The sequence below is a fragment of the Azospirillum brasilense genome (assembly GCF_005222205.1).
GTDB classification, from domain to species: Bacteria; Pseudomonadota; Alphaproteobacteria; order Azospirillales; family Azospirillaceae; genus Azospirillum; species Azospirillum brasilense_G.
On sequence record NZ_CP032345.1, the window covers coordinates 957,278 to 1,183,289 of the forward strand.

208 protein-coding genes, 2 tRNA genes and 1 other RNA gene (1 of these 211 only partly in view) are annotated in these 226,012 nt (G+C 69.6%); 112 read left to right on the forward strand and 99 right to left on the reverse strand.

Annotated elements, in window-relative coordinates; all coding sequences use genetic code 11:
* Both ftsZ and lpxC read left to right on the forward strand, forming a co-directional pair.
* A protein-coding gene (ftsZ, locus tag D3869_RS04745) for a cell division protein FtsZ (protein ID WP_137139128.1) crosses the window boundary here: on the forward strand, positions 1-949 show its 3' portion. Its footprint begins 842 nt before the window's first position; only the last 949 of its 1,791 coding nucleotides appear in the window; its start codon lies beyond the left edge, outside the window; it ends in the stop codon at positions 947-949.
* Between the two features lie 359 nt (positions 950-1,308).
* Positions 1,309-2,253 carry a UDP-3-O-acyl-N-acetylglucosamine deacetylase gene (gene lpxC, locus D3869_RS04750; RefSeq protein WP_137139129.1) on the forward strand — a complete coding sequence of 315 codons (945 nt, stop codon included), beginning with the start codon at positions 1,309-1,311 and terminating at the stop codon, positions 2,251-2,253.
* 392 nt (positions 2,254-2,645) lie between these two features.
* Here lpxC and D3869_RS04755 read toward each other — a convergent pair whose 3' ends face one another.
* Positions 2,646-3,044 carry a bacteriohemerythrin gene (locus D3869_RS04755; protein ID WP_137139130.1) on the reverse strand — a complete coding sequence of 133 codons (399 nt, stop codon included), beginning with the start codon at positions 3,042-3,044 and terminating at the stop codon, positions 2,646-2,648.
* 110 nt (positions 3,045-3,154) lie between these two features.
* The gene (gene ligA, locus D3869_RS04760) at positions 3,155-5,542 is read right to left on the reverse strand and encodes an NAD-dependent DNA ligase LigA (protein WP_137139131.1); all 2,388 of its coding nucleotides are present in this window, start codon (positions 5,540-5,542) and stop codon (positions 3,155-3,157) included.
* 231 nt (positions 5,543-5,773) lie between these two features.
* On the opposite strand from ligA, the gene D3869_RS04765 reads away from it, so the two are divergent.
* Both D3869_RS04765 and D3869_RS04770 read left to right on the forward strand, forming a co-directional pair.
* On the forward strand, positions 5,774-6,301 hold the full coding sequence (locus D3869_RS04765; protein WP_137139132.1) for a hypothetical protein: 528 nt from the start codon (positions 5,774-5,776) through the stop codon (positions 6,299-6,301).
* A 379-nt stretch (positions 6,302-6,680) separates the two neighbouring features.
* Positions 6,681-8,015, forward strand: a complete 1,335-nt coding sequence (locus D3869_RS04770) for a globin-coupled sensor protein (RefSeq protein WP_175426397.1) — start codon at positions 6,681-6,683, stop codon at positions 8,013-8,015.
* Between the two features lie 86 nt (positions 8,016-8,101).
* On the opposite strand, the gene D3869_RS04775 is transcribed toward D3869_RS04770, so the two are convergent.
* The 10 genes from D3869_RS04775 to D3869_RS04820 form a co-directional block, all read right to left on the reverse strand.
* Entirely contained in the window at positions 8,102-8,776 is a 675-nt protein-coding gene (locus D3869_RS04775) for a hypothetical protein (RefSeq protein ID WP_137139134.1), read from the reverse strand.
* A gap of 235 nt (positions 8,777-9,011) precedes the next feature.
* The gene (locus D3869_RS33560) at positions 9,012-10,856 is read right to left on the reverse strand and encodes a carbohydrate-binding domain-containing protein (RefSeq protein WP_247895723.1); all 1,845 of its coding nucleotides are present in this window, start codon (positions 10,854-10,856) and stop codon (positions 9,012-9,014) included.
* Positions 10,857-11,125: 269 nt separating this feature from the next.
* Positions 11,126-12,796 (reverse strand): DNA repair protein RecN, encoded by a 1,671-nt coding sequence (recN, locus tag D3869_RS04785; protein ID WP_137139135.1) that lies wholly within the window; start codon positions 12,794-12,796, stop codon positions 11,126-11,128.
* 8 nt (positions 12,797-12,804) lie between these two features.
* Positions 12,805-13,623, reverse strand: a complete 819-nt coding sequence (locus D3869_RS04790) for an outer membrane protein assembly factor BamD (protein ID WP_109068122.1) — start codon at positions 13,621-13,623, stop codon at positions 12,805-12,807.
* A 165-nt stretch (positions 13,624-13,788) separates the two neighbouring features.
* Positions 13,789-14,526, reverse strand: a complete 738-nt coding sequence (locus D3869_RS04795; RefSeq protein WP_137139136.1) for a protein phosphatase CheZ — start codon at positions 14,524-14,526, stop codon at positions 13,789-13,791.
* Positions 14,527-14,726: 200 nt separating this feature from the next.
* Positions 14,727-15,854, reverse strand: coding sequence for a protein phosphatase CheZ (locus D3869_RS04800; protein WP_137139137.1), 1,128 nt, complete (start codon positions 15,852-15,854; stop codon positions 14,727-14,729).
* Positions 15,855-15,857: 3 nt separating this feature from the next.
* A complete protein-coding gene (locus tag D3869_RS04805) occupies positions 15,858-16,223 on the reverse strand; it encodes a chemotaxis response regulator CheY (protein WP_014241240.1) in 366 nt (121 codons plus the stop codon).
* A gap of 370 nt (positions 16,224-16,593) precedes the next feature.
* Complete coding sequence (locus tag D3869_RS04810) at positions 16,594-18,624, reverse strand: M24 family metallopeptidase (protein WP_137139138.1); 2,031 nt, start codon at positions 18,622-18,624, stop codon at positions 16,594-16,596.
* Positions 18,625-18,733: 109 nt separating this feature from the next.
* Positions 18,734-19,195 (reverse strand): TerB family tellurite resistance protein, encoded by a 462-nt coding sequence (locus tag D3869_RS04815; RefSeq protein ID WP_137139139.1) that lies wholly within the window; start codon positions 19,193-19,195, stop codon positions 18,734-18,736.
* Between the two features lie 67 nt (positions 19,196-19,262).
* Positions 19,263-20,177 (reverse strand): 50S ribosomal protein L11 methyltransferase, encoded by a 915-nt coding sequence (locus tag D3869_RS04820; protein ID WP_137139140.1) that lies wholly within the window; start codon positions 20,175-20,177, stop codon positions 19,263-19,265.
* Between the two features lie 309 nt (positions 20,178-20,486).
* Here D3869_RS04820 and D3869_RS04825 point away from each other — a divergent pair, with 309 nt between their 5' ends.
* Entirely contained in the window at positions 20,487-21,626 is a 1,140-nt protein-coding gene (locus D3869_RS04825; protein ID WP_137139141.1) for a PDZ domain-containing protein, read from the forward strand.
* Positions 21,627-21,642: 16 nt separating this feature from the next.
* Here D3869_RS04825 and D3869_RS04830 read toward each other — a convergent pair whose 3' ends face one another.
* Positions 21,643-22,839 carry a hypothetical protein gene (locus tag D3869_RS04830; RefSeq protein WP_137139142.1) on the reverse strand — a complete coding sequence of 399 codons (1,197 nt, stop codon included), beginning with the start codon at positions 22,837-22,839 and terminating at the stop codon, positions 21,643-21,645.
* Positions 22,840-22,988: 149 nt separating this feature from the next.
* On the reverse strand, positions 22,989-25,352 hold the full coding sequence (locus tag D3869_RS04835; RefSeq protein ID WP_137139143.1) for an ATP-dependent helicase: 2,364 nt from the start codon (positions 25,350-25,352) through the stop codon (positions 22,989-22,991).
* 562 nt (positions 25,353-25,914) lie between these two features.
* Between D3869_RS04835 and D3869_RS04840 the strand changes: the two genes are divergently transcribed.
* Both D3869_RS04840 and D3869_RS04845 read left to right on the forward strand, forming a co-directional pair.
* Positions 25,915-26,604 carry a LuxR C-terminal-related transcriptional regulator gene (locus D3869_RS04840; protein ID WP_137139144.1) on the forward strand — a complete coding sequence of 230 codons (690 nt, stop codon included), beginning with the start codon at positions 25,915-25,917 and terminating at the stop codon, positions 26,602-26,604.
* Between the two features lie 221 nt (positions 26,605-26,825).
* The gene (locus D3869_RS04845) at positions 26,826-27,515 is read left to right on the forward strand and encodes a LuxR C-terminal-related transcriptional regulator (RefSeq protein WP_247895724.1); all 690 of its coding nucleotides are present in this window, start codon (positions 26,826-26,828) and stop codon (positions 27,513-27,515) included.
* Between the two features lie 41 nt (positions 27,516-27,556).
* Here D3869_RS04845 and D3869_RS04850 read toward each other — a convergent pair whose 3' ends face one another.
* Together D3869_RS04850 and D3869_RS04855 are read right to left on the reverse strand one after the other, a co-directional pair.
* Positions 27,557-28,324 (reverse strand): alpha/beta fold hydrolase, encoded by a 768-nt coding sequence (locus tag D3869_RS04850; RefSeq protein WP_137139145.1) that lies wholly within the window; start codon positions 28,322-28,324, stop codon positions 27,557-27,559.
* 211 nt (positions 28,325-28,535) lie between these two features.
* The gene (locus D3869_RS04855) at positions 28,536-29,096 is read right to left on the reverse strand and encodes a hypothetical protein (RefSeq protein WP_137139146.1); all 561 of its coding nucleotides are present in this window, start codon (positions 29,094-29,096) and stop codon (positions 28,536-28,538) included.
* A gap of 232 nt (positions 29,097-29,328) precedes the next feature.
* Between D3869_RS04855 and D3869_RS04860 the strand changes: the two genes are divergently transcribed.
* A complete protein-coding gene (locus tag D3869_RS04860) occupies positions 29,329-29,778 on the forward strand; it encodes a YccF domain-containing protein (RefSeq protein ID WP_137139147.1) in 450 nt (149 codons plus the stop codon).
* On the opposite strand, the gene D3869_RS04865 is transcribed toward D3869_RS04860, so the two are convergent.
* Positions 29,772-30,929 carry a DUF3095 family protein gene (locus D3869_RS04865; RefSeq protein ID WP_137139148.1) on the reverse strand — a complete coding sequence of 386 codons (1,158 nt, stop codon included), beginning with the start codon at positions 30,927-30,929 and terminating at the stop codon, positions 29,772-29,774. The genes D3869_RS04860 and D3869_RS04865 overlap by 7 nt on opposite strands.
* Positions 30,930-31,107: 178 nt before the next feature.
* Between D3869_RS04865 and D3869_RS04870 the strand changes: the two genes are divergently transcribed.
* A complete protein-coding gene (locus tag D3869_RS04870; RefSeq protein ID WP_137139149.1) occupies positions 31,108-32,382 on the forward strand; it encodes a hypothetical protein in 1,275 nt (424 codons plus the stop codon).
* A gap of 57 nt (positions 32,383-32,439) precedes the next feature.
* Here D3869_RS04870 and D3869_RS04875 read toward each other — a convergent pair whose 3' ends face one another.
* Entirely contained in the window at positions 32,440-32,880 is a 441-nt protein-coding gene (locus tag D3869_RS04875; RefSeq protein ID WP_175426398.1) for a CBS domain-containing protein, read from the reverse strand.
* A 454-nt stretch (positions 32,881-33,334) separates the two neighbouring features.
* Here D3869_RS04875 and D3869_RS04880 point away from each other — a divergent pair, with 454 nt between their 5' ends.
* Positions 33,335-33,673 (forward strand): hypothetical protein, encoded by a 339-nt coding sequence (locus tag D3869_RS04880; protein ID WP_247895725.1) that lies wholly within the window; start codon positions 33,335-33,337, stop codon positions 33,671-33,673.
* A gap of 88 nt (positions 33,674-33,761) precedes the next feature.
* Here D3869_RS04880 and D3869_RS04885 read toward each other — a convergent pair whose 3' ends face one another.
* The 4 genes from D3869_RS04885 to D3869_RS04900 all read right to left on the reverse strand — a co-directional run bounded on the left by D3869_RS04885 (position 33,762) and on the right by D3869_RS04900 (position 40,971).
* A complete protein-coding gene (locus D3869_RS04885; protein WP_137139152.1) occupies positions 33,762-34,970 on the reverse strand; it encodes an acetate/propionate family kinase in 1,209 nt (402 codons plus the stop codon).
* A gap of 14 nt (positions 34,971-34,984) precedes the next feature.
* Positions 34,985-36,436: a bifunctional enoyl-CoA hydratase/phosphate acetyltransferase gene (locus D3869_RS04890; protein WP_432613406.1), complete on the reverse strand. Its 1,452-nt coding sequence runs from the start codon at positions 36,434-36,436 to the stop codon at positions 34,985-34,987.
* A gap of 591 nt (positions 36,437-37,027) precedes the next feature.
* Positions 37,028-39,268 (reverse strand): sensor histidine kinase, encoded by a 2,241-nt coding sequence (locus tag D3869_RS04895; RefSeq protein ID WP_137139153.1) that lies wholly within the window; start codon positions 39,266-39,268, stop codon positions 37,028-37,030.
* 242 nt (positions 39,269-39,510) lie between these two features.
* Positions 39,511-40,971, reverse strand: a complete 1,461-nt coding sequence (locus tag D3869_RS04900; protein ID WP_247895726.1) for an ATP-binding response regulator — start codon at positions 40,969-40,971, stop codon at positions 39,511-39,513.
* A gap of 501 nt (positions 40,972-41,472) precedes the next feature.
* On the opposite strand from D3869_RS04900, the gene D3869_RS04905 reads away from it, so the two are divergent.
* The 3 genes from D3869_RS04905 to D3869_RS04915 all read left to right on the forward strand — a co-directional run bounded on the left by D3869_RS04905 (position 41,473) and on the right by D3869_RS04915 (position 45,225).
* The gene (locus tag D3869_RS04905; RefSeq protein WP_137139154.1) at positions 41,473-42,609 is read left to right on the forward strand and encodes a sensor histidine kinase; all 1,137 of its coding nucleotides are present in this window, start codon (positions 41,473-41,475) and stop codon (positions 42,607-42,609) included.
* Between the two features lie 94 nt (positions 42,610-42,703).
* Positions 42,704-43,186, forward strand: a complete 483-nt coding sequence (locus tag D3869_RS04910; protein WP_137139155.1) for an MmcB family DNA repair protein — start codon at positions 42,704-42,706, stop codon at positions 43,184-43,186.
* A 92-nt stretch (positions 43,187-43,278) separates the two neighbouring features.
* Positions 43,279-45,225, forward strand: a complete 1,947-nt coding sequence (locus D3869_RS04915) for a response regulator (protein ID WP_137139156.1) — start codon at positions 43,279-43,281, stop codon at positions 45,223-45,225.
* Between the two features lie 18 nt (positions 45,226-45,243).
* Here the strand turns inward: D3869_RS04915 and D3869_RS04920 are convergent, their stop codons facing one another.
* Positions 45,244-45,807: a GNAT family N-acetyltransferase gene (locus D3869_RS04920; protein ID WP_137139157.1), complete on the reverse strand. Its 564-nt coding sequence runs from the start codon at positions 45,805-45,807 to the stop codon at positions 45,244-45,246.
* 171 nt (positions 45,808-45,978) lie between these two features.
* Here D3869_RS04920 and D3869_RS04925 point away from each other — a divergent pair, with 171 nt between their 5' ends.
* The 3 genes from D3869_RS04925 to D3869_RS04935 all read left to right on the forward strand — a co-directional run bounded on the left by D3869_RS04925 (position 45,979) and on the right by D3869_RS04935 (position 50,286).
* On the forward strand, positions 45,979-48,060 hold the full coding sequence (locus D3869_RS04925; protein ID WP_137139158.1) for a 4Fe-4S binding protein: 2,082 nt from the start codon (positions 45,979-45,981) through the stop codon (positions 48,058-48,060).
* Between the two features lie 198 nt (positions 48,061-48,258).
* Entirely contained in the window at positions 48,259-49,284 is a 1,026-nt protein-coding gene (moaA, locus tag D3869_RS04930) for a GTP 3',8-cyclase MoaA (protein ID WP_014241273.1), read from the forward strand.
* Between the two features lie 147 nt (positions 49,285-49,431).
* Positions 49,432-50,286, forward strand: a complete 855-nt coding sequence (locus tag D3869_RS04935) for an NAD kinase (protein ID WP_137139159.1) — start codon at positions 49,432-49,434, stop codon at positions 50,284-50,286.
* A gap of 21 nt (positions 50,287-50,307) precedes the next feature.
* Here the strand turns inward: D3869_RS04935 and D3869_RS04940 are convergent, their stop codons facing one another.
* Positions 50,308-51,174, reverse strand: coding sequence for an N-formylglutamate amidohydrolase (locus tag D3869_RS04940; RefSeq protein WP_137139160.1), 867 nt, complete (start codon positions 51,172-51,174; stop codon positions 50,308-50,310).
* A gap of 257 nt (positions 51,175-51,431) precedes the next feature.
* Between D3869_RS04940 and D3869_RS04945 the strand changes: the two genes are divergently transcribed.
* Positions 51,432-52,382, forward strand: coding sequence for a succinylglutamate desuccinylase/aspartoacylase domain-containing protein (locus tag D3869_RS04945; protein ID WP_247895727.1), 951 nt, complete (start codon positions 51,432-51,434; stop codon positions 52,380-52,382).
* A 19-nt stretch (positions 52,383-52,401) separates the two neighbouring features.
* Positions 52,402-53,463, forward strand: a complete 1,062-nt coding sequence (locus D3869_RS04950) for an AbrB family transcriptional regulator (protein ID WP_137139162.1) — start codon at positions 52,402-52,404, stop codon at positions 53,461-53,463.
* A gap of 320 nt (positions 53,464-53,783) precedes the next feature.
* On the opposite strand, the gene D3869_RS04955 is transcribed toward D3869_RS04950, so the two are convergent.
* Positions 53,784-54,317, reverse strand: a complete 534-nt coding sequence (locus D3869_RS04955; RefSeq protein WP_137139163.1) for a CreA family protein — start codon at positions 54,315-54,317, stop codon at positions 53,784-53,786.
* 127 nt (positions 54,318-54,444) lie between these two features.
* Between D3869_RS04955 and D3869_RS04960 the strand changes: the two genes are divergently transcribed.
* The 3 genes from D3869_RS04960 to D3869_RS04970 all read left to right on the forward strand — a co-directional run bounded on the left by D3869_RS04960 (position 54,445) and on the right by D3869_RS04970 (position 57,146).
* Positions 54,445-55,557, forward strand: a complete 1,113-nt coding sequence (locus D3869_RS04960; RefSeq protein ID WP_137139164.1) for an AI-2E family transporter — start codon at positions 54,445-54,447, stop codon at positions 55,555-55,557.
* Between the two features lie 61 nt (positions 55,558-55,618).
* Positions 55,619-56,686 (forward strand): SPFH domain-containing protein, encoded by a 1,068-nt coding sequence (locus tag D3869_RS04965; protein ID WP_137139165.1) that lies wholly within the window; start codon positions 55,619-55,621, stop codon positions 56,684-56,686.
* Between the two features lie 31 nt (positions 56,687-56,717).
* Positions 56,718-57,146 carry an NfeD family protein gene (locus D3869_RS04970; protein ID WP_137139166.1) on the forward strand — a complete coding sequence of 143 codons (429 nt, stop codon included), beginning with the start codon at positions 56,718-56,720 and terminating at the stop codon, positions 57,144-57,146.
* A 363-nt stretch (positions 57,147-57,509) separates the two neighbouring features.
* Here the strand turns inward: D3869_RS04970 and D3869_RS04975 are convergent, their stop codons facing one another.
* Positions 57,510-57,926 carry an HRDC domain-containing protein gene (locus tag D3869_RS04975; RefSeq protein ID WP_137139167.1) on the reverse strand — a complete coding sequence of 139 codons (417 nt, stop codon included), beginning with the start codon at positions 57,924-57,926 and terminating at the stop codon, positions 57,510-57,512.
* 203 nt (positions 57,927-58,129) lie between these two features.
* Here D3869_RS04975 and D3869_RS04980 point away from each other — a divergent pair, with 203 nt between their 5' ends.
* From D3869_RS04980 to D3869_RS04995, 4 genes are all read left to right on the forward strand, one after another.
* Complete coding sequence (locus tag D3869_RS04980) at positions 58,130-59,116, forward strand: hypothetical protein (RefSeq protein ID WP_137139168.1); 987 nt, start codon at positions 58,130-58,132, stop codon at positions 59,114-59,116.
* 163 nt (positions 59,117-59,279) lie between these two features.
* On the forward strand, positions 59,280-59,597 hold the full coding sequence (locus tag D3869_RS04985; protein ID WP_236778167.1) for an STAS domain-containing protein: 318 nt from the start codon (positions 59,280-59,282) through the stop codon (positions 59,595-59,597).
* 19 nt (positions 59,598-59,616) lie between these two features.
* The gene (locus tag D3869_RS04990; protein WP_137139169.1) at positions 59,617-60,879 is read left to right on the forward strand and encodes a PP2C family protein-serine/threonine phosphatase; all 1,263 of its coding nucleotides are present in this window, start codon (positions 59,617-59,619) and stop codon (positions 60,877-60,879) included.
* Between the two features lie 140 nt (positions 60,880-61,019).
* Positions 61,020-61,232 (forward strand): hypothetical protein, encoded by a 213-nt coding sequence (locus D3869_RS04995; RefSeq protein ID WP_137139170.1) that lies wholly within the window; start codon positions 61,020-61,022, stop codon positions 61,230-61,232.
* A 58-nt stretch (positions 61,233-61,290) separates the two neighbouring features.
* Here the strand turns inward: D3869_RS04995 and D3869_RS05000 are convergent, their stop codons facing one another.
* Positions 61,291-61,761, reverse strand: coding sequence for a ferritin-like domain-containing protein (locus D3869_RS05000; protein WP_137103410.1), 471 nt, complete (start codon positions 61,759-61,761; stop codon positions 61,291-61,293).
* Positions 61,762-62,380: 619 nt separating this feature from the next.
* On the opposite strand from D3869_RS05000, the gene D3869_RS05005 reads away from it, so the two are divergent.
* The 5 genes from D3869_RS05005 to D3869_RS05025 all read left to right on the forward strand — a co-directional run bounded on the left by D3869_RS05005 (position 62,381) and on the right by D3869_RS05025 (position 69,927).
* Positions 62,381-64,147, forward strand: coding sequence for an ABC transporter permease (locus tag D3869_RS05005; protein ID WP_137139171.1), 1,767 nt, complete (start codon positions 62,381-62,383; stop codon positions 64,145-64,147).
* 13 nt (positions 64,148-64,160) lie between these two features.
* Positions 64,161-65,477 carry an ABC transporter ATP-binding protein gene (locus tag D3869_RS05010; RefSeq protein ID WP_137139172.1) on the forward strand — a complete coding sequence of 439 codons (1,317 nt, stop codon included), beginning with the start codon at positions 64,161-64,163 and terminating at the stop codon, positions 65,475-65,477.
* Between the two features lie 88 nt (positions 65,478-65,565).
* Complete coding sequence (gene hrpB, locus D3869_RS05015; RefSeq protein WP_137139173.1) at positions 65,566-68,106, forward strand: ATP-dependent helicase HrpB; 2,541 nt, start codon at positions 65,566-65,568, stop codon at positions 68,104-68,106.
* Positions 68,107-68,123: 17 nt separating this feature from the next.
* Positions 68,124-68,651: a DNA-binding protein gene (locus D3869_RS05020; RefSeq protein ID WP_137139174.1), complete on the forward strand. Its 528-nt coding sequence runs from the start codon at positions 68,124-68,126 to the stop codon at positions 68,649-68,651.
* A gap of 43 nt (positions 68,652-68,694) precedes the next feature.
* On the forward strand, positions 68,695-69,927 hold the full coding sequence (locus D3869_RS05025) for an adenylate/guanylate cyclase domain-containing protein (protein ID WP_137139175.1): 1,233 nt from the start codon (positions 68,695-68,697) through the stop codon (positions 69,925-69,927).
* 228 nt (positions 69,928-70,155) lie between these two features.
* Here the strand turns inward: D3869_RS05025 and D3869_RS05030 are convergent, their stop codons facing one another.
* From D3869_RS05030 to D3869_RS05040, 3 genes are all read right to left on the reverse strand, one after another.
* A complete protein-coding gene (locus tag D3869_RS05030; protein WP_137139176.1) occupies positions 70,156-71,712 on the reverse strand; it encodes a SpoVR family protein in 1,557 nt (518 codons plus the stop codon).
* 160 nt (positions 71,713-71,872) lie between these two features.
* Positions 71,873-73,165 carry a YeaH/YhbH family protein gene (locus D3869_RS05035; RefSeq protein ID WP_109068664.1) on the reverse strand — a complete coding sequence of 431 codons (1,293 nt, stop codon included), beginning with the start codon at positions 73,163-73,165 and terminating at the stop codon, positions 71,873-71,875.
* Positions 73,166-73,215: 50 nt separating this feature from the next.
* Positions 73,216-75,162, reverse strand: a complete 1,947-nt coding sequence (locus D3869_RS05040; RefSeq protein WP_109068665.1) for a PrkA family serine protein kinase — start codon at positions 75,160-75,162, stop codon at positions 73,216-73,218.
* A 553-nt stretch (positions 75,163-75,715) separates the two neighbouring features.
* On the opposite strand from D3869_RS05040, the gene D3869_RS05045 reads away from it, so the two are divergent.
* On the forward strand, positions 75,716-75,946 hold the full coding sequence (locus tag D3869_RS05045) for a hypothetical protein (RefSeq protein WP_137139177.1): 231 nt from the start codon (positions 75,716-75,718) through the stop codon (positions 75,944-75,946).
* Between the two features lie 34 nt (positions 75,947-75,980).
* On the opposite strand, the gene D3869_RS05050 is transcribed toward D3869_RS05045, so the two are convergent.
* Positions 75,981-76,370, reverse strand: coding sequence for a response regulator (locus D3869_RS05050; protein ID WP_137139178.1), 390 nt, complete (start codon positions 76,368-76,370; stop codon positions 75,981-75,983).
* A gap of 146 nt (positions 76,371-76,516) precedes the next feature.
* Between D3869_RS05050 and D3869_RS05055 the strand changes: the two genes are divergently transcribed.
* The gene (locus D3869_RS05055) at positions 76,517-77,365 is read left to right on the forward strand and encodes a DUF4743 domain-containing protein (RefSeq protein ID WP_137139179.1); all 849 of its coding nucleotides are present in this window, start codon (positions 76,517-76,519) and stop codon (positions 77,363-77,365) included.
* Positions 77,366-77,498: 133 nt separating this feature from the next.
* Here D3869_RS05055 and D3869_RS05060 read toward each other — a convergent pair whose 3' ends face one another.
* From D3869_RS05060 to D3869_RS32990, 3 genes are all read right to left on the reverse strand, one after another.
* A complete protein-coding gene (locus D3869_RS05060; protein WP_137139180.1) occupies positions 77,499-79,058 on the reverse strand; it encodes an ATP-binding protein in 1,560 nt (519 codons plus the stop codon).
* A 168-nt stretch (positions 79,059-79,226) separates the two neighbouring features.
* Positions 79,227-80,078, reverse strand: coding sequence for a tRNA glutamyl-Q(34) synthetase GluQRS (gluQRS, locus tag D3869_RS05065; protein ID WP_137139181.1), 852 nt, complete (start codon positions 80,076-80,078; stop codon positions 79,227-79,229).
* Positions 80,079-80,157: 79 nt separating this feature from the next.
* Entirely contained in the window at positions 80,158-80,325 is a 168-nt protein-coding gene (locus D3869_RS32990; protein WP_014241314.1) for a hypothetical protein, read from the reverse strand.
* 348 nt (positions 80,326-80,673) lie between these two features.
* Here D3869_RS32990 and D3869_RS05070 point away from each other — a divergent pair, with 348 nt between their 5' ends.
* Positions 80,674-81,237: an HNH endonuclease gene (locus tag D3869_RS05070; protein WP_137139182.1), complete on the forward strand. Its 564-nt coding sequence runs from the start codon at positions 80,674-80,676 to the stop codon at positions 81,235-81,237.
* A gap of 42 nt (positions 81,238-81,279) precedes the next feature.
* Entirely contained in the window at positions 81,280-81,432 is a 153-nt protein-coding gene (locus tag D3869_RS05075; RefSeq protein ID WP_137139183.1) for a DUF1289 domain-containing protein, read from the forward strand.
* A gap of 49 nt (positions 81,433-81,481) precedes the next feature.
* Here D3869_RS05075 and D3869_RS05080 read toward each other — a convergent pair whose 3' ends face one another.
* Entirely contained in the window at positions 81,482-82,117 is a 636-nt protein-coding gene (locus D3869_RS05080) for a demethoxyubiquinone hydroxylase family protein (protein ID WP_137139184.1), read from the reverse strand.
* Positions 82,114-82,641, reverse strand: a complete 528-nt coding sequence (locus tag D3869_RS05085) for a disulfide bond formation protein B (RefSeq protein WP_137139185.1) — start codon at positions 82,639-82,641, stop codon at positions 82,114-82,116. Before D3869_RS05085 ends, D3869_RS05080 begins: the two co-directional genes overlap by 4 nt.
* Before the next feature lie 137 nt (positions 82,642-82,778).
* Between D3869_RS05085 and D3869_RS05090 the strand changes: the two genes are divergently transcribed.
* The 3 genes from D3869_RS05090 to D3869_RS05100 all read left to right on the forward strand — a co-directional run bounded on the left by D3869_RS05090 (position 82,779) and on the right by D3869_RS05100 (position 83,962).
* Positions 82,779-82,865, forward strand: a tRNA-Leu gene (locus D3869_RS05090).
* A 161-nt stretch (positions 82,866-83,026) separates the two neighbouring features.
* Positions 83,027-83,422, forward strand: a complete 396-nt coding sequence (locus D3869_RS05095) for a (R)-mandelonitrile lyase (protein WP_137139186.1) — start codon at positions 83,027-83,029, stop codon at positions 83,420-83,422.
* A 147-nt stretch (positions 83,423-83,569) separates the two neighbouring features.
* A complete protein-coding gene (locus tag D3869_RS05100) occupies positions 83,570-83,962 on the forward strand; it encodes a c-type cytochrome (RefSeq protein WP_137139187.1) in 393 nt (130 codons plus the stop codon).
* A gap of 15 nt (positions 83,963-83,977) precedes the next feature.
* Here the strand turns inward: D3869_RS05100 and D3869_RS05105 are convergent, their stop codons facing one another.
* Positions 83,978-84,565, reverse strand: a complete 588-nt coding sequence (locus tag D3869_RS05105; RefSeq protein WP_137139188.1) for a PQQ-dependent catabolism-associated CXXCW motif protein — start codon at positions 84,563-84,565, stop codon at positions 83,978-83,980.
* A gap of 427 nt (positions 84,566-84,992) precedes the next feature.
* Between D3869_RS05105 and D3869_RS05110 the strand changes: the two genes are divergently transcribed.
* The 4 genes from D3869_RS05110 (at position 84,993) to D3869_RS05125 (ending at position 87,962) form a co-directional block, all read left to right on the forward strand.
* A complete protein-coding gene (locus tag D3869_RS05110) occupies positions 84,993-85,979 on the forward strand; it encodes an ABC transporter substrate-binding protein (RefSeq protein WP_137139189.1) in 987 nt (328 codons plus the stop codon).
* A complete protein-coding gene (locus D3869_RS05115) occupies positions 85,979-86,737 on the forward strand; it encodes an ABC transporter permease (protein ID WP_137139190.1) in 759 nt (252 codons plus the stop codon). Before D3869_RS05110 ends, D3869_RS05115 begins: the two co-directional genes overlap by 1 nt.
* Positions 86,667-87,437, forward strand: coding sequence for an ABC transporter ATP-binding protein (locus D3869_RS05120; RefSeq protein WP_247895728.1), 771 nt, complete (start codon positions 86,667-86,669; stop codon positions 87,435-87,437). Before D3869_RS05115 ends, D3869_RS05120 begins: the two co-directional genes overlap by 71 nt.
* A gap of 90 nt (positions 87,438-87,527) precedes the next feature.
* Complete coding sequence (locus tag D3869_RS05125; protein ID WP_137139192.1) at positions 87,528-87,962, forward strand: hypothetical protein; 435 nt, start codon at positions 87,528-87,530, stop codon at positions 87,960-87,962.
* A 19-nt stretch (positions 87,963-87,981) separates the two neighbouring features.
* On the opposite strand, the gene D3869_RS05130 is transcribed toward D3869_RS05125, so the two are convergent.
* From D3869_RS05130 to pedF, 6 genes are all read right to left on the reverse strand, one after another.
* Positions 87,982-88,647: a response regulator gene (locus D3869_RS05130; RefSeq protein ID WP_137139193.1), complete on the reverse strand. Its 666-nt coding sequence runs from the start codon at positions 88,645-88,647 to the stop codon at positions 87,982-87,984.
* Between the two features lie 227 nt (positions 88,648-88,874).
* Complete coding sequence (locus D3869_RS05135; RefSeq protein ID WP_035679539.1) at positions 88,875-90,626, reverse strand: methanol/ethanol family PQQ-dependent dehydrogenase; 1,752 nt, start codon at positions 90,624-90,626, stop codon at positions 88,875-88,877.
* A gap of 289 nt (positions 90,627-90,915) precedes the next feature.
* Positions 90,916-91,860, reverse strand: coding sequence for a quinoprotein relay system zinc metallohydrolase 1 (locus D3869_RS05140; RefSeq protein WP_137139194.1), 945 nt, complete (start codon positions 91,858-91,860; stop codon positions 90,916-90,918).
* Complete coding sequence (locus D3869_RS05145; RefSeq protein WP_137139195.1) at positions 91,857-92,669, reverse strand: quinoprotein dehydrogenase-associated SoxYZ-like carrier; 813 nt, start codon at positions 92,667-92,669, stop codon at positions 91,857-91,859. The genes D3869_RS05140 and D3869_RS05145 overlap by 4 nt, the downstream gene beginning before the upstream one ends.
* 140 nt (positions 92,670-92,809) lie before the next feature.
* Positions 92,810-93,670, reverse strand: coding sequence for a substrate-binding periplasmic protein (locus D3869_RS05150; protein WP_137139196.1), 861 nt, complete (start codon positions 93,668-93,670; stop codon positions 92,810-92,812).
* An 11-nt stretch (positions 93,671-93,681) separates the two neighbouring features.
* A complete protein-coding gene (gene pedF / locus D3869_RS05155) occupies positions 93,682-94,125 on the reverse strand; it encodes a cytochrome c-550 PedF (RefSeq protein ID WP_137139197.1) in 444 nt (147 codons plus the stop codon).
* A 264-nt stretch (positions 94,126-94,389) separates the two neighbouring features.
* Here pedF and D3869_RS05160 point away from each other — a divergent pair, with 264 nt between their 5' ends.
* Genes D3869_RS05160 through D3869_RS05175 form a run of 4 tightly spaced genes read left to right on the forward strand, consistent with a single transcriptional unit; the run spans position 94,390 to position 98,148 of the window.
* Positions 94,390-95,559 carry an ABC transporter substrate-binding protein gene (locus tag D3869_RS05160; RefSeq protein ID WP_137139198.1) on the forward strand — a complete coding sequence of 390 codons (1,170 nt, stop codon included), beginning with the start codon at positions 94,390-94,392 and terminating at the stop codon, positions 95,557-95,559.
* A 38-nt stretch (positions 95,560-95,597) separates the two neighbouring features.
* Positions 95,598-96,566, forward strand: a complete 969-nt coding sequence (locus D3869_RS05165) for a YVTN family beta-propeller repeat protein (protein ID WP_137114988.1) — start codon at positions 95,598-95,600, stop codon at positions 96,564-96,566.
* A 20-nt stretch (positions 96,567-96,586) separates the two neighbouring features.
* On the forward strand, positions 96,587-97,327 hold the full coding sequence (locus tag D3869_RS05170) for an ABC transporter ATP-binding protein (RefSeq protein ID WP_137139199.1): 741 nt from the start codon (positions 96,587-96,589) through the stop codon (positions 97,325-97,327).
* Positions 97,324-98,148: an ABC transporter permease gene (locus D3869_RS05175; protein WP_137139200.1), complete on the forward strand. Its 825-nt coding sequence runs from the start codon at positions 97,324-97,326 to the stop codon at positions 98,146-98,148. Before D3869_RS05170 ends, D3869_RS05175 begins: the two co-directional genes overlap by 4 nt.
* 10 nt (positions 98,149-98,158) lie before the next feature.
* Here the strand turns inward: D3869_RS05175 and D3869_RS05180 are convergent, their stop codons facing one another.
* The gene (locus D3869_RS05180; protein ID WP_137139201.1) at positions 98,159-99,823 is read right to left on the reverse strand and encodes an NAD+ synthase; all 1,665 of its coding nucleotides are present in this window, start codon (positions 99,821-99,823) and stop codon (positions 98,159-98,161) included.
* A gap of 146 nt (positions 99,824-99,969) precedes the next feature.
* Between D3869_RS05180 and D3869_RS05185 the strand changes: the two genes are divergently transcribed.
* The 3 genes from D3869_RS05185 to D3869_RS05195 all read left to right on the forward strand — a co-directional run bounded on the left by D3869_RS05185 (position 99,970) and on the right by D3869_RS05195 (position 103,221).
* Positions 99,970-101,538: an FAD-dependent oxidoreductase gene (locus D3869_RS05185; RefSeq protein WP_211114954.1), complete on the forward strand. Its 1,569-nt coding sequence runs from the start codon at positions 99,970-99,972 to the stop codon at positions 101,536-101,538.
* A 127-nt stretch (positions 101,539-101,665) separates the two neighbouring features.
* Positions 101,666-102,652 carry a hypothetical protein gene (locus D3869_RS05190; protein WP_137139202.1) on the forward strand — a complete coding sequence of 329 codons (987 nt, stop codon included), beginning with the start codon at positions 101,666-101,668 and terminating at the stop codon, positions 102,650-102,652.
* Between the two features lie 134 nt (positions 102,653-102,786).
* The gene (locus tag D3869_RS05195; protein ID WP_137139203.1) at positions 102,787-103,221 is read left to right on the forward strand and encodes a nuclear transport factor 2 family protein; all 435 of its coding nucleotides are present in this window, start codon (positions 102,787-102,789) and stop codon (positions 103,219-103,221) included.
* 27 nt (positions 103,222-103,248) lie between these two features.
* Here the strand turns inward: D3869_RS05195 and D3869_RS05200 are convergent, their stop codons facing one another.
* The 3 genes from D3869_RS05200 to D3869_RS05210 form a co-directional block, all read right to left on the reverse strand.
* Positions 103,249-104,427 (reverse strand): serine hydrolase domain-containing protein, encoded by a 1,179-nt coding sequence (locus D3869_RS05200; RefSeq protein ID WP_137139204.1) that lies wholly within the window; start codon positions 104,425-104,427, stop codon positions 103,249-103,251.
* 139 nt (positions 104,428-104,566) lie between these two features.
* Positions 104,567-106,258 (reverse strand): glycosyltransferase family 39 protein, encoded by a 1,692-nt coding sequence (locus tag D3869_RS05205; protein WP_137139205.1) that lies wholly within the window; start codon positions 106,256-106,258, stop codon positions 104,567-104,569.
* Entirely contained in the window at positions 106,255-107,394 is a 1,140-nt protein-coding gene (locus tag D3869_RS05210; protein WP_137139206.1) for a glycosyltransferase family 2 protein, read from the reverse strand. The genes D3869_RS05205 and D3869_RS05210 overlap by 4 nt, the downstream gene beginning before the upstream one ends.
* 402 nt (positions 107,395-107,796) lie before the next feature.
* Between D3869_RS05210 and D3869_RS05215 the strand changes: the two genes are divergently transcribed.
* The 5 genes from D3869_RS05215 to D3869_RS05235 all read left to right on the forward strand — a co-directional run bounded on the left by D3869_RS05215 (position 107,797) and on the right by D3869_RS05235 (position 113,296).
* Positions 107,797-109,806, forward strand: coding sequence for a methyl-accepting chemotaxis protein (locus D3869_RS05215; RefSeq protein WP_137139207.1), 2,010 nt, complete (start codon positions 107,797-107,799; stop codon positions 109,804-109,806).
* A gap of 118 nt (positions 109,807-109,924) precedes the next feature.
* A complete protein-coding gene (locus D3869_RS05220) occupies positions 109,925-110,575 on the forward strand; it encodes an elongation factor P hydroxylase (protein WP_137139208.1) in 651 nt (216 codons plus the stop codon).
* A 51-nt stretch (positions 110,576-110,626) separates the two neighbouring features.
* Positions 110,627-111,793, forward strand: a complete 1,167-nt coding sequence (locus tag D3869_RS05225) for an ABC transporter substrate-binding protein (protein ID WP_137139209.1) — start codon at positions 110,627-110,629, stop codon at positions 111,791-111,793.
* Between the two features lie 22 nt (positions 111,794-111,815).
* On the forward strand, positions 111,816-112,730 hold the full coding sequence (locus D3869_RS05230; RefSeq protein ID WP_137139210.1) for a branched-chain amino acid ABC transporter permease: 915 nt from the start codon (positions 111,816-111,818) through the stop codon (positions 112,728-112,730).
* Positions 112,731-112,750: 20 nt separating this feature from the next.
* Positions 112,751-113,296, forward strand: coding sequence for a 6-pyruvoyl trahydropterin synthase family protein (locus D3869_RS05235; protein ID WP_137139211.1), 546 nt, complete (start codon positions 112,751-112,753; stop codon positions 113,294-113,296).
* 47 nt (positions 113,297-113,343) lie between these two features.
* On the opposite strand, the gene D3869_RS05240 is transcribed toward D3869_RS05235, so the two are convergent.
* Positions 113,344-114,039, reverse strand: a complete 696-nt coding sequence (locus tag D3869_RS05240) for a 7-carboxy-7-deazaguanine synthase QueE (protein WP_137139212.1) — start codon at positions 114,037-114,039, stop codon at positions 113,344-113,346.
* Complete coding sequence (queC, locus tag D3869_RS05245; protein ID WP_137139213.1) at positions 114,039-114,737, reverse strand: 7-cyano-7-deazaguanine synthase QueC; 699 nt, start codon at positions 114,735-114,737, stop codon at positions 114,039-114,041. The genes D3869_RS05240 and queC overlap by 1 nt, the downstream gene beginning before the upstream one ends.
* A 221-nt stretch (positions 114,738-114,958) precedes the next feature.
* On the opposite strand from queC, the gene D3869_RS05250 reads away from it, so the two are divergent.
* The 6 genes from D3869_RS05250 (at position 114,959) to D3869_RS05275 (ending at position 121,352) form a co-directional block, all read left to right on the forward strand.
* Positions 114,959-116,335 (forward strand): hypothetical protein, encoded by a 1,377-nt coding sequence (locus tag D3869_RS05250; protein WP_247895729.1) that lies wholly within the window; start codon positions 114,959-114,961, stop codon positions 116,333-116,335.
* A 194-nt stretch (positions 116,336-116,529) separates the two neighbouring features.
* The gene (locus tag D3869_RS05255; protein ID WP_137139215.1) at positions 116,530-117,909 is read left to right on the forward strand and encodes a diguanylate cyclase; all 1,380 of its coding nucleotides are present in this window, start codon (positions 116,530-116,532) and stop codon (positions 117,907-117,909) included.
* Positions 117,910-118,029: 120 nt separating this feature from the next.
* Positions 118,030-119,049, forward strand: coding sequence for a branched-chain amino acid ABC transporter permease (locus D3869_RS05260; RefSeq protein ID WP_137139216.1), 1,020 nt, complete (start codon positions 118,030-118,032; stop codon positions 119,047-119,049).
* Positions 119,046-119,819: an ABC transporter ATP-binding protein gene (locus D3869_RS05265; protein ID WP_247895730.1), complete on the forward strand. Its 774-nt coding sequence runs from the start codon at positions 119,046-119,048 to the stop codon at positions 119,817-119,819. The genes D3869_RS05260 and D3869_RS05265 overlap by 4 nt, the downstream gene beginning before the upstream one ends.
* A complete protein-coding gene (locus tag D3869_RS05270) occupies positions 119,819-120,520 on the forward strand; it encodes an ABC transporter ATP-binding protein (RefSeq protein ID WP_137139217.1) in 702 nt (233 codons plus the stop codon). The genes D3869_RS05265 and D3869_RS05270 overlap by 1 nt, the downstream gene beginning before the upstream one ends.
* Positions 120,510-121,352, forward strand: coding sequence for an alpha/beta hydrolase (locus tag D3869_RS05275; protein WP_137139218.1), 843 nt, complete (start codon positions 120,510-120,512; stop codon positions 121,350-121,352). The genes D3869_RS05270 and D3869_RS05275 overlap by 11 nt, the downstream gene beginning before the upstream one ends.
* Before the next feature lie 79 nt (positions 121,353-121,431).
* On the opposite strand, the gene D3869_RS05280 is transcribed toward D3869_RS05275, so the two are convergent.
* A tRNA-Ser gene (locus D3869_RS05280) sits at positions 121,432-121,521 on the reverse strand.
* Positions 121,522-121,730: 209 nt separating this feature from the next.
* Between D3869_RS05280 and rplU the strand changes: the two genes are divergently transcribed.
* From rplU to D3869_RS05305, 5 genes are all read left to right on the forward strand, one after another.
* Positions 121,731-122,048 (forward strand): 50S ribosomal protein L21, encoded by a 318-nt coding sequence (rplU, locus tag D3869_RS05285; RefSeq protein ID WP_014239459.1) that lies wholly within the window; start codon positions 121,731-121,733, stop codon positions 122,046-122,048.
* A gap of 33 nt (positions 122,049-122,081) precedes the next feature.
* A complete protein-coding gene (gene rpmA, locus D3869_RS05290) occupies positions 122,082-122,360 on the forward strand; it encodes a 50S ribosomal protein L27 (RefSeq protein ID WP_137139219.1) in 279 nt (92 codons plus the stop codon).
* A 146-nt stretch (positions 122,361-122,506) separates the two neighbouring features.
* A complete protein-coding gene (gene obgE / locus D3869_RS05295) occupies positions 122,507-123,742 on the forward strand; it encodes a GTPase ObgE (RefSeq protein WP_137139220.1) in 1,236 nt (411 codons plus the stop codon).
* Positions 123,657-124,895, forward strand: a complete 1,239-nt coding sequence (gene proB, locus D3869_RS05300) for a glutamate 5-kinase (RefSeq protein WP_247895731.1) — start codon at positions 123,657-123,659, stop codon at positions 124,893-124,895. Before obgE ends, proB begins: the two co-directional genes overlap by 86 nt.
* Positions 124,892-125,575 carry an HAD family hydrolase gene (locus D3869_RS05305; RefSeq protein WP_137139221.1) on the forward strand — a complete coding sequence of 228 codons (684 nt, stop codon included), beginning with the start codon at positions 124,892-124,894 and terminating at the stop codon, positions 125,573-125,575. The genes proB and D3869_RS05305 overlap by 4 nt, the downstream gene beginning before the upstream one ends.
* A 19-nt stretch (positions 125,576-125,594) precedes the next feature.
* On the opposite strand, the gene D3869_RS05310 is transcribed toward D3869_RS05305, so the two are convergent.
* A complete protein-coding gene (locus D3869_RS05310; RefSeq protein WP_137139222.1) occupies positions 125,595-126,338 on the reverse strand; it encodes a sulfite exporter TauE/SafE family protein in 744 nt (247 codons plus the stop codon).
* Positions 126,339-126,445: 107 nt separating this feature from the next.
* Positions 126,446-127,324 (reverse strand): c-type cytochrome, encoded by an 879-nt coding sequence (locus D3869_RS05315; protein WP_247895732.1) that lies wholly within the window; start codon positions 127,322-127,324, stop codon positions 126,446-126,448.
* Positions 127,325-127,505: 181 nt separating this feature from the next.
* Here D3869_RS05315 and D3869_RS05320 point away from each other — a divergent pair, with 181 nt between their 5' ends.
* The 9 genes from D3869_RS05320 to D3869_RS05360 all read left to right on the forward strand — a co-directional run bounded on the left by D3869_RS05320 (position 127,506) and on the right by D3869_RS05360 (position 136,789).
* Positions 127,506-128,786 carry a glutamate-5-semialdehyde dehydrogenase gene (locus D3869_RS05320; protein ID WP_137139223.1) on the forward strand — a complete coding sequence of 427 codons (1,281 nt, stop codon included), beginning with the start codon at positions 127,506-127,508 and terminating at the stop codon, positions 128,784-128,786.
* A 102-nt stretch (positions 128,787-128,888) separates the two neighbouring features.
* Positions 128,889-129,506, forward strand: coding sequence for a nicotinate-nucleotide adenylyltransferase (locus tag D3869_RS05325; RefSeq protein WP_137139224.1), 618 nt, complete (start codon positions 128,889-128,891; stop codon positions 129,504-129,506).
* Between the two features lie 56 nt (positions 129,507-129,562).
* Positions 129,563-129,943: a ribosome silencing factor gene (rsfS, locus tag D3869_RS05330; protein WP_051658054.1), complete on the forward strand. Its 381-nt coding sequence runs from the start codon at positions 129,563-129,565 to the stop codon at positions 129,941-129,943.
* A gap of 41 nt (positions 129,944-129,984) precedes the next feature.
* The gene (gene rlmH / locus D3869_RS05335; protein WP_014239449.1) at positions 129,985-130,443 is read left to right on the forward strand and encodes a 23S rRNA (pseudouridine(1915)-N(3))-methyltransferase RlmH; all 459 of its coding nucleotides are present in this window, start codon (positions 129,985-129,987) and stop codon (positions 130,441-130,443) included.
* Positions 130,444-130,580: 137 nt separating this feature from the next.
* Positions 130,581-132,146, forward strand: a complete 1,566-nt coding sequence (gpmI, locus tag D3869_RS05340; protein WP_137139225.1) for a 2,3-bisphosphoglycerate-independent phosphoglycerate mutase — start codon at positions 130,581-130,583, stop codon at positions 132,144-132,146.
* A 13-nt stretch (positions 132,147-132,159) separates the two neighbouring features.
* Positions 132,160-133,599 (forward strand): murein hydrolase activator EnvC family protein, encoded by a 1,440-nt coding sequence (locus D3869_RS05345; protein WP_137139226.1) that lies wholly within the window; start codon positions 132,160-132,162, stop codon positions 133,597-133,599.
* Entirely contained in the window at positions 133,600-135,024 is a 1,425-nt protein-coding gene (locus D3869_RS05350; protein ID WP_119510622.1) for a S41 family peptidase, read from the forward strand.
* 17 nt (positions 135,025-135,041) lie between these two features.
* The gene (locus D3869_RS05355; protein ID WP_137139227.1) at positions 135,042-136,286 is read left to right on the forward strand and encodes a divergent polysaccharide deacetylase family protein; all 1,245 of its coding nucleotides are present in this window, start codon (positions 135,042-135,044) and stop codon (positions 136,284-136,286) included.
* Between the two features lie 5 nt (positions 136,287-136,291).
* Positions 136,292-136,789: an RNA pyrophosphohydrolase gene (locus D3869_RS05360; protein WP_137139228.1), complete on the forward strand. Its 498-nt coding sequence runs from the start codon at positions 136,292-136,294 to the stop codon at positions 136,787-136,789.
* 21 nt (positions 136,790-136,810) lie between these two features.
* On the opposite strand, the gene D3869_RS05365 is transcribed toward D3869_RS05360, so the two are convergent.
* From D3869_RS05365 to D3869_RS05390, 6 genes are all read right to left on the reverse strand, one after another.
* A complete protein-coding gene (locus tag D3869_RS05365; RefSeq protein ID WP_035671452.1) occupies positions 136,811-137,629 on the reverse strand; it encodes an acyl-ACP desaturase in 819 nt (272 codons plus the stop codon).
* A 197-nt stretch (positions 137,630-137,826) separates the two neighbouring features.
* The gene (locus D3869_RS05370; RefSeq protein ID WP_014239442.1) at positions 137,827-138,240 is read right to left on the reverse strand and encodes a F0F1 ATP synthase subunit epsilon; all 414 of its coding nucleotides are present in this window, start codon (positions 138,238-138,240) and stop codon (positions 137,827-137,829) included.
* Positions 138,241-138,330: 90 nt separating this feature from the next.
* Positions 138,331-139,770: a F0F1 ATP synthase subunit beta gene (gene atpD, locus D3869_RS05375; RefSeq protein ID WP_137139229.1), complete on the reverse strand. Its 1,440-nt coding sequence runs from the start codon at positions 139,768-139,770 to the stop codon at positions 138,331-138,333.
* Positions 139,771-139,839: 69 nt separating this feature from the next.
* A complete protein-coding gene (locus D3869_RS05380; RefSeq protein WP_137139230.1) occupies positions 139,840-140,730 on the reverse strand; it encodes a F0F1 ATP synthase subunit gamma in 891 nt (296 codons plus the stop codon).
* Positions 140,731-140,802: 72 nt separating this feature from the next.
* Positions 140,803-142,332, reverse strand: a complete 1,530-nt coding sequence (atpA, locus tag D3869_RS05385) for a F0F1 ATP synthase subunit alpha (protein ID WP_035671446.1) — start codon at positions 142,330-142,332, stop codon at positions 140,803-140,805.
* Positions 142,332-142,901: a F0F1 ATP synthase subunit delta gene (locus D3869_RS05390; protein WP_014239438.1), complete on the reverse strand. Its 570-nt coding sequence runs from the start codon at positions 142,899-142,901 to the stop codon at positions 142,332-142,334. Before D3869_RS05390 ends, atpA begins: the two co-directional genes overlap by 1 nt.
* 413 nt (positions 142,902-143,314) lie before the next feature.
* Here D3869_RS05390 and D3869_RS05395 point away from each other — a divergent pair, with 413 nt between their 5' ends.
* Positions 143,315-143,638 carry a hypothetical protein gene (locus D3869_RS05395; RefSeq protein ID WP_014239437.1) on the forward strand — a complete coding sequence of 108 codons (324 nt, stop codon included), beginning with the start codon at positions 143,315-143,317 and terminating at the stop codon, positions 143,636-143,638.
* Between the two features lie 75 nt (positions 143,639-143,713).
* Here D3869_RS05395 and D3869_RS05400 read toward each other — a convergent pair whose 3' ends face one another.
* Complete coding sequence (locus D3869_RS05400) at positions 143,714-144,217, reverse strand: cache domain-containing protein (protein WP_247895733.1); 504 nt, start codon at positions 144,215-144,217, stop codon at positions 143,714-143,716.
* A gap of 159 nt (positions 144,218-144,376) precedes the next feature.
* Positions 144,377-146,629, reverse strand: a complete 2,253-nt coding sequence (locus D3869_RS05405; RefSeq protein WP_137139232.1) for a primosomal protein N' — start codon at positions 146,627-146,629, stop codon at positions 144,377-144,379.
* Positions 146,630-146,717: 88 nt separating this feature from the next.
* On the opposite strand from D3869_RS05405, the gene fsa reads away from it, so the two are divergent.
* The 3 genes from fsa to D3869_RS05420 are packed head-to-tail and all read left to right on the forward strand — an operon-like array spanning position 146,718 to position 149,071.
* The gene (gene fsa / locus D3869_RS05410; protein WP_014239434.1) at positions 146,718-147,374 is read left to right on the forward strand and encodes a fructose-6-phosphate aldolase; all 657 of its coding nucleotides are present in this window, start codon (positions 146,718-146,720) and stop codon (positions 147,372-147,374) included.
* Positions 147,375-147,384: 10 nt separating this feature from the next.
* Positions 147,385-148,098 carry a DUF484 family protein gene (locus tag D3869_RS05415; protein ID WP_137139233.1) on the forward strand — a complete coding sequence of 238 codons (714 nt, stop codon included), beginning with the start codon at positions 147,385-147,387 and terminating at the stop codon, positions 148,096-148,098.
* A 13-nt stretch (positions 148,099-148,111) separates the two neighbouring features.
* Positions 148,112-149,071 (forward strand): tyrosine recombinase XerC, encoded by a 960-nt coding sequence (locus D3869_RS05420; RefSeq protein WP_137139234.1) that lies wholly within the window; start codon positions 148,112-148,114, stop codon positions 149,069-149,071.
* 197 nt (positions 149,072-149,268) lie between these two features.
* Here D3869_RS05420 and lpdA read toward each other — a convergent pair whose 3' ends face one another.
* From lpdA to D3869_RS05435, 3 genes are all read right to left on the reverse strand, one after another.
* Positions 149,269-150,669 carry a dihydrolipoyl dehydrogenase gene (gene lpdA, locus D3869_RS05425; protein ID WP_137139235.1) on the reverse strand — a complete coding sequence of 467 codons (1,401 nt, stop codon included), beginning with the start codon at positions 150,667-150,669 and terminating at the stop codon, positions 149,269-149,271.
* Between the two features lie 207 nt (positions 150,670-150,876).
* Positions 150,877-151,518 carry a hypothetical protein gene (locus D3869_RS05430; RefSeq protein WP_137139236.1) on the reverse strand — a complete coding sequence of 214 codons (642 nt, stop codon included), beginning with the start codon at positions 151,516-151,518 and terminating at the stop codon, positions 150,877-150,879.
* Positions 151,519-151,603: 85 nt separating this feature from the next.
* Positions 151,604-152,485, reverse strand: coding sequence for an alpha/beta fold hydrolase (locus D3869_RS05435; RefSeq protein ID WP_137139237.1), 882 nt, complete (start codon positions 152,483-152,485; stop codon positions 151,604-151,606).
* A 124-nt stretch (positions 152,486-152,609) separates the two neighbouring features.
* On the opposite strand from D3869_RS05435, the gene D3869_RS05440 reads away from it, so the two are divergent.
* Positions 152,610-152,768, forward strand: coding sequence for an entericidin A/B family lipoprotein (locus tag D3869_RS05440; protein ID WP_114857656.1), 159 nt, complete (start codon positions 152,610-152,612; stop codon positions 152,766-152,768).
* A gap of 70 nt (positions 152,769-152,838) precedes the next feature.
* Here D3869_RS05440 and rfaE1 read toward each other — a convergent pair whose 3' ends face one another.
* Together rfaE1 and D3869_RS05450 are read right to left on the reverse strand one after the other, a co-directional pair.
* The gene (gene rfaE1, locus D3869_RS05445) at positions 152,839-154,284 is read right to left on the reverse strand and encodes a D-glycero-beta-D-manno-heptose-7-phosphate kinase (RefSeq protein ID WP_137139238.1); all 1,446 of its coding nucleotides are present in this window, start codon (positions 154,282-154,284) and stop codon (positions 152,839-152,841) included.
* A gap of 69 nt (positions 154,285-154,353) precedes the next feature.
* Positions 154,354-154,686, reverse strand: a complete 333-nt coding sequence (locus tag D3869_RS05450) for a hypothetical protein (protein WP_137139239.1) — start codon at positions 154,684-154,686, stop codon at positions 154,354-154,356.
* A gap of 165 nt (positions 154,687-154,851) precedes the next feature.
* On the opposite strand from D3869_RS05450, the gene D3869_RS05455 reads away from it, so the two are divergent.
* The 3 genes from D3869_RS05455 (at position 154,852) to D3869_RS05465 (ending at position 157,435) form a co-directional block, all read left to right on the forward strand.
* Positions 154,852-156,321, forward strand: a complete 1,470-nt coding sequence (locus D3869_RS05455) for a sensor histidine kinase (RefSeq protein WP_137139240.1) — start codon at positions 154,852-154,854, stop codon at positions 156,319-156,321.
* A 105-nt stretch (positions 156,322-156,426) separates the two neighbouring features.
* Positions 156,427-156,636, forward strand: a complete 210-nt coding sequence (locus tag D3869_RS05460; RefSeq protein WP_137139241.1) for a hypothetical protein — start codon at positions 156,427-156,429, stop codon at positions 156,634-156,636.
* Between the two features lie 34 nt (positions 156,637-156,670).
* Entirely contained in the window at positions 156,671-157,435 is a 765-nt protein-coding gene (locus tag D3869_RS05465) for a methyltransferase domain-containing protein (RefSeq protein WP_137139242.1), read from the forward strand.
* A gap of 18 nt (positions 157,436-157,453) precedes the next feature.
* Here D3869_RS05465 and D3869_RS05470 read toward each other — a convergent pair whose 3' ends face one another.
* Complete coding sequence (locus D3869_RS05470; protein ID WP_137139243.1) at positions 157,454-157,990, reverse strand: DUF4405 domain-containing protein; 537 nt, start codon at positions 157,988-157,990, stop codon at positions 157,454-157,456.
* 201 nt (positions 157,991-158,191) lie between these two features.
* On the opposite strand from D3869_RS05470, the gene D3869_RS05475 reads away from it, so the two are divergent.
* The gene (locus D3869_RS05475; protein WP_137139244.1) at positions 158,192-159,577 is read left to right on the forward strand and encodes a sensor histidine kinase; all 1,386 of its coding nucleotides are present in this window, start codon (positions 158,192-158,194) and stop codon (positions 159,575-159,577) included.
* Between the two features lie 159 nt (positions 159,578-159,736).
* Here the strand turns inward: D3869_RS05475 and D3869_RS05485 are convergent, their stop codons facing one another.
* The 3 genes from D3869_RS05485 to D3869_RS05495 all read right to left on the reverse strand — a co-directional run bounded on the left by D3869_RS05485 (position 159,737) and on the right by D3869_RS05495 (position 163,169).
* Complete coding sequence (locus tag D3869_RS05485) at positions 159,737-160,360, reverse strand: ParA family protein (RefSeq protein ID WP_014239415.1); 624 nt, start codon at positions 160,358-160,360, stop codon at positions 159,737-159,739.
* Between the two features lie 11 nt (positions 160,361-160,371).
* A complete protein-coding gene (locus D3869_RS05490) occupies positions 160,372-161,979 on the reverse strand; it encodes a CYTH and CHAD domain-containing protein (RefSeq protein ID WP_137139245.1) in 1,608 nt (535 codons plus the stop codon).
* A gap of 95 nt (positions 161,980-162,074) precedes the next feature.
* Positions 162,075-163,169, reverse strand: coding sequence for a class I SAM-dependent methyltransferase (locus tag D3869_RS05495; protein ID WP_137115033.1), 1,095 nt, complete (start codon positions 163,167-163,169; stop codon positions 162,075-162,077).
* A gap of 150 nt (positions 163,170-163,319) precedes the next feature.
* On the opposite strand from D3869_RS05495, the gene D3869_RS05500 reads away from it, so the two are divergent.
* On the forward strand, positions 163,320-164,516 hold the full coding sequence (locus D3869_RS05500) for a phosphoglycerate kinase (protein WP_137139246.1): 1,197 nt from the start codon (positions 163,320-163,322) through the stop codon (positions 164,514-164,516).
* Between the two features lie 159 nt (positions 164,517-164,675).
* On the opposite strand, the gene recR is transcribed toward D3869_RS05500, so the two are convergent.
* The 5 genes from recR to D3869_RS05525 all read right to left on the reverse strand — a co-directional run bounded on the left by recR (position 164,676) and on the right by D3869_RS05525 (position 168,392).
* Positions 164,676-165,269, reverse strand: coding sequence for a recombination mediator RecR (gene recR / locus D3869_RS05505; RefSeq protein WP_094301833.1), 594 nt, complete (start codon positions 165,267-165,269; stop codon positions 164,676-164,678).
* A gap of 61 nt (positions 165,270-165,330) precedes the next feature.
* Complete coding sequence (locus tag D3869_RS05510) at positions 165,331-165,654, reverse strand: YbaB/EbfC family nucleoid-associated protein (RefSeq protein WP_014239409.1); 324 nt, start codon at positions 165,652-165,654, stop codon at positions 165,331-165,333.
* 3 nt (positions 165,655-165,657) lie between these two features.
* The gene (locus tag D3869_RS05515; protein ID WP_137139247.1) at positions 165,658-167,520 is read right to left on the reverse strand and encodes a DNA polymerase III subunit gamma/tau; all 1,863 of its coding nucleotides are present in this window, start codon (positions 167,518-167,520) and stop codon (positions 165,658-165,660) included.
* Between the two features lie 99 nt (positions 167,521-167,619).
* Positions 167,620-167,717: signal recognition particle sRNA small type (gene ffs, locus D3869_RS05520), an RNA gene on the reverse strand.
* Positions 167,718-167,852: 135 nt separating this feature from the next.
* A complete protein-coding gene (locus D3869_RS05525) occupies positions 167,853-168,392 on the reverse strand; it encodes a c-type cytochrome (protein ID WP_137103483.1) in 540 nt (179 codons plus the stop codon).
* A gap of 250 nt (positions 168,393-168,642) precedes the next feature.
* Here D3869_RS05525 and D3869_RS05530 point away from each other — a divergent pair, with 250 nt between their 5' ends.
* Together D3869_RS05530 and D3869_RS05535 are read left to right on the forward strand one after the other, a co-directional pair.
* Positions 168,643-169,431 carry a 3-deoxy-manno-octulosonate cytidylyltransferase gene (locus D3869_RS05530; protein ID WP_137139248.1) on the forward strand — a complete coding sequence of 263 codons (789 nt, stop codon included), beginning with the start codon at positions 168,643-168,645 and terminating at the stop codon, positions 169,429-169,431.
* Positions 169,432-169,445: 14 nt separating this feature from the next.
* Positions 169,446-170,330 carry a prephenate dehydratase gene (locus tag D3869_RS05535; RefSeq protein ID WP_035671375.1) on the forward strand — a complete coding sequence of 295 codons (885 nt, stop codon included), beginning with the start codon at positions 169,446-169,448 and terminating at the stop codon, positions 170,328-170,330.
* Between the two features lie 140 nt (positions 170,331-170,470).
* Here the strand turns inward: D3869_RS05535 and nudC are convergent, their stop codons facing one another.
* Complete coding sequence (gene nudC, locus D3869_RS05540) at positions 170,471-171,412, reverse strand: NAD(+) diphosphatase (RefSeq protein WP_137139249.1); 942 nt, start codon at positions 171,410-171,412, stop codon at positions 170,471-170,473.
* A 142-nt stretch (positions 171,413-171,554) separates the two neighbouring features.
* Between nudC and hisN the strand changes: the two genes are divergently transcribed.
* Together hisN and D3869_RS05550 are read left to right on the forward strand one after the other, a co-directional pair.
* Complete coding sequence (hisN, locus tag D3869_RS05545) at positions 171,555-172,337, forward strand: histidinol-phosphatase (RefSeq protein ID WP_137139250.1); 783 nt, start codon at positions 171,555-171,557, stop codon at positions 172,335-172,337.
* 18 nt (positions 172,338-172,355) lie between these two features.
* Positions 172,356-172,883 (forward strand): hypothetical protein, encoded by a 528-nt coding sequence (locus D3869_RS05550; protein WP_137139251.1) that lies wholly within the window; start codon positions 172,356-172,358, stop codon positions 172,881-172,883.
* A gap of 271 nt (positions 172,884-173,154) precedes the next feature.
* Here the strand turns inward: D3869_RS05550 and aqpZ are convergent, their stop codons facing one another.
* On the reverse strand, positions 173,155-173,895 hold the full coding sequence (gene aqpZ / locus D3869_RS05555; RefSeq protein WP_137139252.1) for an aquaporin Z: 741 nt from the start codon (positions 173,893-173,895) through the stop codon (positions 173,155-173,157).
* A 175-nt stretch (positions 173,896-174,070) separates the two neighbouring features.
* On the opposite strand from aqpZ, the gene D3869_RS05560 reads away from it, so the two are divergent.
* From D3869_RS05560 to D3869_RS05585, 6 genes are all read left to right on the forward strand, one after another.
* Positions 174,071-175,933, forward strand: coding sequence for an extracellular solute-binding protein (locus tag D3869_RS05560; RefSeq protein WP_137139253.1), 1,863 nt, complete (start codon positions 174,071-174,073; stop codon positions 175,931-175,933).
* Between the two features lie 13 nt (positions 175,934-175,946).
* Positions 175,947-176,903 (forward strand): hypothetical protein, encoded by a 957-nt coding sequence (locus D3869_RS05565; RefSeq protein WP_137139254.1) that lies wholly within the window; start codon positions 175,947-175,949, stop codon positions 176,901-176,903.
* 42 nt (positions 176,904-176,945) lie between these two features.
* A complete protein-coding gene (locus D3869_RS05570; protein ID WP_137139255.1) occupies positions 176,946-178,832 on the forward strand; it encodes an extracellular solute-binding protein in 1,887 nt (628 codons plus the stop codon).
* A gap of 29 nt (positions 178,833-178,861) precedes the next feature.
* On the forward strand, positions 178,862-179,971 hold the full coding sequence (locus D3869_RS05575; protein WP_109070514.1) for a microcin C ABC transporter permease YejB: 1,110 nt from the start codon (positions 178,862-178,864) through the stop codon (positions 179,969-179,971).
* Between the two features lie 162 nt (positions 179,972-180,133).
* Entirely contained in the window at positions 180,134-181,246 is a 1,113-nt protein-coding gene (locus D3869_RS05580) for an ABC transporter permease (RefSeq protein WP_137139256.1), read from the forward strand.
* A 49-nt stretch (positions 181,247-181,295) separates the two neighbouring features.
* Positions 181,296-182,933, forward strand: a complete 1,638-nt coding sequence (locus D3869_RS05585) for an ABC transporter ATP-binding protein (RefSeq protein WP_137140574.1) — start codon at positions 181,296-181,298, stop codon at positions 182,931-182,933.
* A gap of 146 nt (positions 182,934-183,079) precedes the next feature.
* Here D3869_RS05585 and D3869_RS05590 read toward each other — a convergent pair whose 3' ends face one another.
* Complete coding sequence (locus tag D3869_RS05590; RefSeq protein ID WP_137139257.1) at positions 183,080-183,718, reverse strand: pseudouridine synthase; 639 nt, start codon at positions 183,716-183,718, stop codon at positions 183,080-183,082.
* Between the two features lie 55 nt (positions 183,719-183,773).
* On the opposite strand from D3869_RS05590, the gene D3869_RS05595 reads away from it, so the two are divergent.
* Positions 183,774-184,700: a 2-hydroxyacid dehydrogenase gene (locus D3869_RS05595; RefSeq protein WP_137139258.1), complete on the forward strand. Its 927-nt coding sequence runs from the start codon at positions 183,774-183,776 to the stop codon at positions 184,698-184,700.
* 13 nt (positions 184,701-184,713) lie between these two features.
* Here D3869_RS05595 and D3869_RS05600 read toward each other — a convergent pair whose 3' ends face one another.
* The 3 genes from D3869_RS05600 to D3869_RS05610 all read right to left on the reverse strand — a co-directional run bounded on the left by D3869_RS05600 (position 184,714) and on the right by D3869_RS05610 (position 187,997).
* Entirely contained in the window at positions 184,714-185,154 is a 441-nt protein-coding gene (locus tag D3869_RS05600) for a MarR family transcriptional regulator (RefSeq protein WP_094301819.1), read from the reverse strand.
* Positions 185,155-185,425: 271 nt separating this feature from the next.
* On the reverse strand, positions 185,426-186,448 hold the full coding sequence (fliG, locus tag D3869_RS05605) for a flagellar motor switch protein FliG (RefSeq protein WP_137139259.1): 1,023 nt from the start codon (positions 186,446-186,448) through the stop codon (positions 185,426-185,428).
* A gap of 160 nt (positions 186,449-186,608) precedes the next feature.
* The gene (locus tag D3869_RS05610; RefSeq protein WP_137139260.1) at positions 186,609-187,997 is read right to left on the reverse strand and encodes a leucyl aminopeptidase family protein; all 1,389 of its coding nucleotides are present in this window, start codon (positions 187,995-187,997) and stop codon (positions 186,609-186,611) included.
* A 149-nt stretch (positions 187,998-188,146) separates the two neighbouring features.
* On the opposite strand from D3869_RS05610, the gene D3869_RS05615 reads away from it, so the two are divergent.
* Positions 188,147-188,806: a glutathione S-transferase family protein gene (locus tag D3869_RS05615; RefSeq protein WP_137139261.1), complete on the forward strand. Its 660-nt coding sequence runs from the start codon at positions 188,147-188,149 to the stop codon at positions 188,804-188,806.
* A gap of 13 nt (positions 188,807-188,819) precedes the next feature.
* Here D3869_RS05615 and D3869_RS05620 read toward each other — a convergent pair whose 3' ends face one another.
* From D3869_RS05620 to D3869_RS05630, 3 genes are all read right to left on the reverse strand, one after another.
* The gene (locus tag D3869_RS05620; RefSeq protein ID WP_137139262.1) at positions 188,820-189,926 is read right to left on the reverse strand and encodes a TAXI family TRAP transporter solute-binding subunit; all 1,107 of its coding nucleotides are present in this window, start codon (positions 189,924-189,926) and stop codon (positions 188,820-188,822) included.
* A gap of 102 nt (positions 189,927-190,028) precedes the next feature.
* Entirely contained in the window at positions 190,029-190,604 is a 576-nt protein-coding gene (locus D3869_RS05625; RefSeq protein ID WP_137139263.1) for a HupE/UreJ family protein, read from the reverse strand.
* Positions 190,605-190,708: 104 nt separating this feature from the next.
* Complete coding sequence (locus tag D3869_RS05630; protein WP_247895734.1) at positions 190,709-191,251, reverse strand: hypothetical protein; 543 nt, start codon at positions 191,249-191,251, stop codon at positions 190,709-190,711.
* A 159-nt stretch (positions 191,252-191,410) separates the two neighbouring features.
* Between D3869_RS05630 and D3869_RS34390 the strand changes: the two genes are divergently transcribed.
* A complete protein-coding gene (locus D3869_RS34390; RefSeq protein WP_137139264.1) occupies positions 191,411-192,931 on the forward strand; it encodes a Y-family DNA polymerase in 1,521 nt (506 codons plus the stop codon).
* 10 nt (positions 192,932-192,941) lie between these two features.
* Positions 192,942-196,229, forward strand: a complete 3,288-nt coding sequence (locus D3869_RS05640) for an error-prone DNA polymerase (protein ID WP_137139265.1) — start codon at positions 192,942-192,944, stop codon at positions 196,227-196,229.
* Positions 196,230-196,250: 21 nt separating this feature from the next.
* On the opposite strand, the gene D3869_RS05645 is transcribed toward D3869_RS05640, so the two are convergent.
* The gene (locus D3869_RS05645; protein ID WP_094301812.1) at positions 196,251-196,829 is read right to left on the reverse strand and encodes a tyrosine phosphatase family protein; all 579 of its coding nucleotides are present in this window, start codon (positions 196,827-196,829) and stop codon (positions 196,251-196,253) included.
* 296 nt (positions 196,830-197,125) lie between these two features.
* Positions 197,126-197,851 carry a tRNA-uridine aminocarboxypropyltransferase gene (locus tag D3869_RS05650; RefSeq protein WP_432613407.1) on the reverse strand — a complete coding sequence of 242 codons (726 nt, stop codon included), beginning with the start codon at positions 197,849-197,851 and terminating at the stop codon, positions 197,126-197,128.
* Positions 197,852-198,075: 224 nt separating this feature from the next.
* Here D3869_RS05650 and D3869_RS32995 point away from each other — a divergent pair, with 224 nt between their 5' ends.
* The gene (locus tag D3869_RS32995) at positions 198,076-198,246 is read left to right on the forward strand and encodes a hypothetical protein (RefSeq protein ID WP_175426399.1); all 171 of its coding nucleotides are present in this window, start codon (positions 198,076-198,078) and stop codon (positions 198,244-198,246) included.
* Between the two features lie 82 nt (positions 198,247-198,328).
* Here the strand turns inward: D3869_RS32995 and D3869_RS05655 are convergent, their stop codons facing one another.
* The 3 genes from D3869_RS05655 to D3869_RS05665 form a co-directional block, all read right to left on the reverse strand.
* On the reverse strand, positions 198,329-199,150 hold the full coding sequence (locus tag D3869_RS05655; protein ID WP_137139267.1) for an ImuA family protein: 822 nt from the start codon (positions 199,148-199,150) through the stop codon (positions 198,329-198,331).
* Between the two features lie 136 nt (positions 199,151-199,286).
* Positions 199,287-200,363 carry a Tim44 domain-containing protein gene (locus D3869_RS05660; protein ID WP_175426400.1) on the reverse strand — a complete coding sequence of 359 codons (1,077 nt, stop codon included), beginning with the start codon at positions 200,361-200,363 and terminating at the stop codon, positions 199,287-199,289.
* A gap of 150 nt (positions 200,364-200,513) precedes the next feature.
* The gene (locus tag D3869_RS05665) at positions 200,514-200,750 is read right to left on the reverse strand and encodes a hypothetical protein (RefSeq protein WP_137139268.1); all 237 of its coding nucleotides are present in this window, start codon (positions 200,748-200,750) and stop codon (positions 200,514-200,516) included.
* Positions 200,751-201,233: 483 nt separating this feature from the next.
* On the opposite strand from D3869_RS05665, the gene D3869_RS05670 reads away from it, so the two are divergent.
* The 4 genes from D3869_RS05670 (at position 201,234) to D3869_RS05685 (ending at position 204,399) form a co-directional block, all read left to right on the forward strand.
* A complete protein-coding gene (locus D3869_RS05670; RefSeq protein ID WP_137139269.1) occupies positions 201,234-201,659 on the forward strand; it encodes a DUF4112 domain-containing protein in 426 nt (141 codons plus the stop codon).
* Between the two features lie 81 nt (positions 201,660-201,740).
* A complete protein-coding gene (gene hemN / locus D3869_RS05675; protein WP_175426401.1) occupies positions 201,741-203,147 on the forward strand; it encodes an oxygen-independent coproporphyrinogen III oxidase in 1,407 nt (468 codons plus the stop codon).
* Positions 203,148-203,305: 158 nt separating this feature from the next.
* Positions 203,306-203,926: a glutathione S-transferase family protein gene (locus tag D3869_RS05680; protein ID WP_137139270.1), complete on the forward strand. Its 621-nt coding sequence runs from the start codon at positions 203,306-203,308 to the stop codon at positions 203,924-203,926.
* A gap of 8 nt (positions 203,927-203,934) precedes the next feature.
* Positions 203,935-204,399 (forward strand): protease complex subunit PrcB family protein, encoded by a 465-nt coding sequence (locus D3869_RS05685; protein WP_137139271.1) that lies wholly within the window; start codon positions 203,935-203,937, stop codon positions 204,397-204,399.
* Between the two features lie 134 nt (positions 204,400-204,533).
* Here the strand turns inward: D3869_RS05685 and D3869_RS05690 are convergent, their stop codons facing one another.
* The 3 genes from D3869_RS05690 to D3869_RS05700 form a co-directional block, all read right to left on the reverse strand.
* Entirely contained in the window at positions 204,534-205,427 is an 894-nt protein-coding gene (locus D3869_RS05690) for an ABC transporter permease (protein ID WP_137139272.1), read from the reverse strand.
* Complete coding sequence (locus D3869_RS05695; protein WP_137139273.1) at positions 205,424-206,389, reverse strand: ABC transporter permease; 966 nt, start codon at positions 206,387-206,389, stop codon at positions 205,424-205,426. Before D3869_RS05695 ends, D3869_RS05690 begins: the two co-directional genes overlap by 4 nt.
* Positions 206,390-206,542: 153 nt before the next feature.
* A complete protein-coding gene (locus D3869_RS05700) occupies positions 206,543-208,204 on the reverse strand; it encodes a peptide ABC transporter substrate-binding protein (RefSeq protein WP_349017877.1) in 1,662 nt (553 codons plus the stop codon).
* A 193-nt stretch (positions 208,205-208,397) separates the two neighbouring features.
* On the opposite strand from D3869_RS05700, the gene D3869_RS05705 reads away from it, so the two are divergent.
* Positions 208,398-209,177: an enoyl-CoA hydratase-related protein gene (locus D3869_RS05705; RefSeq protein WP_137103510.1), complete on the forward strand. Its 780-nt coding sequence runs from the start codon at positions 208,398-208,400 to the stop codon at positions 209,175-209,177.
* A 33-nt stretch (positions 209,178-209,210) separates the two neighbouring features.
* The gene (locus D3869_RS05710; RefSeq protein WP_432613408.1) at positions 209,211-210,731 is read left to right on the forward strand and encodes a DHA2 family efflux MFS transporter permease subunit; all 1,521 of its coding nucleotides are present in this window, start codon (positions 209,211-209,213) and stop codon (positions 210,729-210,731) included.
* Positions 210,732-210,758: 27 nt separating this feature from the next.
* Here the strand turns inward: D3869_RS05710 and D3869_RS05715 are convergent, their stop codons facing one another.
* Positions 210,759-211,004, reverse strand: a complete 246-nt coding sequence (locus D3869_RS05715; RefSeq protein WP_137139276.1) for a hypothetical protein — start codon at positions 211,002-211,004, stop codon at positions 210,759-210,761.
* Between the two features lie 423 nt (positions 211,005-211,427).
* On the opposite strand from D3869_RS05715, the gene D3869_RS05720 reads away from it, so the two are divergent.
* Positions 211,428-212,318 carry a LysR family transcriptional regulator gene (locus tag D3869_RS05720; protein ID WP_035675533.1) on the forward strand — a complete coding sequence of 297 codons (891 nt, stop codon included), beginning with the start codon at positions 211,428-211,430 and terminating at the stop codon, positions 212,316-212,318.
* A 471-nt stretch (positions 212,319-212,789) separates the two neighbouring features.
* Here D3869_RS05720 and D3869_RS33575 read toward each other — a convergent pair whose 3' ends face one another.
* The 4 genes from D3869_RS33575 to D3869_RS05740 form a co-directional block, all read right to left on the reverse strand.
* Positions 212,790-212,972 carry a hypothetical protein gene (locus tag D3869_RS33575; protein WP_247895736.1) on the reverse strand — a complete coding sequence of 61 codons (183 nt, stop codon included), beginning with the start codon at positions 212,970-212,972 and terminating at the stop codon, positions 212,790-212,792.
* Between the two features lie 308 nt (positions 212,973-213,280).
* A complete protein-coding gene (locus tag D3869_RS05730; protein WP_247895737.1) occupies positions 213,281-213,796 on the reverse strand; it encodes a hypothetical protein in 516 nt (171 codons plus the stop codon).
* Positions 213,797-214,001: 205 nt separating this feature from the next.
* Positions 214,002-214,388, reverse strand: coding sequence for a hypothetical protein (locus D3869_RS05735; RefSeq protein WP_137139277.1), 387 nt, complete (start codon positions 214,386-214,388; stop codon positions 214,002-214,004).
* Positions 214,389-214,519: 131 nt separating this feature from the next.
* A complete protein-coding gene (locus D3869_RS05740; protein WP_137139278.1) occupies positions 214,520-215,359 on the reverse strand; it encodes a universal stress protein in 840 nt (279 codons plus the stop codon).
* A gap of 472 nt (positions 215,360-215,831) precedes the next feature.
* Between D3869_RS05740 and D3869_RS05745 the strand changes: the two genes are divergently transcribed.
* The gene (locus D3869_RS05745; RefSeq protein WP_137139279.1) at positions 215,832-217,580 is read left to right on the forward strand and encodes a putative bifunctional diguanylate cyclase/phosphodiesterase; all 1,749 of its coding nucleotides are present in this window, start codon (positions 215,832-215,834) and stop codon (positions 217,578-217,580) included.
* 52 nt (positions 217,581-217,632) lie between these two features.
* Here D3869_RS05745 and D3869_RS05750 read toward each other — a convergent pair whose 3' ends face one another.
* Entirely contained in the window at positions 217,633-218,268 is a 636-nt protein-coding gene (locus tag D3869_RS05750) for a glutathione S-transferase family protein (RefSeq protein WP_137139280.1), read from the reverse strand.
* Between the two features lie 208 nt (positions 218,269-218,476).
* Here D3869_RS05750 and D3869_RS05755 point away from each other — a divergent pair, with 208 nt between their 5' ends.
* Positions 218,477-219,877, forward strand: coding sequence for an aspartate aminotransferase family protein (locus D3869_RS05755; RefSeq protein ID WP_137139281.1), 1,401 nt, complete (start codon positions 218,477-218,479; stop codon positions 219,875-219,877).
* Between the two features lie 90 nt (positions 219,878-219,967).
* Here the strand turns inward: D3869_RS05755 and D3869_RS05760 are convergent, their stop codons facing one another.
* Complete coding sequence (locus D3869_RS05760) at positions 219,968-220,345, reverse strand: hypothetical protein (RefSeq protein ID WP_175426402.1); 378 nt, start codon at positions 220,343-220,345, stop codon at positions 219,968-219,970.
* A gap of 497 nt (positions 220,346-220,842) precedes the next feature.
* Between D3869_RS05760 and hemA the strand changes: the two genes are divergently transcribed.
* From hemA to D3869_RS05780, 4 genes are all read left to right on the forward strand, one after another.
* Positions 220,843-222,057 carry a 5-aminolevulinate synthase gene (hemA, locus tag D3869_RS05765; RefSeq protein ID WP_137139283.1) on the forward strand — a complete coding sequence of 405 codons (1,215 nt, stop codon included), beginning with the start codon at positions 220,843-220,845 and terminating at the stop codon, positions 222,055-222,057.
* A gap of 193 nt (positions 222,058-222,250) precedes the next feature.
* On the forward strand, positions 222,251-222,796 hold the full coding sequence (locus D3869_RS05770; RefSeq protein ID WP_137139284.1) for a hypothetical protein: 546 nt from the start codon (positions 222,251-222,253) through the stop codon (positions 222,794-222,796).
* A gap of 112 nt (positions 222,797-222,908) precedes the next feature.
* Complete coding sequence (locus D3869_RS05775; protein ID WP_137139285.1) at positions 222,909-223,685, forward strand: response regulator; 777 nt, start codon at positions 222,909-222,911, stop codon at positions 223,683-223,685.
* A 46-nt stretch (positions 223,686-223,731) separates the two neighbouring features.
* Positions 223,732-223,920 (forward strand): hypothetical protein, encoded by a 189-nt coding sequence (locus D3869_RS05780; protein WP_137139286.1) that lies wholly within the window; start codon positions 223,732-223,734, stop codon positions 223,918-223,920.
* Here the strand turns inward: D3869_RS05780 and D3869_RS05785 are convergent.
* On the reverse strand, positions 223,895-224,632 hold the full coding sequence (locus tag D3869_RS05785) for an SDR family NAD(P)-dependent oxidoreductase (protein ID WP_014239345.1): 738 nt from the start codon (positions 224,630-224,632) through the stop codon (positions 223,895-223,897). The genes D3869_RS05780 and D3869_RS05785 overlap by 26 nt on opposite strands.
* A 141-nt stretch (positions 224,633-224,773) precedes the next feature.
* Between D3869_RS05785 and D3869_RS05790 the strand changes: the two genes are divergently transcribed.
* Positions 224,774-225,949 (forward strand): ChaN family lipoprotein, encoded by a 1,176-nt coding sequence (locus D3869_RS05790; protein WP_137139287.1) that lies wholly within the window; start codon positions 224,774-224,776, stop codon positions 225,947-225,949.
* Positions 225,950-226,012: the final 63 nt, after the last annotated feature.

Sequence of the window (226,012 nt, forward strand, 5' to 3'; positions counted from 1 at the left end):
GGCGGCGAACCGCGTCCGCGACGAGGTCGATCCGGACGCCAACATCATCTTCGGCTCGACCTTCGACAGCTCGCTGGACGGCGTGATGCGCGTGTCGGTGGTCGCCACCGGCATCGACGCCGCGGCGATGTCCAACCCGCGCACCCTGCATCCGGTCAACCTGTCGCTGGTCTCCGACCGCAACGGCGGCAATGGCGGCCTCGCCAAGAAGCCCGCCGGCGCGGCCGGCCTGACCCAGGCTGCCCCGGCTCCGCTCGCCTCCGGCTCGGTCGCCCCGGCGATCCCCGGCGCCGGTCTGGCCCCGCGCCCGATGGGCGGCGTTCCGCAGCCCCAGGCCCAGCCGCAGGTCCAGCCCCAGCACCATCCGGCCGAGGTCCAGCAGCACGTTCCGGTCCAGCAGCCGATCCAGCAGCCCATCGACCCGATGGTCCAGCACGCCCCGCAGCATGCGCCCCACCCGCACATGCCGATGAGCCACGACGCCATGCAGCCGGTGGAAACCGCTCCGGCCCGCAACGTCGCCACCGGCCCGCTGCACAGCGAGCGCCGCGACGGCCACTTCATCGCCCCGAAGGCCGCCGATCCCGGCCCGCGCCAGCCGATGAACGCCCCGCCGATGTCGAGCCAGCTCGCCGCCGCCGCCCAGGCGGAGCCGCCGGCCCGCAAGCCGAACTTCCTGTTCGGTCTGGTCACCGGTCTGGCCGGCCGCAAGGCCGAGCCGGCGCCGCAACCGGCCCCGCAGCCGCAGCACCAGCCGCAGCATCACCATCAGCCCCAGCACCACCAGCCGCAGCACCAGCAGCCGGTGATGCCGCAGCCGCCGATGGCCGCCCCGCAGCCGCCGATGGCCCAGGCCCCGCGCCCGCAGGCGATGGGCGACGGCACCACCCAGAAGATCGACGAGGAAGCGCTGGACATCCCCGCCTTCCTGCGCCGTCAGGCCAACTGACGCGTCAACGAGGCTGGCCCAATTGATCTGAGGGCAACAGCAACCCGCCGGTCGCCGCCGCCTCTTTCGAAGCGGCATCGGCGGGTATCCACAACCTGTTAGACTTCAGCCGCCTCCAGAGCTTCGCAAGAACGCTCCGGGGGCGGTCTTTTCGTGTCTGGGGGACGCCGGTTTCGCGTCCGGCGACGGTGCTCTACCGCCCTGCAACAAACGGTAACAAAGAGTGATTTGTCCTCCATGGGGGCCAATGATACCTAGCATATGCGGTCATAAGCGCTGACCCGCCCCGCCCTCGGCGGAGACCGGCGGCAAATCGCGGACCGACCGCACAAGACCAAGATTGAAACGGGACAGACACCGTGGCTCAGAATCGCATCAAGACCGAAGGCATGCTGCAGCGTACCCTGGCGAAGCCGGTGCGTTGCTCGGGCGTCGGGCTGCATACGGGCGCAACGGTCACCCTGACGATTTCCCCGGCCGAGCCGAACAGCGGCATCGTCTTCCGGCGCACCGATCTCAGCGGCCCCGCCGCGGTGATCCCGGCGCGCTGGGACCATGTGGTCGACACCAAGCTGTGCACGGTCATCGGCAACGCCCACGGCACCACCATCGGCACCATCGAGCATCTGATGTCGGCGCTGGCCGGCTGCGGCGTGGACAACGCCGTGGTCGCGCTGGACAACATTGAGGTGCCGATCATGGACGGCAGCGCCGCCCCCTTCGTGGAGGCCATCGAGCGCGTCGGCACCGTGTCGCAGAACGCGCCGCGCCGCGCCATCCGCATCCTGAAGCCGGTCACCGTGACCGAGGGCAACAAGAGCGCCACCTTCACGCCGGACCACACGACCGGCTTCAGCTTCGAGATCGACTTCGCCAGCAAGGCCATCGCCCAGCAGAGCCACGAGGTGGAGCTGGACGCCGAGACCTTCCGCGACGAGATCAGCGCCGCCCGCACCTTCGGCTTCCTGCACGAGGTCGAGGGCCTGCGCAAGATGGGCCTCGCCCGCGGCGGCTCGCTCGACAACGCGGTGGTCATCTCCGGCGACGAAGTGATGAACGAAGGCGGCCTGCGCTTCGACGACGAGTTCGTGCGCCACAAGATCCTGGACGCGGTCGGCGATCTCTATCTGGCCGGCGCGATGTTCGTCGGCCACTTCCACGGCGTGCGCTCCGGCCATGCCCTGAACAACCAGCTGCTGCGCGCGCTGTTCGCCGACGCCAGCGCCTGGTGCTACGAGACGCCGCCGAGCACGGCGCTGCCGGGTGCCGTCTGGCACGCGACCGAGCGGCTCGCCGTCGCCTAAAACGCGCTCCACAGCGTCGCGCTGCCCCTGCCCTCCCCTTCCGGGGAGGGCATTTTCGTTTCGCGCGCTCCCCTCCCCTCTCGGATTCGCGCAGGGCGAGTCGCCCGCGCACTCCCCTCCCCTTCCGGGAGTGGAAGGATGTGATTGTTGCGCCGCTTTCCCAAAAGCGCAGTAATATTGAATTATATCAATATTTTATGTGGTGTTTTTGAGACTTCGCCTGAGGTAGCGCCGTCGAAATCCCCTCTCTCGCCTTGGGAAAGGGTGCCCGCGCAGCGGGCGGGTGAGGGGCGAGCGAGGATCAAAGCGCTTATCCTTGGAAACACCCTCACCCTTCCCACGCCTACGGCGCGGGCCCCTTCCCTCTTCCCGGAGGGGAGAGGGTCACTCACTCACTGCTCCGCGGCGTAGGCGCCGAAACGGGTGTCTTCCTTGAGGATGTGCTGGCCGAGCCAGTCGGCGCAGAATTCGAACACCTCGTCGCCCGTGATGGTCTCACGCTGGGCATGGAAGCGCTCGCGGTAGGATTCCACGTTCCGCGTCAGCGCATCGTGAAGGGCCTTGTGCGCGGCGAAGGTCGGGTAGTTGGCCTGGGCCATGTGCGCTTCTTCGCGTGCGAAATGATCCTTGGTGTAATGGATCAGCTCGTCGAGAATCGCTTCGATGACGTCAGGAGAGGAGCGGTTCTCGTCCGCGCCCAGCTTGTTGACGATGTCCACGAGAACGCGATGATCATCATCGAGTTCTTCGATACCGACGCTCATCCAGCGCGACCATTGAATGGAGTCCATGGCGATCCCCCGTCTCGTTCTTCTTATGGCGCTTCGACCCTTTATGGGACCGGCGGCGAGGGGCGTCAACGCGGCACACAGCCGCGCCGCCCCTCCCTCGCCGCCGCCGGTCAGCCGGCGATCAGCTCGGCCCACTCCTGCTCGCTGAGGATGGTCACGCCCAGATCGCGCGCCTTGGCGGCCTTGCTGCCCGCGTCCGCCCCGCAGATGACGTAGTCCGTCTTGGCCGAGACCGAGCCGGCGACCTTGGCGCCCAGCGACTCCGCGCGGGTCTTCGCCTCGGTGCGGGTCATGGTCTCCAGCGTGCCGGTGAAGACCACCGTCTTGCCGGCGACGGGAGAGCCGCTGGCCGCCTTCGGGCGTTCGGCGTCGGCCACCCGCACGCCGGCGGCGCGCAGGTCGTGGATGATCGCGCGGTTGCGCTCTTCCAGGAAGAAGCCGGCCAATTCCTCCGCGGCGACCTCGCCGACGTCGGGGATGGCGACCAGCTCGCCCCAGCCGGGGCCGGGCTGCGCGGCGACCGCGGCGAGCATCGCCGCCTTCCAGTCCGCAAGGGCGCCGTAGCGTTCGGCCAGCGCCTGGGCGGCCCGGCTGTCCACCTTCTTGATGCCCAGCAGCTTGATCACGCTGTCCAGCCGCAGCGCTTCCTGGCCGGCGTAGAAATCCAGCTTCGGCAGGTTCTCCGGGTCGGCGAACCAGGCGAGCAGCGCGTCGGCCTTCACCGGGCCGAGGCCGTTCAGCGCGTGCAGGTCGCGCCACGCCTCGCCCGGCATGTTGGCGACGGCGCGCTCCATCCCCTCCAGCCAGCCGTCGATCGAGCCGTATTGGCGGGCCAGCGACTTGGCCGTCACCTCGCCGATGTGGCGGATGCCCAGCGCGAAGATGAAGCGGTGCAGGTCGATGCGCTCGCGCCGCTGGTTGATCGCGCCGAACAGGTTTTCGACCGACTTCTCCTTCCAGCCCGGACGGCCGAGGATGGCGATCTCGCCCGCCGCCACCCGGCGTTCCAGCGTGAAGATGTCCACGGGGGAGCGGATCAGCCCGTCCTCCCAGAACTCCTCGATGGTCTTCTCGCCCAGCCCTTCGATGTCGAAGGCGTTGCGCGACACGAAATGGCGCAGCCGCTCCTTGGCCTGGGCGGCGCAGATCAGGCCGCCGGTGCAGCGGCGCACCGCCTCGTCCGGCTCGCGCACGGCGAGGCTGCCGCAGACCGGGCAATGGTCGGGGAAGACATAGGGGACGGCGTCGTCGGGGCGCTGCCCCTCCACCACCCCGACAATCTGCGGGATCACGTCGCCGGCCCGCTGGACGGTCACCAGATCGCCGATGCGGACATCCTTGCGGGCGATCTCGTCCTCGTTGTGCAGCGTGGCGCGGCTGACCACCACGCCGCCGACGGTGATGTCCTCCAGCTCGGCCACCGGGGTCAGGGCGCCGGTGCGGCCGACCTGGATGGTGATGCCCTTCAGCCGGGTCTGCGCCTGCTCCGCCGGGAACTTGTGGGCGATGGCCCAGCGCGGCGCCCGGCTGACGAAGCCCAGCCGCTGCTGAAGCTCCAGGCTGTTGACCTTGTAGACCACCCCGTCGATGTCGAAGGGCAGCGCCGAGCGCTCCTCCCCGATCTTGCGGTAATGGGTCAGCAGCGCCTCGGCGCCGTTGCACAGGTTGGCCGGGCGGTTCAGCGAGAAGCCCCAGCCGCTCAGACGCTCGCGGATGCCCCACTGGGTGTCGGCGATCGGCTCCGACAGCTCACCCAGCGCGTAGCCGAAGAAGCAGAGCGGGCGCGACGCGGTGATCTTCGAATCCTTCTGGCGCAGCGACCCGGCGGCGGCGTTGCGCGGGTTGGCGAACAGGTCTTCCCCCCGCTCCGCGTAGGCGCGGTTCATCGCCAGGAAGTCGTCGCGGTTCATGTAGACCTCGCCACGCACCTCCAGGACGGCGGGATAGGGCGCCTCCAGGGTCTGCGGCACGTCCTTGATGGTGCGGACGTTGGCGGTCACGTCCTCGCCCTCCGTCCCGTCGCCACGGGTGGCGGCCAGGACCAGCCGGCCGTTCTCGTAGCGCAGCGAGCAGGACAGCCCGTCGATCTTCGGCTCGGCCACGAACTCCAGGGGGGCGTCGTCGGACAGGCCGAGGAAGCGGCGGACGCGGGCGACGAACTCGTGCGCCTCCTCCGGCTCGAAGGCGTTGCCCAGCGACAGCATGGGCAGCGCGTGCCGCACCTTGCGGAAGGCCGCCGACGGGGCCGCACCGACGCGCAGCGACGGCGAATCGGCGCGGCGCAGCTCCGGATGGCGCGCCTCGATCCCGTTGTTGCGGCGGACCAGCGCGTCATAGTCGGCGTCGGAAATCTCCGGCTTGTCCTGCTGGTGATAGAGCCGGTCGTGGTGGGCGATCTCCTGGGCCAGCGCGGCCAGTTCCGCCTGCGCCTGCCCCACCGTCAGCTCCTCCACGGGGATGCTGCGGAGCGCGGCGGGGGTGTCGAACAGGTCGTTCATGGCGGGTCTCTTCGATGCCTTCTCGTGTGGACGGCGCCGGGTCGGCGGGCGCCGCCGGGGGCGCAGCATAGCGCCGCGGGGGCGTGGCGTGGAGTCCGGCCTTGAGCCGGTCTGGCATTCGGCCCCGTCCGCACCAACCTTGAAACTGCAGACCTTGAGCAGACCTTGAAAGGTGCGGGAGCGCGAGGGTTGCGTGTATGATGGGCCGGCGCCCGTGAACGGATGTGCTGTATGACCGAGCCGACCAGCCGTGCGACCGCCGGCAGCCTGACCATCGACGATCGCTTCGTCATCGCCGCGGCGCTTGACCGCATCCTGTACGACGATCCCGACCATTTCGCGACGGAGGACGCGCGCCTGCTGCGCCGGATGATCCCGCGCACCCGCTCCGCCTGGCTGCGGCTGGGCTTCCGTGCGGAAAGCCAGGGGCCGTCCATGTCGGGCCGGGCCGCCGGGGTGGGCGACGTGAAGATGGACGGTGACAAGAAGGTGGTCGAGGGCGGCGTCGGCGAGGCCCCGGTCTGGCGCTGCGGCCAGTACAAGATCTCCAACCACGGCGATGATCTGGAGATCTGGCAGGTGATGAGCGACGAGTTCGCGGAGGAACCGAAGGGCGCCCGCCTGGAGTACGGCGCGACCGGCACGCCCGAACGCCTGACCTTCTTCCAGCCCCGCGACCTGGAGTTGCGCATCCCATTCACCGGTATCGCCGTCGGACTTCGCCTCGGCGGTTGGCAGCCCTGGAAGCGCGCCGCCTGAGACCGGCATAGGCCTGCGCCCGGTTGTCGCATACCGGAGTATTAAAACATTCCGGAAGAGCATGTCCAAATGACGGCCAGGCGCCGCTTCATGGCAGCTTTGCGAAGATTTCCAGAGACTTGAGAATCTTCCTTATTTCCTACGACATCGACGAAGGGCGGTGCGGGAAATTATATTCTTTCGCCGGTTCTGTCTTTTTAGTCGTCGGACTTCAATAAGTTCAATGTTTTACAAAGCCGCAATCGAGTGTGAAACCGATCGTTAAAATTGTCATGTCCATGATGGCTCCATGGTTATAGCCGAGCGGCGGTCAGCCGGCAGGGGTCCCGGTGCAGCCGTGCTTCAACGCCTGCCAACCAAGAACCAAGAGACGAACGCCATGGACAACGGCATTCAGGAACGCCTCTCCTTTCTGCGGATTGGTGGTGAAACGGCAACGCTTCTGAAGGAAGCCTGGAGCATCGCCGAGCCTCACCTGCCCGTCATCCTCAAGGACTTCTACGACCACCTTCTCGCCATCCCCGAACTCAGGAGGATCCTGGACGGGAAATCCGTCGAGCGCTTGAAGGAGGCCCAGGTCAACCACTGGCGGCATCTGTTTTCCGGAAGCTTCGACGAGGTCTACCTGACGCGCGTCAAGGCGGTGGGCCAGGCGCATTACCGCATCGGCCTGCACCCGCGCTGGTACTTCGGGGCCTACCGGCTGGTTCTGGGACGGCTGGGCGCTCTGGTCGGCGAGCGGCACCGCCGCGACGCGCCGCGCGCCATGACGATCATGGGGGCGGTGGAGACCGCGATCTTCCTCGACCTCGACCTGTCCTTCGACGCCTACAGCACCGCCGTGATGACCATGACGAACCGGATGCTGGTCGAGCTGGCGGAGAATTTCCGGAACACGGTGCAGGGCGCCATCGAAACCGTTGGCCACTCGGCGGCGGCGGTCAACGCGGCGACCGGCGCGGTGCGCGGCATCGCCCAGGACACCGGCGTGCGCACGGAGCATCTGACCGGCGCGGTCTCCGGCACCGCCAGCAACGCCCGCGCCATCGCCGCGGCGGCCGAGGAGTTGACCGCCACCAACCACAGCGTGGTGTCGCGCATGGAAAGCGCCTTTTCCATCGTCAACGAGGCCCAGGCCGCCACCCAGCGCTCCACCGAAGCGGTCACCGCGCTGGCCGGGATCGCCGGGCGGATCGGCGGAACGCTGAAGCTGATCAACACCATCGCCAACCAGACCAACCTGCTGGCGCTGAACGCCACCATCGAGGCGGCCCGCGCCGGCGAGGCCGGGCGCGGCTTCTCCGTGGTGGCGGCAGAGGTCAAGCAGCTCGCCAAGCAGACCGCCGGAGCCACCGAGGACATCACCCGCCTGCTTCAGGAGATCGACGGAGCAACCGGCCGGACCCGCGACGAGATCGCCGGAATCGGCGCGGTGGTCGGAGCGCTGCGCACCCATTCGCAGGACGTCCTGTCCATCATGGGCCAGCAGAACGACGCGACGCGGGAGATTGCCCAGAACATCCATGAGGCGAGCCGCTCCGCGGAACGCATGTCCGACGAGGCCGGGCACCTCGCCGACGGCGCGCGGTCGGTCATGGCGTCGGTCGAGGACGCCTTCCACACCACCGCGCGGCTGACCGGGACGGCCGAGGAACTGCGCACCGCGCTGGACAAGTTCCTGTCGCACATGTTGTCCCTGCGCATGGCGTCGTGAGGCGGGCGTGAGGCGGACGTCGGCGCGGGGATAGGAGGCGGGACCGGGAGACGGCGGGCGCGCCGTTCCGCCCCCGCCACCGGGGATCACGAATCGCCCAGGGCGTTCTCGTCCTCGTCGCCGATGAAGTCGCCGCCGGCTTCCGGGCCGTTCTGTCCGGCCTGGCCTGCGTCGGGGTCTTCCCCGTCCTTTTCCCACTGATCGTTGGGAGTCTCGATGACCTCCCGGGTCTTCGGGGCCAGGGCGGCCACCGCGACGCTGAAGACCTCGTCGGGGGCCAGCATGATGTCCTGCCCGTCCGGAGCGTCCCCCTCGGCCCCGGGATTGCGTCCGTCCTTGCTGACGCGGCGGTAGATCGGCTTGCCCGGCATGGTGTCCCAGATCCTGCCGTCGGGCGTGGTCACATACATGTGCTGCGGCAGCACCTGCCCGGGAAGAAAGCGGCCCCACAGGCGGATGCCGCTGCCCTCCTGCGGCGTGAAGCCGAATTCTCGGCACAGCAGGAGCAGGCTGAGCGGCGCGACCTGCGCCGGCGGCTGGTCGGGGGCGGGCCCTTTCCAAAGGTCGTTGTTGGTGAGCACCGTCAGCCCACCGGCAATCTCGTCGTCAACCGGAATGTCCTCCACCCCGTAGAGAAGATCGCCCAGCCTGGCGTACCGTGTGTTGATCGCGACGGCCGTCTCGGGATCGCCGGACAGCGCGAAGACATGGCACGCCATATCGTGATGGCTGTCGTTCCCGATGAATTTTTCCCTGGGCATCGCTCCTCCTTGACCGGCACCCCCACCGCCGGCGCCCGCGAAGGACGCGCGCCGGCCGGGCACCACCGGAAAGGACGAGGCGAAGCCGAACGTCGTGAAGGAAAAGACGCCGGGAGGCCGCCCTTAAAGCGGATTGCAATCCGCTTTGGACCGCGACGGCGGTCCCGGTCGCACATGCGGCCGGAGCCCGCCGGCGAATGAGGCGCTATGAGTCTAAAGCGAACGGAAGTTCGCTTTAGGCGGCGTCGAGCGGATGCAGCGGGTCGGGGTGATGCTCCGCCAGGGCCGCGGCGTGGGCGTAAGCGTCCAGCGGCGGGACGGCGTCGTACAGCGACGCACCATGGTCGGCGTGCAGCGGAGCCGCCGCCTCCAGCCGCTGCGCGACGAGATGCTGCCACACGGTGTCCTGGCCGTCCGCGTGTTGGGCGGCGGGCGGGCTCGCGGACAGGGCCGACGCCACGGCGCCCGTCCCGGCGGCGGAGGGGAACCAGGACTTGTCGGCGTCGACGACCAGCGTGCCGTTCCACCACAGGCCGGCCTGCCCCTTCACCACGTCCTTCCCGTCGAGCGCGCCCTTGTCGTAGGTGACGTTCGACGCCGTGGGGGCGACGGCGTGGCCGTTGATGGTGACTTTGTTGACGAACAGCGAGCGGTCCTGCCCGTTCACCATGGCGTCGTTGTCGTACTGGACCTGGACCTTGTGCGCCTGGTCGGCGGTCAGGTTGGTGGCGAAGGTGAAGTCCTTGGCCGCCGTGCCGACGGTGGCGCCGCCGATGGCCTTGCCGTCCACCAGCAGATTGAAATGGGCGTTCACACCGCCGGCCGCGGCTCCGGAGGCGTTGACCGTGATCGTCGTGTTGGCGGGCGCCGCCTGGACCGGGAAATCCTTCGCCGGGGCATCGACCACCAGCGTGCCGCCCCACCACATCGACGACTGGCCCTTGACCACGTCCTTGCCGTCGAGCGCGCCCTTGTCATAGGTGACGTTGGCGGCGGCCGGGCTGTGGGCCGTGCCGTTGATCGTCACCTTGTTGACGAACAGGTTGCGGTCCTGGCCGTTGACGAAGCCGTCGTTGTCGTACTGGACCTGCACCTTGTGGGCCTGGTCGGCGGTCAGGTTGGCGGTGAAGCTGTAGTCCTTGGCCGCCGAATCCACCGTGGCCTGCCCCACCGTCTTGCCGTCCACCAGCAGGTTGAAATGGGCGTTCACCCCGCCCGCCGGCGCGCCGGAAGCGTTGACGGTGATCGTCGTGGCGCTCTGCGCCGTTGGGACCGGGGCGGACTGGGCGATCTTGGCCAGCAGGGCGTCGGTGTCCAGCTCGAAATAGCCGGCGGTGCCCATGGCCTTGCCGGTGCTGCGGGCGAGATCGAGGAACTCCGACTGGGTCAGCCGGGTGCCGGTCTGCTCCACCCACGCCTGCTGCGCCCGCGCCACCGCCGCGGTGACCGCCGGCGCGGCGAAGGAGGAGCCGTTGGCCGTGTAGGTGACGCCCGACAGATTGGTGATCCGCACGTCGGTGCCGTCGGCGCAGACGTCGGTCAGCGACGGGCTGCGCTGCGCCCAGGACGGGAAGGCGCCGTCCCCGGTGGAGGCCGAAACGCAGATCTGGTTCACGTCGGCCGCGTAGCTGGACACGGTCTGCGTCGCCCCGCCGTCGCCGCTGTTGCCGGCGGCGGCCACGGTCAGCACGCGCTTGGCGGCGAGAGCGGCCAACTCGTCGGAGATCGTGGTGGTGGCCGCGGTCGTCTGCGCGCCGCCGCCCAGCGACAGGTTCACCGCCGTGATGTTGTAGGCGTCGGCGTTGGCGACGACCCACTGCAGGGCCTTCTCGATGTTGGCCTCGCTGGCGCCGCTGCCGTCGTCGGGCATGACCTTCAGCGCGATGATGCCGACGTCGGGCGCGTTCTCCAGGATCTCCGCGGTGACCAGGGCGCCGTGCGTGTTCGCGTTGGCGACCATGACGTCGTTGTCGTTTCCGTAGAAGTCATGCTGATAGACCAGCCGGCCCGTGTTCCAGGCGGAGGACAGGCCGCTGTCGATCACAACGACGTTGCCGGCGGAAGCGGAGCTGTTCGACATCTTGCCAACCTTGTTCGTTCTTGGGCGAACGGCGCCCGCTTACCGGACGCGCAGGGCTGGACTATGCGTGTTTTGCTGTGGCCGCCGTATGACCGCTGCGGGCGATTGCTGTGACCTGATACCGTCAAGCCAAGGACTTGGCTTGACGTATTGCGTTCAAACGCCACGCAGGCTTTTCGCGCCATGGGGCGCGGCGCCCGGTCGGGCGCTCCGGCGAGCGGATGAACGGGAAAGCCCATTCATCCGCTCGCCGGGATCATGGTACCGCGCTAGCCGCGCCCGGCGATCAGGCTGTCGGCGGCGGCGCGGGCCTCGGCGGTGACGGTGGCGCCGGACAGCATGCGGGCGATCTCCTCGCGGCGGTCGTCGCCGTCCAGCTCGACCACGCCGGTCGTCACCTGCTCGCCCTTCACCGACTTCTGGACCTTGAGGTGGATGGAGCCGCGGGCGGCGACCTGCGGGCTGTGGGTGACCACCAGGACCTGAAGCCCCTGCCCGAGCGTCTTCAGCCGCTCGCCCACCGCGGCGGCGACAGCGCCGCCGATGCCGGTGTCCACCTCGTCGAACACCAGCGTGCCGACGGTCGAGGTCTGGGCCAGCACCACCTTCAGCGCCAGCATGAAGCGCGCCAGCTCGCCACCGGACGCGATCTTGTTCAGCGCACCGGGGGGCGAACCGGGGTTGGTGGCGACCTGGAAGGCCACGCGGTCCATGCCGGCGGCGGTCCAGTCCGATTCGTCGGCCAACGGCTCGACCAGCGTGCGGAACTTCGCCTTCTCCAGCTTCAGCGGGGCGAGTTCGGTGGCGACCGCCGTATCCAGCCGCCCGGCGGCCTGCTGGCGCTCCCGGCTCAGCGACTCGGCGGCCTTGCGGTAAGCGTCGCGGGCGGCCTCCGCCTCACGGGCGAGGCGGGCCAGCAGATCGCCCTGGTCCTCGATCAGGAGCAGCCGGTCGGCCATGTCCTTGCGCAGGGGGGCCAGCGCGTCCACGTCCACCCCGTGCTTGCGGGCGGCGGCGCGCAGGGCGAACAGCCGCTCCTCCAGCTTCTCAAGGGCCTGCGGGTCCATATCCACGTCGGAGGACACGGCCTGGAGACCGGCGATGGCCTCCCCCGCCTCGGTCGCGGCGCGGTCGAGCGCGGCGATGACCGGGTCGAGCTTGCCGGCGGCCTTGTCGGCGATGCGGCTCAGCGTGCGGATGGCCGAGGACAGGGCGCGCTCCACCCCGCGGTCGCCCGACAGCTCCCCATAGGCGGCGTTCAGCGCGTCGACCAGCTTTTCCCGGTGCATCAGCACGGCGCGGGTCTCGGCCAGTTCCTCCTCTTCGCCCGGCTTGGGGGCCAGCGCGTCCAGCTCGGCCACGGCGTGGCGGAGATACTCCTCCTCCGAGCGGGCGCGGGCGATCTCGGCGGCGGCGTTGGCCCGCGCGTCCTCGACCTGTCTCCAGGCGCGGTGGGTGGCGGCGACCTGGGCAGCCTGGGCGGCCAGCCCGGCGTAGGCGTCCAGCACGCCGCGGTGGGTCTGCGGATTCAGGAGGCCGTGGGTGTCGAACTGGCCATGGACCTCGACCAGCTCCTCGCCCAGCCGCTTCAGCAGGCCGACGCCGACCGCCTGGTCGTTGACCCAGGCGCGGCTGCGCCCGTCGGCACTGACGGTGCGGCGGACGACCAGCCGCTCCTCGGGGTCGAGCCCCTGCTCCCTGAGGATGGCGAGCGCCGGGTGGTCACCCGACAGGTCGAACTCCGCCGTCACCGACGCCTGGTCGGCGCCGTGACGGACGAGGCCCGAATCGGCCCGCGCGCCCAGCGCCAGACCCAGCGCGTCGAGCAGGATCGACTTGCCCGCACCGGTCTCGCCGGTGAGGACGCACAGGCCCTTGCGGAAGCCCAGCCCCAGCCGTTCGATCAGGACGACGTCCCGGATCGTCAGCGACGCCAGCATGGATCGTCCTAGAACAGGGAGCTCCAGGCTCTGCTGATCCAGGACTTCTCGTTTCGCTCCGGACGCACGTTGGCGTCCACCAGCAGTGCGTAGCTGTCCGTGTACCATTCGCTGCCGGGGAAGTTGTGGCCGAGCACGGCGGCGGCGGTCTTCGCCTCGTCCGTGATTCCCAGCGCCAGATAGCACTCCACCAGCCGGTGCAGCGCCTCAGGGACGTGGGAGGTGGTCTGGTAGTTTTCAATCACCGTGCGGAACCGGCCGATGGCGGCGGTGTACTGGCGCTGCTTCAGATAGAAGCGCCCGACCTCCATCTCCTTGCCGGCGAGATGGTCGTTGGTCAGGTCGATCTTGATCTTGGCGTCGCGGGCGTACTGGCTGTCCGGGAAACGGCGCACGACCTCCGACAGCGCGTCCAGCGCCAGGCGGGTCATGCGCTGGTCGCGGCGCACGTCGGTGATCTGCTCGTAATAGGACAGCGCCCGCATGTAGTAGGCGTAGGAGACGTCGGGGCTGCCCGGATGAAGCTGGATGTAGCGGTCGAGCGCCAGGATCGCGTCGTCGTACTTCAGATCCTGGTAATGGGCGTAGGCCGCCATGATCTGCGCCTTGCCCGCCCATTCGGAATAGGGGTGCTGGCGCTCCACCTCGTCATAGAGCTTGGCGGCGACCTTGAACCGCTCCTCCCGCATGGCGGCGTCGGCCTCTTGGTAGATCTGCTCGGCCGGGCGCTCGACATACTGGTCCTCGGGTTTGGTCGAGGAGCAGGCGGTCAGGGCGGAAGCCAGGAGGAGGGCCGCAAGCGGCAGACGGGTAAAACGGCGGGGCATGGTCGTCGCGATGCTTTCGAAGTTGGCCCTATATAGCACGCCGGGGCGCGGGGGCGGCAAGCCGCTTCGGCGAACAAATTTCGAACCTCGCCGCCGCGATGCGGCCGGACGCTCCGGAACGGGGGCCGGGATGGGGGCTGGGAAGGGGGCGAAACGGGGGACCGGTCAGCCGAACAGCGCGTCGATGTCGGCCTGGCTGATGTTGCCCGTCTCCTGATGGTCGGCGGGGCCGTGCAGCTCCAGCGACTCGTCCATCTTGGTGACGGTGGGCGGCAGGGGCATCGCCTCGAACTCGCGCTTGTTCCAGTGGCTCATCATCGCGTCGACGCGCTCCTCGATGAAGGACAGGGCGCGGACGACCTTGGTGATGCGCTGGCCGGTCAGGTCCTGGAAGTTGCAGGCCTCGTAGATGCGGACGATCACGTCGTTCATGTCGTTGACACGGTCGGCGTGGTAGCCCTCCGGCAGCGAGGACTTCAACTCGTGAACGACCTCCTCCAGCTCCTCGGCGCAGGCCATGATGGTGTTGGTCGCGGCCTCCGTCGCGGACACGACGGCGCTCAGCTCCTGGGAGGCCTGCTGGAACTTGTCGTCGCCGGCCAGCGGGTGGCGGATCGCCGCCATCTCCACCTTGGTGGCCTTGATCCGGCCCGAGATGTCGGCGATCTCGACCTGGATCTGGTCGATCTGCTGGGCGTCCATGGTCAGGAAGCGGTCGAGCTTCGCGCCGAGGTCGCTGATGGCGCGGATGACGTCGCTGTTGTCCACGGTGACCGGACCGGACGGCAGCGAGGCCAGCGCCGGCGCCAGGGGGGCGGCGTCGTCCACCACCGCCTGGTAGGGGTTGCCGGTCCGGCGGGCCTTCTGAAGCTCCGCCATGAAGGGTTTCGAGAGATTCCTCATGCGGGCTGCGCCTCTTTCCGAAGGGACGTCCGGGGCATCCGCGCACGCCGGCCCGTCTGGTCAGGACTGCCCGCCAAGGCCGGCATCGACCCGGCGGGCGACGATCGTCATAGCAAACTTCAGGTCCCAATGCGCCGGCCGTCTGGCGCGGCGGCAACTCTTCACAAATCCGACGCCGAACCGTCGTGTTGACCGCGGGGTCAGCCGAACAGGGCGTCGATGGCCGCCTGATCCAGCGGCGCCGGAGGCTCGTCCGCCGCGGGCGGCGGGGCGGCCGCCGGCTTGGCATCCGGCTTCGGAGCGGCCGGCTTCGGGGCGGGCTTGGCCGCCGAGGCCGGCTTCGGCACCGGCTTCTTGGCGGCGGGGGCCGGGGCGGGAGCCGACGGCGCCGCGGCCGGAGCGGGAGCCGGACTGTCGAACAGGCTGTCGATGTCCGCCTGGCTGGCCTTCGCCGGAGCGGCCGGTGCTGGAGCCGGGCTGTCGAACAGGCTGTCGATGTCCGCCTGGCTCGCCTTGGATCCGGTCTGGGCCGCCACGGGAGCGGGGGCCGGAGCGGCGGCGGCCGGCGGCGGTTCGGGAGCCGGCGGCGGCGGAACCGCCATCGCCGGGCTGTCGAACATGCTGTCCACGTCGGCCTGGCTGACGCCGAGGCCGTCGAGCTGGGGACCGTTCAGCAGATGGGCGTCCGGACGGGTGTCCGTGTTCTCATGGGAGACCTGGATGCCGGCGAGCTTCTCGACGCCCCAGATGTTGATCATCGCGTTGACCCGCTGCTCGATGTAGCGGAGCGCGTTGACCACCTTGCTGGTGCGCTGGCCGGTCAGGTCCTGGAACGAGCAGGCGGTGAAGATGTTGGTCACCTCCCCCTCGATCTCGGAGCAGAGTCCGGGATCGGCGCCGTCCGCCTTCAGCTTGCCCGACAGGTCCATCAGCCGCTCGGCGGCGTTCAGGATCTCGAAGGACGCGCGTTCGGTGGAGATGACGATGGCGTCCAGCTCGTTGGTCGCCGACGTGATCTTGTCGCCGCCGGCGTCGGGCGGACGCAGGGCCGCGACCTCGCGCCGCGCCTGCTCGATGGAGGCAGCCATCTCCATCAGCTCGCGCCGCAGCACCTCGACGTGCTTGGAGGCTTCCACCACCTCGCTCTGCTGATGCCAGGAGCTGCGGAACTCCAGCAGCATCTTGCGCACCTCCTCCGCCGCGGCCCCGTGGGCCCGGCGGTGGAAGCGGCGCAGGAAGGCTCGCCCCTTGGTCGTGCGGGCGATCGCTTCCTCGATCTGGTCGAACTCTTCCTCGGAAAGCTGCGGAAGCTGATCCAACCCAACCACTCCTTACCCGCCGATGACGGCCTGGATCTTCTGCTTCAGGGTGTCGGCGTTGAAAGGCTTGACGATGTAGTTGTTCACACCGGCCTGCTTGGCGGCGATCACGTTCTCGGTCTTGCTTTCGGCGGTGACCATGATGAACGGGGTCGAGGCGAGCTTGGCGTCGGCGCGGATCTCCTTGAGGAGCTGCAGGCCGGTCATCGGCTCCATGTTCCAGTCGGAAATGATGAGGCCGAACTTGCTCTCGCGCAGCTTCTGCAGGGCCGAGACGCCGTCGCCGGCCTCGTCGATGTCCGTGTAGCCGATCTGGGTCAGGAGGTTCCGCACGATGCGCCGCATGGTGGCGTAGTCATCGACGACAAGGATCTTCATCTACGCGTCTCCGCATTCTTCCGTTGCTAGGCCCCGGCCCGGCGTTCAGCCCGCCCGGCGCGGCATGGCGTGCGCCGAGGTCGGTCTGGTCCGACTGTGATGCCTTAAGTCTGCCGAAAAGTCATCCCTCACGGCCACAGTGACGTACGCCCGTAAATATCGGGTTACCAAGACCACCGAAAATCCGCCGGGCCCCGATGCGATGAGGCATCGCTTCCAAGGCACGGACGCGCGTCCGGCGGCGGTCCGAAGGGGCATACCCCTGCGCCGGGTGGGGACCTTGCCAGAATTCACAGGCGAACGCACGGGCTGATTCTCGCCTCATGCGCCGTCCAGCCGCCGACAAGGGTCCATCCCGGCCCATTTCCCATCAATCGATGATCGGGGAGGTCGCCTGCCTCAACCAGTGCGCCACGGCGGCGTCCGCCCCGCCCGCGAGCCGCGGCTCCAGCGTCTCGCGCACCTGGGTGTGGTAGGCGTTCAGCCAGGCGATCTCCGCCTGGGTCAGCAGCGCTGGTTCGACGAGATTGCGGTCGATGGGGGCCAGGGTCAGCACCTCGAACCCCAGCATGGGCCGCTCCGCCATGGGCAGGTCGAGCGGCTGGACGACGATCAGGTTTTCGATGCGGATGCCGTAGGCGCCGGTCTTGTAGTAGCCGGGCTCGTTGGACAGGATCATGCCGGGCTGCAGCGCAACGCTGTTCGGCACCTTGGAGATCCGCTGCGGCCCCTCGTGCACCGACAGGTAGCTGCCCACCCCGTGGCCGGTGCCGTGGTCGTAGTCGAGCCCCAGCGACCACAACGGCAGGCGGGCCAAAGTGTCGAGCTGCGACCCGGTGGTGCCGCGCGGGAAGCGCGCCGTGCTGACCGCGATGTGCCCCTTGAGGACCAGGGTGAAGCGCTCGCGCATCTCCGGGGTCGGCGCGCCGATGGCGATGGTGCGCGTCACGTCGGTGGTGCCGTCCTGATACTGGGCGCCGCTGTCCAGCAGGAACAGGCTGCCCGGCTCCAGCCGGCGGTCGGTGGCCTCCGACACCCGGTAATGGACGATGGCGCCGTTCGGCCCCGCCCCGGAGATCGTGTCGAAGCTGAGACCGCGGAAGCGGTCGTTGGCGCGGCGGAAGGCCAGCAGCCGGTCCGCCGCCGCGATCTCCGTCACGGTGCCCGACGGCGCCTCCTGCGACAGCCAGTGCAGGAAGCGGACGAGCGCCGCGCCGTCGCGGATGTGGGCGGCGCGGGTGCCGGCCAGTTCCGCCTCGTTCTTGCAGGCCTTGGGCAGGGCGCAGGGGTCGGGGTCGCGCTCCAGCTTGGCGCCGGCCATGTGCAGCCGGTCGAAGATCCAGGCCGAGGTGCTCGCCGGGTCGGCCATCACCTTGCGCCCCTCGCGGCCCAGCCCGTCGAGCGCGGCGCCCAGATCGTCCGGGGCGCGCACGGCGACTTGGTTGCCGAGATGGGACTCCACGCCGGGCGCCAGCTTGCGGCGGTCGATGAACAGGTCCACCTGCGCGTCGTCCTTCAGGATCGCGAAGGACAGCGGCAGCGGCGTGCAGGGCACGTCCGCGCCGCGCAGGTTGAGCAGCCACGCGATGGAATCGGGCTGGGTCAGCACCACGGCGCCGATGCCGTTGCGCGCCAGGTCGCCGGCGATGCGGGCGCGCTTGTCGGCGGCGCTGTCCCCGGCGAAGGCGAGGTCCTGGGCGACCACCGGGGCCAGCGGGGGCGGCGGCTGGTCCGTCCACACGCGGTCCACCGGGTTGTCCGGACAGGGCACCAGCGACAGGCCGATGCGCTGCAACTGCTGGCGGGTGCGCTCCACCCAGCCGGCGGTGTGCAGCCACGGATCGTAGCCGAGCCGCCCGCCTTGCGGCAGCGCCTCCCCCACCCACTCGGTCAGCGGATCGTCGACCAGATGCCGGTATTCGTAGAGATCGCCCGACACCTCCGCCTGGACCTGGAGGGTGTAGCGCCCATCCACGAAGATGGCGGCGCGCTCGCGTCCCACCACGGCGTGGCCGGCCGATCCGGTGAAGCCGGTCAGCCAGGCGAGGCGCTGGGCGCGCGGCGGCACATACTCGCCCTGATGCTCGTCGCCGCGCGGCACGATGAAGCCGTCCAGCTCGGCGCGGGCCAGGACGCCGCGCAGGGCGGCGATGCGGGCGGCGTAATCGGGCGCCCCGGCGACACGGCCATCGGCAAGGTCGGCCTTCAAGGCGCGGAGCTGCCCGGCGAGATCCTCCGGAAGCCGCGCCCCGACCAGAATCATCCAGCCGTCGGGGTCCTCCCCCTCCGGCGCGGCGAGCACCCCGGCGACGAGGCTGCGGATGTCCGCGGGGGTTAGGGGCAGGCCCGCCTGGGCCAGGAGCTGCGCCAGGGTTTCGTCGCCGCGGTAAGCGCTGGACACGGGGGCTGATCCTCATCCGGTGAAGCCGTCCGCGACAGGCTAGGCAGGGACGCCTCACCGCGCAAGCGCGGGAATGGGCATGGCCGCGCGACGGCCCCGGCGGGACGCCTTACAGCCCCGAATCGTCGGGCAGGCCCAGCCGCTCCAGGACACGCTTGCGGGCGATGCCGCGGTCGACGTCGGGCACATGCAGCAGGCCGCCGATGCGGCGCAGCAGATTGGCCTCCAGGTCGTTCAGCTCGCCGTCGGCGTAGGCGACCTCCCACAGCATCTCGATGATCCACAGCCGCTTGTCCGGCGGGCAGTGGTCGTTGATCACCGTGACGTAGCGGTAGTAGGGCGAGGCGCCCTCCGTGTCGAAGACGGCGGCGGACAGCAGGTCCTGCGCCTCTTCCTCGCTCAGGTGGAAGTGGCGGCGGGTGACGTCGAGGATGCGCTCGCGCTCCGCCTGGGAAATGGTGTTGTCGGTGCGTGCGGCCTCGACCAGAAGGGCGGCGGCGGCGGCCTCCAGCCTGTGGCGGTCGTCGCCCGGGTCGTTCTCCTGGAACAGCGCCCTGATCCGGTTCAGCATCGGTCCTCCGCGGGTCGTCCATATGTCCCGAAGACATTGGCGGCGGGAGGACCGAAATCCAGGGGCATCAGCCCTTTACGGCCTTCCGCTTCGGGCGCTTCACCACAAGGGTGGTCCATTCGCCGACCGGGATGCGCGCGACCAGATGCAGGCCCTGGGTGCGGTGCGCCTGGATGACGTGGCGTTCCTGCCGATTCAGCAGGCCGGCCAGCACGGCGACGCCGCCGCGCTGGAGATGGCGCTTCAGCTGCGGCGCCATGCGGGCCAGCGGGCGGGCCAGGATGTTGGCGGTGATCAGGCGGTAGGGCTTGTGCTTGCCCACGATGGCGGTGTGGTAACCGTCGCCGCCCTGCGCGCGGATGCGGGCCTTCACCCCGTTGAGGGCGGCGTTGACGCGGGTGACGCGCACCGCCTCCGGGTCGATGTCCACGGCGGTGACAGGCACCCGCCAGCGCTTGGTCACCGCCAGCGCCAGGATGCCCGAGCCGCAGCCCATGTCGAGCGCCCCGCCGCGCCCGGTGCGCGGCAGGCTCATCCGGCGGGACAGCCGGTCCAGCGCCATCAGGCAGCCCTTGGTCGACCCGTGCTCGCCGGTGCCGAAGGCGGTGGCGGCGTCGACCAGCAGCGGGATGCTGCCCGCCGGGACGATGCCCTCATGGTGGGAGCCGTGGACGAAGAAGCGCCCGGCCTGGATCGGCGGGAAGCCCTGGTAGCTGTGCGACACCCAGTCGATGAGCGGCAGCTCCTCGACGATCAGCTTGGGCTCGGGGATGCCCATGGCCTCGGCCAGCACAGCGACGCGGGCGTTCAGCCGCGGCTCGTCCGGCTGCCCATAGACCGTCGCCTCGACCAGCCAGTCGCCATGCTCCTCCAGCTCGAAGGTGGACACCGCGTCGGCGTGATCGCCAATCGCCTCGGCAAACGCGGGGGCGTGGGCTTCGGGAATGACGAGCGCGATGCGCCAGAGCTTGGAGGAGGACATGGGGGAGGTCGCCGATGATGGGGTGGTCATTGTCTGGTGGGAGACTTAACCACACAGACGCGGAGACACAAAGATTTCCTGCAGCCGGGACGTCCTGCAACCGCGCGCACGCCCCCGTCGCGCCACCGGGCCGCCGCGTCCGGAAACGGGTCCGCCGGGCTGGGTTGACCGCAGAGTGCGACGTTTTGGCCGGCGAAAACACGTCATGGGCTTGCCGCCGCTTTTCTTACCACTTTTGAGCGGGCACACTGCACCCGGAGATAAGCGGATCGAGGGTTCCGCAAGAGCGACACGGGGGAGACGGGCGTGATGCAGCGCGTTAGCAAAGCGGCCAGGGCATGGATGGCGGCGCTGGTGGCGGTTTCCGGGGCGGCGATGGTGTCGGGCTGCGCGCTCGATCCGGCCGGGCTGGCGATCGGGGCGATGAACGCGGCGAGCATGCCATCGGAAGCGTCCCTGGTGGCCGATATGGTCCCCTCCTACCGGGGCACGGGCTGCCAAGCCCTGGCGTCGCTCCAGAAAGGCTACATCGACCAACTGCCCACGGTGGACCCGGCGTACCGCGAGGCGGTGGTGGTCAACATCAAGGCGGTGCGTCAAGTCATGGCGGAACAGCGCTGCGCGGAGGGTGGCGGCACGGTGGCGGGTGCGGGCTCCGCACCGGCGACGACCGTCACCACCGGCCCCAATGGCATCAGCGGAGCGGTGGCCGGCACGGCCGCTCCCGCCGCGGCACCGGCGAGCGAACCGCAGGGGGCGATGGGAGCGGCTGTGGGCCCGTTGACCGCCCAACTGGCGCAGGCCTTGGGGCTGGAGTCGCCGCGCGGTCTGGTGGTGACGACGCTGCTCCCGGGCAAGGCGGCCGAGCTGTCGGGCATCCGCGGCGGCGACGTGATCCTGGAGGTGCGTGGCGTCGCGGTGGATGATGTGATGCAGATGCGCCGTGTTCTGGGCGTGGTGCCCAGCGGGCAGAGCGTGCTGGTCAAGCTGTGGCGCGCCCGCGAGCCGCGCGAGCTGATCGTCGGCCCGATCATCAGCACGACCCCGGCCCTGCCGCCGGGAGCCGTGTACGCCGATGCGCCGGTCCTGCCGGCCGCGCCGGTGCGCGAGCGCTTCTGCGTGGCCCAGATGACCGGTTCGGGCCTGTTCGCGAGCAGCGTGCACTCGCCGCTGTTCACCGTGCGAAACGACGGCAGCGAGGCGGAAAGCGCCAAGCTGACGACGGCCTTTTGGGAGGCGGCGCGGAAGGCTCAACCCGGATACTGGCTGGCGCCGCACCCGCGGCCGACCTGCACCCGGGATTCGAAGGTCTGCACGTCGGCCAGCGCCGACTCCGACGTGCTGATGATGATGTGCGAGACGGACCGCAAGAAGGGCGCGGAGATCTACGAAGCGCTGCGGCGGGACAAGCCGCAGACCGAACTCCCCTGGTCGCCGCCGGCGTCGTGAGGCGAAGCCGGCGGAGTCACCGCCCCGACAGCCGATCCGCGATGTCGTGCATCCCCTGCTCGCGCAGGATCGCCTGACGGTGGCGGATGAGGCGGCGGGCCAGCGCCTTCTCGACCTCGGCGCCGCCGAGCAGGCGCCCCTGCGGATCGCGCAGGTGGGTGGCGAGGTGGTCGGCCAGCAGAGCCTCCTTCTTCGGGTCGCGGCGGTCGAGCGGCTGGGTGCCGTTCAGCGAGTGCTGGATGCGCTCCAGCAGGACGGTCCGGCAGCACGGCGCGCGCCCCTGGACGATCAGCGCGCCGACATGGGCCAGCAGCGGGCTCACCGGCTCGCTCTTCGGCTGCGGGTCGCGGCCCAGGATCAGGTCGGCCAGAGCGCACAGCCCGAGGGCGAGGTTCGGCTGCGCCCCGAGAAGCTCCTTCACCAGTTCGGCGGAGCCCAGCGCGTCGGCCATCACCCCGTCCAGCAGGGCGAGGTGCCGCGGCTCCACGTCCGGCCCGATCAGGTCGAGCAGCATCTCCAGCTTGCCCGCCAGCGAATTGCGATCGGCCAGATGAACGGTGAGCTGGCCGAGGAAGGCGAAGTCGTGTCCCTCCTCCCCCACCGCCATGACCAGGGCGCGGCTCGACCGGGACAGATCGGCGGAGTCGAAGGCCGGCAGGGCCTTGCGCTCCGCCTGGAAGTCACGGGCGCGCGCCATCACCACGTCGGCGAAGGACCGCAACTCGCGCGCCCGCGCCGGCACGGCGACGCCATGGCGGTCCGCGTGGTGGCGGGCCACCGCCTGGAGCGCCGCGCCGAGCAGCAGTCCCTGCTCGTCAAGCTTTCGCAGGTAGGTCCAGGAATGGAGAAGCTCGGTCGGGGTGATGCGGAACTTGTCGAGGAAGGGGCGCAGCAGCCGGCCGGTGACCACCCGCGACTCGAACCCGTAGAGATCGCCGGGGGCCGTGCAGTAGGGCGCGCCCTCCGCCGTGCCGCCCAGCGTCATCGGCTTGTCCTTCACCACCGGGACGGCCTTCTGGAAGATCACCGTCTCCAGCGACAGCCCGGCCAGCGAGCGGAACTTGAGGGTCTTGACCTCCTCCACCCCGCTGACCGCCAGCCAACTGCGGGCGGAGGCCAGGGCCCGGCGCTCCTCGTCGTAGGTCCCTTCGATGGTCCAGCGCCCCTCGCGGCGGATCTGGACCTCGAACGCGGTGCTGCTCTTGCCGAACACTGGGCGGGTTCCGTGGCTGTGGGGGCGGCTGTGGGTGCGCTGTCTGCACCCCACCAGTAGCCGAACGCCGCCGCCGAACCTGTGACGACCGTCACCGCGAGGGGCCGCTGCGGCAATCGGTCACCCTGCCTTCGGCAACCCGCCGGTCCTCAGCCCGCCTTCTCCGCCGGCACCACGAAGCTGTCCATCACCTTCTTGCTGCCGGCCTGGTCGAAGTCGATCTCCAGCTTGTCCTGGTCGACCGCCGTGACGGTGCCGTAGCCGAACTTCTGATGGAACACCCGCGCCCCCTTCGGGAAGGGCGCGTTCGGGCGGGCGCGCGGGGCGACCTGATAGGAGCCGCTGTCCAGCGTGATGGTGCGCTGCGACGGGGGCTGCTGCCGGCCCGCCGCCTGCTGGCCGGCGCGGAAGGCGGCGTAGCTCGGCGAATCGCGGAAGCTCCCGCCCCCGCCGAGGCCGCCCCCGAAGCCGCCCCCAAAGCCGTTGCCGGCGTTGCCGCCGGGGTAGAGGCCGCTCGCCGCCTCCGCCTCGACGTCGCCGCCGGGGATCTCCTCGACGAAGCGGGAGGGGATGGCGCTGACCCAGTTGCCGTAGAGCCGCCGGTTGGCGGCGTGGCTGATGTAGGCCCGCTTGCGCGCCCGGGTCAGCCCGACATAGGCGAGGCGGCGCTCCTCCTCCAGCCCGGCGATGCCGGTCTCGTCCAGCGCGCGCTGGTTGGGGAACACGCCCTCCTCCCAGCCGGGCAGGAAGACCATGTCGAACTCCAGCCCCTTGGCGCCGTGCAGGGTCATCACCGTGACCTGATCGACGCCGGCGGCCTCGGCGTTCTCCATGACCAGGGCGACATGCTCCAGGAAGCCCGACAGGTTCTCGAACTCCGCCATGGCGGTGATGAGTTCCTTCAGGTTCTCCAGCCGGCCCGGCGCCTCGGGCGTCTTGTCCTCCTGCCACATGCGGGTGTAGCCGGACTCGTCCAGCACCATGCGGGCCAGTTCGGTGTGCGGCATGGTCGCCGACAGGGTGCGCCAGCGGAAGAAATCCTGAAGCAGGTTGCGCATCACGCCGCGCACTTTGGGCTTCAGCTCGTCCGTCTCGGTCAGCGCCCAGCCGGCCTCGGTCAGCGGCATCCCGCGCGAGCGCGCCGCCTGATAGAGGCATTGCAGGGCCGCCGGGCCGACGCCGCGCTTGGGCACGTTGACGATGCGCTCGAAGGCGAGATCGTCGTCGGGCGAGTTGACGACGCGCAGATAGGCCAGCGCGTCGCGGATCTCCTGGCGCTCGTAGAAGCGCGGGCCGCCGATCACCCGGTAGGGCAGGCCCAGCGTGATGAAGCGCTCTTCGAACTCGCGGGTCTGGAAGCCGGCGCGGACCAGGACGGCGATCTGGGCGAGCGAGACACCCTGGCGCTGCAGCGCCTCGATCTCGTCGCCGACCCAGCGGGCCTCCTCCTCGCCGTCCCAGACGCCGCGCACGCGCACCGGCTCGCCGCCGTCCGCCTGGGTCCACAGCGTCTTGCCGAGCCGCCCCTTGTTGTTGGCGATCAGGCCGGAGGCCGCGGACAGGATGTGCCCGGTGGAGCGGTAGTTCTGCTCCAGCTTGACCACCTTGGCGCCCGGGAAGTCGGCTTCGAAGCGCAGGATGTTGCCGATCTCGGCGCCGCGCCAGGCGTAGATCGACTGGTCCTCGTCGCCGACGCAGCAGATGTTCTTGTGGGCCTGCGAGAGGATGCGCAGCCACAGATACTGGGCGACGTTGGTGTCCTGATACTCGTCCACCAGGATGTATTTGAACTTGCGGTGGTATTCCGCCAGCACGTCGGGGTGCTTCTGGAAGAGCGTGATGTTGTGCAGCAGCAGGTCGCCGAAGTCGCAGGCGTTCAGCGTGCGCAGCCGCTCCTGGTAGGCGCGGTAGAGCGCCACCACGCGCCCGCCGGCCACATCGCCGCCGTCGCCCTCGTTCAGCCGGTCCGGCGTCAGGCCGCGGTCCTTCCAGCGCTCGATCACGCCGAGCACCTGCCGCGCCGGCCACTTCTTGGAATCGACGTTCGCCGCCTCCAGAAGCTGCTTGATCAGGCGGATCTGGTCGTCGGTGTCGAGGATGGTGAAGTTGGACTTCAGCCCCACCAGCTCGGCGTGGCGGCGCAGGATGCGCGCGGCCAGCGCGTGGAAGGTGCCCAGCCACCAGCCCTCCGGCTCGATCCCCACCAGATGGGCGACGCGCTCCCGCATCTCGCGGGCGGCCTTGTTGGTGAAGGTGACCGCCAGGATCTGGAAGGCGGCGGCGCGGCGCGTCATCAGAAGATGGGCCAGCCGCGTCGTCAGCACCCGCGTCTTGCCGGTGCCGGCGCCGGCCAGAACCAGCACCGGGCCGTCCAGAGCCTCCACCGCCTCGCGCTGCACGGGGTTCAGCCCGTCCAGATAGGCGAAACGCTGCGCCGGCGCGGGGGCCGGAGCGCCCGCGTGGCTGAGGGGATCATGGCCCAGCGGATCGTCGTAGGCGTAGGGATCGGACATGCGGCACCGGATTTCCTGGGTGGGCTCCCCCGCGGTCGGGAGACGCCCTTCATCGAAAGAGGACACCGTATATAGCACGCCCCCCGGCGCATCGAACCCCTTCCCTTGACGGAACGGCCGGGGCGCTCCGCCAATCGGCATGGGACTAGGCCCATGGGCCAGGATAGACACACCCCGCACTATGTCCGAGACCATAGCGCTTGTCTTATCACAATCGCCCGAAGTCACATCGGCCATAGGATCCCAAGAATCACCCGCAGTCACAGACAAATCACAGGCAGAACCGAATTTTTGACCGATTGATTATTCCGCGTGGGACATTCGTGAACGGTTCGTTGGACGGTTTGTCTTATTTCGGCTTAGGGCATATGCCCATTGCGAGACATAATTTTTCCTTTGGGGAAATTTTCTGTTCCGCAAATCCGGGGTAAGGTCCAATCAGATCGTGGCACCCCGGAACCAAACGGACAGCCGCGGAGAGCGGCCCTCCCCCCGGACCGGATGTCCACGGAGGCGCCAGACGAACGACCGAATTGAAACAAACAGAGGGCGGGTAGGAACAATGGACCCCGTGAACGTTTTCCTGATCGACGCGAACAAGCTCTTCCGCGAAGGCATGAAGCGTCTGTTCGAGAACACGCCCTTCAAGGTGATGGGCGAGGCCGGCACCCTGCGTGAGGGCGTCCCCGCGGTCGAGGCGGCGGGCACCCAGCCTGACCTGATCCTCATCGACCTCGTGAATGGCGGCGAGGACGAGGCCGACCAGCTCCGGGCCCTGCGCGACGGCCATCCCGGCATCCGCGTCGTCATCCTGACCACCGACCTGTGCACCCGCCGCCTGTCGGGCGCGCTCGGCGCCGGCGCCCACGGCTATCTGATGAAGGACATCGCCTGCGAAGCGCTGATGCAGTCGCTGAAGCTGGTGATGATGGGCGAGAAGGTGTTCCCGACCCACCTCGCCGAGCTGCTGATCAACGGCCGCAGCGACGAGCTGGCGACCGAGGTCCCGGCCCGCCGCAAGGGCCTGTCCCAGCGCGAGATCCAGATCCTGCGCTGCCTGCTGAACGGCAACTCCAACAAGATGATCGCCAACCACCTCCACATCACGGAGGCCACGGTGAAGGTCCATCTGAAGAGCCTGCTGCGCAAGATCAACGCCTCCAACCGCACCCAGGCGGCGATCTGGGCGCTGAACAACGGCATCGGCGATCAGCCGGCGGAAGCCGCCGGGGTCAGCGCCAGCGTGGTCTGACGACGCCTCCTTGCGGTTCTGCTTCCCCGGCACCGACAACGCCGGCCGCGCCATCCCGCGGCCGGCGTTGTCGCGTCCGGAGCACCCGTTTTGGATGCGGAGACACGCCATAGGTGGTGCGCCATAGGACAAAAGGCCCTCTTCCGCCTCGAAATGATGATGGCTATTTCGGCAATACGTTCCGAATTTGTTTGGATCGCAGCCCCGACACGATGAGCATCATGGAATCCAGCGCGGAAAAGCCGACCCTGAACGTTCTGCTTGCCGACGATCACCTGCTGTTCCGGGACGGGCTGCGGCGTCTGCTCGCCCAGTCGGACGACAGCATGGTGTTTCACGAGGCCGGGACGTTCGACGACGTCCGCCGCCTGTGCGACGGCACCATCGCCTTCGACCTGATCCTTCTGGATCTCGGCATGCCGGGATGGAACGGCTTCTCCCTGCTCGGCGAGATCCACCAGCGGCTCCCCAAGGCGCTTCTGGTCGTGGTGTCGGGATCGGAGAAGCGGTCGGACCTGCTGGCCGCGCTGGAGAACGGCGCCGCCGGCTTCATCCCGAAGTCGAGCAGCGCGAAGGTGCTGATGGGCGCCCTGCAGCTCGTGCTGGCCGGCGGCGTGTATCTGCCGGAACAGGCGATCCGCGGCGAGCGGATGGCCGACAGCGCCCCGCACGCCGGCAACGGCGCGGGCGATTGCGATCCGCTCGGCTCCCTGGCCGACGGGGCGGGCGACCAGCTGACGCCGCGTCAGCGCGACGTGCTGAACCGCCTGCGCGACGGCAAGTCCAACAAGCAGATCGCGCACGAGCTGGGCCTGACCGAAGGCACGGTGAAGGTGCATGTCACCGCGATCCTGCGCCAGCTCGGCGTGCGCAACCGCACCCAGGCGGCGATCACCGCGAACGGTCTCTGACCGGGCGCCCTCCTCCGTCCGTCCTCACCGGGCCTCCCTTATCAGGCCCCTCCCCGCTCCACCGAGGCGACCAGCGCCGCCAGAGCGCCGCGGATCGCCGATTCGTGCTTGGCGGGCAAAACCTGCTGGCCGGGAACGGTCACGACCGTCAGGTTGCGGCAACCGGTCAGCCGTTGCTCCAGAAAGGACGCGCCCGCGAGGCCGTCCGGCTCATCTTTCCCCTGCACCAGCGTGACCGGCACACGGACCGAGTCGAGCGAGGGCGCCATGGCCTGAAGCTCCGCCGCGCTGTCGCGGATGACCGGCGGCAGGATGCGGGCGGCGATGCGGCGGAACACGCCGGGCCGGGCCGCCTCCTCCGACATCGGGTCGATCAGCAGAAGGCCGCCGACCAGTTCCGGAAAGTCCAGCACGGCCCGCAGCGCCACCGGCACGCCGCTGCCGCAGCCGATCAGCAGCGGCTTGCGCGAGCGGCGGAGCGCCAGAAGCGGACGCAACGCCGCCGCCGGCACGCTCGGGTCGCCGCGCAGGCGGGCGGCGCCGTTGATCGGCGCGGGATCGGGACGCGGCACGGCCACCCATTCCTGCCCCGCCGGAACGGCGCGCAGCAGGCGGGTCCAGGCCCTGGATTCGCTGGACGCCGCGTGAACCAGGATGATCCGCCGTCCGGCGGGATCGCCGGCGACGACGCAGCCCGGCCCCACCTCCCGCGATGCGCCGCAGCGTGCGGTGGGCGCCTCGCCGGGCGACGACGGCACGATGCCGAACGCGGCTCCGGCGGGCCGCCCGGCGCTGCTGTGTATGGTCAAGGCTCCGCTCCCCGATTCCCGAACACGTCGCGGAGATCGTCTCCGCCGATTGACAGGGAGCCTAATGGAGGGTTTGCAGCCTTGTCCCGTACCATAAAAAGGCCCGAAATGGCGCGAACGGTGGCCGCAAATCCCGAAAATCGCAGGTTTTTACCCCAATTGTTGTGCAGTTCCGCCATTGCCGGCGGACCCTGCACAAGAACGGGAGCCGTCAGTGGATGGTGTTGCCGTCGGGAAGCGCCTCGACCGGACGGTCGTCGCGCGGCTCGGACGGGCGGTGCAGCTCGCGCATCAAATCCCGCCAGTCCGGCGACCCGCCGAGCTGCTGGATCAACTGCGTGGAGAAGGCGAAGACGGCCATCTCCAGCGGCCCGTTGTCCTCGGCATGGGCGTTGACGGTCAGGCAGGATTCCGCGGCGCTGACGAAGATGGCCGACGCGATGGCCACCCCCGGTCCCGGCGCGGGCAGCGGCACCGGCGCCGGGGCGGACCCGGTGGTGCGCAGGGCCGACAGGTTCTCCACCAGCAGGCGCGTGCGGATGGCGGTGTCGATCGCCGCCCCCATGGTGTAGCCGGCCTCCGACTCCGCGGCGGAGCGCAGCAGGCGCAACCCCGCGATCACCCCGTGGGCGACGTCGGCGGTGCCGGCGCGCTTGGCCGCCGCGGCGATGGCGGTGCCAAGGATGGCGGTGACCACCGGTGCCATGCTCTCGGCGTCGTCGCCCATGACGGCGGCGTCGGTGGATTCTTCGTGGTTCTGGACCTCGTTCATGCGGCCTCCGATCCGGTGATACCCTGGATGGCGTGCGGCGCGGACCCCGGTTCCCTACGGAACCGCTTTTTGCTCAAAGGTCCCTCTTTCGATCTGTGGCCTTTCCGGAGGGCATTCAAGCCGCCGGAAGCCGGGAGGGAGTGAATCTTTCGATGCGCCACTTTCGCCGATCCCTCCTCTGGGCGAAGCCACCCGCCATCCCCACATGTGCGGGCAAAAGGAGAAACACCCGATGCCCTTCCTCAGCCTTCTTCTCAACATCCTGTGGGTGGTGACCGGCGGCATCTGGATGGCCGCGGGATGGCTCCTCGCGGCCGTTCTGATGGTCGTCACCATCGTCGGCATTCCGTGGGCGCGGTCGGCCTTCACGATCGCCTGGTACACCCTGTTGCCCTTTGGACAAACCGCCGTCCGCCGCGATGAGTTCCGTGGCCGCGAGGACATGGGCACCGGCCTGCTCGGCACGCTGGGCAACATCCTGTGGTTCGTGCTGGCCGGCTGGTGGCTGGCGCTCGGCCATCTGGTGGCCGCGGTCGGCCTTGCCATCACCATCATCGGCCTGCCCTTCGCCTGGGCGCATCTGAAGCTCGCCCTGCTGGCCCTGTGGCCGGTCGGCACCGAGATCGTGACGGTGGACGAGGCGGAATCCCGCCGCCGCCTGCTGAGCCGCGGGAGCTACTGAGCGGACGGCTTCCGCTCGGCCATCCCCTTCAGCATGACCGAAGCCCGCCAGAAGCCGAGGTCCGCCCCATCCACGAAATGGACATGCCGGTCGGCGGCGAGGTCGCCGACCAGGCAGGTCACCGTGGAGGCCGCCGCCCGCGCCGTGCCGTAGCGGATGCGCCCGGCCGCCGCGTGGTCGGCCAGCATGGCCTCGATGGCCTCCGCCTCCGCCTCCGTCACGTCGAGGACGAGGCGCGGCCCGCCCGCCGCCTTGCGGAAATCCGACCGTTCGGCCATGCCGCGGCGGTAGCGGTTCGGGTCGAAGCCGGCGACCCGCCACCCGCCGCCCAGTATCGCGGCGAGCAGGGCGGATTTCCCGAGAAGCGACAGGACGCAGGCCAGCCGCCGCCCGCGCGGGCGCGTCCGCGCTTCCAGCCACAGCGACCGCCAGGAGGGCGGCCAGCGCACCGCCAGCCGTTCCCCCATGCCGAGCGGCGCCGCCGTGGCGGTCGGCACGATCCGCTCGATGTCGGCCTGGACCCGGGCCAGCACCGGCATTCCCGGCCCGCCGCCGGGCAGCGGGTCGACGATCACGCACAGGATCACGCCGCGTCCGCTGTTCACCGGGTTCCAGCGGCAGGACACGCCCTCCAGCCCGGTCAGCGGGCCGGGCCGCGGCTCGAGCCGCCAGCGCGGATCGGCCTTCACCCAGGCGTCCGCCGCGGCAACCCCGCGCCCGAGGAACAGGCCGAAGGCGTCGCCGTTGCCGAAGTCCTGAAGGGCGACCAGCACCTCCAGCCCCTCGTCGAGAAGCGCCCGCACCGGCACGAGGCCGACGCGCAGAGGCACGTCCATCTCCGTCGTCGCCCAATGGCCCAGCGCCGCCAGCGCCTGCTCCGCCGCCGCCCGGCGGCCCGGCGGAACCGCGGCGATGGCGCCGTCCCCGCCGAACTGGCAGGCCGGCGCCTGCTCCGGCTCCCGCACCGCTTCGGACAGGACGGCGACCACCGCGGCGGCCACGAAATTCACGTCGCGGTGCCGCCCTTCCCCGGCCAGACGGGTGCTCGCCACCACGTCGGCGACGGCCAGTGACCAGTCGCCGTCCAGCGCCGCGTAATGGGCGGGGTCGGCGGCTTCGATGGTGAAATCGTGGATGGACGGCAGAAACATCGCCTTCCTCGCGCCAGGAGGTTCCGGGAACGCACCGCCCCAGTCTACGCCCCGGCCCGCCCCCTGTGAATCACCCCCGTGAAACCTTTCCCGAACCCATCCGCAATGGACCCATCCCGGATTGTCGGCCCACCCCGTCCGGCCCATCGTTCCGCCGTCCAATCCGGGGAGGAACGCTATGGGATTCGCGAGCGACTGGAAATCCGCCAAGACGGCTTTTGAAACCGCCACCGGCAAGAAGAAGCCGAGCGCCAAGTTCATGGGCGTCTTCCACAAGTCCGGGCTGGAGGACGTGACCAAGGCGCTCGACAGCGCGCTTGGCAAGAGCGACGCCAAGGCGCTGGAGAAGGCGCTGCTCGACTATGTGAAGAGCGCCACCGCCTACCAGACGACGCTGGAGAAGTCGGCCAAGGCCGAGGGCGTCGCGACCATCGCGGCGGAGTTGAAGAAGCTCGGGCAGGCGCTGGACGACATCGGGCGCCGCGCCGGCGTGGCGGTCAACGAGCGCATCGCCGAGATGCGCGAGGACGCCGAGGCGGAGAAGGCCAAGGAGGCCGAGGAGCAGGGCAAGGCCGCCCGCGCCATCGCCGACAAGGTCGCGGTGCAGATCGACGGGTTGCTGAAGGCCACCAACGCCGACATCAAGCTGCTCGACCAGGCCGCCGCCAACGCCGACCTCGCGCTGCGCAACGTTCTGGAGGCGCAGGGGGCGGGCAACGCCAAGGAGGCGAAGGCCCAGGCCGCCGCGGTCCAGACCGCCGCCAAAACGGTGGACGCCCAGGCCAAGAAGGTTGCCGCCACCGCCGCCCAGGCCGCCAAGCTGTTCTCGCAGGGCAAGGCCGCCGTCGCCAAGATGAAGCTCGACCCCAAGCAGCATGGCGGGCGCGACCCGGCCCAGGGGGCGTTCGACCGGGCCGACGCCATCGTCATGAAGCTGGACCAGTTGAAGGACGACGCCGCCGAGGCCGCCGCCGAGGCCGCCGGCATCGTCAAGGAGGCCGCCCAGGCGCTGAAGGGCGCCCTGGACCTGCGCACCACCTATCTGGCGAGCTGCCGCAAGCTGGCCAAGCGGGCGCAGGACGCCGACGCCTTCTACGACAACATCGCCCGCGACGTCGGCGGGCAGGCCGACCGCGCGCAGCAGGAACAGATGGTCGCCGACGAGGCGGAAGACGACAAGCGCGCGGCGTCGATCAAGACGGCGACCTTCTACATCACCCAGGTGCGCCAGCAGGCCGCCCAGGCGAAGAAGGAGATCCTCGCCGCCGCCAACGAGATCACCAGCACCCGCAAGTCCTTCCCGGCCATGGTCTCCGACAAGGACCCCGACTTCGGCCCGCTGCTCGCCGGGGCGAAGGTGTCCCTGGACGGGCTGAAGGAATCGCACGCCGCCCTGACCAAGGCCGAGACCAAGATCGACAAGGTCGAGACCGCCCTGAAGAAACTCGGGTAAAGGGACCGCCGAAAGCCTCCCGCGCCGCCCGGAGGGCGCGGGAGGCGCCGGGCACCGTCACATCATGACTTCGGTCAGGCTGTCCATCATCTCCCGCTCGTGCTCGATCAGCATCAGCTCCTCGCCCAGGAAGTCGCGCATGGACAGGACGCCGATGACGCGGCCGTCGCGGACGACGGGCAGGTGGCGCAGCCCATGGTCGACCATCCGGCGCAACGCCTCGCCGACCGTGATGTCGTGGGCCGCGGTGACCGGGCACGGGGTCATCACCTCCGACAACCGGGTCTGATCCGGGTCCAGCCCGTCGGCCACCACGCGGTCGGTCAGGTCACGCTCGGTGAAGATGCCTTCGATCTGCTCGTCGATGGAGGCGATGACCACGACGGACGCCACATGGGCGGCTTTCATCTGCCTTGCAGCATCCCGAACCGACGCCCCCGCCGGAAGACTGACCACGCGGCGGCGGTTCAAAAGATCCCCGATGTTGCGATGCATCATGGCTTTCCTCCTCCAAATGCGGATGTTTCGGAAGACCACGGCGGCTGTTTTCTTTGGTCGGACCGCCGCGCCGTTCTTCGCCGTCGGCCGGCGCCTCCTTTCGCTGTTCATTTGCGGATGCGAAGAAGATGCCGCACCTGCGAAATGCCGAAACGGGCGAAGTCTGTCCACAGACCTTTTTATCAAGTGTTGAAAAAGGTAATCACTTTCCCGTCACTTGACGAGAAAAGCCACCGCAAAGCAACGTCATGGTTGCCATGACGGCGCAACATGCGACAAAACCACTCACCATTGGCCGATGGCGGTGGTTGTGGCATGGAAAATCAGACCTTTTTCGCTGGCGGATCAAGCTTAACCATTATTAAAGGAAATAGGTCCGAAACTCCGGACAATCGCAGTTCTGTCACGATGTCGTCTGGAAAGGGCCTGGGCCGCCATGTCGTGGTTGTCGAAATTGAGCGGACGAGGCAAATCCACCGCGGCTTCCGCGTCCAACGCCAAGGAACGCCCCACCGATCCCCCGATCATCCGGATCGACAGCCACGAATATGTGCCGGAGGAATTCGTCCTCGGGTCTTTCCGCATCCGCCCCTATGACGGGGATTTGATCGCCAAGCAGCAGTTCGACTTCCGCATCCTCTTCCGGCTTGGCGAGGAACATTCGGATTTCGCCTGCCGCGGCGTCGTCGTGAAGATGGACGAGCAGGCCGGTCTGGTCGCCCGCTTCCACCAACCGCCGCCGCTCCACACGCGGAAGTTGATCGAGTATCTGAAGCTCTGGAAAGGTCTGTAAACGCAGACCGCCCTCCCCCGCAAAAGGAAGGCCCGCCGTCACGACGGCGGGCCTTCTTCATTGGGGACTTCAGCAGAAAGGCCGCGGGTCAGACGCTCTCCAGCGCCTTGCGGCTGTGCAGGGCGATCATTTGCTCCTCGTCGGTCGGGATGACGTAGACGGGGATGCGGCTGGTCGGGGCGGAAATCAGCGGGCCGTTGGCCTCGTTGGCCGCCGGGTCGAGGACGACGCCCAGCCAGGCCAGCTTGTCACCCACCCGCGCCCGCACCGGGGCGGAGCGCTCGCCGATGCCGGCGGTGAAGACCAGGGCGTCGATGCCGCCCATGGACGCGGCCAGCGCGCCCGTCTCCTTGGCGATGCGGAAGCAGAACAGCTCCACCGCCTCCTCGGCGTGCGGGTCCTCGCTGTCCAGCAGGGCGCGCATGTCGTTGGACAGGCCCGACACGCCGAGCAGGCCCGACTTGTTGTAGAGCAGCTTCTCGATGGCGTCGGCGCCCATCCCCTTCTGGCGCATCAGGTAGATCAGCACGCCGGGATCGATGTTGCCGCAGCGGGTGCCCATCGGCAGCCCGTCCAGCGCGGTGAAGCCCATGGTGCTGTCCACGCTGCGCCCGGCGTGGATGGCGCACATGCTGGCGCCGCTGCCGAGATGGGCGACGACGACGCGGCCGTCGGCCAGTTCGGGTGCCAGTTCCGGCAGGCGCCGGGCGATGTACTCGTAGGACAGGCCGTGGAAGCCGTAGCGGCGCACGCCCTCGTCGGTCAGTTCCCGCGGGATGGCGAACATCTGCGCCTGCCAGGGCTGGCCGCGGTGGAAGGCGGTGTCGAAGCAGGCGACCTGCGGCAGTTCCGGATGGGCCTCGGCCAGCGCGCGGATGGCGGCGAGGTTGTGCGGCTGGTGCAGCGGGGCCAGCGGGATGAAGCTTTCCAGCTCCTCCATCACCGCCGGGGTCAGCAGCACCGGGGCGGCGTGGCGGGTGCCGCCATGCACGACGCGGTGGCCGGCGGCCAGCAGCTTCGCCCCGTCCAGCCGCCCTTCGATCCAGTCCAGCAGGAAGGCCAGCAGGGCGGTGCGGTCGGACGGCTCACCCGCCGCCCAGACCCGCTCGGCCAGCGGAGTCTTGGCGGCGTCCTTGGCCTCGAACTTCGGCTCGGTGCCGATGCCGGAGATCTGGCCGTTGATCGTCACCCGCAGCCCCCCCTCCCCGCTTTCCCGGAAGACCGAGAATTTCAGGCTGGAGGAGCCGGCGTTGATGACCAGGATGGCGTTGCCGCCACCCGCGTTCTGGCTGGTCATGACGGGCGCTCCTCTCACTCGGCCGCAGCGGCGGCGCCGCGGCGGCGGGCGGCGGCGGCCAGGACGGCCACGGCGCAGGAGGCGAGGCGGGTGCGGACGTTGTCGGCGCGGCTGGTCAGGATGATCGGCACGCGGGCGCCGAGCACGATGCCGGCGGCGTCGGAGTTGGCCAGGAAGGAGAGCTGCTTGGCCAGCATGTTGCCGGCCTCCAGGTCGGGGACGAGCAGGATGTCGGCCTGGCCGGCGACCTCGGAGACGATGCCCTTGGTGCGGGCGGCCTCCAGGCTGATGGCGTTGTCGAAGGCCAGCGGGCCGTCGAGGATGCCGCCCTTGATCTGGCCGCGGTCGGCCATCTTGCACAGCGCCGCGGCTTCCAGCGTCGAGGCGATCTTCGGGTTCACCGTCTCGACCGCCGACAGGATGGCGACGCGCGGCGTCTCGACGCCCAGAACCTTGGCGAGGTCGATGGCGTTCTGGACGATGTCGACCTTGTCTTCCAGCGTCGGGTAGATGTTGATCGCCGCGTCGGTGATGAGCAGCGTGCGCGGGTAGGTCGGCACGTTCATCACGAAGACGTGGCTGAGCCGCCGGCCGGTGCGCAGGCCGGTCTCCTTGCGGACGACCTCGGCCATCAGCTCGTCGGTGTGCAGGCTGCCCTTCATCACCGCCTCGCACTCGCCGGAGCGGGCCAGCCGGACGCCGGTCTCGGCCGAGGCGTGGGAATGCGCCACGTCCACGATGCGATAGCGGCTGATGTCCAGCCCGTGGGCCTCGGCGACCGACTTGATCTTGGAGGCCGGGCCGACCAGCACCGGGTCGATCAGGTTGGCCTCGGCGGCCTCGACGGCGCCCTTCAGCGAGCTTTCGTCGCAGGGATGGACGACGGCGGTCGGCACCGGCGGCAGCGCTTCCGTCTTGCCCAGCAGCTCGTCATGGCCGTCGTGGCGGATGACCTGGACCTGCGGCAGCTCGTGCGCGGCGCGGCGGACCTTGCGGGTCGGCGCGATCACCTCGGCGAGGCCGGAGACGACCTCCTTGCCGTCCTGGTTGCGGGCGACGCAATCGAAGACGACGATGTTCTTCTCGCCGTGCTTCTCCTTGGCGGTGACCGTCACGGTGATGACGTCGCCCAGGCCCACCGGGCGCTTGAAGCGCAGATCCTGGCCCATGTAGATCGTCCCCGGCCCCGGCAGCAGCGTGCCGAGAACGGCGGAGATCAGCGAGCCCGACCACATGCCGTGGCCGATCACCTTGTGGAACTGGCTGTCCGCCGCATACTCCTCGTCGAGATGCGCCGGGTTGATGTCGCCGGACACCGTGGCGAACAGCTCGATGTCGGACATGGTCAGACGCCGCGACAGGCTCGCCTGCTGGCCGATCTGGATTTCCTCGAAGGTGACGTTCTCGATCATGGCTGAGCCGTTCTTGCCGAAGTCGGGGGTGGCGGGCGCGGTAACACGGTCCATTGGAGAAGCTCCTCAATCGGATAGCGGCTCGGAATCGCATGATCCCCGGGCCGAATCCTCCCGGCCTGCGGATCGCCCTGTCGTCCGCGGCCTTTTTGTTGGACCCCTGGATCGGCCGGCCCGGAAAGAGCCGCCCGCCAAGGGCCGGTTCGGGGTGCCCTGAATAGCGTGGCACCGTGAAAGAGATGTGACAGGGTGGCGCATTTCGCGGCCCCGTTGCGGTGCAACAATGTCGCACCCCCCGTCGCCGCCGGTTCCGCCGACCCGCCGCACCCCGCGCCGTCCGTCTTCGACGACCGGCGGAAATGTCGTTCCGTCACGGTCTTACGACGACCCAAGGTTTCACCCCATGACCTATGTCAAGCGGTTGAGAGAGGCAATCCGTTTACTTCCTGGCACGACAATCCGCTCGCGCAGCATTGTATCACTGAGCAGGCGCAGCATGGCAAGACCTTGCGCGCGGAGCCCCGGAATTGACGGATTGTCGGGATTTTCGTGAAAAGGCGATGATGACGCCCGGCCATCCACGACAATTCCGCAGCGCACACGCCCGCCGCGCGCATGGCGCAAGCGTGGCAGGGCCGGTGAGGCTCAGGCGCTCGCCACCGAGGTGGTGGGCTCCTCGGGCAACGGGTGGTGGCGGTCGCCGACCATCAGCACGGCGATGGAAAAGACCGTGCCCTTGCCGACCCGCGACCGGACATCGACCTGATGGCCGAGGATCTGCGCGGTGCGCCGGACGATCGACAGTCCCAGCCCCAGCCCGCGCCCGCTGTCCCGCTGGTCGGTGCCGCAGCGGTAGAAATCGTCGAAGATCAGCTTGAGCTGGTCGGCGGGAATGCCCGGCCCGGTGTCCCACACCTCGATCAGCGCGTGCCCGTCGCGGCGCCGGCAGCCCAGCAGGATCGTCCCGGTCCCGGCGTAGCGCAGCGCGTTGACCAGCAGGTTGCGCACCATGCGCTCCAGCAGCACCGGATCGCTGAGCACGCAGGCGGAGGTGGGGACCATCCGCAGCACCATGCCCTTGCTGGCCGCCTGCTCCGCGAACTCGCGGTTCAGCCGGTTGGCGATGTCCTGGAACGGGAAGACGGTGGGGCGCGGCTTGACGTTGCCGGCCTCCAGCGCGGAGGTGTCGAGCAGCGTGTTGAGCAGCGTGTTGCCGGCGGCGATCGCCTCTCCCAGCTTTTCCGCCACCTCCAGCTGCTTGGCGTCGGACAGGCGGGCGGACAGGATGTGGTGGAACAGGCTCATCGCCTGGAAGGGCTGGCGCAGATCGTGGCTGGCGGCGGCGAGGAAGCGCGACTTGGCCCGGTTGGCTCGCTCCGCCTCCGCATGGGCCTCCGCCAGCGCCTCGCGGATGCGGACGCCGTCGGAGATGTCGATGGCGGCGCAGATCACGCCCGACACCGCTCCGACCTCGTCCCGCAGCGGCTCGACGATCAGGTCGAACACCTGCTCCGGGCCGGGGGCCCCGCCGATGCGGACCTCCTGGCGGGAGCCGGTGCCGGTCTCCAGCACCGTCCGCTTCACCGCGTCCAGCCGGGCCGCGTCGTCCGGCGCGTGGATGGCGGCGTTGGTCCGCCCGATGAAGGTCTCCGCCGCCCGCCCGGTCTGCGGGTTGTACATCCACATATAGCGCAGGTTGCGGTCCAGGCTGAACACGGCGACCCGCGAATGGCGCAGCGCCATGCGGAACCGCTCCTCGCTTTCGCGCAGCGCGCGGGCCATGGCGGCGCGGGCGCGCGCCTCGGTCACCAGGAAGCGCTTGGCCTGCGCCTCGCGCCGGGTGTAGCCGGCCAGCGCGCCGGTCAGGAGAAGCCCCATCACCAGGACGATCCAGGCCGGATAGTCCACCGGTGCCAGCCGGGGTTCGGGCGGAATGGCCAGCGCCAGGGTCCAGCGCCGGCCGCCGATCAGCAGATCGCGCTCGACCACCGTATCGCCATCCTTGCGGATGTCGCTGAAAAGAACGCCCTCCCGGCTCGCGGATGGGGCGTCGAGGTCGCGGGACGCCAGGATGCGCCCGCCATCCTCCGCCGGCCCGTCGAGCAGGTGCACCGCCCCGTGCAAACCGTCCACGCGGTTGCCCGCCTCCTCCAGAAGGCGGGCAATGCCGAAGACCGAGGCGACGTAGCCGGCGACCTCGGCGCAGCGGTCGGCACCGTCCATCTCGTCCACGGGGTAGCGGTAGACAGGAAGATACAGGCCGATGCTGTGCCCGGCCTCCCCCCGTTGACGCGGCGGCAGGGCCTCCGTCGCCGTCAGGTCGCCCGACGCGCAGGCCCGCGCCAGCACCTCCGCCCGGTTGGGCAGCGACAGGATGTTGATTCCCTGCCCAAAGGCGCCGCCCCGCTCCGGCTCCACCAGCGTGTTGACGAACAGATCCCCATGGGAGGCCGCCGGGGCCGTGGCGGGAGAGGTGCCGCCCGTCTCGTCCGCGTTCCGGACGGTGAAGTCCCGCCGCCCGGCGGCCCGCATCGCCGCCTCCAGCGCGGAAACCTCCGCCGAGGACACCCGGCTTACCCAGGCGACCGACCACAGGCCGGGATAAAGCGACATGATCGGCCGGACCGCCGCCGCGAAGCCGTCGCGGTCGGCCGGGCGGGAATCCGAAAAGGCCGAACGCAGCGTCCTCAACAGCAGCGTGTGGCTGCCGATCCGCTCCGTCAGGGCGTCATGGAACTGGGTGAACTGCCGCTCGTGCTGCGCGCGCTCCGCCGCGCGGTTGGCGGAGCGCATCTGGAAAAAGGCGCCCAGAGTCAGCGTCAGGCCCGCGGCGACCAGCACCGGAACCGCTAACGAGACCCGCCTCCTTCTGTCCAGCAGCGGCATGCCACCCGTTCCCAACGGCCATCACCGAAATCGTCAGATCATCCGACTATAGCAAGCGCCCCCGCGCCTCGATAATGGAAAAGCCCTTATCCTCCCAAATGGATAGTTTGTCCCCACGAGGACATGGGTGTGGCCGACTATTGATTGTCGTTTGCAAGGGGATTGCGCGCTCATTTCGATGTCAATTCTGCAATACAGGAACGGCGACGGGGATTGGCACTTGAAAGCGACCCGAAACCTTCTCAGGACTTCAGCCGCTCGCGGCCGAGAAGCCGCGCCACCGCCCCCCGCAGGGCCATCGGCGCCACCGGCTTGTGAAGCAACGGATATCCGGACAGCCGCGCCTCGCGCAGGCGCATCGGATCGGTGTCGCCGGTGAGGATCAGCCCGGGAAGCGTGGCGTCGAGCGCCTTACCGATCTGGCGGATGGCGACGATTCCGTTCATCGCCCCTTTCAACCGCAGGTCGGAGATGACGAGGTCGGGCGGCTGCGGACCGGGACCCAGCCGCTCCAGCGCGGCGTCCACCGAGTCCGCGGCGACCACCGCGCATCCCCATTGGCCGAGCAGCGCGCCCAGCGCCTCCAGCACCATCGGATCGTCCTCGATGACCAGCACGCGGGCGCGGCTGACGTCCTCGCCCGGCGCCGCGCCGATGACCCCGGCGGAGCCGGCGGGCTCCGCGGCGGACGGCGGGTCGTCCGCCCCCTCAGCCGCCCGCGGCACCAGCACCGCCAGCATCGTGCCGCGGCCGGGCGCCGAATCCACCTCGAGCCGGTGCCCCAGCCGCCGCGCCAGACCGCAGGCGAGCCGCAATCCAAGATCGATCGCCGGGGGGTCCCCCGATCCGTCCGGGCACCGGATCTCCTCCCGCAGGGCGAGAAGCTGGTCGGGAAGCAGGCCGCGACCGGTGGACCACAGCTCGATCCGCAGATCCGGCCCCCGGCGGCGGCAGCCGAGCACGACCCGTCCCCGCTCCGTGTGGCGCAGGGCGCTGGCCACGAATCCCTGGAGGATACGCTCCAGAAGCGAAGCATCGGTGGCGACCCGCACCGAGCAGGGCAGCACCGAGAAGCGCAGTCCCCGACCGTCGAAGCGCGGGGCGGCGTCCAGCGCCACCCGGGTCAGGATGCCGTTGACCACGGGCGCGCCGATGTCCGGCTGAACCAGACCGGCCTCCAGCCGCACGAGGTCGAAATGGCCGTCCACCATCCCGCGCAGCGACTGCACCGCGTTGCCCATGGCGTTCAGCAGGTCGCGCGCCGCCGGGTCGCCGAGGGCTCCGCCCCGCCCCGGAGCGCCCTTGCCGCCACCCGCCGCGGTCCCGTCGAGCCGCCCTTCCAAGGCCCCCAGAAGCAGCGACAGGGCGGCCAGCGGCTGGCGCAGGTCATGGCTGGCTGCGGCGAACAGGCGGCCCGACAGGTCGGCGCCCGCCGTGGGTCCGCCTCCGGCGGCGTCCGCTCCGGCGGTGCGGCGGACGAACCCGCCTCCGCTCAGCGGCCAGTCGGTGACGGTGTGGCCGGGGGGCAGGCAACGGAACAGAGGTGCCAGCGCTTCCGGCAAGGCCCCCGGGACCAGAAGGCGGCCGGCACCGGCCAGCGATTCCGCCGCGTCGTTCCAGGCGGTCAGCCGGTCGTCGGCGTCGAAGACCAGGACCGCGCCATGCCGTCCCACGCCATGCGGATAAGCTCCTTCGCTCGTCACGGGCGGCGTCCCCCACTGCGTGCACGCGGTTTTCTGGGCGACCGGAAGCGGTCCCTCGGCAACAGGCTACGGATGCGGCGCCCAGGATCAAGCCCACCGTTCGTCCGACCACCGACAGGACTATTCGGCTTGGCGTCCGGCACGGCCCCGAAGCCGCTGGTCACGCGAACAATTAAAGGGATTTTATATAAAAGTCAAGAAAAGGCCGCGAGCATTGCCCGGAACGCTTTAGTAACGGCCGAGGTTGTCGCAATTTGTCGGTTGCATGTTTCTCAAAAGTTTTCGACTATGCGACCAATGGATGCCGTGATCGACCCCCCTTTCCGCGACCGACAACCGGAGGCGGCAACGCCGGCTGGCGCGGAGCCTGCTGCGCTCTTGGATCGCGGCGAGCCGGAGGGGAACGGTTTGGCCGACCTTGCACGGGGCGGCGACGCTCCGGCGAACAGAACAGCGGCGACAAGAACACCGACAAACCGAACGCCGGCCGACGATGCCCTGATGGGCGCGGCGTTGGCGGCTCTGGCCGACGGAATCGGCGTCCTGGCCGCGGTCCGTGACGGCACCGGCGCCGTCGCAGACTTCGAGTGGCTGACGGCCAACCATGCGGCGGAACGGCTGTTCGGGCACCCCCTGAGCGGGCGCCGGCTGCGCGCCGACGATCTCCAGGATGGCGATGGGGCCGGCCTGTTCGCCTGCCTTGCCGATTGCCTGATGGAAAGGCAGACGGTGCGCCGTCTGGTGATCGCCCCCGGGGGTGCGCGCTGGCGGATCGCCGCCACCCCGCTCGACACCGCTCCCTCCGGCGCTGCCCGCGCGGCACCGACCGTCTGCGTCTCCCTCGTGGAGCTTGGCGCCGAGGTTCCCGCCGTGCCGGAATCGCACCGCGCCCACCGGGCCAAGGCGGAATTCCTGGCGCACATGAGCCACGAGCTGCGCACCCCGCTGAACGCGGTTCTGGGCTTTTCCGAGGTGTTGCTGGCGGAGACCTTCGGCCCGCTCGGCTCACCCCGCTACCGCAGCTACGCCGCGGACATCCACGCCAGCGGCACCCATCTCCTGTCGCTGATCGACGGCATCCTGGACCTGTCGCAGAGCGAGACCGCCCGGACGGACATGCAGGAGGAGGCCATCAACGTGGCCGACGCCGCCCGTCAGGCGCTGGCGCAGGTGGGCGACAAGGCGGCGGCCCGCGGCGTGGACATCGGGGAGGATCTGTCGGGGGACCTGCCCCTTCTCTACGGCGACGCCCGGGCGCTGCAGCGGATGCTCACCAACCTGCTGTCGAACGCGGTGAAGTTCACCCCTTCGGGCGGGCAGGTGATGCTGTCGGCCAGCCCCATGCCGGACGGCGGGATCGGGCTGATGGTGGCCGACACCGGCGCCGGCATCGCCGAGGACGAGCTGGCCCGCGTCCTGGAACCCTTCGGCCGCGCCGACATGACCCTCCCCCGCGGCGCCACCGGGACGGGCATCGGCCTGCCCGTGGTCAAGCGGCTGATGGAGATGCACGGCGGGCGGCTCGACCTCTACAGCGAACCCGGTGCCGGTACGACGGCCATCCTGATGTTCCCGCCGCGGCGCAGCCTGCCCCATGCGGCTCCCCATGGCATCTCCCACGCCGCCCACCACGCCTGACCCTTTCGCGCGGCGCGGATACGGCAAAAGTCCCTTGGCAACGGCGCGAAGCCGGGTCATTGTGCCCCTTCGTTCCTGAACTGTTCCGTTCGAGATGGTCGATATCCTGTTGCAGGGCGACGAGCCGCCGATCCCGGCGGGCGGCGCCGTCCCGATCTTCCGCGGGGTGCGCCGTGCGCTGGCCGCGCGCGGCTTCGTCAGCATGGCGGAGTTCCGGCTGGCCAGCGGACGCCGCGCCGACGTCCTGGCAATGGACGGCGCCGGCACCGTCGTCATCGTCGAGGTGAAAAGCTGCGTGGCCGATTTCCGGGCCGACCAGAAATGGCCGGACTACCGGGACTGGTGCGACGCCTTCTACTTCGCCGTGGACGACGCCTTCCCGGCGGAGCTGATCCCCGACGACTGCGGCCTGATGGTCGCCGATGCCTATGGCGCGGAGATCCTGCGCGAGGCGCCGGAGCACCGGCTGGCCCCGGCGCGGCGCAAGGCGCTGACCCTGCGCGCGGCGCTCACCGGGGCCGGCCGCCTGCACCGGATCGAGGACCCGGCCTGGACCCAGGCCACCTCGCCGGTGTGAGCGCCCGGCGCGACCGCTCTCCCCGAAGCTCCATGGCAAAGCCTCGCCAAGCCGGTGTACTCTGCGCCACCAACGGGAACGGGCGGGCCGACATGCACGCACAGGACGCCGGGCCAGCCACCGCGGCGCACACGCACCATCGCGACCGCAGCCCGCGGATGCAATCCTCCGCGCTCGGCGTCCCTGGAATTGGCGCCCTCAGGTTCGGTGCTCCCAGGTTTGGCGCCGGTTGGATCGGAGCGCTTGCCCTGGCCGCGCTGCTGGCCGGCACCGGTGTCGGCGGCTCCGTCTGGCTCGCCCTGGCCGAGATGGACGCCCGCGCCCGCGGCCAGGCCGCCCGCAGCCTGGACGAGGCGCTCGACCTCATGCGCGTCGCGGAGCTGGCCGCCGGGCTGACCTCGGACGCGGCCGAACTGGAATCGGCGGGCACCGCCCAGCGCCGGTTGGCCGCCCACAACGCCCTGCGCCAGAGGACGCATCAGCTCGGCGCCACGCTGGACAGCCTGCCGCGGGATTGGCACGCCGAGCTGCGCTTCGCCGCCCTGGCCATCCGCGCGGAGGCGGACGAGCTGAACACCACGGTGGAGCGCCGCCTGAGCGTGCAGAACAGCCTTCAGGATCTCATCGGGCAGGTGGCGGGCCGCAGCGAGGCGCTGGCGGCGGCTCTCGCCGCATCGCGCACGCCGCCGCCGGACGGTGAATCGCTGCGCCGGATCGACGACTCACGGCAGGCGGTTGCCCTCCGCCTGCTCGCCGCCACGACGGCGCCGGCCGCCTCGGCGCAGGGCGATTTCCGCAAGGTTGCCGGCGCGCTGTTCGACTCCTTGAACGACCTTCCGATCGACGCCGCGAGCCCACGCCGCGCCGACGCCGCGCGCCAGCTCGTCGCGCTGGGACTGGACGACCGGAACCTCTTCGACCTGCGGCAGGAGCTGGAGGCGCTGACCGCCAAGGCGGCGGGGATCGCCGCGCTGCTGCGCGGCACCGCCACGGACCTCGCCCAGCGGAGCGGCCGCGGCGCGCTGGCCCTGCGCGACGGGCTGCGGGAGGGGGACGCGTCCTACGCCCGCTGGGCGGGCGTGGAGCTGTCCGCCGCCGCCCCGGCCGGGGTCGGGCTGGTCACCGGGCTGGCGGTCCTCACGGCCGCACTGGGCGTCGCGCGGGCCCGCCTCCCGCGAGCCCGCCAGTCCGAAACGGACGGGGCGGAGCGGACCGGCGCGCCGCCCGGCAAGCCCTCGCTGCGCGTCCTTCTGGCGGAGGACGAGCCGGTCAGCCAGCAGGCCGCGGCCATGATGCTGCGCCGCGCCGGTCATGTGGTGACGGTGGTGGGCGACGGGCGGGCCGCCCTGGCGGCGGCACGGCGTGACCGCTACGACCTCGTCCTGATGGACATGCAGATGCCGGATATGGACGGGATCGAGGCGACCCGCCGCATCCGCGCCCTTCCCCATGGCGCCGGAGCCACGGCGGCGGGGCTGCGCATCGTCGCGCTGACCGCCTCCGCCGTGCCCGGGGCGGTGGAGCGCTGCCGGGCGGCGGGAGCCGACGCCGTCCTGGAGAAGCCGTTGCGCCTGCCCGCGCTGGCCACCCTGCTGGACCGCCTGTCCACCGGCTCCGCCACGGCCTCCGCCGTTGCCGGCAAGGCCCCGGCGCCGGAGCATGACTCCGCTCCCCCTATGCTCGATGGGCCCGTGCTCGATGGGCCCGTGTTCGATGAGGACGCCATCCGCCAGATGCGCGAGCATCTGCCGGCGGAGCGGGTGGCCGCCCTGGTGAGCAACACCCTCGTCACGCTGCGCGGCTACCACGCCGCGCTGGGGCAGGCCTGGACCGCCGGGGACCGGGCGGCCGCCGGGGCCATGGCCCACAAGATCGCCGGGGTCGCCGGAATCTACGGCTGCGTGGCGCTGCGCGGCGCCGCAAGGTCGCTCGAAACCGCGCTGGACACCGGCAAGGGCGACCCCGACGCCCTGTGCCGCGCGCTGGACGCCGCCGTTCCGCCGGCGCTCGCCGCCCTGGACCGCTGGAGCGGCGGCTGAAGCGGATTGGGACCCGCCTTACCGCACCGCCACCGGCTGGCCCGGTCCCTCGCCCTGCGGAATGTCGGACCGCCCGGCCCCCAGGTCCTTCTGCATCATGACCACGTCCAGCCAGCGCCCGAACTTCAGCCCCACGGCCTCGACCACGCCGCAGGTGCGGAAGCCCAGCGCGGCGTGCAGCCCGATGGACCCGGCGTTCTCCGACCCGCCGACCAGCGCCACCATCTGGCGGTAGCCCTGCGCCACGCAGCGGTCGATCAGCGCCTGGAGCAGCAGGCGCCCGAGGCCCTGACCGCGCGCCTCCTCGGCGATGTAGACGGAATCCTGGATGGTGAAGCGGTAGGCGGAGCGGACGTGGTAGGCGCTGCCGTAAGCGTAGCCGAGGACCACGCCGTCGCGCTCGGCGACCAGCCAGGGCAGCCCGGCGCCGGTGATGGCGCGGAAGCGCCCCTCCAGCTCCGCCACGTCGGGCGGCTCCTCCTCGAAGGTGCCGACGCCGTGCCGGACATGGTGCTCGTAGATCCGCTGGAAGGCGGGGACGTCCTCGACGCGGGCGTCGCGGACGGTGGGGGCGCTGGTCATGGCAGGCGAGTCCGAGGGATGAAGGGGGACGACCATCCTGCCGCACGCATTTTGCTGTCGCAACCGTGCCACCCAGCCGATATGTACAGAACTGGAACGCGCTGCGTGCAACAGGGCTTGTGCAACAGGGCTTCTCAGGGCAGGTCTTTTCAGGGCAAGGGGTTGGATGCGATGAAGATCAACGGCCGGACGGTGCTCGTCTGCGATTGCGCCCACAGCATGGCGCTCGACGGCAAGGCGTTGGCCAGGGCCTGCGGGGCCGCGGCGGGGGCGGAGGGCGAGCTGTCCGTCGCCACCCAGCTCTGCCGCACCCAGCTCGACCGGTTCGAGGCGCGCGTGGCGGAGGGCGCCCCTCTGCTCGTCGCCTGCACCCAGGAGGCCCCGCTGTTCGCGGAGATCGCCGCCCAGGACAACCCGGAGGACAAACCGGACGCCACCTTGGCCTTCACCAACATCCGCGAACGCGCCGGCTGGTCGGACGAGGGCGCGCTGGCCGGGCCGAAGATCGCCGCCCTGCTGGCCGAGGCGGCCATGGACATCCCGCCGACCGGCACGATCACGCTGGCCTCGGAAGGCACCGCGCTGGTCTACGGCACCGACGAGCGCGCCATCGAGGTGGCCCGGCAACTGTCCGGCAGCCTGGACGTCACCGTTCTGCTGAAGTCCCCGAAGGACGTCGCCCCGCCGCGCGTCATGGATGTGCCGGTCTTCAAGGGCACCATCCGCGCCGCCAAGGGCTGGCTGGGCAATTTCGAGATCGTGGTGGACGACTACGCCCCGGCCATCCCGGCCTCGCGCGCCGTGCTGGGCTTCGAGCCGCCGCGCCACGGCGCCGCCTCGCGCTGCGACGTCATCGTGGACCTGACCGGCGGGGCGCCGCTGTTCCCGGCGCACGGGAAGCGCGACGGCTACCTGCGGCCCGACCCCGACAGCCCCGCCGCCGTCGCCAAGGCGGTGTTCGAGGCCGCCGATCTGGTCGGCGAGTTCGAGAAGCCGCGCTACATCGATTTCAAGGCCGACCTTTGCGCCCATTCGCGCAGCCGCAAGACGGGCTGCACCCGCTGCCTGGAGGTCTGCCCCACCGGCGCCATCACGCCGAACGGCGACCATGTGGCGATCGACCCGCACATCTGCGCCGGCTGCGGCTCCTGCGCCTCGGTCTGCCCGACGGGGGCCAGCACCTACGCCCTGCCGCCGCTCCAGACGGTCTACGAGCGGCTGCGCACGCTGCTGTCGAGCTACGCCAAGGCCGGCGGGACGGAGCCGGTGCTGCTCGTCCACGACCCGCGGCACGGCGATGAGATGATCTCGCTGATCGCGCGGTACGGCCGCGGCCTGCCGGCCCGCGTCCTGCCCTTCGCGGTGAACGAGGTGACGCAGCTCGGCTTCGACGTGTTCGCGGCGGCGCTGGCCTATGGCGCGGGACGGGTGCGCGTTCTGGTCGGGCCGGGCAACGCCGGCGAGACCGCCGGGCTGGCCAGCCAGATTGGTCTGGCCGAGACGGCGATGGCCGGCCTGGGCTACGGCTCCGGCCGGGTGTCGATCATCGACGCCCAGGACCCCGACGCGGTGGCCGCGGAGCTGTGGGACCTGCCGCGCGAGGGTGCTCCCGCCCCCGGCACCTTCCTGCCGATGGGTGGCAAGCGCACCGTCACCATGCTGGCGCTGCGCCACCTGCACAAGGTCGCGCCGGAACCGCTGGAGGTCCTGCCGCTGCCGCCGGGCGCCCCCTTCGGGCGGGTGCAGGTGATGACGGAGGGCTGCACGCTCTGCCTGTCCTGCGTCGGCGCCTGCCCGACCGGGGCGCTGCTCGACAACGCCGACAAGCCGATGCTGTCCTTCTCGCAGGACGCCTGCGTGCAGTGCGGCCTGTGCAAGACCACCTGTCCGGAGAAGGTCATCGCGCTGGTCCCGGAGATCGACTTCCGCGACAGCGCCCGCGGCGCCAAGGTGCTGAAGGAGGAGGAGCCCTTCTGCTGCGTCAAGTGCGGCAAGCCCTTCGCCACCAAATCCTCGATCGACAAGATCGTCGCGGTCCTGGCCGGACGCCACGCCATGTTCGCCACGCCGGAGGCCGCCGACCGCATGCGCATGTGCGGCGACTGTCGCGTCGTCGACCAGTTCGAGCGGGGCGACTCGCCCTTCGCGCTCGGCGCCCCACGCGCGCCCCGCACGACCGAGGACTATCTGCGCGAGCGGGAACTGGCCCAGAACGGCAAGGACGGCGGTCCGGACGGCGGCAGCATCCACTGAGCGACGCCGACGGCACCGCCGCGCGGCGCCGGGATTTGATCGCCGTCAAGTCCCGGCGCCGCGCTTCGTGGTCTCCTGCGCCTGAAATTCCAGGTGGCGAAAAATCCGCAACTCGGACCTATATATCAGGATCGGGTTCGGGGTCATAATCGCCGCCCGGACTGCACGATACGCACCCCCTTGGGGAGAAGCCTGACGATGACGACCGTTCCGCCGACCGCCGCCGCCCCGCTCGTCGATCCTTTCGGGCGGACCGTCAGCTATCTGCGCGTGTCCGTCACCGACCGCTGCGACCTCCGCTGCGTCTATTGCATGGCGGAGGACATGAGCTTCCTGCCCAAGGCGGAGGTGCTGACGCTGGAGGAGATCGACCGCGTCTGTTCCGCCTTCGTCAAGCTGGGCACCCGCAAGCTGCGCCTGACCGGCGGCGAGCCGCTGGTCCGCAAGGGCATCCACGAGCTGATCCACAGCCTGGGCCGCCATGTGAAGGCCGGCGACCTGGACGAGCTGACGCTGACCACCAACGGCACCATGCTGTTCAAGTACGCCGGCGATCTGGTGGAGGCCGGGGTGCGCCGCATCAACGTGTCGCTGGACACGCTCGACCCCCACAAGTTCCAGGCGATCACCCGCTGGGGCCGGCTGGACAAGGTGCTGGGCGGGCTCCAGGCCGCCAAGGAGGCGGGGCTCCAGGTCAAGATCAACACGGTCGCGCTGAAGGGCGTGAACGACGACGAGTTCCACCGTCTGGTCGGCTGGTGCGGCGAGCAGGGCTTCGACCTGACCTTCATCGAGGTCATGCCGATGGGCGAGATTGGCGACGAGGCGCGGCTCGACCAGTACCTGCCGCTCAGCCTCGTGCGGGCGGAGCTGGCCAAGCGCTGGACGCTGGACGAGATCGACTACCGCACCGGCGGCCCGGCCCGCTATGTCCGGGTGGCCGAGACCGGCGGGCGCATCGGCTTCATCACGCCGCTGACCCACAATTTCTGCGAAAGCTGCAACCGCGTGCGGCTGACCTGCACCGGCACCCTCTACATGTGCCTGGGCCAGGAGGACGCCGCCGACCTGCGCACCCCGCTGCGCCTCAGCGACGACGACGGGCTGCTGGTCCAGGCGGTGCGCGACGCGATCGCCCGCAAGCCCAAGGGCCACGACTTCATCATCGACCGCCGCCACCAGGGCCCGGCGGTCCCGCGCCACATGAGCGTGACCGGCGGATGATCCGCCCGCAGCCGGGCGCCCTCGCGCCGCCGGCATGGGGAGGGTGAGGGGGTTGCGCGTGGCGATGCGTCCGGAAGACGCGCATCGCCTCCCCTTGACCGAAGCGGCCTTCTGCAACCGGGCATCCTGCGCTATGGTCCTCCGGACATGACCGAAACCGCCGCCAAGCTGCCCGCCGATCCGACCCTGGACCCGCTGGCGCCCGATTCCCCGGCCCGCAAGCCCGACGACCTCCGCATCGCCTTCTGCGCGGCGAGCACGGAAGAGGCGATGCGGGCGCGCACCCGGCTGGTCCACCGCTACGGCAACGCGCCGCTGGAGGACGCCGACGTCGTCGTGGCGCTGGGCGGCGACGGCTTTTTGCTGGAGACGCTGCACCGCGCGCTGAAGCGCGACGGACAGAACCCGCCGCCGGTCTACGGCATGAACCGGGGATCGGTCGGCTTCCTGCTGAACGTCTTCCGCGAGGACGAGCTGGCCGAGCGGCTGGCCAGCGCCCAGAGCGTCAAGCTGCACCCCCTGCGCATGAGGGCCACCCGCTGCAACGGCGAGCAGGTGGAGGCGCTGGGCATCAACGAGGTGTCGATGCTGCGCGAGACGCGGCAGGCCTCGAAGCTGCGCATCACCGTGGACGGCGTCGTCCGCCTGCCGGAGCTGATCTGCGACGGCGTGCTGGTCGCCACCCCCGCCGGCAGCACCGCCTACAACCTGTCGGCCCACGGCCCGATCATCCCGCTGGGCGCGGGGGTGCTGGCCCTGACGCCCATCAGCTCCTTCCGGCCGCGACGCTGGCGCGGGGCGCTGCTGCCCCACAGCTCCAAGATCACCGTGGACATTCTGGAAGAGGTCAAGCGCCCGGTCAGCGCCGTGGCTGATTCGACCGAGGTGCGCGAGGTCATCCGCGTCGATGTGGAAGAAGCGCGCGACGTCGCGCTGACCCTGTTGTTCGATCCGGAGCTGAATTTCGAGGAGCGGATTCTGAAGGAGCAGTTCTCGCCGTGACGCTCGTTCCCGGCGTCGCCCTTACTCGGCGGCGCGGCGTACGGTGCTGGCCTGCGCGTGGGCGCAGATGCGGCGGGTCAAGGTGGTCAGGTCGGCCTGGAGCCGGGCGAAGCCCTCGTTCCGCTCCAGCGTTTCCTCGTTCATGTAGAGACGCCGGTTGATCTCGAGCTGAAGGGAATGGCGGCCCCGCGCCGGGTTGGAATGGCGGGACACCAGCTCGACCCCCTTGAAGGGATGGTTGCGCGCCACCTTGTAGCCGAGTCCGGTCAGCACCTGCTCGACCAGGGCGGTGAAGCCCGGTTCACAGGTCGTGCCGTCGCGGTCGCCCAGCACGAAATCCATGCCCAGCTTGTGCGCCGCCCCCGGCCCGACCGCGGAGGGCATGGAGTGGCAGTCGATGTGCCAGACGGCGCCGAACCGGGCGGCCAGATCGTCCATCACGCTGGCGACCTGGAAATGATAGGGCCGGTAGTAGCGGTCGATGCGCTCGGCCACCTCGGCCACCGACAGCCGCCCGTCGTAAAGCGGCATCCCCGGGCGGCACAGCGTGCGGATCAGCCCCATGCCGGCGGCGCTCTTCTCCGTCGGGCGCAGCGGTTCGGGCCAGCGCCCGTCGAGAATCGCCGGGTCGATGTCGTCGATCGCCCGGTTCGCGTCGATGTAGGTGCGCGGGAACAGGGCGCAGAGCAGGGTGGCGCCATGCTCCGGCGCGTGGGCGAACAGCTCGTCCACATGGGTGTCCTCGGCCTGCCGCAGGGTGGACAGCGGGCAGACGAAGGCGAAGTCGCGCGGGTAGACGGTGCCGCTGTGCGGTGAATCGAAGAACACCGGCAGGCGCGGGACGATCGGATCGTTGCGGACGAGCACGTCCTCGATCACGAAACTCATGGCTGACCCCGGTGTACCAACTGCGCCGACCAACCACGGCACCTGCCCGGATGGCATAGCAGGACGCTGCGGCGGATGGATTCGGGTATAGACGATGGCCGGGTGCCCGTCGACCAAAAACCGTCATACACCGGTAAGGCAAAGGACATGATGGACAAGTGGATATGGCGGGGCTGGCGCACCGCCGGACTCTCCGCCATACTGACCGTTCGGCGAACGCGCCCGGCACCGGCCAGACCCGCAAAGGCGAGATCCGCTTGACCGAATCCCTGCCACCGATCGAATTGACGCCGCCGGACATCGGCCCCTACCGTCGTGGAAACACCGGCATCGACCATGTCACGACGCTGGAGTCCGGGCGTCCCGGCCCGCAAGCCGTCATTGTTTCGCTGATCCACGGCAACGAGATCAGCGGCGCGGTGGCGATGGACCGGCTGTTCCGGATGGGTTTGCGGCCCACCCGCGGGCGGCTGACCCTGGTCTTCGCCAACACCGCCGCCTACCAGAGCTTCGATGCCGAGCGTCCCTACGCCTCCCGCTTCGTCGATGAGGACATGAACCGCGTCTGGTCGCCGGACGTTCTGGACGGGCCGCGCGACAGCGTGGAGCTGCGCCGCGCCCGGCAGCTCCGACCGGTGTTCGACGCCGCGGACGTCATCCTCGACCTGCATTCCATGACGGCGGACACCCCGCCCCTGACGCTGTGCGGGCGGACCGACCGCGCCCGCGCGCTGGCCCGCCGGCTCGGCCATCCGGCCTGGATCGTCGCGGACGAGGGGCATGCGGCGGGAAAGCGGGTGATCGACTACGCCGATTTCGCCGCGGCGGACGGGCGGCGCACCGCCATCCTGGTCGAATGCGGCCAGCACTGGCGCAATGAGACGGCGCTGGTCGCCTTGGAAAGCGCCATACGTTTCCTGCTCGCCCAGGAGATGATCGACCCGTCGCTGGCCGATCGCCACATCCGCCGTCACCCCGATCCGCTGCGCACCGTTGAGGTGACCGAGGCGGTGACAGCGGAGACCGACGAATTCTTCTTCGACGAGCCCTATGTGGGAATGGAGATCATCCCCCGCGCCGGAACGGTCCTGGGCCGCGACGGCGATCGCCCGATCGTGACGCCCTACGACGACTGCGTGCTGATCATGCCGGCCCGGCGCCCCAAATCCGGGCAGACCGCCGTCCGGCTGGGGCGGATCGTTCCTTGAACCGGACACAGCGAACGGCATGACCATCGGACCGGGGCTCCGGCCCTTCGCGCTCGCCCTCGCGCTGGGGACGGCGGGGGGCGCGCTGTTCAGCTATTTCCATCTGCCGCTGGCCTGGATGATCGGCGCCATGACCGCCACCACGGTCGCCGCCATGGCCGGTGTCGCGCTGCATGTGCCGAAACCGCTGCGCAACGCCATGATCATGATCCTCGGCGTGATGCTGGGCAGCGGCTTCACCCCGGACATCCTGGGGCGGCTCGGCGAGTGGAGCCTGTCGCTGAGCGCGCTGACCGTCTATCTCGTGCTGGCGACCACGCTGGGGGTTCAATACCTGCGCCGCGGCGCCCGGCTGGACCCGCCGACCGCCTTCTTCACCGCCACCCCCGGCGGGTTGAACGAGATGGTGATGGTCGGCACCCAGATGGGCGGCGACAGCCGGACCATGGCGTTGTCCCACGCGCTCCGTGTGATGCTGGTGGTGCTGGTCATCCCCTTCGCCTTCCAGGCGCTGGGGCTGTACGACCCGGCGCGGCGCGGCACGCTCGGCCCGCCCCTGCTGTCGCTCGCCCCGCTGGACGTGGCGCTGCTGTCCGCCTGCGCGCTGGGCTATCCCCTGGCGAAGCTGCTGCGCATCCCCGCCGCCCAGATCGTCGGACCGATGCTGCTGTCCGCCGCGATCCACCTCGCCGGGCTGACCGAGGGCAAGCCGCCGGGCGTTCTGGTCGCCGCGGCCCAGGTGGTGATCGGGGCGTCGCTGGGCTGCCGCTTCACCGGGTTGAACATCCGCCGCATCGGGCGCGACGGGCTGACCGCGCTGGGCCTCACCGGGCTGATGCTGCTGGTCACCACGGCGGCGGCCTGGATGGTCGACGAGGCGACCGGGTTGGGACTGGCCGCGCTGATCCTCGCCTTCGCGCCGGGCGGGCTGGCCGAGATGACGCTGGTCGCGCTGGCGCTGAACATCGACGTGGCGCTGGTCGCCACCCACCACATGGTGCGCATCATCCTGATCGTGACGCTGGCGCCCGGCTTATATCTGCTGTGGCGCAAGTGGCGGTCCCGCCGCGGCAACATCTGAGGAATTGCCCCCGGGCCAGCCGGCCAATCCGCCGCACACGCATGTGTGGAGTTTCCATTGCGCCCATCCCGCACCCCGTGCGAGGTGGAGGCGCGGACGGGTGGTGGAGTGCCACCACCCCGCCGCTCAACGAGGAGGCTCGGAGGATGAAGGAAATCCTCGGTCTCCTGATCCTGCTGCTCCAGATCGTCAAGGCGATCCTTGATCTTCTGAACCGGCAGTGATCGGGCCGGGAGGCGGGGGATAGGAGCCCCTGCCTCCCAAGCCTGATGATGGCTCCGCACCCGCCCGATTGCAAGCCATCCGATCATTTCCTCCGATCACTTCACGGGGGGTTTGCCCTTTTCCCATTGGGGGTTCGTGTCGATCAGCGGCACGCTGGAGATGGCCATCTTCGCCGAGGCGTCCTTCACCTGCCGGCTGTAGACCACATAGATCAGCGTGTCGTTCACCCGGTCGTAGATGCGGCGGATGGCGATCGACTTGAAGACCAGGCTCTTGCGCTCGGAGAAGACCTCCTCGCCCTTCTGCGACAGCTCGATGTCGCCGATCACCAGCGGCCCGGTGCGCCGGCACGAGATGGAGGCGTTGGACGGGTCCTCGAACCAGTTCCCCTTGGTCAGCCGGTCGAGCACGCTGCGGTCGAAATCCACCAGATGGCAGGTGATGCCCTTCACCTTCGGGTCCTCGATCGCCTGCACCTGGAGCCCGTTGCCGGTCCAATCGTTGGAGAAGCGCCCGACGACGAGGTCCTCGGCCGACGCCGTGGTGGAGGCAGCCATCGGTGGCAGCACGGTTAGCGCCAGGACCATCAGGCCGCGGCGGATGTTTATCGAAGGGAACGGGCTGCGCATCTCGTGGAACTCCGGTCGTCGCGAAGCGGGGCCGCGTGGGCGCGGTCCTGGAATACCCCTAAATCGGGCGGGGGTCCGGCGCCGTCAAGCGCCCCCCGGCCCGCTACTCCCGGAGTGCCTGCCCCCGATGAGCGACCGCACGATCGATCCGCCGCTGACCCCGCCGCCGGAGCCGGTGACCGAGCCCCTGCCCCCGGCCCGGAACCCCCGAGACCCGGTGCGGGTGGCGGTGGTGGGGCTGTTCGTCATCGCGCTTCTGTTCACGCTGTATTTCGGACGCGACGTGCTGCTGCCGATCATGCTCGCCTTGATCCTCAGCCTGTTGCTGCGGCCCTGCGTGCGCGGCCTCTACCGGCTCGGCCTGCCGGAGGCGCTGGGCGCGGCGGTGGTGGTGATCGTGGTGTTCGGCGCCGGGCTGGGGGCCATCTTCTCGCTGGCGACCCCGGCCACCGAATGGGTCAACCGGATGCCCCGCGTGGTCCACGAGCTGGAGTTCAAGCTGGGCGACATCCGCGAGGGGATTGATCGCGCCCGCGAGGCCTCCCGCCAGATCGAGCAGATGGCCTCCGACCGCAACGGCGCGGCGCGGGAGGTTGTGGTGCGCGGCCCGTCGCTGGCCGAGCAGGTGCTCCATCAGGCGGAGGCGGTGATCGCCAACGTGGTGATCCTCCAGGTGCTGCTCTATTTCTTCCTCGCCCGCGGGCGGCAGAGCCTGGAGGCGCTGATCGGCACGATGCGCGACGTCGACGACCGCGTGCATTACGCCATGGTCGCCGCCACGGTGCAGCAGAACATCGCCGCCTATCTGGCGACCATCACGGTCATCAACATCGGACTCGGACTCGCCACGACGCTGGCGATGTGGCTGTGGGGGGTGCCCAACGCGGCGCTGTGGGGAACGCTGGCCGGCCTCATCAACTACGTCCCCTTCATCGGGCCGGCGGTGATGACGGCGGTGCTGTTCCTGGTGTCGGCGCTCACCTTCGACGGGGGCGTGCAGATCTTCGGGCCGCCGCTGACCTTCGTGGCGCTGACGATGATGGAGGGGAACTTCCTGACCCCGATGATCGTCGGGCGGCGTCTGGCGCTGAACCCCATAGGGGTGTTCGTGTCCATCCTGTTCTGGGGCTGGATGTGGGGCATTCCCGGCGCCCTGCTGGCGGTGCCGATCCTGGCGATCCTGAAGATCCTGTTCGACGCGCACGAGCCGCTGAAGCCGGTCGGCGCCCTGTTGGGCTGAAGCTGCGGCTCTGGCCGGGGCGGCCCCGCCGTGGCATGGTCGGGGGAGAGGAAACGACCGGATGGGAGGTGGGGTGATGGTGGTCAGCGGCTTGACGCTCTTCGTCATCGCGCTTCTGATCTTCGCGCTGGCGCTGGTGCTGCTCGGCGTGCGGACCGTGCCGCAGGGCCAGGAATGGACGGTGGAGCGGTTCGGGCGCTACACCCGCACGCTCCAGCCCGGCCTGCACCTGCTGCTGCCGCTGGTCGACCGCATCGGCCGCAAGCAGAGCATGATGGAGACGGTGCTCGACGTGCCCTCGCAAGAGGTCATCACCCGCGACAACGCCATGGTCACGGCGGACGGCGTCGTCTTCTTCCAGGTGATCGACGCCGCCAAGGCCTCCTACGAGGTCAACAACCTGGAACTGGCGATCCTCAACCTGACCATGACCAACACCCGCACGGTCATGGGCTCGATGGACCTCGACGAACTGCTGTCCCAGCGCGACCAGATCAACGCCCGCCTGCTCGGCGTGGTGGACGAGGCGACCAGCCCCTGGGGCGTCAAGGTGACGCGCATCGAGATCCGCGACATCCAGCCGCCGCGCGATCTCGTGGACAGCATGGCCCGCCAGATGAAGGCGGAACGCGACCGCCGCGCCTCCATCCTCGAAGCGGAGGGGCAGCGCCAAGCGGCGATCCTGCGGGCGGAGGGCGCCAAGCAGGCTGCCATCCTCCAGGCCGAGGGCCGGCGCGAGGCCGCCTTCCGCGACGCCGAGGCCCGCGAGCGCTCCGCCCAGGCCGAGGCCGAGGCGACCCGGCTGGTCTCCGACGCCATCGCCGGGGGCAGCGCCCAGGCCATCAACTACTTCGTCGCCCAGCGCTATGTCGATGCCCTGACCGCGGTGGCCGCCGCCCCGAACCAGAAGGTTCTATTCATGCCGCTGGAGGCCGCCAACGTGATCGGCGCCATCGGCGGCATCGCGGAGATCGCCCGCGAGGCCTTCCCGAACCGGCCCCCGAACCAACCGGCGTCCCCCGGAGCGGCGGCCGTTCCGCCGCAGGCGCCGCGCGGCCCCTGGAATCGCGACGAACGGAATCGGGACGAGCCGAAGAGGAGCGATGCGCCGGTGCCGCCGGAGTCGTAGGATTGGGCGAATTTCCGAAGGCGGACCCGCGATGATCGAGTTCTGGCACTGGTGGGTTCTGGCCGTGCTGCTGGGCGCGCTGGAGACGGTGGCGCCGGGCGCGGCCTTTCTCTGGCTGGGCGGAGCCGCCGCGCTGGTCGGCGTCGTTCTTCTGGTCTGGCCGTCCCTGCCGTGGGAGCATCAGGGGCTGCTGTTCGCCCTGCTCGCCATCGCCGCGCTGGTGGGAACCCGCTTGCTGTCCCGCGGGTCAGCGCATACGACGCACACGCCGCATCTGAACCGCCGGACGGCGCAGTACATCGGGACGCTGCACACGCTGGACCGCCCCATCGTCAACGGGCGGGGGCGGGCGCAGATCGGCGACGGGCTTTGGACCGTCGAGGGACCCGACCTCCCCGCCGGCACCCGCGTCCGCGTCGTCGGGGCCGAGGGCACCCTGTTGAAGGTGGAGAAGGCTTAGGCGCCAGCCGAAGCGGCGCATCGGGGCTTCGGCGAGATCATGCCGGATCTCTTCGGCGTGGCGCCCCAGCCGCTGCGCCAGGGCGTTCATGCTGCCGTCGCCGGTGGCCGCCGCGCGTTCCGCCGCCTGACGGCTGAAGGCTTCCAGTTCCCGCGCCATGGCGCGGTAATCGGGAGCGCCGCCTCTCGATCCGGATGTCCCGTCCATGGCCCCCGCCATGCTGCATTGCCGCAAACTACACCGGTATGCTGGCACAGCGGGAAGGCGTCTGGAATCGGGCTTACGGCGGGTCCGGCTTCTCTTTCGGCACAGCGGAACCGGTCCTTAGGTCTCTCCGCCTATGCTTTTCCGCAGAGTGGTCCGTCAGTCGATCAGCTCGTCCAGGGTCGCCCGCACGACCTGCACGATCTCCCCGCCGTAATGGCTGACGTCGAGGTCGCGGGCACCGACGATGATGGACAGCTCGCGCTCCGTCGTGGGGGCGAAGCGGGCGATTTCCGGCACCAGCTCGTCCGGCAGGACGGCGTCGCGCGACAGCCCTTCACCGACCGCCTTGCGGTCCCGCCAACCGTTGAGGGCGGCGTTGATCGCGGCTTCGATCTGGAGGGATTCCTCCTTGCGCTTCAGATCCTTGTAAAGGACGAGAACACGCCAGCCGCCGTCGGCGTAGGCGGTGTCGATGCGCTGCACCTCGACCGTGCGCAGGAAAGAGGACAGTTGCCCCTGCGCCTCGTCCGCGCTCGCGTCGGGGATCGTGAAGGTGCGGATTTCGGTGGTCATCCTGTTCCTCGATGCGTGCCTCGCCGTTCGCGCAAGATTACACGAAAGTGCCTGTATCCGGCTACTCCGGCACGACCCGGACGAATGCGCCCTTCGTCATAGGAAAACACCGCGGAGCGCGGGACCCTGCTCCCTCCCGAAGCGTTTGAGTCATCGGACAACCGCGCATCGCCGGGCGCGCCGCTGGGAGGAGCAGAGGGACCATGACCGGGCCAGTCGAACCGCGAAAGCACCACGAGAAGCGGACCGGACGGCAAGCGAAGCCGCGGCGGCTGTGGCTCACGCTGCTGGCGGTGATCCCCGCCCTGTTCGCGGCCGGGACGGCGGGGGCCTTCTGGACCGGCTACAGCCTGCACGACCGGCCCTTCGCCTGGTACAACAGCAACCGCATCGCCGCGACGGCGGAGCGGGCGGCGCGGGACCTGTCGCCGACCGTGGTGGTGGCGCTCGGCGATTCGGCGCTGCGCCACGCCACCCTGGACGAGACGGGCATGGCCGCGCTGGCGGCAAAGCACGGTGTGGAGAGCCTGCATTTCCTGCGCATCGTCCACGACCACGCCCGCATCGAGGACTTCGAGCCGCTGCTGGGCGACGTGCTGAAGCTGAAGCCGGCGCTGGTCCTTCTCGACGTCGACCTGCTGTTCGCGGAGCGCGGCGACGTCGCCGGCCTGCGCCGCTACGGCTCGCACCTGACCGAGGTGGCGATGCTCGGCCGCTCCTACCTGCCCGACCAGAGCGCCCTGCAATACGCCAAGCCGTGCCACGCCGTCGGTCCGCAGGGCTGGACCGCCACCGCCGCCGACCGTTGGGTTGAGACCCGCGACGCCGCCGTCCGCATGAACGACGACTCACCCGCCTTCGAGCGGGTGCGCCGCTTCGCCGATCAGGCGCGCGCCGCCGGGGTCGGGATCGCCCTGCTGCTTCCGCCCCGCCCGGCGGCGGTGGAGGAGCGCCTGTACGGCGCCGGCAACGGCTACCGGCCGGCGGCGCTCGACCGGCTGCGCGGGCAGGCCGACCTGCCGCTGTGGCGTTTCCCCGACTCGGCGCTTCCCAAGCCGGCCAAGGCGTCGGCTTTTTGCCGCAACGGCCTGCTCGGGCCGGAGGGTCGCGATGCCTATTCGGCATGGCTGGCCGGCGGAATCGCCGAACGGCTGTCGCATCCACGGGTGGAGGAGGCCGCGCTGCAATAAAAGTCGGCCCATCCGTGTCGGATGACCCGGTGCCGACACGGCAGCGTCATCAAAGTGCAATTCCCGGCGCCCTAGAATGCGCCCGCATCCCCGTCGGGCCTACCGCCCATCAGCACGCACCGGCGCAGGGATGCGCCTCTCTTCGGCCACGGGTGAACCACAGATGAGCGCCGCCATGGATTTCTCCGTCCGCGAGGCCCCGGCCAGCACCGAGATCGTGCTGAGCGGGCGCATGACCTTTGCCGACCACGACACCTTCCGCGACGTCATCGCCACCTTCGAGCGTCCGGCGGGGCACCGGGTGGTCTTCGACCTGTCGCGGCTGGACTTCGTCGATTCCTCCGGCCTCGGCATGTTCATCATCGCCCGCGACACCGCGCAGCGGCGCAACCTGGATTTCGCGATTCGCGGCGCCCGCGACGAGGTGCGGCGCCTGATCACGATCGCCAAGTTCCACACCATGTTCAACATCGCCGACTGACGCGGCGGGAACGGACGCGATGGGCCACGCCCGCGCCATGATGGTGCCGCCCGGCACGGACGACGCCGCCGCCCCGCCGCGCGCCCCTCGCAATGGCGCCGGCGCGTCGGTCTACGGGATGGAACTGGGCATCCCGCTCGGCGGCTGCCGGGTGCTGATCGCCGACGACAGCGCCTTCAACCGCCGGACGCTGACCCGCTTCCTGCAATGGGCCGGCATCACCCAGGTCGCCTTCGCCTCATCCGCGGAGGAGGTCATGGAGCGCTTGGAGAGCTTTGCCCCCGATCTGCTGCTGCTCGATGCCGCCATGCCGCGGATGGACGGCATCGGAGTCTGCCGCAGCCTGCGCGGCGACCCGCGCTGGCGCGACCTGCCGATCCTGATGCAGAGCGCGGTCCACTCCGACCAGATGAGGACGGTCTGCTTCAGCGCCGGGGCGACCGACCTGATCGCCAAGCCGATCAACCCCGGCGAATGCATCGCCCGCGTGCGCTACCATCTGGAGCGCCGCTCGATGGTGCAGGAGCTGCGCGCCTTCCACGAGCGGGTGGAGCGCGACCTGCGGCAGGCCCGCGCCATGCAGCTCGCCCTGGTCCCGGAGCCGGCGGAGCTGGCCGCCCTCGCCGAGCGGAACGGGCTGACCGTGGAGTCGGTCTTCCGCGCGTCGGACGAGATCGGCGGCGATTTCTGGACGGCCTTCGAATTCGACGGGAGCCGCGTCGGGGTCTTCGCCGCCGACCTGTCGGGCCACGGCATTGCCGCGGCGATCAACGCCTTCCGCCTTCACACGCTGCTGACCCGCACCCCGCCGGAGGAGCTGCGCGACCCCGCCCGCCTGCTGCGCCAATTGAACCTGCGGCTGTGCGAGATCCTGCCGCTGGGGCAGTTCGCCACCGCCTTCTACGGGGTGATCGACCGCGCCGACGACACGCTGCTCTACGCCGCCGCCGCCGCGCCCAGTCCCCTCCTGGCGACCAACTTCGGCTTCCAGCCGCTGGACGCCTCCGGCCCGCTCCTCGGCGCCTTCACGGATTCGGCCTACACGAACCGCCAAGTGCCGCTGCGGCGCGGCGACGCCCTGTTCCTCTATTCCGACGGGCTGAGCGAAGCCCGGGACGCCGACGGCGCCATGCTGGGCGAGGACGGGCTTCTCCGTCTGGCCGAGCGCGCGGTGGCGGAGACCCCCGACCGCCCCCTGCCTGCCCTGATGGCCCGCCACGCCGCGATCCATGGTGAACGGCTGACCGACGACGTGACCGCGCTCTGGATCACCCGCCGCTGACGCGCAGACTTATCCCTCTCCCGAAGCGGGAGAGGGGGCTCACGTGCCGGGCGTCGACAATTTATCCATTGGCCCCATACCCTTATTCGAGTTATGGATATTGCTGCGTCGGGCGACGTGTAACAGGAGACGGAACGGATATGGCTTCGATCATGATCAAGAAGGCCGGCGAGGGCCTGATTTCCCAGGCTCACCGCAACGCCGACGTTGGCCCGACCAGCGGCAGCTCGGTCGTGTACGAGATTCTCAACGTGCCGGCGGGCGTGTCGGTGGACGACGTCATCGCCGCCTTCAAGACCTTCAAGCCGGCGGACAAGAAGTACGAGTACGAGTACGCCGACCTGTCCAAGTAAGGCGCTCGTTCGCCCTTCCCGCGGTTCCCGCAAGGGCGGAAACCGCGGGAAACGGCCTTTACCCCTTCTTGGGGAAGCGCTCGATCCAGCGCTCCAGCTCCGCCACATGCTCCGCTTCTTCGGAGGCGAATTCCTCGGCCATCATGCGGACCTCCGGGTCCGTGGTGGAGGCCGCCACGTCGGCGTAGAAGGCGTGCCCGCGCTTTTCGCTGTCGAGCGCCAGTTCCAGCGCGTAATCCACCGTCATCAGATAGTGCGAGCCTTCCATGGAGGCCGCTTCCGGGCTCTCGTCGTCCGGCCACTGGAAGTCCTCCGGGGCGAGCGCCGGCACGTCGCGGAAGGCGGAGCGCTTGCGGGCGTCCGCCAGATGCAGGCGCGAAAACTCGGCCATCTTGGCGAAAAAGGCCGCGACGTCCGCGTTGCCGTAGGTCTTCATGGCCTCCGACAGGTCGGCGAAACGGTTGGCGGCGTCCTCCTCCAGCGCGCAGGCGTGGGCGAGGAACAGGGCGGGGTCGTGAATGTTGGCCATGGGGTCCCGAGATCGTTAAGTCACAAACGGTTTGTGGTTATTTGAACCATAACGCCTTGTTGCGAAAGGTTCTCGGATCGCTGGCCGGTTGCGGGCTTCTGCGACACTTTGACACGCCCTCGACGATCTGCATCCGGAGGCGCAGCCCTCGCTCCGACGGCACAGGGCGGGCAACATGAAACCTCTGCAATGATCGCCAAGAAACGCCGCCGTGCGCTTGACCGGCTTCAATTCCAGGAATAGATCAGCACCAACGTCACCGCATGATTGGCGGGCGTCCGGACGCGCGGTCCGGTCCCGCGCCGAGAAAGCAAGAGATGGACAGCCACAGGCGTCGACCCCGACCAATCTTCGGTACTCTGCCGATCCTGGGCTGACCTTTCCGCAGGTTCGCCACGGCCGGCCACGATGCCGACAGCCGCACAGGTGAACCATGGTGACGTCTTCCATCACCATTCCGATGCCGCTCTGCGCGCCCTCGCCGCCGCCAGCGCCAAGCTGACCGCCCTCCCCCATCCTTGACGCCCACCCGACGCCGCACGGCGTCGGGTGCCTGCACACGCCGATTGCGCATGCCGAAGGCGGCCGGTCTCCGATCCGGCCGCAGGATGGAGGGGCCATGGTCTGGACCCAGACAAGCGTTTCCGTGAAGACGGCCGCCGCCACGCCCAACCGCTGGGACCTCGTGGCCCTGCCGCTGGTCGTCGGCCTGCTCGCCCTGGCCGCCGTCGGCGGTCACCAGATGGCCGCACCGCTGGCGAGCCTCGACGCGCCTGCCGTCTCGCTCGACCCCTGGAACCTGCCGGACTACGCACTGCGCTCGACGCTGCGCATGCTGGCGGCGATAGCGGCCTCGCTGCTGTTCACCTTCACCTACGCCACGCTGGCGGCCAAGAGCCGGCGGGCCGGCATGGTGCTGATCCCGGTTCTGGACGTGCTCCAGTCGGTGCCGGTGCTCGGCTACATCTCCTTCACCGTGGTCTTCTTCCTGTCGCTGTTCCCCGGCAGCGTGCTGGGCGCCGAATGCGCGGCGATCTTCGCCATCTTCACCAGCCAGGCCTGGAACATGACCTTCAGCGTCTACCAGTCGCTGCGCTCGGTGCCGCGCGACCTGGACGAGGCGGCGACCAGCTTCCGCTTCTCCGGCTGGCAGCGCTTCTGGCGGCTGGAGGCGCCCTTCGCCATGCCGGGGCTGGTGTGGAACATGATGATGTCGATGTCCGGCGGCTGGTTCTTCGTCGTCGCGTCGGAGGCGATCACCGTCGGCGACCGCACCGTCACGCTGCCCGGCATCGGTTCCTATCTGGCCGAGGCCATCGCGCAGAAGGATCTCGGCGCCGTCGGCTGGGCGGTGCTGGCGATGCTGGCGGTCATCCTGCTCTACGACCAGTTCCTGTTCCGCCCGCTGGTCGCCTGGGCCGACAAGTTCCGCTTCGAGCAGACCGGGGCGCAGGAGGCACCGGAGTCCTGGGTGCTTCGGCTGTTCCAGCGCACCCGCGTCTGCCGCGCGCTGCTGGCGCCGGTCGAGGCCCTGCTCGGCCGGGTGGCGTGGCTGCGCCTGTCACCCCTTTCCTCTCTCGCCGCCGCCCTGCCCGCGGCCCTGCGGCGCCGGGTCGCCGGTCCGCCCTCCCCCGCGCTTGAGCGCACGCTCGACCGGGCGTGGTACGCGGTCGTCGCGGCGGCGGCGCTCGCCCTGGGCTGGACCCTGGTGAGCGTCATCGCCGGCGGGGCCGGCTGGGGCGACGTCGGGACCGCGCTGCTGCTCGGGGCGGCAACGCTGCTGCGCGTCATGGTGCTGATCGCCATCGCCTCGCTCGTCTGGGTGCCGCTCGGCGTGCTGATCGGGCTGCGCCCGCGCCTCGCCGAGGCGGTCCAGCCGCTGGCGCAGTTCCTGGCGGCCTTCCCGGCCAACCTGCTGTTCCCGGTCGCCGTGGTCACCATCCTGCGCTTCGACCTGAACCCGGATGTCTGGCTCAGCCCGCTGATGATCCTGGGCACGCAGTGGTACATCCTGTTCAACGTCGTCGCCGGGACCGCCGCCTTCCCCAGCGACCTCAAGGAGGCGGCGTCCAGCTTCCGCATCCGCGGCTGGCAGTGGTGGCGCGACGTGATGCTGCCCGGCGTCTTCCCCTATTACCTGACCGGTGCGGTGACCGCGGCGGGTGGCTCGTGGAACGCCAGCATCGTTGCCGAGTCGGTGCGCTGGGGCGACGCTGAGGTCACCGCGCACGGGCTGGGCAGCTACATCGCCCAGGCGACCGCCGCGGGGGACTACCCGCGCATCGTGCTCGGCATCGCCGTGATGTCCCTGTTCGTCACCCTGCTCAACCGGCTGCTCTGGCGTCCGCTCTACGGCTACGCCGAACGCCGCCTGCGCCTTGCCTGACGGAGGCCGTACCATGACGCAGAACGCGCCCCTCTTCGAACTCCACGGCGTCCGGCAGGCCTACCGCAAGCCGTCCGGCCAGCAGTATGTCGTGCTCGACGGCGTGGACCTGACGCTGCGCGACGGCGAGATCGTCGGGCTGCTCGGCCGCTCCGGCTCGGGCAAGTCCACGCTGCTGCGCATCGTCGCCGGGCTGGCGCGGCCGACCTCGGGCCAAGTCCTGCACCACGGCGCGCCGGTGGCCGGACCGACGGACGGGGTGGCGATGGTGTTCCAGTCCTTCGCGCTGTTCCCCTGGCTGACCGTCGAGGAGAATGTACTGGCCGGGCTGAAGGCGCTGCGCGTCCCCCGCGACGAGGCGGCGGCGCGCGCCGAGGAGGCCATCGACCTGATCGGCCTGTCCGGCTTCGAGAGCGCCTACCCCAAGGAGCTGTCCGGCGGGATGCGCCAGCGCGTCGGCTTCGCCCGCGCGCTGGTCGTCCACCCGGAAATCCTGCTGATGGACGAGCCCTTCTCGGCGCTCGACGTGCTGACGGCGGAGACGCTGCGCACCGACCTGCTCGACCTGTGGATGGAGCGCAAGCTGCCGACCCGCTCGATCCTGATGGTCACCCACAACATCGAGGAGGCGGTGCTGATGTGCGACCGCATCCTCGTCTTCGCCTCCAACCCGGGCCGCGTCGCGGCGGAGATCCGGGTGGACATCCCGCACCCGCGCAACCGGCTGGCCCCGGACTTCCGCGATCTGGTCGACGACATCTATGGCCGGATGACCGCGCGCAAGCCGCTGACCGCCCCGGCGGCGGCACCGGGACCGGCAACCGGGCGGCCGCGGCCGGTCTATGCCGAGCCGCTCCAGCATGTCTCGACCAACCGGCTGTCCGGCCTGATGGAGACGCTGGCCGCCCCGCCCTACCACGGCAAGGCGGACCTGCCGCACCTCGCGGCGGCGCTGCGGCACGAGATCGACGACCTCTTCCCCATCGCCGAGACGCTCCAGATGCTGGGATTCGCCGAGGTGGCGGAGGGGGACATCCGGCTGACCGAGCCGGGCCGCCTGTTCGCCGAGGCCGGGATGGACGACCGCAAGGCGCTGTTCGCCGAGCATCTGGTCCATTTCGTGCCGCTCGCCGCGCACATCCACGCCGCCCTGGCGGAGCGCCCCGACCACCGCGTTCCCTACGCCCCGTTCGCCCGCGAGCTGGAGGCCTTCATGAGCGAGGACTACGCCGAGGAGACGCTGAACGCCGTGACCGGCTGGGCCCGCTACGCCGAGCTGTTCACCCACGACAGCGAGGCCGGGGTCTTCTGCCGAGAGGAGGCCGAATAGCCGCCAGGACCCGGCGGAAGGCTTGACCGGGGCGCCCGCCGCTGCCAGGAACACGGGCGGCGCCCTTCTCCACCATCTTGCAGTGTCCATGAGCATCCCGCCCCTTCCCATCGATCCCGTGCTTCCCGAGCTGCTGGCTGCGCTGGACGGGCGCGGCGTGGCGGTGCTCCAGGCGCCACCGGGGGCCGGCAAGACGACCCGCGTGCCGCTGGCCCTGCTCGACCGGCCCTGGCTGGCCGGGCGCAAGGTGATCGTGCTGGAACCGCGGCGGCTGGCCGCCCGCGCCGCCGCCCGCCGCATGGCCGCGATGCTGGGGGAGAGCGTCGGCGAGACGGTCGGCTACCGCGTGCGGCTGGACACGAAGGTCGGGCCGAAGACCCGGATCGAGGTGGTGACCGACGGCCTGTTCCTGCGCCAGCTCCAGGAGGACCCCGAACTGCCGGCGGTCGGCGCCGTGCTGTTCGACGAGTTCCACGAGCGCGGCATCGACAGCGATCTGGCGCTGGCCCTGGTGCAGGAGGCGCGCGGCGCGCTGCGCGACGACCTGCGGCTGGTGGTGATGTCGGCGACGCTGGACGGTGGCCCCGTCGCCGCCCTGCTCGGCGACGCCCCGATGGTGACCAGCGAGGGCCGCGCCTTCCCGGTGGAGACCCGCCACCTCGACGCCCCCGCTACCGGAACCCGCGTCGAGGACGCCGTGGCCGCCGCGGTCCGCCGCGCCCTGCGCGAGGAGAGCGGCAACGCGCTGGTCTTCCTGCCCGGCGCCGGGGAGATCCGGCGGGTGCAGAGCCTTCTGGAGTCGGCGGACCTCGGCCCCGGCACGGTGATCGCCCCGCTCTACGGCGACCTGACGGCGGACGCGCAGGACCGGGCCATCGCCCCCAGCCCGCCGGGCACGCGCAAGATCGTGCTCGCCACCCCCATCGCCGAGACCAGCTTGACCATCGAGGGCATCCGCATCGTCGTGGACGGCGGGCTGATGCGCGTCCCCCGCTTCGACCCGCGCAGCGGCATGACGCGGCTGGTCACCGCCAAGGTCTCCCAGGCGTCGGCGGAGCAGCGGCGGGGCCGCGCCGGCCGGCTGGAGCCCGGCGTCTGCTACCGCCTGTGGCCGGAGCCGTCGCACAAGGCGCTGGCCCCCTTCACCCCGCCGGAGATCATGGACGCCGACCTCGCCCCGCTGGCGCTGGAGCTGGCGGTGTGGGGCGTGTCCGACCCGGCGTCGCTGGCGTGGCTCGACCCGCCACCCGCCGCCGCCATGGCCCAGGCGCGGGAGTTGCTGCGCGAGTTAGGGGCGCTGGACGCCGACGGCGGCATCACCGCCCACGGCCGCCGCATGGCCGGCTTCGGCGTGCATCCCCGGCTGGCCCACATGATGCTGAAGGGCAAGGCGATGGGGCTGGGCGCGCTGGCCTGCGAGGTCGCCGCCCTGCTCGGCGAGCGCGACATCGTCCGCGCCCAGCCCGGCTTCCGCGACGCCGACCTGCGGCTGCGCGTGGAGCTGCTGCGCGGACTGGACGATGACGGCCGGGTGCGCGGCGCCGGGCGCGGCCTGACGGTGGAGCGCGGCGGCGCCCAGCAGGCGCTGAAGCAGGCCCGGAACTGGAAGCGCCAGTTGGGCGTGAAGGGCAATGGTGGCGACCTGGGCGCCACCGGCCTGCTGGTCGCCCTCGCCTATCCCGACCGCATCGGCCAGCGCCGTCCCGGCGGCAGTGCGGGCGGTGCCGCCGCGCAATACCGGCTGTCCAACGGGCGCGGCGCCTATTTCCAGGACGCCGAGCCGCTGAGCGCCGAGGACTGGCTCGCCGTCGCCGACCTGGACGGGGCGGCCCGCGAATCGCGCATCTTCCTCGCCGCCCCGCTCACCCTGGCCGAGCTGGAGGAGGCCTTCGCCGAGCACATCCGCAGCGGGACCGTGGTCGCCTGGGACGGGCGGGAGCAGACGGTGCTGGCCCGCCGCCGCCGCATGCTGTTCGCCCTGGCGCTGGAGGACAAGCGCCTGCCCAACCCGCCCGCCGAGGCCATCGCCGCCGCCATGCTGGAGGGCATCCGGGAGATGGGGCTGACCGCCCTGCCCTGGACCGACGAGCTGCGCAAGTGGCAGACGCGCGTCCTGTTCCTGCGCCGCATGGAGGGGGAGGAATGGCCGGACGTCTCCGACGCCGCCCTGCTGGAGACGATGGAGGAGTGGCTGGCGCCCTTCCTGAACGGCGCCTCGCGCCGCGCCCATCTCGACCGGGTGGAGCTGGGCAACGCGCTGCGCGGGCTGCTGCCCTGGGCGATGCAGCAGCGGCTGGACAAGGAGGCGCCGACCCATGTCGAGGTGCCCAGCGGCTCCCGCATCCCCATCGACTACAGCGGGGACGAGCCGGTGCTGGCCGTCCGGCTGCAGGAGATGTTCGGGCTGGCCGAGACGCCGCGCATCGCCGGCGGCCGGGTGCCGCTGCTGCTGCACCTGCTGTCCCCGGCCCGCCGCCCGGTGCAGGTGACGCGCGACCTCGCCAGCTTCTGGGCCAACGCCTACAAGGCGGTGAAGGCCGACCTCAAGGGGCAGTATCCCAAGCATTATTGGCCCGACAACCCGCTGGAGGCCGAACCCACGGCGCGGGCGAAACCACGCGGACGGTAACGGAAAGGCGGAAGGACATGGCGATCATCGGGGTGATGGGGTCGGGGCAGGAGGAATGGGCGGACTACGCCGAGCCGCTCGGCGCGTGGATTGCCGCGGCCGGGCACGACCTGCTGACCGGCGGGGGCGGCGGGGTGATGCGGTCCGCCGCAAGGGCCTTCCACGGCACGCCGGGGCGCCGGGGACGCTCCATCGGCATCCTGCCGTCCGAGCCCGACCCGATCCGCGGCCATGCGCCCCTGCCCGGCTACCCCAACCCCTACATCGACCTGCCCATCCTGACGCCCTTCGCGCGCAAGCCGGCCGGCGCGCCGCCGACGGAGCTGAGCCGCAACCACGTCAACATCCTGACCAGCGACGTGATCGTCGTCCTGCCGGGCCGCCACGGGACGCTGGACGAGGTCCGGCTCGCCCTGCGCTTCGGAAAGCCGATGATCGGTTTCGGACCGGAGCTTGACTTTCGGGCCATGCCCGCCGAATTGCGGACAACCGGCGACTTCGGAACGGTCACGGCCTTCATTGCGGACGCCCTGTCCCGCCGCTGACCCTCCGTTCCCGGAAAACGCGACCTGTGGCAGGATGGCGGGCATGGATGCGCAAGGGATTCTCGACCTCAGCCGCTGGATCGCGGAGGCCGGGCTGCGGGGGGTGCCGGAGACGGACCTCATCGGCGGCTTCTGCGAGCGGCTGGTCGCGGCGGGCGTGCCGCTGACCCGGACGGTGGTCGGGGCGGACACGCTGCACCCGACCATCGCCGGCCATGTGGTCACCTGGGACAGCAGCGGGCGCAACGCCGCCGAGGTGCGCCGGACCGAGTATGGCGGCGACGGCAGCGATCCCGACATTGACGAGAAGTGGCTGCGCAGCCCCTTCCACCGGCTCTACACCTCCGGCGAGACGATGCTGCGCCTGCGGCTGACCGACGGCACGGAGGGCGGCGAGTTCCCGATCGTCGACGAGCTGCGGGCGCAGGGCGCCACCGACTACATGGCCATCGTCAACCGGCTCGGCCCGCGCGCCGCCATCGGGGAGCTGGACTGCATCTTCTCCTCCTGGGTGTCGCACCATCCCGACGGCTTCAGCGACGCCCAGCGCGACGCCCTGCTCACCCTGACCGGCAGCCTGGCGCTGGCGCTGCGCGGCCACGCCATGGCGCACATCGCCAACACGCTGGCCGAGACCTATCTCGGGCGGGACGCCGGCCACCGGGTGCTGCGCGGCCACATCCGCCGCGGCGTCGCGGAGGAGCTGGACGCCGTTCTGTGGTTCAGCGACCTCCAGGGCTTCACCCGCATCACCGACACGGCGGCCCCGGAAACCATCCTGCCGCTGCTGAACGACTACGCGGAGTTGGTGGTGACGGCCATCCACCGGCACCACGGGCAGGTGCTGAAGTTCATCGGCGACGGCATCCTGGCCGTCTTCGACCGCTCCAGCGCCGAGGACGCCTGCCGCGCCGCCCTCGACGCGGCGGAAGAGGCGCGGGAGCGCTGCAAGGAACTGAACGCCCGCCGCTCCGCCGCCGGGCTGCCGGTGACGCGTTTCTATCTCGGGCTGCATCAGGGAAAGGTGTTCTACGGCAACATCGGCGGGGTGGACCGGCTGGACTTCACCGTGGTCGGCCCGGCGGTGAACGAGGCCAGCCGCATCGCCGCCATGTGCCGGTCGCTCGACCAGGACATCCTGCTGTCCTCCGCCTTCACCGAATCCGCTCCGGAATGCCGGGAGCGGCTGATCTCGGTCGGGCGCTACCTGCTGCGCGGGGTGGGGCGCCCGCAGGAGCTGTACACGCTGGACCCGGAGGTGACGCCCCCACCCTAAAGCGAACTTCCGTTCGCTTTAGACTCACATCGCCTCACTTGCCGGCGGGCTTCGGCCGCATGTGCGGCCGGGGCCGCCGTCGCGGTCCAAAGCGGATTGCCATCCGCTTTAACCCTCCCCCGCTCTCGCAGGGGAGGGGACTGCCGCCGCATCGCTAAAATCTCCCTCCCCTGCGGTAGCCGGGGGAGGGCCGGGGTGGGGGCAAACACGCAGCCCCACCCTGCCCCATTACCCCCCGATTCCGCTGGGCGCGGTGACCGCGTGCTCCTTCAGGATGGCGTCGGACAGGGCCGACACCTCGACGAGCTGAACCTCGTAGCCCCACAGGTTCGCGATGTGGCGCAGCACGGCCTTGGCGTCGCTCTCGTCCAGCAGCACGCCGTTGGTCACGCGGTGGTGCAGGATCAGCTTGCGGTCGCCGGCCAGATCGACGTCGACGATCTGGATGTCCGGCTCCAGGAAGCCGAGGTCGTACTGCCGCGCCAGCAGCTTGCGGATGCCGCGGTAGCCGCGCTCGTTGTGGATGTTCTCGACCAGCAGATAGGGATCTTCCGCGTCGTCGCGCACGCTGAACATCTTGAACTTCCGCATCAGGTGCGGGCTGAGATACTGGAGGACGAAGCTCTCGTCGCGGAAGTTGGCCCAGGCGTCGCGCAGCGCGCCCATGCCGTCGCCCCGCCCGGCGAGGTCGGGGAACCAGTAGCGGTCCTCGTCCGTCGGGGTCTCGGCGATGCGCTGGATGTCCTGCATCATCGCGAAGCCCAGCGCGTAGGGGTTGATGCCCGAGAAGCGCTGGTCGTCGAACTCCGGCTGGAACACCACGGAGGTGTGCGAATGCAGGAATTCCAGCATCGCGCCTTCGCTGATCATCCCGCGCCGGTGCATCTCGTTCAGGATGGTGTAGTGGGTGTAGGTCGCACACCCCTCGTTCATCAGCTTGGTCTGCTTCTGCGGGTAGAAATACTGGGCCATGTGGCGAACGATGCGGAGGATCTCGCGCTGCCAGTGCTCCAGCCGCGGCGCCTTCTTCTCCAGGAAATAGAGCAGGTTCTCTTCGGGCAGGCCGAGCAGCTTCTTGCGCTCAGACACCGACTTGGACGGGCGGTTGCCGCCGACGGCGACCTTCGGCACGGTGCGCCACAGGTCGTTGAAGGTCTGCTCCTGGTACTCCTGCCGCTCCCGCTCGCGCTTCTGCTCCAGCCGCAGGTCGAGGCTGCGCTTCTTCGGGTACTTGTGCACGCCCTGGTTCATCAGCGCGTGGGCGGCGTCGAGCACCCGCTCCACCGCGTGGTGGCCATAGCGGTCCTCGCACTGGGCGATGTAGGATTTGGCGAATTCCAGATAGTCGAGGATGCCCTCGGCGTCCGTCCACTGCTGGAAGAGCTGGTTGTTCTTGAAGAAATGGTTGTGGCCGAAGGCGGCGTGGGCGATCACCAGCGTCTGCATCGTCATGGTGTTCTCTTCCATGATGTAGCTGATGCAGGGGCTGGAGTTGATGACGATCTCGTAGGCAAGGCCGCGGTAGCCCTTGCGGTAGAGCATCTCGTCACGGGCGAAATGCTTGCCGAAGGACCAGTGCTTGTACATCAGCGGCATGCCGATGGACGAATAGGCGTCGAGCATCTGCTCGGCGGTGATGACCTCGATCTGGTTGGGATAGACGCTGAGGCCCATGTCCTTCAGGGCGATGTCCTCGATGGCGTCGTAGACGCGCTTGATCTTGTCGTAATCCCAGTCCGCCCCGTCGTAGAGCAGGCTGTCGGGCTTGTCGATCACAGCGGTCATGCCTCACATCCTCTCAGTACTCTGCGGGGTGTTGGCCCCGATTCTTGGTGCGGCGTCGCGGTGGCGGGCATTGCCCCCTCCCTGACCCTCCCCCGCTTCGCTGGGGAGGGAACCGGCCCCCTCCCCTGCGCCAGCGGGGGAGGGTTGGGGGCAAGGACGCCTACGCCCCCGCCTTCTCGCGGGCGAACAGGTCGCGGAAGACCGGGAAGATCTCCCGGCGGGAACGGACGCGGCGCATGGCGATCGGCAGATCCGGCCCCTGGACCGTCTTGTAGGTCCGCCACAGCTCCGTCTCGCGGCCCAGCGCCGACAGGCCCATGTTGTGCTCCGCCGCCACCTCGATGTAGGCGAAGTACTGGCACAGCGGCAGGATGCCGTCGCGCAGCAGGCCCGCCGACCGCGCGTTGTCCGACGACATGTTGTCGCCGTCCGACGCCTGGGCGGCGTAGATGTTCCACTCGTTCTCCGGATAGCGCTCCTTGACGATGCGCTGCATCTCCTCCAGCGCCGTGGAGACCACGGTGCCGCCGGTCTCGGTGGAGTAGAAGAACGTGTCCTCGTCCACCTCCTTGGCCTCGTGGGTGTGGCGGATGAAGACGATGTCGACCGACCGGTAGCGCCGCTTCAGGAACAGATAGAGCAGCATGAAGAAGCGCTTGGCGAGGTCCTTCATGTGCTCGGTCATCGAGCCGGAAACGTCCATCAGGCAGAACATGACCGCCTGCGCGATGGGCTTCGGCACCGTCTCGAACCGGTTGTAGCGGACGTCGATCGGGTCGATGAAGGGGATGCGCTTGGAACGGAGATAGTGCCGCTCCAGCTGGTCGCGCATCTCCCGCAGCGTCTCGGGATCGTCGCCACGGTCCTCCGCCTCGCGCAGGAGCGCCTCCAGCTCCAGCATGTCCGCCGGCTTGGGGCGCTTCAGCGCGATGCGCCGGCTGAGGCTGTTGCGCATGGTGCGGACGAGGTTCAGGTTGGCCGGCGAGCCGGTCACCGAATAGCCCGCCCGCGTCAGCGAGTGGGATTCCGTCTGCTTGACCTTCTGCTTGACGAGGTCGGGAAGCTCCAGGTCCTCCAGGAAGATGTCCAGGAACTCCTCGCGGGACAGGACGAAGCGGAAATCATCGTCGCCCTCCCCGTCCGGACTGCCTTCGTTGCCGCCGCGGCCGCCGCCGCTCTCCGGCCGCGCGATGGTGTCTCCCTCCACATACTCCTTGTTGCCCGGCACGACGTAGTCGCGCACGCCGCCGGCGCCGGAGCGGTGGAAGGAGGGCTCCCGAACGCCGCCGGTCGAGATGGTCACCTTCTCACCGTTTTCGATGTCCTGGATGCCGCGTTTGCCGGAGGCATCCCGCACCGCCTTCACCACCTGCTCCTTGGCACGGCGCAGGAAACGCTGGCGGTTGGCCAGGCTCTTGCCTTGCGGATTCAGGCGACGGTCGATGATGTTCATCAAGGGGGAGCCCCTCCTACCCGTTCACGCTCGTGTGGCGAAGCGGGCCGTCAGCCGGCCTGCTTCACACGCATGTACCACTCGACCAACCGGCGGACCTGCCGCTCGGTGTAGCCGCGCGACATCATGCGCGACACGAACTCGTTGTGCTTCTTCTCGGTCTCGCCGTCCTTCTTGGACCCGAAGCTGATGACCGGAAGCAGATCCTCCACCTGGGAGAACATGCGTTTCTCGATCACCTCACGGATTTTCTCGTAGGACGTCCAGGAGGGGTTGCGCCCGGCGTTCGCCGCCCGCGCGCGCAGCGCGAACTTGACGACCTCGTTGCGGAAGTCCTTCGGGTTGGCGATCCCGGCGGGCTTCTCGATCTTGGTCAGCTCCTGGTTCAGAAGCTCGCGGTTCATCAGCTGACCGGTGTCCGGGTCCTTGAAGTCCTGGTCCTCGATCCACGCGTCGGCGTAATCCACATAGCGGTCGAACAGGTTCTGTCCATAGTCGCTGTAGGATTCCAGATACGCCTTCTGGATCTCGTTGCCGATGAACTCCGCGTAACGCGGCGCCATCTCGGCCTTGATGAACTCAATGTACTTCTTCTCGGTGTCGTCGGGGAACTGCTCCCGCTTGATCGACTGCTCCAGGATGTACATCAGGTGGACGGGATCGGCCGAGATCTCGTTGGAGTCGTAGTTGAAGGTCGCGGCCAGAACCTTGAAGGCGAAGCGGGTGGAGATGCCGTCCATGCCCTCGTCCACGCCCGCCTGGTCGCGGTATTCCTGCATGGACTTGGCCTTGGGGTCGGTCTCCTTCATGCTCTCGCCGTCATAGACGCGCATCTTGGAGTAGAGGCTGGAGTTCGGATGGTCGCGCATGCGCGACAGCACCGAGAACTTCGCCAGCATCTCCAGCGTCGACGGCGCGCAGGGCGCGGTCGCGAGGTCGGAGCCCTTGACCAGCTTGTCGTAGATCCGCTGCTCCTCCTGCACGCGCAGGCAGTAGGGGACCTTGATGACGCAGATGCGGTCGATGAAGGCTTCGTTGTTCTTGTTGTTCTTGAAGGACTGCCACTCCGCCTCGTTCGAGTGGGCGAGGATGATGCCCTGGAACGGGATGGCGCCGATGTTCTCCGAGCCGACGTAGTTGCCCTCCTGGGTCGCCGTCAGCAGCGGGTGGAGCATCTTGATCGGGGCCTTGAACATCTCGACGAATTCCAGCAGGCCCTGGCTGGCCCGGTTCAGGCCGCCGGAGAAGCTGTAGGCGTCGGGGTCGTTCTGGCTGTACATCTCCAGCTTGCGAATGTCGACCTTGCCGACCAGCGAGGAGATGTCCTGGTTGTTCTCGTCGCCCGGCTCCGTCTTGGTGACGCAGATCTGGCGCAGCTTGCTGGGATGCAGCTTGACGACGCGGAAGCGGGAGATGTCACCGCCGAACTCGTCCAGCCGCTTCACCGCCCACGGGCTCATCAGGCCGGTCAGCCGGCGGCGCGGGATGCCGTAGCGGTCCTCCAGCAGGTCGCCCATCTCGTCCGGGTTGAAGAGGCCGAGCGGGCTTTCGAAGACCGGGCTGACCTCCTTGCCGGCCTTCAGCACATAGACCGGGCATTTCTCCATCAGCGACTTCAGCCGCTCCGCCAGCGACGACTTGCCGCCGCCCACCGGGCCCAGCAGGTAGAGGATCTGCTTGCGCTCCTCCAGCCCCTGCGCGGCGTGGCGGAAGAAGCCGACGATCCGCTCGATCGTCTCCTCCATGCCGTAGAAGTCGGCGAAGGCCGGATAGATCTTGATCGTCCGGTTCATGAAGATTCGGCCAAGGCGCGGGTCCTTGGCGGTGTCGACGACTTCCGGTTCGCCGATGGCGGCGAGGATGCGCTCCGGAGCGGAGGCATACATCATCGGGTCGTCGCGGCATTCCTGGAGGTATTCCGTGAGGCTCATCTCGACCTCACGGCGCCCCTCGTAGGACTGTGTGTAGCGCGTGAACAGTTCGTCGGCCGGGAACATTCCGCTCTCCGTGTCTCTTAGTCCGATGCGTCGGGGCTGCCGCCGGGGGACCCGGGCGGCGGGGGCGGCACCTGCCGCAGGTGCGAACTCTGGGATGTCGCGGACACAACGGTCCCGCGGCACCCCCGCTCACCGTCGAAAGCCAGACCTTTTATCCAGTTGCCCTTCAAATGAAGCGCCCCCTTCGGAGTGCTAAACTCGAATGCTTCAAAACTGAATGTAATGCTCGACCTAGAGCTTTCCAGGAGGAAAGCCTTGATAGCCGGAAAAGACGGGCGTTCGGACACACCGGTCTTCAGTAATAGACCACGCGTCCGGGTTGTCCGGAAAAACCGGCGCGCAAGCACCGGCGGGAAGGACGGCAAAAGCGATGACGTTCGATGGGGTTGAAACTTCCAGCCGGCTTCCGGACCGCGGTCCGGATGCCGTTCGTCGGGGACTCGCTGGACTTCGCCGATCACCCATCGACCTCCAGTGCATCCTCGCGCCTTAACCCACTAAGGCGCTACGGTTAACGTTAAGTGTGCCGACTATTTCTTAACAACACACTTCCATGCCTGTGACCACCGCCGTGCCTCCGGATATTAACGCATGGGCGATCGGCGCGGTCCACACCTTCCAAAGAAGGATGGTGAGCCTCATCACAGCAGATCAACAAGGCGGAATTTGGGTGAGCCAACGACGGCGTTGCGGCGCACAAACCCCAGGGATTCCGGAAGGCGTCTGGAATCAAGCACTTGGCAGCGTTCTTGCAGTCCTGCCACAGGTCGGGGAAAAAGTGTGACCGGCAGGACCGCCCCCCCGGCCGCCGGGAGCCTTCAGCCGAGCTTGGCGCCCAGCGTTTCCTTGAGCGACGCCGGCGTGGCCGGCTTGAGGATGAAGGTGTCGGCGCCGAAGGCCGCGGCTTCCTCCACACGGCTCTGGTCAGCGCGGTTGGTCATGAAGATCACCGGCAGCGCGCGGTGGCGGGCGTCGGGGCTGGCCCGCAGCGCCTTCAGGAAGCCCAGCCCGTCCATCGGCTGCATCTCCACGTCGCAGACGACAAGATCGGGGCCATGCGCGCACACGGCGGCCAGCCCGGCCTCGCCGTCGGCGGCCTGATGGACGGAGCGGAAGCCCAGCGTGGCCAGCATCTTCGCCAGCACCATGCGGGTGAAGCTCTCGTCTTCGATCACCAGAACGGAAAAATCTCCGAACGCCGCCGGCATCGACCTGTCCCCCGAGTCCGATAGGCCGTGTGTGTACGCCGCAAGGACGTCCTTTGCAACCGGCTCGCAACGCCTCCAGCCGGCTGGGAATCGTCTCGCGGAAGAACGGTTGCGCGGCGGGGGGCGCTGGGGCTACACGGAGTCGCATGAGCTATCTCGACCACATCCGCGCGTGCAACGCGCACGACCTCTCCGGCTTCCGTCCGTTCGAGCTGGAGAGGCATCGTCTCGGCTGGGTCCGCCACGCGCTGGCCGAGCAGCTTCCCGGCGTCGATCCGGGCTTCGTCGTCACCGCCGACCGGGTGACGCTGGCCCCGGAGGTCCGCGATTTCGAGGCGCGGTCCACCGTGCTGGCGCACGCCGCCCAGTTCCTCGTCGAGACGGGGGCCGTGTCCGCCCTGCGCGGCGAGTTCTATCCGGTCATGCCGGCTTGGGGCGCGGAACCGCTGATGCGCATCGACCGCGCGGTGGTGGCGCAGTTCGGCACCCCCGCCTACGGGCTGCACGTCAACGGCTTCGTGCGCGGGCCGGACGGCGGCCTGTCGCTGTGGATCGGCCGGCGCGCCCGCGACCGCGAGGTGGCGCCGGGCAAGCTCGACAACATGATCGCCGGCGGCCAGCCCATCGGCCTGACGCTGGCGGAGAACCTCGTCAAGGAAGCGCAGGAGGAGGCGGGAATCGACGCCGCCCTGGCGTCCCGGGCCGTCCCCGTCGGTGCCGTCACCTACCGCATGGAGACGGAGGCCGGGCTGAAGCAGGACACGCTGTTCCTCTACGACCTGGAGCTCGACGCGGATTTCGTTCCGCAAAACACCGACGGCGAGGTCGAGCGGTTCGAGCTGTGGCCGCTGGACCGCGTCGCGGAGTCGGTGCGCACGACGAAGGACTGGAAGTTCAACGTGAGTCTCGTCGTCATCGACTTCATGGTCCGCCACGGCTGGCTGACGCCGGAGGAGCCGGACTATCTGGAGATCGTGACCGGCCTGCGGCGTTAAAGCGGATTGCAATCCGCTTTGGACCGCGACGGCGGTCCCGGTCGCACATGCGACCGGAGCCCGCCGGCGAATGAGGCGCTATGAGTCTAAAGCGAACGGAAGTTCGCTTTAGAGGCCGCCCGGAAGCCAGCGCTCATTCCGCCGCGGCGCGCGCCCTCGCCTCCTCCAGGTGTGAGGACAGCTCGGACAGGGTGACCGGCTTGTGCAGCACGGTGAAGCCGCTGCGCCGCGCCTCGCGGATGCGGTCGGGGCTGGTGTCGCCGGTCAGCAGGATCGCCGGGATGAGTTCACCGGCGAAGGCGTGGATGTCGCGGATGGCGTCCACCCCCGTCCGGCCGTAGCGCAGGCGGTAGTCGGCGATGATGACGTCGGGAAGCCGCTCCGCCCCGTCGAGCTGGCGCAGCGCCTCCTCCCCCGACGCGGCGGCCAGCACATCCCATCCCCACTGCTCCAGCACCAGCCGCAGGCTCTGCAGGATCAGCTCCTCGTCGTCGATGATCAGGGCCAGCGCGCCGGGCCGCTCCAGGGACGGCATGGCGCGCTCCGTCGCGTTGGGATTCCAGGAAGCGTGCAAGGGAACCTCCACCGTAAAGCATGTGCCCCGTCCCGGACGCGACCGCACGCGGACCGGCAGACCGAGCAGATGCGACAGCCGCTTCACCACCGCCAGCCCGAGGCCGAGGCCGCGGCTGCGGTCGCGTTCGGCGTTGCCGAGCTGGACGAACTCCTCGAAAATCTCATCAAGCTTGTCGGTGGGGATGCCGACTCCCGTGTCCGCCACCTCGATGCGCAGCATCATGCCCCGCCGCCGGCACGCCAGGAGCACGCCGCCCGACGCCGTGTAGCGCACCGCGTTGTCGAGCAGGTGGCGCAGCAGCCGTTCCAGCAACGCGGCGTCGCTGCGGACCTGCAGCCTGAGCGGGCGCACCCGCAGCCGCAGCCCCTTGGCTGCGGCCCGCGGACCGTAGTCGGCCGCCAGCCGCTCCATCATCTCGGTCACCGCGAAGGGCGCCATCTCGGGCGACACGATCCCCGAGTCGAGCCGGGCCACGTCCAGCAACGCGTCGAGCAGGCCGCGCATCGCCTCGACCGCCCGGTTCATCGTCTGGACCAGCGGCAACTGCGGATGATCGGCAAGCCGCTCCGCCAGCACCGCGCCGAACAGGGTCAGCGACTGGGCGGGCTGGCGCAGATCATGGCTGGCCGCGGCGAGGAAGCGCACCTTGGCCTGTCCGGCGCGCGCCACCTCGTCCCGAGCGGCGCGCAGGTGCTCCTCCTGTCCGCGCAGCTGCGCCTCCGCGGCCATCCGGCGGCCGGCGGCGGCGGCGGTCATGACGATGCCCGCGGCGTCGCTGCCGGACTCCGTCGGCAGCGGTGTCAAGGTGATGTCGAGCCAGGTCCCGTCACCCGTCAGGGTCAGTTCCTGGAGCTGCCCCCGGCCCGCCGCCGCCACCGCCTGGGCGAAGCGCTCCGCTGCGTCCTCCCGGCCCCCCCAGACAAAGGCGCCGGCCATGGGTTGTCCGATCAGGAGGTCCCGCCGGCACCCGATCGCGCGCAGCATCGCCGCGTTGAGATCGGCAATGCGCCCCTGTTGATCGAGCAGGGCGATCGCCACGCCGATCGTGTCGAAGACCCGCCGCAGTCCGGCGGGGTCGGCGGGACGGCTGTGGTCCTTCGCCTCCTCCTCTCGCATCGCTTGCCCCCTTTGGATTGCAAGCCGGCCGACCGTTTGACGCCAACCTTTGGTCTTTGCAAACACTCGGTCGCGATTCAAAAGATACGTGCAAGAGGAAGAAGATTCCAGGCGACTCGCCTCAAACGGATAGCTTTCCCGTCACTGTAATACACAGTTGGTGGTAGATCATAACTCTTCCGGAAAGCCGGCCAAGGCGCGCACCGTCGCCGCCGTCTGCCCGGATTCCCGGAGAGTTCGCAAGGTCTTGGCGTTGTCGCGCTTGGCGAGACGTTCGCCACGCTCGTTCACCAGCAATGGGTGATGGTCGTAGTCGGGAGCACCGACTCGAAGGAGACCCTGAAGCAGACAATGCACGTGAGTCGCGAAAAAGAGATCCTCGCCGCGGGTCACCAGGGTCACGCCCTGGAGGTGATCGTCCACGGTGACCGCCAGATGATAGCTCGTCGGGGCGTCCTTGCGCGCCAGCACGACGTCGCCAAGGATTCCCGGCATGGCGTCCTGCCAGCCGCGCCGCCGGTCGTGCCAGCGCAGCGGCCCGGTCATGGCCATGGCCTTCCCCACGTCCAGCCGCAGAGCGTAGGCTTCGCCCGCGGCGATGCGGTCCTGCCGCTCCAGGTCGGACAGGCCGCGGCAGGTGCCGGGATAGAGCGGACCGTCCGGCCCGTGCGGCGCGTGGCCGGCGCGGGCGATCTCGGCGGCGATGTCCTTGCGGGTGCAGAAGCAGGGGTAGACGACACCAAGATCGTCAAGCCGCCCCAGGGCGGCGCGGTGATCGTCCAGATGCTCCGACTGGCGGCGCACCGGCTCCTCCCAGGTCAGGCCCAGCCAGGCCAGATCCTCGCGCAGGTCGCGGTCGAACTCCGGACGGCAGCGCTGCGGGTCGATGTCCTCGATGCGCAGCAGGAAACGCCCCCCGGCCTTGCGGGCGGTGGTCCAGCCGAACAGAGCGGAATGGGCGTGCCCGAGATGGAGATGGCCGGTCGGGCTCGGCGCGAAGCGGGTGATGACGTCGGTCATCCCCGCCTTATACCCCAACAGCGCCCGGCCTGCATGTGGGACGGCCGGCGCTGCGGATGGGGGAAACAGACAGCGGGGATCAGATGTAGGGGTTGTCCTTGATCGGCTCGACCGGGATGTCCTCGCCCTCAAGATACATGGCGAGGCGGCGGCGCAGCTCGCGGTCGAAGGCGTCGATGCGGCGCTGGCGGTCGCGTTCCTCGCGCTCGGCGCGCTTCTCGGCAAGGTCGATGATCGTGGCGCTCATGGATGTTCCCTTCGAAAGCGTCCCCCCTGGGGCGTCGCCACCATCTCAGAGCATGGTTAACGCACAGTAACCACGATGTCGGAAAATGCACGATCAAGGCTTCACAACCAAATGTCACAGGCAATCCCGCAGGGCATTCCGCCCGCCGTCCGGCAAGGCCGGGACCCAGCCCATCGAAAGGGTTACAGGATCGTGAAGAAATGACGCAGTGCGGCGCGACATATTGAGTTCGAAGCACAGATCAACTATGTATCTGGTGTTCCGGTCTCCCGGCGGCGCGTCATCCCGCAAGGGAGAGCGGAACAGCAGACTAAGGTTCCAGACACGTTTCAGAGAAGGGAGTGGCCATTGGCTCCACCACCCGATCACTGTCCGGCCCTGGTGCTGAACGCCGACTTCCGGCCGCTCAGCTACTTCCCTCTGTCGCTCTGGTCCTGGCAGGAGGCGGTCAAGGCCGTCTTTCTGGACCGGGTGAACATCATCTCCGAATACGACCGCGTCGTCCGCTCGCCCACCTTCGAGGTCAAGCTGCCGAGCGTCATTTCGTTGAAGGAGTTCATCCCGGCGACACGGCGGCCGGCCTTCACCCGATTCAACGTCTTCCTGCGCGACCGCTTCACCTGCCAGTATTGCGGCCACCACTTCCCCACGCAGGAACTGACCTTCGACCATGTCATCCCACGGTCGCGCGGCGGGCGCACCACCTGGGGCAACGTCGTCACCTCCTGCTCGGCCTGCAATCTGGCAAAGGGAAACAGGCTGCCGCACAGTTGCGGCATGATCCCCCTCAGTCCCCCGTTCCAGCCGAGTGCCTACCAGCTTCAAGAGAACGGACGTGCATTCCCGCCAAACTTCCTTCACGAAAGTTGGCGGGATTTTCTTTATTGGGACACCGAACTCGATCCGATGTAGAAACGCCGCGATCGGGAAGGCTGGACCGAGGAAGATCTGGGTATGGACGACGAGAATCCCTGCGTGGGCATCTGCATCATCGGCGACGACGGCTACTGCGAGGGCTGCGGGCGGAGCGAGGACGAAATTTACGGCACGCCGCCCGTCCCGGCGCCCACTCCGACAAAGACCGAAGAGGACGGTCAGGCCGACTGAATCCGCTCCGCCGGCCGTCGGCCAGACCCGCCCCCGTCACCCGCGCCCGTCACACCCGTTCGGCCACCCAGATCACCGCCTTGGTGCCGGCCTTGATGGCGGCGGACAGCACCGGATAGGCCGGGGCCTGTTCCGCGCCGTTGAGCAGGCCGATGTCGCGGTGCTCCACCTCCTCCGCCTGGAACTTGAGGATGGAGGTCTTCAGCTCCTCCTCCTCCGGGCCGAGGTGCTTGAGCTGCGCCTCGTAGTGGCCGTCGATGACCTGCTCGACGGCGACGGTGCAGGCCATGGCCGCCCGCTCCCCCATCACCGCGGTGCCGGCGCCCAGCAGGAAGCCGGCGACGTGCCACAGCGGCTGCAGCACGGTCGGGCGAACCTGACGGGCGACGAGCTGCTTCTCGAAATACTGGAGATGTTCCTGCTCCTGCTCGGCCATGTGGCGCAGGGTCTTGGCGTGCCGCCCGCGGCCCATGACGGAGAGCTGGCCTTCGTAGATGCGCTTGGCACCGTACTCGCCGGCATGGTCCACGCGCACGATCCGCGCCAGCCGCTGTTCCGGGGTCGGGTCGCCGGGCAGGCGCCCGCGCGGGCGGGGCCGCGGGGTGGACGACCCGGCGCTGGACGGGGTGGCGGACGGGGCCGAAGCGGCGGCGGTGCCGGTGGCAATGCTGTCGGGCGGGGTCATGCGAAGGTCCTGGTAACCGAGGTCCGGATGTAGGCGGCGCGGGCCGCCGCGAAGGCGAAGGCGGACAGCGCCAGCGAAATCACGACGTTGTAGCCCGCCATCGAAATCCCGAACAGCGACCACGCCACTTCGTCGCAGCGGGTGACCGGGGCGGCGAGCACCTGGGCGCGCAATTCCTCCAGCGTCTGGGGTGCGCGTCCGCTGGCGCCGCAGGCCGAAGTGCCGGCCCACCAGTGCTGCTCCACCCCCACATGGTAGGCGGCGATCCCCGCGCCGGCCAGCAGGGCCAGCCCGCTCGCCACCAGCAGCGCGTCGCCCAGCCCGCGCCACTGGCGGAACAGCAGGGTGACGATGCCGAAGGCCATCACCGCCCCGTAGGGCACGCGCTGCCACAGGCACAGGACGCAGGGCTGGTAGCCCAGCACGAACTGGAAAAACAGCGCGGCGGCCAGCACGCCGGCGCTGGCGACGGCCAACAGCCCGGCGGTGTAGCGCGGATCGTCGATGGGGAGGCGGTTCATCATGCGGGTGAGATTAGCGCGCCCCACAGGCTTAGGCCAGACACGCCGACGCATCCGCACAAAACACTTTGTCCCAGGGCCAGTTCCCCTCTATAAAGCGGACACCGGTCGCCACGGGCGCCGGGTCCGGCAGGCACCGTGCGGGCGTGGCGGAATTGGTAGACGCAGCGGACTCAAAATCCGCCGTCCTCACGGATATGTCGGTTCGAGTCCGACCGCCCGCACCACCCGTTCTCATCGGTGCCTTACCCACCTCCCCGTGCCTTTCATTCATGAACGCGGTTCATGACGGCATGTGACGCCGCCGGCCTCATCCGAATCGACGGTCCCTGATGGAGCGGCGGCACGACGACCGCGCCCCAATGGGCGATCAGCGGAGGATCCGACCATGAAGATCACGCGTGTTGGCACGCAGCCATCCGTCACCGGACCGGCCGATTGGTTCACCGGCACCGTCCGCATCGACCCCCTCGTTCAGGCCGACGCCCCGGCCCGCACCGCGGCGGCCAGCGTCACCTTCGAGCCCGGCGCCCGCACGGCGTGGCACACCCATCCCTTGGGTCAGACGCTGATCGTCACCGCCGGCGTCGGCCGGGTCCAGCGCGAGGGCGGCCCCATCGAGGAGATCCGGCCCGGCGACGTCGTCTGGTTCCCGCCCGGCGAGAAGCACTGGCATGGCGCCTCGCCGACCATGTTCATGACCCACATCGCCATCCAGGAGCAGTTGGACGGCAAGGCCGTCGACTGGATGGAAAAGGTCACCGACGAGCAGTACGGGGGGTGAGGCAACTGGGCCAGCCCCAAGACCTCATTCCATTTGCGGGCTTGTTCCAAAGTCCAATTCGGCGGCCCGACCCAGCCACCTAAAATGCGCGGCATCGACCGCCGCCGCGACCGGCGCCGCGGACTTCTGGCTGGGGAGCCATCTCACATGACCGTTTCCAGATTCGTCATCGCCGCCGCCCTTCTGCTTGCCGCCGGGACGGCCAGCGCTGAAAGCGGGCCGCAGCCCAAGACGGCCGAGGAGGCCGCCGGCAAGCAGATCTTCCATCAGTGCGCGGCCTGCCACTCGCTGGATTCCAGCAAGAACGCCTTCGGCCCGAGCCTGTACAACGTCGTCGGACGCAAAGCCGGCTCGATCCCGCGCTTCGACTATTCCAACGCGCTGAAGACGTCCAACATCACCTGGACCGAGGACAACCTGCGCCACTGGATCGCCGGCAACGACAATTTCGTGCCCGGCACCCGCATGCGCCACGTCGCCATCACTGACCCGGCGGAGCAGGACTATCTGATCGCCTTCCTGAAGTCGCTGAAGCAGTAAGCGTCGAAAAGCCGGTTACGGTGCGGCGACCGGAACCGGCTTCCCGTCCTCGGTCGGCAGGCCGGCCTCGGCCCAGCCGTCCGCCCCGTCGCGGTACCAGAGGACGCGGCGGTAGCCCATCTCCAGGGCGCGCTTGCCCGCGTTCCACGACATCCAGCAGTCCGCCAGACAGTAGAACAGCAGACCGCGCCCGCGGTCGCCGCCGGTCAGCCGCTCCAGGTTGGACTGGAAATAGCCGTCCAGCTCCGGCGTCAGCGCCCCGAGCCCGACGTTGGGCAGCCAGACGCTGCCGGGAATCTGCGGAAAGGGCTTCGGCACCAGCCAGGGACCGCCGGGCAGCGTGCTGCGGTCCAGCTTCATCACGTTGATGGGAAGAGCCGCACCCGACTCCACCAGCGCGCGGGCCCGCACCGTGTCCACCGTCTCGGCCCCGGGCAGCGATGCCGGGGTCGGCGACCGGTATTCGGTCATCCGGTAGCCATCCGGCACCGCGACCGCGTCCGCCGCGGCGCCTCCCGCCGGCCCGGCCAGCAACAGCGCCAGCCCGGCGGCGCCCAGCCATCCTGCGCGCACCACCTTCCCTCCCCCATTGTTCTGCGGCATCCACGAAATCCCCCCGTGCCCGACAGGGTCAAGTTGCCCGATAGTCGAATACCGGGGACCGCCGGACGAAGCCTAAGCTCACCGTTCGCCATCGTGGGATTCCCGCGTTCCGCTGCGCCACCGCACCGCAGAGGCCTGCCTTGCAAACGACCGCAGGACGCATCATCATCAGGCTAGGGAGACAAGGGTGGCTAGACCCCTGCCTCCCGGCCCGATCCTTAGCGGTTCAGGAGATCAAGGATGCCCTTGATCACCCGAAGCAGCAGGATCAGGAGAGTGAGGATTTTCTCCATCCTCGACGCCTCCTTGTGATGGGACATGGGGTGATGGGACACGGGCGGTGGCCAATCCGCCGCCCGGTCCACCGCGCAACCATGGCGCGCCCCACCGTCCATACAAATGCAATTTTTGACGCAGGGGCGGTGCCATGCGCCTGATGTCCCTTGCCCGGCTGTTCCTGCTCCTTGCGCTGATCTGCGTTGCCGCCGTGACGCGTGCGACGGAGCGCCCGACAGTGACCATTGGGGTGCTGAAGTTCGGCACGGTCAGCTGGGAGCTTGACGTCATCCGCCACCACCGGCTGGACGAGGCCGCCGGCTTCGAGCTGAAGCTGATGGAACTGGCAAGCGGCCAAGCGGCGCAGATCGCCCTGCAGGGCGGGGCGGTGGACATGATCGCCAGCGACTGGCTGTGGGTGGCCCGCCAGCGCGCGGCGGGGGCGGACCTGACCTTCATCCCCCATTCCGCGGCGGTCGGCGCGCTGATGGTGCCGGCGGCCTCCCCCATCGCCTCCGTCGCCGACCTGAAGGGCCGGCGCATCGGCGTCGCCGGAACCCCCATCGACAAGAGCTGGCTGCTGCTGAAGGCGTTGGCCCGCGACCGCTACGCGCTCGACCTCGACGCCGCGGCGACGCCGGTCTTCGCCGCCCCGCCCCTGCTGAACCAGAAGGCCGCGACGGGGGAGCTGGACGCGGTGCTGAATTTCTGGCCCTACGCCGCCCGCCTCCAGGCGGCGGGGATGCGGACGGTCATCGGGGTGGACGGGATGATGCGGGACCTCGGCCTGTCGGCCCAGGTGCCGGCGGTCGGCTTCGTCTTCCATGAGGGCTGGGCCAAGGCCAACCCGGCGGCGCTCGACGCCTTCATCGCCGCCTCGCGCAAGGCCAAGGCGATCATGGCGCGATCCGACGCGGAATGGGACCGGCTGCGCCCACTGATGAAGGCGGAGGACGAGGCCACCTGGGCGGCGTTGCGCGACCAGTTCCGCGCCGGCATCCCGCAGCGCTGGACGGAGGAGGAGCGGGAGGCCGCGGCCCGGCTCTACGGGCTGATGGCCAAGCTCGGCGGGCGGGAGCTGGTGGGCAACGCCATGGCCCTGCCGGACGGCACCTTCTGGCCGGGGGTCCGCTTCTGATGCGGTGGCGGCGGCTGGCCCCGGTCCTGTCGCTGGCTCTGCTGGTCGGGCTGTGGGCCGTCGCCGCCGAACTGGCGGCCAGCCGCAGCCTGCCCGGCCCCGCCGCCGTGCTGTCGGTCCTGGTCCGCGAGGCGGCGGACGGCGCGCTGTTCCATCACCTGGGGATCACGCTGGCGCGCATGGCCGCGGCCTTCGTCATCGCCATGTCCATCGGGTCCGCGCTGGGCATCCTGCTCGGACGCTCGGCCACCGCCGACCGGCTGTTCGGGCTGTGGCTGACCGTGTTCCTGAACATCCCGGCGCTGGTCGTGATCGTGCTCGCCTATGTCTGGTTCGGCCTGACCGAGGCGGCGGCGGTCGGCGCGGTTGCCGTCAACAAGATCCCCAACGTCGTGGTCGTCCTGCGCGAAGGGACGCGCGCCATCGACGAGCAGTACGTCGAGATGGCGCGGACCTTCCGCATGGCGCGGTCGGACGTGCTGCGCCATGTGCTGCTGCCCCAGCTCACCCCCTACTTCGCCGCGGCGGCGCGGTCCGGCCTTGCGCTGATCTGGAAGATCGTGCTGGTGGTCGAGCTTCTGGGCCGCAGCGACGGGGTGGGATTCCAGATCCACCTCTACTTCCAGATGTTCGATGTGGCCGGCATTCTTGCGTACACCGTCGCCTTCGTGGCCGTCGTCCAACTCCTTGAACTCTGCGTCCTGCAGCCTGTCGAGCACCGGCTCACCCGGTGGCGGCCGGTGCGCGCTGAGGCTTGAGATCCGCTCCAAGCGCTTTGCCGGGCGGGAGGTCATCCGCGGCCTGTCGCTGACGGCCGCACCGGGCGAGTTCCTGGCGCTGGTCGGCCCGTCCGGCTGCGGCAAGACGACCGCGCTGACCATCGCCGCCGGGCTGGACCACGATTTCGACGGAACCCTGGACTTCGGCGGGCCGGAGCCGGTGCTGGGCTGCGTGTTCCAGACGCCCCGCCTGCTGCCCTGGCGCACGGTGCGGCAAAACGTGGCTCTGGTGCTGTCCAAGGCGCGGCGGAGCGATGGGACGGCGGAGCGCTGGCTGGCCGCCATGGGGCTGGAGGCGGTGGCCGACGAGTACCCGGCCCGCCTGTCGGGCGGCATGGCGCGGCGGGTGGCCCTGGCCCGCGCCTTCGCGGTGGAGCCGGGCCTGCTGCTGATGGACGAGCCCTTCGTCTCGCTGGACGAACCGACGGCGCAGCGGATGCGCGCCCTCCTTGCGACGATGCTGGAGCGGTCCCCGGCCACGGTGCTGTTCGTCACCCACAATCTGCGCGAGGCGATCCAGCTGGCCGACCGCATCCTGGTGATGGCTCCCGGCCCGACGCGGGTGGCGGCGGAAGTGCCGCTGGAAACGCCCCGCGCCGTGCGCGACGACGCGCTGGTCGAGCGCGTGCGGGGGGAGTTGCTGGCCCGGCCCGATCCGGCGTTCCGGCTGCTCGCCTGACTCTTTTGCCGAAACTGTGAAGCGGCTCACACCCGCCGCCGTCCGCCGGGCGCAGTCTGTCCCGCTGCGACGAAACCGGCGGAGACGACGATGCGCACCCTGTTCCTGCCCCTATTGCTGCTGGGCGCCGGCTTGGCGCTCCTGTCCGGCGCGGCGCGCGCCGGGGAGATCGTGATCCTCGACCAGCACGGTCCCGGCCCCAACCACGCCGACCGGTCGCGCGATCTGGCGATCATCGGCGATTTCGCCACCGGGTCTTCCATCGTCATCATCGAGCGGACGACGCGCGACGAGCAGCTCGGGCGGCGCGACCCCGGCCTGGAGGCCCGGCGCGCCGTGCGCAAGGCGGAGGCGAAGCGGCGCAGCAAGGACAAGGACTGGTCGGATTGGGCGGAGTTCGACGGCCACAGCCTGGACGGCTTCGGCTGGCTCGACGGGCCGGTGCCGCTCGGCTTCGGGCGGGGCGATCCGGGGCAGGAGGCGGCGCGCGCCGCCGCGGACGCGCGGCGGATGCGGAACCGCTGAACAGAAAAGGCCCGCCGGCTCAGATGCCGAAGCGGGCCTTTTCCAGTTGCAGGCGGTTGGCGAAGACCACGGCCTGGGTGCGGCTGTAGACTTTCAGCTTTTGCAGGATCGCCGAGACGTGGGCCTTCACGGTGGTTTCCGTGATGCTCAGCTCATAGGCGATTTCCTTGTTCAGCTTGCCGGTGCCCAGCATCTCCAGCACGCGGAGCTGCTGCGCCGTCAGGGTGGACAGGCGCCGGGCGATCTCCGCCGTTTCCTCGTCCTCCGCCGCGGCGCCCTCCTCGACCGAGGCGGGCAGATAGACCTCCCCGGCCAGGATCTGGCGCAGCGCGCCGGCGATGGCGTCCCGCGGCGTCGATTTCGGGATGAAGCCGGCGGCGCCGCAGCGCACCGCCTCCAGCATCACCTTGCGGTCCTCGTGCGCCGAGACGACGGCGACGGGGATGGCCGGGAAGCGGCGGCGCAGGGCGATCAGCCCGGTCAGACCGTTCATGCCCGGCATGTTGAGGTCGAGCAGGACGAGGTCCGGCTCCCCCTTGCCGCCCTGCATGGAGTCGAGGATGGAGATGGTTTCGTCCAGGCAACCGGCCTCGTGGATTTCCTGCGCCTGGCAGGAATAGAGGACGGCGCTGCGCAGGGCGTCGCGCACCAGCGGATGATCGTCCGCAATCAGAATTCGGCTCATGGCGTGGTTCCCACGCTCATCGTTTCGGGGCGTTTCCGGGTGTGATCATGCCGGACTGTTCAAGAATGCGCAAGGACGGGAACGGGTATTCCCCAAAACAGACGATCGTAGGCAATTCCGTTTTAAATCCCGGCCCAAATTCTGTTGCAAGCGGTTCGCAAGAAAAGACGGCCCGAACCCTTCGGGCCGCCCTTTCCTGGTCCGGTCACGGCACGGGGGTTTCCCCGTCAGGCCTTCGGCAGCTTGAAGACCCAGAGGGAACCGCCCTGGTTGATGTCCTTGACCAGCTTGGCGACGTCGCCGCCCCACAGCGGCACCGCACCGCCCCAGCCGGAGACCACGGCCACATACTGCTCGCCGTCCTGTTCCCAGGTGACCGGAGAGCCGACGACGCCGGAGCCGGTGTTGAACTTCCAGACCTCCTTGCCGGACTTGGCGTCGAACGCCTTCAGATAGCCCTCCGGCGTGCCGGTGAAGACGAGGTTGCCGCCGGTGGTCAGCACGCCGCCCCACAGCGGCGCCGGGTTCTTGTATTCCCAGACGATCTTGCCGGTCTTCGGGTCGATGGCGCGCAGCGCGCCGATGTAGTCGTCGTAGAGCGGCTTGATGGTGAAGCCGGCGCCCAGATAGGCCGCCCCCTTCTTGTAGGTGATCGGCTCGTTCCAGATGTCCATGCCCCACTCGTTGGCCGGGACGTAGAACAGCTCGGTCGCCGGGCTGTAGGCCATGGGCATCCAGTTCTTGGCGCCGAGGAAGGCCGGGGCGGCGAAGACCGACGTGCCCTTCTCCGCACCGACCGGGGTGCCCGGACGGTTGTCGTCGTTGTAGACCGGCCGCCCGGTCTTCACGTCGATCTCCTTGGCCCAGGTGATCTTGGTGACGAAAGGCGAGGCGCTCAGCAGCTTCCCGTTGGTGCGGTCGAGCACGTAGAAGAAGCCGTTGCGGTCGGCCTTGGCGCCGGCCTTGATGGTCTGGCCGTCCTTCTTCAGGTCGAAGGACACCAGCTCGTTCACGCCGTCGAAGTCCCAGCCGTCGTGCGGCGTGGTCTGGTAGTGCCACTTGATGTCGCCGTTGGCCGGGTCGATGGCCAGGGTCGAGGAGGTGTAGAGGTTGTCGCCCGGACGCAGGTGCGAGTTCCAGGGCGCCGGGTTGCCGGTGCCGAAGAACAGCGTCTTGGTCTCCGGGTCGTAGGTGCCGCCCAGCCAGGTGGCGCCGCCGCCGGTCTTGTAGAGATCGCCCGACCAGCTGGCGTTCATCACGCCGGTCATGGTCGATTCCTTGCCATTGAGGGTGCCCATGTTGCCCTCGATGGTCGGGCGCTGCCAGACCAGCTCGCCCGTCTCGGCGTCGCGCGCCTCGACCATGCCGATGATGCCGAACTCGCCGCCGGAATTGCCGGTGATGACCTTGCCGTCGACGATCAGCGGGGCGGCGGTGGCCGAGTAGCCGGCCTTGTAGTCCTCGATCTTCTTCGACCAGACGACCTTGCCGGTGTCCTTGTTCAGCGCGACCAGACGGGCGTCCAGCGTCGCGAAGTAGATCTTGTCCTTGTAGAGCGCGGCGCCGCGGTTCACCACGTCGCAGCAGGGCATGATGCCTTCGGGCAGGCGGTGGTCGTACTGCCACTTCTTCTGCCCGGTCTTCACGTCCACGGCGTAGAGGCGCGAGTAGGAGCCGGTGACGTAGATCGTGCCGTCATGGATGATCGGCTGCGACTCCTGCCCGCGCTGCTTCTCGCCACCGAAGGAGAAGGACCAGACCGGCACCAGCCCCTTGACGGTGTCCGGGTTGAGCTTGTCGAGCGGGCTGAAGCGCTGCGCCTGCGGCCCCATGCCATAGGTCAGGACGTCGCCCGTCGACTTGGCGTCGTTCAGCAGATCGTCGTTGCTCGGCCCATCGGCGGCCAATGCGGGGCCGCTCAGGCCAAGGCCGGCGGCCATGGCGCTTGCAAGCAGGCAGGTGCGGAAGAGACGCTTCATGGTGCGGATACCTCCCAGGGGAATGGACAGCCGGAGGCGCGGGCATAGATCATGTGCAGACAAATGATCAGTCGCAGACGAATTGGCGGAATCCGTCTGCCTTGTCCGCCCGCCTCGGCTTCTTTTCGGAACAATCAGGGGTTCGACGCAGGGGCGACGCGGCGACGCGAAGCCCCTATCCTTCTGACAATAAAGCAGTTTACCGGCGCCCCAATTGTGGTCCATTGGCAAATAGTCGAATGGGCGGAGCGTTCTGCTGGCGACGGAAAACGTTTCATTGAGAAGGACGTCAGTTGACCCGCGGCAGGATTGTCCGCTCGATCCCCGGCCAGAGGTGGGAGACGGAGCGCCGGTACTCCTCGCGCAGCACGCCCATCCCGGCGAAGCGCTCAGGGATCGGGGCGTCGAGCAGCTCGGCCATGTCGGCCCCGGCCTCCGCCCGCTCTCGCAACGTGCGGTCCAGCCACGTCAGCCAGTCGCGGGTTTGGGCGATGGCCGCCCTGCTGGCCGCCGTGTCGGTGCGGATGCGCCCGTGGTTCGGCACCAGAACCGTCACCTCCAGAGCGTCCAGGGACTCCAGCGCCGCCAGCCATTGGCCGATGTCGGCGTGGGGCGTGGTCGGCGTCCGGTCGGAAAAGACGACTCCGCCGGCGAACAGCACGCCCGTCGTCTCGTCCAGGATGGCGAGGTCGGCGGCGGTGTGGCCCTCCAGCGGGATCAGCCGCAGCCGGTGCGCGCCGAAGACGACGGTGGATCCGTAGACCGTCTCGGTCGGGACCAGCGGCTCGGTGCCGCGCATCCAGTCGCCGACGAGGCGGTACATGTTCTCGGTCATCCCCTGTCCCTCGGCCTTGATGCCCTCGATGGTGCCGGGGAGAGCGGCGATGGGCACGTCGGCGAAGGCGCGGTTGCCCAGCCAATAGTCGGGGTGCAGGTTGCTGATGAAGACCTTGCGGATCGGCTTGTCGGTGACCGTCGCGATGGCCGCGCGCATCTCCTCGCCGAAGCGGCGCGACGGGCCGGTCTGGATCACGATCACCCCGTCGTCGGTGACGATAAAGCCGGGGTTGAGGATGTTGCCGCCGTTGGCGCGGGTGAAATGCTCCCGCGTGCCCTCGAAGACCCAGGTGTCCCGGGCGATGGCCACGGGCTTCAGAGCGTAGGACAGCGGGCCGGCGGCCCAGCCGGGCGCGGCGGAGACGGCCAGCAGGAGAAGGGCGAGAAGCGCTCTCATGGCAGCGCTCCCTGCACCCAGGGAAGCGGGATGGCCGCCTTGACCTCGCCGCCCTGGTTGTCACGCCCGTCGAGCGTCAGGCTGCGCCCGCCCGCCGCGGGCTGCACCTCCAACGTGAAGACGGGGTTTTCGGACAGCGGCTCCGCCGTCTGCAGCCGGGCCAGCGCCCGCCCGTCGGCGTCGCGCAGGGTCAGCGCCTCGATGAAATAGGCGGGGATGCCGGCGACCAGCCCGGTGTCCATGGGGTGGCGGACGAGGAAGCGGACACGCGTCGCCTTGTCCTCCCCGGCGCCCTCCCCGCTCGGCGCCCAGGCGCGGCCTTGCACCTCGCCCACATGGTCGGCCCAGTCGGCGGCGGCGTAAGTGGCCGGCGGCGCGGTGCAGCCGCCGCCCGCCGCGTCGAGCAGCTTGCCGCCGATGTGCCAGACGCCGTCCGGCGTGCGGGCGGCGGCGCGCAGCGGTGTCGCCTGCTGCACCTTGAAGCGCGTGGCGATCACCGGCTTCGCCGCCAGCGGCTGGAAGCGCAGAATGACCGGGAAGGGGTTGAGGTCGGCGAACAGCACCATCTCCTCCACCGCGCCGAGCGCCGTGGCGTCGGCCATCACCGGGACGGCGGCGGCGTTCTCCGCGTTTTCGGGGGCGGTGACCATCACCCGGTCGTCGAACTGCACAGGGGCGGTGCCGAACAGCTCCGGCCGCAGCACGTCCCACATGACGGAAGCCAGCGGGTCGGCGGGGTCCGGCGGGCCGGCCAGGGCTGGGTTGGAGAGCGCGGCCAGGAGCGCCGCGGCGGCGAGATGGCGGTTCATGGCGGTTTTCCCCCTCCCTTGCGTCGTTGCTTCTTGTGCGGGCGTTTGCCCCCTCCCTAACCCTGCCCCGCTGCGCAGGGGAGGGAATCAAGCTCCTCCCCCTGCGAAGCGGGGGGAGGTTGGGAGGGGGGCAAGCACCGTCACTCCACCGGAATCGCGTTGTGCGTCACCCCATGCCTGCGAAAAATCTCCGGCAAACTCCCGTCCTCCAGCATCGCGGTCACCGCGTCGCCCACCGCGTAGGCGAGATCGCGGGAGTTCTCCTTCACCGCCATGCCGATGTCCCAGCTCGACGCCATCATGCCGGGGAAGGTCACCGGGGTGATGGGGAAGCCGGCGGCGCGGTCGCCCAACGCGGCCTCCACCTGGCTCTGCGTCGCGACGACGGCGGCGACGTCGCCCCTGACCAGGGCCTCGACCGCCTCGGGGATCGTCATGTAGTGGACCAGCCGCTCGCGCAGCCGCCCGCCGAAGGCCCCCAGCAGGTAGAAGTCGGGGATGCTGTCGATCTCCACCCCCACCGGCTCGTCCGGCAGGGAGGCCAGCATCGGCTGGGTCATGCGCATCGGGTTGCGGGCCAGCGCGAAGCCCTCCCGCTGGTAGGGGCCGAACAGAACGGCCTCCGGGTTGCGCAGCCCGAACTCCTTCTGGTAGGGCACATGCATCATCACGTCGGCCACGCCGCCCCCGACGACCGGGCCGCGCCACACCGCGTTGCGCAGGTCGTCCGACACGGTTTCCCCGGCGGTCAGCTCCATGAACTCGACGCCGACGCCCAGCCGCCCGGCGATGGCGCGGGCGATGTCCACATCCACGCCCACCAGGGCGCCGCCCTTGCGGTGGGAGAAGGGCGGGTTGTCGCGGTAGACCGCGACCATCAGCCGCCCGGCGGCCACCACGTCGTCCAACGGGCGCGCGCCGGCGCGCCGGGGGAGAACCCCGGCGGCCAGCGCGGCGGCGGCGAAGGACAGCAGGTGGCGTCGCGTCGGAAGCCTCGTCATTCCAAACGCATTCATTCCTCGTGCACCGTCTCCAGCCACGACCGGATCGCCCACAGCGCCTCCTGGCCCAGCGCCTCGCCGAAACGCGGCATGTAGGTGACGCCGTTGCGGATGGAACCGTTGATCACCCGCTCCTTGAACCACTCGTCCCCGGTGTCGCCCTTGTCCAGATAGCGCAGGTCCGGGGCGATGCCGCCCGACACCGCGCCCAGCCCATGGCAGCGCGCGCAGTTCTGGTTGAATGCGGAAGAGCCGATCTCGATCGCGCGCGGGTTGCCACGGTAGGGGTTCGCGTCGCGCCATTCCTCGCCCAGCTTGTCGAGGCCGGTGGTGTCCACGGCCTGGGGGGTCACGTCGCCATGGGCGAAGGCCGCCGTGGGGACAACCGTGGAGGCGACGGCGGCCGCGCCGGTCAGGATACCGGCCATCGCAAGCCGGAGAAGCCGTGCGTTCATAAGGGGCGTCCTCATTCAGAGAAGATGCGAAGGGAGCGTTGTCCGTTGCCCCGGAGCATAGCGGGCGGTCCGCGACGCCAATAATTGGACTTTGGTAGCAACCGTGCGCGGCTTCCCCCGCGATCGGACCGAAACGCCATTTTCCGCCCGCGCAATCGTACCAAAGTTGCATTCCGGGACGCCGCCCGGCGGGGATACCCTGGTCTCCCGAAACCGAGCGAGTGCAAACCCGCGATGCGTTTCAGCTTATGGTTACCCTCCTTGATGCAGATCGCCTTGCTGGCCGGCGGGCTGTGCGCCCCGCCGGCCGCCTTTTCGCAGGAGGCATCCGCAGACCTTTCGACCGTCCGCATCGCCTACCTGACGCAGGAGGTCGAGCATCCCCCCGCCCTGTCCAACCTCGACGAACCGCCCGCCGACGAAGGGGTGGCCGGCGCCCGTCTCGCCGTGGCCGATAACAACTCCACGGGCCGCTTCCTGAAGCAGCGTTTCGAACTGGAGGCGGTGACCGTCCCCATCGACGGCGACCCGGCGCAGGCGCTGCGCGACCTCGCCGCCGCCGGGCACCGCATCGTCGTGCTGGACCTGCCCGGCGAGACGCCCGGCGCGCTGGCCCGCCTGCCCGAGGCGGCGAACCTGCTGCTGTTCAACGCCGGCTCGACCGACGACAGCCTGCGCAACGCGCTGTGTGCGCCCAACCTGCTGCACACGGCCCCCGACCGCGCCATGCTGGCCGACGCGCTGGCCCAGTATCTGGCGGTCAAGCGCTGGACGAAGTGGCTGCTGATCGTCGGAACCCGGCCCGAGGACCGGCTCTACGCCGCCGCGGTGAAGCGGGCCGCCAAGCGCTTCGGCGCCGAGGTGGTCGAGGAGAAGACCTGGAGCGAGGACCACGACGCCCGCCGCACCGCCCAGGCCGAAATGCCCGTCTTCACCCAGGGCAAGCGCCACGACGTGGTGATCGTCGCCGACGAGATCGGCGATTTCGGCGACTACGTCCTGTACCGCACCTGGGAGCCGCGCCCGGTCGCCGGCACGCAGGGCCTCGTCCCCACCAACTGGCACCGCGCCCACGAGGCCTGGGGGGCGGCACAGCTCCAGTCCCGCTTCAAGGCCGCCGCCCAGCGCACCATGCTGCCCCGCGACCACGCCGTCTGGGCGGCCATCCGCGCGGTGGGCGAAGCGGCGACCCGCACCCGCTCCACCGACCCCGCGGCGCTGGCCGCCCACATCCGCGGGCCGGACTTCACGCTGGCCGCCTTCAAGGGCGTGCCGCTGTCCTTCCGCAGCTGGGACGGGCAGTTGCGCCAGCCGGTGCTTCTCGCCGCCGACCGCTCGCTGGTGTCCGTCTCGCCGCAGGACGGCTTCCTGCACCCCCGAACCGAACTCGACACGCTGGGCCACGACCAGCCCGAAACGGGCTGCCGCCGCTGAATCATCTCCATCATTTCCGCCAAGAGGACGCCGCCCCGATGACCACCGCCCGCTCCCTTCTCCTCGCCGCGCTGCTGGCCGGCTGCGCCGTTCCTGCTTTGGCGGAGACCGTCTATGTCTCGAACGAGAAGGACAACACCCTGTCCATCATCGACGGCGCGACCCTGACTGTGACGGAGACGGTGAAGGTCGGGCGGCGCCCCCGCGGCATCACGCTGAGCGCGGACGGCAAGCATCTCTACATCTGCGCCAGCGACGACGACACGGTGCAGGTCATGGACCTCGCGACCAAGAAGATCCTGCACAACCTGCCCTCGGGCGAGGACCCGGAGCTGTTCGCCCTGCACCCCGACGGCAAGCACCTGTTCATCGCCAACGAGGAGAGCAACGTCGTCACCATCGTGGACGTGCCCAGCCGCAAGGTCGCCTATCAGGTGGATGTCGGCGTGGAGCCGGAGGGCATGGCGGTCAGCCCCGACGGCAAATGGGCGGTGAACACGTCGGAGACGACGAACATGGTCCATTGGATCGACACGGAGAAGCGCGCCGTCGTCGACAACACGCTGGTCGACGCCCGCCCGCGCTACGCCCAGTTCAGCAAGGACGGCAGCCGCCTGTGGGTGTCGGCGGAGATCGGCGGCACCCTGTCGGTGATCGACACGGCCGACCGCAAGGTGGCGCAGACCATCCGCTTCAAGATCAAGGGCGTGCCCCAGGACCGCATCCAGCCCGTGGGCATCAAGCTGACCGACGACGGGCGCTACGCCTTCGTGGCGCTCGGCCCGGCCAACCATGTCGCGGTGGTGGACGCCCAGACCTTCGCGGTGAAGGACTATCTGCTGGTCGGCCGCCGCGTCTGGCAGCTCGACCTGTCGCCCGACCAGAAGCGGCTCTACGCCACCAACGGCGTGTCGGGCGACGTGTCGGTGATCGACGTGGACAGCCTGAAGGTCGTCAAGTCGATCAAGGTCGGCCGCTACCCCTGGGGCGTTGCGGTGAAGGGCTAAGCGCGTGAAAGGGTAAGGGCATGGCGGAACCGGCGCTGTCGGTCGAGGGGCTGAGCTACGCCTACGGGCGCGGGACCTTCGCGCTGAAGGACGTGTCGCTGGCGGTCGGGGCGGGGTCCTTCACCGCCTTGCTCGGCCCCAACGGGGCGGGCAAAACGACGCTGTTCGCGCTGATCACCCGCCTGTTCGAATCGCCGGGCGGCACCATCCGCATCGGCGGCATCGACCTGCGGCGGGATCCGGCCAGGGCGCTGGGCCGCATGGGGGTGGTGTTCCAGCAGCCGACGCTCGACCTCGACCTGACGGTGCGGCAGAACCTGCTCTACTTCGCCGCCCTGCACGGCATCCCCCGCCGCACCGCCGAGGCGCGGGCGCGGGAGTCGCTGGAGCGGCTGGGCATGGCGGAGCGCATCGGCGAGACGGTGCGGGCGCTGAACGGCGGCCACCGCCGCCGGGTGGAGCTGGCCCGCGCCCTGCTGCACGAGCCGGCCCTGCTGGTGCTGGACGAACCGACCGTCGGGCTGGACGTCCCGGCGCGCCGTGCCATCGTCGAGCATGCCCACGCGCTGTGCCGGGAGCGCGGCATCGCCGTGCTCTGGGCCACCCACCTGATCGACGAGATCGGCGACGGCGACCGCGTCGTGGTGATCCATCGCGGTCGGGTCCGCGCCGCCGGGCCGGTGACGGAGGTGAACCGCGCGACCGGGGCGGACTCGCTGACCGAGAGCTTCACCCGGCTGACCGCGAAGGAGGCGGCGTGACGGCCCCCGCCCACAATGCCCCCGCCCATTGCGCGCGCGCCCTCGGCGGGATCGTCGGGCGCGAGGTGCTGCGCTTCGTCCACCAGCGGGAGCGCTTCCTGTCGGCCCTGGTCCGTCCGCTGCTCTGGCTGTTCGTCTTCGCGGCGGGCTTCCGCGCGGCCCTGGGCATCGCCATCACCCCGCCCTATGAGACCTACATCCCCTACGAGGTCTACATCGTCCCCGGCCTCGCCGGGATGGTGCAGCTCTTCAACGGGATGCAAAGCTCGCTGTCGATGGTCTACGACCGCGAGATGGGCAGCATGCGGATGCTGCTGGTCAGCCCCCTGCCCCGCTGGTTCCTGCTGACGGCGAAGCTGCTGGCCGGGACGGCGGTGTCGATCCTCCAGGTCTACGCCTTCCTCGCCGTCGCCTGGGTCTACGGGGTGCAGGCGCCGCCGCTCGGCTACGTGACGGTCCTGCCGGCGCTGGTGGTCAGCGGGCTGATGCTGGGGGCGCTGGGGATGCTGCTGTCCTCGGCCATCCGGCAGCTGGAGAATTTCGCCGGCGTGATGAACTTCGTCATCTTCCCGACCTTCTTCCTGTCCACCGCGCTCTATCCCCTGTGGAAGATGCAGGAGGCCGGGGAGCTTCTGTACGTCCTGTGCACCGTCAACCCCTTCAGCCAAGCGGTCGAGCTGATCCGCTTCGCACTGTACCGGGAGGTGAATCTTCCGGCGCTGGGCTGGACGGTGCTGGCGCTGGCCCTGTTCCTCGGCGGCGCGATCTACGGCTACAACCCGGCGCAGGGCTTCCTGGCGCGGAAGACCGGCGGGGAGTAGGAGGTCCCCCTCACAGGAGGCTGCCGAAGCCGTTGGTGATCGGGTAGCGCCGCTCGCGGCCGAACTGCCGCCGGGTGATTTTCGGGCCGGGAGGCGCCTGGCGGCGCTTGTATTCGGCCGCATGCAGCATGCCCCAGACCGCGTTCACCACCTCCGGCGCGTGGCCGCGGGCGACGATCTCGGCGACGCCCAGATCCTCTTCGATCAGGCAGCGCAGAATGTCGTCCAGCGCCTCGTAGGGCGGCAGCGTGTCCTGGTCGGTCTGGCCGGGGCTCAGCTCCGCGGTCGGGGCCTTGACCAGCACCCGCTCCGGCACGACGCGGCCCGCCGGGCCGAGCGCCCCCTCCGGCACATGCGCGTTGCGCCAGCGCGCCAGCGCGTAGACCGTCGTCTTGTAGACGTCCTTCAGCACGGCGAAGCCGCCGCACAGGTCGCCGTAGAGCGTGGCGTAGCCGACCGACATCTCCGACTTGTTGCCGGTGGACAGCACCATCGGGCCGAACTTGTTGGACAGCGCCATCAGCGTGACGCCGCGGGCCCGCGCCTGGATGTTCTCCTCCGTGACGTCCGGGTCGCGCCCCGCGAAGGCCGGCCGCAGCATCCGCTCGAACGCCTCCATCGCCGGCAGGATGGGCACGGTGTCGAGCCGGCAGCCGAGCAGTTCCGCCGACTCCGCGGCGTCCTCCTGGCTCTCCGGCGCGGTGTGGGGCGACGGCATCATCACGCCGTGCACCCGCCCGGCGCCCAGCGCGTCCACCGCGATGGCCGCCGCCAGCGCCGAATCGATGCCGCCCGACAGGCCGAGGATGACTCCGGGGAAGCGGTTCTTGGCCACATAGTCGCGCAAGGCCAGCACCAGCGCCGCGTAGACCGCCTCCAACTCGTCCGGCGGGGCGACGCATTCCGTGTCGGCGCAGGTCCAGACATCGTCCTCGCCGCGCTCCCAGCGGGTGATCAACAGATGCTCGACGAAGGCCGGGGCCTGGGCAACCAGCCGGCGATCGGCGCCCAGCGCGAAGCTGGCGCCGTCGAAGACCAGCTCGTCCTGCCCGCCCACCTGATTCACGTAGATCAGCGGCAGGCCGGACTCGGTGACCCGCCGCACGGCGAGCTGCACGCGCTGGTCGTGCTTGCCCAGCTCGAACGGGCTGCCGTTGGGGACCACCAGGATCTCCGCCCCGCTTTCCGCCAGCGTCTCGATCACGTCGGCGGACCACATGTCCTCGCAGATCGGCACACCCAGCCGCAAGCCGCGGACGTTGATCGGGCCGGGCAGCGGGCCGGGGTCGAACAGGCGCTTCTCGTCGAAGACGCCGTAGTTCGGCAGGTCCACCTTGAAGCGGGTCGCCGCGATCCGCCCGCCGTCGAGCAGCAGGGCGGCGTTGTGACGCTTGCCGCCGTCGCGCCAGGGCGCGCCGACCAGCAAAGCCGGGCCGCCGTCCGCCGTCTCGGCGGCGAGTTCACGCACCGCCCGCTCCACCACGTCCAGGAAGAAGGGCTTCAGCACCAGATCCTCCGGCGGGTAGCCGGTCACCGCCAGCTCCGGGCAGACCATCAGGTCGGCGCCGCGCGCGGCGGCCTCCGCCCGCGCGTTGCGGATGCGGTCGATGTTGGCGGTGATGGCGCCGACGGTCGGGTTGATCTGGGCCAGCGCGATGGAAAAACGGTCGGTCATGGCGGCGTCGTCCGGGGAAGCGGCGGATCGGCGACACCGTAACAGCCGAAGGCCGGGGGCGGAAGCGGCGCGCGGCCGCAGCGGAACCGCGCCACCAAACGCTGTGTTGCCGGAAGGACAGGACGCCAACAGAAGGATGACCGGTCATGCAGAAGTCCGGGCAAAGTTCCGGTGCCACGACCTCCGTCTGGATGGACCGCGGCGGGGCGGCGATGCCCGCCGGGACGGTCGCCCCTACCGCGGCGGGGCTGGCTGCCTTGCGGCCAGACGTGATCGTCGTCGGGGCGGGCATCGCCGGGGTGACCACGGCCTATCTGCTCCAGCGCTCCGGCAAGTCAGTGCTGCTGCTGGACGACGGGCCGCCCGGCGGCGGCGAGACCGGGCGCACCACGGCGCATCTCTCCAACGTCATCGACGACCGCTTCGCCGAGATCGAACGGCTGCACAGCGAATCCGGCGCCCGCATGGCGGCGGAGAGCCACGGCGCCGCCATCGACACCATCGAGCGGATCGCCCGCGAGGAGGGCATCGACTGCGGCTTCGCCCGGCTCGACGGCTATCTGATGCTGGCGCCGGAACAGGACCCCGCCGGGCTGGACCGCGAGCGCGACGCCGCCCGTCGGGCCGGGCTGGACGATGTCGAGCGGCTGGACGCCCCGCCGATCCGGCATCCCGGTCCCTGCCTGCGCTTCCCCCGGCAGGCGCGCGTCCACGCGCTGGACTATCTGGCCGGGCTGACCCGCGCCTTCCTGGCGCGCGGCGGCGCGCTGTCCACCGGGGCGCACGTCTCCACCATCCGGCAGGACGGGGAGCGCGTGCGCGTCGAGGCCGGGCCGGACCACGCGCTGGTCGAGGCCGACGCGGTGGTCGTCGCCACCAACTCCCCGATCAGCGACCGCTTCGCCATCCATTCCAAGCAGGCGCCCTACCGCACCTACGCCATCTCCCTGCGGGTGCCGAAGGGCAGCGTGCCCGACGCCCTCTATTGGGACACGCTCGACACCTATCATTACGTGCGGCTCCAGCCGGAGGCCGACCACGACCGGCTGATCGTCGGCGGCGAGGACCACAAGACCGGCGAGGCCCGCGACATGGCCGAACGCTGGGCCGCGCTGGAGGCCTGGACGCGCGCGCATTTTCCCCAGGCGGGGGCGGTCGAGCACCGCTGGTCCGGGCAGGTGATGGAGCCCTTCGACGGGCTGGCCTTCATCGGCCCCGACCCGGCCTATGGGGGGCGGGTCTTCGTGGCGACGGGCGACAGCGGCATGGGCATGACCCACGGCACCATCGCCGGGCTGGTCCTGTGCGAGCTGATCCACGGCAGCGGCAGCCCCTGGGCCGCGCTCTACGATCCCGGCCGCAAGATGACCAACAAGCTCGGCACCTATCTACGGGAAAATCTGGACGTGGCACGCCACTTCCTGCCCTACGTCCAGGGGCCGGAGCTGGAGGGCGAGGACCGCATCCAACCCGGCCAGGGCGCAGTCCTGAAATCGGGAGTCTGGCCCGTCGCCGTCTTCCGCGACGAGTCGGGGGCGCTGCACCGCCGCTCCGCCATCTGCCCCCACCTGAAATGCGTGGTGCGCTGGAATCCCGGCGAGCGGAGCTGGGATTGCCCCTGCCACGGCTCCCGCTTCGCCGTGGACGGGACGGTTTTGAACGGTCCGGCCACCCAACCCCTGGCGCCCGTGGAGGACTCCGCAAGCAAAAACTGATAAAATCCTTCGAAACCGAAGAGTTTCGACCGGGCGTTGCAGGAAGGCTGCGACGAATTAACCTGTGGTAAAGGACTCCGGTTCGATCATACCCTTACGGCGAAACGATGACGCGCGGGAGGCGGCGATGTATTACTCGGAAATGTCCGGACCGACAGGGACGACCAGCACGGTCCTGCAGCAGGCGAACACCGCCAAGAAGGCAACCGAGAGCAAGGCCGCGGACGGCGCCAAGGCCGCAACCCCCGCCGCCGACGCCGCGACTCCCGCGAAAAGCGCCAGCCCGGCCTACACGATCAGCCAGTCGATGGAAAACCTGCTCGACAACCTGTCCGGCAAGAAGCCGGCGGCGGGCGCCGACGGCGCGAACGCCGGTGCGGCGGGCGACGCGGCCGCCGGCGGCAAGACCGGCGCCCAGGCGATGGCCGACCGGGCCAAGCAGGCCGAGCAGATCATGCAGAAGGCGCTGGAGCAGTCCAAGGGCCTTTCCGGCCTGTTCGAGAAGGCCATCGACAACATGGCCGGCGACCTCGGCAGCCTGCTCGGCGGGCTGGGCATGTCGGACGACGACGTGAAGGGCGCCGTCGGCGACTTCGGCAGCGCCATGAAGGACAAGCTGAAGTCCATGGATTTCAGCCAGATGGGCATGAGCATGGAGGAAGCCCGCTCGCAGTGGTCCATCGAATCCCGTGGCATGGAACTGACCATCCAGGACGGCGACAAGTCGGTCCGCATCTCCTTCGCCAAGTCCACCCTGGACTTCACCCGCGAGGACCGCGGCCTGTCGGCGACGCTGAACGCGGACGGCTCGGGCAGCGCCATGTTCTCCGCCGCCACGACCAAGGTGTCCGGCAAGGCCACCGGCATGATCGTCCGCGCCAACGGCTTCAGCGACGATGAGATCAAGGGCGTCCTGGAGAAGCTGAACGGCATGGCCGCGAAGGGCGGGATGAGCGGCCTCGGCGCCCTGACCCCGACCAAGAGCGCCGATGGCGTGATGCACCTGAATCTCGACCTGTCGCAGCCCATCGCCGGCCTGACCGACGGCAGCAGCAGCGCCGCCAAGGGCGCCGCCGCGGCGGACGCTTCCCAGAAGGTCGACATCACGGCGTGAGGACGGGCGGGCCGTTTTCCCACAAAGGGTGCCCGCAAAAGGGGTGCGATCTGTGATAACGGGAGCCCATGCTTGCCGTTGAGCCGGCTGCCTGTATAGAAGCGGCTTTCGCTGTTTCGGAGATTCGCTTCCCCATGACCGACCGCCCCACGACCGACCGCAACGCCGTGCTGGCCGCGAACCGGGCTTTCTACCAGGCCTTCACCGCGCGCGACTTTCCCACCATGGACCGGCTGTGGGCCGCCCGCCTGCCGGTGTCCTGCATCCATCCCGGCTGGACCATCCTGTTCGGCCGGGAGGCGGTGGTGTCGAGCTGGCAGGACGTGCTGCGGTCCCCCCGCGGCCCGGCGGTGCAGGCGCGCAACGAACGCGTCAGCCTGTACGGCGACACCGCGGTCGTGCTGTGCGAGGAGATGGTGGGCGACGCGGTCCTGGCCGCGACCAACCTGTTCGCGCGCGAGGACGGCGAATGGCGGCTGGCCCACCACCAGGCCGGACCGATCGCCGAACCGGCCTCGCAGATCCTGACCCCTCCCGACCGCCTGCCGCCCGGCGGCCTGTTGCACTGACCGCGGTCGCGTTCCCCTTTGCCGGCCTCAGCGCCGCTCCGCCGCCCTCTCCAGCTGCCAGATCAGATCGCCCACCACCCGGTCGGCGGTGATCCGCTCGGGGTCGCTGTTGGTCAGGGCCACCGCGGCCCAGCGGTGGGCGCGTGAGAAGGCGATGTAGGCGTTGAAGCCGCCGGTGGAGCCGGAATGCCAGAGGATCGGCGTGCCGTCCGCCGCCCAGGCGACGAACCAGCCCAGCGCCATCGCCCCCTGCCCCAGCGCCCCCGGGTCGCGCAGCGCCCGCCCGTCCACCTGCACCGACTGGGCGAGCGCCAGCGTCGCGGTGGTCTCGCCGTCGCAGGCGGCCTTTCCCAGGCCGGTGCAGTCGCCCATGTTGGCGCGCAGCCAGCGCAGCAGGTCGTCGGCGGTGGAGTAGAGGCCGAAGGAGGGCTGCATGGCCGGCGCCTCCCAGTCGGGCACGACCTGCCCGCGGGCGTGGCCCACCGCCTTGCGGGCGCGCTGCCCGGCGTTGGGCGCCAGGGTGGTGTCGGTCATGCCGAAGCGGTCGGTGACCACCCGTTTCAATAGGGTCTCGTAGGGAATGCCGGAGGCGGTGGACAACGCCTCCCCCAGCACCGCCATGCCGACGTTGGAGTAGCGGAAGCGCGTGCCCGGCGGCACCGTCAGGCTGAAGCCGGACAGCCACGCCCCCACCTCCTCCCGCGTCAGCGGCTTGTAGGGGTTGCGCGGGTCCTCCAGCCGGCTCCAGGAGAAGCGCGGAGTCTCCGGCACGTTGGGCAGCCCCGCCGTGTGGGTGGCGAGGTCGAGCAGGCGGATCGGCGTGCCGTCGAAGTCGGGGGCGTGGACCGGCTTGGGCAGATGGCGGGCCAGCGGGTCGGTCGGGGCGACGCGCCCGGCGCGGATCAGCTCCGCCAGGATGGTGCCGGTGAAGGGCTTGGTCAGCGAGGCGATCTGGAACAGGGTGCGCCCGTCCGGCGGGCCGCCATCGGGCCGCCCGCTGTCGCCGCGCCCGACGACGAGGCTGCGCCCGTCGCGGATCACCCCGACCACGATGCTGCCCGCCCCCGCCTCCTCGAGACGGCGGTCGGCCAGCGCCGTCACCGCCTCCCGAAGACGGTCCGGGGGCACCGCGTCCGCCGGGGCCGGCGCCGTCGCCCAGACGGTGAGCGCAAGAAACGACACGACACCGAGCACCGGCCCCCGCATCCCCACCCTCCGTCATCGGCGCGCGGAATGCGCGCTGAGGGAAGAGTGGGAAGCCGCCCCGCCCGCGGGTACGCCCGCGGACGGACATCACGCCAACGGAGCAGGCCGCGCCGGGCGGGTTAGACCGGTGAGAGGCAGTCTACTCGGTCGGTATCTCCGCCAACGGCGGGCGGCGGTCCTTCACGATGGTCAGCGGCACGTCGTCGGCGGCGATCTCGATGATCGGCTGGCCACCGAGCAGGCTGGGGCACTGCTTGACCTGGGTGAAGGCCATGAAGAAGTCGGCCTTGCGCCAGTCCAGCCCGCTGCCGTTGACCAGCTTCAGCCAGGGCGGCAGCTCGAAGCGGACGGCCAGCGTGTTGCCGCAGACCGACAGGGTGTACTGGCGCGGCGGCGCCTTGCCACCGTTCTCGCGCTCCACCAGCGCGACCAGCTCGGCCAGAGCCTCGTGCTGGGAGTTGCCCCAGTAATCCAGTTCGAACCGGCCCTCGGCGCCCTTCAGCCCACCGGTGAACTGGTTGTAGTAGACGTACTGGTTCGGGTGCATGGCGCCGAGCTGCCACGCGTACAGCACGGCCACCGCGATGGCCGCCGCCCCGTACGCCTGCCCCGTACGCCTGCCCACCGCCTCGGCCCCGCTCCACAGCCGGTCGAAGGCGATGCCGGCCAGCACCGCCATGGGCGGCGCCACGAACAGGAAATGGCGGATGCCGTTGTAGACGGACGGGCGCATCAGCATGAACAGGATCACCGGCAGGAAGGCCGCCAGCGCCAGCGGCACCCAGCGCACCGCGCCGAAGGCGCCGTCCACGCTCCGCCAGCCGCCGCGCACCACCCACAGGGCGGCCAGCACCACCGCGGCCAGGGTGCCCAGCAGCACCGCCTCCGGCAGCTTCACGCCCAGATAGACCGGCAGATAGAGCGCCGGCGGGGCGGCGGAGCTGACCATCTGCCCCATGAACAGCGTCTGGATGTCGATGGGGAAGTGCGAGACGACGCGCAGCGCCTCCAGCGGGTTCAACGGCTTCTGCACCGCCCAGGGCCAGAACAGCGCCATCACCGCGTAGGCCAGCGGGATGGCCGGCAGCAGGGGCGGCACGGAGCGCCGGACGACGCCCAGCGCCGGCCGCAGCCCGCCCTGCCACGCCACCAGCACGACATAGAGCGCCAGCGCCACCGCGAGGTAGAAGCCGGCCAGCACCCCGCCCACCCGGATCGACAGGGTCAGGCCGAGCGCCAGCCCGAATTTCAGCACGGCGCTGCGGCGCGGGGCCGGCATCTGGCCGATGATGCGGGTGGCGAAGTAAAGCGTCCACACCATGCCCGCGGCGAAGGGCACGTCCTTGGTGTTGTTGAACATGGCGCCGTAATAGACGCCGGACAGCGCCAGCAGCGCCGCCGCCAGGAAGCCCGCCCGCGGCCCGGCCAGCAGCCGCGCATAGCGCCAGCAGCCGGCGATACCCAGCACCCCGACCAGCGCGCAGAGCAGGTGGCGCGTCTCGTACTCCTCGAACGGCGAGATCGGAACCACCAGCGCGGTCACCAGATCGAACAGCCCGCCATACAGATACAGGTCCTTGAAATGGAAGGCCGACCGGTCGGTGAAGCCGGACAGGTAGAAGGACAGCAGCTTCTTGCCGTAGATGTGCTGCACCTCCTCGTCGGTGCTGATCCCGTAGTTCCGGAAGGTCAGCGCGGCGAGGATGATCAGGCACAGCAGAAGCGCGCGCGCCATGTCGTCCCACAGGGCGCCGGCGCGGCGTTGCGTCAGGGCGCCCGCCGGGGACGACGCCCCGAGGGGATTCAGGCCGAGCGGCGGCATCAGGCTCATGAAGGGCGGTCCTCGCTTCCGGGCCGGCGCCAAGCGCCTGCATTGGCCCCCGGATTGGCCGCCAAATTGGATGCCGGAGCGGCGGTCTCGTCCTCGAAGCCGTGCGCGGAACGGACGATGTAGAGGGGACGCCCCTTCACCTCGTTGAACACGCGGCCGAGATAGTCGCCGATGACCCCCAGCGTGACGAGCTGGATGCCGCCCATGAACAGCACCGCGGCCAGCAGCGATTCATAGCCGGGCACGTCGATGCCGTAGATCAGGGTGCGCAGCAGGCGCAGCAGGATGTAGACGAAGGCGAAGCCGGAGATCGCCATGCCCACCAGGCTCCACACCCGCAGCGGGAAGGTGGAGAAGGCGGTCAGCCCGTCGAAGGACAGGCTGAGCAGCTTCAGGAAGCCCCATTTGGTGTCGCCGCCGGCGCGCTCCCCCTGCTGGTAGGGGATGCTGGCCTGACGGAAACCGACCCAGGCGAAGATGCCCTTCATGAAGCGCGTGCGTTCCGGCATGCGGTTGATGACGTCGACCACCCGCCGGTCCATCAGCCGGAAATCGCCGACCTCGCGCGGCAGCTTGACCTCCGACAGGTTGTCGAAGATCCAGTAGAAGGCGCGGGCGAACATCCGGTGCTTCAGGCTCTGCCCCACCCGCGCGTGGCGCACGGCGACGACCACGTCGTAGCCCTCGCGCCATTTGGCGAGGAATTGCGGCAGCAGCTCCGGCGGGTGCTGCAGGTCGGCGTCCATCGGCACCACGGCGTCGCCGGTGGTGTGGCGCAGCCCGGCCGACAGGGCCAGCTCCTTGCCGAAGTTGCGCGACAGGTCGACCACCTTGACCCGCGGGTCGGCGTCATGGACGTCCAGCAGGCGGTCGAGCGTGTCGTCGCGGCTGCCGTCGTTGACGCAGACCACCTCCCACTCGGCGTCGAGCCGGTCGAGCACCGGCACCAGCCGCTCGAACAGCGCCGCGATGTTGAGGCCTTCGTTGTAGAAGGGGATCACCACCGACAGACGCCCCCGCTTCGTGCGGGCGGAGCGCGACGGCTTCGGGGCGGAAGCGGCGTCGCTCGGCTTGGGGACGGTGGTGGGTGGGGCGTTGGCGGATGCCGCCAGAGTGGGCGCGTCGGTCAGGGACATGGCCGGCCGTTGGGTAAGATCATCACGAGCCGGGTCGGGGGGGTCCATGCAGGCGTCCCCGGCGGAGCGCTTCGCCCTTTGGCATATAGCACGATACATGTGGATGAGCAAAACGCCTCTATTGTGACCATCCACGGCCTAAGCCGTGACCAGCACACCGCTGGAACCGGCGCCGGAACGGTCCGTCGCTGGTGGGCTAACGCCGCGGTCCCGACAAATATTCCAAGGCCCCGCGAATCCGCCAGAACCCGGAAGGATAAGGACATCCCCAAGCGTGCGCGGAGGGGCCCCATGCCCGTTTTCGGGGACCGGAAACCAGTTGGCACACTTAATGAATTGGTAAGCGTGCACTGCCATGTTTTGTACCTAAACCATTCAGCCTCATCCGGAGTTTTCCCGACCATGAGCCTGTTCAACCATCTTCGGGTCGGCACCAAGATCACCGCGGCGAACGCCGGGGTTCTCCTCTTCCTGGTCGCCATCGGCGGCCTTGGGGTCTATGCCCTGATGGACGCCAAGCACGGCTTCGCGACCTATCAGACGCTGGCCCGCCAGACCACCGAGGTCGGGCGCATCCAGGCGACGATGCTGGAGGTCCAGCTCCACGCCAAGACCTTCCTGCTGACCGGCAGCGAGGAGGCCGCCCACACGGTGGACTCGCTGGCGGCCGACCTCGACGGGCGGATCGACGAGGCCAAGACCCTGTTCACCGAGCCGACGCTGAACCGCACGGTGACGCAGATGGACAACGAGCTGGGCCAGTACCGCGAGGCCTTCACCCGCATCATGGAATTCCAGGCGACCCGCAACGAGGCGGCGGCGGAGCTTGTGGATCTCGGGACCAAGATGGAGAAGGCGCTGAGCGGCGTCATGGACAGCGCCTACGGTGACGGCGACACCGAGGCCGCCTATCAGGCGGGCATGGCGTCCCGCCATTTCCTGTCCGCCCGGAACGCCGTCAACCGCTTCCTGACCGACGGCTCGGCGGAGAGCGCCGACAGCTTCCGCAAGGAGCTGCAGAGCGCCCGCGAGCGCGGCAACGCGATGCTCGCCAAGCTGACCGAGCTGGAGCGCCGCCGCGGCGCCTCCTCCTTCCTGGCCTACCAGCGCGTCTTCGCCACCCAGTTCGAGAAGGCGGTCGTCGCCACCACCAAGCGGGACGAGCTGGTCTCGCAGGTGCTGGAGACGCTCGGCCCGACCGTCAACGCGCGGGTCGAGCAGCTGCGCGAAGCCAGCGCCCGCCAGCAGGCGGCGCTCGGCACCACCGCCACGGAGAACATCGACCGCGCCCGGACGGTGACCACCGCCGCCGCCGTGGTCGCCGTCCTGCTGGGGCTGATCTCCGCCCTGCTGATCGGGCGCGGCCTGTCGCGGCCCATCGTCTCGATGACCGACACCATGACCCGTCTGGCCGGCGGCGACCGCCGGGTGGACGTGCCCGGCCTCGACCGCGGCGATGAGATCGGCGGCATGGCCAAGGCCGTCGAGGTCTTCAAGCACAGCCTGATCGAGGCCGACCGCATGGCCGCCGAGCAGGCCGCCGAGCATGCGACCCGCCGCGAACGGTCGGAGCGCATCGACTCCCTGACCCGCGAGTTCGACCGCATGGTGATGGAGGTGCTGGGCCGCGTCTCCTCCGCCGCCACCCAGCTCAACAGCACGGCCCAGGGCATGTCGGCCACCGCCGAGCAGACCACCCGGCAGGCCAGCGCCGTCGCCGCCGCCTCCACCCAGGCGACCGCCAACGTGGAGACCGTCGCCGCCGCCGCGGAGGAGCTGTCCAGCTCGATCCAGGAGATCAGCCGGCAGGTCGCCCAGAGCAACAGCATCGCCGGGCAGGCGGTCAGCACCGCCGAGCGGACCGACACCACCGTGCGTGGGCTGGTCGACGCCGCCCAGCGCATCGGCGAGGTGGTGCAGCTCATCAACGACATTGCCAGCCAGACCAACCTGCTGGCGCTCAACGCGACCATCGAGGCGGCCCGCGCCGGTGAGGCCGGCAAGGGCTTCGCCGTGGTGGCAAGCGAGGTCAAGAGTCTCGCCAACCAGACCGCCAAGGCGACCGAGGACATCTCCGGCCAGATCGCCGGCATCCAGCAGGTCAGCCGCGAGGCCGCCGGGGCCATCGCCGAGATCGGCCGCGTGATCGGCGAGATCAGCCACATCTCCACCACCATCGCCGCGGCGGTCGAGGAGCAGGGCGCGGCCACCCAGGAGATCAGCCGCAACGTCCAGCAGGCCGCCCGCGGCACGCAGGAGGTATCCGGCAACATCGCCGGGGTGACCCAGGCGGCGGAAGCCACCGGCGACGCCTCCCGCCAGGTGCTCGACGCCGCCGACGGGCTGACCGGCGAGGCGGAGGGTCTGCGCGGTTTCGTCTCCCGCTTCCTGACCGACATGCGGGCCGCCTGACGGTTTCGTCTTCACCCCTCCTCCATCCGATTGCGATGGAGGAGGGGTTTTTCTTGCGCCGCCCCGGCCCTGTTGGGCAAATAGGGGTCATTGCGCACCCCGGACCGCTTTTCCCATCATGATCCTGACCCCGATCCCGGCCGAGACGATGCCGGAGGCCCTGGCGACCTTCGAGCGCCTGCTGGCCGGCAAGCCCCTGCCCCTCGCCGCCTTCCGGCGCATCGCCGCAACGTGGCCGGTGCCCGGCGGCGTCGACACCCCGGAGCAGCGCGCCGAGGCGGTGCGGCTGGCCCACGCCCACGGCATCGGCACGCTGGACGAGCCGCCCAACACCTCCTTCATGTGGGACGGCGAAGTCATCCGCACCGACGTGGAATCAACGGTCATCGTGCATGAGGTCGCCCACTGGCTGGTCGCCGCGCCCGAGCGCCGTCCGCTCTACGACTTCGGCCTGGGGCCGGGGCCGGAGACGACGCTGCGCAAGGAAGCGCGCGGCCAGCAGAAGCTGACCTTCGAGGAATGCATGCACGAGGAGCAGCAGACCTCCCTGCTGGGCGTGCTGTGGGAGGCCGAGCTGGGCCAGCCGGCGATCCTCGCCTTCCTGGAGCAGAACTGGATGGAGCGTTGGGAGCGGGAGAGCACCGCCGCCTTCTTCATCCGCCATGTCGAGGAACTCTTCACCCGCGGCCTGATCGACGCCGAGGGCCGCCCGTCCACGGCGCGCGCCTGGGCGGACAAGCGGGCGGACGAACGGATGCGGGCCGCCTGACATTCGCACTGCCCATAAATCAATCATAATTCCCCTGGAGGCTGGACCGTCATGACCCGCAACCTGCTTACGCTGGCCTCCGCGCTGGCCCTGCTCGCCACCCCGGCGGCGGCGGACACGCTGAAGATCGGCATGATCACCACCCTGTCCGGCCCCGGCGCGGGCCTGGGCATCGACATCCGCGACGGCTTCGCGCTGGCGGTGGAGCATGCGGGCGGCAAGCTGGGCGGGCAGGACACCCAGGTCATCGAGGCGGACGACCAGCAGAAGCCGGACGTCGCCGTCGGCCTCGCCAACCGCATGGTCGAGCGCGACCGCGTGCAGGTGGTGACCGGCGTGGTCTGGTCGAACCTCGCGCTGGCGATGCTGCCGACGCTGGCCGGCGGGCAGACCTTCTTCATCAGCCCGAACGCCGGCCCGTCGCAGCTGGCGGGCGCGCAGTGCAACCCGTACTTCTTCAACGCCGCCTACCAGAACGACCAGATCCACGAGGCCGTGGGCAAGCATGTCCAGGACGAGGGCTTCAAGAAGGTCTATCTGATGGCCCCCAACTACCCGGCGGGCAAGGACGGTCTGGCCGGCTTCAAGCGCTACTACAAGGGCGCGGTCGCGGGCGAGGTCTACACCCAGGTCGGACAGCTCGACTACGCGGCGGAGCTGGCGCAGCTCAAGGCCGCGGCGCCGGACGCCGTCTACGTCTTCTACCCCGGCGGCATGGGCATCAACTTCATCAAGCAGTACGAGCAGGCCGGGCTGAAGGGCGCCGTGCCGCTGTTCGGCCCCGGCTTCTCCTTCGACCAGGACATCCTGGCGGCGGTCGGCGAGTCCGCGCTCGGCGTGAAGAACTCGGCGCAGTGGAGCCCCGACCTCGACAACGCCGCCAACAAGACGTTCGTCGCCGACTTCAAGGCCAAGTACGGGCGCATCCCGTCCATGTACGCCGCCCAGGGCTACGACACGGCGCTGCTGATCGACACCGCGGTGAAGGCGGTCGGCGGCAACCTCAAGGACAAGGACAAGCTGCGCGCCGCGCTGGCCTCGGCGAAGATGGACAGCCTGCGCGGCGCGGTGACCTTCAACACCAACCACTACCCGATCCACAACATCTACCTGCGTGAAGTGGTGAAGGGCGCGGACGGTGCGGTGACCAACAAGACCGTCGCCACGGTCTTCGCCAACCACGCCGACGCCTACGTCAAAGACTGCCCGATGAAGTGAGGCGCAGGCAGGACGCCGGAGAATGGACGCGCTCCTCCTCGTCGAACAGGGGCTGAACGGGCTTCAGCTCGGGGTGATGCTGTTCCTGATGGCCGCCGGGCTGACGCTCGTCTTCGGCATCATGGACCTCATCAACCTCGCCCACGGCACCTTCTACATGGTCGGCGCCTACCTGACGGCGGCGCTGGTGCCAGTGCTGGACAGCTTCCCGCTGGCGCTGGCGGCGGCCGTGCTGCTGACGGCGCTGCTCGGGTTGGTGGTGGAGGCGGTGGCGCTGCGCACGCTCTACCGCCGCGACCACCTGGATCAGGTGCTGGCGACCTTCGGGCTGATCCTGTTCTTCAACGAGCTGGTGAAGATCGTCTTCGGCCCGGTCCCCATCTTCCTGAACCCGCCGGCGGCGCTGGCCGGGACGGTGGACCTGTTCGGGCTGAAATACCCGGCCTTCCGGCTGGCGATCCTCGTCGTGGGCATCGCCGTGGCGGTGTTCCTCTGGCTGCTGATCGCCCGCACGCGGATCGGCATGCTGATCCGTGCCGGCGCCACCAACCGCGAGATGGTGATGGCGCTGGGGGTGGATGTCCGGCTGCTGTTCGGGCTGGTCTTCGCGCTGGGCTGCGGGCTCGCCGGGCTGGCCGGCGCCATGGCCGGGCCGGTGCTGGCCGTGCAGGTCGGGATGGGCGAGCAGATCCTGATCCTGACCTTCGTGGTCATCGTGATCGGCGGCATCGGCTCGATCCGCGGGGCGCTGGCCGGCGCCCTGCTGGTCGGCATGGTGGACACGCTGGGCCGCGCCCTGCTGCCCGCCGCCTTCCGTCTGGTGATGGACGCCGCCAACGCCAGCGCCGCCGGGGCCGCGCTCGCCTCCATGGCGATCTACGTGCTGATGGCGGTGGTTCTGGCGATCAGGCCCAAGGGCCTGTTCCCAGCGCATTGAGGAACGGCTAGGTTCACTTTATGACCACGAACGAGTTCACGCTGCTCTTCCGGCGGCGCTTCAGCATGGCCCATCGCCTGATCGCCGGCGATTCCGTCAAATGCGCCGTGCCGCACGGCCACAACGAGACCGTTTCGGTGAAGCTGGAGGCCGTGGGCCCCGCACCGCTCGACGGGGCGGCGAACATGGTGGAGTCCTTCGCGCGGGCCAAGGCGACCTGGCACCGCTGGATCGACGGGCATGTCGACCACGCGCTCCAGCTCTCCCACCGCGACCCGCTGATCGGCTATTTCCGGGAGCACGAGCCGGAAAAGCTGCCCATGCTGCTGATCACCCCCGGCGATCCGACGACCGAGGCGCTGGCCGCCTGCATGATGGCCAAGGCCAACGCGCTGTTCGCCGCGGAGACCTCGCCCTTGCGCTGCGTCGAGGTGGAGATCGAGGAGACGCCGACCAACACGGTGATCTTCCGCGGCGTGCCGGAGCATCACCTGGACGCCGGCTACCTCGGCCTGCCGGGCGCGCCGTGGTGGCTGCGCGGGGACATGAGCATCAACGACCTGTAGCGGGCACCGTCTTCAGGCTTCAGGCTTCAGGCTTCAGGCTTCAGGCTTCAGGCGATCCCCAGCAGCTTGTGAAGCTGGACGCTCATCCGGTAGCCGTGGGCCAGCGCCACGGCGGTGCAGGCCTGCCGGTTGGCGACGTTCCGCTCCGCATCGCCGTCGTCGCGCGGCATCACCGTGACGGCGGCGCCGGGCGGCGGGCGGAACAGCCGGGCGCCCTGCCCCGGCAACTGGGTGGACAGGGTGGGCAGCCCGTCGCCGGGATCGCTCTCCCCCGCCGCCAGCACGTATTTGTAGACCGACACCCGCGGCACGAGGTCCGGGTGCAGGCCGGGCGTCTTCGGGCTGCACACGATGGTCAAGCGCGGGTCGTCCGGCATGCCGTCCAGCCACAGCGTGCCGTTCGTCTCGATCTGCACGCGCAGGCCCCGCTCCAGCAGGGTGCGGATCAGCGGGACGACGTTCTGGCGCAGCGGCTCCCCGCCGGTCAGCACGATCAGGTCGCAGACCGCGGGGCGCAGCTCCCCGATGCGGGCCAGCAGCTCGTCCAGGGAGGGACGCCAGGGCGAGCTTTCGAAGTCGGTGTCGCACCAGTGGCAGCGCAGGTTGCAGCCGCCGGTCCGCACGAAGACGCTGGGCTCCCCGACGAAGGGGCCTTCGCCCTGAAGGGTGTAGAAGACCTCCTGTATCCACAGGCTTTGGCCGTCGCCCCCCTCCTGCGGGCGGACCGGGTTGGCGCCGCGCATCAGACCCCGCCCCCGTAGGCCACCGGATCGGACAGCCCGGCCTCCCGGAAGCCCTTCAGCCGCAGCAAGCAGCTGTCGCAGGAGCCGCAGGCGGCGCCGTCCGGCGCCGGGTCGTAGCAGGAGTGGGTCAGGCCGTAATCCACCCCCAGCTCCAGCCCGCGGCGGATGATGCCCGCCTTGTCGAGCGTCATCAGCGGGGCGTGGATCTTGAACCGGCTGGTGCCCTCCACCCCCGCCTTGGTGGCGAGGTTCGCCATGGTCTCGAAGGCGGCGATGTATTCGGGCCGGCAGTCCGGATAGCCGGAATAGTCCAGCGCGTTCACGCCGATGAAGATGTCCGACGCCTCCAGCGTCTCGGCCCAGGCCAGGGCGAAGGACAGGAACACCGTGTTGCGCGCCGGGACGTAGGTCACCGGGATGCCCGTCCCCAGATCCGCCGCGCTGGCGTGCTTGGGCACGGCGATGGCGTCGGTCAGGGCGGAGCCGCCGAAGGCCCGCAGGTCGATGTCGGCGATGACGTGGCGGTCCACCGCCATGGCCGCGGCGACGCGCTTGGCCGCCTCCAGCTCCACCGCATGGCGCTGCCCGTAGCGGAAGCTGAGCGCGTTCAGCCGATAGCCCTGCTCCCGGGCGATGGCCAGCACCGTCGTGGAGTCCAGCCCGCCGCTGACCAGCACCACAGCATTCTTCGCGTTCATGTCACTGCCCTTTCCCATGATACAGGCCGGCCCGGCATAATCCGGTCCTCGCCGTTGGTCAACGGCGGCGGCCAAGCGGCGGCGATCCCCCGCCCGATGGAAAAAACCCAAGGCTGTTAACGCTTCGGAAATTCCCCTTGCAGCACCCTTGTTAGCGAGACGAACATCCAAAAGGCAGGCACAGAACCGGCACCGCGACCTCCGCCGGTTGCGAGGGAGACATGGCCGTGAACGCAGTCCAACCGCCGCCCAGCGCCAAGGACGACCACGCGGACCGGACCGGCATCGCCCCCCCTTGTCACTGCGACGGCGCCGCCAAGGCGGCGGATTGCCAAGCCTCCTGCCATCTGAACGACGCGGCCTTCCGCGAACGGGCCAGGGATATCCTCTCCAGCGGCCGGCTCATCACCGCCGGAGCGGTGCATCTGATCGGGCTGGAGGACATCCGGGACCATCTCGGCGATCGCTGGGAGCGGGTGAAGGAGCGGGTCCACACCTACACCGACCGCCTGCTCGAAAAAACGCTGTCCTCCCATGACGTGTGGTTCCGGCACGGCGATTCCCAATTCATCATCGTGTTCGCCCACGCGGACCTGCAGGCGGCGCAGCTCATCTGCGGGCGGATCGTCGAATCCCTGCATCAGGCGCTGCTGGGGCACAGCGACACCAGCCAGATCATCGTCAAGAGCGCGCTGGTGGAGATCGACGGCAGCATCGCAGTCGGCAGCGCGCGGCTGGACGAGCTGCTCGACGCCGCCAGCCAGTCGAAGGGGCCGGTTGGCCCGCCGCAGGCCGAGGAGCGCCGGCGCCCCTCGCTGTCCGCCTTCGCGCTGGGCAACGACGAGCCGCCGCCGCCGCCCAAGGTGCTTTTCCGCCCGGTCTACGACGTGCGCAACAAGGTGATCTCCACCTACACCTGCCGCCCGGACCTCCAGACCTGCCGGCACATCAACCAGATCATCTTGGCCGAATTCCTGCAGGAGGAGGCCATCTTCGATTACGACATGGAAGCCCTGTGCCACGCGGTCTTCACCTACAACGAGCTGTACAAGAACAATTTCCGCTACGCCCAGACCATCCCCGTGCATTTCGAGACCCTCGCCTCGGCACGGCGGCGGCGGGAGTATCTCCAGTCCTGCCGGATGATCCCCGCCTGCCTGATCCCCTTCCTGGCCTTCGAGCTGGATGGATTGCCGCAGGGCGTTCCCAGCGGCCGGCTGGCCGAGATGGTCACCCTGCTGCGCCCCTTCGGGCGCGCCACCATCGTCATCCTGCGGGAGGAGACCACCGACATCGGCACCTACGCCAGAGCCGGCGTCAAGGGTGTCGGGCTGTCCATGGATTTCCGGGACGGCGATCAGCGCTGCATCGACAAGATCAACGCCTTCTGCCCCGTCCCACGCAAACATGGTCTGTTCGCCTATCTGGACGGCATCCGCAACATCGAACAGTTTCAGGCGGCGATCGAAGCCGGGGCGGCCTATGTCAGCGGGCCCGTGGTCGGCAAGGATTCCGACGTTCCCGAACACATGCGGCGCTGCACCGAGAAGCAGATGCTGATGAGGGCCAGAGTCAAGGCACGCCGCGAGTCGGCATAGGCAAGTTCGGAAAGGCGCGCTTCTTTTCGCATAGACCATCTGCAAAGGCCGGCCCCACGCCTCCGTTAACGCATTAGCAAGTGCGAAAGGATCATTCTGTTTGTGCAGTCGATCCATTCAAGTTCGCACCCATTCCAGGCGGCTGCCCTGTCTTTGGGTTCGCGCTCCCCACAACCGGAAAGGGAAGCTCGACCATGGCCACACACCATCCCTCCGGTCCAGACGGCGCCCCACCGGAACACGACGACGGCCTTACCCCGTCCTTGGCTCCGTCCTCCACCCAATCGATCGACGAGTCCTTCAAGGAACGCGCCCGGCAGATCCTGGCGCACAGCCAGACGGTCACCGCCGGATCGGTCCACCTGATCGGCCTCGACGAGATCCGGAATGAGCTGGGCGACCGCTGGGGAAGCGTGAACGAGCGGGTGCACGTCTACACCGAGCGCATGCTCAAGAAGGTTTTGTCGCCGCGCGACGTGTGGTTCCGCTATGGCGAGAACCACTACATCATCGTCTTCGCCCAGGCCGACCGGAAATCGGCGCAGCTCACCTGCAGCAAGGTGATGGAAAGCCTGCACCAGGCGCTGCTGGGCCACGCCGACACGCGGCGCATCACCGTCAAGACCGCGGTGGTCGATGTCGGCGGCGGGGTCGCCCTGGACACCGCACGTCTGGCCGACCTGCTCAAGGACGCCGTCCACAAGCGGGAAGCGCCCGCGGCGCCGTCCCCGCCGGCCGACGGCGCCATTCCAGCGACCATACCAACGGCGGAGGCGCGGCACCCGCATTGGACCGAGATGCCAGCGGACACCATCACGCCGCAGAGCCGGCCCAAGGTGCTGTTCCGTCCAGTGTTCGACGTGAAGCACAAGGTGGTGTCGACCTACTGCTGCCGCACCGACGCCGACACCTCCCGCACTCTGAACCTGATGGACGCCTTCGACCCGGAGCGCGAGGAGGCCGTCTTCGACCTCGACATGGAGACGCTGAGCCTCGCGGTCAGCACCTACAACGAGCTGTACGCCAACAAATTCCGCTACGCCCAGACCATCCCCGTCCATTTCGGCACGCTCGCCTCCAGCCGGCGGCGGCGGGAATACATCCAGGCCTGCCGGATGATCCCGCGCGTGCTGATGCCGTTCCTGGCCTTCGAGCTGGACGGGCTGCCGGCCGGCGTCCCCTATGGCCGGCTGGCCGAGATCGTGGCGATGCTGCGGCCCTTCGCACGCGCCGCCATGGTCATCCTGCACGAGGACGCGGGCGACCTGTCGGTCTACGCCACCGCCGGCGTCAAGGGAGTCGGGCTGCGGCTGGACGGGCGGGAGGACGAGCCGCGCATCCTCGAGCGGGTGCAGACCTTCTGCCCCGGACCGCGCAAGTTCGGCATGTTCGCCTATGTGGACGGCGTCCGCAATCCGGTGGAGCTGGAGGCGGCGGAGGCCGCGGGCGCCGCCTATCTGAGCGGCCCCATCATCGGCGAGGATTCGGAGGTGCCGGAACACATGAAGCGCTGCACCGAGCGCCAGCTCCTCCAGCGGTCACGGCGGCGGCGCCACGACACGCCCTGGGGGTGACCCGGCGGACATGAGCGGGCCGGCGCGACCTTTTGTGTTCAAGGTCGCCCAACTGTGCGAAAAGACGGGCCTACCGATTGGCCCACCGATTGGTTGACCGCCCCTCTTTCCCGGCCCTCCATGCCCCCGACCGCGCCCCGAACCGCCCTGCTCACCCGCCCCCGCATCGCCCTGCTGATCCTGCTGGCCGTCGCGCTGGCGCTGCCCACCGTCGCCGACTGGATGGGGGAGCCCTTCTACGTGCGGCTGGCGACGCGCATCCTGGTCTTCGCCCTGGCGGCGGTGAGCCTCGACCTGATCCTGGGCTTCGGCGGGATGGTCAGCTTCGGCCACGCCGCCTTCGTCGGGATCGGCGGCTACGCCGTCGGCATCCTGTTCGCCCACCAGTCGGACGGATCGACGCTGTTCGGCTTTCCCGGCACGGTGAACGGGCTGATCGTCTGGCCGCTGGCCATGCTGGCCGGGGCGCTGGCGGCGCTGCCGGTGGGGGCGATCTCGCTGCGCACCACCGGCGTGCCCTTCATCATGATCACGCTGGCCTTCGCCCAGATGCTGTTCTACCTGATGACCGGGCTGAAGGCCTACGGCGGGGACGACGGCATCGCGCTGTGGAGCCGCTCCACCCTGCCCGGCCCGCTGAACATCGCCGACCACACCACCTTCTACTATGTGGTGCTGGGGCTGCTGGTGGCGGCGCTGGCGCTGGGCTGGCGGCTGGTCAATTCCCGCTTCGGGCGGGTGATCCGCGGCGCCAAGGACAACGAGCGGCGGATGGCCGCCCTCGGCTACCCGGTCACCCGCTACAAGCTCGTCGCCTTCGTCATCGCCGGGGCGCTGGCCGGGCTGGCCGGGGCGCTGCTCGCCAACGCCACCATGTTCGTCGGGCCGCAATATCTGCATTGGAGCCGCTCCGGCGACCTGATCGTGATGGTCGTTCTGGGCGGCATCGGCACGCTGATCGGCCCGGTGCTGGGCGCCGCCGCCCTCCTGCTGCTGGAGGAGTTCGTGCCGGAGCTGATGGACCTCGCCCACGCCGGGCTGGGCGAGCATTGGAAGATCGTGCTGGGGCCGGTGCTGATCCTTCTGGTGCTGTATGCCCGCAAGGGCCTGTGGGGCGTCGTCGAGGGGAGGCGCCCGTGAGCAGCCCGCTGCTGAGCCCCCCTCTGCTGAGTACCGACTCGCTGGTCAAGCGCTTCGGCGGTCTGGCCGCCACCGACGGCCTCTCGCTGTCCGTCGCGGAGGGGGAGCTGCACGCCCTGATCGGCCCGAACGGGGCGGGCAAGACCACCCTGATCGGCCAGCTGTCGGGCGAGCTGACGCCCGATTCCGGAACCATCCTGTTCGACGGGCGCGACGTCACCCGCCTGCCCGTGCACAAGCGGGCGCAGCGCGGGCTGGCGCGCAGCTTCCAGATCACCTCGATCTTCCCCAGCTTCACCGCGCTCGACAACGTGGCGCTGGCGGTGCAGGCCCACGCCGGGCACAGCTTCCGTTTCTGGCGCGACGCCGCGCGCGACCGCCGGCTGGCCGACCCCGCCCGCGCGGTGCTGGAGCGGGTGGGGCTGGGGGCGCGGGCCGACACCCGCGCCGACGCGCTGGCCCACGGCGAGAAGCGGCAGCTCGAACTGGCGATGGCCCTGGCGACCGGACCGCGGCTGCTGCTGCTCGACGAGCCGATGGCCGGCATGGGGCCGGAGGACTCCGCCCGCATGGTCGAGCTTCTGCGGGAGCTGAAGGGCGGCGTGACCATCCTGCTGGTGGAGCACGACATGGACGCCGTCTTCGCGCTGGCCGACCGCATCACCGTTCTGGTGCGCGGCAAAGACCTCGCCAGCGGCACCCCGGAACAGATCCGCAACGACCCGGCGGTGCGCGAGGCCTATCTCGGCGACGAGCTGGAGGTCGCCTGATGCTGCGCGTCGCCAACCTGACCGCCGCCTACGGCTCCAGTCAAGCGCTGTTCGGCATGGAGCTGTCCGTCAACGCCGGCGAGGCGGTGACCCTGATGGGCCGCAACGGCATGGGCAAGACCACGACCATCAAGGCCATCATGGGCCTCGTGGCGCCGACCGGCGGCTCGATCACGTTCGAGGGGGAGGAGATTGCCGGACGGCCGCCGCACCGCATCGCGCGGGCTGGCATCGCCCTGGTGCCGGAGGGGCGGCAGGTCTTCCCCACCCTGACCGTGCGCGAGAACCTGATCGCCACCGCCGCCAACCGCTTCGCGCGGCGCGATCCCTGGACGGTGGAGCGGGTCCACGCCCTGTTCCCCCGGCTGGCCGAGCGCGCCGGCAACCTCGCCCGCAACCTATCGGGCGGGGAGCAGCAGATGCTCGCCGTCGGGCGCGCCCTGATGACCAACCCCAAGCTGCTGATCCTCGACGAGGCGACGGAAGGGCTGGCCCCGCTGGTCCGCCAGGAGATCTGGGACTGCCTCGCCCGCCTGAAGGGCGAGGGGCAGGCGATCCTGGTGGTGGACAAGAACGTGCACGCCCTCGCCGCCCTGGCCGACCGCCATCACGTCATCGAGAAGGGGCGGCTGGTGTGGTCCGGCAGTTCCGCCGCCCTGCTCGCCGACCCCACCCTAAAGGAGCGCTATCTTGGCGTCTGAAGCCTTGTATGGCGGCATGACCGCCGCCGAGATCGACCGCCAGTACAATTTCCGCAAGCTGGTGCCGGAACACCCGGCCTATTTCGCCCGCTGGCAGGCGGAGAGCGAGGCGGTGCGCGCCCGGCTCGGCGGCCGCTACGACGTTCCCACCGGCCCGCACCCGCGCCAGCGCGCCGACGTCTTCCCGGCCGGAACGAACGCTCCGGTGCTGGTCTTCATCCATGGCGGCTACTGGCGCGCCCTGTCGAAGGACCTGCATTCCTTCATCGCCGCGCCCTATGTGGAACGCGGGGTGGCGGTGGTCCTGCTCGGCTACGGCCTGTGCCCGGACGTGACGATGGACGAGCTGTGCGGCCACGCCCAGGCCGGGCTGGACTGGGTGATCGCCAACGCGGCCGGCTTCGGCGGTGATCCGCGGCGGGTGGTGGTGTCCGGCCATTCGGCGGGCGGCCACCTGACGGCGAAGCTGGTCTCGGAGAACCGCGACCGCGTGGCCGGCGGCATCCCGATCAGCGGCCTCTACGACCTGGAGCCGATGCTCGGCTTCGAGGTGAACGAGCAGCTGCGGCTCGATCCCGACTCGGCGCGGCGGCTGAGCCCGATCCACGCCGTTCCCGCCCCCGCCCCGCTGCTGATGCCGGCGCTGGGCGGCCTTGAGACCGACGCGATGCACCGCCAGCAGGCCGACTACGCCCTGGCCTGGGCCGCGCAGGGCAACGCGGTGCGGGAGATCGTGGAGCCGGGCGCCGACCATTTCAGCGTGGTCGACCGCTTCGCCGAACCGGGCAGCCTGCTGTTCGAGGCGGCGCTGGCGATGCTCAAGGACGCTTGAGACACACCCGGGGCCGGAAACGAAAAAAGCCTTCCCGGTCGGGAAGGCTTCTTCGTTTGAGCGTTCGCTCGAATGAGAGTGGCGGATGGGGGGAGATTCGAACTCCCGATACCCTTGCGGGTATGCCGCATTTCGAGTGCGGTGCATTCAACCGCTCTGCCACCCATCCGCTGCCCCGTTTCCGGGGTGGCGCGGAACCTACCCAAAAGCCTGGGGGGATGCAAGCCCTTGTTTGCAAGAAAATGAACGGGAAAATGCCACCATGCCTGTTGACTCCCGGTGGCCCATCGGTTAAATCCCCGCTCTCACGAACGGGCTTGCACCTCAAACGGTGGGCGAGCGGCCCTTCCGTTTGTTTTGAGATAGGCAGTGACGACGATGTTTGCAGTGATCCGCACCGGCGGCAAGCAGTACAAGGTCGCCAATGGCGACGTGATCCGCGTTGAGAAGCTCGAGGCCGAGGCCGGCGCTTCCATCACGCTCAACGACGTGCTGATGGTCAGCGACGGCGGCAGCACCACCCTTGGCACCCCGACGGTTGCCGGCGCTGCTGTGACCGCCGAGATCGTCGCCCAGGATCGCGGTCCGAAGATCATCGTCTTCAAGAAGAAGCGCCGCCAGAACTATCGCCGTAAGAACGGCCACCGCCAGGACCTGACCGTCCTGCGCATCACCGGGATCAACGGCGCCGCCTGAACGGCCGCCGACCAGTCACAGGAGTAACTCCCCATGGCCCATAAAAAAGCAGGCGGCTCCTCGCGCAACGGCCGCGACTCCGCTGGCCGCCGCCTCGGCGTGAAGCGTTTCGGTGGCGAGAACGTCGTCGCCGGCAACATCATCGTCCGCCAGCGCGGCACGAAGTTCCACCCCGGTGAGAACGTCGGCATCGGCAAGGACCACACCCTGTTCGCCAAGGCGGACGGCGTGGTGGCCTTCAAGCACAGCGCCCAGGGGCGCACCTACGTCGCCATCGAGGCGGTGGAGGTCCCGGCGGTCGCGGCCGAGTAATCTCGTCCGGCCCGTACGGTGTATTCGGATGATCGGGGGTTCGGGCAACCGGCCCCCGATTTTCTTTTGTTGATGGTGTGGTCACCGCCCCCTTCCCACGGTTGGAGGACGGTGCGCAAACGGTAGATTGGCCGGCACGGTCCCCGATGAAGTTCCTCGATCAAGCCAAGGTGTATCTGAAAAGCGGCGACGGTGGCCCCGGCGCCGTGGCCTTCCGCCGCGAGAAGTTCATCGAGTATGGCGGACCGGACGGCGGCAACGGCGGCCGCGGCGGCGACGTCGTGATCGAGGTCGTGAACGGCCTCAACACGCTGATCGACTACCGCTACAAGCAGCATTTCAAGGCGCAGCGCGGCAACCACGGCATGGGCGCCAACCGCAACGGCGCCAAGGGCAACGACGTGGTCCTGCGCGTGCCGGTCGGCACCCAGCTCCTCGACGAGGATCAGGAGACCGTCCTGCTCGACCTGACGGAGGCCGGCCAGCGCGTCGTCTTCCTGAAGGGCGGCGACGGCGGCTTCGGCAACGCCTATTACAAGACCCCGACCAACCGCGCCCCGCGCAAGTCGCACCCCGGCTGGCCGGGCGAGGAGCGCTGGGTCTGGCTGCGGCTGAAGCTGATCGCCGACACCGGCCTGCTCGGCCTGCCCAACGCCGGCAAGTCCACCTTCCTGGCCGCGACCACCGCGGCGCGGCCGAAGATCGCCGACTACCCCTTCACCACGCTGGCCCCCAACCTGGGCGTCGTCCGCGCGGGTGACGAGGAGTTCGTGATCGCCGACATCCCCGGCCTGATCGAAGGCGCGCACGAGGGGCACGGGCTGGGCGACCGCTTCCTCGGCCATGTGGAGCGCACCCGCGTGCTGCTCCACCTGATCGACGGGACGGCGGAGGATGTGGTCCAGTCCTACACCACCATCCGCAACGAGCTGGTCGCCTATGGCGGCAATCTCGCCGACAAGCTGGAGATCATCGGCTTGAACAAGGCCGACGCCCTGCTCGACGAGGAAATCGCGGAGAAGAAGGCCGCGCTGGAGGCGGCGTCGGGTGCCGAGGTGATGGTTCTGTCCGGCGCCACCGGCCAGGGCGTCCAGGCGGTGCTTTACCGCTTGCTCACGCTCATCAAACAGTCCAAGGAAGAGGAGCCCGACGTCATCCACGCCCCCGCCACCCGTTCCATCCCCCGGCCGCCGGTCGGCCAGAAGATGGACGACGAGTATGCGGGCTGGAACGAGGAGACGGGCGAGTACGACGATCTCCCCGAGGAGGCGGACGACGGCTCCGACTCGGATGGGGATGACTGGGACGATGAAGGCGACGATGACGGTGACGACACCGAACACAGCGACGGCGACGGCCACGACGACAACGCCAAAGGCTGATACCCCCTCCCTGCTTCCCACCCTGCTCCCCACGTTGGTCGAGGCGCGGCGGCTGGTCGTCAAGATCGGCTCCGCCCTGCTCGTCGACGGCGCCACCGGCCAGATGCGCCGCGACTGGCTGGACGCGCTGGCCGACGACGTGGCCGCCTGCCGCAAGCGCGGCCAGGAGGTGGTGATCGTCACCTCCGGCGCCGTCGCCTGCGGGCGCGAGCATCTCGGCCTTGTCGGGCGCGCCCTGCGGCTGGAGGAGAAGCAGGCCGCCGCCGCCACCGGCCAGATCCGGCTCGCCGCCGCCTATCAGGAGACGCTGGCCCGCCACGGCCTGACCGTCGCCCAGGTGCTGGTGACGCTGGAGGACACCGAGGAGCGCCGCCGCCACCTCAACGGCCGCGCCACCATCGACACGCTGCTGAAGCTGGGCGCCGTCCCCGTCATCAACGAGAACGACACGGTCGCCACCGCGGAGATCCGGTTCGGCGACAACGACCGTCTGGCCGCCCGCGTCGCCCAGATGATCAGCGCCGACACGCTGGTCCTGCTGTCGGACATCGACGGCCTCTACACCGCCGACCCGCGCAAGGACCCCGACGCCCGGCACATCCCGGTCGTCCAGGAACTGACCTCCGACATCGAGAACATGGCGGGCGAGCCGCCGCCCGGCTACAGCTCCGGCGGCATGGTGACCAAGATCGTCGCGGCGCGCGTGGCGCTGGCCGCCGGCTGCCGCATGGTCATCGCCAAGGGCAAGCGCATGAACCCGCTGGCCGCGCTGGAGCAGCGGCCCGAGCAGGGCGGCGCGCTCTGCACCTGGTTCCTGCCCGCCGCCTCCCCTTCCTCCGCCCGCAAGGCGTGGATCGGCGGCAACCTGAACGCCCATGGCACGCTGATCGTGGACGCCGGCGCTCTGTCGGCGCTCGCCCGCGGGGCCAGCCTGCTGCCCGCCGGGGTGCGCGCCGTCGAGGGCGACTTCGAGCGCGGCGACGTGGTGGTGGTCAAGGCGCCGGACGGGCGCGAGGTGGCGCGCGGCCTGACCGCCTACGCCGCCGAGGATGCCCGCCGCATCGCCGGCCGCAAGAGCCACGAGATCGAGGAGATCCTCGGCTACCGGGGCCGCGACGAGATGATCCACCGCGACGATCTGGTGGTGCGGTGAGCGTTCCGATCGTGGGCCGCCCGCCCCTCCAGGCAATCCTGTGGGACATTGACGGCACGCTGCTGGACAGCGAGCCCTGGCACCAGCGGGCCACCATCGCGGTCTGCCGACTGCACGGCCATGCCCTGTCCGACACGGACTACGCGGCCACGCTGGGCGTCGCCTTCCCGGAGCTGTACGCCCGGCTGCATGCCGCCCGGCCCATGGCCCTGACCTTCCGGGAATGGGCGGACGCCATCACCGACCTCTATCTGGAGCGCATCGCCGAGGTCGAGGCGCGGGCCGGCGCCCTGGCGCTGGTTGACGCCTTCGCGGAGCGGGGGCTGCTGCAGGCCTGCGTGTCGAACAGCGGACGCCGGGTGGTCGAGGCCAACCTGCGCCACATGGGCAGCCCGCACTTCCTATTCGGGCTCAGCCGCGACGACGTGACCAAGGGCAAGCCGGACCCCGAGCCCTACCTGACCGCCGCCGCCCGCCTCGGCGTGCCGCCCGCGGCCTGCGCGGTGATTGAGGACAGCCCGACCGGCGCCCGCGCCGCCAAGGCCGCTGGCATGCTGACCATCGCCTGGCCGCAGCACGCCGACCTGCTGTTCGACGCCGCGGACCATGTGGTCACGGACCCGGCGGAGCTGGACTGGGACGGCCTGTGCGGCCTTGCGGAGCGCATGGCGGCGGACTGACCGCCGCCCTCTGGGCGCTTCAGCCCTTCACGATGAAGAAATAGACGGTCATCGCCACGCCGACGACGATCACGAACTTGCGCAGGATCGGCGGCGGGATGTGCCGGGCGACGGCAGCCCCGGCGTAGCCGCCGGCCATGGCGGCGACCAGCATGATCAACGCCTCGTTCCAGTAGACCGCGCCGCCGAGGACGAAGGCCACCACCGCCACCGCGTTGAGGCAGCCAGAGACCAGCGCCTTCAGCCCGTTCATCGCGTGTAGGTCGGTCAGGCCGAAGACGCCCAGCGTCGCCAGGATCAGGATGCCGATCCCCCCGCCGAAATAGCCGCCGTAGATGGCGATGAAGAACTGCACGATCAGCACCGTGTTGTGGCCGACCTTGAAGTTGCGGCGGATGTAGGCCGACACCTTCGGGCCGAAGGCGAACAGCACCGTCGCGAACAGCAGCAGCCAGGGGATGACCGCCTCGAACACGCGCTGCGGCGTCCACAGCAGGAGCAGCGCGCCCAGCAGCCCGCCGATCAGGCTGACGCCGAGGAAGGCCGGCAGGCTGACCTCCTTGATCCGTCCCAACTCCCGCCGGTAGCCGTAGGCGCTGGCCAGCGCGCCCGGCGACACCGCCACCGTGCTGGTGGCGTTGGCGTTCAGCGGCGGCACGCCGGCCATGATCAGCGCCGGGAAGGTCAGGAAGCTGCCGCCACCGGCCACGGCGTTGAGCACGCCCGCGAAGAAGGCGGAGACGATCAGCAGCAGGGTCAGCATGGGGCCACGGTCCGGCGGGTGGAAAAGCCCGCGGACTATGCCTTCTCGGCGACGCTTACGGTACTGCGTTTTCGGCGGTGCGGTATTTCACGTACGGCCGGTGGGGTCTAGCGGGTCGGGGGAAGCGTACGGAGGTACGTGACCAGGGCGCCCAGCTCGCCGTCGCTCATGGACTTGTAATAGTGATAGCCCATCGGCGGGCTCAGTCGGCTGCCGTCGGGACGTACACCCTCCGTGATGGCCTTGCCGATCTCCGCGTCGGTCCATCCGCCCAGCCCGTGCTCCTTGTCCTGCGTGATGTTGCGGGACACCGCGTTGCCCCACGGCCCGGTGAAGTTGCGCCCGCCGGCCCCCATGCGGGTCATGTCGAGCCGCCCGTCCGGCAGCATCGGCGTGTGGCACTCCATGCAGTGGCCGAGCGGCCCGGCCATGTACGCGCCGTAGGTCACCGGGTCCGTACGCGGCACCTCCGCCACCGTCCCGACCGGCGGGCCGTAGGCGGCGGGCAGCGCCATGCGGTACTCCGACTTCGGGACAGAATGCCGCACCGGCGGAACGCTGCGCAGATAGGCGACGATGGCGCGCAGGTCGCCGTCCGACAGGCCGCGGTAGAAGCCGAAAGGCATCGGCGGGCCGATCAGACTGCCGTCGGGGCGCTTGCCCTCGCGGATGGCGGTGATCAGCTGCTCGTCGGTCCAGCGCCCGATCCCCGTCTCCGGGTCCGGCGTGATGTTGGAGGCGTAGGCGGTGAAGGGGTCCTCGACGAAGGGCGTCCCGCCGGCCAGTTCGCGTCCCGCCACCGGACCGCCCGGCCCCTGCGGCGTGTGGCAGTTGCCGCAGGCGACGATTCCGTTGACCAGGGCGCGCCCCCGTTCCACAGGCGATTCCAGCGCCGTTTCGGCCCAGGCCGTCGCGATCATGCCGGACAGCATCAGGCACGCGGCGACGCTGCCGCGGCGGACAAGCCGGACCATGGGCCGGACCATGGGGTTCTCCCTCACCGATGATGCGGAAAGCCACGCTACCCCCGCAATCGGCCGCGGCACAGACGGATTGTTGAGTACACCGATCAGCAATTCGGCTTAGCCGCCATGGCTTTCGCGGAGCCGCGGGATGGGCTATGGTTCCGGCCCTTTTTGTTTGGCGAACGCCACTGGAGTGAGACCGATGTCCGCCCTGCTTGAGACCACCGACGCCTTGCACGATCAGATGCTCGCCCTCGGCCGCGCCGCCCGCGCCGCCGCGGCGGAGCTGGCGACCGTGCCAAGCCCGTCGAAGGATCAGGCCTTGCGGGCGGCGGCCGCCGCGATCCGCGCCCGCAAGGCGGAGATCCAGGCGGCCAACGACGCGGACGTCGCCGCCGCCCGGGAGCGCGGCCTCGCCGGCCCCATGATCGAGCGCTTGGCCCTCAACGACGCCCGCATCGAGGCGATGGCCAAGGGGCTGGAGGATATCGCCGACTTCCCCGATCCCATCGGCGGCGTCATCGCCGAATGGACCCGCCCCAACGGGCTGGCCATCCAGCGCGTGCGCGTGCCGCTGGGCGTGATCGGCATCATCTACGAGAGCCGCCCCAATGTGACCGCCGACGCCGGCGGCCTCTGCCTGAAGTCGGGCAACGCGGCGATCCTGCGCGGCGGCTCGGAGAGCATCCGCTCATCCCGCGCCATCGCCGCCTGTCTGGCCGACGGCCTGCGCGCCGCCGGTCTGCCGGAGGCGGCGATCCAGCTCGTCCCGACCACGGACCGGGCGGCGGTCGGCCACATGCTGACCATGCGCGATTTCATCGACGTGATCGTCCCGCGCGGCGGGAAGTCGCTGATCCAGCGCATCGCCGAGGAGAGCCGCATCCCGGTCATCAAGCATCTGGACGGCAACAACACCGTCTATGTCGACGCCGGGGCCGACCCGGAGAAGGCGCGCAAGGTGGTGATGAACGCCAAGATGCGCCGCACCTCGATCTGCGGCGCCGCCGAGACGCTGCTGGTCGACCGCCGGATCGCCGACGCCGTCCTGCCGGTGCTGGTGAAGGATCTGCTGGACGCCGGCTGCGCCGTCCGTGGCGACGCCGCCGCCCAGGCCGCCGACCCGCGCGTGACGGCGGTGACGGCGGAGGACTGGGACACCGAGTATCTCGACGCCATCATCGCCTGCGGCGTGGTGGACGGGGTGGACGGGGCGATCGACCACATCAACCGCCACGGCTCCCACCACACCGACGCCATCGTGACCGAGGACCCGTCGGCGGCGGAGCGCTTCCTCCAGCGCATCGACAGCGGCATCGTGCTGTGGAACGCCAGCACCCAGTTCGCCGACGGCGGCGAGTTCGGCATGGGTGCCGAGATCGGCATTTCCACCGACAAGTTCCACGCCCGCGGCCCGGTGGGGGCGGAGCAGCTGACCAGCTACAAGTATGTCGTGCGCGGCGATGGCCAGACGCGGCCGTAACACGTCCATCCACGAGCCCCCCTCCCAACCTCCCCCCGCTTTGCAGGGGGAGGAGTCAATCCCCTCCCCTGCGAAGCGGGGGAGGGTTAGGGTGGGGGTACCGTGAAACCACCCCCCCACCGCTACGCCGGCCCGCTCCACGCCGGCCTGCGCATCGGGCTGCTCGGCGGCTCCTTCAACCCGGCCCACGCCGGGCACCGGCACATCAGCCTGTACGCGCTGAAGGCGCTGGGGCTGGATCAGGTGTGGTGGCTGGTCAGCCCGCAGAACCCGCTGAAGCCGGTGCGGGGCATGGCACCGCTCGCCGAACGGCTGGAGGAGGCCCGGCGCACCGCCCGCCATCCGGCCATCCGGGTCACCGCCATCGAGCGCGAGCTTGGCACCCGCTACACCGCCGACACGCTGGCCAAGCTGAAGCGGCGCTTCCCGAAAACGCGCTTCGTCTGGCTGATGGGGGCGGACAATCTTCGGCAAATCCCCCGCTGGCGGCATTGGACGCGCATCTTCCGGCTGGTGCCGGTTGCAGTTCTCGCCCGTCCAACTTATTCTATGGGAGCGCTTGGTGGCATGGCCGCTCAGCGCTATGCCCGTCGCCGGGTGAGCATGCACAAGGCCAAGGGGTTGGCCGGTTCGAAAACACCGGCCTGGATTTTCCTCCGCAACCCGCTGCATCCGGCTTCGGCGACGGCGATCCGCCGGGCACGCGCCAGCGGGTCGTGACCCTGTATCGCGAGGTAGGTACCATCAACACGTTCATCGAACCGGCCGCGCCCGTTGTGCGGCCCGCGCCCGTTCCCGTTCCCCAGCCGGACGAACTGAAGGCGCTCGTCGAGAAGTCCCTGGACGACGATCAGGCCGAAGACGTCGTCGTCATCGACCTTGCCGGCAAGACCAGCATCGCCGACTACATGATCGTGGCGTCGGGCCGCAACACCCGGCACATCGCCGCCATGGCCATGAAGCTGGCCGACCGCATGAAGCAGGCCGGCCTGCGCGGCGTCGAGGTCGAGGGCCTGAACCAGTGCGACTGGGTTCTGGTCGACGCCGGGGACGTCATCATCCACCTGTTCCGCCCGGAAGTCCGGACCTTCTACAACATCGAGAAGATGTGGGGTCTTGAGACGCCGCGGCCCTCCGCCGAGCGCATGAGCGCCTGACGGACGACGCTCAGGACGGGTGACGAACGGGAGTCGGACCGATGCGTCTGTGGCTTGCCGCGGTTGGGCGGTCACGGACCGGTCCGGCGCGCGACCTGTATGACGAGTATGCCGGGCGCCTGTCCTGGCCGCTGACTCTGCGCGAGGTCGAGGTGAAGAAACGCCTCGCCTCCGACGAGTTGAAGCGGCAGGAGGCGGAGCTTCTTCTGGCCGCCATCCCCGCCGGGGCCATCGTCGTGGCCCTGGACGAGCGCGGCAAGACCATCACCAGCGAAGCCTTCGCCGCCAAGATCGGCGGCTGGCGGGACCAGGGAGCGGGCGACATCGCCTTTCTCATCGGCGGGGCCGACGGCCACGGCGACGCCGTGCGGGCGCGCGCCGATTTCCTTTTGGCCTTGGGCGCCATGACATGGCCGCATATGCTGGTGCGAGGCATGTTGGCGGAGCAAATCTACCGTGCCCAGCAAATTCTGGCCGGACACCCCTATCACCGTGCATGACTCCCATTGTGCGCGTGAGCAGGCATGCCATTTTCTGATCCGGCCCAAGGCAATAAGAACCCGGCCATAAGAAGACTGGCATCAGACCGTTCGACCGAGACCCGCAACCCGACCGTGACAGGCGTATGAGGACCGTGATGACCGAGACCAATCGTCCCCGACCCGTAGTGCTGTGCATCCTGGATGGCTGGGGCTACCGCGAGGAGCGCGAGGACAACGCCATCGCGCAGGGCAACACGCCCAACTGGGACCGTCTGTGGTCGTCGGAGCCGCGCGCCTTCCTGGAGGCCAGCGAGGAGGAGGTCGGGCTGCCCAAGGGCCAGATGGGCAACTCCGAGGTCGGTCACATGAATCTGGGCGCCGGCCGCGTCGTCCGCCAGGATCTGGTGATGATCGACCACGCCATCGTCGAGGGCGAGCTGGAGCGCAACGCCGCCCTGACCGGCCTCGCCAAGACGCTGCTGGCCTCGGGCGGGCGCTGCCACATCCTGGGCCTGCTGTCGCCGGGCGGCGTGCATTCGCACCAGGACCACATCGCGGCGCTGGCCGGCGTGCTGGCCCATGAGGGCGTCCCGGTCGAGATCCACGCCTTCACCGACGGCCGCGATGTGCCGCCGCAGAGCGCCAAGGACCAGATGGCCGAGTTCATGGCCGACGTCCACGCCCTGCCCGGCGTCAATGTCGCCACGGTCAGCGGGCGCTACTACGCCATGGACCGCGACAAGCGCTGGGACCGCGTCGCCAAGGCCTACGCCACGCTGGTGAGCGCCCAGGGTGAAAAGGCCGCCGACCCGATCCAGGCGATCGAGCAGAGCTACGCCGCCGGCACCCACGACGAGTTCATCCTGCCGACCGTCATCGACGGCTACACCGGCATGAAGGACGGCGACGCCATCCTGATGGCCAACTTCCGCGCCGACCGCGCCCGCGAGATCCTGGCCGCCTTCGTCGACCCGGCCTTCGACGGGTTCGAGCGGGCCTCGGTCCCGAAGCTGGCCGCCGCCGTCGGCATGGTCGAATACTCGTCCACGCTCGCCAAGCTGATGACGACCATCTTTCCGCCGAAATCCTTGACCAAGGTGCTGGGCGAAGTGGTCAGCGAGGCCGGATTGACCCAGTTGCGCATCGCCGAGACGGAAAAGTACCCGCACGTCACCTTCTTCTTCAACGGTGGCGAGGAGCGCGTGTATCCGGGCGAGGACCGCATCCTGGTGCCGTCGCCGAAGGTCGCCACCTACGACCTCCAGCCGGAGATGTCCGCCGCCGAGGTGACCGATAAGGTCGTCGCCGCCGTGGACAGCGGGAAGTACGATCTGGTGGTCATCAACTACGCCAACCCCGACATGGTCGGCCACAGCGGCATCCTGTCCGCCGCCATCAAGGCGGTGGAGGCGGTGGACGTCAGCCTGGGCCGGCTGGAGGCCGCCGTGCGCGCCCAGGGCGGCGTGATGCTGGTCACCGCCGATCACGGCAACTGCGAACTGATGAAGGACCCGGAGACCAACGGCCCGCACACCGCCCACACGCTGGACAAGGTGCCGCTGGTGCTGGTGAACGGCCCCGCCGGGGTGTCGGCGATCCGCAGCGGGCGTCTGGCCGACATCGCCCCGACGCTGCTCGACCTGATGAAGCTGCCGCAGCCGGCGGAGATGACCGGCAAGAGCCTGATCGACCGCGCCAGCGCGCGGGCCGCCGCGGAATAAGGCGGAACCGGGCATGGGCGCAGGGCGCGATCATCCGGCGGGTGTTGCTCTGCTCCCCCTCCCCGTCTCCGGTCCGCAAGAAGCCGGGCGGAGACGGGCGTTTTTCTGGCGGCCGGCCCTGCTGACCGCCACCCTTCTCGTCATCTCCACCGCCGCCGCGGCTCAGACCGAGTCCCCCGGCCAGACGTTGAAGCGGGTGGAGCAGGACCTCCAGGCCGACAAGGCCCTGCAAAAGCAGCTCGACCGCCAGTCCCAGGCGCTCCAGAAGGAGCTGGACGAGCTGCGCGACCGGCTGGTCGGTCTGGCCGACCAGGAACGGGCGCAGGAGGACGAACTCGCCCATCTCGAAGAGTCCCTGACCGCCCTGGAGACGCAGGAGCGCAGCCAGGCCGAAAAGCTGGAGGGCGAGCGGCAGCAGATCGCGGCCCTGCTCGCCGCCCTGCAGCGCGTCGCCCGCATCCCCCCGGAAGCGGCGCTGGCCCGCCCGGACGGGCCGGTGGACACGCTGCGCTCCGCCCTGCTGCTGCGCGACACGGTGCCGGCCCTGCGCGCCCGCGCCGACGCGCTGGCCCAGGCGCTGACCCGGCTGGCCGAAACGCGCGAGGCGCTGCAGGCCCAGCGCAGCCGCACCTACGCCGCCCGCCTCACCCTGATCGACCGCCAGAAGGAGATCGGCCAGCTCGTCGCCCGACGCGAGGAGCTGTCGCGCCAGACCGAGGAGGAGCGGCAGCAGGTCGCCCAGCGCACCGCCCGCCTGACCGGTCAGGCCGCCGACCTGCGCCAGCTGATGGACCGCATCGAGGCCGAACGCCGCGCCGCCGCCGCCATGGCGGCCAAGCGCGAGGCCGAGCGGCTGGAGGCGGAGCGCCGCGAAGCCGAACGCCGCCTCGCCGAGCAGCGGGCCGCGGAGCAGAGACAGGCCGAGCAGAAGCTGGCGGAACAGAAGGCGGCGGAACAGCGGGCCGCCGAACAGAAACTCGCCGAGCAGCGGGCCGCGGACCAGCGGGCCAGCGAACAGCGGGCCAGGGCCGAGGCGGAAACCGCCCGCGCCGCACCCAGCCCGCCCGCCGGGGACCGCCTGCCGGTGGGTGGCCGGGTGACCGTCCGCTACGGCGAGGCCGACCGCTACGGCGCGACCAGCCGGGGCGTCACCATCCAGGCCCGCGCCGGTTCGACGGTGGTGTCACCGCAGGCCGGAACGATCGTCTTCGCGGGGCCGTTCCGCGGCTATGGCCAAATCTTGATCGTGGAACACAGCCACGGATATCATAGTCTCATCGCTGGATTTGGCCGCATCGACACGGCCGTCGGACGGCGCGTGGCCACGGGGGAACCCATCGGCCTGATGCCCGCCGACGGGTCACCCGATCTTTACTTCGAGCTTCGACGTCACGGACAGCCGATCAATCCACAGCGCGGTTTCGGCGCCCCGGAGGGGAAAGGACAAGGGTAGATGAGGATAGTCAAGCGTGCCGCCACCGCCGCGGCCCTGGTGTTTCTGGGGGCCGGCGTCGCCACCGTCACCGCGCAGGTGAACAGCACCGGCAACAGTTCCGAGACCTACCGCCAGCTCAACCTGTTCGGCGACGTGTTCGAGCGCGTGCGCGCCGAGTATGTCGAGTCGACGACGGACGAGCAGCTCATCGAATCCGCCATCAACGGTATGCTGACCTCGCTCGACCCGCATTCCAGCTATCTGAACCGCAAGAGCTTCCAGGACATGCAGGTTCAGACCCGCGGCGAGTTCGGCGGGCTGGGCATCGAGGTGACGATGGAGAACGGCCTGATCAAGGTCGTCTCCCCCATCGACGAGACGCCGGCCTTCCGCGCCGGTCTGCAGCCGGGCGACCTGATCATCCAGCTCAACGGCGAGGCCGTGATGGGCCTGTCGCTGAACGAGGCGGTGGAGAAGATGCGCGGCCCGGTGGGCAGCGACATCAAGGTCACCGTGCGCCGCGGCGAGGCCGGCGAGCCGTTCGAGGTCACGCTGACCCGCGCCGTCATCAAGGTGCAGTCGGTCCGCTACCGCACCGAGGGCGACATCGGCTACGTCCGCATCACCAGCTTCAACGAGCAGACGCAGCAGGGGCTGGAAAAGGCCATCGCCTCGATCCAGCAGCAGCTGGGCGACAAGCTGAAGGGCTATGTCCTCGACCTGCGCAACAACCCCGGCGGCCTGCTCGACCAGGCGGTCTCGGTCTCCGACACCTTCCTGGAGAAGGGGGAGATCGTCTCCACCCGCGGCCGCAAGGCCGAGGAGGGCACGCGCTACAACGCCAAGCCCGGCGACCTCGCCAAGGGCCTGCCGGTCGTGGTGCTGGTCAACGGCGGCTCGGCCTCGGCGTCGGAGATCGTCGCCGGCGCGCTGCAGGACCACAAGCGGGCGCTCGTCCTCGGCACCCAGTCCTTCGGCAAGGGCTCGGTCCAGACGATCATCCCGCTGCCCGGCCACGGCGCCATGCGCCTGACCACGGCGCGCTACTACACGCCGTCGGGCAAGTCGATCCAGGCGCTGGGCATCACCCCGGACATCGAGGTGCACCCGGCCCGCGTCGAGGAGACCGACCAGGGTCTGATCCGCCGCCGCGAGAGCGACCTGCGCGGCGCGCTGCGGAACCCGGACGCCCCCCGCCCGGCCACCACCCAGCCGGCCCCGGCGCCGGGCGCCAGCAACGCACCGGCTCCCGGGTCGGCCCCTGGTGCGGCTCCGGGCGCAGCGCCGGGTGCGACGCCGGCTCCGGCCAACGGCAACGCCCCGGCGGCGCCGTCCGCGGAGAATGGCGAGGGCGCGCCCAACCAGCCGCCCTTCGACTACCAGCTGGCCCGCGCGCTCGACCTGCTGCGGGGCGTCGCCCTGTTCCAGGCCCGCGCGCACTGAGGGAAGGGAACGGGTCCGTGAACGCTGCCGCCCTGCTGGGCCGCCTGAAGCCCGCGAAACGGGAACGTTCCGGACCCGGCCTGCTGGCCCGCCTCCGGCGCCGCAAGGCCGGTGGCGATTCCGACGACGCGCCGCGCGCGCGCAAGGAGCGCCGCCCGCTGTCGCCCCTCGCCAAGAGGCTGCTCGGCGCCTACGCCGCGCTGGCCCTCGGGCTGGGCGGGCTGGGCGGTTGGCTGGCGATGAACGGAGAGCACACGACCGAGGCGTGGCGGGCCGCCATTCCCCGCGTCGAGGTGGCGGTCAAGGGCGCGCAGGCGCCCGCACCGTCGGCGCCGCCGCCCGCCGCGGTAGCGGCCGTTCCCGTCCAGCCGGCTCCTCCGACCGCCGCTCCGGCGATGGCTCCGCCCCCCGCCGCGGTCGCACCGCCGCCGCTCGCCGTGGCCGTGAACGAGCCGGTCACCCTGACGCCGGCACCAGTCCCCGGCCTGGTCGAGGATTCGCGCAACGGACCGCTGCCGCGCATCGCTGAGGACGGGCGCAAGCCCTGGCAGGTCTACGCCCGCCCCTTCCCCGCCGCCGACCGCCGCCCGCGCATCGCCATCGTGCTGGCCGAGATGGGCATATCCGGCGTGACCACCGGCAACGCCCTGCAGAAGCTGCCGCCGACGATCACACTGGCCTTCGTCCCCTACGCCGAGCGGCTGGACAACTGGGTCGAGCGCGCCCGCGGCAAGGGGCACGAGGTGATGCTCTCCATCCCCATGGAGCCCCAGGACTACCCACGCAACGATCCCGGCCCCAACGCCCTGTTGAGCATGCTGCCGCCCGAGCGCAACATGGAGCGGCTGGAATGGTCGCTGGGCAAGGCGGTCGGCTATGTCGGCATCACCAGCACCACGGGCAGCAAATTCACCGCCAACCCCGACGCGGTGAACCCGGTCGTCGCGGCGATGAAGGCGCGCGGCCTGATGGTGCTGGACGCCCGCGCCAACCCGCGCAGCGTCGCCGGCACCCTGGCGGGTCAGGCGGGCGTGCCGCGGGCCTTCGCCGACCGGGTGATCGACCGCGACCTGTCGCGCGGCGCCATCGACGACCAGCTCGCCGAGCTGGAGGCCATCGCCAAGGCCAACGGCGCCGCGGTGGGCATCGGCGCGCCCTACCCCAGCACCATCGAACGGATCAACCTGTGGCTCACCGGGCTGGCCGACCGTGGCATCGCCATCGTGCCGGTCTCCGCCGTGGCCAACATGCAGAAGCAATAAGGCGCATGAGCAAGAAGCCTATCGACCGCGAGTCCCTTCCCTACCGCCCCTGCGTCGGGGTGATGCTGCTGAACGACCGCGGGCAGGTCTTCGTGGCCCGGCGCTGCGACAGCAAGGACGCCTGGCAGATGCCCCAGGGCGGCATCGACGAGGGCGAGGGCGTGCACGAGGCCGCCCTGCGCGAGCTGAAGGAGGAGATCGGCACCGACAAGGCCGAGATCCTCGGAGAGACGGCGGAGAAGCTGCGCTACGACCTGCCCGACCATCTGCTGGGCAAGGTCTGGAAGGGCCGTTGGCGCGGCCAGGAGCAGGTCTGGCTGGCCGCCCGCTTCACCGGCGCGGACAGCGACATCGACCTCGCCACCGAGCATCCGGAGTTCGACGCCTGGACGTGGGTCGATGCCGACGACCTGCCCGGCCTGATCGTGCCCTTCAAGCGCCCGGTCTACGAGTCGGTCCTGGCGGAGTTCGCCCCGATCATCGCGACGCTGCGGCGGGGTTGACCCCCGCCGCGTCCGGCTTGTTCAGGCGACCTTGGCGAGCCGCTTGGCGCGGCTTTCGATCAGCCACCAGGCGCCGCGTGCGGCGACGCTGTAGAAGCGGGTGTGCGGCTTCAGCCCGCAGGCCTTGAACACCATCGCCACCGCCCGGTCGACGTGCTTGGGCCGGTAGCGGCCGTAGGCGCGGCGCATGTAGGCCTGATTGTAGGTCTTGTGCGCGTAGGGCTCGCCCTCCGGCGCGTTAGCCGCGTAGTAGGCGTAGGCCAGCTCGTCGTCCTCCGACTCGCCGATGCGCGACAGCGCGACCTTGAGGCGCTGGAACTTGTTGAGCTGCTCCAGCTCCAGATACTTCTTCGTGTAGGTGTAGAAGAGCTTGAAGTGGCGCAGCTCGTCGGCGGCGATGTTCTTGCAGATCAGCTTGAGGACCGGTTCGTCCGTCGAGTCGCCGATGGCCGCGTAATAGCTGCTGGTGCCGGTTTCGACCATGCAGCGGGCGATCATCTCGCCGGTGCGCGAGCCGCGGACCGAGGCGGCGAGGTCGATCGGCACCTTGTAGCCGGCGCGGAAGCGCTCCACGGCCCGGTCGAAGTTGAAGGTCGGATCGACCAGCTCCGCCCATTTGCCGAGCGCGCGGCCGTGCTGGACCTCCTCGACCGCCCAGCCGTGCGCGACCTCCTGGAACTCGGGATCGTCGTGGAAGACGTTGCAGAGATAGGCCGTGTAGTCGTCGGCGTTGAACTCCACCAGGGCCGCCGCCTTGATGAGCGGGACGAGATCGGGATCGACCTTGCTGTGGTCCAGTTGATCCCAGGGAAGCTCTTCGTATTTCCAGTGCAACGCCACACTCCACTCCCGCTGCTGGCCGCCGTTCCGGGCCGGTTGTTCCACGCTCTGACGGAGAATAGGACGGTAAAAACAAAAACGCCTCGACGGACGGGCCGGGAGGCGTTCGATCCCCTGGGGGATACTATGTATGGCTGCGATGGCGCAATGCAACGGAAACGGCCCAGCCGGCGGTCGCCGCCGGGCCGTGCCCGGTGTCAGTGCGTGGTCGCGCCGGTCGCGTCGAGCTTGGCGCGGGCAATGGCGATCTTCGCCTCCACGCGGGCCTTCTCGTCGTCGGACTTGGCGTCCTCCAGATCCTCGCCCAGGTCGCGGATCTGCTGCTCGACCTTGGCGCGGTCGATCTCGGCGACCGCGATGGCCTCCTCGGCCAGGACGGTGCAGCGGGTCTCGGTCACCTCGGCGAAGCCGCCGGCGACGAACACCCGGTCGACCACGCGGTCGGCCTCGTAGACGTCGATCACGCCCGGACGGACGGTCGAAATCATCGGCGAGTGGCCGGCGAGGACGCCGAAGTCACCTTCCGAACCCGGCACCACGACCATGTCGACGGGCTGCGAGGTCAGCAGCTTCTCCGGAGAGACCAGCTCGAATTCGACTTTATCGGCCATGGGTTTCCTGGTGCCTCTTCATAAGAACCCCCTCCCCCGCGCGGGCGGAGGAGAGGGTTAGCCTCGTTACCGAACCTCAGCCGACCCTGATCAGGCGGCTTCGGCGGCCAGCTTCTTCGCCTTGGCGATGGCTTCGTCGATGGTGCCGACCATGTAGAAGGCCGCTTCCGGCAGGTGGTCGTAGTCGCCGTTCACGATGCCCTTGAAGCCCTTGATGGTGTCTTCCAGGCTGACGAGCACGCCCGGGGTGCCGGTGAACACCTCGGCGACGTGGAACGGCTGCGACAGGAAGCGCTGGATCTTGCGGGCGCGGGCCACGACCAGCTTGTCCTCTTCCGACAGCTCGTCCATGCCCAGGATCGCGATGATGTCCTGCAGCGACTTGTAGGTCTGCAGAACGCGCTGCACCGAACGGGCGACGGTGTAGTGCTCCTCACCGACGACGCGCGGGTCCAGGATGCGGCTGGTCGAGTCCAGCGGGTCCACCGCCGGGAAGATCGCCATTTCGGCGATCGAACGCGACAGCACCGTGGTGGCGTCCAGGTGGGCGAAGGAGGTGGCCGGGGCCGGGTCGGTCAGGTCGTCGGCGGGCACGTAAATGGCCTGCACCGAGGTGATCGAACCCTTCTTCGTGGAGGTGATGCGCTCCTGCAGGGCGCCCATGTCGGTGGCCAGCGTCGGCTGGTAACCCACCGCCGACGGAATGCGGCCCAGCAGAGCCGACACTTCCGAACCGGCCTGCGTGAAGCGGAAGATGTTGTCCACGAAGAACAGCACGTCCTGGCCTTCCTCGTCGCGGAAGTACTCCGCGAGCGTCAGGCCGGACAGGGCGACGCGGGCGCGGGCACCCGGCGGCTCGTTCATCTGGCCGTACACCAGGGCCACCTTGGAGCCCGGGCCGTCGAGCTTGATGACGCCCGACTCGATCATCTCGTGGTAGAGGTCGTTGCCCTCACGGGTGCGCTCGCCGACGCCGGCGAACACCGACACACCGCCGTGCGCCTTCGCGACGTTGTTGATCAGCTCCATGATGGTCACGGTCTTGCCCACGCCGGCGCCGCCGAACAGGCCGATCTTGCCGCCCTTGGCGTAGGGGGCCAGCAGGTCGATGACCTTGATGCCGGTGATCAGCACTTCGGCGTCCGTCGACTGCTCGACGAAGTCCGGGGCCGAACGGTGGATGGGCAGGGTGCGCTCGGCGCCGACGTCGCCGCGCTCGTCGATCGGCTCACCGATCACGTTGATGATGCGGCCGAGGGTGGCCGGGCCGACCGGCACGGCGATCGGGGCGCCGGTGTCCGTCACTTCGGCGCCGCGGACCAGGCCGTCGGTGCTGTCCATGGCGATGGCGCGGACGGTGCTCTCGCCGAGGTGCTGGGCAACCTCGAGCACGAGGACCTTGCCGTCGTTCTGGGTGTGCAGAGCGTTCAGAATGGCCGGCAGCTCGCCGTCGAACTGGACGTCGACAACGGCGCCCGTGACCTGCGTGATCTTGCCGACGGCGTTCGTCGCCTGGGTGGTGGTGGCCATGGAGTAAAGCTCCCTCGGAACTCGATAATTGTCGGATGTGCCGTCGTATCGACCGCGAACGCTGCGCCGTTAAACCGCCTCGGCGCCGGAGATGATTTCGATCAGCTCCTTGGTGATGTAGGCCTGGCGCGTGCGGTTGTAGGTGATCGTCAGCTTGTTGATCATGTCGCCGGCGTTGCGCGTCGCGTTGTCCATCGCGGTCATGCGGGCGCCCTGTTCGGACGCGGCGCTTTCCAGGAGGGCGCGATAGACCTGGATCGACAGGTTGCGCGGCAACAGCTCGGCGAGGATCTGCTCCTCGTCGGGCTCGAACTCGTAGATCGCCTTGACCTCGGCGCCGGCGGCTTCCTCTTCCGCCTGCGCCTCGACGGCGAAGGGAACGAGCTGCTGGACGGTCACGATCTGGGAGATCGCCGACTTGAACTTGTTGAAGATCACCGAGCAGACGTCGAACTCGCCCGCGTCGTACATCGCCAGAACCTTCTGCGCGACGACATCGGCGTCGGCGAAGGACAGCTTGCGGCGGCCCACGTCCTCGTAGGTCTCGACGATCAGCGAGCCGAACTCGCGGCGCAGCTGGTCGCGGGCCTTGCGGCCGACGGTGAGCAGCTTGACCGTCTTGCCTTCCGACTGGAGGCGCTGGATCTGGCGGCGGGACTCACGGACGATGGCGCCGTTGAAGGCGCCGCACAGGCCACGGTCGGAGCTGATGATGACGAGGAGGTGCACCTGATCGGAACCGGTGCCGGTCATCAGCTTCGGGCCGTTGCCCGAGTCCTGCACGTTGGCCGCGAGAGAGGCCAGCATGCGGCCCATGCGCTCGGCGTAGGGACGACCGGCTTCCGCCTGCTCCTGCGCACGGCGGAGCTTGGAGGCGGCGACCATCTTCATCGCCGAGGTGATCTTCCGCGTCGATTGGACGCTGGCGATCCGGTTCTTTAGGTCCTTGAGGTTAGGCATGCCGGCCCTTCATTCCGCTCGGGGTCGTTCGGGTTGACGGACGGGGCGCAGGAACTGCGCCCCCGCCGTCGATCAGACGAACACCTTGGAGAAGTTGTCGAGGAAGGCCTTGAGGCGCTCCTCGGTCGCAGAGGTGATCTGCTTCTCGTTGCGGATCGTCGCCAGGATGTCGGCCCCCTTGGAGCGGACCTCGGCGAGGAACTTCTGCTCGAAGCGGTTGACGTCCTCGACCTTGATCTTGTCGAGGTAGCCCTTCACGCCCGAGAAGATCGACACGACCTGCTCTTCGACCGGCAGCGGCTGGAACTGCGGCTGCTTCAGCAGCTCGGTCAGACGGGCGCCACGGGCCAGCAGGCGCTGGGTGGCGGCGTCGAGGTCCGAGGCGAACTGCGCGAAGGCGGCCATCTCGCGGTACTGGGCCAGCTCCATCTTGATGGTGCCGGCGACCTGCTTCATCGCCTTGATCTGGGCGGCGGAGCCGACGCGCGACACCGACAGGCCGACGTTGATGGCCGGACGGATGCCCTTATAGAACAGGCCGGTCTCGAGGAAGATCTGGCCGTCGGTGATCGAGATCACGTTCGTCGGGATGTAGGCCGACACGTCGCCGGCCTGGGTCTCGATGACCGGCAGGGCGGTCAGCGAGCCGTTGCCATGGGCGTCGCCCATCTTGGCGGCGCGCTCGAGCAGGCGGCTGTGGAGGTAGAACACGTCGCCCGGGTAGGCTTCGCGGCCCGGCGGACGGCGGAGCAGCAGCGACATCTGACGGTAGGCGACGGCCTGCTTGGACAGGTCATCGTACACGATCAGGGCGTGCATGCCGTTGTCGCGGAAGTACTCGCCCATCGTGCAGCCGGTGTAGGGCGCCAGGAACTGCAGCGGGGCCGGCTCCGACGCGGTGGCCGCGACGACGATGGAGTATTCCAGGGCGCCGGCGTCTTCCAGGGTCTTGACGATCTGGGCGACGGTGGAGCGCTTCTGACCGACGGCGACGTAGATGCAGTAGAGCTTCTTGCTCTCGTCGTCGCCCTGGTTGATCGGCTTCTGGTTCAGGAAGGTGTCGATGACGACGGCGGTCTTGCCGGTCTGGCGGTCACCGATGATCAGCTCGCGCTGGCCGCGGCCGATCGGAACCAGGCTGTCGACGGCCTTCAGGCCGGTCTGCATCGGCTCGTGCACCGACTTGCGCGGGATGATGCCGGGGGCCTTGACCTCGACGCGGGTGCGGGTGACGTCCACCAGCGGGCCCTTGCCGTCGATCGGGTTGCCCAGGCCGTCCACGACGCGGCCCAGCAAACCCTTGCCGACCGGCACGTCCACGATGGTGCCCGTGCGCTTGACGGTGTCGCCTTCCTTGATCTCGCTGTCGGTGCCGAAGATCACGACGCCGACGTTGTCGGTCTCGAGGTTCAGCGCCATGCCCTTGATGCCACCGGGGAACTCGACCATCTCGCCGGCGCGCACATTGTCCAGGCCGTGCACGCGGGCGACGCCGTCACCCACGGAGAGGACCTGACCGACCTCGGCGACGTCCGCCTCGGTCCCGAAATTCGCGATCTGCTGCTTGAGGATCGCAGAGATTTCTGCGGCGCGGATATCCATCAGACTGATCCCCCTGAGGCCTTCATGGCGAGTTGCAATTTGTTCAGCTTCGTGCGCACCGAGGTGTCGACCATGCGCGAGCCGAACTTAACGATCATGCCCCCGATCAGCGCGGGATCGACCGAGGTGTTGACCAACACCTTGGAGCCGATCGACGCCTTCAGCGTGTCGGTGACCGCGGCCAGCTGAGCGTCGCTCAGCGGCTGGGCGGAGGTGACCTGGGCGGTCACTTCGCCGCGACGGCGGGCCAGTTCGGCGAGATAGCCTTCGATCATGCCTTCCAGCGCGAACAGGCGGCGGTTCTTGGCCACCAGCCCGATGAAGCGCTTGGTCAGATCGGACACTTCGGCGCGGTCCAGAACCGCGGCCATCGCCCGGCCTTGGTCGGCGCGGCTGATCACGGGACTGCGGACGAGGCGGCGAAGGTCGGCGCTCTCAGCCAGGATTTGCTTCAGCGCGACCAGATCGCTCGCGACCTGATCCAACGCTTTGTTCTCGTCCGCAAGCTCGAACAGCGCGATGGAGTAGCGCGTAGCGAGTTCGGAAACGCCTGTACCTTCGATTGCCACCTGATCCCTCGAATTGAGTTCGGTAGACGGTGAATTTTCAGGGCCTTAAATAGGGCAAAACCCACATCGCGGCGGCCCAGCCCGCGAAAGCGAGCGGTCCAATATCACAGGATTAGGCCCTGCGCAACGGGGTCTGGACAATTTGCACGCGGCTTGCGTGCGGCGTTTTGCGCCCCTGCGGGGTGGGGTCCGTTCTTGGCGGCGGGCACTGGAAATGGGCATACCACTTCACAACCGCAGCGGATCACCTTGGCATCTGAAGGACCTGCCCTCGCCCGGGCCGGCTTTTCCGGCCCCGTTCCGCGGCGGTCCAGAGACCAGACTGTGACCTAACGCCCCACTTAACACCCGTTTAACCATTCACGCGCAGGGTCGTCCCACAGCCCGTCTGACAGGACAAACCCAGGCCAATCATGACCGTCGTCGCCTTCTCCTGCGCCCGCTTCACCCCCGCCGACCTCAACGAGTTCGAGGCGGTGGCCGAACCGAAGCTGCGCCTTGGCCATTGGGCCGGGGTCATCCGCGAAACGGGCCGGGAGCATGACCGGCTCCTCGTTCTCCTGCCCGGCGTGGACCGTCCCGTCTTCCGGTTCGAGCGCGACGGGCGCGGGCGCTACAGCCTGTCCTTCAACGACCGCTCCGGCTGGTACGGCATCGGCTCGGGAGGCAGCGCGTCCGAATGCCTGTCGATCTGGCGCCCCCGCCCGCGGGCCGACCGGTCCGTCTCGGTGCTCTGAGCGCCTTTTTCACCCTTCGGAAAAGTTCGAGTCGACCGCCCGCCGGCCTGCCGGATCGCCCGCCGGCGAAGCCGGTCAGCGGTAGACGCCGACCGACAGCATGTAGGGCTCGCCGCCCAGGACGATGCGGCGCACGATCATCGTCTTCGGCGCGATCTGGCCGGACAGCGGGTCCGTCCATTTGTAGCTGACGGCGCCCGAATCCCGCTCCGCCACGATGTCCAGCGCCTCCTGGATGAAGGGCTTGCCGTCGACGTCCTTCAGGTCCTTGAGGTTCGCGCCGTTCAGCGACGGCGTCCAGCCGTGGGCCACCATCACGCCGTCACGGTCAATCAGCATCGGGTAGAGGTCGCGGTCAATCAGCGCGCCGTCCCGCTGGGCGAAGGCGTCCGGGGCGGCGTCCGCGCCATGCTGGCGCAGATAGCCGCTGGTCTTGTCGAGCAGCGCCTTGGCGTCCGATTCCGTCCCCCGGGTCTGGGCGGGCACGCCCGCCGCCAGCGCGATGATCGCCAGCAGGGCGAGAACCGGAAGAACCGTCAGCAAGGTGGGGAGGTGGAAACGACCGCGCAGCCTGGACATGAGATCGCTCGGCGAAAGATGACTTCCATACTCTGGTAATACCATGACCCGCCGGCCGCAACGGACCAAACGTCACAGGTGCCCTGCGGAGCGCGCAGAGACAATCGGTCGCAGCCCCCCTTTACAGGAGTCCGACGTTTCTTAGCGGTCGCCGCCGTTCTACAGGAAGCTGTAGGGATCCACGTCCACTTGCACGCGCACGTTGGGCGGAATGTCCACCTGTTCCAGCCACTGGGCGATCAAGGGTTGCACCTGAACGGTGCGCGGCGCCTTCAGCAGCAGGCGCCGCCGGTGACGCCCGCGCAACAGGGCCAGCGGCGCCGGGGCCGGACCCAGAACGGCGACGGTGTCGCTGCGCGGCGCCGCGCGCCCCAGGGCGATGGACAGCTTCTCCACCGCCGCCGCGTCCTCCCCCGACACGATCAGGGCGGCCAGCCGTCCGAAGGGCGGCATCCCGGCCTCCAGCCGCATCTCCGCCTCCAGCTGGTAGAAGCCGTCGCGGTCCCCGGCGGCCAGTGCCTGCATCACCGGATGCTCGGGCATGTAGGTCTGCAGCATGACCCGGCCCGGCCGCTCGCCGCGCCCGGCGCGCCCGGCGACCTGATGGAGGAGCTGGTAGGTCCGCTCCCCCGCCCGCAAATCGCCGCCGGCCAGCCCGAGGTCGGCGTCCACCACCCCGACCAGGGTCAGCATGGGGAAATGGTGCCCCTTCGCCATCACCTGGGTGCCGATCAGGATGTCCAGCTCGTGGTCGGCGATGCGGCGGACCATCTCCTGGATGGCGCGGGGGCCGAACAGCGTGTCGGACGCCATGATGGCGGCGCGGGCGTCGGGGAACAGCTCCGCCACCTCCTCGGCGATGCGCTCCACGCCCGGACCGCAGGCGGCCAGCGTCCCCTCCTCGCCGCATTCCGGGCAGGTCGGGGAGAGCGGCTGCGACAGGCCGCAATGGTGGCACTGGAGCTTGCGGGCCAGCCGGTGCTCGACCAGCCACGCCGTGCAGTTGGGGCATTGCAGCCGGTGGCCGCAGGCCCGGCACAGCGTCAGCGGGGCGTAGCCGCGGCGGTTGAGGAACAGCATCACCTGCTCCTTCTCCGCCAGCGTCTCCTCAATGGCCTTCTTCAGCGACGGGGCCAGCCAGTGGCGGGCCGGCGGCCGGTCCTTGCGCAGGTCCACCAACTCGACGTCGGGCAGCACGGCGCCGCCGTGGCGGCCCGGCAGCTCGATGCGGGCGTAGCGGTTGCTGTCGGCGTTGACCTTGGTCTCCAGCGACGGCGTGGCGGAGACCAGCACGGTGGGGATGCCGCCGAGATGCGCCCGGGCGACGGCCATGTCGCGGGCGTGGTAGATCGACCCCTCCTCCTGCTTGTAGGCGGAGTCATGCTCCTCGTCGATGATGATCACGCCGAGGTTCTTGTAGGGCAGGAACAGGGCGGAGCGGGCGCCGACCACCACCGGCACCTCGCCGTTGGCCACCGCCCTCCAGGTGTCGCGGCGCTGCGCCCCGGTCAGTTCGGAATGCCATTCCGCCGGCGGCGCGCCGAAGCGGCGGGCGAAGCGCTCCAGCCACTGCGCCGACAGGGCGATTTCCGGAAGCAGAACCAGCGCCTGCTTGCCCGCCTTGAGGGCGGCGGCGATGGCCTCGTAATAGACCTCCGTCTTGCCGGAGCCGGTCACCCCGTCGAGCAGCACGGTGGAATAGACGCCCGACTCCACGCGGGCGCGCAGGTCCGCCGCCGCGGCCTCCTGGTCGGGGGACAGGGTGGGGCCGGGACGGTGGCAGTCGGGCCGCCCGAGCTTGGTCGGCTGGAGCAGCACCGGCTCCAGCAGCCCGGCTTCGGCCAGCCCGCGCACCACGGTGACGCCGCAGCCGGCCTCCTCCGCCAGCTCCGCCGGGGTGCGCGGCGGGCTGTCCTCCAGCAGGGCGAGCACACGCCGCCGCGGGTCGGTCATCTTGAAGCCGGGGGGCGGCTCGGCGTCGGGCTTGCGCAGATAGGCGAGCGTCGCCTTCGCCGGCTCCAGCGCCGACGGCACGCTGATCGCCATGCGCAGCACATGGCCCGGCGGCGTCATGGTGTAGGCGGCGACCCACTCCACGAACTTGCGCTCGACCTCCGGCATTGGCGGAACGTCGAAGCGGCGGACCACCGGCTTCAGCCGGGCGGCCTCCACGACTCCGGCGCCGTCGCCCCACACCACCCCGAGCACGCGGCGCGGCCCCAGCGGAACTTCCACATAGTCGCCGGGAACGAGGGTCATTCCGGCGGGCACGCGGTAGTCGTAGGCCTCGCGCAGCGGCAGGGGCAGCAGCACGCGGACGCGCGGGTCCGCGTCCGCCGGCACCGTGCCCGGCAGAAGGGCCTGCGCCGACGGTCCGGAAGCAGCCCCGGATCTGGCGGAATTTTCACGCATCGGCTATTGTGCCCCCTGGCCGCGACGCCGGGCAGCGAATCCCGGGAAACAGGGCACGGTCTTCCTCAGCAAGTATGGATTCCAGGTCATGAAGTTCTTCGTTGACACCGCCGACATCGCCGAGATCCGCGATCTGGCCGACACCGGCCTGCTGGACGGTGTTACCACCAACCCCTCCCTCGTCGCCAAGACCGGTCGCAGCTTCCTCGACCTCGTGGCCGAAATTTGTGATGTGGTGGACGGCCCGGTCAGCGCCGAGGTGGCCTCCACCGACTTCGAGACCATGCTGGCGGAAGGGAAGAAGCTTGCCAAGATCGCCGACAACGTCACGGTCAAGGTTCCGCTGACCCCGGCCGGCCTGAAGACCTGCAAGGCGCTGTCCTCCGAAGGGACGATGGTCAACGTCACGCTGTGCTTCTCCCCGGCCCAGGCGATCCTGGCCGCCAAGGCCGGCGCCAGCTTCGTGTCGCCCTTCGTCGGCCGCCTGGACGACATCGGGCAGGACGGCATGGGCCTGATCGCCGACATCGTGGAGATTTACAGCAATTACGATTACTTCAAGACCGAGGTGCTGGTCGCCTCGATCCGCAACCCGATCCACATCGTCGACTCCGCCCGTCTGGGCGCCCACGTCGTCACCGCCCCGCCCTCGGTCCTGAAGCAGCTCTTCAACCATCCGCTGACCGACAAGGGCCTCGCCCAGTTCGTCGCCGATTGGCAGAAGACCGGCCAGTCCATCCTCTGAGGACGGCGGCATGGGCCGGGAACCGGGACACACCCCCCAGAGGAAGGACGCGCCGACCGCCGAGGAGGTGCACGCCTACCTGCGGGACCATCCCGACTTCCTGGTCCATCACGGCGATCTGGTCCACCACCTGACCCCGCCGTCGCAGGACCGCGGGCGCGGGGTGGTGGACCTGCAGGCCTACATGGTCGAGCGTCTGCGCGGCGAGGTCCGCCTGCTGAAGGACCAGCAGCGCGAGCTGATCGGCACCTCGCGCGCCAACATGAACAGCCAGAACCGCATCCACGCCGCGGTGCTGTTCCTCCTCGACGCGCAGAGCTTCGAGCAGCTCATCCAGACCATCACCACCGATCTGGCGGTGCTGCTCGACCTGGACGTCGCCTGCCTGATCGTCGAATCGAACGGCCAGGACACCCCGCACGTCCAGACCTCCGGCGTCCGGGTGGTCGAGCCGGGGACCGTCGACCGCTGGCTGGGCAAGGCCGACGTGGCGCTGAACGCCGACATCCAGGGCGACCCGGAGCTGTACGGCCCCGGCGCCGGGCTGGTCCGGTCGGAGATCCTGATCCGCCTCCAGGTGTCCAGCGAGACGCCGGACGGCATGCTGGCCTTCGGCAGCCGCGAGCCGGACAGCTTCCACAGCGGCCAGGGGACGGAGCTGGTCGGTTTCCTCGCCCGCGTGGTCGAGCGGGTGATCCGCGGCTGGCTCGAACTGCCGGCCTGACCCCACAGAACGCATGACCGGAAAACAGAATCCCGTCCTCGGTTTCGCCGCCCAGCCCGACGTCCAGGACACGCTGGCGCATTGGCGGCGCTGGATGGAGAGCGAGCGCAACGTCTCGCCCCACACCCTGACCGCCTACATCGGCGACGTCGCGACCTTCCTGGAGTTCATCACCGGCTATCAGGCGAAGCCGCCGTCGATGAACGACCTCGCCGCGCTGACCGTCACGGATTTCCGCTCCTGGCTGTCCCATCTCGCCATGAAGGGGATCGGCTCCAACAGCCGGTCGCGCGCCCTGTCCTCGGTGCGCAACCTGTTCCGCTGGATGGACCGCGACGGGCGTTTGCACAACCCGGCGATCAACACCTTCTCCGGCCCGCGCATCAAGCGCCCGGCGCCCAAGCCGCTGACCGTGCTGGACGCCGACCGCCTGCTGGAGGAGTCGGAGAAGGAGCCGGACGAGCCCTGGGTCGGCAAGCGCGACCGGGCCCTGTTCACGCTGCTCTACGGCTGCGGCCTGCGCATCTCGGAGGCGTTGAACCTGACGCGCCGCGAGGCGCCGCTGGGCGAGACGCTGCGCGTCACCGGCAAGGGCAACAAGGAACGGATCGTCCCGGTGCTGCCGGCGGTGACCGAGGCGGTGCGGGCCTACATGGACGCCTGCCCCTACCGCCAGGGACCGGAGGCGCCGCTGTTCGTCGGGGTGCGCGGCGGGCAGCTCGCCCCGGCCATCGCGCAGCGGCGGATGCGCGACCTGCGCCGGCTGATGGGGTTGCCGGAAACCGCCACGCCGCACGCGCTACGGCACAGCTTCGCCACGCATCTGCTGGCGGACGGCGGGGATTTGCGGGCGATCCAGGATTTGCTCGGCCACGCCTCGCTGTCGACGACGCAGCGCTACACGGACGTGGAGAGCGAGCAGCTGATGCAGGTGTACCGCTCGGCGCACCCGCGGGCGAAGAAGACGCCGTAAAGTTCGGAGGGTGGGAGGTGCATTGCCCCCTCCCCGGCCAGAGCGACCGCACTTGAAGTCCCCTCTCCCCTCTGGGGAGAGGGTTAGGGTGAGGGGGTTGCGCTTTTGCCGGACGCGCCGCCACGCACATCCCCCTCACCGGCCCTCCGGGCCACCCTCTCCCCAGAGGGGAGAGGGTTTATGAGAGAAGACGCGCCTTAGATGTGCAGGGCGCGGCCGTCCACGGCGAGGGCGGCTTCCTTGGTCACTTCCGACAGGGTCGGGTGGGCGTGGCAGGTGCGGGCGATGTCCTCGGCGGACGCGCTGAACTCCATCGCCACGGCCAGCTCGCCGACCATCTCCGACACGTTCGGGCCGACCATGTGGACGCCCAGCACCTTGTCGGTGCGCGCGTCGGCCAGGATCTTCACGAAGCCGTCGGTCGTGCCGCTGGCGCGGGCGCGGCCGTTGGCGGTGAAGGGGAACTTGCCCGCCTTGAAGGCGACGCCGGCGGCCTTCAGCTCTTCCTCGGTCTTGCCGACCGCGGCCACTTCCGGCCAGGTGTAGACGACGCCGGGGACGAGGTCGTGGTTGACGTGGCCCGCCTGGCCGGCCAGCAGCTCGGCGAGAGCGACGCCCTCCTCCTCGGCCTTGTGGGCCAGCATCGGGCCTTCGACCACGTCGCCGATGGCGTAGATGCCCGGCACGTTGGTCTCGAAATGCTTGCCGATCTTCACGCGGCCGCGGTTGTCCATCTCCACGCCGACGGCGTCGAGGCCCAGGCCATTGGTGTAGGCGCGGCGCCCGATGGCGACCAGCACGACATCGGCCTCGACCTCCTCGGCGGTGCCGCCGGCGGCGGGCTCCACCGACAGGGTGACGCCGGTGTTGGTGATCTTGGCGCCGGTGACCTTGGAGCCGAGCTTGAAGGTCATGCCCTGCTTGCCGAGGATGCGCTGCATCTGCTTGGACACCTCGCCGTCCATGGTCGGCAGGATGCGGTCCAGGAACTCGACCACGGTGACCTGCGCGCCGAGGCGGCCCCAGACCGAGCCCAGCTCAAGGCCGATCACGCCGCCGCCGATGACGACGAGGCGCTTCGGCACCTCCGGCAACTCCAGGGCGCCGGTGGAGGAGACGATCTTCTGCTCGTCGATCTCGATGCCCGGCAGCGGGGTGACTTCCGAACCGGTGGCGATGACGATGGCCTTCGACGCCGTGACGGTGCCGACGCCCTCGACCTCGACGGTGTTCGGGGCGGTGATGCGGCCCGCACCCCGCAGCCAAGCGATCTTGTTCTTCTTGAACAGGAACTCGATGCCGCCGGTGTTCTCTTTGACGACCTTGTCCTTGTGGGACAGCATGCCCGGCAGGTCCAGCTCGACGCCACCGACCTTGATGCCGAACTTGGCGAGGCCGTGCTTGGCCTCCTCATACTTCTCCGACGCGGCGAGCAGCGCCTTGGAGGGGATGCAGCCCACATTCAGGCAGGTGCCGCCCAGCGCGCTGCGCTTCTCGACGCAGGCGACCTTGAAACCGAGCTGCGCCGCACGGATCGCGCAGACATACCCGCCGGGACCGCCGCCGACCACGACGACGTCGAAAGTGCTTTCAGCCATTGGGGGCTTTCCTTCCGCCATTTTTGTGTTTGCCAAAAGCCTTCCCGTCCAGCGGGGAGGGCCGCGCGCCGATTTATGCCGCCGCTCAGGCCAACTGGCAACGGGACAGTTCGTCCGGGGGGAGGGATGCCGGGTTGAACGACCGGCATGGGAACGACCGGAACCCATGCCGGAACGGGGGGAACCGGGGCGGGCGCCCCGGCCGCGTCACACCGAAACGGCGACGAGGAACAGGCGCGGCGCGCCGCCCTGGGCCACGTTCGCCAGGGTGCTGACCTGATTGTTGACCATGTCGTACACGTAGGCGGAGCGTCCACCTCCCCAGTACCAGCCGAGGGCCGGATTGGGGCCCGCCACGTCGCCCGCCTGGAAGGTGCCGAAGCTTGCCAGGAGGGAGACGTAGTTCAGTCCGGCGTTGCCGCCGCGCAGGGTCTGCTGCTTGACCACGTCGGCGTTGAAGCGGTTCCAGGCGTCCTGAAGGGGCGTGGCGTGGGTGGGGTTGATGCACTTCAACTCGATGTAGACGTCGTCGGCCGGGATCGCGGCGCGGCGCAGGTAGAAATCCGCACGGGCGGCGGCGACGGGGTTGGCGGTGGTGCCCCAGGCCGGCCCGGCCGCCGCGTAGGTCAGGAAGGGAGCCCCGGCGTTGGTGGACGGATAGGGCCACTCCCGGTCGCAGGTCCAGTTGCCGCCGATGGTCAGGAAGCCGTGGGCGATCTCAAGCTGCAGCCACACCTCCCAGCCGCCGCGGATGTTGGCGTTCTGGCCGAACACGGCGGCGCGCGCGCCGTTGGTGGTGCCGTTGGCGATGCACCCCTGGATGGTGTTCAGAAGCTGCTGGCAGCGCATGACGGTGTCCCTTCCCTCGATGCCGGGCCGGAACGGTGATCCGGGCCTCGGCACAGGGACGATTCCGCGATGCGCGGCGTGAGGATCAGCCGGAGAAGAAATCCAGCAGCGCCCGCGCCGTCTCCGCCGGCGCCTCCTCGGGGATGAAGTGGCCGGCGGGCATCTCCCGGCCCTCGATGGTGGGGGCGTAGCCGCGCCAGATGCCCAGCGGGTCGTCGTAGAGGCGCCCGACCGCGCTGTCGCGGCCCCACAGGAACAGGGCTGGGCAGTCCACCTTGCGGCCCGCCGCGCGGTCGGCGCGGTCGTGCTCCAAGTCGATGCTCGCCGCGGCGCGGTAGTCCTCGCACATCGCATGGACGGTGGCGGGGTCGCGGAAGGCAGCGCGGTAGGCCTCCATCGCTTCCGGCTCGAAGATGTCGGCGCTGCTGCCGATGGAGCCGAGCACCTGCCCCAGGTAGAAGTCGGGGTCCGACCCGATCAGCCGTTCCGCCAGATTGTTGGGCTGGATCAGGAAGAACCAGTGGTAATAGGCGGTCGCCATGCGCTGGTCGATGCGGGCGAAGACCTCCAGCGTCGGCACCACGTCGAGGAAGGCGACGCGCTCGACCCGGTCGGGATGGTCGAGGACGAGCCGGTGGGCCACCCGCGCGCCGCGGTCGTGCCCGGCCAGCCGGAAGCGGTCGAAGCCCAGCGCGGCCATCACCGCCACCTGATCGCGCGCGTTGGTGCGTTTGCAGTAGGTCTCGTGCGCGGAATCGCCCGGTGGCTTCGACGATTGGCCGTACCCCCGCAGGTCGGTCAGCACCACGGTGAAGCGCTCGGCAAGCCGCGGCGCGACCCGGTTCCACAGGGCGTGGCACTGCGGAAACCCATGAAGCAGAAGGAGCGGCGGCCCCTCGCCGCCGACCAGCGTGTGGATCTCGGCGCCGTCGGTGGCGATGCGGTGGCGGGTGAACCCTTCGAACATGCGCGCCCTCCCCTATCCGTTTGAGTGTGGAGAACTGTCCTTCCGCATCGCGGGTCTTCGGAAACCCTAGGTGGGTTTCTCGCGTTTTTCAGGCGATTGTTTTCGACCTCAAGAGGAAAATGCCATGCGTAGCCTGAAGAAGCTCGTCCTTTTCGCCGCCCTGGGTGCCGCCCTGACCACCAGCCTCGCCGCCTGCAACACCGTCGAAGGCATGGGCCAGGACGTGCAGGCGGGCGGCCGCGCCATGGAGCGCTCGTCGGACAGCGTCCAGAAGAAGATGTGATCGCGCGGCGCGGACGCCCCGGAGCTTCGGCTCCGGGGTTTCGGCGCCCAGATCCTCGGCGCCTGAATCCTCAGCGCTGCATGCGCTTGATGGTGTTGGTCGTGCTCTGGCCGTCCACGAGGTCGGCCAGCACGACCTTGCCGCCGTAGCTCTGCACGAAGCCGGCGCCGACCACCGTGGCGACGGTGTAGTCCGCCCCCTTCACCAGCACGTCGGGCCGCAGGGCGCGGATCAACTCCTCCGGCGTGTCCTCGCCGAAGATCACCACCAGATCGACGCAGGCCAGCGAGGCGAGCACCGTCGCCCGCGCCGTCTCGGTCTGCACCGGGCGCGTCTCGCCCTTCAGCCGCTTCACCGAGGCGTCGCTGTTGAGCCCCACCACCAGCACGTCGCAGGCGGCCTTGGCCTGATTCAGCAGCGAAATGTGGCCGGGGTGCAGCAGGTCGAAGCAGCCGTTGGTGAAGCCGACCCGCTTGCCGCGGGCGCGCCAGCGCGCCGCGCGCTCCACGGCCTGCTCCAGCGTGTCGACCTTCTCCTCGCCGCTGCGCCATTCCTGCTCGTGCAGGGCGGACAGCAGCTCCGGCGCGCGGACCACCGCGGTGCCGACCTTGCCCACCACGATCCCGGCGGCCAGATTGGCCAGCCGCGCCGCGTCGGTCAGTTCCACGCCCACCGACAGGGCGGAGGTCAGCGTCGCCACCACCGTGTCGCCGGCGCCCGACACGTCGAAGACCTCGCGTGCGTTGGCCGGCAGATGGGTCGCGCCGTCGCGGGTCACCACGGACATGCCGTGCTCGCTGCGCGTGGCGACCACCGCGTCGATGCCGCAGGTGTCCAGCAGGAAGCGGCAGGCGGCCTCGACCTCCGCGTCGCTGTCGGCGGGCATCCCCGTCGCCTGGATCAGCTCCTTGCGGTTGGGGGTGATGACGCTGGCCCCGCGGTAGCGCCCGAAATCGTCGCCCTTGGGATCGACCACCACCGGCAGCCCGGCCTCCCGCGCCGCCTGGATGAGCTGCGCCACCAGAGCGTCGGTCAGCACGCCCTTGCCGTAGTCGGAGAGAATCACCGCGCCCACCGTCAGCATGCCGGTGCGGGCGGCGACCATCACCTCCTCCTCCGACCCGATGGCGGCGATGGTCTCGGCGTCGGCGCGCAGGAGCTGCTGGCGGCCGCCGATGAAGCGCGTCTTGACGGTGGTCTGGCGCCCCGGCTCGGCGACCAGCCCGCCGCCGTCGCCCGTCTCCTTCGCCACGAGGCGGACCAACTCCAGCCCCGCCGCGTCCTCGCCCACCACCGACACGAAGCGGCAGCCGGCGCCCAGCGCCATGACGTTGGCGGCCACGTTGCCGGCGCCGCCGAGCATGGCCGTCTCGCGCTCGATCCGCAGCACGGGGATCGGCGCTTCGGGGGACACGCGGTCGACCGACCCGTAGATGAAGCGGTCGAGCATGACGTCGCCGACGCACAGCACGCTGGCGCGGGACAGGGAGTCGATGTGACGGGCAAGGTCGCTCATGCCGGTTCTACTACCAACCTTGCGCGCGGGGCGCCAGAGGGGAGCGCGGCCCCGGACGGAGCGCGGCGGTCATTCGAAGGCCGGAACCTCGTGCCGCAGATCGCCGGTGCCCTTGGCAAAGGTCAGGGTCAACTGCCCCTGCAGCTCCCGCTCCGCCGCCTCGCCGGTCCCCGGGAGGGAGGGCGGCAGCGGCGGGCTGACCAGGATGCCGGCGGCGGCCAGCGCGTCGCCCAGCGCCGTCGTCCGGTTGGCGGGGACGCAGAAGGCGATGACCGCCATCACGTCGGAGAACAGCGTGTGGTCGACGATCCAGCCGCCGTTGCCGGTGATGCCGTCGGCCGCCGCCATCAGAGCGGCGGTCCGGTCGGTCTGCAGGACCGCTTCGAATCTCAGGATGGACATGGCCTGCCCTCCTCTTCGGGCTGCTTGGAAGGACCAGTATGGGCCGGCGACACCGCGCCCTCAACCGGACAAAACCCCGCAGCCGCCCCACGTTGGCTAGGCAGTCGCCCCCTCCTGTCCTATCTTCCGGCATCCCCTTAAAACTTTGGCCCCGGGACGCCATCCATGCCCCTGCCCTCCGTGACGCGCAGCCTGTCGGCCAAGCTGCTGGTGCTGACCGTGCTGTTCGTCCTGCTGGCCGAGGTGCTGATCTACACGCCGTCCATCGCGCGCTACCGCCTGACCTATCTGGAGGAGCGGCTGGCCGCCGCCCACCTCGCCGCCCTGTCGGTGGAGGCGACGCCGGACATGATGGTGGCGATGGAGCTTCAGAACGAGCTGCTGGCCCATGTCGGCGCCCACGCGGTGGAGCTGATCCGGCCGGACAGCCGCGTCTATATGCTGTCCCGCTCCATGCCGCCGACGGTGGACGCCGTCTTCGACCTGCGCACCACCATGGCGCCGCGGCTGGCCGCCGACGCCTTCATGGCGCTGGCCCAGCGGCGGGACCGGGTGATTCGGGTGATCGGCCCGTCGCCCAAGGACCCCGCCTTCCAGGTCGAGATGGTGATCGATGAGCGGCCGATGATCCGGGCGATGGTCGACTTCTCGGGCCGGATCCTGGCGCTGTCGGTGGCGATCTCGCTGATCGCGGCGGTTCTGGTCTTCGTCTCGCTGACCCGGCTGCTGGTGCGGCCGATGCGCCGCCTGACCGAGGGGCTGGTCGCCATCCGCCGCGACCCCGACGGCACGCCGCCCTTCCAGCCGAGCGCCCGCACCGACGAGATCGGCGTGGCCGAGCGCGAGTTGGCCGACATGCAGGCCACCATCCGCAGCGCGCTGCGCCAGCGCGAACGGCTGGCCGCGCTGGGCACCGCGGTCGCCAAGATCAACCACGACCTGCGCGCCATCCTGTCCACCGCCGCCCTGCTGTCGGAGCGGCTAGCCGAGAGCGCCGATCCGGAGGTGCGGCGGGTCACGCCGCGGCTGATGGCCTCCATCGACCGGGCGGTGGAACTGTGCGGCCAGACGATGACCTACACCCGCGACGGCCTGCTGCCCCTGGCGCGGACCGAGACGCCGCTGCGCCCGCTGGTCGAGGAGGCCGGGGCCGCGGCGCTGGCCGCCCTGCGCCCGGACGTCGTGCGCCCGGATGGGGAGCGGGCCGAACTGCGCTGGAACAACCGGGTGCCGGAGGGGCTGACCGTCCGCGCCGACGCCGCCCAGCTCTCCCGCGCGCTGGTCAATCTGGGGCGCAACGCGGCGCAGGCGGGGGCCGGAGCGGTGACGGTGATGGCGGAGACGCGGCCCGGCGGCGGGCTGCTCCTGCTGGTGGCGGACGACGGGCCGGGCCTGCCGCCGCGGGCGCGGGACAACCTGTTCCAGCCCTTCGCCGGCTCCGCCAGGGCGGGCGGCATCGGGCTGGGCCTCGCCATCGCGCGGGAGGTGCTGCGCGCCCATGGCGGCGACCTGCGGCTGGTGGAGAGCACCGCGGCGGGCACCGTCTTCGCGCTGGAGCTTCCGCCGGGGATCGTCGTGGAGGGGGTCGCCCGGTTGGGCGAAATGCCCACATCGGATTCGCCCATCCCGCATTGATTTCCGGCGCCCGCTCCACCAGAATTCGCGGCACGGTCAACCCGTCGGCACCCCGCCGGGCGGACGCCCCGCGCGGGACCGGCAGCGAAGGAAGGGAACGGGACTTTGGAAGGCACGGGCAAGTGGATCACCGGGGGTGTCCTGGGCTTCATGGCGTTCATCGGCCTGCTGGCGGCATCGCGCGCGTCGGATTCGGCGTTCTATTACGGCGGCTGGCTGCTGGCCATCGGCTGCATCGGGACGATCTTCATGATGGTCACGAAGCACTACAACCAGATGGACGAGCAGATCACCCGCCGGCGCGAGCAGGAATAACCCCCAACCCCCCTTCAACCGGTGGAGGCCGGGCATGCCGTGGGACCCCGAACAATACGCACGGTTCGAGTCCTGGCGCCGCCGCCCGGCCCACGACCTCGTGGCGGCCCTGCCCTCCCTGACCCCGCGGACGGTGGTCGATCTCGGCTGCGGGGCCGGGCAGCTCGCCCGCCGGCTGGCGGAGCGCTGGCCGGAGGCCGAGGTTCTGGGGGTGGACAATTCCCCCGCCATGCTGGAGCGCGCGCGGACCACGCCGTCCGGCGTGCGCTGGCTCCAGGCCGACCTGAGGGTCTGGCGCCCCGACCGGCCGGTCGATCTGCTGATCTCCAACGCCGCCCTGCAATGGCTGGACGGGCACGAGCGGTTGTTCCCCGACCTGCTGCGGGCGCTGGCCCCCGGCGGGGTGCTGGCCGTGCAGATGCCCCGCAACTTCGACGCGCCCTCGCACCGCCTGCTGTATGAGACGGCGGCGGACGGCCCGTGGGCCGAGCGGCTGGCGCCGGTCCTGCGCACCGCCCCGGTGCACGCGCCCGAGGTCTATTACGACTGGCTCGCCCCGCTCACCCGGCGCCTGGACCTCTGGGAGACCGAGTATCTCCAGGTTCTGGAGGGCGACGATCCGGTCCTGGAATGGACGCGCGGCACGACGCTGCTGCCCGTCCTCGACACGCTGGCGGGCGCGGAACTGGACGCCTTCCTGGCGGCCTACCGCGCCCGGCTGAACGCTGCCTATCCCCGGCGCCCCGACGGCCGCACGCTGTTTCCCTTCAAGCGGCTGTTCCTGGTGGCGCGGGTGTAGGCGGGCGCTTCCACGACGTTACGATGCTGGCCCATTTGAAGCTGGCTTCGGCTGCTTGGCGGCGGTGAGGATGTTCGCCACGCCGACCGCGTTCATCCCGGCGCGGGTGCCGATGGCCGACAGCGACTCGCCGGGCTGCGCCTCGATGTTGGCGGCCTTGAGCGCCTGGATGGCCTTGTCGGGGTCCAAACCGAAGACCGGCGCCACCGTCGCCAGCGGGGCGTTCGCCACCGCCCGCATCATCGCGCCGGGGCCGCCGGTGGAGGCCGGAGTCCCGGTCATCGCCGTGAAGACCAGCGAGCCAACGACGCTGACCACGAAGGCCGACAGGGCCACGTTGCGCTTGAAATACTGGAGGAAGGCCGTCCAGTTGCGCGCCAGATGCCACAGGCCGATGACCGAGAAGCCGACGCTGAGCCATTCGTGGGAGAAGCGCACCAGATTGCCGTTCCAGTGCAGCAGCAGCATGATTCCCGTCACCGTGGAGACGACGAACAGGACGATGGTCACCGGCGTGACGATCTGCCGAGTGATGGTGGAGGTGAGGGAGGGCATGGAGGACGGCTCGCGGGTTGAACGGAATGCGGCCAAAGTGGGGCCGGATTGTAACCGCTTGATGTCCCGCACCGCCGCCGAACGTTACAGAGTGTAACGGCGCCCAGCGCCGACCGCGCGCTTGACCGCCCCACCCCACGGTCCAGATGACTGCGTGATCCTAGTGCGTGATCGTGGTGCAACCATCGGGGCTTCCGGTTCATGGGCACGCAGGAACAGCCGGAAGGATGGCGCGACGAGAGCGAGGAGCGCCTGCGCGCCTTCATCGAAAACGCGCCGCGCAAGATGTGGATCGCCCGTCCCGACGGAACGGTCGAGTTCTTCAACCGTGAATGGCGCGACTACACCGGACAAAGCAGCGCCGAGGACATGTTGAACTGGCGGGAGGCCGTCCACCCCGCCGACCGCCCGCGTCTGGACGAGGTGCGTGGCCGGGCGGTTCCCCTGGGCCAGCCCTACGACGTCCAGGTCCGGCTGCTGCGGCGGAGCGACGGGCTGCACCGCTGGCACATCGGGCGGGTGTCCCCCGTCCATCTGCACGGTCGCCTGATCGCCTGGATCGGGGCCGCGACGGACATCGACAACCGTGTCCGCGCCGAGGCCGCCCTGCGCGAGAGCGAAACCAATTTCCGCACCATGGCCAACGCCATCCCTCAGCTCGCCTGGATGCGCGACCCCGCCGACTACAGCATCTGGTACAACCAGCGCTGGTTCGACTTCACCGGCACCTCAATGGAGCAGATGCAGAACGACGGCTGGTGGACGGTCATCCATCCCGACCATGCCGACCCGATGCTGGAAGCCGTCACCGCCGCGCGGGCGGAGGGCCGGTCCTGGGAATACACAGCGCCGCTGCGCCGCCGCGATGGCGTGTACCGCTGGCACCTGTTCCGCGCCGTGCCCATCCGCGACGAGACCGCCGGCACCATCACCCGCTGGTTCGGCACCAGCACCGACATCAACGAGCAGCGCGAGGCGCAGGAGCGCCAGCGATTGCTGACCCAGGAGGTCAGCCACCGGGTGAAGAACAGTCTGGCGCTGGTGGCGGCGCAGCTCTCGCTCCAGGCGCGCGCGTCGGACAACGACGACGCCCGCAACGTCCTGATGGACGCCTACAGCCGCGTCCTGACCATCGCCGGGGTGCACGACCATCTGTGGCGGCAGTACGACGCGAGTTTCATCGACATGTCCGGCTTCCTGCACGGCCTCTGCCGGAAGCTCCAGGAAACCGCGCCGGGCCACGAGTTGAGCTTCACCGGCGACCGGGTGATCGTGCCCACCGATCAGGCCGTCCCCATCGGGCTGGTGGTCAACGAACTGGTCACCAACGCCCTGAAATACGCCTATCCCGGCGACCGCGGCGGGCCGATCCGCGTGACCCTGCGCCGGGACGGCGAGGACGCGATGGTGCTGGAGGTGACGGACCGGGGAGTCGGGCTTCCCGCCGGCTTCGACCTAACGGCGCCGACGAAGAGCCTCGGCATGCGGTTGCTGGTCAACACCGTCCGGCAGATCAACGCCACGGTGGACGCCGAACGCCTCGATCCGGGAACCCGCTTCGCCGTCGCCATTCCGGTCGGACGGTGATCATGGAAAAGTCCCTCTCCCGCCTCGGGAGAGGGAAGGGGCCCGCGCGGAGCGCGGGAAGGGTGAGGGTACGGCCAAGAAGCAGCGCCTTGATCCTCGTGCGACCCTCACCCGCCCGCTCCGCGGGCACCCTCTCCCGGGGCGGGAGAGGGAGCTGGATCACGCCTTCTCGATGTAGGCCAGCAGCGGTTCCCAGTCGGCGCGGTGCTCGGCGGCGCGCTTGCCGGTCAGGTCGAACAGGCTGAGGCCGGAGGCCGCGGCGTCGGCGTAGATCTGGCTGTCGCGCAGGCGCGTCACCACGCTGTGCCCGACCCCGCCGAGGAACTGGTCCAGCCGGTCCGCCGCCTTGGTGCGGGCGCGCAGGCGGTTGCCGACCACCGCCACCGACTTGCGGTTCTTGGCGATCGACTTCAGCTCCTCCAGCTTGCCGAGGAAGCGCTGCGTCGCCTGCTCGTCGAAGGCGCTGGGCAGCACCGGCAGCACGACGACGTCGGCCATCCGCACCAAATCCTCGATCTGCTTGGTCTTCAGCGCGGCCGGCGCGTCGATGACGAGGCGCTGGATGCCCTTCGGCGCGTCGGACAGGTCCTTTGCCCAGTCCAGCCCCACCAGGGCGGAGGCCGTGGCCGGGCGGCGGGCCAGCCAGCCGAGCGAGGAGCGCTGGCGGTCCACGTCGGCCAGCGCCGTGCTGTGACCCGCGGCGGCGCAGGCCGCGGCGAGGTGGGTGGCGATCGTGGTCTTACCGCAACCGCCCTTGATGTTGGCGACGAGGATGGTCCGCATGGGCGGGAAGATTACCCCTCCCGGTCGGGCTTTGACCAGAAGGCTTTCGCGTCGGCAAACTCCTTCCACAGGTCGCGGAGCGCCGGTTCGGACTCCGCCACGCCGCGGGCGTGCCAGCCGATGACGATGCCGGCGGCGCGCGGCTCACCCGGCTCGGGGCGGCTGCCGTCGTCGTGCAGCTCGTGCAGCAGGCGGGTCGCCGTCGCCACGTCGTTCAGGTGGCCCAGCGCGTCCTGGAAGGCCGACAGGTCCTGGATGTAGCGGCGGGCCGGCTTGTCGTCGTAAAGGCTGCGGAAGAACTCCGCCGCGTAGCGCAGCTTCTTCAGGGCGATGCGCAGCTCGTGCCGCTCGGTCACCGACAGGCTCGCGAAGCCGTGGCCGGCGCGGCGGGCCTTCTTGGCACGGCGCGACAGCAGATGGTCGGCCAGATCCTCCACCGGGTCGAACAGCCGGGCGGAATGCTCGCTGACCGGCTGGTCGCGCCAGCCGCGCGATTCGACCCAGGCGCCGAACTTCAGCAGGAAGGTGGTGTAGCGCTCCGACCGGATGGCCTCGCGCACCCCCTCATAGGCGCGGTCGCGGCGGGCGCGCGCCGCGGCGGCGAGCGCGTCGATGTCCTCCTGGAGCGGCTTGCCATGGCCATCGGCGCGGTGGAAGGACTCCTTCACCGGCTCCAGCAGCTCGGCCAGGAAGACGTCCCAGTCGCGCGCCGGGCCGAGGCTGCCACCCAGCCACTTCACCTCGCCGACCAGCCAAGCGTAGGACTCGGCGGGGATGAAGTGCTTGAACAGGGCGAGTGCCGAGCGCAGGCGGCGCAGCGCCACGCGCATCTGATGGACGCCCTCCGCATCCTCGCCGATCAGGGTGACGGCCTCGTTCGCCAGCATGTGGCCGATGCAGGAGCGCAGGATGCGGGCCAGCGCGCCTTCCACCGTGGTGTCGGCGTCAAGCTCCAGCTTGCCCGCCTTGACCACCCTGTCCACCGTCCCGTCGGCCAGGGCGTAGCCGCGCTCCGCCTTGGTCCGCGGGTCGAGCCGCAGCGGGGCGGCCTGGGCCAGCTCCAGCGCCAGATCGTAGAGGGCGGCGGCGGAGCCTTCGAGAAGCTCCAGTTCCACTTCCGACACGGGGATGGAGGCGCCGTCCGGGCCGCGGATCTCGCCGCTGTCGAAGGCGACCTCGATGCGGCTGGCGGTCTCGCCCTCGCCCATCGTCACCACGCGGACGGTGCGCTGGATGAGCGTGGTGAAGAGCGGCTGCAGTTCCGCCGCGCTGATCGAGCCCAGCAGGTCCAGCGCCTCCGCCGACTCGATGGCCGACAGGTCGGGAGCCGGTCCGGCGACCGGATGCTCCCACTCCGCCCGGCCAAGCTCGCCGCTCTCCGGCGCGCCCTTCACGGTCTGGAGATACTGGTTGCCGACCTTGCGCACGCGCAACGTCACCAGCCGCCCGGCCAGACGCCGGTCGGCGGTGTCGTAATAGGTGCTTTCCAGGGTCTTGGTGCCGGCTTTTCCCTTGGCGCGGGATGCGACCGCCGGGCAGGACCGGAGCTTCGCCATGTCTTCGGCCCTGACGGCCAGCTTCAGCTCGGTTTCCCGGTTGGACTCCGCTTCGACCACCATTCGTGCCCCGTCGTTTCCGGTGGGTCCCCGTTTTGCACAGGCCCCAGCCACGGTCAAGTTACAGAACCATGACGCTTTTGTTGCAGTCCCCGCAATCAGGGGCCCGTCTTTTCCAGCACCAGGAGCTTGGACATGTATGCCAGCGACGTCTCACGCAGGCGCAGCCCGGCGGCGGCGAACAGGGCGGGCAGGTCGTCGCGGGCGTAATGGGCGTAGAAGGGCTCGTGGAAGGACTGCGGGAAGCGGTCGATCAGCCCGTCCATCATCGGGTTGTCGCCATACTGCACGCTGTCCATGAAGACCAGGATGCCGCCCGGCTTCAGCACGCGGGCCATCTCGGCGGCGGCCTGGGCGCGGATCTTCGGCGGCAACTCGTGGAACAGGTAGATGCAGGTCACGATGTCCTGCGACCCGCTGGCCAGCGGGATCGCCTCCGCCGCCGCCTGGACCAGCGCGCTGCTGCGCGCCCAGGGGGCGAGGTTGCGCCGCGCCTCACGCAGATAGGCCGGAGAGAGGTCGAGCGCGGTCACCGGCAGGCGCGGGTGGTTGTCCTTAACGAAGGTCAGGAAGCGCCCCGTCCCGGCGGCCACGTCAAGCAGGCGGCAATCCGCGCTGCGGCGCGTTCTCATATATTCGAAGATCGGCACCAGGACCTGACGGCGCATGGCGTCGGCCCCTCCGCCGAACAGCACCTCCACCTGATGGTCGTAGAGACGGGCGCTCTCCTCCGTCAGATAGCCGCCGGTCTGGTAATGGAAGTTCTGGCGGTAGTAGGCGGGCAGCCCCCCGCTGCCGGGCGGCGGGTTGGCCCGCACCTCCACCGCGGCGTGGTCGCGGCGGCGGCGCGACACCTCGGGCACGTCGCGGAAGAAGGCGGCGGCGTCGGTCAGCAGCCGGCGCGGGTCGGGCATCAGGTCGTGCGGCAGGCGGTAGTAGCCCGCCTCGATGTTGGCGAGGTCGCGGGCCAGCAGGGCGCGCAGCTCCTCCAGGATCGCGCGGGTGCCGGGCACCGGACGCCCGCCGGGAGGGGTGGTCCGCGGCGGTCCGGTGATCCGGCGGCCGATCCGCGCGGCCATCATGTACTGGCCGAGGAACCAGGCGACGCGGGCGGACTGGCTGGCCGCGTAAGCCAGCCGGGGGGCCAGCCGGGGGACCGGCCGGGCGGAGGACGGCGGGGTGATCCTGTTCATGACCATAGAAATGGGATCGGCGGTCCCGCCCGCCCAGAGCCCTGTCTTTTCGCCGCATGGGGCAACCGGTCGCCCACGCGGGCCGTTGCAAAGCGGGCGCCCCTGTGCTGGATTGCCCGGCAAAAGTTCAACCCGTGGGAAACAGCAGCCATGACCGAGTTCAACACCATCGACGACCTCGACGTGAACGGCAAGACGGTGCTGGTGCGTGCCGACCTCAACGTCCCGATGCAGGACGGCAAGGTCTCCGACACGACCCGCATCGACCGTCTGGCGCCGACTCTGACCGAGCTGGCGAAGAAGGGTGCGAAGGTCGTGGTTCTGTCGCACTTCGGCCGTCCGAAGAACGGCCCGGACGCCAAGAACTCGCTGCGCAACGTGCTGGACGCGCTGAGCGCCGCCGTCGGCCAGACCGTCGCCTTCGGTGAGGATTGCGTCGGCGAGAAGGCCAAGGCCGCCATCGACGGCGTGCAGCCGGGCGCCATCGTGCTGCTGGAGAACACCCGCTTCCACGCGGAAGAGGAAAAGAACGATCCGGCCTTCGCCAAGCGGATCGCCGAACTCGGCGACCTCTACGTCAACGACGCCTTCTCCGCCGCGCACCGCGCCCACGCCTCGACCGAGGGCGTCGCCCAGCATCTGCCGGCCGCCGCCGGCCGCCTGATGCAGGCCGAGCTTGAGGCGCTGACCAAGGCGCTGGAGAAGCCGGAGCGCCCGGTGGCCGCCGTCGTCGGCGGCGCCAAGATCTCCACCAAGCTGGACCTGCTCGGCAACCTCGTGAAGAAGGTCGACATGCTGGCGCTGGGCGGCGGCATGGCGAACACCTTCCTCTACGCCCAGGGCGTGGATGTCGGGGCCTCGCTCTGCGAGAAGGACATGGCCGATCAGGCCCGCGCCATCATGGAGACCGCCAAGGCCGCCAATTGCGAGCTTCTGCTGCCCAAGGACTTCATCGTCGCCAAGGAGTTCAAGGCCGGTGCGGCCAACCGCGCCGTCCCGGCGGACGGCATCGGCGCCGACGAGATGGCGCTCGACGTCGGCCCCAAGACGGTCGAGTTCCTCGGCCTGAAGCTCCAGGGCGCCAAGACGGTGGTGTGGAACGGTCCGCTGGGCGCCTTCGAGATCCAGCCCTTCGACGCCGGCACCAACGCCGTCGCCGGCCTCGTCGCCGAGCGCACGTCGGAAGGCGGCCTGCTGTCGGTGGCCGGCGGCGGCGACACCGTGTCGGCGCTGGCCCATGCCGGCGTGGATGAGAAGTTCACCTACATCTCCGCCGCCGGCGGCGCCTTCCTGGAGTGGCTGGAAGGCAAGGATCTGCCGGGCGTCGCCGCGCTGAAGAAGAAGTAAGGGTTTGGGGGAATGGGTGGGCGGTCGAGATGGGCCCCCACCCTTCCCACGGCTTCGCCGCGGGCCCCTTCCCTCCCCCGCTGCGCGGGAGAGGGAAGGGGCCCGCGGCGAAGCGGGGGAGGGTTAGGGTGGGGGCAAGGACCTCCCCTCCCTAACACGTTACAAAGGCCGCCGCGCCTTCAGCGCCGCGGTCAGCGTCCCGTCGTCCAGATAGTCCAACTCCCCGCCCACCGGCACGCCGTGGGCCAGACGGGACACGGAAACCCCGCTGCCGGACAGGCGGTCGGTCACCACATGGGCGGTGGTCTGGCCGTCCACCGTGGCGTTCAGCGCCAGGATCACCTCGGTCACCGCCGGGTCCTTTGCGCGTTCCACCAGGGAAGGAATGTTCAGATCGTCCGGCCCCACCCCCTGCAGAGCCGACAGCGTGCCGCCCAGCACATGGTAGGTGCCGCGGAAGGCGCGCGTGCGCTCCAGCGCCCAGAGGTCGCCGGCATCCTCCACCACGCAGATGGTCGAGCGGTCGCGGCTGTGGTCGGAACAGACGGAGCAGGGGTCGCGGCTGTCGAGGTTGCCGCAGACCGAGCAGTTGCGGATGGCCTCCGCGGCGAGCGCCATGGATTCGGACAGCGGCACCAGCAGGCTGTCGCGGCGCTTCATGAGGTGCAGCGCCGCCCGCCGCGCCGACCGCGGCCCCAGCCCCGGCAGCTTGGACAGGAGCTGGATCAGGCGCTCGATTTCAGGTCCGATCATTCACGGCTTCGTTGTTTTCAAAGGGTGGCCGGGCCGTGCGTTCGGCCCGGCCGCAAACGCTTTAGAACGGCAGCTTCATGCCCGGCGGCAGCTTCATCCCGCCCATCAGGTTCTGGGTCTCGTTGGCTACGTGCTGCTCCACCTTGGCCTTGGCGTCGTTGAAGGCGGCGATGATCAGGTCTTCCAGGACCTCGATGTCCTCCGGATCGACGATCGACTTGTCGAGCTTGATCTTCTTCATCTCGCCCTTGCCGTTGACCGTCACGTTGACCATGCCGGCGCCCGACTGGCCGGTCATCTCGACCTCGCCCAAGCGGGCCTGCATCTCCTGCATCTTGGCCTGCATCTGCTGGGCCTGCTTCATCATCTGGCCGAGGTTCTTCATGGGTCAGAAATCTCCTTCATCGTCGAGCGGGTAATAAACCCCGTCGTCCTGCTGCATGACCATAAGGTCGGGATTCTCCCCGTCATCCGCAACCTGGGGCTCGGCCTCGACCGCCGCCTTGAGATCGCGGACATCGGTGATCTTCGCGCCGGGGAAGGCGTCCAGAACGGCGCGCACCACCGGATGCGCCTCCGCCTCCTCCAGCGCGCGCCTCTGGGCGGCCTGCTCCTGCTGGATCAGCGTCGGCTCGCCCGGCGCGTCCGAGACGATGACGACCCAGCGCTGGCCGGTCCATTCCGTCAACAGTTGGCCGACGCGATTCGGCAGGGTCGCCGGAGCCAGGGTCGTCAGCCGCAGTTCCAGCCGCCCCGGCTCCATGCGCACCAGATGGACGCTGCCGGTCAGGTGGCCGTAGAGCGCGCCCTCGCGCTTCTCCGCGAAGACCTGGACCAGCGTGCGGAAGTCGCGCGGCATCGCCACGCGCTCCTCGTCCGCCACGGCGACGGCCGGCACGGGCTGGACAGCCGGCTGCGGGCTCGGCTGCGCCTGGGCCTGGGCCTGGGCGACGGCGCGCACGGCGGAGCCGCCCACCGCCACCGGCCCGCCACCGGGACCGCGTGGGGCCGAGCCACCGCCTTGACCACCCTGCCCGCCACCGTTCTGCAAATTCTGGAACTGGCGGATCAGGTCGCCCGGAGTCGGCATGTCGGCGGCGTAGGACAGCCGCACGATGACCATCTCCAGCGCCTGCTGCGGCACCGGGGCCGCCTGCACCTCGCCCAGCCCCTTCAGCAGGAGCTGCCACGCGCGGGTCAGCGCCGGCATGCCGAGCTTCGCCGACAGGGCGGCGCCGCGGGTGCGCTCCGCCTCCGGCAGGCCGGGGTCGTTGGCGCTGTCCGGCACGACCTTCAGCCGCGTCAGATTGTGCACGAGGTCGAGAAGGTCCTGGAGGATCACCACCGGATCGGCGCCGACGCGGTGCAGGTCGGACAGCAGGTCCATCGCCTCCGCCGGCTTGGCCGAGACGGCGGCCTCGAACAGGTCGATCACCTTGCTGCGGTCGGCCAGACCCAGCATGTCGCGCACCTGCTGCGCGGTCACCGTGCCGGCGGCCAGCGCGATGGCCTGGTCGAGCAGCGACAGCCCGTCGCGCACCGACCCGTCGGCGGCCCGCGCGATCAGCGCGGCGGCGTCCGGCTCGATCCCCGCCCCCTCCAGGCCGGTGACGCGGGTGAAGTGCTCCTTCAGCACCTGGGCGTCGACGCGCCGCAGGTCGAAGCGCTGGCAGCGCGAGAGCACCGTCACCGGCACCTTGCGGATCTCGGTGGTGGCGAAGACGAACTTCACATGGGCCGGCGGTTCCTCCAGCGTCTTCAGGAGCGCGTTGAACGCGCTCTTGGAGAGCATGTGGACCTCGTCGATGATGTAGAGCTTGTAGCGCGCCGAGACGGGGGCGTAGCGCACGCCGTCGATGATCTCGCGGATGTCGTCCACGCCGGTGTGGCTGGCGGCGTCCATCTCCATCACATCGACGTGGCGGTCCTCGGCGATGGCGCGGCAATTGTCGCAGACGCCGCAGGGCGTCACGGTCGGCCCGCCGGTGCCGTCCGGCCCGGTGCAGTTCAGCGCGCGGGCAATGATGCGGGCGGTGGTCGTCTTGCCCACGCCGCGCACGCCGGTCAGCATGAAGGCCTGGGCGATGCGGCCCGAATTGATGGCGTTGGTCAGGGTGCGGACGAGCGCGTCCTGCCCGATCAGCTCGGCAAAGCTCTTCGGACGGTATTTCCGCGCCAGCACCCGGTAGGCGAGGCCCCCGGACGTCCCGGAAACGGAAGAGGACATATCGGCAACGGTGGTATCGGTCACGCGGCTGGCCCGGTAATCGGCTTCACGACGGAGCGCAGAATAGCGTCACGGCACGGGGCTGTCGCCGTTTCAATTCGCTGCAGGAATTTATGGGGAAGGGTGGGAGGCTGGACGAACGACCCGAGCCGAAACTCGTTACGGCTGCTTCCTTCCGGACCTGACCGGGTTGGCGAGGGACTCGTCCGCCGCCAGCCTCCCGCGCCTTATATCGGCGATCACGCCGCCCCATGCAAGACCAAACTGCGGGCTTTCCGTTTGACGCGGAACGAAAAAGCCCCGCGTCCGGCGGAACGCGGGGCTTTTGCCTGTTTCCCGGATGGGACCGCCGCGCGTTACTGCGGCAGCGGCGCCGGGCTGTCGGACAGGGAGCGCAGATAGGCGATGATGTTCGCCCGCTCCTGGTCCTTCTTGACGCCGGCGAAGGTCATCTTGGTGCCCGGTGCGTAGGCCTTCGGGTCGTAGAGGAAGTGGTTCAGCTCGTCGTAGTTCCAGGGGCCGGCCTTGCCCTTGATGGCGTCGGAATAGGCGAAGCCGTCCAGATGGCCGTGCGGGGCGCCGACGATGCCGTAGAGGTTCGGGCCGACCTTGTTCGGGCCGCCCTTGTCGAAGCTGTGGCAGGCAGCGCAGGCCTTGGCGGCGGACTGGCCGGCGGCGGCGTCGGCCTTGGCGAGCAGCGGGGCGATCTCGGCGGGGCCGGACGGGGCGGCGCCACCGCTGGGGGCCGGAGCGGCGCCTTCCGGCATGGCCACCACATAGCCGGGCTTCTCAGGCGTCTTCGGGTGCACCAGAACTTCCGCGGCGAAGCCGGCCAGCATGGCGATCAGACCCGCCAGCAGCACGGCGCCGAAAATCTTGTTCCACTCCATGCTCATAACGTCTTGTTCCCCTTTTTTGTCGTGCCGCGGGCCCGTCGCCAGGGCTGGCTGGTTCTCCGCCGCACGATAGCGTGACCGCGGCGGCTTGTCACCGCTTCGGCCCCCTCCCTTGCCACAGGAATATCGGTTCCCCGACTGTTGGCCACCTGAATATTGGAGTGACGCCGCTTGACGCAAAGGGCGATCCATGGTTCACCCGCGCCACCTTTCCGACGCGACAGGGGGCCGTTCCATCATGAACGCCGACATGAACGCAGACGCAGACAGCAAGACGACGCCGAACCCGCCGCCGTCCAATCCCATCGTGGTCATTCCCGCCCGCATGGCCTCCACCCGCCTGCCGGGGAAGCCGCTGGCCGACATCGGCGGCGCGCCGATGATCGTGCAGGTGTGGCGCCGCGCCATGGAGGCGGAGATCGGCCCCGTGGTGGTCGCCTGCGGCGAGCCGGAGATCGCCGCGGCGGTGGAAGCGGCGGGCGGCACCGCCGTGCTGACCAGGCCCGACCACCCCTCGGGCTCCGACCGCATTTTCGAGGCGGTCAGCCTGCTCGACCCGGAGGGAAAGTACGACGCGGTGGTCAACGTGCAGGGCGACCTGCCGACCATCGAGCCGGCGGTGGTGCGCGCCGCCTTCGCCCCGCTGTCCGACCCACAGGTGGACATCGCCACGCTGGTGGTCGAGATCACGCGGGAGGAGGAGCGCACCGACCCCAACGTGGTCAAGGCCGTCCTGGAGCTGCCGCCCGGCGCCCGGCGCGGCCGCGCCCTGTATTTCAGCCGCGCCACCGCCCCGTGGGGCGACGGGCCGCTGTTCCACCACATCGGGCTGTACGCCTACCGCCGCGCCGCGCTGGAGCGCTACGTCCGCCTGCCGCCCTCGGCGCTGGAGCAGCGGGAACGGCTGGAGCAGCTCCGCGCGCTGGCCTTCGGGATGCGCATCGACGCCGCCGTCGTTGACGCGGTTCCGCTCGGCGTCGATACTCCCGCCGACCTGGAGCGCGCCCGCGCGATCCTCGCCAAGCGCACCTCCCTTTAAAAGAAGACCTCCCGATGACGACCTCGAACGTGATCGCCTTCCAGGGCCTGCCCGGCGCCTATTCGGACCTGTCCTGCCGGACGGTCTTTCCGGAAATGACGACGCTGCCCTGCGCCACGTTCGAGGACGCCTTCGCCGCCGTGCGCGAGGGGCGCGCGGCGCTCGCCATGATCCCGGTGGAGAACTCCATCGCCGGGCGCGTGGCCGACAACCACCATCTGCTGCCCGAGGGCGGCCTGCACATCATCGGCGAGCATTTCCAGCGGGTGAACCACCAGCTCCTCGCCCCCAAGGGCGCGACGCTGGCCGGGCTGAAGACGGTGCGCAGCCACATCCAGGCGCTGTCCCAGTGCCGCAACATGACGCGGGAGCTGGGGCTGACGGCGATCTCCCACGCCGACACCGCGGGCGCCGCCGCCGAGATCGCCAAGCTGGGCGACCCACAGCACGCCGCCATCGCCTCCTCGCTGGCCGCCGACATCTACGGGCTGGACATCCTGAAGGGCGGCATCGAGGACGCGGAGCACAACACCACCCGCTTCCTGATCCTGTCCCGCGAACCGAAGACCCCGCCGCTGCCCGCCGAGGGGACCGGGGCCAAGATCATCACCACCTTCGTCTTCCGCGTGCGCAGCGTGCCGGCCGCCCTCTACAAGGCGCTGGGCGGCTTCGCCACCAACGGCATCAACATGACGAAGCTGGAAAGCTACATGGTCGGCGGGCACTTCACCCAGACCCAGTTCTACGCCGACGTCGAGGGCCATCCGGAGGAGCGCTCCCTGCGCCTGGCGCTGGAGGAGCTGGCCTTCTTCGCCCGCGCCGGCGAGGTGAAGATCCTGGGCGTCTACCCCGCCAACCCCTTCCGCTATCAGGAAAGCCAGCGCATCGGCGAGGATTGAGCACCCGCCCACTTGCCCCCACCCTTCCCACGGCTTCGCCGCGGGCCCCTTCCCTCCCCCGCTTCGCAGGAGAGGGACCTTAATCCCCTCCCCTGCGAAGCGGGGGAGGGCTAGGGGGGGCAAGCGACCCGCCGTCTCCCTCACTCCCCCTCGGCGATCCACTCGTCGATCAGGCGGCGGGCGATGCTGTCGGGGCGGGCGAGGCGAAAGTCCTCGCTGGGCGTGAAGGTCCGCAAAAACTCGCGGTCGAACCAGTGGGCCGTCTCCAGCTCCTCCATGTCCGTCTGGATGTCCAAAGTCACCGCCCGGGCGCTGAAGCCCAGCATCAGCGAGGACGGGAAGGGCCAGGGCTGGGACGAGTGGTAGCGGATGTCGGTGACCTCCAGCCCCACCTCCTCCAGCACCTCGCGCTTGACGCTGTCCTCCAGGCTTTCGCCCGGCTCGACGAAGCCGGCCAGAACCGAATGCATGCCCGGCGGGAAGCGGGAGTTGCGGCCCAGCACCATGCGCCCGGCCCCGTCATGGACGAGCATGATCACCGCCGGGTCGGTGCGCGGGAAATGGTGGGTGGCGCAGTCCGGGTTGGTGCAGACGCGCACATGCCCGCCCTCGGCACCCGCCGCGACCGAGCCGCAGACGCCGCAGAAGCGGTGCCGGGCGTTCCACCAAGTGATGCCGCGGGCGTAGGCGCACAGCCCGGCCTCCGTCGCCTCCATCACCGGCCCGACGGCGCGCAGGTCCTCGAAGCGGCCGAGCCCGGCCAGGGCCGGATGCTCCTCCGGCGCCTCCAGACCGGTCAGATCGACAGTGAAGTGCGGAACGCCGTCGAGCAGGCCGAGGAAGACCGGCTCCACCCCCCAGTCGCCACCACAGGCGACGGCGACCGCGCGGGCCGAGTCGGCGTCGCCGGTCACGAAGTTGCGCGATTTCGCCACGGGCAGCAGGCGCGCGTTCGGCGAGGCCCAGGCGTCTTTCAGCCAGTCCTTGTCCTTGCGGCGCACACCGGCGCGGTCGAGCGGGATGCCGGCATAGGCGTTCGGGCGGGCGTTCGGGCGGTCGGATGGGGAGGAGCGGTCGTGCATGGCGAAGAGGCTGCCACAAGCCCGCGGAACGGGGAAGCGGCGTCCCGCGCAACCCTCCTCCTTCATTGATGGTTTGCGCCGACGGAACGCCCGACTAGGATGCCGCCCTCGTCCCAACCACGCACGATCCGGCGGAGCGACCATGACCGAACCCTGCCCCACCCCCCTGGTGACCCTGGCGGAGCGTCTGGCCGACGCCTCCGGCCCGGTCATCCGCCAGTATTTCCGCACGCCGGTGGCGGTGGACGACAAGGCCGACGCCTCCCCCGTCACCATCGCCGACCGCGAGGCGGAGCGGACCATCCGCGCCATCATCGAGGCCGAGCGCCCCGACGACGGCATCTATGGCGAGGAGTTCGGGACGAAGAACCTGGACGCCGAGTGGGTGTGGGTGATCGACCCCATCGACGGCACCAAGTCCTTCATCACCGGCCGCCCGATCTTCGGCACGCTGATCGCCCTGCTGCACCGCGGGCGCCCGGTGCTCGGCGTCATCGACCAGCCCATCGTCCGGGACCGCTGGCTGGGCGTCGAGGGCCGCCCCACCCTGTTCAACGGCCAGCCGGCCGGCGTGCGCGCCTGCGCCGGGGGGCTGGCCGCGGCGACGCTGGGCACCACCTCGCCCGACCTGTTCCCCGGAGCGGACCAGGACGCCTTCCGCCGGGTGGCGGGGGCGGCCAAGGTGTCGGTCTATGGCGGCGACTGCTACAGCTACGGCCTGCTGGCCGCGGGCTATTACGACCTCGTCGTCGAATCGGGGCTGAAGCTCTACGACTTCGCGGCGCTGGTGCCGGTGGTGACCGGGGCCGGCGGGCTGATGACCGATTGGGACGGCCGGCCGCTCGACGCCACCTCAAGCGGGCGCGTGGTCGCCGCGGGCGATGCCCGCACCCACCGCGAGACGCTGGCCGCCCTGGCCGGCTGAGACAGGAGGACAACGTCCATGGCAATTATCGCCACGCCCGCCCGCTCCGTCTTCGAGACCTCGCCGGAGAAGCTGCGCCCCTTCCTGCACTCGCTGGCCGGCCGGGTGTCGGGCGGGGCCAACTGGATGGTCCGCAAGAAGACGGTCTGCGACCTGCTGCTGGGGCTGGACGCCTTCTTCGCCCTGCCGGCGGAGGAGCGCCGCGCCCTGATGGGCGCCGGGGAGGACGCCTCCAGCCAGGACGGCACCGGGCCGGAGGACTTCCGCAACGTCCTGCCGCTCTATGTCGGGGCGATCCTGGAGGGTTTGAAGGAAGAGGCCGTTACGGGTCCGGAGCAGGCGGCGATCTACATGCTGTCCATCCACCCGGAGCACCAGATGGCCGCGGAGGAATGGATGCTCGCCGACCCGCGCAACGGCAAGGCGGTGCGCCGGATGATGCGGTCCGACCGCCGCTACCGCCAGCTCATGGAGCGCATGGCGGACCACTGGCGGAAGGCCCGCGCCGGTCAGGGCAGCAGCGAGACGGCCAGCAGCCCCAGGTAGATGCCGATGAACAGGCCGAGGACGATCCCGTAATCCTCGTCGGTCATCGGGTTGGAATCGGGGTCGAACTGCCGCATGATCTACTCCCTGTGCGTCAACGGATGCCCAGAATAACCGTTGACGCCCACGAAGCTCCCGCGACAAGGCCGTGACCTTCGCTGGGCGAAGGCGAACACCCCCATAAAAAACGGACCGCGCCGGAGGGGCACGGTCCGCTGAGTCGGGAGGGACCCGAAGGGAAAGGGTCAGCAATGACTCAGGTGGCACAGGCTCAGGTGGACGGCCGGGCCTCGCCGGTGATGGCGGGCTTCGGCGGCATCTCCTCGGCCAGCGCGCGGTATGCCAGCCCGCCGAGCAGCCCGCCGACCAGCGGCGCCACCCAGAAGGCCCAGAGTTGCTGCAGCGCCCAGCCGCCGACGACCAGCGCCGGCCCCGTGCTGCGCGCCGGGTTCACCGACGTGTTGGTGACCGGGATGCTGATGAGGTGGATCAGCGTCAGCGCCAGACCGATGGCCAGCGGCGCGAAGCCCGCGGGCGCCCGCCGGTCGGTGGAGCCCAGGATGACGATCAGGAACATGAAGGTCAGCACCACCTCGGCCAGCAGGCCGGAGGTGAGGTTGTACGCGCCCGGCGAATGCTCCCCGTACCCGTTGGCGGCCAGCCCCTTGGCGGCCAGCGACCAGTCGGCCTTGCCGGTAGCGATGACGTACAGCACCAGCGCCGCCAGGAAGGCGCCGACCACCTGCGCGATGACGTAGGGCAGGATGTCCTTGGCCGGAAAGCGCCCGCCCGCCCACAGCCCCACCGTGACCGCCGGGTTCAGGTGGCAGCCGGAGATGTGGCCGACCGAATAGGCCATGGTCAGCACCGTCAGCCCGAAGGCCAGGGACACGCCGGTCAGCCCGATCCCGACCTCCGGGAAGGCGGCGGACAGCACGGCGCTGCCGCAGCCGCCGAACACCAGCCAGAAGGTGCCGAGAAACTCCGCGCTCGTGCGCCGGAACATCGACATGTCACCACCTCGTCGGGCTTGCCGCATTTCCGCCTTTTTTGCGCCCCCGGACGGGCCGGCGCCAGCGGACGGGCGTAAGATACCGTTGCGTACGCGGACTTGACGCGCCGCAAGGCGCGTACATGCTAGGGCTGATCCGCCCACTCACTTCAGGCCAACCATGTCAGGACCGACGATGCGCCGAGTTCTCGCTGCCGCCCGGACCACCGCCGTTTTGGCCGCCTTCCTGGCCCTCCCCGCGCTGATGGCACCGGTCCAGGCGAACGGGGCCCAGGCGCAGACGGTCACCGTCCCCGCCCTGAAGCAGTTCGGCGAGCCGGAGTTCAAGCCGGGCTTCACCCATTTCCCGCACGCCAACCCCGAGGCCCCCAAGGGCGGTACGATCACCCTGGCCGCGCAGGGCAGCTTCGACAGCCTGAACCCGATCATCCTGCGCGGCGTCACCCCGCGCACGCTGGGGCTGATCGCCGACTCGCTGATGGTCGGTTCCGGCTGGGAGATGGACGCCGCCTACGGCGCGCTGGCGGAGTCGGTGGAGCTGCCCGACGACAAGAGCTGGGCCGTCTTCCACCTGCGCCGGGAGGCGCGCTGGCACGACGGCGTGCCGGTGACCGCCGGCGACGTCGTCTTCGCCTGGGACTCCATCCAGGCGCACGGCAACCCCTTCCTGAAATCCTTCCTCGACCGCGTTGCCGCGGTGGAGGCGCTGGACGAGCACCGGCTGAAGATCACCCTGAAGACCACCGGGGAGATGAAGCCGATCATCGACTTCGCCACCAGCATCGCCCCCCAGCCCGAGCATTGGTGGACCGCCAACGGGCGCGACATCTCCAAGACAACGCTGGAGCCGGTGCTGGGCAGCGGCCCCTACCGCATCAAGGCCGTCGATGCGGGCCGCTCCATCACCTACGAGCGGGTGGCCGACTGGTGGGGCCGCGACCTGCCGACGGCGCGCGGCTTCTACAATTTCGACAGCGTGAAGGTCGATTACTACCGCGACGACGATGTGATGTTCGAGGCCTTCAAGGCCGGCGCCTACGACTTCCGCACCGAGCACCGGGCGCAGCGCTGGACCACCGGCTACGACTTCCCCGCGGCAAAGGACGGCCGGGTGAATCGCGTGGAGGTGAAGAGCGACCTGCCGCTGGGCGCCCAGGGCTTCCGCCTGAACACCCGCCGCGCCAAGTTCGCCGACCCGCGGGTGCGCGAGGCGCTGGGCTATCTGTTCGACTTCGAATGGATTCAGAAGAACATCCTGTACGGCCAGTATCTCCGCACCACATCCAACTTCCCCAACTCCGACTTCGGCGCCAAGGGGCCGCCCACGCCGGAGGAGCTGGCCCTGCTGGAGCCCTTCCGCGCCCAGTTGCCGGAGCGCGTCTTCACCACCCCCTTCGAACCGCCCAAGACCGACGGCAGCGGCAACAACCGCAACAACCTGCGCGAGGCCATGCGCCTGTTCCGCGAGGCCGGCTGGGAGCTGAAGAACGGCCGGATGACCAGCGCCAAGACCGGCGAGGTGCTGAGCATCGAATTCCTCGACGGCACCGGCGCGTTGACCCGCGTGATCCAGCCCTATGTGGAGGCGCTGCGCAAGGCGGGCATCGACGCGGTGCTGCGGGTGGTCGACACCGCCCAGTTCCAGGCGCGCACCGACGAGTTCGACTTCGACGTGGTGGTGGCGAACTTCAACTTCTTCACCCCGCCGGGAACGGAGCTGCGCAGCTATTTCGGCTCCGCCGCCGCCGACGTCCGGGGATCGGCCAACTACGCCGGCATCAAGGAACCGGCGGCCGACGCGATGATCGAGAAGGCGCTGGCGGCGAAAGATCTGGCGTCGGTCCAGGCGGCGACCCGCGCGCTCGACCGCGTGCTGCTGTGGGGCTTCTACATGGTGCCGCACTGGTACAACCCGGACAACTGGATCGCCTACCGCACGACGCTCGGCTTCCCGGAGAAGACGCCGAAATACGATCTGGGCTTCCGCAACAGCGGCTTCCCCGAAGCGTGGTGGGTAAAGCCGGGCAAGGAAGGCTGAGGGCCGCCGTCCCATGACCCCGGAGACACCCTCCTCGATAGCCTCTGATTCAGAAGACCTCTTCGACCGGGAGGTCCGCCCCCTGCTGCAACGGCTGAAGCGCCGTCGCGCCAGAACGCGCGCCGCTCTCATCCTGCTGGTCTTCGTCGCTCTGACCGGCTGGACTTTGCTTGTCCTGATGAAGCTGCCCTTCCTGATGAGGGCCAGCTACGCCGGCTGGAAGCTCCATGCCGCCATAGCGCTGGCCATCATCACTGTCCCGTTCGTTGTGTTCCGTCACCACCGCAAGCGCATCATCATTTCGCTCGTGCTGGCAATCTGCCGCCATGCCGATCTGATCCACGCATCAGGCAGTTGCCTCAAGCAGCACCAGTTGCGCCAGCTTTTCAGTGATCTGAAGCCGCGTTCCGCCCATGCTAAGGATGGTTTCGCCGGCATCCGCCAAGGCTTGAATTTCTGGTTCAATGAGGTCGACCTCTACGCATTCGCGGGGTTTCTGACGGGAACCGTCCGGATCTTCCACGGCTGGCTTCTCTGCATTGACCTGCCGCAGCCGGGAGTTCCGCCGCTGTCCTGCACGCTCACCCTTGGCGCCCGTGGCACCGAGCCGGTGCTGACTCCGATTCACGGCGATTTGGCGGAGGCCAAACACCGGTTCCCACCGGAACTGCGAACTCTGGCCGCGCGGCTTGCCTCCCTTGCAGGCGCCCGCCAAGCCCGGCTGGCCATCGACGGGCAGCGATTCATTTTGGCTATCGACACCGGGCGCGACTTGTTCGAAGGGATCACGGAACTTGAGAAACGGATGACCCCGGCCCTGTTCGCCCGTTCCCTGGAGGAGCTGGACACGCTGACGCGGGTCGTGGACGAGCTTTCCGCCGCACTTCAGGCGCAAATCGCCGCACCCTCCCCCCAGCCCGGTGCAAGCTTAGGCGCCGCCGAGCCCGCATCCGCCTTGAATGTGCCATAGACGGACCCCTACCTTACCGGAAACAAAAGGACCGAGAGGGGCATGAGGAAGACCGGTAAAGCGATCCTGGCCGCGGTCATGTGCCTGTATCTGGCGGAACCCTTCGCCGTGGCCCATGCCCAATCCAACCCGCAGGGGGCCGCCCCGAAAACCGGGGGGCACGCCGTCACGGCCCATGGGACGCCGAAATACGGGCCGGACTTCCAGCATTTCGACTACGTCAACCCCGACGCCCCCAAGGGCGGCGAGATCAAGCTGGCGACCTACGGCAGCTTCGACAGCCTGAACCCCTTCATCCTGCGCGGCTCGACCGCCGCCGGGGCCAGCCTGCCCTTCGACACGCTGACGGTGGAGAGCGGGGACGAGGTGCTGACCCGCTATGGGCTGCTCGCCGAGACCATCACGGTCGCCGAGGACCGGAGCTGGGTCCGCTTCACGCTGCGCCCGCAGGCGCGCTTCCACGACGGCGCCCCGGTGACCGCCGACGACGTTGTGTGGAGCTTCGAGACGCTGCGCGACAAGGGCCACCCGCTCTACCGCACCTACTACGCCGACGTGGTGAAGGCCGAGAAGACGGGCGAGCGCGCGGTCACCTTCACCTTCCGCGACGGCGGCAACCCCGAGCTTCCGGTCATCATGGGCCAGTTGCCGGTGCTGCCCAAGCACGTCTTCGAAGGAAACGGCTCCGGGGTGCGCGATTTCGCCAGCACGACGCTGGACCCCATCGTCGGCAGCGGCCCCTACCGGATCGTCGAGGTGCAGCCCGGCCGCTCGCTCGTCTTCGAGCGGGTGACGGACTGGTGGGCCAAGGACCTGCCGGTCAACCGCGGGCGCTACAACTTCGACCGCATCCGCTTCGACTATTACCGCGACCTCGACGTGGTGTTCGAAGCCTTCAAGGCCGGGGCCATCGATTTCCGGGTGGAGCATTCGTCGAAGAACTGGGTGACCGGCTACGACGTGCCCGCCGTGCGCGACGGCCACATCGTCCGCGAGGAGATCAAGCACCAGGACCCGCAGGGCATGCAGGCCTTCGTGTTCAACAGCCGCCGCCCGGTCTTCGCCGACCGCAAGGTGCGCGAGGCGCTGAATTACCTGTTCGACTACGAATGGACGCGGGCCAACCTGTCCTACGGGCTGTTCCAGCGCACCAGGAGCTTCTTCTCCAACTCCGAACTGGCCTCCACCGGCCTGCCCTCGCCGGAGGAGCTGAAACTGCTGGAGCCCTTCCGCGGCAAGGTGCCGGAGGAGGTCTTCACCAAGCCCTTCGCGCCGCCGCAGACCGACGGGTCCGGCAACATCCGCCCGAACCTGCGCACGGCGCTGTCCTTGCTCAAGGAGGCCGGGTGGGAACTGAAGGGCAACAAGCTGCTGAACGCGAAGACCGGCGAGCCGATGCGCTTCGAGATCCTGCTGGTGCAGCCGGACATGGACCGCATCGTCCAGCCCTTCGTCCGCAACCTGGAGCGCGCCGGGATCGAGGCGGCCATCCGCGTGGTGGACACCGCCCAGTACCAGAACCGGATCGACCGCTACGACTTCGACATGGTCATCCAGCGCATCCTGCAATCGACCTCGCCCGGCAACGAGCAGCGCGACTACTGGCAGTCCGCCCGCGCCGACCAGCCGGGCAGCCGCAATCTGGCCGGCATCAAGGACCCGGTGGTGGACGCGCTGATCGACCGCGTGATCCAGGCCCCCGACCGCGAGAGCCTGATCACCGCGACCCGCGCGCTCGACCGCGTGCTGCTGTGGGGCTGGTACGTCATCCCGCAATGGCACGACGACGTGCGGCGCGTCGCCTATTGGAACCGTTTCTCCCATCCGGCGGTTGCGCCCAAATACGGCTTGGCCTTCACCGACACCTGGTGGGTCGATCCCGACAAGAACGCGAAGCTCGCCAACACGGCCCGCCGCGCGGCGCCCTGAGACGGCAAACAGAAAGGCGAACCCGCGCGATGCTGGCCTACATCATCCGCCGTCTGCTGCTGATCATCCCGACGCTGTTCGGGATCATGGTCATCAACTTCCTGATCGTGCAGATCGCCCCCGGCGGTCCCATCGAGCAGATGATCGCCCGCGTCCAGGGCACCGCGGTGGAGGCGACCGCCCGCATCGGCGGCACCGGCGGCGGCGAGACCGGCGGTCCGGCGGCGCAGCAGGCCCAGGGCGGCGACACCGGCAGCCGCTACCGCGGCGCCCAGGGGCTCGACCCGGAATTCATCAAACAGCTTGAGAAGGAATTCGGCTTCGACAAGCCGCTGCACGAGCGCTTCATCCACATGATGTCGAACTACCTGATGTTCGACTTCGGCAAGAGCTATTTCCGCGACCGCAGCGTCGTCGATCTGGTGATCGAGAAGATGCCGGTGTCGATCTCGCTGGGCATCTGGACGACGCTGATCGTCTATCTGGTGTCGATCCCGCTGGGCATCGCCAAGGCGGTGCGCGACGGCCAGCCCTTCGACGTCTGGACCTCCGGCGTGGTCATCGTCGGCTATGCCATCCCCAGCTTCCTGTTCGCCGTGCTGCTGATCGTCGTCTTCGCCGGCGGGCGCTATTTCGACCTGTTCCCGCTGCGCGGGCTGGTCTCGGACAACTGGGCGAGCCTGCCCTGGTGGCGGCAGATCCTCGACTACATGTGGCACATGGTGCTGCCGGTGCTGTCCATGGTGATCGGCGGCTTCGCCGGCCTGACCATGCTGACCAAGAACTCCTTCCTGGAGGAGATCAACAAGCAGTATGTCGTCACCGCCCGCGCCAAGGGTCTGGCGGAGCGGCGGGTGCTCTACGGCCACATCTTCCGCAACGCCATGCTGATTGTCATCGCCGGCTTCCCCGGCGCCTTCATCGGCATCCTGTTCACCGGCGCCCTGCTGATCGAGGTGATCTTCTCGCTGGACGGGCTGGGGCTGCTGGGCTTCGAGGCGGCGATCAACCGCGACTATCCGGTGATGTTCGGCACGCTGTATTTCTTCACGCTGCTGGGGCTCATCATGAACCTCGTCGGTGACGTGACCTATGTGGCCGTCGATCCCCGCATCGACTTCGAAGCGCGGAGGGTGTGATGGCGAGCCTTTGGTACTCTCCCTCCCCCGTCCCGGGGGAGGGTTGGGGTGGGGGTACCGCCGAGGATCACGGGGCTGATCCTCGGCGGACCCTCACCCGGCGCCTTCGGCGCCACCCTCTCCCCGGGGGGAGAGGGAAAACGCCCGTCGGAGGGCGCGACCATGAGCGGCGACCGCTTCCTCGGCCTGCGCGTCACGCCGCTCACCCGGCGGCGGCTGGCGAACTTCCGGGCGAACCGGCGGGGCTTCTGGTCCTTCTGGATCTTCCTGGTGCTGTTCACCCTGTCGCTGGGCGCGGAGTTCATCGCCAACGACCGCCCGCTGGTCATCAAATACGACAACGCGCTCTACTGGCCCGTCTTCACCGCCTATCCGGAGACCACCTTCGGCGGCGAGTTCGAGACGGAGACCGACTACCGCGACCCCTACGTGCGCCAGTTGATCGAGGAGAAGGGCTGGATCGTCTGGCCGCCGATTCCCTACGGCTACCGCACCATCAACTACAACCTGCCGGTCCCCGCCCCGGCCCCGCCGTCCGCCGACAACTGGCTGGGCACCGACGACCAGGGGCGCGACGTGGTGGCGCGGCTGATCTACGGCTTCCGCATCTCCGTGCTGTTCGGGCTGGTGCTGACCGCCTTCTCCTCGGTCGTCGGCATCATGGCCGGGGCGGTCCAAGGTTATTTCGGCGGCATCACCGACCTGCTGTTCCAGCGCTTCATCGAAATCTGGCAGGGCCTGCCCACGCTGTTCCTGCTCATCATCCTGTCCAGCGTGGTGACGCCGAACTTCTGGTGGCTGCTCGGGCTGCTGCTGCTGTTTTCCTGGACCTCGCTGGTCCATGTGGTGCGGGCGGAGTTCCTGCGGGCGCGCAACTTCGACTATGTGCGCGCCGCCCGCGCGCTGGGCGCCACCGACGCGACGATCATGGTGCGCCACGTGCTGCCCAACGCCATGGTGGCGACGCTGACCTTCCTGCCCTTCATCCTGAACGGCTCCATCACCACCCTGACGGCGCTGGACTTCCTGGGCTTCGGCCTGCCCCCCGGCTCCCCCTCGCTGGGCGAGCTGCTGGCCCAGGGCAAAGCCAACCTCCAGGCGCCCTGGCTGGGCCTGACCGCCTTCTTCGTGCTGGCGATCATGCTGAGCCTGCTGATCTTCATCGGCGAGGCGGTGCGCGACGCCTTCGACCCGCGCAAGACCATCGGCCAGCTCTCCACCGCCACCGGAACCGCCAACGAGGCGGGCGCGGTGGCGCAGAAGGCCGCGGAATGATGCCCTCAATGACCACCAGCCCAAGAAGGCGGAACCGCCCATGACCGACATGACGACCAATGGGGCCGACGATCTCCTCCAGGTCCGCAACCTCCATGTCGAGTTCCGCTCGGGCGGCGGGGCGATGCACGCGGTGAAGGGTGTGTCCTTCGACATCGCCAAGGGGGAGACCCTGGCTCTGGTCGGCGAGTCCGGGTCGGGCAAGTCGGTCACCGCCCTGTCGATCCTGCAACTGCTGCCCTACCCCATGGCGCGCCACCCGCATGGCTCCATCCGCTTCCGCGGGACCGAGCTGGTGGGGGCGGAGGAGAAGGTGCTGCGCGACGTGCGCGGCGACCGCATCGCCATGATCTTCCAGGAGCCGATGACCTCGCTGAACCCGCTGCACAGCATCGAGCGGCAGATCAACGAGACGCTGTTCCTGCACAAGGGCCTGTCCCGCGCCGCCGCGCGCAAGCGCACGCTGGAGCTGCTGCGGCTGGTCGGGCTGCCCAACCCGGAAAAGCGGCTGAACGCCTACCCGCACGAGCTTTCGGGCGGCCAGCGCCAGCGCGTGATGATCGCCATGGCGCTCGCCAACGAGCCCGACCTGCTGATCGCCGACGAGCCGACCACCGCCCTGGACGTCACCATCCAGGCGCAGATTCTGGAACTGCTGAAGGACCTCCAGCGCCGCTTCGGCATGGCGCTGCTGCTCATCACCCACGATCTGGGCGTGGTGCGCAAGATGGCCGACCGTGTCTGCGTGATGAACCAGGGAGAGATCGTCGAGCAGGCCGCCGTCGCCGACATCTTCGCCCGCCCGCAGCACCCCTACACCCGCAAACTGCTGGCCGCCGAGCCGAAGGGCGACCCGCTGACCCCGCCCGCCGACGCGCCGGAGGTCATGGCCGCCGACAACCTCAAGGTCTGGTTCCCCATCAAGAAGGGCCTGCTGCGCCGCACCGTCGATCACGTCCGCGCCGTGGACGGCGTGTCGGTCAACGTGCGGCAGGGACACACCGTCGGGGTGGTCGGCGAGTCCGGTTCCGGCAAGACGACGCTGGGGCTGGCCCTGCTGCGCCTGCACGCCAGCGAGGGGGCGATCCGCTTCGACGGCAAGGACATCCAGGGCTGGCAGGCGAAGAAGCTGCGCGGGCTGCGGCGGGAGATGCAGGTGGTCTTCCAGGACCCGTACGGCAGCCTGTCGCCCCGCCTGTCGGTCGGCCAGATCATCGGCGAGGGGCTGACGATCCACGGCATCGGCTCCGGCGCCGAACGCGACGCCATGGTGGCGAAGGCGCTGGAGGAGGTGGGGCTCGACCCGTCCAGCCGCCACCGCTACCCGCACGAGTTCTCCGGCGGCCAGCGCCAGCGCATCGCCATCGCCCGCGCCCTGGTGCTGAAGCCGAAATTCGTCGTCCTGGACGAACCGACCAGCGCGCTCGACATGTCGGTGCAGGCGCAGATCGTCGATCTGCTGCGCGACATCCAGGCGCGCAACAACCTCGCCTACCTCTTCATCAGCCACGACCTGCGGGTGGTGCGGGCGCTCAGCAGCCACGTCATCGTCATGAAGGACGGCAAGGTCGTGGAGCAGGGGCCCACCCGCCGCATTTTCGAGGAGCCGCGGGAGGACTACACCCGCGCCCTGCTCGCCGCCGCCTTGAACCTGGAAGCCGTCAAGTCCGACGCCGTGCGGATGTAGCGCAATCGTATTCAATGTCCCCTCTCCCCTCTGGGGAGAGGGTTAGGGTGAGGGGGTTGCGCTTGTGCCGGACGTACCTGCCACGCCCATCCCCCTCACCGGCCCTGCGGGCCACTCTCTCCCCAGAGGGGAGAGGGCTATGAGGGTCAAGTGCGATTGCCTTGGCTCCGCGGGCGCTTCGCCTTCGTATTGCCGGGTGTCGCCTTTGCCCTGACCGGCGGCGCCTTCGGCTGTTCCCGCCCCGGCACCGCCACCTCGCGCCATTGGCCGGGCGCCAGACCGTCCAGCGTCCAGTCGCCGATGGACCAGCGGATCAGCCGCAAGGTCGGGAAGCCGACCGCGGCGGTCATGCGGCGGACCTGCCGGTTCCGCCCCTCGCGCAGGGTCAGGGCGATCCAGCTCGTCGGGATGGCGGCGCGGAAGCGCACGGGCGGGTCGCGCGGCCACAGGCCGTCCGGCTCCTCCATCCGGCGGGCCTCGGCGGGCAGGGTCGGGCCGTCGTTGAGCGTCACCCCGTCGCGCAGGCGCTGCAACGCCTCCTCGGTCGGAACGCCTTCCACCTGCACCCAATAGGTCTTGGGCAGCTTGTGCTTCGGCGAGGCGATGCGGGCGATCAGCGCGCCGTCGTCGCTCAGCGCCAGCAGCCCCTCGCTGTCGCGGTCCAGCCGCCCGGCGGCGTAGACTCCCTTCACCGGCACATGGTCGGCCAGCGTCTGGCGCCCCTGCTCATCGGTGAATTGCGGCAGCACACCATAGGGCTTGTTCAGCAGGATCAGACGGGGCACGGTTGGCTCGAACGGGTTTGAGACGAACAACGACAACATTACAGGGGTTTGCGCCGTGACGCTGCTTTTCTGCTCCACCACCGACCGCTCCGACCGCTGGCTGAGCGAGCTGGACGCCCGCCTGCCCGGGCTGGAGGTGCGGGTGTGGCCCGAGATGGGGGACCCGGCGGACATCGAGATGGCGCTGGTGTGGAAGCCGCCGCACGGGCTGCTCGCCACGCTGCCGAACCTGAAGCTGATCGTCTCGCTGGGCGCCGGGGTGGAATCGCTGCTGCTCGACCCCACCCTGCCCGACGTGCCGCTGGTCCGCATGGTGTCGGAGGGGCTGACCGTGGACATGGCCGGCTATGTGGCGCTCCAGGTGCTGCGCTGGCACCGGCTCCTCGACGAGTACAAGGCGCTCCAGCAAGCCGGGCGGTGGGAGCCGCTGGACGCCTGCCCGGCGTCGGAGGTGAAGGTCGGCATCCTGGGCATGGGCGAGCTGGGCATGGCCTCGGCGAAGACTCTGCTGAGCATGGACTACCGTGTGCTGGGCTGGAGCCGCACACCGAAGACGCTGCCGGGGGTGGAGAGCTTTTCCGGACCCGATGGGCTGGCGGCGATGCTCGGGCAATGCAACCTGCTGGTCTGCCTGCTGCCGCTGACGGCGGAGACGCGCGGCCTGCTGAACCGCAAGCTGTTCGCCGCCCTGCCCAAGGGGGCGGTGGTCGTCAACGCCGCGCGCGGCGGGCATCTGGTGGAGGACGATCTGCTGGCGGCGCTGGAGAGCGGGCACATCGCCGGGGCCAGCCTGGACGTGTTCGCGGAGGAGCCGCTGCCCGCCGGCCATCCCTTCTGGACCCACCCGAAGGTCCATGTGACGCCGCACGTCGCCGCCGTCACCCACCCGTCGCGCTCCGCCGCGGTGGTGGCCGAGGCGATCACCGCCTTCCGCGAGGGGCGCCCCCTGCCGAACCTCGTGGACCGCAACCAGGGCTATTGAGCGGCAGCGACGATCAGGCTGGCACCGCCACAGGGTTGGAGGCGCCCAACTGCGCCTCCAGCCGCGCCTTGGCGGAGGCGGCCACCTCCTCCTCGGCGCGGATGACCGCCATGTCCTCCGGCGCCACGGCGCCCGCGGCGACGACCAGCTCGGCGAAGTCGGACAGGAAGACGCTGCCCTTCACGGTGCGCTGGACGAGCACGCTGCGCTTGTCCTCGGCGTCGCGCTTGCGCTTGATGAAGCCGAGCAGCGACAGCCGGTCCAGCGCGCGGGTCACCGCGGGCTTGGAGATGTTCAGGGCCGCCGCCAGCCCGCGCACGGTGTGCGGCGGATCGGTCAGATAGACTTGGAGCATGATGGCCATCTGCCGCGCCGACAGGTCCGGCCCGTCCTGCCGGACGCTGGCGATCAACGCCGTCCGCCACAGGCCGAGCGCTTTCAGGTTCCGTGCCATGTTTCCCCCCGCGTGCCGCGTCCCTTGCCCCGAAGGCCCCCGCATTCGGGACGCGCGGCGGATGGAGTGTCCCTCAACCCGGCCCGGACAGGCAAGCGTTTCGCAGCCGGATCGATCGGTCAGGGTGTCGCGGGCGGGGAGTGTGCCTTTCGCGAACTTGCCCCCACCCTAACCCTCCCCCGCTGCGCAGGGGAGGGAACTCCGCTGGCTTCGGACAACGCCCTCCCCTGCGTAGCGGGGGAGGGTGGGGGCACCCCCTCCGGGACCCCGCTCAGTAGATCAACTCGTTCTCGCCGCTGCCTTCGGAGATGACGATCTCGCCGCGGGCCGCCAGATCCTTGGCGAGCTGGACCATGTACATCTGGGATTCGTCCACCTCGCGGACGCGGACGGGGCCCATGGCGGCCATGTCCTCGCGCAGGATCTTCGCCGCGCGCTCGGACATGTTGGAGAAGAACAGGTCCTTCAGCGTCTCCGACGCGCCCTTCAGCGCGGTGGCGAGCTTCTGCTTGTCGACGCTGCGCAGCAGGGCCTGGACGCCGGAGGGGTCGAGCTTGGACAGGTCCTCGAAGGTGAACATCAGCGACTTGATGCGCTCGGCGCTGTCGCGGTTGCGCTCCTCCAGGGCGGCCATGAAGCGGTGCTCGGTCGTGCGGTCCAGGCCGTTGAAGATTTCCGCCAGCATCTCGTGGCTGTCGCGGCGGCTGGTGCGGGCGAGGTTGGTCATGAACTCGGTGCGCAGCGTGCGCTCCACGTCGTCCAGAACCTCCTTCTGAACGGCCTCCATGCGCAGCATGCGCATGATGACCTCCATCGCGAAGCTCTCCGGAAGCTGGGTCAGCACGCGGCCGGCGTGTTCCGGGCGGATCTTCGACAGCACCACGGCCACGGTCTGCGGGTATTCGTTCTTCAGGTAGTTGGACAGGACCGACTCGTTGACGTTGGCCAGCTTGTCCCACATGGTGCGGCCGGCGGGACCGCGGATCTCCTCCATGATGGAGTCGACCTTGTCCTTGGGCAGAGTCTTCAGCAGCAGGCGTTCGGTGGAGTCGAAGGAGCCGACCAGCGAGCCGGTGGCCGACATCTGCTCGGCGAATTCGACGAACAGACGCTCGATGATGTTGGCGGAGACGGTGCCGAGGTTCGCCATCACCTGCGACAGCTCCTTGATCTCCTCGTCGTCCATCATCGCGAACAGCTTGGACGAATGCTCGTCGCCCAGCGCCAGCATCAGAATGGCCGCCTTTTCCGGACCGGTGAGGGTGCGATAATCCTCACGAACCTTCAGCGCCATGTATCCGCCTCCAAAAACCCGGCCGGCACCCGAGTCCACCGGTCCTACCTGAAGGTTTTAATCCTTTCCGAATCGGCACGCCACCCCCGCGACGCCCGCGGGGGTGACAATTTTAACCATATGCCGGAGGTTGCGCCGCCCTATCACCAGAGCCGGCTGGTCACCCGAACCGCTTGGCGATGACCGCATAGGCCGCGCGCAGGCCCAGCGCCTCGCCGCCTTCCGGACGGCCGGGGCGGGCGCCGCTGTTCCAGGCGAAGGTGTCGAGATGCGCCCAGGGCGTGTCCTTCGACACGAACTCCTGGAGGAACAGCCCGGCGGTGATCGCCCCGGCCATGCCGTTGCTGGTCACGTTGTTGAGGTCGGCGACCTTGCTGTCCAGCCCCTTGCGGTAGGGCGCCCACAGCGGCAGGCGCCACAGCGGGTCGCTCTGCTCCTCCCCGGCGGCCAGCAGGTCGTTGGCGAGGTCGTCGTCGTTGGCGAACAGCGCCGGCAGGTCCGGCCCCAGGGCGACGCGGGCGGCCCCGGTCAGGGTGGCGAAGTCGATCAGCAGGGCGGGCTTCTCCGAATCCGCCTCGGCCAGAGCGTCGCACAGGATCAGCCGGCCCTCGGCGTCGGTGTTGCCGACCTCCACGCTCAGCCCCTTGCGCGTCTTCAGCACGTCCATCGGCTTGAAGGCGTTGCCGGAGATCACGTTCTCCACCGCCGGGATCAGGACGCGCAGCCGCACCGGCAGCCCCGCCATCATCACCATGCGGCCGAGCGCCAGCGCGTGCGCGGCGCCGCCCATGTCCTTCTTCATCAGCAGCATGCCCGACGACGGCTTGATGTCCAGGCCGCCGCTGTCGAAGCAGACGCCCTTGCCGACGATGGTCACCTTCGGGTGCGTCGGGTTGCCCCAGCGCAGGTCGATCAGCCGCGGCGCGCGCGGGCTGGCCCGGCCCACCGCGTGGATCGCCGGATAGTCGCGGTCAAGCAGCCCGTCGCCGACGATGACGTCCAGCCCGGCCTCGAACTCCGACGCCAGCGCGGCGGCCGCGGCGGCCAGCTCCGCCGGGCCGAGGTCGTTGGCCGGCGTGTTGACGAGGTCGCGCAGCAGAGTGGTCGCGGTGGCGGTGCGCTGCACCTCGCCCTGGTTGGCGTGCTTGGGCCAGACGAGGTTGGCAAAGGTCTTCTCCGACGCCTTGTAGCGCCCGAAACGGTAGCTGCCGAGCGCCCAGCCCAGCGCCAGACGGGTGGCGGAGCGGCGGTCGAGCGCGGCGTCCACCGCCTCGTCGAGCTGGTAGTTCCCCGGCGGCAGGCCGCTGGGCAGCCCGGCGAGGCCCCACAGATCGTCCAGCGCCGACACGCCGGCCAGCACGCGGGCGACCGCCCCGCCCTCCCCCGGCAGGAAGGCGGTGGAACCGGCCTCCGCCGTGAAGTTCACGGCCTTCACCCAGGCCGCGGTGGCGGGCGGCTGGCCTTCCAACCATGTGGCGAGGCCGGCCTTGTTCAGCGGGGTGATGGTCACGGTGCCGGGGCCGGCCGTGGCGAGCAGGGTGGCGAGCAAGGCGGGCGTCCTTCGTCAGGAAACGGAAACGGTGAAGGAAAGCATGGCGCGCCGGGGCGCCCCTGAAAAGGGGGATTGCGGGCCGGCTTGCCGGATCGGCGCGGGGCAGGCATGCTCCGCCCCCCTCCCTTCGCAACCGAGGCGCACCCATGGACGACCTGACCCTGGTCATCGGCAACAAGGCCTTCTCCTCCTGGTCCCTGCGGCCCTGGCTGGCGCTGAAGCGGACCGACCGGCTGTTCCGGGAGATCGTGATCCCGCTGCGCCAGCCCGACACCGCCGCCCGCATCGCGGAGCATTCGCCCTCCGGCCGCGTGCCCTGCCTGCGGCACGGCGACCGGGTGATCTGGGATTCGCTGGCGATCTGCGAGTATCTGGCGGAGACCTTCCCCGAGGCCGCCCTCTGGCCAGCGGACGCCCACGCCCGCGCGGTGGCGCGGTCGGTCTCGGCGGAGATGCATTCGGGCTTTGCCGGCCTGCGCACCCACATGTCCATGGACCTGAAGGCCTTCCGCCCCGGCGTGGGCCGCAACGCCGAGAGCGGGGCCGACATCGCCCGCGTCTTCGCGCTGTGGCGCGACGCGCGGTCCCGCTTCGGGGCGGGCGGCCCCTTCCTGTTCGGCGCCTTCTCGATCGCCGATGCCATGTACGCGCCGGTGGTGACGCGCCTCCTGACCTACGGGGTGGAGATGGACGGGCTGTGCGGCGACTACGCGCGGGCGGTGATGGAGCTGCCGGCCATGGTGGAATGGGTGGCGGCCGCCAAGGCGGAGCCGTGGGACATCTACGCCGACGAACGGACCATCTGACCGCCGAAAGCGGTCAGGGGGTCGCCCCGCCCGTCGGCTCGTTGGCGGCGTTGCCGATCAGCCCGACCTCGCGGTAGTAGCGCTCGGCGCCCGGATGCAGGGGCACCGAGACGTTGGCGACCGCCTTGGTGGCGTCGAAGCTGCGCCCCTTGGGGTGGCCCTCGATCAGCAGGCGGCGGGTGTTCTCGTGCCACAGCGCCTTGGTGACGCCGTGGATCAGGGCGGGGTCGCGGTCGGCGCGGACCAGCAGCTCCGCCCCCACCCCCAGCGTGTGCGTCTCCGGCACGCCGGGGTAGGTGTCGGCGGGGATGGTCTGGTCCATGTAGAAGCGCTGGCGGATGCGCAGCCGGTCGGCCATGTCGCCGTCGAGCGGGATCAGGCGGATCGGCTCGCGGTTCGCCACGTCGGTGACCGCCGCCACCGGGAAGCCGCCGACCATGAAGAAAGCGTCCAGCTCCTTCTTGGCCAGCCGGTCCGCCGCGGTGCCGGGCTTCAGGTAGGCCGGGGGCCGCAGCTCGCCCTCCTTCACCCCGAAGGCGTCGAGGATCGCCCGCGCCTCCACCAGCACGCCGGAGCCCTCCTCGCCCAGCGAGACGGCCTTGCCCTTCAGGTCGGCCACGCTGTGCAGGTCGCTGTCGGCGCGCACGACGAGCTGGATCGCCTCCGCGTAGAGCATGCCGATGGAGCGCAGCCCCTCGAAGGGCGCCTTGCCGTGGAAGATGCCGGAGCCGGTGTAGGCCCAATAGGCGATGTCGGCCTGGGACATCCCGGCCTCGACCGCGCCGGAGCGCAGCAGCTCGATGTTCTCCACCGAGCCGAGCGTGGCCTGCGCCACCGCGATCAGCCCCGGCACGCCGCAGCTTCCCCCGCGGTCGCAGGGGCGCGAGCCGGGCGGGTTGGAGATGGCGTTGGCGATCAGCCCGCCGATCGGAAAATAGGTGCCCGACGTGGTGCCCGTGCCGATCCGGAAATAGCGGATGTCCTGCGCCGCGGCACCCCGCGGCAGCAGGCCCAGGAGAGCGCCACCGGCGACGCCGGCCAACACGTGGCGGCGGCTGGGAAGGCCCTTGGGGGAAAGGCGGGCGGCGGAAAGGCGGGGTTTGGCTCCTGCGCGCGGCACCGGCGGGTCCACCTTTCCTGCTGGCCAGCCGTCCCGGCGGCGTGTGTTGGACACGCTCCTACAAGAATATCCGCAGCCGGGCTTTTTCAAGGCGTCGGGGGCTTAAAAGACGCCCGCCAGATCAAGAACCCCGGCGAGTGCTACCGCGCCGCCACACATTTGCACCACGCGGCCCGAAGCCGCCTGCCCCAGCACCGCCGACAGGCCCAGCCCGGCGCAGATGACCAGCAACACGCCGGACGACAGCCCGGCCCAGAACAGCGGCCCGCCCATGTGCACATAGCCGTGGAAGGCCCCCGCCGCGGCGACCGTCAGCACCCCCAGGGCCAGGGGAGCCTTGAGCCCGAGAGCGACCAGCCCGCCCATCACGATCAGCGACGCCGACAGCCCTTCCGCGGCGTAGGGCAGCCGGATGCCGATCTGCGCGGCCAGCCCGGCGGCCAGGACCGCGGTCAGCGCCGCCACCGGAAGCTGCCAGACGGAAGGGCCGCCGTTCTGCCCGCTCCACAGCCCGATGGCGAGGAAGCCGAGCAGGTGTTGAAGCACCCACACCGGTTCGGTCAGGCCGGTGCCGAACGGACCGGTCACCGTCATCCGCGCCAGCGCGGGCGCGGCCCCGGCGCCGACACCGACCGCGGCCAGAACGAGCGCCAGAAGAACCGACCGGATCGCCACCATCCCCTACCCCTTTTCCCCAAGATTTCCGCAGCACCGGGCCGGTATGGCGCGCGACGCGGGCTGGGGTCAAGTGACCAGGGCTCGAGGCTTTGAGAAGTCGGAGATCAGTACCCCAGGGGGCCGGGGCCGTACTGGCGGAGGTCCTGCTGCTTGCGGAGCAGGTCGCGCTGCTGCAGCGGGTCGAGCCGGCCCATGGCGTCCTCGGTGCGCAGCCGGTCGACCTCCGGGCTCATCAGGTCGCGCTTGGCGCGGTCGGTCAGCCCCTGGGTGGAGCCCGGCGACGGCAGGGCGGGCGTGGCCGGCTGGTCGATGGGCGGCGGCGGCGGGGATGAGCTGCCGCGGCGGCGGACCGGCGGCGGCTGGTTGGGAGACTGGCCGGGCGCCTGCGAGGCGTCGGAGAGCTTTTGCGGTGGGGCGGGCGCCGGCTGTGGCCGCGGTGGGGGAATCGGGCGGGCGTTCTCCTCCGCCTGGATCTGGCGCAGCGTCTTCAGCCCGCCGCTCTGCGCGGACACCGGCGGGGCCGCCTGGGCCCGTCCCGGCATCTCGTCATGCACCTCCGTCGCACAGGCCCCCAGCGCGAGGGCGGCGAGCGCGGCGGCGACGGGCAGGAGGGCGGTGGTGGGGCGGATCGGTGTCATACCAACCATGTCGTGTCCCACGGAGACGGGACAAGGCCCCCTGCGCATCTCCCTCTTCTTGGCGAGGCCGTAAGGGGACTCCCGCGCGCCGGATTTTGCCGCTAGAATGTTCCTGTTTTGTTCGTATTGAGATTGTTGACGTCCACATCGGCGAAGGGAGGGTTGGGCATGACGGAACGGACGGCGCGGCGCATCCTGTCCCTGTGGCTGCCTCGGCTGCCCACCGACGCCCACAGCCGCCGCCATCCGGAGCGGCGCGACCACCCCCTGGCCGCCATCCTGGCCGAACGCGGGCGGCTGGGTGTGGCCGCCGTCAACCGCGCCGCGGCGGAGGCCGGGGTGCATCCCGGCATGAGTCTGGCCGACGCCCGCGCCATCGAACCCGCCCTGGCCGTCTTCGACGCCGATCCCGAGTCGGATGCCCGCCTGCTGGAGCGGATCGCCGGCTGGTGCACGCGCTACACCCCCTGGACCAGCCCGGACGGCCCGGACGGGGTGGCGCTGGACATCACCGGCTGCGCCCACCTGTTCGACGGAGAGGAGGCTCTGGTCGCCGACCTGTCCGCCCGCCTGACCGCGGCGGGCTTCGAGTCGCGGCTGGCGGTGGCGGACACGCCCGCGGCGGCCTGGGCGCTGGCGCGGTTCGGGAGGGGTGCGACCCTCCTTTCCCCCCTCCCCGTCGCCGCGCTGCGCCTGCCCGCCGCCACGGTGGAGGGGCTGGCCGCGGTGGGGCTGCGGCGGATCGGCGACCTGCACGCCCTCCCCCGCGCCACGCTGGCCGCGCGCTTCGGGCCGGAGCTGCTGCGGCGGCTCGATCAGGCTTACGGGCGGCTGGACGAGCCGCTGTCCCCCCGCCTGCCGGTGCCGCCGCACAGCGCCCGCCTTGCCCTGCCCGAGCCGATCACCACCGCCGAGGCCATCGCCGAGGCGCTGCGCCGCCTGCTGGCCGCCCTCTGCGCCGGGCTGGAAAACACCGGTGAGGGCGCCCGCCGCCTGCGGCTGGAGCTGCACCGGGTTGACCGCCGGCTGGAGGACGCGCCCCAGACGCTGGCCATCGGCACCGGCCACCCGGTGCGCCGCCCGGACGCGCTGATGCGGCTGTTCGCCCAGAAGCTCGACCGGGTGGAGCCCGGCCCCGGCCTGGAGCTGATGGTGCTGTCGGCCACCGAGGCCGGGCCGCTCGCCGCCGCGCAGGCCGCGCTGGACGGCACAACGGACGGCCGTGCGGACGGCCGTGCGGACGGCCAGCCGGAGCTGGGCGAGCTGATGGACCGGCTGGGCAACCGGCTGGGGGAGCGGGCGGTGCTGCGGCTGGTCCCGCGGCAAAGCTGGCTGCCGGAGCGGAGCGTGGCCCCCGCCCCCGCCTTCGCGGATGCCTCCGGCGGTGCGCTGTGGCCCGCCGACCGCCCGCGCCCGGTGCGGCTGCTCGCCCCGCCGGAGCCCATCGAGGCCATGGCCCTGGTTCCCGACGACCCGCCGGCGATGTTCCGCTGGCGTGGCGTCCAGCACCGCATCCGACGAGCCGACGGGCCGGAGCGGATCGCGGCCGAATGGTGGCGGCGCGACGGCGAGCCCCGCGATTATTACCGCGTCGAGGACGAGGCCGGCCGCCGCTTCTGGGTCTTCCGCCAGGGGCTGTACCGGCCCGGCGTGGCGGCGCTGTGGTTCCTGCACGGCTTCTTCGGATGAGGGGGCCGCCATGACCCCCTACGCCGAACTCCAGGTCTCGACCAGCTTCACCTTCCTGGAGGGCGCGTCCCACCCGGACGAGCTGGCGCTGACCGCCGCCGGCCTCGGCCACGCCGCCGTTGCGGTGACCGACCGCAACTCGCTGGCCGGGGTGGTGCAGGCGCACGCCGCCGCCCGCAAGCACGGGCTGCGGCTGATCGTCGGCTGCCGGCTCGACCTGACCGACGCGGACAGCCTGCTCGCCTACCCCACCGACCGCGCGGCCTACGCGCGGCTGTCGCGGCTGCTGACGCTGGGCAAGCGGCGGGCGCCCAAGGGGGCCTGTTTCATCGCCCGCGCCGACGTGCTGGACCATGCGGAGGGGATGCTGTTCCTGCTGGTGCCGCCGGACCAGCGCGACCCCGCCTTCGTCCACGCGCTGCGCGGCTGGCGCAACGATCTGGGGGACCGCCTGCATCTCGCCGCCAGCCACCGCTACCGCGGCGACGACCAGCGGCGGCTGTCCTGGCTGGCCGGGCTGGCCGAGGCGGAACGGGTGCCGCTGGTGGCGACCAACGACGTGCTCTACCACACCCCCGGCCGCCGCCCGCTGGCCGACGTGATGACCTGCATCCGCAGCGGCACCACCATCGACGAGGCGGGCTGGCGCCTGTCCGCCAACGCCGAGCGGCACCTGAAGGCCGGGGTGGAGATGGCCCGCCTGTTCCACCGCCACCCCGATGCCGTCGCCCGCACGGTGGAGATCGCCGCCGCCTGCCGCTTCTCGCTGGAGGAGCTGCGCTACGAGTATCCGGACGAGGTGGCCGAGGACGGGCGCAGCCCACAGGAGACGCTGACCCACCTGACCTGGGCCGGCGCCGCCGGCCGCTATCCGAATGGCGTTCCCGAGACGGTGGCGAAGGCCCTGCACCACGAGCTGGCGCTGATCGGGCAGTTGGGCTACGCGCCCTATTTCCTGACGGTGCACGACATCGTGCGCTACGCCCGCTCGCAGGAAATCCTGTGCCAGGGGCGCGGCTCGGCGGCCAATTCGGTCGTCTGCTATTGCCTGGGCATCACCTCGGTCGACCCCACCGCCATCGACCTGCTGTTCGAGCGCTTCATCTCCGCCGCCCGCAACGAGCCGCCGGACATCGACGTGGATTTCGAGCATGAGCGGCGCGAGGAGGTCATCCAGTACATCTATCGGAAATACGGGCGCGAGCGGGCCGGGCTGACCGCCACCGTCATCCGCTACCGCGCGCGCGGCGCCATCCGCGAGGTCGGCAAGGCCATGGGCCTGTCCGCCGATCTGGTGGCGCGGCTGTCCGGCTCCGTCTGGGGCTGGAGCCGCCACGGCGTGGACGAGGAGCGCGCCCGGCAATACGGCTTCGACCCCGACGACGCGCGGCTGCGCCAGACGCTGGAGTTGGCGCAGGAGCTGATCGGCTTCCCCCGCCACCTGTCGCAGCATGTCGGCGGCTTCGTCATCACCCGCGGCCCCTTGAGCGACCTCTGCCCCGTCGCCAACGCCGCCATGGAGGGACGCACGACCATCGAGTGGGACAAGGACGACATCGACGCGCTGGGCATCCTGAAGGTGGACGTGCTGGCGCTGGGGATGCTGACCTGCCTGCGCCGGGGTTTCGACCTGCTGAAGCGGCATTATGACAGCGCCCTGACGCTGGCGACGGTGCCGCAGGAGGACCGGGCCACCTACGACATGCTGTGCCGGGCCGACAGCCTGGGCGTCTTCCAGGTGGAAAGCCGGGCGCAGATGTCCATGCTGCCCCGCCTGCGCCCCAAGACCTTCTACGATCTGGTGATCGAGGTCGCCATCGTGCGCCCCGGCCCGATCCAGGGCGACATGGTCCACCCCTACCTGCGCCGCCGCACCGGCGAGGAACCAGTCAACTACCCGTCTCCCGAGCTTGAGAAGGTGCTGAAGAAGACGCTGGGCGTGCCGCTGTTCCAGGAGCAGGCGATGAAGATCGCCATCGTCGGCGCCGGATTCAGCCCGGAGGACGCCGACCGGCTGCGCCGCGCCATGGCGACCTTCCGCAAGACCGGGCTGGTCCACACCTTCCGCGACCGGTTCATCGAGGGGATGGTCGGAAAAGGCTACGACCGTGCCTTCGCCGAGCGCTGCTTCCAGCAGATCGAGGGGTTCGGCGAGTACGGCTTTCCCGAAAGCCACGCGGCGAGCTTCGCCCTGCTGGCCTATGTGTCGGCCTGGATGAAGTGCCACCACCCGGACGTCTTCGCCGCGGCCCTGCTGAACAGCCAGCCCATGGGCTTCTACGCCCCCGCCCAGATCGTACGCGATGCCCGCGAGCACGGGGTGACCGTGCTGCCCCCGGACGTGAACGCCTCCGACTGGGACTGCACGCTGGAACCCCTGTCGCCCTCTCCCGCCCCGGGAGAGGGAGGGACCCGCCAAAGGCGGGAGGGTGAGGGTAACGCCGAGAATCAGCGCGCCAATCCTTGGATGCACCCTCACCCGGCCGCTGCGCGGCCACCCTCTCCCGGGGCGGGAGAGGGGATAAGGTACGCCCTGCGGCTCGGCCTGCGGCTGGTCCGGGGGATGGACGAGGACGACGCGCACCGGCTCGTGCTGTGCCGCGGGGCGGGCTACCGCGATCCCTACGACCTGTGGCGCCGCGCGCGCATGCCGGTCGCCGGGCTGGAGCGGCTGGCCAGGGCCGACGCCTTCCGCTCGATCGGGCTGGACCGGCGGGCCGCGCTGTGGGCGGTGAAGGCGCTGGGGGCGCAGCCGCTGCCGCTGTTCGCCGGCCTCGCCGACTCCGCCCAGGACGAGCCGCAAGCGCTCCTGCCCTCCATGGCGCTGGGCGAGCATGTGGTGATGGATTACGGCAGCCTGTGCCTGTCGCTGAAGGCGCACCCGATGGCGCTGCTGCGCGACGGCTTCGCCGGGGTGGCCCCGACCGAGCGGCTGGGAAAGGTGCGGGCCGGCACGCGGCTGACCGTGGCGGGGCTGGCGCTGGTGCGGCAGCGGCCGGGCAGCGCCGAGGGCGTGGTCTTCATCACGCTGGAGGACGAGACCGGCATCGCCAACCTCGTCATCATGCCGGACGTGTTCGAGACATTCCGCAAGACGATCCTCGGCGCCCGCCTGATCGCCGCCACCGGGCGGGTGGAGCGCAGCGGCAAGCCCAACAAGGAGGGCGGCGAGGTCATCCACCTGCGCGTCGAGCGGCTGGCCGATCTGACGCACCGGCTGCGCGACCTGACCGACCCCGACGCGCTGCCCAACCGCTCCGCCGCCGCGGTCTTCCCGGAGGGGCGGAACTTCCGCTGAGGAAGGGTTGGAGAGGAACGGTCAGTCGATCAGATCCGCGACCTCGCGCACCCGGCCATTGTCGATCATGAACTGGACCAGATCAGGACGCTCCCGGCCGTAGCTGCGGTGGCGGGCGCGGACGGCATCGACCAGCTCCCCCCGGCGCTCCAGAATCTCGTCGGCGAATTCGATCATGCGCAGGTTGGGCCACGCCTTGTGGCGGATGTTCACCACGGCGGCCATCGCCTCGGCGGCGGGACGGTCGGGGCTGGCCTGGGCCAGGATCATGGTCAGGGCGGCGGTCGAGCGCGAAATGCCGGCGTGGCAATGGACCAGCAGCCCGCCCACCCCGGTCGGCTCGGTCATCAGGTCGCGCCCGAAGGCCAGGATGCGCTCGACGTCCGCGCGCTCCGGCAGCGACTGGCCCATGTAAGGGTCGATGATGTCGTGGAAGCGCAGTTCCAGCCGCTTGTGCTCGCCGTAGGAGCCGAAGGCGGTCGGCTCCGGGTGGCCGGGGTCGAGGATCGAGAGGACGTGGGTCACGCCGGCCTCGCAGAAGCCGTTCAGCTCCTCGATGCCGCAGACGGTCAGTCCGAAGGGAACGAAATCGCGGGCCATGGTCCTCGTCTCTTGCCGTGCGCGCGGAGGGCGGCGCGGTTCGCATGTGGCGCCGCCGGTCCGTGCCGTCAAGCCGATCAGAGGCCCAATCAGAGAACGTTGAACAGATACAGCAGAAGAATGATCGGAATGGGAATCCCGACAAGCCACAGCAAAACGCCCTTCATGGATCGCTCCCTTGGTTGAGGCCCGAGCGGCCGATGCAATCCCCAACAGCACAACAGCGCATTGGTTGCCACGGCCGCCCTGGTCGAGGGGGGCTTACCCGGAAAGGGCGATCCCGGAAGAGGTGCGGATTATTCCGCCTCGTTCTGATTGGGGGCCTGATCCGGAGCCTGCTCCGCCGTCTCCGCGCGGGGCGGCAGAACGGGGCGCGGGCGCGGTGCGCGCAGCTTCTTCAGCAGCAGCGCGAAGGGCTTCAGCGCGCGGTCGAGGACCGCCGGCTCGGCCTCCAGCCGCGACAGCAGGAAGGCGGCGGCCTCCAGCGTCGACACGCTGTCGCGCCGCGGCTCCTTGCGGGCCTGCCCGTAGAGGGAGCGGAACTGCGGGTTCAGCACGATGCGGCGGCACTTCAGGAGCCACGGGTTGCGCCACCACAGCGTCTTGGCCTGGCTCCAGGTGCCGTCCAGGACGATGACGCCCTCCAGGTCGCCCAGCACCAGCTCGCTGTCCTTCTGCGGGACGCCGCCCTTGTCCACCACGGACACCTCCGGCAAGGGGCCGGCGCCCTGCTTGACCGGACCGAGATAGAGCACGCCCCAGCGCTTGTAATCGACCTCGCGCCCCAGGATGCGCTTCAGGTTCGACCAGCTCAGCCCCACCTTCAGCGCGGAGTTTTTGAACTGGAGATGGGCGATCTGCGCGGTGCCCAGCGTCTCGCGCTTCTCCTGCGGGTGCTGGAGGATGAGCAGGAAGACGGCGTTGTCGATCGGCTCCACCGCCTCGCAGACGCACAAATGCATAGGTTTTAGGCAGGTGGGGCAGGGTTCGGCGTGCATGGTCGGTCTCGAAAGAAGGAACATCGGCGGAAAAAGCGGGAGGCGGGGACTATGGGCTTCCCACCTTAAAAAAGAAACGGGGCCTGAAAAAGAAACCGGGCGCATTAAAGTTTGCATAACGCGTGATCTGCATCACTTAGAGGCCTGGACCTTGCATGATAGCGTCCAGACACACAGGACGGGTTGGGCCGAGGGCGGCCGACAGGACCGCTCCCCAGGCTCTCCCGACGCTCAGAAGGAGGCTTGCCATGCTGCCCGCTCATTTGGCCGCCCGCTTGCTGGAGCAACGCCGGGCCCAGGAATCGGCGGAATTCGCCCGGCAACTGCCGCTCTACGCGGACGACGCGCCCTTTCCCCCCGACGCCGATCCGGATGGCGAGACCGCGCATCCGCTGCCCGACTGGGCCACCAACTACTGACCGGAAGCCGACAGACGGCCGTCGCGTAAGCGACATCTTGAATGGCTGTCGTGTAAGCGACATCACCGTCCGTCCGTCCGCATCACGCCACCTCGGCCCAGGACGGTCCGTGTCCGCCCGCCGGAGCCGGACGCCGAACTGGGGTGGACGTGGATGCCGGCACGGGAGCGGCCCGCTCCAGCCCCTTCGCCGGAACCAGGGCACCGTCACGCCAGTCCAGAAGCCACGCCCCCAGGCGACCGCCCCGGCAGCGCTCCAGCTCGGCGCGCCAGCGCGGATCGCCCACGCCCGGCTCCTCCGTCCAACTGGGCGCCGGCGCGATCCGCCAGCGGGTGACCGCCGCGCTCGCCGCCGAGCGGCGGTTCGCATTTCGCGACGCATCCTGCAACAGGATTCCCGTTACGCCCGACGATTCGGCGGCCAATTGCAACCGGCGGCTTGCCGTCAGGTCGAGCCTTCCGACTTCCCCCAGCACGGCGGACAGCCGCTTGCAGCGCAGCGCCTCCTCCATCGCCCACAGGGCGTCGGCGTCGCGGGTGGCGCGCACGGCGATCAGCCGGTCCGGCGTCAGCCCATAGGAAGCCAGCCCGGCGGCGTGCAGGTCGCGCCCCCGCACCACCCACAGCGCGGGTGCCGCCGCACTGGCGAGGCGGGCCAGCAGATGCGCGGCGAAGGCCGTGCCGGCTCCCGGCTCCTCCCCCGCCACCTCGTGCAGGCAGCCGAGCGGCAGCCCGCCCGCCGGAAAGGACCCGTCGAGGTCCGGCAGGCCGAAGGGCAGCACCCGCGCCCCCTCCCCGCCCAACCCCTCCAGACCCCGGATGCGGGCGCGCAGATCGGCCAGAACGGTCGCCCGATCCGGCGGGGGCTCTTCGATGCGAGACTCAGACGCGGGACGCTCGGGCATGACTCGATTCCGCTGGACAGGCATTTGTTCCTGATATGTTCTATCATGTCCCATCCGTCCAGGGGAGTCCGGAAATGCGAAAGGGGGCGCCCTTTCGGACGCCCCCTCGCGAGACCGGTTGAGGAGTGGAGAGTGGTCAGCCGGCCTGTTGGATCGCCGACAGGACCCAGCGCCCGCCGCGCGGACGGGTGAAGGTCCAGATTTCCGTGGCTTCGACCGGACGGTTCGGGTCGCCCTCGACCACGCGGTTGCTCGCGCGGTCCACCGTCACGTCGGTCAGCGAGAAGCGCATCGCCACGGTGGCGTATTCCGCGTTGCCCTCGCGCCACGCCTCGGCCAGGTCGCCCTGGAGCAGGCGGACGTCGGACAGGCGGTTGACCACGCCGCGGTTGTGGTTGGCCGCCAGTTCCTCGGTGAAGTAGGAGGCCATCTCCGGCGTCACGGCGTTGCGCAGGGCCATCAGGTCCTCGTTGCCGTAGGCGGTCTGGACCGCGACCAGCGTCTGCTCGAACGCCTGATAGTCGGCCGGGCCGATGCCCACATCGTCACGGCGCACGCCCGGACGGCCGGAAGAAGCCGGACCCGCCGCCGCACCACCGCGGGCGCCACCACCCAGCGGGTTCGAGCGCGCGTCCACCGCCTCGCGGTTCATGGCGCCCGGATTCGGACCGGCATAGGCGGTGCTGGGAGCGCCCATGCCCGCCGGCCGCGCCGTGCCCGCCGAGCGGTTGCGGAAGAAGCGCATGGCCAGACGGACCAGGAAGACGACCAGCAGGATCTGGAGGATGAAGCCCAGGATGCCCGCGAAGCTGCCCAGCCCGTCGAGGAAGCCGCCGCCGAACAGCATGCCGGCGATGCCGGCGCCGATCAGGCCGCCCATCAGCGCCGGCATGAAGCCGCCGCGCGAGAAGAAGCCGCCGCGCTGCGCCGCCGCCGGGGACGCCATGCCCGGCTGCTGCATGCCCGGCTGCTGCGCGCCCGGGGTCTGGGCCGGAGCGGCCGAGCGCTCCATCGGGGCGGCGCGCGGCGCGGTGTTGGTCTGGGCCGGCGCCTCGTAGGTGCGCGAGCCGCGGCTGCCGACAGAGCTGCTCTTGCCGGCGCGGGCATCGGCGGTGCCGGCGGTCAGCGCCACGGCCAGCGCCAGAGCGACGGCGCCGAAGGCGCGGGCCGGAGTGCGGGAAACGGTGCGGGGGGATCGCGTGTTCTGGGTCATGGCCGTGTTCGGTAAAGCCCTCGGTTCGGGGGACGCTCACTCATGTAGCGTCCTCCTATATGGTATGGCAGCCCTGCCGTTTTAGAGGGGGCCGCAACCAAACCGGCCAAAAAATATGCAGACCGCGCGTGGCGCCCGCAGCGCCGCCACTCAGGCGGAGGCCCGCTCCCACACCGTTTCCACCATGTGGAAAGTTCCCGCACCGACCGGAACCACCGGCGGCAGCGGCGCGGCGGCCTGCCGTTCCGCCGTTTGCAGCGACGCCCAGACGCGGCGGCGCACCTCGATCTGGCGGCGGCAATCGCGCGAGCAGTAAAGCGGCGCCGGGCCGCGCGGCGAACTGCGGCGGAACGGCTGTCCGCAGCAGGCGCAATAGAGCGTGGTCATGATGATCCTCCCTGCTTTTTTCCGATGACTGGTGCCCCGCCCATCACCCTGTGGAGCGGGTGCCCGTTCGGTTCTTTTCGGTCCAAAGTCTCGACCTGCGCGCACCATTGTTGTGCCTAAGGACGTCCCAGACCAGAGAGGCCTTTGGCATATGGCCGCCCGAAAACCCGGCGACTCCGGCAAAATCATCGGAACAACAATCGCTTGGCTTCCGACACATCCGGATTGCGCGTCCATTCGCCGCATCCGGTCCGCCACCCTTCTCCTTTCGGACGATGACCCTGCGTCGGCCCGATCATCCGTATGACGGCGAGCCCGCCCGGGACGTGAGCGCGTCCGTGGTGCCGGACACCCGATGGAGATAGGCCGGGAACCGCGGGGCACAGCCGCGGGTTGCTCAACCCGACACGCCCGACCGGCTCCGCCCACGGCTCCATCCACCGGCGGCTCCCCACGGCGGCTCTCCTGCTCCGGTGAAGCCCCATGAGCGACATCCGCACGCGTCCCGCGCCCGCCACCACCCTCTCGGGCGTCGCCACGGCGCCGCCGGTCATCTCCATCGATCTGGATCGGCTGGAACGGTTGCGACGGCTGACCCGGCTGATGGACACGCGCTGGCGCGTTCCCGGCACCCGCATCCCCTTCGGACTGGACGGCATCGCCGCTCTGGTCCCGGTCGCCGGCAGCACGGCGACCACCGTGGTGGCCGCCTACATCATCATGGAGGCCGCCCGCTTCGACCTTCCGAAAAGCCTGATCGCCCGGATGATCGCCAACATGGCGGTGGATTGGGCCGGCGGCTCGGTCCCGGTGGTCGGCGCCCTCTTCGACATCGGCTTCAAGGCGAACCGCCGCAACCTGAACCTGCTGCTGGAGCATCTGGAGAACCGGCTGGCCGCAGCCGCCTGACGGGCGAAGCTGACGGGCGGGCGTTCGAACGCTTGACTTGTGTCAAAGCGGCGGAAGGCGGTCTGCACGATCCTCCCCGCCATGAACGCGATCTCCCCCGTGGCCTGCGCCACCGCCGCCCCGACCGCCCCGCTGAACGCCGCCCTGCTCGCCAAGTACGACGGGCTGCGGGTGCCCCGCTACACCAGCTACCCGACGGCGCCGCACTTCACCGCCGCCGTGGGGGCGGAGCGCTACGCGGGCTGGCTGGCGGAGCTGGACACGGCGGCGCACACGGGGTCGCTGTACCTGCACGTCCCCTTCTGCGCGAAGATGTGCTGGTACTGCGGCTGCCACACCAAGATCGTCGCCCGCTACGCCCCCATCGCCGAGTATCTCGGCCACCTCCGGCGCGAGATCGGCATGGTCGCCGACCGCATTCCCGGACGGCTGCGGGTGCGGCACATCCATTTCGGCGGCGGCACCCCGACCATGATGGCGCCGGACGACTTCGAATCGCTGATCGCCCTGCTGCGCGCGCGCTACGACGTGACGGCGGACGCGGAGATCGCGGTGGAGATCGACCCGCGCACCCTGACCCGCGAGATGGCCGAGGCGCTGGGCCGCGCCGGGGTCAACCGCGCCTCGCTCGGCGTGCAGGACTTCGACGCTGCGGTGCAGGCCGCCATCAACCGCATCCAGCCGCGGGAGCAGACCGAACAGGCGCTGGAGTGGCTGCGCGCCAACGGCATCCGCCACATCAACCTCGACCTGATGTACGGCCTGCCCGGCCAGTCGGTGGAAAGCGTCGCGCGCTCCGCGGAGATCGCCCTGACCATGGCGCCGGACCGGCTGTCGGTCTTCGGCTACGCCCATGTGCCGTGGATGAAGGCGCACCAGAAGAAGATCGACGAGTCGGCGCTCGCCGGCACGCTCGGCCGGTGGGAACAGTTCGCGGCCATCGCCGGGGTGCTCACCGACGCCGGCTTCCAGCCCATCGGCCTCGACCATTTCGCCCGGCCCGACGACGAACTGGCCGTGCAGCAGAGCGAGGGGCGGCTCAGCCGCAATTTCCAGGGCTACACGACCGACGACGCGGAGGTGCTTCTGGGCTTCGGCGCCTCCTCCATCGGGGCTCTGCCGCAGGGCTATGTGCAGAACGCGGTTCCCTTCGACCAGTACGCCCAGGCCGTCGAGGCCGGACAATTCCCGACCGGCAAGGGGCTGACGCTGACCGCCGACGACCGGCTGCGCCGCGACCTGATCGTGCGGCTGATGTGCGACCTGTCGGTGGACGTCGGCGCGGTGGCCGAGGCCCACGGGCTGGCCGCCGGGACCTTCGACGCCGACCTGGAGGCCATGGCCGATCTGGTGGCCGACGGGGTCGCCGTGGTGGAGGGCCGCCGCGTCCATGTGCCGGAGCCGGCCCGCCCGCTGATGCGCATCGTCGCCGCGCGCTTCGACACCTACCTGTCCACCGGCGCCGGGAAGCACAGCCGCGCGGTGTGAATGTGATACCCCTGTGACCGGCAGGAAAAAGGTGTGATCGGCAGGAAAAAGGACGCTTTTTCCTGCCTCTGGCCTTCCGCGCGCAAATCGGCGAAACTGGCGCCTGTTGAACATCTTTGCGGACGCGGCAAAGGAACAGGCTCCAGGGACGGGCACCGATGATCACGCTCTACACCTTCGCCTCGCCGAACGGGCAAAAGGCTTCGATCCTGCTGGAAGAGCTGGGTCTCACCTACAAGGTCCACAAGGTCGACCTCGTGGCCGGCGAAGGCCGTCAGCCCGACTATCTGGCGGTCAGCCCGATCGGCAAGATTCCTGCCGTCGTCGAGGATCTGCCTGGCGGCAAGAAGCGCCGCCTGTTCGGGTCGGGGGCCATCCTGCTGCACTACGCGGAGCGCACCGGCCGCCTGCTGCCCGAGGACGAGGACGAGCGGGCGGAGGCGCTGAGCTGGCTGATGCTGGGCGTCAGCGACCTCGGCCCCTCGGGCTTGAGCAAGTTCCGCTTCGCCGTCATGGCGCCGGAGAAGATCCCCTACGCCATCGACTATTTCAAAGGCGAGCTGCAGCGCATCCACGCCGCGATGGAGGAACGCCTGGGCGGGTCGGACTATCTGGCCGGCGGCGCCTACTCCATCGCCGACATCGCCTGTTTCCCCTTCGTGGCCGTGGCCGCCAAGGCGGAGGGCAACGTGCTGGACCGCTACCCCAACCTGAAGCGCTGGCACGCCGCGGTCGCCGAGCGCCCGGCGGTCAAGCGCGGCATGGCGGTGCCGGAGTGAGCCGCCGCATGACCCGCCCGACCGCCGCGCTCCTCGCCCTCGCCGTCGCGCTTCCCCTTCTCGGCGCCTGCCAGACCGCCCCGGACGGGGCGGAGCCGCAGGCCCTGCTCCCCACCGACGCCGATCCCGGCACCTATTGGCAGGGCGACCGCAGCCAGGCCTACGAGCGCGCCTATGTGGTCGCCCGCAACCCGCAGGAATGGAACGATCTCTGGGCCCGCGTCGGCGAGGCCGCGCCGGGTCCCCTGCCCGGCGACCGCATGGCCGCGGCGGTCTTCCTCGGCCCGCGCGACACCGGCGGCTACGGCGTCTCCATCGTCAGCGCGCGGGCGGTGGGCGGCGATGTGGTCGTCGGCTACCGCGAGCGGGTTCCGGGTCCGGCCCAGGCGGTGGCGCAGATGCAGACCAGCCCCTACGCGGTGCGGCTGATCCCGATGGCGGCGGGCGCGGCGAAGTTCCAAAGGGAAAAGTGAGGGGGCACTTGCCCCCACCCTTCCCACGGCTTCGCCGCGGGCCCCCTCCCTCCCCCGCTTCGCAGGGGAGGGAGGTTCAATCCCCTCCCCTGCGAAGCGGGGGAGGGTCAGGGAGGGGGCAAGCCCTCGCTCCTCTACCGCTTCCCCACCACCCGCGGGTCCAGCGCGTCCTGCAGCCCGTCGCCCAGCAGGTTGACGGCGATCACCGTCAGGAAGATCAACAACCCCGGCCACACCGCCAGCAGCGGCGCGGTTCCCACCAACTCCTGCGCGTTGGTCAGCATGTTGCCCCAGGAGGGCAGCGGCGGCTGGATGCCCAGCCCGAGGAAGCTCAGCACCGACTCCAGCAGGATCACGTTGCCGACCGTGAGCGTCGTCGCCACCACGGCGGGGGCGGCGACGTTCGGCAGGATGTGGGCCAGCATGATGCGGCGGCTGCCCGCCCCCATCGCCACCGCCGCCCGCACATAGTCGCGCCGCCGCGCCGACAGGGTGGCCCCGCGCACCAGACGCGCCACCGTCGTCCAGCCGAACAGCGCCACCAGAACGACGATGCGCAGCAGGCTGGCGTCCTCCGATCCCGCCACCTCCGGCGGGATGCCCAGCCGCGTCAGGTCGATGGCGCCCAGCACGATCAGCAGCGGCAGCAGCGGCAAGGCGATCAGCCCGTCGGTGACCCGCATCAGCAGATCGTCGAGCCGCCCGCCGAAATAGCCGGCCAGCAGCCCGATCCCCGTGCCGATGACGGCGGAGGCCAGCGCCGCCGCCACGCCCACGAACAGCGACACCCGCCCGCCATAGAGTAGCCGCACCAGCACGTCGCGCCCCAGCTCGTCGGTGCCCAGCGGGTGCAGGGCGGAGGGCGGGCCGAAGCGGTCGAGCAGGCTGATGCCCGTGGACTCCACCCCCAGCCAGTGTTCCACCCAGGGTGCGGCCGCCGCGGCGACGGTCAGCACCAGCAGCAGCAGGGCGCTGACCACCGCCAGCCGGTGGCGGGCGAAGCGCCGCAGGAAGCGCCCGGCCCTCACGCCCCGTCCCCCTTGAAGGAGATGCGCGGGTCCAGCCCGGCGTAGGCGGCGTCGGCCAGCAGGTTGCCGGCCAGCGTCGTCAGCGTGGCGAACAGCAGCGCCACCAGCGCCACGTTCAGGTCGTTGCCCATGATGCTGTCGTAGATCAGCTTGCCCATGCCCGGCCAGGCGAACATCGTCTCGGTCACCAGCGCGCCGGAGAAGAGGGCGCCGAACTCCAGCGCCACGATGGTCACGATGGGGATGGTCGCGTTGCGCAGCGCGTGGCGCCAGACCACCCGCCCCTCCCCCAGCCCCTTGGCGCGGGCGGTGCGGACGTAATCCTGGCGAAGCTCCCCCATCATCGCGGCACGGACGTAGCGCGTGTAACCGCCGATGCTCGCCAGCGTCAGCGAGGCCACCGGCAGCACGAGGTAGGGCAGCCGCTCCCACCAGCCCTCCCCGCCCACCGGACCGAGGCCGGAGGCGGGCAGCCATTGCAGCTCCACCGCGAAGAGCAGGATCAGAAGCAGCGCCAGCCAGAAAGCCGGAACGGAGATGCCGGCGAAGCAGAACAGGTTGATGGCGTTGTCCGCCCAGCCATAGGGCCGCCGCGCCGCGTAGACGCCGAGCGGCAGCGCCACCGCCAGGGTCAGCGCCATCGCCGCGCCGAGCAGAAGCAGCGTGTTGCCCAGCCGCGGCAGCAGGATCGTCAGCACCGGCTGCGCGTAGAGCCGCGAGAAGCCGAAATCCCCCGCCAGCGCCGCCTGGAGCCAGTGTCCGTAGCGCTCCAGCAGGGGCTTGTCGAGGCCGTAGAGCGCCTTCAGCCGCGCCGCGTCGGCGGGCGTGGCGCGCGGGTTGCCGGCCAGCATCATGTCCACCGGGTCGCCCGGCATCAGCGTCATCAGGACGGTGATGACGAAGCTCATCAGCAGCAGGACGGCCAGCGCCTGGAGCAGCCGGGAGGCGAGGAAGCGGGTCATGGAGGCGGAGCGCTTCCATCGTACCGGTACCCTCTCCCCCCGGGGAGAGGGAAGGGTGAGGGGGATCGGCACGACGAGGCGTCCGGCACAAGCTCACCCCCCTCACCCCAACCCTCTCCCCGGGGGGGAGAGGGGGAATTTGTGAAACGGGGTTCACTCCTTCGCCTTCCACGTCTCGATCCACAGCGTGCTGGAATCCAGATGCCCGGTCGGCACCACGCCCTCCAGCCAGGACGGCAGGATGAACGGGTCGGCGCGGAAGAACAGCGGCAGGTTCGGCAGGTCCTGGGCGTAGAGAGTCTGCAGCTTCGCCCACAGCGCGCGGTTGGCGTCGGGCTCGCAGACATGCTCCAGGTCCTCCAGGACCTTGTCCATCTCCGGGTTCCGGTAGCCGGTGTAGTTCTGGCCCGCCCAGTTGTTGGCCTCCGTCGGGATCATGCTGGAATGCAGGATGGTGCGCGGGATGTTCTCCGGCGCGCTGATCCAGGAGAACAGCACCATCGACTTGAAGCGGCGCTTCTCCAGCGTGTCGCCGAACAGGACGCGGGCCGGCTCGTTGACGATGCGCACCTCCACCCCCGCCTGCCGCCACTGCGCCTGGAGCACCTGTTGCAGCACCTCGCGGGAGCGGTTGCCGGCGGTCGTCATGATCTCCAGCGACAGCCGCTCCCCCTTGGCGTTGTGGCGCACCCCGGCGCGCCGCTCGCTCCAGCCCGCCTCGTCCAGCAGCTTGGCCGCCAGCGCCGGGTCGAAGGCGTAGATCGGGTAGCCCGGCGCGTGCACGCGGTCGAGCGGGCTGATCTCGTTGTGGGCGACCGGCTGCCGCCCGCCGTAGAGCTGCTTGGAGATCGCCTCGCGGTCGATGGCGTGGAGCAGCGCCCGGCGCACCCGCAAGTCGGCCAGCGCCGGGTTGTCGAGGTTCAGCTCGATATGCTCGAAGAACAGGCCGGGCTTGTAGAAGACGTTGTAGCGGCTGCCGTGCCGCTTCTCGAAGGCGAGCACCTGGTCGAGCGGCAGGCCGGTCTCCCCCGGCACCATGTCGACCTGCCCGGCCAGCAGGTTGGCTTCCAGCGCGGCGGTGTTCTCGATGGACTTCACGATCACCCGCTTGAAGGCCGGCTTCGCGCCCCACCAGGTCGGGTTGGGCTCCAGCACCACATGGCTGCCCGGCTCGACCTGGGCGATGCGGTAGGGGCCGAACCACAGGCCGGGGTTCGTCGTGTCGGTCTCATACTTGGAGCGGTTGCGGTAGGTCGCCGGGTCGGCCTCGAACACCGCGCGCTCCAGATGGGCGGGCAGGATCTCGAAGTCGTTGATCTCGGCGTAGCTGCACACCGCCTTGTCGCGGTGGATTGTGAAGGTGCGCTCGTCCTTCGCGTCGATCGCCACGATGTCGCGCGCGAACAGGTCGAAGTTGCTGTAGCCGCTCTGCGGGTGCTTGCCGACCGTCCAGGTGAACAGCACGTCCTCGGTCGTCACCGGCGTGCCGTCGCCCCAGGTCGCCTTGGGGTTGATGGTGTAGGTGACCTTGATGCCCTTCTTGCCGTCGGGTCGCGTCTCGACCTCCGCGGTGCCCTTGTCCAGCGCCGGCAGCTCGGTGCAGAGCAGGCAGGTCAGGCGCCAGTCGGCGTCGTAGGCGGTGAAGGGCCGGCGCGCCATGGACAGGACGTAGCTCTTCGCCATCATCGCTTCCATGGAGGGGTGCCAGTTGGACGGGAACTGGGTCATGCCGATCACCAGCTCGTCCTTCGCCGCGAAAGCGGGCGAACCCATCGGGGCGGCGGCCAGAGCGGCGGCCAGGGTGAAAGCGGCCAATCCCGTTCGCGCCAATCCCGTTTGCATCGCGGCGTCGTCTCCGTCCGGTGAAGTCCCGGCTACGAACTATGGGGACCCGCGGTCCCGTGGTCCAGCGCCGATGCGGCTTTTGGGAAGTCCTTGACGGATCGGGGCCGCCGGTGTTTGTGGTCTTCCCCATACGCAACCGAATGGATGGGGAGCCCGACAGGCCATGGCCGGCACCGTGACCCTGACCCGCGATGGCGTCGTCGCCACGCTGACCCTCAGCAACCCCGACAAGCTGAACGCCTTCGACAAGCCGATGTGGCAGGCGCTGATCCCGCTGCTGCGCCGGCTCGGCGCCGACGACACGGTGCGCGCGGTGGTGCTGCGCGGGGCCGGCGGGCGGGCCTTCAGCCCCGGCGCCGACATCTCCGAATTCGAGACGGAGCGCAACAGCCCCGAACAGGGCGCCGACTACGGCGTGCTGATGGACGAGGGGCTGACCCTGCTGCGCGAGTTGCCGCACCCGACGCTGGCGGCCATCCAGGGCGCCTGCTGCGGCATCGGGCTGGCCGTCGCGCTGGCCTGCGACCTGCGGGTCTGCACGGCGAACAGCCGCTTCGGCGTGCCGGTCAGCCGGCTCGGCATCTCCATGGCGTTGCCGGAGTTGAAGCTGCTCCACGACATCGCGGGCGGCCCGGCGGCGCTGGAAATCCTGCTGGAGGGCCGCGTCTTCGGCGCGGAGGAGGCCAAGGACAAGCGGCTGGTCCACCGCCTCGTGACCGATGAAGCCTTCGAGGGCGAGATCGCCGCGACCTGCGAACGCATCGCCGGGGGCGCCCCGCTGGCCGCCCGGCTGCACAAGCAGTTCGTCCGCCGCCTGTCCGACCCCGCCCCGCTGTCGGAGGCGGAGATCGCCGAATGCTACCACTGCTTCGGCACGGAGGATTTCCGCGAGGGCTACCGGGCGTTCCTGGAGAAACGCAAACCGGTCTTCAAGGGACGGTGAGCGCCCGCGCATGCCAGGGTTCACCCCATAGCGATGGTTTCCGGACGGGGGAAGTCCAGATTGGGAAGGTTGCCTCCCCCGCCCCACCGCACCGTCCCCGCTATGCCTCCCGCCATGCCCCGCGCCACCCGCTACATTCCCTTCATCATCGCCTGCGCCCTGTTCATGGAGAATCTGGACGCGACGGTGATTGCCACCGCGCTGCCGGAGATCGCGCGGTCGATGGGCGAGGACCCGCTGCGCCTCAGCCTCGCCATGACCTCCTACATGCTGGCGCTGGCGGTGTTCCTGCCGGTCAGCGGCTGGATGGCCGACCGCTACGGGACGCGGACGGTCTTCGCCGCGGCCATCGGGGTGTTCACCGTCGGCTCGATCCTCTGCGGCCAGTCGGACGGGCTGTACGAGCTGGTGGGCGCGCGCATCGTCCAGGGGCTGGGCGGGGCGATGATGGTGCCGGTGGGGCGGCTGATCCTGCTGAAGACGGTGCCCAAGGAGAAGCTGGTCGCCGCCATGGCCCAGATGACCCTGCCGGCGCTGATCGGCCCGGCGCTGGGGCCGCTGGTCGGCGGCTTCATCGCCACCTACGCCTCGTGGCGCTGGATCTTCTACATCAACGTGCCGATCGGGCTGATCGGGATCGCGCTGGTGCTGACCCTGATCCCCAACGTGCGGGAGAGCGAGCGCGACCCCTTCGACGGCCGCGGCTTCATGCTGAGCGCGCTGGCCCTGGCCGCGCTGATGTTCGGGCTGGAGAATGTCGGCCGCGGCGTGCTGCCGCCCGCCGCGGTCGCCGGGGTGCTGGGGCTGGGCTTCGCCGCCGCGTGGCTGTACCTGCGCCACGCCCGCGGGATGGAGCGGCCGGTGCTCGACCCCTCGCTGCTGCGGCTGCCGACCTACTTCGCCTCGGTCATGGGCGGCACGCTGTTCCGCATCGGCATCGGCGCCGTGCCCTTCCTGATGCCGCTGATGCTCCAGGTCGGCTTCGGGCGCACGCCGTTTGAGTCCGGGGCGCTGACTTTCGCCGGGGCCGCCGGGGCGCTGACCATGAAGGCGCTGGCCGGGCCGATCCTGCGCCGGCTGGGCTTCCGCCGGGTGCTGACCGCCAACGCGCTGCTCAGCGGCCTGATCCTGGCGAGCTACGCCGCATTCCGGCCCGAGACGGCGCACTGGGTCATCCTGGGCGCGCTGCTGATGGGCGGCTTCTTCCGCTCGCTGCAGTTCACCGGCCTGAACAGTCTGGCCTACGCCGAGGTGCCCAAGGAATGCCTGAGCCGCGCCAACACGCTGGCCAGCGTCATGCAGCAGGTCTCGCTCAGCCTGGGCGTCGCGGTCGGGGCGACGGTTCTGCACCTGACGCAGAGCGTCACCGGCGGCCCCGGCGCGGCGCTGACGCCCACCGACTTCGTGCCGGCCTTCCTGACGGTCGGCGGGATGGCCTGCGTCTCGGCCCTGTTCTTCCTGCGGCTGCCGCCCGACGCCGGCGCGGAGATCAGCGGCCACCGCGCCCGCGCGCGGGCCAAGGAGCCGCCCCGCGCGCTCGAAGCCGCCGACTGAACTTCAAGCGGGTCGGCCACGGCCGGATCAGCGGTCTTCCCAGTCCGGCTCGTCGGCCTTGAGAAGCTCCAGGAGGCGGGCGACCCGGCCGGAGGGCGGGTGCCGCGTCGCCTCCCCCATGTAGTCGTCGGCGCCGGTCCAGCTGGTGGCCTCCATCAATTCGGCGGGCGTCGCGCCCGTCCCGATGATGCTGGCGATGCGCATGTCGTCCAGACGCCCGCAGATGTCGATCACCTGATCGCGGCTGAGCGCCGGCTGATGCTGATCGGGCATTCGGAATCCCTCCTTCCCAAATCCGCGTCACACCCGATTAGCGGCCCGTCTGTCGTCCCGTGCAACGGCGCAAGGGGGGAAGCCCCGCCGCAACAAGGGGGATGCGCCGTCCCGGAGTTTGCTGGCCCGAGTCTCGTCCTGTTGCGCCGGCCCTCGATTGTCCTCCGAGCAAATCCAGCGCGGCACCGTCGTCCTTCGGTTGCGGGAACGGCAAAAATCTCACAATGCGGGATAAACAAATGTGCGCTCTTCGCAGCACAAAGGAAAATTCTTACCAAGCTTGGCTCTTTTTCGTGCGGTGAGCCTTTGGTTGGGGGTGCGTTCGCCGCGCGTTCCCGGTATAAATGAGCATGGCGGCTATGCGCCGTCTTCAAGAATGAACGGGAGGCTCCCCGCCAGGGCGCGGGCAGCAAGACAGGCATGATGGACTGGGACAAGCTTCGGGTCTTCCACGCCGTGGCCGAGGCTGGAAGTTTCACGCACGCCGGCGAGACGCTGAACCTCAGCCAGTCGGCGGTCAGCCGGCAGATCAGCGCGCTGGAGGAGAGCCTCGGCGTGCCGCTGTTTCACCGGCACGCGCGCGGCCTGATCCTGACCGAGCAGGGCGAGCTTCTTCACCGCACCGCCCGCGACGTCTTCGCCAAGCTGTCGATGACCGAAGCGATGCTGACCGAAAGCCGGGAGCATCCGAAGGGTCCGCTGCGCGTGACCACCACGGTGGCCTTCGGCTCGACCTGGCTGACTCCGCGCGTCAACGAGTTCCTGTCGATCTACCCGGACATCCAGCTCACCCTGCTGATCGACGACAACGAGCTGGATCTGGCGATGCGCGAGGCGGACATCGCCATCCGCATGAACACGCCGCGCCAGCCCGACCTGATCCAGCGCCACCTGATGTCGGTGCATTTCCATCTCTACGCCCATCAGGAGTATCTGAAGAAGCGCGGCGCCCCGAAGATCCCCGCCGACCTGGACGGGCACGACATCGTCGCCTACCCGCCGGACGTCCGCGCGCCCATCGCCAACGTCAACTGGATCAACGAGGTGGGCGACCCGGCTCCGGGCGTGCGCAAGCCGATCCTCCAGGTGAACAGCATCTACGCCATGTACCGCGCCGTGGAGAGCGGCCTGGGCATCGCCGCCCTGCCCGACTTCCTGGTGGACGGCAGCAAGGAGCTGACGCGCGTCCTGCCCGACGTGGACGGCCCGAAGGTCGACGCCTATTTCGTCTACGCCGAGGAGCTGCGCCATTCCAAGCGCATCGCGGTGTTCCGCGACTTCCTGGTGAAGAAGGTGGCGGAGTCGGCCTTCTGAACCCGCCCAGTCATTGTGCAGGCACGCAACTGCCTGTTTTTGTTGCACAGGCGCCCGTCCAGCCATGCCGGGCGCCTTTCTTTTTGTACGGATTGTACCGAAACCCGCCCTGCATCTTTGCAATCCGGTTGCCGCTTTCTGTGCGAGGGCACCTACCCTTCGGCGCCATACGCCTCCGCACGCCAATTTCCTGCGTCTTTTCAAGACGTTACAAGCTATGCGGTTCTCGCATGGCCGAATTGGATATTTGGGGATGGAATCCTTTGGGCAGAATGGTCAAATCTTGGGCGTTGGATGTTGCGCCGCAGCATCCGGCGTTTCGTCCCGGAAGCCCGCTTCCGGGGTTGGGTCCTCGGACCCAGCGTCTCCCAGACGTGAAGCCTCCCTGTTCAACTCGCCGCTAGCCCACTGGGTTAGCGGCAGTTTTTTTGTCGGGACGGACAGACGGCTTGGATGGGATCGGCGGCCGCATCATCGGACGCCGGGCAACCGGGCACCCTCGCGCGCGTAAATCTGGCGCGGCACGCAAAATTCGTCGAGTTGCACCACCACGGCTCCAGGCTGGCTGTTCAAGCCCACCCAGGCATCGTAGCCGACGATGTCCCCCGGTATGTTGCGATACAGGCCATAGGCGAGATAGCGGACGTCGGACACCGGTATCCGCACCCCGGCGAGGGAGGAGGCGACGGCCCCGTTGCAGCGGTTCGGGCTCAGCCGATCCAACGCATCCACCGCGCCGGGCTCGGGAGCGGCCTGCGGCGGCGGGCTCAACCCGGCGCAGGCGGCTACGAGGACCAGCGACGCCAGGGCGCCACTCCGCAGACTCCCGCGGAGGCACCCCGCCGTTCTGACCGTTCCGTCCCTCATCGAACCATCCTCCCGCATGCCGTTTTCCGCGTTCTCTCGGGTCAACAAGCGGGAGCAGATCCCGTGCCGGCGCATCACCTCTCAGCCGACCCGCCTCAATCCACCACCTTGATGCCCTTCGGGCGGCTCGTTTCGGTCGGCAGATGGTCGGCGGACAGGACACGCTGGTAGGTGCCGTTCGTCTGCACCATCACGCGCTGGCCGGGACCGAAGATCGGCTCGTTGGTCGCCTGCTCCTGCACGATGGTGATCGTGCGGCCCGTGGCCAGCGTCACCACATACTCGATTCCGGTGCGATCCGAGATCGCCTGCTCGGCCACGGCGCCGGCCACGGCGCCCACCAGCGCACCGCCCAGGATCGCCGCCACGTTGCCGGAGCCCTTGCCGACGTTGGACATCGCCAACCCGCCCGCGGCGGCGCCGACCACTCCGCCGGCCCCCGTGTTCTGGCCCTGGATGTCCACCGGGCGGCTCGCCATGACGGTGCCGAACTCGACCGAGGTCGCGTGGCCGACGTCCCGGTAGCTGTAGCGGTTCTGGCTCTGGCTGGCGCAGGCGCCAAGCGACAGGGCCGTAACGCCCAGCATCGCCGCGGCCAAGCCACGCTTCATGGTCCGCCGGGCATTCGTTTCTTGATTGGAAAAGAGCATCGCACCCTCATGCACGCACTGCGCGGCGCTTGGAACCAAGCGCCACCGCGGCGAGCATGGCCGGACAACAGGATGATGTCCATGCGAGAATGCGTCGTTGTGGAGCCGATGACGGGAAGCCCGCTCCCCTCAAGGTCAAGCGGACCAGGTCAAACGGCCCGGCCGGTCACCAGCCTCCGTAGAACCTTACGCTCGGCCCCGGATAGGGGCGCGGTCCCCAGTCGTTCCGCCAAGCACGGTGATGGTGATGACGGGGCGGCGGCCCCCAGTAGGGGGGCGGGGCGACCACGATGGGCGGCGGCGGGCGGTAGCCCGGCACGACGATCACCCGGCTTCCCGGCGGCGGCACGATCACCGAGGGCCCGCCATAGGGAGGACCGCCATACCAGGTTCCGCGGTCGCGCGGGCCGTGCGCGTCCGCCGCCGTCGGCAGAACGGCCAGCGCCAGCGCCCCGGCGATGCCCAGCACCGCCATGCGGGCCGTCGGGCGGACGGACGCGGCCACGCCCCGGGAGCGGATGCGGTGGAGAAACGTGGGGATCAGCGCGCTCATGCCGGCCTTCCTTCGCAGGGTCCGGCGGCGCCCGTCGACCCAAGTCCACTGACCCAAGTCCATGGACCGAAGTCCGGCGCCGCCACACCGGAATGAACAGGCGGCACCGCCGGACTATTCCAGGACGGGCCTCAATGGCTCATCAGGACCGGGACCGTCATGTGCTCCAGCATGTAGCGGGTCATGCCGCCCAGCACCTGCTCGCGCAGCCGCGACCGGCCATAGGCCCCCATGACCAGCAGGTCGCAGGACTCATCGGCGACCGTGTTCAGCAGCGTGTCGCCCGGATCGATCTGGTCGGTCACGATGTGGGTGGCTTCCACCCGGCAGCCGTGGCGCGACAGATGCTTGGCGATGTCCGCGCCCGGCTCGTCGCCGATGCCGGCGGGACCGGCCTTGGGATTGACGGCCATCACCACCACGCGCTTGGCGGCGGTCAGGATCGGCATGGCGTCGGCCACCGCGCGGGCCGCCTCGCGGCTGCCGTTCCAGGCGACCAGCACGCGCTCCCCGATGTGGGGGAAGGTGCCGGCGTAGGGCACGACCAGCAGCGGACGCCCGCATTCGAACACCAGATCCTGCGGCAGCGCGATCGGGCGGTCACGGTCGCGGTGCGGATCGGCCTGCCCGACCACCACCACGTCGGCGTAGCGGCCATGCAGCGCCGCGCTGTCCGTCGGATGCCCATAGAGCACCCGCCATTCCGAGCGGTCGGTCAGGCCGTTGCGGCGCACCGCGTCGGCGAAGAGGGCTTCCGCCTTGGCGGTCTGGCTCTCGGTGTAGCCGCGCTGCATGGCGCGCACCTCGTCCGGCAGTTCGGCCTCGACATAACCGGGCAGGGTCAGCGGAACGACGGGGTAGAGGCCGGTGACGTGGCCGTCGGTGCGCGCGGCCAGTTGGGCGGCGGCATCGATTCGCGCCGCCGCGGCGTCGGTATCGTCGACGACCACCAGCAAATCCTTGAGTGCCATGGCGATTCTCCCTCGCTCGCGCGGGTGGGCGATCGTGGTGCACCACCTCTTCTCGCGCATTGGTCGAAATTATAGCCCGCCACGGGCGGTTCTGACGACAATCAGAATGGAGAACGCTGGCATGCCGCATCCGCGCGCCCACCCGGCCCGGTCGCCGGCCTAGGATTCGGCCGCCCATGGCCCGCGCCGGTCCCCCGCGATCACACCGGCAACCTGCCGTGGTCCGCCGCGGATCGGCACACGACCCGCCGGCCTGGACCGACGCCGATGCCACAAATCCAATCAACTTCCATCAAAACATCAACCGTGATTTGCACGAATACCCGAGTATGATGGTTGGCTTGGTCGTCCGGCAATTATAGTGGGGCGATGCTTTCGACCTTCTTCGGCGGCTTTGGTTTTGACGGGTGGGCATTCTTTCGCGTAAGTGTTGATCGTGGTTTTCCCAACGGTGTCTCGACCATTCCCGCCCATGAAGCCGGACCCTCACCTCGCCTCCCTTGCCGCAGCCCTGTCCGGCACCGCTTCCGGGGCTCCGGCTCTCGACACCCTGCGGCAGCTTCTCGACGTCATGCCGGCGATGGTCGGGCTGCTCGACACGCAGCGGCGGCATCTCTACGCCAACCAGGCGTATCTGGACTATATGGGACGCACCCAGGACTCCCTCATCGGGACCACGGTCGGCGATATCCTCGGGCCGGAAACCCTGCGCAACAACAGCGCCGCGGTTGAACGCGCGCTGGACGGCGAGACGGTGCAGGTGGAAGGCTGGCTTCCGCGGGCCGGCGGCGGCAACGACTATGTGATGCGGGTGCACGCGCCCTACCGCGACCCGGACGGCTCCATCGCCGGCTATTTCGTCATCATGCAGAACATGACGGAGCGGCGGCGCACCCAGGACGACCTTTTCCGGCTGGCTTACTACGACCCGGTGACCGGGCTGGCGAACCGGCTGCTGCTGGTCAAGCACATGGCCGATTTCCACGCGATGGGGGAACCCTTCACGGTGGTGATCGTGGACTTCGACCGCTTCGTCGACGTGCGCACCAGCCTGGGCCAGGGCTTCGCCAACGAGATCCTGACCGACGTCGCCACGCGGCTGAGCGTGCGGGCCGGGTCGGTCGACCTGATCGCCCGCATCAGCGACCACGCCTTCGCGCTGCTGATCGGCGGCACGCAGGACCCGCTGGCGGTGGAGGAGCGGCTGTCCACCATCGCGTCGCTGGTCCGCTCCGCCAAGACGGCGTCGGGCGCCTCGGTCTTCCTGTCGGCCAGCATCGGCGTCGCCGCCTCCTGCGAGACCCACACCCGGCCGGAGGACGTGCTGCGCGACGCGGAGATCGCCACCGGCCGCGCCCGCGAGCAGGGCGGCGGGCGCCACGCCTGGTTCGACCCGGCCATGCACGCCCGCGTCGTCGAGCAGGTGCGGCTGGAGCACGACCTGCGCCGCGCGCTGGAGCGCGGCGAGGAGCTGTGGGTCGCCTACCAGCCGATCGTCGAGATGGTCACCGGCGGGCTGGCCGGGTTCGAGGCGCTGGTGCGCTGGAACCATCCGGAGCGCGGCAACATCCCCCCCGGCGTCTTCATCCCGATCGCCGAGAGCACCGGCCTGATCGTCACGCTGGGCGCCTGGGTGCTGCGCGAGGCGTGCCGGCAGATCGCCCAATGGCAGGACCAGCGCCTGCCCGGCTCCGCCAACCTGTTCATGAGCATCAACCTGTCCACCCGCCAGCTGAACGACCCCGACATGGTCTCGCTGGTGCGCGAGGTGCTGCGCGAGACCGGGGCCGAGCCGTCCTGGATCAAGCTGGAGATCACCGAAAGCGCGGTCATGGAGAAGGCCGAGCAGTCGATCCGCCTGCTGCAGACCCTGCGCGGGCTGGGCATCAAGATGTCCATCGACGATTTCGGCACCGGCTACTCGTCGCTGTCCTACCTGCACAAGCTGCCCATCGACAGCCTCAAGGTGGACCGCTCCTTCGTCATGGCCATGCACCAGTCGGAGGAAAACCGCGCCATCGTCCGCATCATCATGGATCTGGCGCGGCTTCTCGGCTTCGATGTCATCGCCGAGGGCATCGAGACGAGCGCCGACGCCAACCTGCTGCGCGCGCTCGCCTGCGACTACGGGCAGGGCTACCATTTCGCCCGCCCGATGCCCGCCGCCGACGCCGACCGGCTGGTCGGGGCGGAGCATCTCCCCTGGCAGGTGCCGCGCTGAGCGGCAAATGCCGCTCAGCCTTAAAAAAACTGAGCGGCCCCCCCCTGAACCCTCAATAATAGGGGGCGCCGAGCCCTTCGGCCTCGAACGCCGCCTTGACCGCGGGACGGGCGAGCACGCGGGCGAGGTAGGGGCCGAGGTTGGGCAGGCTGCGCGCGGGCGTGCCCATGAAGCGGGTCCAGCGCGCCAGCATGAACAGGTAGGGATCGACGGCACTGTAGCGGTCGCCCAGGAACCACGCCTTGTCCCCCAGTTGACGGTCCAGCAGCGTGAAACGCTCCAGCAGCCGCGCCTCCGCCATCGCCTTGACCGAGGCCTGCGCCTCCGCCCCTTCGGCGTGACGCTCCGGGTAGAAATAGACCAGCATGTCGGCCTGGACGGTGTTGGTCAGAAAGACCAGCCACTGGTAGAAAGGCGCGCGCTCCGCCGTGCCGGGTGCCGGGGCCAGCCCGGCGGCCGGGTGCGAATCGGTCAGATGCAGGCAGATCGCCGCCGCCTCGAACAGCACCAGATCGCCGTCGACCAGCGTCGGCACCCGCCCGTTGGGGTTGAGCCGCAGATAGTCCGGCGCCTTGTGCGCGGCGGTGGCGCGGTCCAGCAGGATCATCTCGAAAGGCAGCCCGATCTCGCGCAGCAGGATGTGCGGCGCCATCGACGCGCTGCTCGGCATTCCATACAAAGTGATCATCGTTCCTCTTCTTGTCCGAAACTCCGGCGCTTGCGCCATGGGCCTGGATGCCATGCAGGACGGGAATGCCCGCCCCACCCCCTGATTCTCCGGCTTTGTCAGGAGGGCCAACCATGCCTATGATCGGGAGCGCCGTTTAACATTTTCAACAGCGGCGAACCAGCATCGGCAACGACCGACTCCGGCAGCGAACACAGGGATAGAGATCATGACCGAACAGGGCGTCGCGGCGACTGAAAGTTTTGGGGTTGGAAACTCCGCCGCCAGCCGCGACAAGGCGTATTTCCTCCACCCCTACACCAACCTGCACGCGCACGAGACCCAGGGCCCGCTGATCATCGAGCGCGGCGAGGGCGTCCGCGTCTTCGACGACAGCGGCAAGGAATACATCGAGGGTCTGGCCAGCCTGTGGTGCGTGTCGCTGGGCTGGGGTGAGGAGCGCCTCGTCGAGGCCGCCACCCGGCAGATGCGCAAGCTGCCGACCTACCACGTCTTCGGCCACAAGAGCCACGAGCCGGGCATCGATCTGGCCGAGCGGCTGATCAAGCTGGCCCCGGTGCCGATGTCCAAGGTGTTCTTCGCCAACTCCGGGTCGGAGGCGAACGACACGGCCGTCAAGCTGGTCTGGTACTACAACAACGCGCTGGGCCGCCCGGAGAAGAAGAAGATCCTGTCGCGCGTGAAGGCCTATCACGGCGTCACCGTGGCGACGGCCAGCCTGACCGGCCTCGTGAACAACCACCGCGATTTCGACCTGCCGATCGCGCGCATCCAGCACACCGACTGTCCGCACCACTACCGCTTCGCCGAGCCGGGCGAGAGCGAGGAGGATTTCGCGACCCGTCTGGCGGAAAGCCTGGAGGCGCTGATCCTGGCCGAGGGGCCGGACACCATCGCCGCCATGTTCGCGGAGCCGGTGATGGGCGCCGGCGGCGTCATCGTCCCGCCCGCGACCTACTTCGCGAAGATCCAGCCGATCCTGAAGAAGTACGACATCCTCCTGGTCGCCGACGAGGTGATCTGCGGCTTCGGGCGCACCGGGAATTTCTGGGGCAGCCAGACCATGGGCATGCAGCCGGACATCCTGACCTGCGCCAAGCAGCTGTCCTCCGGCTATCTGCCGATCTCCGCCGTGATGGTGTCGGACGCGGTCTACCGGGCCTGCGTCGAGGAGAGCAAGAAGATCGGCACCTTCGGCCACGGCTACACCTACTCCGCCCATCCGGTGGCGGCGGCGGTCGCCATCGAGACGCTGAAGATCTACGAGGAGCGGGATCTGGTCGGCCATGTCCGCGCCGTCGCCCCACTGTTCCAGCGCCGGCTGAAGGCCCTGGCCGACCATCCGCTGGTCGGCGAGGCGCGCGGCGTCGGGCTGATCGGCGCCCTCGAGCTGGTCGCCGACAAGGAGACCAAGACCCCGTTCGATCCGGTGGGCCGGGCCGGCGCCGTGGTGAACGGGCTGAGCCAGGAGAACGGCCTGATCATCCGCGCCATGGGCGACAGCGTGGCGGTTTGCCCGCCGCTGGTCATCGGCGAGGAGGACATCAACCTGATGTTCGACCGCCTGACCACGGCTCTGGACGCCGCGATCCCCGTGCTGCGCGGGTAACGGCCGGCGCCGTGACGACGAAGGGCCGCCCCGCCATCCGGCGTGGGCGGCCCTTTTCATTCGACGGCAGGCATCAGGCGATGGCAGGCATCAGGAACGGGCGGTGTTGATGACGTGCGACGAGACCGGGACCCCCGCCGCCGCCGCGTCGCGGATCAGCGCATCGGCGGTCGGCCAGACCATCCGCCCATCCAGCTGCATCAGCGTGTCCTCGTGCACGGCCATGTAGCCGCCCACGCTGGCCATGAAGATCAGACGCGCCAGACGCACCGTCGGCGGCGCGGGCTCCGGCGGCCCCTCCGCGGCGCGGGCGGAAGGCGGCACGGCGGGGCGCCGCGGCACGGACGGCGCCGGGGAAACCACCGAGGGAGCCACCAAGGGAGCCGCCGTGGAGGAGGCCGAGCGGAAGGGGATGATCTTGCTCGCGCCGGCGCCGATGGCACCGTGGCCCATCTCCGGGCCAGACATTCGCCGGCCACGCGCGCTGTCGAACGTCACAACGGCATTCATCCTGCAATACTCCTCATCAACACCTTGAATGAATGGTCTCACCTCCTCCCTGTTTTCGTCCATACGACCTTGTTCGTAAAAGATCACTCCAAAGGTAGTCGGCGCAATCGGACAGGAGACACGGCGGAATTTGCTGTCCGTTATACCTCGCAAACATTCATAATCACTTGCGATCATCAATGAAACGCCGGGACGAAAGGGTGTTTCCCGATCACGGCAATGGCGCGACGGCGCCGGGCATGAAGCCTCCGGCGCGAGGGATCGTCCATAGGTCGAATGGTTCCGCGGCGCCGGATCGGCGAGAATTGGTGCCGCGCGGGGCAGGCCTTTTGACATCGGTCAATGCCGGGTGGCAACGCGGCGACGATCATGCCATCTTCCTAACGTGCTAGGCCCGGTGGCTGGTCCGCCCGGATGGCACCCGCCCCTTCGGATGAACGCGAACGGAACGCGCGATGGATTACGAGAGCTTTTTCCGCACCCAGATCGCCAGCCTGAAGCAGGATGGCCGCTACCGGGTCTTCGCCAACCTCGAACGGCACGCGGGGAACTTTCCGAAAGCCACCTTCCGCGACGCCGCCGGGAAGGAACGGGAAGTCACCGTCTGGTGCTCCAACGACTATCTGGGCATGGGTCAGAACCCGGTCGTCCTGAAGGCGATGCACGACGCCATCGACGGCGTGGGCGCCGGCGCCGGCGGCACGCGCAACATCTCCGGCACCAACATCTACCATGTGCTGCTTGAGCGCGAACTGGCCGACCTTCACCAGAAGGAGGCGGCGCTGCTGTTCACCTCCGGCTACGTGTCCAACGACGCGACGCTGGGGACGCTGGGCAAGCTGCTGCCGAACTGCGTGATCCTGTCGGACGCGCTGAACCACAATTCGATGATCACCGGCATCCGCAACAGCGGCGCCGAGAAGCACATCTTCCGCCACAACGACCCCAAGCACCTGGACGAGCTGCTGTCGCAGATCGCCCCGGACCGCCCGAAGGTCGTGGCCTTCGAGAGCGTCTATTCCATGGACGGCGACGTCGCCCCGATCCATGACCTGTGCGACGTCGCCGACAAGCACGGCGCCATGACCTATCTGGACGAGGTGCACGCGGTCGGCATGTACGGCCCGCGCGGCGGCGGCGTGGCCGAGCGCGACGGCGCCATGGAGCGGCTGACCATCATCGAGGGCACGCTGGGCAAGGCCTTCGGCGTGCAGGGGGGCTACATCACCGGCTCCACCGCGCTGGTCGACTGCATCCGCAGCTTCGCCGCCGGCTTCATCTTCTCCACCTCCCTGTCGCCGGTCCTGGCCGCCGGGGCCCTGGCCAGCATCCGCTACCTGAAGACCAGCCAGACGGAGCGCGACCAGCACCAGGAGCGCGCGGCGACCCTGAAGCGCCTGATGGCCGAGGCCGGCCTGCCGGTGATGCCGTCGGCCAGCCACATCGTCCCGGTGATGGTCGGCGACGCCCACCGCTGCAAGCGCGCGTCGGACGAGCTGATGGAACGGCACGACATCTACGTCCAGCCGATCAACTATCCGACCGTGCCGCGCGGCGCGGAGCGCCTGCGCTTCACCCCCACCCCGCTGCACAGCGACGCCGAGATGGCGCGCCTCGTCGACGCCCTGCTCGACGTGTGGAGCCGTCTGGACCTGCGTCTGGCGGCGTAAAGCCCCGGCCCCCCCTCCTGCGCGCCCCGCCCGCGCGCAGGAGGGGATTCGGTGATCTCCCTGCGATGATGGCATCGGCGCTCTGGACTTGTCGGCCGGAGCGCCTTACCTTTAGACGTTGCTGAGAACGTTTCGCAACGTTCGGTCCGCAACCGTCACCGCCACCGCCACCGCTACCGCCCGGGGGTTCGCCATGTACCGTGACAACTCGCTGATGCCGAAGGAGGCCGTGCGCCTCGCCGTCCTGGGCACGCTGATCCAGAACGGGCCGCAGCGTTATGCCGAACTGGCCGGCGCGCTCCGCCATTTCCTCGACCGCATCGTCGGCCCGTCGCTCGACCTCATGGGCACCTCGCTGGAGATGCTGCGCTACGAGGGGCTGATCGAGGCGCTGGATGGCACCGGCATGGAGGACAACGCCCTGCTCGGTGCGACCGAGGCCGGACGGGCGGAGTTCGACACGTTGATGCGCGCCAACGTCCGCGCCCCGTCGGCGGACGGGCTGAACAAGCTGGTCATCGCGCTGAAGCTGCGCTTCCTGCACCTTCTGGATGTCGAGTCGCAGCGCGACCAGATCGACCACCTCGCCTCCCTGTGCGAGACGGAGCTGGCCCGCCTGGGCGACCTGAAGCGGGCGAGTGCGGGGACCGACGGCCATTTCGCCGAATGGCTGGAGCACGACATCGCCCAGGCCGAAGAACGGCTGACCTGGTTCAACAATCTCCTGTCGCGGTTGTGACCGGCGCGGCGTTTTAGCCGCCTTTCATGCGGGTATTTGTTTCGCGTTAGGGTTCTGGTGTAGTTTTCGGGGCCATACTGCCTAACCCGAAAGCATAGTCAGGACCCCCACCATGGCTTCCAACCTGTCGCCCGACGATCTTGAAGACCGCCTGCGCGTCGAATTCATGGACGACGCCCGCGACCGGTTGGAGGTGATGAACGCCGCGTTGGAAGGCGTGGCCAAGGGCACGCGGGAGGAAACCTCGGTCATCGGCGTCCTCCGCCTGGAAGCCCACAATTTCAAGGGCATGGGCACCAGCTTCGGCTATCCCACCATCAGCCTCGTCGCGCACCGCCTGGAAGAGTATCTGTCCGGGCTGAAGCGGCTGGAGGCCCGCGAACGGAACGACGCGCAGGTCTTCGTGGACCGGATCGCCGAGCTGGTGGACCGCGCCGAGCAGCCGCAGGTTGCCGAAACGAACCGGATCATCCGCGCCCTGCCGGTGCGCTACCAGTTCGAGATCACCGACATCCAGATCAGCAACGTCGAGATCATGCTGGTCACCCCGTCCAAGGTCGTCGCCAAGAAGCTGGGCAGCGAACTGGCGGCCTGCGGCTTCCGCACCATGACGGTCAGCGACCCCATCGAGTCGATCAGCCTCGCCGTGCGGGTCCCGCCCGACATGCTGATCGCGTCGATGGTGATGGACGGCCTGTCCGGCCTGGACCTGATCCGCGGCCTGCGCGCGATGAGCGTCACGCACAACGTACCGATGGCGCTGCTCACCTCGATGAGCCTCGACAACCCGGCGCTCAAGGAAATCCCGCACGGCGTCTCGGTCATCCGCGTCGGCGAGCATTTCGGCGACGACTTCGCGGCGGTGGTGGCGAAGCACAACCTCGGCTGAGGTTCAGGAGTCTTGCGGGCAAAAGGACTTCACGGATTTCGCGGATTTGAAGCACGGATTACACGGATTTTTCTTTGATCTTGCTCAGCAGAAGCGTCTCGAAAAGCCATTGCTGGGCGAGCATGAAAGAAAAATCCGTGAAAAGATCCGTGAAATCCGTGTGAATCTTGTGATCCAAGCCCATCACCCGCAACGGGCAACCACCCGCATCAATACAGATGCTGCCCGCCGGTGATGAACATTTCCGTCCCGGTGACGTAGCCCGAGTCGGGGCCGCACAGGTAGAAGATCACCGCCGCCACGTCCTCCGGCGTGCCCATGCGCTTCAGCGGGATGCGCGGGATCAACACGTCGTATTCGGGGCCGGTCATGGCGGTCTCGATCTCGCCCGGCGCCACGGCGTTGACGCGCACGCCGATCTCGGCGAACTCCACGGCCATCTCGCGGGTCAGGCCGGACAGCGCCGCCTTGGACGTCGAATAGGCCGACCCCGCGAAGGGGTGCACCGAATGGCCGGCGATCGAGGTCACGTTGACGATCGCCCCCTTCGCCCGCGACAGCGGCGCCGCGAAACCGCGGGCCAGCACCAGCGGGGCGAAGAAGTTCAGCTCGAACACCCGGTGCCAGCCTTCGATGGCCCCGTTCAGGCAGCCGAGACGCTCCTTGATCGGCGTCTTGGGCGAGATGCCGGCGTTGTTGATCAACGCGTGCAGCGGCGCCCCGTCCAGCGCGCGGTTGGCCTCCTCCAGGAAGCGGGCGCGGCTGTCCGGATCGGACAGGTCCGTCGGGATGTGGTGGGTCCAGTTCGGATCGCGCCGGCAATGGTCCGGCACCTCCTCGCGGGAACAGGAAATGACCCGCCAGCCCTCGGCGCTGAAGCGCTGCACGGTGGCGTGGCCGATGCCCCGGCTCGCGCCGGTCAGAATGACGGTTTTACGGTGCGGCATGATGTCCAAGGATACCCCGCTTCGCCGCACCGCGCCAGCGCGGCCGTTGCCGGTCGGACCATGCACCGTTGACGGGCGCCCTCCACCGCCCAACCTTCAGCCTGCGTCCAACCGTTTCACGTGTCCAGGAGGGCCGCCGACGTGCTCCCCCGTTTGATGGCTGTCCTTCTCCTCTCCGGCGGCCTGTTGGCCGGTCTGGGCGACAAGGCTGCGGCGCAGGCCGCCGCCCCGACCAATGCCTGCGTGCCGCCCGGCGGCTGGTCCGACGCCGCCGCGCGCCCGCTGAACGCCGCCGACCTGCTGCGCCGCGCCGCGGCGTCGCCCGCCGTGCTGCTGGGGGAGCGGCACGACAACGCCGACCACCACCGCTGGCAGCTTCACAGCCTGGCGGCGCTGCACGCGCTGAACCCCGATCTGGCGGTCGGCATGGAGATGTTCCCGCGCAGCGTCCAGCCGGTCCTCGACCGCTGGAGCGCCGGGCAACTGACCGAGGCGGAACTGCTGCGCGACACCAACTGGGCCAAGGTCTGGGGGTTCGACGCGCGCTTCTACCTGCCGATCCTGCATTTCGCCCGGATGAACCGGCTGCCGGTGATCGCGCTGAACGTCGACCGCGGGCTGGTCAGCCGCACCGCGCGCGATGGCTGGGCCGCCGTCCCCGCCGGCGAGCGCGAAGGCGTCGGCGACCCGGCCCCTCCCCCCGCCTCCTACACCGAGCGGCTGCGCCAGGTGATGGCCGCCCACGGCCCGTCCGAGCGCCGCTCCGGCAGCTTCGAGCGATTCGTCGAGGCGCAATCGGTCTGGGACCGCGCGATGGCGGAGCGGATCGCCGAGACCCACCGCCGGACCGGCCGCACCGTCGTCGCCATCCTGGGCCAGGGGCACATCGAAGGGCGCGACGGCGTCCCCCACCAGCTGGCCGACCTGGGCGTCCGGAACAGCGTCGTCCTGCTGCCCTGGGACGAGGACCGCCCCTGCACCGAGTTGGACGGGCGGATCGCCGACGCGGTCTATGGGCTGGGCGAGAGCGAGGCGCCGGCCGAGACGCCGCGCCCCCGGCTGGGCGTGATGCTGGAGCCGGGGAGCGAGGGGGTGCGCGTGCGCTCCGTCACTGAGGGCAGCGTCGCCGCCGCCGCCGGCCTGGCGGCGGGCGACCTCGTGGTCGCGGCGGCCGGGGCCCCGGTGCGCGAGGCCTCCGACCTGACGGCGGTGGTGCAGCGGCAGGCCCCCGGCACATGGCTGCCGCTGACCGTGAAGCGCGAACAGGGCACGGCGGAGCTGGTGGCGAAGTTCCCCGCATCGCCCGTGGTGGAATAGCGGGGTGGAGTGATCGGGGGCTAAAGCGGATTGCAATCCGCTTTGGATCGCGACGGCGGTCCC

Bases quoted from the DNA above. Each gene is read 5' to 3' on its own strand.
- D3869_RS04920 (WP_137139157.1), bottom strand. From the start codon at position 45,807: ATGACCAGCGCCCCCACCGTCCGCGACGCCCGCGTCGAGGACGTCCCC.
- D3869_RS05685 (WP_137139271.1), top strand. From the start codon at position 203,935: ATGACCCGCCCGACCGCCGCGCTCCTCGCCCTCGCCGTCGCGCTTCCC.
- D3869_RS05550 (WP_137139251.1), top strand. From the start codon at position 172,356: ATGGCAATTATCGCCACGCCCGCCCGCTCCGTCTTCGAGACCTCGCCG.
- rfaE1 (WP_137139238.1), bottom strand. From the start codon at position 154,284: ATGAGCGACCTTGCCCGTCACATCGACTCCCTGTCCCGCGCCAGCGTG.
- recN (WP_137139135.1), bottom strand. From the start codon at position 12,796: ATGCTGGCGTCGCTGACGATCCGGGACGTCGTCCTGATCGAACGGCTG.
- D3869_RS05075 (WP_137139183.1), top strand. From the start codon at position 81,280: ATGGACGACGAGAATCCCTGCGTGGGCATCTGCATCATCGGCGACGAC.
- fliG (WP_137139259.1), bottom strand. From the start codon at position 186,448: ATGGCGCTGAAGGTTCGTGAGGATTATCGCACCCTCACCGGTCCGGAA.
- pedF (WP_137139197.1), bottom strand. From the start codon at position 94,125: ATGAACGCACGGCTTCTCCGGCTTGCGATGGCCGGTATCCTGACCGGC.
- D3869_RS05415 (WP_137139233.1), top strand. From the start codon at position 147,385: ATGGGCCGGGAACCGGGACACACCCCCCAGAGGAAGGACGCGCCGACC.
- D3869_RS05565 (WP_137139254.1), top strand. From the start codon at position 175,947: ATGACCCCGGAGACACCCTCCTCGATAGCCTCTGATTCAGAAGACCTC.
- D3869_RS05310 (WP_137139222.1), bottom strand. From the start codon at position 126,338: ATGCTGACCCTGCTGCTGATCGTCTCCGCCTTCTTCGCGGGCGTGCTC.
- D3869_RS05755 (WP_137139281.1), top strand. From the start codon at position 218,477: ATGACCGAACAGGGCGTCGCGGCGACTGAAAGTTTTGGGGTTGGAAAC.
- D3869_RS05055 (WP_137139179.1), top strand. From the start codon at position 76,517: ATGAGCTATCTCGACCACATCCGCGCGTGCAACGCGCACGACCTCTCC.
- D3869_RS05250 (WP_247895729.1), top strand. From the start codon at position 114,959: ATGGCCGTGAACGCAGTCCAACCGCCGCCCAGCGCCAAGGACGACCAC.
- D3869_RS04855 (WP_137139146.1), bottom strand. From the start codon at position 29,096: ATGAACGAGGTCCAGAACCACGAAGAATCCACCGACGCCGCCGTCATG.
- D3869_RS05130 (WP_137139193.1), bottom strand. From the start codon at position 88,647: ATGAGCCGAATTCTGATTGCGGACGATCATCCGCTGGTGCGCGACGCC.
- D3869_RS05320 (WP_137139223.1), top strand. From the start codon at position 127,506: ATGTCCGCCCTGCTTGAGACCACCGACGCCTTGCACGATCAGATGCTC.
- D3869_RS05525 (WP_137103483.1), bottom strand. From the start codon at position 168,392: ATGAGCATGGAGTGGAACAAGATTTTCGGCGCCGTGCTGCTGGCGGGT.
- D3869_RS05440 (WP_114857656.1), top strand. From the start codon at position 152,610: ATGCGTAGCCTGAAGAAGCTCGTCCTTTTCGCCGCCCTGGGTGCCGCC.
- D3869_RS04995 (WP_137139170.1), top strand. From the start codon at position 61,020: ATGGCTTCGATCATGATCAAGAAGGCCGGCGAGGGCCTGATTTCCCAG.
- D3869_RS05730 (WP_247895737.1), bottom strand. From the start codon at position 213,796: ATGAAGCGTGGCTTGGCCGCGGCGATGCTGGGCGTTACGGCCCTGTCG.
- D3869_RS04895 (WP_137139153.1), bottom strand. From the start codon at position 39,268: ATGCCGCTGCTGGACAGAAGGAGGCGGGTCTCGTTAGCGGTTCCGGTG.
- D3869_RS04955 (WP_137139163.1), bottom strand. From the start codon at position 54,317: ATGCGCAGCCCGTTCCCTTCGATAAACATCCGCCGCGGCCTGATGGTC.
- D3869_RS05060 (WP_137139180.1), bottom strand. From the start codon at position 79,058: ATGCGAGAGGAGGAGGCGAAGGACCACAGCCGTCCCGCCGACCCCGCC.
- D3869_RS05740 (WP_137139278.1), bottom strand. From the start codon at position 215,359: ATGGCACTCAAGGATTTGCTGGTGGTCGTCGACGATACCGACGCCGCG.
- D3869_RS04825 (WP_137139141.1), top strand. From the start codon at position 20,487: ATGCAGCGCGTTAGCAAAGCGGCCAGGGCATGGATGGCGGCGCTGGTG.
- rlmH (WP_014239449.1), top strand. From the start codon at position 129,985: ATGCGTCTGTGGCTTGCCGCGGTTGGGCGGTCACGGACCGGTCCGGCG.
- D3869_RS05085 (WP_137139185.1), bottom strand. From the start codon at position 82,641: ATGATGAACCGCCTCCCCATCGACGATCCGCGCTACACCGCCGGGCTG.
- D3869_RS33560 (WP_247895723.1), bottom strand. From the start codon at position 10,856: ATGTCGAACAGCTCCGCTTCCGCCGGCAACGTCGTTGTGATCGACAGC.
- D3869_RS05660 (WP_175426400.1), bottom strand. From the start codon at position 200,363: ATGACCCAGAACACGCGATCCCCCCGCACCGTTTCCCGCACTCCGGCC.
- D3869_RS04865 (WP_137139148.1), bottom strand. From the start codon at position 30,929: ATGTTTCTGCCGTCCATCCACGATTTCACCATCGAAGCCGCCGACCCC.
- rplU (WP_014239459.1), top strand. From the start codon at position 121,731: ATGTTTGCAGTGATCCGCACCGGCGGCAAGCAGTACAAGGTCGCCAAT.
- D3869_RS04950 (WP_137139162.1), top strand. From the start codon at position 52,402: ATGACCATCGGACCGGGGCTCCGGCCCTTCGCGCTCGCCCTCGCGCTG.
- D3869_RS04980 (WP_137139168.1), top strand. From the start codon at position 58,130: ATGACCGGGCCAGTCGAACCGCGAAAGCACCACGAGAAGCGGACCGGA.
- D3869_RS04915 (WP_137139156.1), top strand. From the start codon at position 43,279: ATGCACGCACAGGACGCCGGGCCAGCCACCGCGGCGCACACGCACCAT.
- D3869_RS04840 (WP_137139144.1), top strand. From the start codon at position 25,915: ATGGACCCCGTGAACGTTTTCCTGATCGACGCGAACAAGCTCTTCCGC.
- D3869_RS05770 (WP_137139284.1), top strand. From the start codon at position 222,251: ATGTACCGTGACAACTCGCTGATGCCGAAGGAGGCCGTGCGCCTCGCC.
- D3869_RS05785 (WP_014239345.1), bottom strand. From the start codon at position 224,632: ATGCCGCACCGTAAAACCGTCATTCTGACCGGCGCGAGCCGGGGCATC.
- D3869_RS05230 (WP_137139210.1), top strand. From the start codon at position 111,816: ATGGACGCGCTCCTCCTCGTCGAACAGGGGCTGAACGGGCTTCAGCTC.
- D3869_RS05050 (WP_137139178.1), bottom strand. From the start codon at position 76,370: ATGCCGGCGGCGTTCGGAGATTTTTCCGTTCTGGTGATCGAAGACGAG.
- D3869_RS05405 (WP_137139232.1), bottom strand. From the start codon at position 146,629: ATGCGTGAAAATTCCGCCAGATCCGGGGCTGCTTCCGGACCGTCGGCG.
- D3869_RS05115 (WP_137139190.1), top strand. From the start codon at position 85,979: ATGCGGTGGCGGCGGCTGGCCCCGGTCCTGTCGCTGGCTCTGCTGGTC.
- D3869_RS05180 (WP_137139201.1), bottom strand. From the start codon at position 99,823: ATGACCGACCGTTTTTCCATCGCGCTGGCCCAGATCAACCCGACCGTC.
- D3869_RS05345 (WP_137139226.1), top strand. From the start codon at position 132,160: ATGGGCGCAGGGCGCGATCATCCGGCGGGTGTTGCTCTGCTCCCCCTC.
- proB (WP_247895731.1), top strand. From the start codon at position 123,657: ATGACTGGGACGATGAAGGCGACGATGACGGTGACGACACCGAACACA.
- D3869_RS05360 (WP_137139228.1), top strand. From the start codon at position 136,292: ATGAGCAAGAAGCCTATCGACCGCGAGTCCCTTCCCTACCGCCCCTGC.
- D3869_RS05665 (WP_137139268.1), bottom strand. From the start codon at position 200,750: ATGACCACGCTCTATTGCGCCTGCTGCGGACAGCCGTTCCGCCGCAGT.
- D3869_RS04765 (WP_137139132.1), top strand. From the start codon at position 5,774: ATGACCGAGCCGACCAGCCGTGCGACCGCCGGCAGCCTGACCATCGAC.
- D3869_RS04795 (WP_137139136.1), bottom strand. From the start codon at position 14,526: ATGAGGAATCTCTCGAAACCCTTCATGGCGGAGCTTCAGAAGGCCCGC.
- gluQRS (WP_137139181.1), bottom strand. From the start codon at position 80,078: ATGACCGACGTCATCACCCGCTTCGCGCCGAGCCCGACCGGCCATCTC.
- D3869_RS04845 (WP_247895724.1), top strand. From the start codon at position 26,826: ATGGAATCCAGCGCGGAAAAGCCGACCCTGAACGTTCTGCTTGCCGAC.
- D3869_RS05715 (WP_137139276.1), bottom strand. From the start codon at position 211,004: ATGCCCGATCAGCATCAGCCGGCGCTCAGCCGCGATCAGGTGATCGAC.
- D3869_RS04935 (WP_137139159.1), top strand. From the start codon at position 49,432: ATGACCGAAACCGCCGCCAAGCTGCCCGCCGATCCGACCCTGGACCCG.
- fsa (WP_014239434.1), top strand. From the start codon at position 146,718: ATGAAGTTCTTCGTTGACACCGCCGACATCGCCGAGATCCGCGATCTG.
- D3869_RS05145 (WP_137139195.1), bottom strand. From the start codon at position 92,669: ATGAACCGCCATCTCGCCGCCGCGGCGCTCCTGGCCGCGCTCTCCAAC.
- D3869_RS05370 (WP_014239442.1), bottom strand. From the start codon at position 138,240: ATGGCCGATAAAGTCGAATTCGAGCTGGTCTCTCCGGAGAAGCTGCTG.
- D3869_RS05020 (WP_137139174.1), top strand. From the start codon at position 68,124: ATGGCGATCATCGGGGTGATGGGGTCGGGGCAGGAGGAATGGGCGGAC.
- D3869_RS05205 (WP_137139205.1), bottom strand. From the start codon at position 106,258: ATGAGCCTGATGCCGCCGCTCGGCCTGAATCCCCTCGGGGCGTCGTCC.
- D3869_RS05560 (WP_137139253.1), top strand. From the start codon at position 174,071: ATGCGCCGAGTTCTCGCTGCCGCCCGGACCACCGCCGTTTTGGCCGCC.
- D3869_RS05135 (WP_035679539.1), bottom strand. From the start codon at position 90,626: ATGAAGCGTCTCTTCCGCACCTGCCTGCTTGCAAGCGCCATGGCCGCC.
- obgE (WP_137139220.1), top strand. From the start codon at position 122,507: ATGAAGTTCCTCGATCAAGCCAAGGTGTATCTGAAAAGCGGCGACGGT.
- D3869_RS05640 (WP_137139265.1), top strand. From the start codon at position 192,942: ATGACCCCCTACGCCGAACTCCAGGTCTCGACCAGCTTCACCTTCCTG.
- D3869_RS05750 (WP_137139280.1), bottom strand. From the start codon at position 218,268: ATGATCACTTTGTATGGAATGCCGAGCAGCGCGTCGATGGCGCCGCAC.
- D3869_RS04755 (WP_137139130.1), bottom strand. From the start codon at position 3,044: ATGGACTCCATTCAATGGTCGCGCTGGATGAGCGTCGGTATCGAAGAA.
- D3869_RS05165 (WP_137114988.1), top strand. From the start codon at position 95,598: ATGACCACCGCCCGCTCCCTTCTCCTCGCCGCGCTGCTGGCCGGCTGC.
- D3869_RS05530 (WP_137139248.1), top strand. From the start codon at position 168,643: ATGAACGCAGACGCAGACAGCAAGACGACGCCGAACCCGCCGCCGTCC.
- lpdA (WP_137139235.1), bottom strand. From the start codon at position 150,669: ATGGCTGAAAGCACTTTCGACGTCGTCGTGGTCGGCGGCGGTCCCGGC.
- D3869_RS05570 (WP_137139255.1), top strand. From the start codon at position 176,946: ATGAGGAAGACCGGTAAAGCGATCCTGGCCGCGGTCATGTGCCTGTAT.
- D3869_RS05450 (WP_137139239.1), bottom strand. From the start codon at position 154,686: ATGTCCATCCTGAGATTCGAAGCGGTCCTGCAGACCGACCGGACCGCC.
- D3869_RS05005 (WP_137139171.1), top strand. From the start codon at position 62,381: ATGGTCTGGACCCAGACAAGCGTTTCCGTGAAGACGGCCGCCGCCACG.
- D3869_RS04905 (WP_137139154.1), top strand. From the start codon at position 41,473: ATGGGCGCGGCGTTGGCGGCTCTGGCCGACGGAATCGGCGTCCTGGCC.
- D3869_RS05000 (WP_137103410.1), bottom strand. From the start codon at position 61,761: ATGGCCAACATTCACGACCCCGCCCTGTTCCTCGCCCACGCCTGCGCG.
- D3869_RS05350 (WP_119510622.1), top strand. From the start codon at position 133,600: ATGAGGATAGTCAAGCGTGCCGCCACCGCCGCGGCCCTGGTGTTTCTG.
- D3869_RS05395 (WP_014239437.1), top strand. From the start codon at position 143,315: ATGACCGTCGTCGCCTTCTCCTGCGCCCGCTTCACCCCCGCCGACCTC.
- aqpZ (WP_137139252.1), bottom strand. From the start codon at position 173,895: ATGTCGATGTTCCGGCGCACGAGCGCGGAGTTTCTCGGCACCTTCTGG.
- D3869_RS05315 (WP_247895732.1), bottom strand. From the start codon at position 127,324: ATGGTCCGGCCCATGGTCCGGCTTGTCCGCCGCGGCAGCGTCGCCGCG.
- D3869_RS04820 (WP_137139140.1), bottom strand. From the start codon at position 20,177: ATGTCCTCCTCCAAGCTCTGGCGCATCGCGCTCGTCATTCCCGAAGCC.
- D3869_RS05710 (WP_432613408.1), top strand. From the start codon at position 209,211: ATGGTTTCCGGACGGGGGAAGTCCAGATTGGGAAGGTTGCCTCCCCCG.
- D3869_RS04870 (WP_137139149.1), top strand. From the start codon at position 31,108: ATGGGATTCGCGAGCGACTGGAAATCCGCCAAGACGGCTTTTGAAACC.
- D3869_RS05110 (WP_137139189.1), top strand. From the start codon at position 84,993: ATGCGCCTGATGTCCCTTGCCCGGCTGTTCCTGCTCCTTGCGCTGATC.
- D3869_RS32990 (WP_014241314.1), bottom strand. From the start codon at position 80,325: ATGAGCGCCACGATCATCGACCTTGCCGAGAAGCGCGCCGAGCGCGAG.
- hemA (WP_137139283.1), top strand. From the start codon at position 220,843: ATGGATTACGAGAGCTTTTTCCGCACCCAGATCGCCAGCCTGAAGCAG.
- D3869_RS05010 (WP_137139172.1), top strand. From the start codon at position 64,161: ATGACGCAGAACGCGCCCCTCTTCGAACTCCACGGCGTCCGGCAGGCC.
- atpD (WP_137139229.1), bottom strand. From the start codon at position 139,770: ATGGCCACCACCACCCAGGCGACGAACGCCGTCGGCAAGATCACGCAG.
- D3869_RS05235 (WP_137139211.1), top strand. From the start codon at position 112,751: ATGACCACGAACGAGTTCACGCTGCTCTTCCGGCGGCGCTTCAGCATG.
- D3869_RS05670 (WP_137139269.1), top strand. From the start codon at position 201,234: ATGAGCGACATCCGCACGCGTCCCGCGCCCGCCACCACCCTCTCGGGC.
- D3869_RS05040 (WP_109068665.1), bottom strand. From the start codon at position 75,162: ATGTTCCCGGCCGACGAACTGTTCACGCGCTACACACAGTCCTACGAG.
- D3869_RS05240 (WP_137139212.1), bottom strand. From the start codon at position 114,039: ATGCGCGGCGCCAACCCGGTCCGCCCGCAGGAGGGGGGCGACGGCCAA.
- queC (WP_137139213.1), bottom strand. From the start codon at position 114,737: ATGAACGCGAAGAATGCTGTGGTGCTGGTCAGCGGCGGGCTGGACTCC.
- hemN (WP_175426401.1), top strand. From the start codon at position 201,741: ATGAACGCGATCTCCCCCGTGGCCTGCGCCACCGCCGCCCCGACCGCC.
- D3869_RS05170 (WP_137139199.1), top strand. From the start codon at position 96,587: ATGGCGGAACCGGCGCTGTCGGTCGAGGGGCTGAGCTACGCCTACGGG.
- D3869_RS04805 (WP_014241240.1), bottom strand. From the start codon at position 16,223: ATGAAGATCCTTGTCGTCGATGACTACGCCACCATGCGGCGCATCGTG.
- D3869_RS05455 (WP_137139240.1), top strand. From the start codon at position 154,852: ATGCCCCTGCCCTCCGTGACGCGCAGCCTGTCGGCCAAGCTGCTGGTG.
- D3869_RS05655 (WP_137139267.1), bottom strand. From the start codon at position 199,150: ATGCCCGAGCGTCCCGCGTCTGAGTCTCGCATCGAAGAGCCCCCGCCG.
- D3869_RS04790 (WP_109068122.1), bottom strand. From the start codon at position 13,623: ATGCCCCGCCGTTTTACCCGTCTGCCGCTTGCGGCCCTCCTCCTGGCT.
- D3869_RS04940 (WP_137139160.1), bottom strand. From the start codon at position 51,174: ATGAGTTTCGTGATCGAGGACGTGCTCGTCCGCAACGATCCGATCGTC.
- D3869_RS05510 (WP_014239409.1), bottom strand. From the start codon at position 165,654: ATGAAGAACCTCGGCCAGATGATGAAGCAGGCCCAGCAGATGCAGGCC.
- hisN (WP_137139250.1), top strand. From the start codon at position 171,555: ATGACCGAACCCTGCCCCACCCCCCTGGTGACCCTGGCGGAGCGTCTG.
- D3869_RS05215 (WP_137139207.1), top strand. From the start codon at position 107,797: ATGAGCCTGTTCAACCATCTTCGGGTCGGCACCAAGATCACCGCGGCG.
- D3869_RS05400 (WP_247895733.1), bottom strand. From the start codon at position 144,217: ATGTCCAGGCTGCGCGGTCGTTTCCACCTCCCCACCTTGCTGACGGTT.
- D3869_RS05600 (WP_094301819.1), bottom strand. From the start codon at position 185,154: ATGGCACGGAACCTGAAAGCGCTCGGCCTGTGGCGGACGGCGTTGATC.
- D3869_RS04775 (WP_137139134.1), bottom strand. From the start codon at position 8,776: ATGCCCAGGGAAAAATTCATCGGGAACGACAGCCATCACGATATGGCG.
- D3869_RS04985 (WP_236778167.1), top strand. From the start codon at position 59,280: ATGAGCGCCGCCATGGATTTCTCCGTCCGCGAGGCCCCGGCCAGCACC.
- atpA (WP_035671446.1), bottom strand. From the start codon at position 142,332: ATGGATATCCGCGCCGCAGAAATCTCTGCGATCCTCAAGCAGCAGATC.
- D3869_RS05160 (WP_137139198.1), top strand. From the start codon at position 94,390: ATGCAGATCGCCTTGCTGGCCGGCGGGCTGTGCGCCCCGCCGGCCGCC.
- D3869_RS05650 (WP_432613407.1), bottom strand. From the start codon at position 197,851: ATGTTCCTTCTTTCGAGACCGACCATGCACGCCGAACCCTGCCCCACC.
- D3869_RS05580 (WP_137139256.1), top strand. From the start codon at position 180,134: ATGAGCGGCGACCGCTTCCTCGGCCTGCGCGTCACGCCGCTCACCCGG.
- D3869_RS05720 (WP_035675533.1), top strand. From the start codon at position 211,428: ATGGACTGGGACAAGCTTCGGGTCTTCCACGCCGTGGCCGAGGCTGGA.
- D3869_RS05380 (WP_137139230.1), bottom strand. From the start codon at position 140,730: ATGCCTAACCTCAAGGACCTAAAGAACCGGATCGCCAGCGTCCAATCG.
- D3869_RS05045 (WP_137139177.1), top strand. From the start codon at position 75,716: ATGCCTGTGACCACCGCCGTGCCTCCGGATATTAACGCATGGGCGATC.
- D3869_RS04910 (WP_137139155.1), top strand. From the start codon at position 42,704: ATGGTCGATATCCTGTTGCAGGGCGACGAGCCGCCGATCCCGGCGGGC.
- D3869_RS05430 (WP_137139236.1), bottom strand. From the start codon at position 151,518: ATGCGCTGCCAGCAGCTTCTGAACACCATCCAGGGGTGCATCGCCAAC.
- D3869_RS05705 (WP_137103510.1), top strand. From the start codon at position 208,398: ATGGCCGGCACCGTGACCCTGACCCGCGATGGCGTCGTCGCCACGCTG.
- D3869_RS04975 (WP_137139167.1), bottom strand. From the start codon at position 57,926: ATGACCACCGAAATCCGCACCTTCACGATCCCCGACGCGAGCGCGGAC.
- D3869_RS05575 (WP_109070514.1), top strand. From the start codon at position 178,862: ATGCTGGCCTACATCATCCGCCGTCTGCTGCTGATCATCCCGACGCTG.
- ligA (WP_137139131.1), bottom strand. From the start codon at position 5,542: ATGAACGACCTGTTCGACACCCCCGCCGCGCTCCGCAGCATCCCCGTG.
- D3869_RS05260 (WP_137139216.1), top strand. From the start codon at position 118,030: ATGCCCCCGACCGCGCCCCGAACCGCCCTGCTCACCCGCCCCCGCATC.
- D3869_RS05615 (WP_137139261.1), top strand. From the start codon at position 188,147: ATGGACGACCTGACCCTGGTCATCGGCAACAAGGCCTTCTCCTCCTGG.
- D3869_RS05470 (WP_137139243.1), bottom strand. From the start codon at position 157,990: ATGCCCTCCCTCACCTCCACCATCACTCGGCAGATCGTCACGCCGGTG.
- D3869_RS04960 (WP_137139164.1), top strand. From the start codon at position 54,445: ATGAGCGACCGCACGATCGATCCGCCGCTGACCCCGCCGCCGGAGCCG.
- D3869_RS04815 (WP_137139139.1), bottom strand. From the start codon at position 19,195: ATGCTGAACCGGATCAGGGCGCTGTTCCAGGAGAACGACCCGGGCGAC.
- D3869_RS05105 (WP_137139188.1), bottom strand. From the start codon at position 84,565: ATGCCGCAGAACAATGGGGGAGGGAAGGTGGTGCGCGCAGGATGGCTG.
- D3869_RS04925 (WP_137139158.1), top strand. From the start codon at position 45,979: ATGAAGATCAACGGCCGGACGGTGCTCGTCTGCGATTGCGCCCACAGC.
- D3869_RS04885 (WP_137139152.1), bottom strand. From the start codon at position 34,970: ATGACCAGCCAGAACGCGGGTGGCGGCAACGCCATCCTGGTCATCAAC.
- D3869_RS05630 (WP_247895734.1), bottom strand. From the start codon at position 191,251: ATGGTTGGTATGACACCGATCCGCCCCACCACCGCCCTCCTGCCCGTC.
- D3869_RS05485 (WP_014239415.1), bottom strand. From the start codon at position 160,360: ATGCGGACCATCCTCGTCGCCAACATCAAGGGCGGTTGCGGTAAGACC.
- recR (WP_094301833.1), bottom strand. From the start codon at position 165,269: ATGATCGGACCTGAAATCGAGCGCCTGATCCAGCTCCTGTCCAAGCTG.
- D3869_RS05095 (WP_137139186.1), top strand. From the start codon at position 83,027: ATGAAGATCACGCGTGTTGGCACGCAGCCATCCGTCACCGGACCGGCC.
- moaA (WP_014241273.1), top strand. From the start codon at position 48,259: ATGACGACCGTTCCGCCGACCGCCGCCGCCCCGCTCGTCGATCCTTTC.
- D3869_RS05435 (WP_137139237.1), bottom strand. From the start codon at position 152,485: ATGTTCGAAGGGTTCACCCGCCACCGCATCGCCACCGACGGCGCCGAG.
- D3869_RS05035 (WP_109068664.1), bottom strand. From the start codon at position 73,165: ATGAACATCATCGACCGTCGCCTGAATCCGCAAGGCAAGAGCCTGGCC.
- D3869_RS05585 (WP_137140574.1), top strand. From the start codon at position 181,296: ATGACGACCAATGGGGCCGACGATCTCCTCCAGGTCCGCAACCTCCAT.
- D3869_RS05735 (WP_137139277.1), bottom strand. From the start codon at position 214,388: ATGAGCGCGCTGATCCCCACGTTTCTCCACCGCATCCGCTCCCGGGGC.
- D3869_RS05490 (WP_137139245.1), bottom strand. From the start codon at position 161,979: ATGGTGGTCGAAGCGGAGTCCAACCGGGAAACCGAGCTGAAGCTGGCC.
- D3869_RS32995 (WP_175426399.1), top strand. From the start codon at position 198,076: ATGCTGCCCGCTCATTTGGCCGCCCGCTTGCTGGAGCAACGCCGGGCC.
- D3869_RS05100 (WP_137139187.1), top strand. From the start codon at position 83,570: ATGACCGTTTCCAGATTCGTCATCGCCGCCGCCCTTCTGCTTGCCGCC.
- D3869_RS04860 (WP_137139147.1), top strand. From the start codon at position 29,329: ATGCCCTTCCTCAGCCTTCTTCTCAACATCCTGTGGGTGGTGACCGGC.
- D3869_RS05080 (WP_137139184.1), bottom strand. From the start codon at position 82,117: ATGACCCCGCCCGACAGCATTGCCACCGGCACCGCCGCCGCTTCGGCC.
- D3869_RS05680 (WP_137139270.1), top strand. From the start codon at position 203,306: ATGATCACGCTCTACACCTTCGCCTCGCCGAACGGGCAAAAGGCTTCG.
- D3869_RS05255 (WP_137139215.1), top strand. From the start codon at position 116,530: ATGGCCACACACCATCCCTCCGGTCCAGACGGCGCCCCACCGGAACAC.
- D3869_RS05025 (WP_137139175.1), top strand. From the start codon at position 68,695: ATGGATGCGCAAGGGATTCTCGACCTCAGCCGCTGGATCGCGGAGGCC.
- gpmI (WP_137139225.1), top strand. From the start codon at position 130,581: ATGACCGAGACCAATCGTCCCCGACCCGTAGTGCTGTGCATCCTGGAT.
- D3869_RS05195 (WP_137139203.1), top strand. From the start codon at position 102,787: ATGACCGACCGCCCCACGACCGACCGCAACGCCGTGCTGGCCGCGAAC.
- D3869_RS05695 (WP_137139273.1), bottom strand. From the start codon at position 206,389: ATGACCCGCTTCCTCGCCTCCCGGCTGCTCCAGGCGCTGGCCGTCCTG.
- D3869_RS04970 (WP_137139166.1), top strand. From the start codon at position 56,718: ATGATCGAGTTCTGGCACTGGTGGGTTCTGGCCGTGCTGCTGGGCGCG.
- D3869_RS04990 (WP_137139169.1), top strand. From the start codon at position 59,617: ATGGGCCACGCCCGCGCCATGATGGTGCCGCCCGGCACGGACGACGCC.
- D3869_RS05225 (WP_137139209.1), top strand. From the start codon at position 110,627: ATGACCCGCAACCTGCTTACGCTGGCCTCCGCGCTGGCCCTGCTCGCC.
- D3869_RS05030 (WP_137139176.1), bottom strand. From the start codon at position 71,712: ATGACCGCTGTGATCGACAAGCCCGACAGCCTGCTCTACGACGGGGCG.
- D3869_RS04875 (WP_175426398.1), bottom strand. From the start codon at position 32,880: ATGATGCATCGCAACATCGGGGATCTTTTGAACCGCCGCCGCGTGGTC.
- D3869_RS04770 (WP_175426397.1), top strand. From the start codon at position 6,681: ATGGACAACGGCATTCAGGAACGCCTCTCCTTTCTGCGGATTGGTGGT.
- D3869_RS05185 (WP_211114954.1), top strand. From the start codon at position 99,970: ATGCAGAAGTCCGGGCAAAGTTCCGGTGCCACGACCTCCGTCTGGATG.
- D3869_RS04965 (WP_137139165.1), top strand. From the start codon at position 55,619: ATGGGAGGTGGGGTGATGGTGGTCAGCGGCTTGACGCTCTTCGTCATC.
- D3869_RS05210 (WP_137139206.1), bottom strand. From the start codon at position 107,394: ATGTCCCTGACCGACGCGCCCACTCTGGCGGCATCCGCCAACGCCCCA.
- D3869_RS05775 (WP_137139285.1), top strand. From the start codon at position 222,909: ATGGCTTCCAACCTGTCGCCCGACGATCTTGAAGACCGCCTGCGCGTC.
- D3869_RS05625 (WP_137139263.1), bottom strand. From the start codon at position 190,604: ATGGTGGCGATCCGGTCGGTTCTTCTGGCGCTCGTTCTGGCCGCGGTC.
- D3869_RS05140 (WP_137139194.1), bottom strand. From the start codon at position 91,860: ATGAGAGCGCTTCTCGCCCTTCTCCTGCTGGCCGTCTCCGCCGCGCCC.
- nudC (WP_137139249.1), bottom strand. From the start codon at position 171,412: ATGCACGACCGCTCCTCCCCATCCGACCGCCCGAACGCCCGCCCGAAC.
- D3869_RS05270 (WP_137139217.1), top strand. From the start codon at position 119,819: ATGCTGCGCGTCGCCAACCTGACCGCCGCCTACGGCTCCAGTCAAGCG.
- D3869_RS05475 (WP_137139244.1), top strand. From the start codon at position 158,192: ATGGGCACGCAGGAACAGCCGGAAGGATGGCGCGACGAGAGCGAGGAG.
- D3869_RS05535 (WP_035671375.1), top strand. From the start codon at position 169,446: ATGACGACCTCGAACGTGATCGCCTTCCAGGGCCTGCCCGGCGCCTAT.
- D3869_RS05150 (WP_137139196.1), bottom strand. From the start codon at position 93,670: ATGACGAGGCTTCCGACGCGACGCCACCTGCTGTCCTTCGCCGCCGCC.
- D3869_RS04835 (WP_137139143.1), bottom strand. From the start codon at position 25,352: ATGTCCGATCCCTACGCCTACGACGATCCGCTGGGCCATGATCCCCTC.
- rpmA (WP_137139219.1), top strand. From the start codon at position 122,082: ATGGCCCATAAAAAAGCAGGCGGCTCCTCGCGCAACGGCCGCGACTCC.
- D3869_RS05495 (WP_137115033.1), bottom strand. From the start codon at position 163,169: ATGAACAGGATCACCCCGCCGTCCTCCGCCCGGCCGGTCCCCCGGCTG.
- D3869_RS05200 (WP_137139204.1), bottom strand. From the start codon at position 104,427: ATGCGGGGGCCGGTGCTCGGTGTCGTGTCGTTTCTTGCGCTCACCGTC.
- D3869_RS05760 (WP_175426402.1), bottom strand. From the start codon at position 220,345: ATGTCTGGCCCGGAGATGGGCCACGGTGCCATCGGCGCCGGCGCGAGC.
- D3869_RS05420 (WP_137139234.1), top strand. From the start codon at position 148,112: ATGACCGGAAAACAGAATCCCGTCCTCGGTTTCGCCGCCCAGCCCGAC.
- D3869_RS05645 (WP_094301812.1), bottom strand. From the start codon at position 196,829: ATGGCCCGCGATTTCGTTCCCTTCGGACTGACCGTCTGCGGCATCGAG.
- D3869_RS05500 (WP_137139246.1), top strand. From the start codon at position 163,320: ATGACCGAGTTCAACACCATCGACGACCTCGACGTGAACGGCAAGACG.
- D3869_RS05190 (WP_137139202.1), top strand. From the start codon at position 101,666: ATGTATTACTCGGAAATGTCCGGACCGACAGGGACGACCAGCACGGTC.
- hrpB (WP_137139173.1), top strand. From the start codon at position 65,566: ATGAGCATCCCGCCCCTTCCCATCGATCCCGTGCTTCCCGAGCTGCTG.
- D3869_RS05745 (WP_137139279.1), top strand. From the start codon at position 215,832: ATGAAGCCGGACCCTCACCTCGCCTCCCTTGCCGCAGCCCTGTCCGGC.
- D3869_RS05465 (WP_137139242.1), top strand. From the start codon at position 156,671: ATGCCGTGGGACCCCGAACAATACGCACGGTTCGAGTCCTGGCGCCGC.
- D3869_RS05220 (WP_137139208.1), top strand. From the start codon at position 109,925: ATGATCCTGACCCCGATCCCGGCCGAGACGATGCCGGAGGCCCTGGCG.
- D3869_RS34390 (WP_137139264.1), top strand. From the start codon at position 191,411: ATGACGGAACGGACGGCGCGGCGCATCCTGTCCCTGTGGCTGCCTCGG.
- D3869_RS05125 (WP_137139192.1), top strand. From the start codon at position 87,528: ATGCGCACCCTGTTCCTGCCCCTATTGCTGCTGGGCGCCGGCTTGGCG.
- D3869_RS04890 (WP_432613406.1), bottom strand. From the start codon at position 36,436: ATGGACCGTGTTACCGCGCCCGCCACCCCCGACTTCGGCAAGAACGGC.